Source organism: Sulfurimonas sp., assembly GCF_041583195.1.
In the GTDB taxonomy this organism is placed as follows: domain Bacteria; phylum Campylobacterota; class Campylobacteria; order Campylobacterales; family Sulfurimonadaceae; genus Sulfurimonas.
Genome location: NZ_JBFHGL010000001.1, coordinates 1 through 230686, shown reverse-complemented (window position 1 = coordinate 230686; position 230686 = coordinate 1). Strand labels below are relative to the sequence as shown.

Here is a 230686-nt window from a genome sequence, read left to right as displayed (position 1 = left end):
TAACGATATTATTGTTATTGTAGATTCAGACAGCACTATAATGTTGTTAAATAAGCAAACGTTGGAGCCACTTAAGAGTTTTGAGATAGGGATAAAACATCAAAGCTTTAAAACTTCCGTTGTTGCTATAAGTCATGATGCGAAACATTTTGCAACACTAAGTTCAGATGCAAGAGAATCTCTCCTTTATGAAACTAAAACAAAAAATGTAATAACTACTGTTGACAGACACCATGGAGAGGTCTCTTGTGTCGCTATAGATCCTAAGGCTAAGTATATGTTTTCTTGCGGGGATGATGGTAAAACATACGTTATTGAGATTGCGACTCTAAAACTTGCTTTTTTACTTCCCGTACATAAAGATATAGTTTATGACATAGCTTTTAGCGATGATGGAAGGTGGGTTGCAACGGCAAGCCATGATAAAACTATATCACTCTTTTATCTGCCAAATAAAATTCCAAAGCACTATATGTTTGCCCATTCAGAGCCTGTAAAAAAATTATGCTTTTTAAGTGAACACAGGTTGTTTAGTATAGATAAAAGCAATAGTGCAATCATTTGGGATATGTATGAAGCTACTGTTATAACAAGACTTGAAGGGATTCATGAAGATGTAACTTGTGTAACTAAAAGCTCTGAGAGTAAGTTTTTATTTTTAGGAACGGATTTAGGGTATATTTTAGTATATGAGTTAGAAAATTATAAACTACTCTCTAGTTCATATATTAAACTAAAGTCGTCAATCACTACACTAGAGTTTTATGAAAAGAATGAGCAGTTAATGGTCGGTACTAAAAGTGGTGAGTTACATTTTTATGATATTTATCATGGTCAAAATAATTTAAAAATACTATATAAAGAGAAAGATTTTCTAGGTATGGAAAAGTTTATAGAGATAAATCCTATTTTAGAATATTCAAAAGTTTATCAAGCTATTGATTTAGTTTGGCAGCAAACACTTCAAAAAGCAAAAGAATATATTGAAAATGGTGACAAAAAATCTGCAATGAAACTTTTAAATATATATACAAGTGTTCCCTCAAAACACAAAATAATACAAGAACTTTTTGATGAATTTGAAAAATTTGAAAAATTAAATGCATTTATTAGAGACGGCAAGATCGCTCTTGCTTATTCTCTTGTTCATAGTGATGAGATATATTTAGATTCAAAAGCGTACAAAGTTTTAGAGAATGATTGGCAAAAAGTTTTAGCATTAGCTAAAAAGCATGCTTATGAGGCAAATGGTGGAGCAAAAATAACTAAGCTTTTTGAGCCATACAGGGGTGTTAGTGAAAAAACACAAGATATACAAGATGTTATATTGCATAATAAGGTATATATAAAATTTATAGACTCTATAGCAAAAAAAGATTATAAATTAGCATCTGCACTTCTAAAAAAATATGAATTTTTAGAAGAGGTTCCAGAACATGAGGAGTTGGTATATTACTCTGATTCACTCTATATAGATTCTCAAAAACTGATAGAGGAAGGCAATTTTAACGAGGCTTTGAAACTTCTTCATATTTTGGAAGATTTCAGTGAGTTTGAAGAGATAGCTAGAAAATCTATATTAGATATACAAAAGTCAACACAATAAATGGTTATAATCAATTATGAAAAATTTTGAAGAATTAATAGAACAAGTTTTAACTCAGACACAAAAAATTATTGTAGGTAAAGAGAAACAGATAAAACTCTCTTTGGCTTGTTTTTTATCAGATTCACATTTGCTTATAGAAGATATACCCGGAGTTGGAAAAACAACGTTAGCAAAAACATTGGCACACGTTATAGGATTGGAATATTCACGTATACAGTTTACAAATGATCTCTTACCTTCAGATATTATAGGTGTTAATTTTTATAATACAAATGATGCTACATTTACTTTTAAAAAAGGTCCTTTGTTTTCTCAGTTTTTACTCGCTGATGAGATCAACCGTGCATCATCAAAAACGCAAAGTGCACTTTTGGAAGCAATGGAGGAGAAACAGGTTAGTATTGACGGTAAAACATTTTATCTGCCTAGCCCATTTTTCGTGATCGCTACAAAAAATCCTTTTGAGGAGGTTGGAACCTACCAGCTTCCATCATCTCAATTAGACAGGTTTGCTATCTCTTTTTCTTTAGGTTATCCATCTGCTGAGGCTGAGAGAGATATCCTCTCATTAAATAAACAACCATCTATTAGTTCTTTAAAATCATTAAATACAGACGAAGTAAAACTTTTAAAAGCTAAGTTTGAAGAGATATACGTAAGTGATGAGATACTAAATATCATACAGGATATATTAAAATTTACAAGAGAGAGTTCACTATATGAGAGCGGTTTATCAACACGTGCAGCTATAAAGCTTTTAAACATATCAAAAGCATGGGCAATGATATCTTATAGAGACTATGTAGTGCCTAGCGATGTTTTAGAAGTTCTGCCATATGTTACATATCATCGTCTTAAACCTTTAGCAGATAGAAAATCACAAAATGAAGTTGTAGATGAGATCATTAAAAACCTACATATCGATACTTAAAAGTGTTAAAAACAGACCTACAAAATATTTTACGCTTTTAGTAGTATCGATCTTAGCTTTATTTCTGCAAGCTTATATGCATAACTATAATATTGTATTTATAGTCATGTTTTTTATAGTCGGTGTAGCCGGTGCATCATCAATATTTGGTATGCTGAATCTTTATAGTATAAAAATAGAACTGCTTTCTTACAAAAGATTTTTTGCAAATGAGTACTCTAGCTTAAAATTTTCCATAAAAAATAGTTCTGAGAACACATCTTACGATCTATTTATCTCCTACAATGACAATACAAAATATATAAAATCTATAAAAGCGCATCATTCCGAAGTTATTTCGTTTGAAGAGATGTTTACTAGAAGGGGAGAGGCTAATATAGCCGATATTTTGCTCTATTCATTCTTTCCGCTTCCACATGAGAAAAAATATAAAAATATAAAAATAGATAAAACCATAGTCGTGTTTGCAAAACCTGAAGGTATATCTCTTTTTAAGTCTTATTATAAAAACAACTCTACTACAGGAGAGTTAGATGAATTTGAGGGCATAAAAAAATTTAACCAAGGAGACCCGACATCTTATATCCATTGGGCATCTTTGGCTAAAAACAATCAGTTGATGATCAAAGATTTTATTTTCGAGGAGGAGAGTAAAAAACTTCATTTTGATTTTAAAACTATAAATGGAGATACCGAACAAAAGCTTTCGCAACTTACACTATGGGTGTTAGAATGTGAACAATACGCCTTTGAGTTTACACTAAATATAAAAGATGAAATACTAGATTCTAAAAAAATGAGTACAGATGAGATCCTTAAAACAATTGCTCTATACTAAAGCGCCATCATCATCTAAACTTTTAGATATTGCAATAATACTTGCAGTTATACCGCATCTGTTTGTTATGAAGTTTTTTATGCTTTTGTATATTTTAGTTGCTGTTGTTTTTATACTTAAAAATAAAACTGAAAAAAAATACCAATATATACTTATGATAGTCGGTATTATACTAATCAGCATATCGTTTTTTAATAATTACAATTTTTCAAACTTTTCCAGAATGCAGTTTTTTGTATCTTTGGTCAGCTCACTTCTTATATACGCTATAACACTTCAAAAGTTAAATGGAGAGATTAACGTTTATCTTAAAATATCACCTGCACTTTTGATGCTGCTCAGCTTTTTCTTTTTTGAATCTATTACTATGCTTATATATGCCGTGTTTGTCCTTTTCTTATTTGTAATGTTAAATATTTGGAGTAGAATGGATGCAGAATTAATAGATCTGTTAAAACTAACTTCGAGACTTTTTGTATTGTCCATTCCTGTAGTTGTGATTTTGTTTTTAGTCTTTCCACGCATTTCATTTAAAAAAGCGGACTTTGGTTTTAGAGCAGATGAATACACCTTCAGCGGATATGATGGCAAAATGAATGTATCTTCAAAAGGTGTTTTGTTATCAAACAAAGTCGTTATGGAAGTATATTTTGAAGATGATAGTATAACTGATGGAGAATTATATTTTAGAGGTTCCACTCTGTATGAAGATGATGGCATTACGTGGAGCAAACCAGATGATCTTATAGTATCGGATAAGATAAGTAATATTAAAAATATAAAGAATTACGATATAACACTCTATCCACACGGAGATAATTGGATATACGCACTTGATGTGCCTATAGCAGCTCCTCCTAAAACAGTACTAGAGAATGACTATACATTAAGATCTGAAAAAACTGTTTTTAAAAAAAAGAAGTATAGACTAGGTTCAGCTCTGTCATATAAGTTGAGCTCATCAAACTATTCAAATGCACTTGCTGTAGATATTCAAAAAAACGATCAAACCTACAAAGCATTAGAACATATAAGAGTTATGGATATTGACAAATATGAAAAAGCTATGATGCTTTTGATATTTTTTAAAGAGCAAAAGTTATCATACAAACTTCAGCCTGCAAACTTAGATGAAAAAGATTTAACAGATTCTTTTTTATTTGAAGGAAAAAACGGTTACTGTGTTCACTTTGCATCGGCTTTCGCAAAATCAGCAAGGATGTTAAACATACCATCACGTATAGTTACAGGTTATAAAGCAGATAAAGAAAACATGATAAACAAATATCTTGTTGTTAGAGATAAAAACGCTCATGCATGGGTAGAATTATACTTTGAGAAAAAAGGGTGGGTAAGGTTTGAGCCAACAGCTACAGCTTTAAAAACAACGCAGACACAACAGGAACAGGCAAAAAAGCAAAGCAGTTTTTTTACAGAGATAAATCTACAGTTTATGTATGTAAAATATCTTATCGACAAGTGGGTTCTAGGATATGACAGGTTAAAACAGCTTGATATTTTAAAGAGTCTTTTAAACGATACGGTTTATATGATCAAGTTTTTACTTTCTGTTATTGCAGTTTTTTTAGTGACTTTTTTAATCTATATAAATATTAAAAATTTTGGAGTTAAAGATCAGTTTATGTCTGAGGTTCATAAGTTGTTAAAGTTTTTAAACAAGTACGGACTTGTTAAAAAAGAGAATGAGCCTATGCAAAACTTTTTACTAAGGGCTGAAGATGAACTTGGCGTGTCATTTAAAAATATCAGTAATATTTACCATAAAGAGAAGTATGGCAAAAAAGATACAAATAACAACCTTGAAGAGCTAAGAGTCGAGGTTAAAAAGATGATGGCTTACCTGCCGATAGCAAGTAAGTAAAGTATATTGTTCTTAGTATTTAAAAACTCTTTACATTCATCATCATAATAAGCTCCGATCCCACTACAGCCAATACCCATAAGCTCAGCTCTAAGGTATATGATCTGTGCTATAAAACCGCTGAGTATATTAACTTTTTGATATTTTTCGACTTCGCTTGATGTAAAGTAAAAAGTAACCGCACTTTGAGAACCCAGTTTTTGCTCTAGAGCCAAATACTCAGACTTCCCTCTAAAATCGCCTTCTTTAATCAAGTCGGTACTTTTATACAAACCAAGCTCTTGATCATTTACATTATGAACTGTGTAAAAAATCTCAATACTGTTTTTCTCTGCAAAATCAAACAGATCTTTTAATATAAAATCAAATTCATCTTTTGTTATACTCTCTTGACGAAATGCACGTATTGATCTTCTATTTAATATGGCTCTTTTTAGCTGATCTTTTGGAATTTCATTAAAAAAATCTGGGACTTTGCTATTGTTGTCTTCATATATTGCAGTCTCTTTATATGCTTGTTCTATGAACTCATTTGTCTCAAGATAATCGCATCCGCTAACAAATGGAAGCTGTTGTCTTAGTTTTGTAACCTCTTTCTCAACTGTTTGAGAACTTTTAATGGCACATGTAAACATCTCATCATCTCTAAAACCAAATACAGAGTTCAAAGAGATCTTGTCAAAATCAAACAGAACTTCATTTTCTCTTCCCATTACAGAGAGTGCAGCGTATATGCTTCCAAGCTGATGACCTGAGTCTAAAAGTATATATCTTATGCTCCTGTCTCTGTATTTCCAAGAGCTTCTGAAATATACGCTTGAGATCATAAATACAAGACCTTTTTCCTGGTTTTGCTCTTTAAAGTAGTGCTCAACTCCGTCTTTCTCTATCTCTTGCAGAAGTGTAAGGCTTGCACTGTATGGTTCATAATGGTATATGCCGTTTAGTAAACCTTTTACACCTCTGATTTGTATATAAACTTCGCATGGGTACAATCCACCTGCACTTGGAACTGAGCGTAGATAATATGTCCCGTTTGGATATTTTTTCTCGTAAGTGATCCCACCGATGAGGTTTAGATCTTTTAACTCTTCATAATCATCTATTTTAAAGCGTTGATTAAAATGTGGATAAAGCTTATGGTTTACCGGTTGTGATTGCCAGTCCAAAAATGTAGCATTTTTCCTAACGCTTAAATAAGAATGTTTAGTTTGTTGATGATATAAAGGCATTTTCTACTTTAAAAGTCTATATATAGTCGGTGAAGCTGCCAGATCAATAGCTGTAAAATCATCTAAGTTTTTTATAGATTTATCCGCTCCGAATTCTAGTAAAAGTTTTACCATATCTACTTTTCCTGCACTCGCACTATACATTAGGGCTGTTACTCCATTATCGTTTGTACTATCAAGTTTTATACCTGCTTTTACAAGCAGTTCTACACATTTGTAATCTTGTCCAAAACAAGCATTCCAAAGTGCCGTGTTTCCATCGACGTTTCTAACTTCCAAGTTTGCTCCGGCTTTTATAAGCTGATCTGCAATATCGCTTTTAGCTTCACGAACTGCTTTCATAAGTGCAGTATTGCCGTGTTTACCAGCCTCGTCTATAGCCTCTGGAATGTAATCGTTCTCTTTCATCCATGTAAGAGCCTCATCACTAAACACAATTTTACTTTTACTAGCTTCACTATCCATAAATTCATCCTTATACTTTTAGTAGTTTATATACATCTTATATACCATGTAAGAGATCATATAATTCTGGAATCAAAATTAGGTATAATAATGTTCAAAGCGAGGGCTATATGAAACTTGACGAGAATTTAAGAACTAGGCTAAATGCTGAAATAGTTAGAGCTCATTATACATATGAGAGGTATAATGCAGTATCTACTTTTGCACTTGTATATCATGAAAAAGACATTGAACTTGAAGTGTTAGGAAGCTTTGTAAGAGTCAGTGACAGAGTTATTAGAGTTAATGAGAATCTACACTTTTTAATATATAACTTTACTAATCAAGATGATGCATATAAAGCCTCAAGAAACCTAATAAGTAAACTTGATAAACATTTTCATAACGCAACTTCGTGTATAGCTATAGATTCTCCTTCAAAAAGTGACAGTACACACATGGTTATGAATAAACTTTATCAAATTTTAGAAGAAACAAAAAAAACTTCTGTGGCAAGAATAGAATATGAAGATATTTTGGATAATGCCTTTTAGTATGGGAAAAAAATGTGCTAAAATTTCATTTATTTAACATGTGTGGAACTTTATGGAAAATCAAACTAATATAGAAAAGCTAAATAGCAAAGTAGTTGAAATACTACAACAATACAACTCTTTAAAATTGGAAAATGAGAATCTGAGAAATGAAGTGGTTTCTTTAAAAACAGAAACAGAGCTTAAAGATCAGGAGATTCAGAAGTTGGTTGATGATAATGCACAAAAAGATATAGAGATAGAAGAGATAGCAAATAAAATTGAGAGTATTCTAGGATAGTTATGAGTCAAAAAATTGGTTTATATATCAGCGGACGTAGATTTGATGTAGATGTTGATGACGAATTTGCAGTTTATTTAACTAAGCAGTTGGAAAAAGATTTTAATATTGATGGAAATAACGATATTAAAGTTTTGCTTCAAGCATACATCAGAAAAAACTACGATCTGTATACTCAAGATAAAAAAATGGACGACATCATAAAAGAGTGTGAGAATTTATCTTAATATAAGGTATAGATGATATAATTTCGCCCTACAAATAATGAATGCGTCCATAGCTCAGCTGGATAGAGCACTGGTTTGCGGTACCAGCGGTCGGGAGTTCGAATCTCTCTGGGCGTACCATTCGAAAATTTCCCAAACAATAAATTTTAAATCAATGCTTTTTAATTATTAAATAATTGAGTCTTTAGGAACTTCAGATATTTCACCATTTTCATCTTCTATAAGTGCAGTTGAGCCGTTTTTATCATTAAACACAGTAATTATTTTTACTATTTTGCCATTATAAATATAGTTTTTTTCATCGGTTTTAACCTCTGATTTAAAAGATATATCATAAATTTTACTCATTTATAAGTCCTTAAAACAAATTAATGTATTTCAAAATAGCAAATTTAATGCCAGATGTAAATGTTAGAATAAAGGCATATATGAACTGTTGACTATTTATATGTTTTTTGGTTATAATATGTTTCTCCTTGAACTTAGAGGTGTAAAGATTCAGTTCCCGGATTTTAAAGTAGTACGAATGGCTTAAAATATGGTCATTGGTTTTCTCCACATAAGTCTTACCTATCAATTAACTCTTCTATTCAAGGGTGATTTATAAAATTTTTTATTCGATCCATTCATCATCTAAAGAGATTTCTCCTGTTTCAATCATCTCACGAATAACATCCATTATTTTCTGACGAGAAGATTCTACATCACTTAATTTAACTTTTCCCATAAGTTCAAAATCTTCTAAAAGCAAGGTTTTTTTATTAGAACTGATTCCTGAGAGTAGCTTTTCTTTTAACTCGTCACTAAGCCCTTTCATTGCAAGTAGTAAATCATTAGTATCGATTTTTTTATGCAAAAGCTGCATATCTTTTGTAGTTAAATCCATAATGTCTTCAAATGTGAACATCAACTCCCTGATCTCATTAGAAAGTTGGATATTTTTTGTAGAAATAGTATCGAGAATTTTTTTAGAATCTTGCGTTTTCATACGGCTAAGAATTTTTGCAATTTTCTCTTTGCCAAATATCACATGCTTCCTTTTCAGATGGTGGAGTTATTAAAACAATCTATCCAATAACATATTAATACCTTTATCAATTACAGCGTCTGTAGCTTTATCGATTACAGCATCTCCAACAGTTTTTTGCTGTTTAGCGCCAACATTTTGATATATAGTTTTTGTTTGTTTGTTCTCTTTCATAATTCTGTTTTGTTCTGATAAGAAAAACTCTTGTTCTTTACGTCTTTGTTCATCTTTAAGAAGTTCTGTAGTAACATCTATCATAGTTGCTATTATCTTATCGGAAAGACCAAATGACTTTAATGTTCTTATCTCATCTAAAGTGTATTCTTTATACGGTGTTTTAACACGTTTGATAAGTGAAATAATTATTACTTCACTTTCTTTTTCTTTTATAAGTTTACGGATATCTCCAACTTTCATACCTTTTGGACCGGTGAGTACAAGTCGAAGAGATTCATCTTTAACATAATATACGGCATTTGGATTTTGGTCTGTATATGATTTTAGTTTTTCAAAGTCTTTTTTTTCTATAAATTCATTTACAATAACTTTTTGTTTTTTCTGTTCTTCTACTAAATCTTTTTTACGTTGTTCGTTAACTGCTTGCTGTTTTTGTAGTTCACGTTCTTGTTCAGTTAATACATTTCCTTGGAGTAGTTTAAAACCATGTCCTTTAAGTGTTTTATGGACACTAAAATCAATTTTATATATTTCCTCCGGCTTAAGATAATAGTTTATAGAGGTACTATTACCTCCACATAGATCATTTTGTTTCTCTGAGCGTAAGATTAATAAGCCAGGTTCTCTATCCCATAGAAGTAAGCCATCTGAATCATTAATGTGTCCGATTCTTTTATTACCATCAAGTATAATATAATCACAACCACTAGCACCATCAGACCTAGTAACTATTACTCTAGATTTATTTGTAAGACTAGAACCAAGTTCAGGTTGTTTAACAAACTGTAGATTTTTAGCAGAACATCCAACAAATATAAAAGCTGCAACTGTAATAAAACTAACATTGACAATTAAACTTTTTAAATACATACGACTACCTATAATAATTTAAATTATTATACAACACAATACTTATCTTTGAATATTATTCTGAAAAGTTTGCAAAAGCACCTTCGACACTTAGAACACTTTTATACCTTGTCGGTGTAATTTTAACTTTTTTAGTATCTAGATCACATAGTGCGAGTCTAAAGTTTGAGCTCATATAAGGCTCTAAAATACAAAGAATTTTATTACCTATTTGTCTGGTTGCGTGGATCTCGCCTTGAAGAGTAGGGAAATAATATTGTGGATAACTAAGCGGTGTTATTTCAACTATTTCTACACTGTTTCTTTTCTCTAAAGTTGAAGCTATAAGAGTTGCATCTTCTAAATTATCAAACTGTACACACCAGTCATCAAATTTTTTATTGAAATGCTCTAGATCTTCATCTAAAAAACCACCTGCAGGTGATTGCAATGCAAATATAGCCATAACTGTTTTAAACCTTTAGTATATTGATGTAAAATGAAATTTTATCATATGAATATCAAAAATATTTACTTAATTATTTGGTATAATCATTACAAATTATATTAGGGTGATATAATGAAAACTTTTATCATTGCAGTGCTCGTACTTTTTTTAGTAGTCCCATTATTTATGATTATCCCATCAATGTTAAGTGAATCCGGTAAAGAGAAAAAGGTAACAACTACTTTAGTCGATAAAAACCATAGTATACAGACATCTCAAAAAACTACGTCTGAAGATATAGGTGCTTATGGTACTTTCAATCTTGCTTTGATACTTATAGTTTTAGCAGTATTTGTATTAGGTTTTAAAGATGCTACTTCTCCTGGTGCAGGTAGTATGATCACGATGTTGATTGTTGGCTCAATTGGCTTTTATATTTTTGCGTTGATAATAGGGAATGCTTTTATATATTTTTTTATTGAATAATGAGAATATGGTTAAATTTTATATGTATTAGACGTATCCAACATATAACCTCTTGAATAGATTGTTTTAATGGTGTCTTTTGGTAGTTTTTTTCTAAGTCTGCTTATATGTAGTTTTACAGCATTTGAATTTTCAATATCAAATTTTATTTCAAAATGTTCACTCGGCAGAATTGAGTTTTTGTTTTGTATAAACTCTTCAATAAACTCTATCTCTTTGTTGTTTAATGATATGTAGTTTGATGTATTAACTATAATTTTTTTCTTGTAATCATAATATATATTTTTTTCAAAATAAAAATCTTTTTCATTCCCGTTAAAAGTATCTATAATCTTTTTCATCATTTCATTAAAGTTTACTTTCTCTATAGGTTTTAGTAAATAAAAAAGTATTTGCATATTTAACAGATCTACAAGATAGTTGTTTTTAGTGTGTGAAGTAATTATAGCTATTGGGGTTGAAGTGTCATCTTTACGAATTTTTCTAGATAACTCTACACCATTCATTCCAGGTAGATTTATATCGGTAATAATTACATCTGGTTTTATATTTAAATAATGTGTGTAAGCATCTTCAGCACTATGACAACTGATAACACTTTTAAAATAACTTTTTAACATATGACTTACAATCTCATTTGTTATCTTGTCATCTTCTACAACTAACACTATTTTATTGGATAAAACGGAATACACTTGCAATCTTTAAGGTAAAATTTATTTTAATGACATAATTTTAACATACTTTATAGTTAAAATGTTTAAAATAGAAAATTTGGGGGTTAAAAGATGAGTGAATATGTCTTAAAGTTAAATGACTTCTTGGTTTCTCAGACAGATGAGAAAGGAATCATAGTATTTGCAAATGATGATTTTTGTAAAGTAGCAGGTTATACTATAGATGAATTAGTCGGGAAGCCACATAATATTGTTAGACATAGAGATATGCCAAAAGCTGCATTTAAAGATTTATGGGAAACTGTAAAAAGAGGTGAAATTTGGACTGGTTATGTAAAGAACAAAACTAAAGACGGTGGTTTTTACTGGGTATATGCTACTGTAGCTCCAATGGTAGATCCTAAAGATAACAAAAAATATTATCTATCTTGTAGAAGAAAACCTTCAGCTGAAGAGATAAAAAAAGCTGAAGCACTTTATAAGACTATGAACTAAGGAAATCACAATGAATAATATGCAAAAAAATTTAATCGTAATAATCACTTTCGTTGTATTGATACTATCTATTTTGTTGGTAGAGTCTATAGTTATACAAATAGTACTTAATGTTATCGGTATTGCAGTCATAATTGCTTCAATAAACTATTCAAATGGCGGTAGTTCAGGTCTAGATGATAAGCGTTTAGAACTTATAGAGATGATGCAGTTTAAAAGAAACAGAATTGATTTAAATGAAAATGCTGAGAGTGAAGCGGAAAAAAACTTTAACCAAATTGTAAAAAGCTATCAAAAAGCATCACAGCAAGATACTGTAGTTGCAGGAGAGATGGTACTGCTTGCAGATAAAGTATCTAAAGGTGATTTTTCCGACAGGATTATCTCAGATTCTGATACACCTTATGTGCATGTTTTAAAAAATAGTCTTAATAATATGCTTGATAATGCAGAAAAAAACCTAGATAATGCAGTAGAAACACTAAAAGCATATGCTACAGGTGACTTTGCAAAAAGAAGCAATGTAAATGTTGAAGCAAAAATGGCTGAAGTGTTAAATAATATAAATTATTTAGGTCAAGCTCTTAACGATATGAAAGAAACTAATGACAACACAAATAAGCAGATAAAGGAGAGTGCAGAAGAATTAAACAATACTATCACTGAGATCACTGATACTAATATTGAAGAATTAAAGGGTATGATAGTAGATGCAGTTAATAGAATACATCATGTTTCTGACAATGAAAACCAAATGGTTGATTCTCTTCAAGAGTTAGTTGATAGTGCAAATGAAACTAAAGATATTTTGACAAATATAGGTGATATAGCAGAACAAACAAACTTACTTGCATTAAACGCAGCAATAGAAGCAGCCAGAGCTGGGGAGCATGGTCGTGGATTTGCTGTTGTAGCAGATGAAGTAAGAAAACTTGCTGAACGTACACAAAAAAGCTTGGGGGAAACAGCTGCTACACTAAATGTACTTATTCAATCGATTCATGACAATGCAGGTTCACTGCAAAGAAATGCCGTAGAAGTGAATGATATTTCTGATTACGTTGGAAATATTAACGACAAAATGGATGATATAATATCTTCATTAAATAGCTTAAATAACTAATTATACAATATAGGTTTATGAAGAGATAGTTAGGGGAACGACTTGTTAAAATGCAATCATGTCAATTATATAGGTAAGAAATATAATATATTAATTATTGAAGATGCTCAAACCATTAATAATTATATTTTCAAAACCTTAAGTAACATGGGTCATAGTTGTGATCAATCTTTCGAATTTTCTAAGGCACAATCATATTTAGAAGAGAAAGATTATGATTACGTATTATTAGATCTTAATTTACCATACTTATCAGGTTATGATTTATACAATGAAATAAGAAAGCTAACCGATGCTAAAGTAATGATATTATCAGCAGAAACAGATACTGAACAACGTGAAGCACTGTTTAAATTGGGAGTAGTCGATTATATTGTTAAAGATAACCACTTTAATGAAGCTGTAGAAGAATTAGGCAACATATTTTGTAAACTTGAACAAAATAATGATGCCACAATACTTGTTATAGATGATTCAAAATTTTTACAAATCAGTATAAAAAAGATTCTTAATGCCAGAAACTATAGGATAGTACCTGCTTATACAGGTGAAGAGGGCATTCAAAAGTTACATGAAAATGATGTAAATATGATCATTTTAGATATGGAATTACCTGATGCTAGAGGGTTGGATATTTTAAGAAAGATAAAAAAAGAAAAACATTTTTCTAATATACCTGTTATGATTTTATCAGGTACAAATAATCCAGAAACAATCAGGGACAGTTATAAAGCCGGTGCATTTGACTATATAAGTAAACCGTTTAATGTTGAAGAGTTAGTATTAAAAGTTGATATGTCAGTAGATGCTGATAGAAAAAATACTGAAATACTATGTAAACAGCAGCTTTTGAATGAATATAAGGATGCCGTAGATAGAAGTTCGATCGTTTCCAAAACTGACTTAAAAGGGATAATTACATTTGTAAATGATAAATTCGTAGAGATATCTGGTTATTCTAAAGATGAATTAATTGGAAAACCACATAATATGGTTAGACATCAAGATATGCCAAAAGAAGCTTTTAAAGATATGTGGGAAACTATCCAAAATAAAAAACCTTGGTATGGTAAAGTAAAAAACAGAAAAAAAGACGGTGGACATTATTGGGTTAATACTGTAATAAACCCTATCGTAGATTATGATGGAAAAGTAGTTGAGTATATTGGCATTAGAAGTGATATTACAGAGATGGAAGATATCAAAGAGGAATTAGAGCAAAATCTAAATATAACAAGTAAAAATTTCAGTGAAGCATATAAATTATCTAAAGAGTATGAAAGAGCAATTGACTCAAGTAATATTTTATCACGTACAGATATAAGTGGAAAAATAACATATGTGAATGATAAGTTTATAGAGATATCCGGTTATTCAGAAGATGAATTACTTGGCAATACACACAGGATTTTAAAACATCCAGATAATTCTGCACAAATATATAAAGAACTTTGGAAAACTATAAGTTCTGGAAAAGTTTGGAATGGTCAGTTAATGAACAGAACCAAAGATGGAAAGACTTATTATGTTGATTCATCTATAATCCCCATATTTGATGAAGCAGAAAATATTATAGAGTATTTAGCAATAAGACATGATGTTACAGATATAGTTACATTTCATCAAGAACTGGAAGATACTCAAAAAGAAGTAATTCATAAAATGGGTGAAGTTGGTGAAAGTCGTTCTAAAGAAACAGGTTACCATGTTAAAAGGGTGGCTGAATATTCAAAGCTATTGGCAATGCTAGCTGGACTTGGAAAGAAAAATTCAGAGTTGTTATACTCAGCTTCACCTATGCACGATATAGGAAAAGTAGGTATACCCGATTCTATACTTAAAAAACCAGGAAAACTAACTGACAAAGAATGGATAATCATGAGAAGTCATTGTGGTGCTGGTTATAATATATTAAAAAAATCAAAGCGTCCAATTTTAAAAGCAGCTGCAATTGTTGCATACAGACACCATGAAAAATGGGATGGTACAGGTTATCCAAAAGGTTTAAAGGGTGAGGATATACATATATTTGGTAGAATAACTGCTATCGCAGATGTATTTGATGCTTTAGGAAGCCACAGGGTATATAAGAAAGCTTGGGAGCTTGATAAAATTTTAGATCTTTTTAGAGAAGAAAGAGGAAAGCATTTTGATCCAAAGTTAGTTGATATATTTTTAGATAATATAGATAAATTTTTAGTTATAAGGGATAAATACCAAGAATCTTAAGAATGAAACTACTTGAGTATTATTTAATATTATCAAAAAACCAGTAAAAACCCATAATTAAACCTGGTGTTTTCTGGTATTTTTGATCAAACATAAACTCTTTAGCTTCACTAACAGGGATGTAAATTACCTCAATATCTTCATCATGAAGCCCACCGCCGTTATTTACCTGCATATTGTCATCACACTCTGCATAGTAAAGTGTTTGCCTAGTTCCGCTTATACCAACACTTGTATAAAAAGATGTGATCTCTTTGATTGAGCGTGAGTCTATATCGTAACCACATTCTTCAAGAACTTCCTCTTTAGCTATCTCTACTTTTGGTTTGTCTTTATCGACAATACCTGCACAAAGCTCATATGTTACACCATTTGTTTTATTTGCATTTAGCACAGGTATTCGCATCTGTTTTACAACTACAAATGCGTCCTTATCTTTATTGTACAAAATGATCGAGACACTGTCATGGCTTAAAACAGCTTCCCATACTTTTTTCTCACCCTTATATGTATAGTCAATTTTCATAGGTTTTATAAACTTTGGATTATCTAGTTTTCCTATGTTTTCTATAGTTGTAAATTTATTCACAATTTACCCCGTCATAAAAGTAGCATACTCTATCTGGTTTAGGCTCTTTTATAAATTTAGTAAAGTTTTCAAGGTGTATATTTAAACTCTCATCGTAGTTTTTCTTAAGTTGCAAAAACTCTTCTTTCTTTTTACCTTTTAGTTTAGTAGTAGTAACTTGAACTACACGAAGAGGATTTACCGCACGTCCATGTTTATACAAACCAAAGTGAAGGTGTGGACCAGTTGATAGACCTGTACTTCCTACATAACCAATTGTATGACCTTTTTTTACATACTTACCTTTGTGTATGCCTCTGCGGAAAGATTTCATGTGAGAGTAAAGTGTTACATAACCATCAGAGTGTCTTATTTTTATTAAGTTTCCGTAACCGCGAGTATAGCCTTTAAATATAACTCTTCCGCTTCCAGCTGCTACGATCGGTGTCCCGCGGCGTGCTGCATAGTCAACACCTAAATGGGCACGGTATTTTTTGAGTATTGGGTGAAAACGTCTTTTTGTAAAGTACGAAGATATACGTGCATTTTTAACTGGACGTGCAAGTAAAAAACCTTCAACTTCATGACCTTTTGAGTTGTAATATCTGTCATCTTGTGTATTGTGGTAAATATAGTGTTGTTTACCGCGCATCTCAATCATTGCAGCTTTTAAAATCGGCATAGAGAATGGCTCTCCCATGCGGTACTTTTGATCATACATCATGATCAATGTATCACCTTTACGAAGATCTCTTTTAAAGTTTAGGGAATATCTGTAGTTAGCTACAAAGATTTGAGCAAGTTTTTTACTTCCTGTTGCTTTGATAATGTCGTAGTAAGGAGAGTTGTTTATCTTCAGTACAAAAGCTTCACGTTTTGTTTCACTGACAATAGGTATAACCTCAAAGTGGTATTCACCGTTGTGTTTATATAAGTGGATTTGTAGTTCGTCATTCATAGGAATGAGAGTTTGTACAACTTCACCATCATCTTTTTTAACAACTTGACAGTTTGTACCTGCACGAACCTCTTCCAAAAGCTTTTGATCATCTTTGTCTAGATCGTAGTAAAGCTCTTGAACAGGTAGCTTGTGTTGCTCTAGAAACATAAGGTAAGATACACCGTCGGGCCATCTAAAAGAATCTACTTTAGAGCCAAAAAGTGTTGTAATTAATATAAAAAATAGTATTGATATACGAAACAAAAATTAAACCTGTAAAAATTATTTTTGTAACCTTATCAAAAATTAGCTTAGTTGCGATATAATCGCAATAAAATTATAAAAAGAAGTTAGATGAAGTATATTTTTACGTTAATGTTTTTATTGTCGTCCATTTACGGTTCTGTTTTAAAATCAACTATTGCAAGTGTAGATCATGAAAATGACACAGCTACTATGAAAGTTGAAAAGATAGACGTAGGAATGAGTGGATTTGTTGTTCATAAGTTAGATAAAGATCACTCAAGTATTGTAAAAAGTGCAGTTGTAGAGAGTTTTAAAGACAGTGTAGCTGTTTTAAAACTAAGTGATTTTGAAGACTTGAGTAATACTGCTTTACCATCTGGTAAATGGATTATAAAAGAGGGTGATACTGTAATCATGGCTTTTGGTTACAAAAGAGCACTGCTTATTGCACCGACTTCTGAAATTTATAACAAAATAACAAAAAGCGCATCAGATATTCAATGGCTTCATCCTGATATTTTTGCGACTATTTTATCAATTAACGGTCATCCTACACCTTTAAAAGAAGATTTTGATCATATGACTTCATCTTCATATATAGGCTTAATTTTTATCTATTTAGACTCAAAACTATATACTTTGGATGCTAAAAGCTTTAAAATACTTCATACATCAGATGTTTCATTAGAACAAAAGAAAGATATGCTGCCTTTTTACAGCCGTGTAGAAGAGATAGACGCAAACTGGTTTGGTGAGGGTAGTGATGAACTTGAAGATTATGAACCTCATTATTATGAACTTTTAATAGAATATAATCCTGAAGATGAAACACTAAAAAAAGCTTATGAAGCTTATGAAGAAAATAACAAAGAGACAGAGGAGTAAAAGATGGATGCAAAACACATAAAACATTTTGAAAGTATAGTTGGAAATGATAATGTTTACAGTGATAAAGCACATTTAATCGCATACTCTTATGATGCTACACGTGAGAGATTTGAACCTGATGCTGTAATTTTTCCAAGAAGTGAAGAAGATATCTCTGCTATTTTAAAATATTGTAACGAGCATAAAATAGTGATTGTACCACGCGGAGCTGGAAGCGGTTTTACTGGCGGTGCACTTCCTAGTAACGGCGGTATCGTGTTAGCTATGGAGAAACATATGAATAAGATCTTAGAGATTGATCTTAAGAATATGGTTGCAGTAGTTCAGCCTGGTGTTGTAAATATGGAACTTCAGCGTGCAGTAGAAGAGGTTGGTCTTTTTTATCCGCCGGATCCTGCAAGCCAAGACTACTCTACAATCGGTGGAAACGTTAGTGAAAATGCAGGCGGAATGCGCGCTGCAAAATATGGGATCACAAAAGATTATGTAATGGCTACTCGTGCAGTACTTCCAAACGGTGATGTTATTAAAGCTGGTAAAAAGACTATCAAAGATGTAGCAGGTTACAATATAAGCGGTATCTTGATAGCTAGCGAGGGTACGCTTGCAGTTCTTTCTGAGATCACACTTCGTCTGATTCCAAAACCTAAAATGACAAAAACTGCTATGGGAATATTTCCAACAGTTAACGATGCTATGGAAGCTGTTTATAAAACTATGGCAAGCGGTGTAACACCGGTTGCTATGGAATTTTTAGATAATTTGACTATACGTGCTGTTGAGCAGACTTTTAACAAAGGTTTACCTGTAGATGCAGGTGCACTTCTTGTAACTGACGTTGATGGAAACTTAGAAGATGATCTAAACTTCCAGCTTGCTCAGATTGAGAAAGTTTTCTTTGAAAATGGATGTACTGAGTTTAAAATTGCTAAAGATGATAAAGAAGCTGCAGATATTTGGTTCGCACGTCGTAACGCTTCACCTGCATTAAGTGTATATGGAAGTAAAAAGCTAAATGAAGATGTGACGGTTCCTCGTGCAGTTTTACCTGAACTACTTGAAAAGTTTTATGCCATAGCTGATAAGTATCAAATCAATATACCTTGTTTTGGTCATACAGGTGATGGAAACGTACATACTAACGTAATGGTTGATGGAAGCGATCCTGAACAGGTTAAAATAGCTTATCAGGCTATTGAAGAAGTTTTCCAAGCTACGGTTGATCTAGGTGGTACGCTAAGTGGTGAACATGGAATAGGGCTTGCAAAAGCTCCATATATGGGTATGGCATTTACAGACGAGGAGATGGCTCTATTTAAGTCTATCAAAATGGCATTTGACCCAAACAACATTTTAAACCCTTCAAAAATGGGGCTTAACTAAAGCTAAGTTATGTTTGCTTTAGTAAAGAAATTCTACAACATTGTTTTAGATAAGGAGCTGTCTTTACATGCAGCTTCTTTGAGTTTTTATACAATATTTTCAATAGTACCTTTACTTTTAATACTTATGAGTATTGTCTCATATTCCGATCTTTTTTTGCAGATCTATAAAGAGATTCAAAACCTTATAGTAAGTAACTTTTTACCAGTGAATCATGAACTTATTATGAGTTATCTGGATAAGTTTTTAGAACACTCTTTAGAGATGAGTCTATTTAGTTTTGTTCTTCTTCTCATATCATCATTATTGTTTTTTCAAAACTATGAATATGTAGTAAATAATATATTTGAAGCCAAACAAAGAAGTTTTTTAGAGACTCTTTGTATTTATGTGCTGATCATTATAATAACACCTCTCTCTTTAGGTGCAACATTTTATATATCTGTTTATTTAGCTGGTGCAATTGAATCGCATTCTTTAACATCAGGGATAGATATTTTGCCTTTAATTCCATATGTGATTATTTTACTTTTGTTTTTTATATTATTTAAATTATCTGCAAATGTAAAGGTTAGTTTTAAAGCTGCGGCTTTAAGTTCATTAGCTGTGACTACAGTATTTAGCATAGCCAAAAACATGTTTATATATTATGTATTTATAAACCATTCATACAATACACTTTACGGCTCTTTTTCTATTTTAATGTTTCTCTTTTTATGGGTATATATTTCATGGTTTATATACCTACAAGGTCTTAACTTTTGTAACTATATAAACAAAAGAGATCTTTAGATGAATTTAAAATGGATATATGAATGTGAAAACGTTGACTGGGATGAGCTTTCACATCTTTACAAAATAGCTCCCCTTGGAGATAAAAAAGCAGATGATCTAAAAACAGTTTTTACAAATAGCAGATACAAGTGTTTTGTGTATGATGGTGCAAAAATTATAGGTGTGGGCAGAGCATTGGCTGATGGTGTAGATGCTTCATACATATGTGACGTGGCAATTGATCCAGGTTATCAAGGGCATGGGATCGGCAAAGAGATAGTAAGTAAACTTGTTGAGTTCAGCAAAGGACACAATAAAATAATTTTATATGCAAACCTAGGAAAAGAGCCGTTTTACGCAAAACTAGGGTTTGCTAAGATGAACACCGCTATGGCTATTTTTAAAAATCAAGAACGGACTTTGGAAGTTGGTTTGGTTAGTGAGATGGTTTCAGATAAAAAGTAGTGCTATTATTATAGAGTATAATACTTGTAATATTTAGTAAAATGTAGTATTTATTAGGAGAGTATATTGATACCAGATGTTAATCCTAGTGCCATCAATAATAATGAAGCAATATTTATTTGGTTAGATATATTAGGATTTTCTGAAGCATTGGAAGATGAAAGAGCTTATAATAAACTAAATAAATTATTAAATAGCTTTAAAACAACATTCTTAAGCAAAAAAAGCTATGGTTTGAAAGTTATTTCTGATGGTATAGTTTTAAAAATTGGTTCAAAAAACTATAATGATATTCGTGAAATATTTGAAGAGATCGCAATAAAACAATTTCAATTTATACTTAAAGAAGAATATTTTATTCGGGGTGGTATAGCTGTTGGTAGTCATTTTAATACTAAAGAAGATGATGAAGATTTTTTGATGATGGGTAATGGGCTTTCTCGTGCAGTTAAAATGGAAGAAAAAGTGGTACACCATGCAATTATAGGAACAGATAATAAGACAATTGAACAAATACGTTTCATTTGTGGATTAGAGGTTGAAGAAGAATTATTTGGACTAAATAAAACAGTAAATGAAAATGGAGACACACTATATTTTATCGACTATCTTCAAAAAGATATTGAGTTAGAAAATATGTTACATAGTAAATTGAATTATTACAAAGAAAATCCGAAAATTCAAAAAAAATATCTTTGGATATACAGATATTATATCAATAAATTTGGGAGTACTGACAGACCTTTTGAAGATGTACTTGGAGTATTATTATGACTTATATAGATTTACACCTTGAAAAACTGGATAGTAATGAACAATCAAGACAATTTAAATTTTATGAAATATTAGAGCAATCCAACTGCAATGTTATTGTTGTATTAGGTGCCCCTGGTAGTGGCAAATCATCTATTCTAAAAATGTATCAGGAAAGTAACCAAGAATCAGTAGATATTTATAATGTTAAAAATTTTATTGACTTGGAAAAAACTACTACAAAACCTATTTTGTTTTTAGATGGACTAGATGAGTTTAGGAATACATCTAGTGATAAAGTATTTGTCATTGAAAAGTTAGGTTCTAAAATATCATCACTCAAAAATACAAAAGTGATAATTTCATGTAGAGAAATGGATTGGTATGGAGAAGATGATAAAAACGCTTTAAGAGATGAAATAAATAAAGAAGTAGAGATATATCGGATTCTCCCATTAAACTATTCACAACAGCTTGAATTAGCAACAAAGATGCAGATTGATAACCCTGAAGAATTTGTAGAGAGTTTATCTGACAAAGGATTAATAAGTAATCCACAAATGTTTGTAATGATGGCAGATTTATATATTAAAAATCCAAAACTTAAAATTGCTGGCAAAAGTGAGTTGTATAAAGAGTATACTAAATATACAAGGGAGAATAACCCACGATACAAAAGAAATAAGATTAATACTTTAAGTGAGGAAGAAACATTCAAATTTGGAGGTTATCTAGCGACTTTCTATATTTTTTCTAGTATCGATCTGTTTAATGAAACAATTCTTGAAAGTATTGCCACAACAGATTTTCCACTGGATAAACTCAATACCATTTTAAACACTAAACTTTTTACGGAACATAAGTTTAGTCATAGAACAATAGCCGAATTTTTAGCAGGGAATTATCTTGCAAACAATGTTTTAAATAGTTATGTTGGACTTAACGTCAAAAGGATTAAGAGCTTATTTACAGATAGTAATAAAATTCCAACTGAATTAAGAGGAACATATGCTTGGCTTTGTTCTATAAGTAAAAACCATGAACTTATTGCAGTTGATCCTTATTATCAAGCTATTCATGGAGATAATGCATTGTTTGATGTTGAACAGAAAAAAGAGATAATGAAAGACATTAAACAATATGCTCAAACAAGTCCATATTTTTATAAGTTTAATCACAAGTTAGATTTACAAGGTTTTTATGATTCAAGATTAGAAGAATTTTTTATTCAAGAATTAAATGATGAATTAACATTTAAAAGTCACTATATATTTTTTATATGTTCTGTTCTTGAGGGTGCAACAGAATTTGGAATTAATCTACGAAAGAGCATAAAGGCAAAAATTCTTGATAGTTCAATAGCAGATTATTACCGAGATAATCTTATCGAAGTACTAAATAATGAAGATGATTTTTTGGTTGAAGTTCTCGATAAAATTAAAAATAATGAATTAGACGATGAAAATGATCGGATAAAAGAAGCTATATTAAGAAAGCTTTATCCCACAATAATAACGCCTGAAAGTGTAGTTCAGTATCTTAAAACGTATTCATCAAAAGAAATTATGAGTTACTGTTATTTTCTTGAAGATACACCATATGAAAAACAAAGACAATTAGTTGATGAGATACATCAATTTAGTTTACATAAGAAAGATAATAATCAACAGTTAATTATTAAAGATACTATCAAACATTTTGTGGATTTGTATTTTCTAAATACAGTTCTTAAATTTGATGAAGAGTTAAATGCAGAAGAAATTTATAAAATATTGAAATATTTTAAATCTAAATATTACAAAGATTTTGAATCAATTGACTTTGATAGCTTTTCATGGCGATTAACAGATGGACAATATGACGAAAAAATGCAAAGACTTGCAAACGAGCTTTTTAAATTCTATATTAAAGATGAACTAACGCATACTAAAGAAGAACGTTTTAGATTTTTTAATTTTCAGTATTTTTTTAATTTAAAAAATCCAAATAATCAATATGAAACCTTATTGAGCTTTTTATCTTTTGATATAGATATGGAAATAAACAAAACACTTTTACTGGATGCCGTATCATATGCTCCAAGAGATGAAGAAAAAAACATAATCCCATTAGTTGAACTGCAAGCTAAAGCAAAAGAATTTGGATTAGAAAGAGAACTTGAGATGCGGTTAAATCCTCCTAAAGCAGAATGGGAAATTGAGGATGAAAAACGAATAGAGAAGCAAAGAAAAAAAGAGCAAAAAGAACTTGAAGATAATGAAGAACATTTTGCAAAAAAAAGTGATGAAGAGATACAAAAATCATTTAATGATTTACATTGGTTTAGTAAATTTGTCTATTTTGAAAGAGAAAAAAAAGAGTTAAAATTTATCACTCAAAAGACCTATGAACGACTCAAAGAACTTTTAAGAACATCAATATTTAATGAATGGATTGAGCCTGAAATATTAACTATTAAACACTTGGCTCAAAATAAGAGTAATAAACGAAATATCGACACGATGTATTATGCCGCATTAGCATTAAATAATGATAATAATGAAATTGTTGAAAAAATAAAAGATGAGAGTTTTATAAAGTATCTATATATTATTTCTTTATTATCAAGTAATGTTGGAAATATTAAAAGAGCTGATTTTCATGAAAAAGTTGATAATGCTTTTGCTCTTGCTACACAAAAAGAATATATTCGTATTTTGGTATCGAACTATATTCCTAAAGTTGAAAACTTAATGATGAAATATATAGAAAATGAAACAGATATTAAGTCTCTTAAAACTTTAGCTATGACTAATGATTACAATCAAAGAGGTTTTAAAGACTCATTTATTGATGAGTTTTTGAGTGTATTCAACTTTAATATTTCGCAAGAAGATTTGACACAATTAAAATTATATTCTGACGATTCAAATAAAGTAATAATAGAAGTTCTTGAATGTTTTACAGGTAAAGAATGCAAAGAATTTTCAATGAAAATGGCAATTGCTATGCATGGTGTATTTTCCCATAACAATTTTGAGATTTTTAAGCTTTATCCAAATCCAAAAAAAGTTTCAGCCGTGAGTAAAATGATGCTAGCGTTTAATACAGAAGAGTCAATAAAAAGTGTAAATGGTATACAATCAAGCAAAAATATATGTGCAAGTTTTTTAACCAATCAAGTTTTAAAAAGGTTTATGTTAGAGGAATGCGAGGAATTACTTAAAGAGCATGAAAACGATATTTGGACTAACAAAATAAAGAATGCAATAGATGAAAAAAAACAATCTAAAATGGATGCTCAAGGATATGGACACTATTCAATTGAATATGTTAAAGATTTTTTATTAAAAAAGTCAATTGTTTCTGAAAAAGACTTTTTTGAGGATGTTTGTATCAAATTAAATGATTTAGTAAATACTATACAGATGAATAGAGATAATGAAAAAGATAAGTTTTATAATGTAACACAACCAAAAGATGAAGAGTCGTGTAGAGATATTTTGCTAAACGATTTAAAAAAATATAATAATGAATTGGTACTAACACGTGAAAAATATGAAAAAGCTAATAAACGTGTTGATCTAAATATAAAGTATAAAAACAATGATCGTTTTGAGGTTCAAGTAGAGTGTAAAAAAGATAAAAATCAAGAGTTACTTGCAGGAATAGAGGAACAATTAATTAAACAGTATCTGTATGAATCATCAAATATTCAATATGGAATATATTTTATTTTTTATTTTGCTGAGATAAAACAAACACCAAAACAACTTTTAGAAGAATTAAAAAATAAAATACCTAGTAATTATAAAAATAAAATTGAAATCATTTTACTTGATTTAAGAAAATAAGGGATAAAAAATATGATCACAGATTTCTCAACACTAAACGAATCAAAAAAATACTCCATCATGAGCAATACGATCTTCCCTCGTCCGATCGCTTGGATAACTACGGAGGATGAAGGCATAGTAAATCTAGCACCATTTAGTTACTTCGCACCTTTAAGCTCAGAACCTCCACTTGTGATCGTATCTATTGGGCACAAAGAAAACGGTGAGCCTAAAGATACTCTTGCTAACATTATGAAAAGTGGAGTATGTACTATCAACTTTGCTCATAAAGAGCTTTTGGAAGAACTTAAAAACTCAGCAGAAGCTTTACCAAAAGATGAAAGTGAATGTGAAAAATTTAATATCAAAGCAAAAAAGGTTTTAGAAATTTTTCCACCTATGGTTGCAGATGCAAAGTGTGCTTTGTTTTGCGAGTATGTAAAAAGTGTAGATATAGGTAGTAGGTTCGAGCCTATAATACTAAAAATAAATCATATTTACATAGCAGATGAAAACATTGATGAAAAAAATCATATCCATTTGGAAAACATAGGAAGAGTAGGTATGGAGTATTTAATAGATAGTACGAGAGTTAAATAACATGACACCTGCTATACGTTTACTGAAAAAGCAAAAAATTCCGCATACTGTTCACGAGTATAAACACGACACCAGTGTAAGCTCTTACGGTGAAGAGGCTGCACAGAAAATGGGAGTGCAGGCAGGCAGAGTTTTTAAAACTTTGGTAGTTCAAAGTGACAAAATGTTGGCGGTTGGGATCGTTCCGGTGTCTTCAAAACTGAGTCTGAAAAACATGGCAAAAGCACTTGGAGTGAAAAAAGTTGCGATGGCTGATCCAAAAGATGTTGAAAACGCAACGGGATACATTTTAGGCGGAGTTAGTCCGCTGGGACAAAAAAAGAGACTAAAAACTGTTATAGATGAGAGTGCATTTGAGTATGATAGTGTCTTTGTCAGTGCAGGAAGACGAGGTCTTGAAGTTGAACTCTCAGCGTCTGATTTGAAAAAACTTCTTCAAGCTGTTTATGCTGAAATAGCAGGTTTATAAACTCTATTTTGTAAAATCTACTATCTCACCGTTAAGCGATTTAAAAAATGATATGATTTTTTCAATTTCAATATCACTTAGATCTATTCTAAGTTGGTGTAAGCCCATCATTTTTACTGCTTCTTTTAGCTCTTTTATCTCGCCGTTATGAAAATATGGTCCAGTTTTTACGACATTTCTAAGTAGCGGTACCCTAAAATATCCTTTGTGTTTTCTTGAACCCGTAAAACCGCCTATGTTCTCAAACGGAAAAGCTACACCGGTATTGTTTTTATGACACTCATCGCAAGATAAAGAACTAGTAGAAGAAAAGCCCTCTTTTAAAATTTTCATATCACTATTTTGTATTTGCGATTCTAAAGAATTATTATATTTATTTAAAAGTGTTTTGATCTCATTAGGTTTTTTCATACTCCATATGGTGTGGTAAGAGAGAGGAAATTTTCTTATCGCTTGACCACCAAAACCTATACCGTTATGACAACCTACACAACCTTTTGTTATAAAAAGTTCCATACCGTCTTTTTCATTCTGCGAAAGCTTCTCAAAGTACCCTAGTAAAAAATCATCATATCTGCCTCTTGTGACCAAAGTTTTTTCATACGAAGATATAGCTTCTGCAATCTTATCAAATGTAATATCTTGTGTGCTAAATGCATTTTTAAACATATTTATATACGCTTTATTTTCAGATATTCTTTTTTCAGCTAAAGGCGGAGTTATAGACATCTCAAAAGGTGCTTGAAGTGGTCCTTTGGCTTGATTTTCAAGCGTTTCACTTCTGCCATCCCAAAAAAACTTTTTTGAAAATGCAGTGTTTAAAACAGTTGGAGTATTTAAATGAAAGGGGTTTTCTTGACTTTTATGCCCTATTGCCGTTGGTTTGGCATCTGCACCACCAAGATTAAAGTTGTGACAAGATGCACAGCTTATATCTTTGTTTAACGAGAGGTTTTTATCAAAGAAAAGTTTTTTACCTAAGATAATTTTATCTTTACTAAGATCGTTAACACTTGAATTTAAATCTTTTAAGAGGGTTTCAAAATCTTGTGCTACAGGTTTCAAACCGCTCTTATAAGCGAGTTCAACCAGTTTTAAATCTTCCAATGAGAAAAGATTGATTGTTAATAATATTAATATGATGTATTTCATTATGAACTCCTTCTTTTAATTTACAAATCATAATAGATATAGATTTTTATTTATGTGACCGGGATCACACATAAAAAAAATAGATGTTGATATATTTTTATAATCATTAATATATAGGAGAATTGCTATGAAATATTTTTTAGTGGGCGGTTTTGGATTATTGGTACTTGTACTTGTGTCAAAAGTTTTTGTAGTGTTAGGTTTGATCAATTTGGAAACTTTCTCTTCAGAAGCAAGGATAAAACAAACTAAGGTTGAGCAAATTAATGAAAAAAAGCTTCAAACTATCGGTAAGCAGACTTATGAAGTTTTTTGTTCATCTTGTCATGGTATGGATGGAAAAGGTAACAATGGTAAAGCTCATAATCATACCAAAAGAATTGCGAAAAAAACAGTACTAGATATTATAAAAAACGGCTCTAACAATTTTAAAACAATATATCCATCAGGTATGCCATCTGGTTTAGTAAACGAAATGGAAGCCCAAGAGGTTGCGACATATGTTGCAAACGGTATGAAGACTAAAAAACCAAAAGCTTGGAGTGTATGTGCATCTTGTCACGATGAAAGCGGAGAGGGAATATTGTATGTAGCTCCAAATATAAAATACTATAGTGACGAGCTAGTATTAACCGTATTAAAAAATGGTAAAAAAGGTGTAATAGGCACTATGCCGGACTCTTTTGCAGATAAACTTTCGGAAATACAGATAAAAGCGCTTGCAAACTATATAAGAAGTATACAAAAATAAACTTGTGTGATTCAGATCACTGAGTAGTTTTTTGTTTTGTTCTAAACTTCTTTTTACATTCATTAATAAAGGAGAATAAAATGAATAATATAAATAAATTCATAGGCGTAATGTTTATAACAATGCTTATGGCTTTTAACTTACAAGCGGACGAGTCTAAACGTCTTTTAATCTCACTATCATCAGGTGATTTTAAATCAAGCGGTAGCGGAGTGGCTATTGCAAACGCTATGCAGGATGCAGGTGTAAAAACTGTTGTTTTTATTAACTCAAACAGTGTTAAATACGCACTGAAAAATGGTAAGCAAGAAAAATTTGGACCTACAAACAGCACTATAAAAGATATGTTGTCATCTTTGGTAAAGAAAGGTGGAGCCGTAGTTATATGCGGTATGAATGCAAAATTTCAAGAAGTTCAAGCGAAAGATGTAGTAAAAGGTGTTAAAATTATAGGTGGCTCTCAAGCATATGGTGCTCTGTTCGCACCAAATACGCAAACATTGTCTTTTTAAAAAATATGGTTAAACCGCTTTGGTTTAGCCAGTAAATATAGAGGGGATAACGATGGATCTATTTGAATATGAGTTTTTTAACGATATAAAAAAAGAGGATAAAGAGAGAATTGAAAAAAGTTCTAAATTTATATCCCTTCCTATCGGTTCACAACTTTATTATGAAGGTGATATCAATCAGGATATATTGTTTTTAAAACAGGGAAAAGTTAAGGTCTACATAACTCCTGAAAATATTGACAAAGGTGAAGTTACACTTTATTATATATCTGCCGGTGAACAATGTTTAGTAAATACCTTTAGTACAGTTACTCAAACTCCGACTTTGGCTTCTGCAGTCGTAGATGAATCTATTGAGGGCTGGCTGATACCAAAAGAGGATGTCTTATGGCTTATTAACAACTCTCAAAGTTACAGAAATTTTAAAATAGAGTTATGTGGAGAGAGACTTGGAATAGTAATGGATCTGATTAAGTCTATTAAGTTTGACCAATTAGATCAAAGGTTGTTAAATTGGCTCTATGTGCAAGGAAAAAATACTATAAAAATCACACATGAAAAGATAGCAAATATTTTGGGTGTTTCAAGGGAAGCAATTAGCAGAAACCTAAAAAAACTTGAAAACTCTGGTAATATAAAACTTTCCCGCGGATCTATAACGCTGCTTTAGAAATAAATAAGTATAAAAAAAGAGATATAGATTCTAAAAATAATACAAAAAGTATATATTTTTTAAATACACTTGCAAATGAAAATAATATATGCAAAATTAGGTAGATAAAACTAATATTTACAATATATCCTACTTCTGATAGAGTTAAAAAACTGGTAAGCATAGAATCAAAAATATCTCCTAGCCCTATAATGTGTATAAGTATACTTAGAGGATAAAAGAGAGTAAACAGTGTTGTCCAGAGTATTGAGAGTGGATGATATAAACTAAAGTTTCCAAACAGCACAAGTGAAAAAGGAAGCATTGTAAGATATACCCAAAAAGGGATGAGTGTAAACTGCCACACTTTGTTTATATGTTTGAAATGGATGAGAAATAAAAATATATAAAATACTCCGCTAACACTCAGCCAAAATCCTATGCTGAAAAATAGTCTTGGAAATATACAAAGCAGTAGGATAACTGTTAAAAGAAGTGTCTGCATAGAGATTATTTTATATCCCCTATCATAAAGAAAAAATCCAATTATCAGCATTGCATAAGCTCGAAGAAGAGATGGTGGTGAATCTAAAAACAGCAGATAAACCAAAAGAGTAATACTTATAAATATAAACGAATCTACTTTGTAACTTCTATATGGAAAATATTTTTGTTGTAAAAACTTGTAAGGAAATTTGAATAAAAAGAACAATACAGCTGCAAGTACTCCAAGATGAAAACCGCTAATAGCAAGAAGATATGACACTCCTAAGTTTGAAAAAATTTTTTGTAGATCTGTCGGAAGGGGAGTAGCTGTATAGAGTGCTTGGTAGATCGAAGCTATATTTTTGTCTTTATGTAGTTGTGCAATGTATGTATTTAGGCTTTCTCTGAGAGATATATGTTTATCGATATTTAAAACTTTAGAATAAGCGTAAAAGTAGGTCATATATTCATAAAAGTTTATCTCACCTGCAAATATTTCAAGTTTTAGTTTTTTATTTTTAACATTAGGAAAATTTTTATTAACTGAGGTATAAAAATAAAAACCTTGATCAGATTTTAGTTTTAGAACTTGATACTTTTTAGATTTAGAATTTTTAGTTTGTTTTGTTTGTTTTGTTTTAGTGTATTGTTTGACAACTTCAGCATCTACAAGAGCGCTATCAAATCTTGTAAGATTTTTATAGTTGTTGTATTCTATAAGGAGTGCATAAAAAAGGATGAATAAACAGATGCCAAGAAAGGCTAAAAACTCTTTTTTAGTATTAAAGAGTTCTATCCTTTGTAGTTGCATCTACAATGTCGGCATTGAGATTGAGTCGTTTTGAGCAGGCTCAGGAATGTCACCGACATCCATATTTGCAGATTTTGTATCGACAGTTTCAAAAGCTGTCTCAATAACTCTTGGACTAGGTTCAACAAACCTTGTAAGTTTTTTCTGAAATACAAGTTTAACATGCCCTGTAGGTCCATTACGCTGTTTACCGATAATGATCTCAGCGTCTTCTTCCTCTTTTTCAACGTATGTAGGTATAAACTCTTTACCTTCAGCTTTGGCAGCTTTTTCACGCTCTTTTTCCTCTTTGTAAAGGTAAACGTCATCACGGTAAACAAATAGGATAATATCCGCATCCTGCTCAATCGAACCAGACTCACGAATATCGCTTAGCATAGGACGTTTGTCGTTACGAGCCTCAAGACCACGGTTAAGTTGTGAGAGTGCAATGATCGGTATGTTTAGCTCACGTGCAAGCATTTTAAGTCCACGTGAGATTTCAGATACTTGAAGGTGTCTGTCTTGGTTTCCGATTCCCTGCATAATTTGAAGGTAATCGATCACGGCAATCTCGATCTCAGGATGCTGATTTTTCAGTTTACGCAGTTTTGAGCGAAGCTGGTTAATGTTGATACTACCCTGATCGTCAACAAATAGTTTAGCAGAGTTCATCTTGTCAATTGCACCGCCAAGACTAGTCCACTGATCATCACTCATATCACCAACACGTAGTTTTTGTAGTGGTATAGATGTCTGAATAGATAGAAGCCTTAACATCAACTGCTCAGCCGGCATCTCTAAAGAGAAAAAAGCCACACCTTTACCTGCTGTGATTATAGAGTTTACTGTATTTAGTACAAAAGATGTTTTTCCCATCGCAGGACGAGCAGCGATAATAACCAAATCACCCTTACCAAAACCAGTGGTCATCTTGTTTAGCTCGTTAAACCCTGTATCTACACCAACTAAAACTGAGTTACCTCTAGCTTTCATCTCTTTGATGTACTCCATAGTATCAAAGGTCATTTGAGGTGAGTCTTTAAAGTCACTTGTCTGATTATCTTGCGTAATGTCGTATAGTTTTTTCTCAACTATATCAACTACTTCCGCAGATGGAAGTTCCTCTTCAACAGTTACGCGTTTGATCTCTGTAGTTAGAGTAAGAAGATGGCGTTTTAGAGATTTGTCTTTGATCTCTTCAACATATGCTTTTGTGTTTGAGATTGGGTTGGCTGATAATATTTCAAGCATAACCTGCTCATCAAACTTTTTAACTGCCACAAGCTCTTTTTTTATAAACTCTTCATCGATCGGCTGATCTTTTTGTAAAAGCTTCATCATAGCGTTAAATATATCTTGGTGCGCAGGAAGATAAAAATCATCTACTTTTAGTGCAGTGCTTAACTCGTCAAACTGAGCTGGTTCAAATACGATTGAACTTAAAATACTTCTCTCAAAAGCCAGATTATATAAGTTTTCTTGCATTAATTATCTTCCTCTTTTTTTGCCATCTCTTCAACCTCATGGACAAACTTGTCAACAAGCTCTTTCTCATCCAAGTTTGCTACAACTTCACCCTTAACCATTACAAGACCTTTGCCTTTTCCATACGCTATAGCCACATCAGCATGAGCGGCTTCACCTATGGCGTTTACAACACATCCCATTACTGAAACATTTAGCGGTGCTTTTATATGTTTGGTACGCTTTTCAATCTCACTTACCGCACTTACAAGATCAGCTTCAATTCTTCCACATGTAGGGCACGAAATGATGTTAAGACCGTCTTTTGCAGCACCGCTGTCTTTAAGTATTGCGCGAGCTACATTGATCTCTTCTTCAAGCTCACCTGTAATACTTACACGCATAGTATCGCCTATACCATCAAGTAAAAGTGCACCAAGTCCGATTGAACTTTTAACCGTAGCGTGAAACAAAGTTCCAGCTTCTGTAACACCCAAATGAAAAGGGTAGTTGTTTTTTGGTCTTAACATTCTGTATGCATCAACTGTACGCTGAACATCAGAGGCTTTTAGAGATACTTTTATATCTTCAAATCCTAAGTCTTCTAGGTATTTTATATTGTACTCGGCTGAAGCTACCATACCCTCTGCACTTTGACCGTATTTTGCATCAAACTGCTTTTCAAGACTTCCTGCATTTACACCAATGCGGATCGGAAGATTTCTCTCTTGACAGGCTTTTACAACCTCTGCTACTTTTTCTTTAGAACCTATGTTTCCTGGATTAATACGAATACAGTCAACAACTTCTGCAGCTACAAGAGCTAACTTATGGTTAAAGTGTATATCTGCAACAAGAGGTAGTGAGATCTGCTCTTTGATCTCTTTAAGTGCCAGTGCATCTTCCATATCTGGTACCGCACAACGGACGATATCACACCCTGCAAAGTGCAGACGGTTGATCTGCTCAACTGTCTCTTTAACATTAGAAGTTTTAGAATATGTCATAGACTGTACGCTTATAGGCGCATCACCACCAACAGCAACATCACCGACATATATTTTTTTAGTAGGTACTCTTTTTATCATAAAAGAGATTTTATCTTTTTTGAGATAATAAAACCCTTTTATGAGTTAAATAAAATTTAGAATCTGAAGTTCATATTTGTGTATAGATAACGACCAGGTTCGTTTAGAAGAATAGTATCTCCTGCTCCAGTAGTTATAAGCGTAATATCTGAGTAAGTGTTACTCATAGCATAAGTTTTACCGAAAATGTTGTTTACACCGATAGTGAAGTCAAATTTTTTCTCTAAAGTGTGTTTGATACTTAAGTTTGCAACAGCCCATCCTGCTAGTTTCTGCTCACCATTGTCACTGTCAAAATCGCTCCATTTGTCACTAGCTTGTACTTCTAGTTTTACTAAGCTGTCTGCGGCATATTCATAGTTAACTGCCATAGAACCGCGAAGTGGAGCAATGTCTGCCAGATCAGTATCTGTTTGTCCAACTAATGCTTTGTCTTTTTCTCCAACTTTGTATGAAAGTGCAGCATCTATGCTTAGAGCATCTGTAGCATAATAAGTTGAAGTTACTTCTGCACCGTATATAGTCGCATCTATGTTGTCAAAAGCATTAGGAGATTGTCCTTTATGGTAGTAGATATAATCATCAAGCATCGAATAAAAAGTTTTTAGTTTAAAATCAAAACTATCAGATTGAACTTGGTAACCTAGATCAACTTGAGTATTTACAGTCTCTTTTAGTGTAGGTGTACCAACTACTACACCACCTGATTTGAAGTATAACTCTCTAGCATCAGGAACACGGCTGGCTTGTCCAGCACCAAAGAAGATAGAGTTATTCTTTCCAAGTGCATAGTTTGTAAACAGATTTACATTGTATGTATCAAAGTCTCTGTCTGTAAACATTGTACTAACATTTGTGATCTCAGTTGAATCGTATCTAGCACCAAGTTTAAGATCTAAATCACCAAAAGATTTTTTTAGTTTTGCAAAAACCGCCATATTTTTAGTGGTAGTTTCATCAATACTGTTACCTAAATATGCTCCGGATGTAGTGTTATAATATTCACCGCTCCATTTTCTCTCACTTCCGTCAAGTCCAATATCCATATCAGTTCCGGCTAGGTCTAAAGTATTGATGATTTTTAAACCTTCCATAGATGAATCCATATCGTTTGTTTTATCCATTGCCGGCATCATAGAAGCTTTTCTATATTGTGTACTCATTGGGTGAACTACAGTTGATTTGTAGTATTGGATATCTAAATCTTTATATAGGTTAGAAATATTAGATATTTTATAACCTACACTGTATATATCGCTATCGTCTTTTACGGCATCCATCGGAGTATTTGGATAAAGTACATTGTCACTTCTGTTTGCAGTGTATCCAAGGCGAAGTTCATGGTTATCTAATGGATTTACAAAAATCTTAGTCATTAAACTTTTTTTAGTATAAGCATCCATATCTTCATTAGCAGGTTTATATTGGTTACCCATTTGAGCACCGTTTTTTACAACTTGCTCTGCTAATGTATCACCGTTTCCATCTTCATATTGTTCAGAGTTTTCACGGCTGACACTAACTAATGCACGAACTATGTCGTTTCCACCACTTATCGTAGCACCGATTTTGTTGTATCCCCATGCACCCATACCGACATTTACTTCACCGCTTGGTTTTGCAGATGGTTTTTTAGTAGTAATTTTAACTCCGCCACTCATAGTTCCAAAAGTTTCTACATCATAAGGACCTTCAATAACTTCAATATCTTCTATTTGAGAAGCTAAAACGTGTGATACAGGCGGATCCATTCTATTTGGACATGCACCGCATACTTTAGTACCGTCAACCTCTATAGAGATATTGTCACGTTTTTGACCACGGATGATAATATCGTTTGCTATACCTGAACGTCTGTTCATATCAATACTTGGAACTTGTGTGCTAAGAGCATCTGCCAAGTCTGCTGATTTTTGAGCTTTCTGTGCTACTTCAGTAATATATGTTGATTCTACATTTATACTATCAAGTTCTATCTCTTGTGCATAAAGAGCACTTAAAGCCATTAATGATAACGGAATTATTTTTTTCATTCATTCTCCTAAAAAATTGTTGTTTGTGAAGTCTAGTGAAAGAGTGTTAAAAAAGCATTAATTTAAACAATAAAGTAGAAAAAAATTTGATAAAATTTCGTTATGAGTAAAATAGAAAAAATAAAACGTATAATATTAATAGCCTTAGGTTTTGGTTTAGCTACTTATCTGATCATGAGTGGTATGGCCATTTTAGATGCTGAAGATGCAAAAATGGAGCAAAATATTACAAAGTAATATCTACTCCTTTTGCAAAGTTCATAGTAACACAGTGAAGTGAACCGTGTTGCTTGATCAGTGTTGAACAATCAATTCCTACAATATCTAAATCTGTAAAAAAATCTTCAAATATTTTAAGTGCTTCTTCATCTTGTTTAATACCGTATACTGGTACTAAAACAGCTCCGTTAACAAATAAAAAATTAGCATATGTTGCAGGTAGTCTTTCATCTTCAAAATATACCGGATCACAAAATGGAAGAGTTACTAAGTTATAACTATTTTGGGATGCAATTACTTTTAATTCATCTTCCATTTTTTTAAGTTCATTAAAGTGTTCATCGTCCTTATTTTTTGGAGGTTCTACGTACATAATTGTATTTTGATCAACAAAACGGGCTAATGTATCTATATGTGAGTCTGTATCATCACCTGCTAGATAGCCGTGATCTAAGTAGTGGATCTTTGTTGCACCGAAGTAGTCGTTAAGTTTTTGAGTTATTTGAATTGAATCTAATGAGCTGTTTCTGTTTTTATTTAGCATACATTCACTTGTAGTAAGTATCGCATCAATTCCATTACTCTCAACACCACCGCCTTCTAATATAAAATCAATAGTATCAATAGGTTTTGAGTAGTGTTTAGAAATACTTTTCGTTAAAAGATTGTCTTTTTCTGCTTCAAACTTTCCACCCCAACCCGTAAATGTAAAATCAAGCAGTTTTATCTCTTTGTCCTCTTCTATACTTAGAGCAGAAGTGTCTCTTGCCCAGCAGTCGTTTGTTTCATATTCTATGAAAAATAGGTTTTTATTTTCTTCAAAATAACTTTTAGTCTCTTCAATATCTGTACAGACAACTAAACATTTTTGATATTTTATGATTGCATTTATAATATTTACAAAGTTTTTTCTTGCCTCTTCCAAACAGCAGATCCAGTCCGTATTTTTATGAGGGAAAATAATTTGTGTAAAACTTTGTTCTTCAAACTCGGCTATTAACCTTTTCATATGTATAATTCCTTTATGGCTTACATTACTCTAAACAAAAAACATTTTTTTAATAATCTTGACATTATCGCAAATAAAACTAAAACAATAGATAAAATTGCAGTAGTTTTGAAAGATAATGCATACGGGCATGGAATAGTCGAGATGGCTACTATGGCGAAAGAGTACGGGATCACAAAAGCAGTAGTAAGATGTGATGTAGAAGCAAAAATGATAGAAGATTTTTTTGACTATATATTGGTACTTGCAGAGATACCCAAAACGCCAAGTGAAAAAGTAAGATACACAATAAACGACATTAAAAAAATAGATAAATTTCCAAAAGATACAAAAGTTGAACTAAAAGTAGATTCAGGTATGCACAGAAACGGTGTGTCATATGAAGAGTTGGAAGAAGCTTTGAAACTTATAAAAGAACAAGGCTTAAAACTTGAGGGGATGTTCACCCACCACAGAAGTGCAGATGAACTTACAAGTGAGTGGTTCTGGCAAAATGAAAACTTCGCTAAGGCAAAAGAGAAAGTTAAAGAGTTAGGATATGATCTGCGTTTTCACTCAGCAAATTCAGCATCAACTATGAGACATTCTAATATTGATGAAGATATGGTTAGAGTAGGCATAGCAATATACGGTTGTTTTGAAAGTGATGCTATAGATACGAAAGAGTTTAAACCTGTCCTTTCTTTATGGGCTGAGAAAAACTCTCAAAGAGCAGTGAGTAAAGGTGAGAGAGTAGGGTATGGTGGTATATATACCTTTAGTGAAGATGAGGTTGTATCAAACTATGATTTTGGTTATGCAGACGGATTTCACAGACTTTGTTCAAACAATTACACGACACCAGAGGGTGAAAAACTAATAGGTCGTATATCCATGGATAATGCTAGCTTTTTATCCCAAAAGCAAGAGATTTTGGTTTTTGATAACGCAACAGAAGTCGCAAGATCGGCTCAAACGATCTCTTATGAGATCTTAACTTCTCTAAAAGCGTATATTAAAAGAGAGATTATTTAAGAGTTTATTTTGATGATCGCATCAGAGTAGATAACTCCGTCAACTCCTAAAAGAGCATAGTCTTCTATCTCATCGTCATCTTCGATCTTTACAAGTATTTTTGCATCAAATAGGTAGTTGTTTGCTAACTCCTGTGCTGTCTTTGCAAGATCTTTATCAACTAAAATGAAAGATGCTCCAAGGTTAGATGCATAGATGATCTCTGTGATGTTTTCTACTCTTAAACAAAAGTTTACACCGTTTTCTTTTGCATATACTATACTTTCTAAATTCTCTTCAGTATAGTCTAAAAGTACAGATGAATTTGGCGGAGTGTTGTTTATAGCATCTATATTTGCAACGTGATAAAAACTGCCGTGACCTGTTAAAAAATTTGGTATAAATCTATGCCCGATGATAATCATAATCTATCCTTTTTCTACGCACTCTTTTGAACAGTAGTATTTTGCATTGCTTAGAATCATGTCGTTAACTTCACAATAAACTCCGCAACTTGCACATTCTATCATATCATTTGCTTTTGGTGTTTGTTTTTTACTATCGTTTTGATCTTTTACCTGATTTGGTTTTTTCTTTATAAATAAAAAATATATTGTTGCTACTACAACGATAACTAGTAAAATTTTTAAAATCATAATTAAGCCTTCAGTAATAAATAGTGTCTGTTATTTGTTTGAATAATTTCATGTTGCATATTATCTGGGATCTCATTATACACGTTTTCGCCTTTGTAAAAAAGTACCTGTGTATGATCATCTCGAAAATTCTCACTAAGCTTTAGAAGCATATCAGTATCTGTAACTGCACGTGAAGTTACCAGATCAAATATTTTGCTATCCATTTCTTCTACACGTTTTTTTACGACATTTACGTTTGAGAGTCCTAGGTCTGCTTTAATAAACTGCAAAAAACTTGCACGTTTTGTAAGTGGTTCGGCTAAAGTTACCTCTGTATCTCTTAACGCCATTGCCAAAATCATTCCCGGAAAACCTGCCCCTGTACCTATGTCTAAAAGAGTTTCATATTTTGGCAGAAATTTTACAGGGTATACGGCATCATAGATAAATTCATCTATAGTCTGTTCATCTCTTGCACCGGTAAGGTTATGTGTTTTATTCCATTTTAACAGATGAGATTTATATTTTTTTACATTTTCATAAAAATCATCATTAAGCTCTATATTTTCTGCTTCTAAACGTTCTTTTAAATCCAAAATATACCTTTTAAAAATCTAATTATACATAAAATGTAAACAATAGGTTTTGAATATGAATAAATATTCATTTTATATTCATAATGTTTTCATCTATAAATTTTATTGTTTTATTTATAAAGTTTAATAATAGGAAGAAAATGGAAATTTTTAAAATACTAGTTAAGTATTACGCATATATGATTTTTATATTTTTTTTAGGCAGATTACTATTATTTATAGAGTATTTTAACAACTTTAAAGACAGCGGAGTTGATTATTGGCTGACTTTTATTTACGGCTTAAAAATGGATACTATCAGTGCATCTGTTTTACTTTTAATACCTTTAATAGTGTTGTCTTTTATGCCTAAAAATATTAGCAGATTTACAGATAAGTTTCTAAAGTACTACTTCTTGATAATATTATCAATTCTAATCTACATTGAAAATGCTACTTTTACTTTTTTAGCTCAATACGATGTTAGACCAAACTATCTTTTTGTAGAGTATCTGATTTATCCGCAAGAAGTATTTGCTATGATATTTGCTGATTATAAACTTGAACTGCTTATATTTTTTGTTATGATAGTTTTCTTTATATATCTGTTTTTAAAATATGATAAAAATGATTTCTCTAAAGTATATGAACAAAGTTATTTAAAAAGAGTTTTGATTTTTATAACTCTATTTATGGTACTTTTTATAGGTGCAAGGTCATCATTCGGTCACAGACCTGCTAATATCTCAGATGCGATGTATACATCTAACAGAATGGTAAATGAGATAACAAAAAACTCTGTATACAGTATTGCTTATGCAATATATGTAAGTAACAAACATGGAACTAATCAGATTAAAAAAATCTACGGAGACATGAATATTAAAGAAGCTTTTTTAAGAGTTACGAAAAGATTGAATATTAATAAAAGTGATCAGGAAGTTTCACTTTTAAGAGATGAGAAAACTCATTTTAAATCTGAAAAACCTAAAAATTTAATTATATTTGTTGAAGAGAGTTTAGGTTATCAATTTGTTAAAGCAGTTGGCGGGGAAGAAGGGATTACTCCAAATTTTAACAGATTAAGCAAAGAGGGAATCTTGTTTAAAGACCTGTATTCAAACGGAACTAGAAGTATCAGAGGTTTGGCAGGATTAAGTGCAGGTAACTTCTCTATACCCGGAAAAGGTGTTTTAAAGAGGAATAAGTCACAAAGAGACTATTTTACTATAGCATCAGCATTAAAGCCACTTGGTTACCATACATCGTTTATCTATGGAGGAGAGAGCAGATTTGATAATATGCGCAGTTGGTATTTAGGAAACGGTTTTGATGAAATACTAGATGAATCAGAGTTTGAAAACCCTACATTCAAATCATCATGGGGTGTATGTGATGAGGACTTGGTTGTTAGAGCAAATAAAAAATTCAAGAAAATGTATTTAGAAAATCAAAAATTTGCATCGGTGATGTTTTCTACATCTAATCATGCACCTTTTGAATGTCCTTATGAAAAGATAGATTTAGTCGATAAATCAAATGTTAAAAGTGTCAAAAATGCTGTAAAATATGCTGATTATGCAATAGGTAAGTTTATTGAACTTGCAAAAAAAGAAGATTATTATAAAGATACCGTAATAGTGGTAGTCGCTGATCATAATGTAAGGGTATACGGTGAGGATATAATTCCTATAGATATGTTTCATATACCAGGATTGATACTTGGCGGAGATATCAAACCTATGGTTTATGATAAAATTTCAACACAGCCTGATATATTGGCAACGGCACTAGATCTTATAGGAGTAGATTTAAGTTATCCAATTATGGGACAATCTATTTTCAGTGATAAAAAAAATAGTGTCTCACTTATGCAGTTTTATTCATACTATGCCCTTAGGGTAGATGACAAAGTTGCTGTTATAAGACCAAATAAAGAAGCTGTTACTTTTGCATATAAAGATCAACATCTTAGTCAAACAGAACATGATTTAGAATTAGAAAAAGATGCGTTAGCATTTATCTTGGCATTAGATTATATGTATGATAACAAGTTGTATAATAATAAAAAGGAAAACATTGAGAAATCAGCCAAAATATAATTTTTTTAAAAATACAAGTTATGCTTTAAGGGGTTTGGTTGATCTTATTAAAACAGAAAGATCATTTCAGATTGAGCTTGTAATAACAATTCTTTTACTGCCAGTAATCTTTTTCATTGACGTGAGTATAACGAATAAAGTTTTAATGTTTATCTCTTTAATGGGGATGCTTATAGCAGAAGCTATAAACAGTGCAATAGAGAGAGTTGTAGATTTGGTAACACTCGATCATCATATTATGGCTGGTCGTGCAAAAGATGTGGGAAGCAGTGTTGTGTTTTTGAGTATAACGGTTTTTGTAACTACATGGGGTATTGTCTTGGTTGATATGATAAAAGGGTAAAAATGAGAGTATTGGTGGTCGAAGATGATATTAAAATCGCACACTTTATCAAAAAAGGTTTGCAGGAAGAATCTTACAGTGTAGATGTAACTCATCATGGTGATGAAGCTATATATCTTGCTCAGGTTAATCCATACGATATTATTTTGCTTGATTTGATGCTTCCGGGTTCTGATGGTATGGATGTATGTACAAGTCTGAGGAATAAAGGTGTCAGTACACCAATAATTATGTTAACAGCCAGAAATAAACTTGAAGATAAAATAGACGGTCTTGACAGCGGTGCTGATGACTATTTGACTAAGCCGTTTGCTTTTGAAGAACTTTTAGCAAGGATCCGTGCACAACTTAGAAATAAAACACAGAGTTCTTCCATTATTACTGTAGGTGACTTAACAATAGATACAAATAAAAGAGAAGTTAAAAGAGCAGAAAATAAAATATCTTTAACGGTAAAAGAGTATGCATTACTTGAGCTTCTTGGACGAAATGCCAATAAACTTTTAACTGAAACTATCATAAAAGATAATTTGAGTGATATGGCACAAGAGACGATGAGTAATATAATAAATGTATATATATACCGTTTAAGAAATAAAATAGATAAAGGGTATGAGATAAAACTGCTTCATACTGTTCGCGGTTCAGGTTATATGCTGAGTGATCAAGATGTTTAAAAGTTTAAAAACAAAGCTTCTTTTTTATTTTTTTGTTTTTAATGTGGTAATACTTTGTTCTTTCAGTGTGTTTATTTATAACACTGCTCAAAAAGGTGTTACAGATTCATTAGATACATTGCTTAAAACTATATCTATTGACGCAATTCCAGATCTAAAAGAAAATGGTTTCATGGAAGCCAAAGATGTGTCATCGGAGTTGATAGAGGAGTTTGGAATAACGCCTTTGTATGTCAAGATTTTTTATTATGACAAAATTAAAAACAAGATTATAAAAGAAACGCTATCTCATTCACGAAAGTCATATATATTTGATATACCGTTGAATGTAGAACAAGATCTTTATAATGTAAATTATTTTGATAAAGATATTTATCGTGTGAGTTCAATCATACTACTTGAAGATGAAAAAACAAAAGTGATTTTTCAGCTCTCTACAACTAAGGTTGTTGATTCACCTTATTTAAACCAAATACTGACGAGTTTATTAATTGCAAATCCAATAATTTTGATTTTGATGTTATTTATCGTAAATGTATTGATAAATACAACGCTTAAACCAGTTAAGAAGGTTGTAGAAGATGTACATTCGATCTCTACAAAGAGTCTTACAAGCAGAATAACTACAGAAAAAATACCTACAGAAATAGAAGAGCTTGTTAAAACTTTTAATCAGCTTTTAGAAAATCTTGAAGAGGCATTTAATAGAATCTCATCTTTTAGCAGTGATGCTTCACACGAGCTAAAAACACCTCTTACTGTTATAAGAGGTGAGGTGGAAGTTGCACTAAGACAAGAAAGAACATCTTCAGAGTATAAAGAGATATTAGAAGATGTATTATCTGAAACAGTACGTGTTCAAGAAACAATAGAACAGTTGTTTTTACTTACAAAAAAAGACACAAATGAGTTAAAAGCTAATTTCAGAGAAGTTTATTTGGATGAAATTGTTTTAGATTGTGTTTCTCAAATAGAGAAATTTGCAACGAAAAGAACTGTAAATATAAAAATTAAAGAGATAATACCTGCAACTATATTTGCAAATGAGACACTTCTGAAAATAGCTATTGATAATATTCTAAGAAATGCAATAACATACAGTAAAGGTTCAAGTGAAGTATATATATCTGAAAGTGATAATAATTTAGAATATTTACTGACTATAGAAGATAACGGAAATGGGATCTCACAAGATGATCTTCCATTTATATTTGAACGTTTTTACAGAACAGATAAAGCACGTTCCCGTCAACAAGGCGGTACAGGGTTAGGACTTGCGATAGTTAAGATGATTTTAGACCTTCATAACTATAAAATAGATGTTCAAAGCATACTAAACGAAGGTACAAAAGTTATAATAAAAATACCAAAAATACTAGATGAATAAAAATTAATTTTATATTCATATTGCTTTCATACATAAACATTAATATTCTATAACTTAATAAAAGGATATTAATGAGAATAAGTTTTAAACCAATTACTCAGTATAATTTTATTATATTCTCAGCTGTTTTTTTTGGACTTTTTTATAATCAGTCATTCTTTCTAAATGTATTAAAAGTTTATAATCCTACTTTGAGTAATGTGATTTTTGTTATATCACTTTTTTTTGTTTTGGTAAGTTTCATAGTAATTATTTTTACACTATTTAGCTCTAGGTATACAACAAAACTAATATTGATAGCTACTTTATTTATTTCATCTTTTACTAGTTATTTTATGCAAACATACAATGTTGTAATAGATGAGGGTATGATTAGAAATTCACTGCAAACCAATTTAAACGAGTCTATGGATCTGTTTAGTTATAAATTAGTATTGTATGTATTTTTCCTTGGAATTATTCCATCGTATTATGTATATAAACAGCCAATAAAATTTAACTCTTGGCGTCAAGAGTTTTTTTCAAAACTAAAAGTTATAGGGATTGCTTTAGGCTTGATTGTAGTTTTACTTATATTATTTAGTAAGTTTTATGCATCTTTTTTCCGTGAACATAAGCCACTTCGGTATTACACAAATCCAACATATTGGATATATAGTATTGGAAAATACATGAGTAAAACATCTAAAACAGGTTCAGTAATTGTTCAAAGTATAGGTTTGGATGCAAAAGTAGAAGAAGAACAGGATGAAGCAAAAGAATTAGTTGTCCTTGTAGTTGGAGAAGCAGCTAGAGCAGACAGATTTTCTCTTAATAATTACAGCAGAGAAACAAATCCTTTATTATCTAAGGAAAATGATCTGGTTAGTTTTGAGAGTATGCACTCTTGCGGTACCTCTACGGCTGTTTCTGTTCCATGTATGTTTTCAATATTTACAAAAGATAATTATACGTATGACAAGGGGATGTCCACACAAAATATTTTAGATGTATTAGTAAATACCGGTTCAGTAGATATACTTTGGAGAGATAACAATTCAGATTCTAAAGGTGTAGCATTGCGTGTCCCTTATGAAGATTTTAGAACTCCCAAGACAAATACAGTTTGCGACACTGAATGCAGGGATGAAGGGATGCTTGTTGGACTTGATAAATATATTGAATTACACAAAAATAGAGATATATTGATAGTTTTGCATATGATGGGAAATCATGGACCGGCATACTATAAAAGATATACAAAAGAGTATGAAAAATTTAAACCAGTTTGTGAAACAAATCAACTAGAGGAATGCTCTGCAGAATCAATAAGTAATGCATATGATAATGCTATATTGTATACGGATTATTTTTTATCCAAAGTTATTGAATTTTTAAAACAATATGATAAAACTCATGAAGCTACAATGTTTTATATAAGCGATCATGGTGAAAGTCTGGGTGAGAGCGGTTTATATTTGCACGGTCTTCCTTACTTTATGGCACCTGATAATCAAACTCATGTAGCTTCAATCGTTTGGTTTGGTGATGGTATGAAAGAAGATATAAATACTACAACTTTGCAAAGCTACTCTAATAAAGATTTTACGCATGATAATATATTTCATTCTCTTTTGGGTTTATTTGAAGTAAATAGTAACTTGTATGATAAAAAGAAAGATGTTTTACATGATGCTAAAATTCCTGAGTAAAGAGTTATTGATAGCTCTAATATGTTTAATTTGTACATTGGTTATATTCGAAGTTACAGATCTAGATTATATTATTCAGGACTTGTTTTATGATTTTAGTACAAAAAAATGGATTCTAGATAGAAATGAGTATATTTTAGAACTAATATTTTATAGCGGTATTAAAAAAGTATTGGTTCTTTTTGCTGCAGGTATTTTAATTTCATTAACATTTTTTTATAAGACATCTTTTGTGAAAAAATATAAAAAAGGTCTCTTAGTTGTGATGTTATCAGCGATTTTTATTCCCTTGACTGTAGGAGTATTAAAAAAAATTACTAATACGCCTTGTCCCAAAAATATTGAACGTTATAACGGTAATTATCCAAATGTGAAAGTATTTGACGCTTATCCAAAAATATTTAAACAAGAATGTAAAATACGCTGTTGGCCAGCCGGTCATGCCAGTGGTGGTTTTGCACTACTATCGTTGTATTTTTTGTTTAAAAATCTTAAAAATAAGAAATATGCTTTATTATTTGGGCTTTTAGTAGGATGGAGTATGGGAATTTATAAAATGTTAATAGGGGATCATTTTATGAGCCATACTTTAGTTACGATGTTTTTAGCTTGGATAATAATTTTGAGTATAGATAAAGTTGTTAATTTGATTTTAATAAAGGAAAATGAAACTAAAGTAAATGCCCCATCTCATCTTTTTTAGTATCTAAATAACCTTTATTATGTGTATTAGCTTTCATAACAATAGGTACACGTTCAACAACTTCTACATCACTTATTGATTTTATTTTTTCAGGGTTGTTTGTAAGAAGTTTAATTTTATGTATATTAAAGTGCTGAAGTATCTCTGTAACTATTTCGTATGTACGCAGATCAGCTCCAAATCCAAGTTGATGGTTTGCTTCTATTGTGTTAAAACCTTGATCTTGAAGTGCATAAGCATTTACTTTATTTAAAAGGCCGATATTACGACCTTCTTGGCGAAGGTATATTACCATACCTCCCTCTTTTGAAATTAGGTCAAGTGCATATTCCAGCTGATCTCTACAGTCGCATTTCAAACTTCCGATAGCATCGCCTGTTAAACATTCTGAATGAACTCTTACTATCGGTATCTCTGCCAAATCTTTTGTATATATAGCTAAATGTTCTTTTTGTCCCTCTTTAAAAGCTTTTATTTTAAAGTCTCCAAACCTTGAGGGGAGGTTTGCTTCATTTGATATATTTATATCCATTAATAGTTATCCAAGTTAAAAAAGGTAGAATTTTACGCAGATTATAGCGAAATATTTTTAATCATAGGAAAAGTTTATGTTTGACAGATTTAGAAGAACAAGAATAAATAGCACTTTAAGAAAGCTAGTACGTGAAACAAGTGTAAGTACGGATGACCTTATATACCCGTTGTTTGTTAGAAGCGGTGAGAACATAAAAACTGAAGTGTCATCTATGCCTGGTGTGTACCAGATGAGTCTGGATGAGATACTAAAAGAGTGTGCAGAGTTACAAAAACTGGGGCTTAACTCAATCATTTTATTTGGTATACCTGATGTTAAAGACTCAATCGGGAGTGATTCTCTATGTGAACACGGAATTATTGCAAATGCAGTAAGAGAAGTTAAAAAAGCATTTCCAGATATGTTTGTTGTAACTGATCTTTGTTTTTGTGAATATACGGATCATGGTCACTGTGGAATAATAGATGAAAAGAATCAAACTGTAAATAATGATGCAACTTTAGAGATATCTGCTCAACAGGCTGTAGTTCATGCTAAAGCAGGGGCAGATATGATCGCACCATCAGGGATGATGGACGGTATAATTGAAACTCTTAGAGATGCACTTGACTCTGCAGGGTATGAGAATCTGCCAATTATGTCATACTCTACAAAATTTGCAAGCGGATACTATGGACCGTTTCGTGATGTAGCTGAATCAACACCTAGTTTTGGTGATAGATCTTCATATCAGATGGATCCGGCGAATCGTCGTGAAGCAATTGCGGAGAGTGTAAGTGATGAGATGCAAGGCGCCGATATACTTATGGTAAAACCTGTTCTTGCATACCTTGATGTGGTGCGTGAGATAAAAGATAATACTAGTAAACCATTAGCAGTGTATAATGTAAGTGGAGAATATGCAATGCTAAAAATGGCTGGTGCTCAAGGTTTAATAGATTACGACAGAGTTTTAATGGAAACTATGATCAGTTTTAAGCGTGCTGGTGCTGATATAATTATTACATATCATGCAAAAGAGATAGCAAGTTTACTAAAAAAGTAATTTTAAGTAAACATAAAGTAGAATAATTAACTCAAAAAATTTTAATATTTTTTACCTAGGAAAAACAGTGAGACATTTTTTAACACTCAAAGATTTTACAAAAGAGGAAATCTTAGAGATAATTGATATCGGTTTAGAGATAAAGAACAACCTTAAAAATGGTGTTTATAAAAAAGAGTTGGAGATGAAAACTCTTGGCATGATTTTTGAAAAAAGTTCAACTAGAACAAGGGTTAGTTTTGAAACAGGTATGTTTCAGCTAGGTGGGCATGCACTGTTTTTATCAAACCGTGATATACATTTGGGACGTGGTGAACCTGTAAAAGATACGGCTCGTGTTATTTCAAGTATGTGTGACATGGTGATGATCCGTACATTCGAGCAGTCTATGATAGAAGAATTTGCTTCTTACTCAAAAGTTCCTGTTATAAACGGACTTACAGACTCTTACCACCCAGTTCAACTCTTAGCTGATTATATGACTCTAGTTGAACATAATGCAGATAAAGATATTGTAGCGGCATATGTAGGTGATGGAAACAATATGACACACTCATGGATGATGTTAGCTGCAAAACTTGGATTTGAACTTCGTATAGCTACTCCAAAGGGTTATGAAGTTGATGCAGATATTTTAGCTACAACTCAAGAGATTGCTAAATCTAGCGGTGGAAAAATTGTAACTATGAACGATCCACAAGAAGCGGTAAAAGGTGCAACGGTTGTTACAACAGATACTTGGACATCAATGGGGCAAGAAGATGAAAAAGAACAGCGTATTAAGATCTTTAAGGGTTTCATGGTAGATGAACAAATGATGAATCTTGCTCAAGATGGTGCTAAATTTTTACATTGTTTACCTGCATACAGAGGACTTGAAGTTAGTGAAGATGTTTTTGAAAAACATGCAGATATCGTATTTAATGAAGCAGAAAACAGACTTCATGCCCAAAAAGGCTTAATGGTTTGGTTAGATAGAAAAAGAGGAGAGTAATTTGAAAATATTAGGGTTATTTTTATTAGCATGTAGTTTGTTATATGGTGCAAAAGCAGCAAAAGTTGTAAATGTTGGTGAGAAGTTTGCAGAGTCTAAAAACTGTAAAGCATGCCATTTACACTTAGTTCAAGACTGGCAAAAATCATGGCATGCAAAATCACACTTTAAAAAAGATGAGTATTTTCAAAAATCAATTGAGTACTACAGTAAAAAAACAAGAAAAAGTTTAAACGGTGTTAAAGTAGAGTGTGCAACTTGTCATAATCCTAGAATTTCAGTTACTTCTACAGGTATGGATTATGAGATTGAAGCTGTACTTGGACTTGATAAAGGTTCAAAAGTTAATAAGGCTTTAGATGATGATCATTTACAGGAGGGTATTAACTGTGTTGTATGTCACAATATAGATAAAATTCACTCAGACAGAGATCAATCATACCGTGGTATAAACAGAATTACATGGACACCATCTGGAGTTATGAGTGGACCATTTGATGATGCAAAATCTCCTTATCATAAGGTTGAATATAGAGACTTTATGGGCGGTAACTCAAACAAACTTTGTTTTGTTTGTCATGCAAATGATAAGAGCCATAGAAAGTTAGTATTTACAAATATGGAAAAAGAGTTTAAGTCTGGTGGTAAAAAATGTGTAGATTGTCATATGGGGCCAAAAAGGGAAGGCGTGGCATCTACTCTTAGAATAGAGAATGGTAAAGCTAAGAAACGTATGATTAGAAGCCATGGTTTTAAAGGTGCACATTATGAAGATATGATCAAAGATTCTTTAGAGTTAACTACTTGGCAAAAAGATGATGACATAGTTATTATGCTTGAAAACCCTCAACCTCATAATATCCCAAGTGGTATGGGTGCTCGTGAGCTATTGATAGAATTAGAGTATAAAAATGGAAGCAAAATTATAAAAAAAGATCTTGTTTCTTTAACAACTCACTATAAAGACAGAAAGAAAAAACCGACTATTCCACACTTAGCTAAAACTATGTCTAAAGATATGAGTGTACCGGCTCAAGGACAAAAAGTTATAAAAGTTAAAAGAGAGAAAGCTGCTAGAAGTGTTCAAGTTAGTGTTTATTATAGACTTGTAAATGATGAGGTTAGAGGTCTGTTGGATTTAAAAGATGAAATCTGGTCTAAGAAGATGCCAATAGCATCTAAAAGATTAAAGCTAAAGTAGAGATTACTTTAGCTTATTAGTATTTTATACCTGTAACTTCTCTGATCTTTTCTATCATAGGAGCGGCTACAGCTCTTGCTTTATCTGCACCAAGTTTTAAAATTTCTCTTACTTCATCTTGATTTTTTTCATAGTATTCACGTTTTTCTCTAAACTCTCTAAAGTATTCCCACATAACTTCAGCTAGATATATTTTAAAGTGGCCATGTCCTTCACCACCTTTTTTATATCTCTCTTGAAGTGCTATAAGGTTATCGCCTTCTAAAAATAGTTTAGCCATGTTATAAACATTACAAGTTTCATACTCTTTAGGCTCTTCAAGCGCTACTTGTTCAGTTACAATCTTTTTTATAGTTTTAAGTTGTTTTTTCTCTTCACCAAAGATGTTTACAACGTTTCCATAACTCTTTGACATCTTTTGCCCATCAATTCCAGGAACAGTTTGAACCTCTTCTTGAACACGAAATTCTGGCAGTGTTAAAATATCTCCGTATTCATTATTAAACTTTGTAGCTATATCACGAGCTATCTCTATGTGTTGAATTTGATCTTTTCCAACAGGTACAACCTCTGAGCTAAAAAGTAAGATATCTGCCGCCATTAAAACAGGATAAGAGAAAAGTGAATGGTTAGCAGCTATACCTTTAGCAGTTTTATCTTTATAACTATGTGCACGCTCTAACAGACCCATTGGTGTAAAAGAAGATAGTATCCAGTATAACTCTAAAACCTCTTTGACATCAGATTGAACCCAAAATGTAGATTTTTCAGGGTCTATTCCAAGAGCTAAAAAGTCTGTTGCTGCTTGCATAGTGAATTTTGATAAATCTTTACCACCACTGGTTTGGGCGTGATAGTTTGCGATAAAAGCAAATGTATCACTTGATTGTTGCGCATCTACCATCTGTTTGATTGATCCGAAATAGTTACCAATATGTAAATCTCCAGATGGTTGAATACCTGTTAATACTCTCATATATAATTTCCTAAATTTTTTTGCAATTATAGCAAAATTGATATCGGCTTTACGATAAGCTCCTAATAGCATAGATTTACATAGCTTTTTTAGGTAAAGTAAATGTTAATAGTGATATTATATAAATATAACAAAGGAGAGGGTAAGCCACTCTAAGTAAAGGATAAATTATGAATGTACAAGTACAATCAAAAGATGTAACATTACATGCTAACACAAAAGCTCATATTCAAGATGCAATAGAAAGTTTTACAAAATACTCATTAGAAATAACTTCAGTTAACGTTCGTATTAAAGCAGAAAAAAAAGGTGTAACAATAGAATTCGATATGCATATAGCTCATGCTGAACCTGTTGTGATCTCTCAGACAGATGATAGTCTAGATGCAGCTATTGATTTAGCAATTGAACGTGCTACAAAAGCACTTCGTCGTCTTCACGATAAAGTTGTAGCATCTCCAAAAGGTTCAATTAAAGACTTAGAAACTTTAGACTCTTAGTAGTCTAAAGTTCAAGGATACATTTTGTATACATGGATATTATGGTTCCATCTTCTCTCTCTCATCTCATGGTTTGCAGTTTTATTTTATATGCCTAGACTTTTTGTCTATCATGCTGAAAATATTGATAACAAAGGTTTTTGTGATGTGATCAAAGTGATGGAATTGAAAATTTATAAATATATTGGTGTTCCTGCTATGTGGGCTACTGTTTTAAGTGGCTTTTATATGGCGTTTGAACTTGGATTTGCAAATAATGCTTGGTTACACGCAAAAATATTTTTAGTAGCTATCTTAATGGCTTACTTTTTTTCATTAGGTATATTTAGAAAACAGTTTTTAAATGATGAATGTACAAAAAGCGGAAAGTTTTTTCGTGCATATAACGAAGTGCCGACTTTAATCTTAATGGTTGTGGTGTGGTTAGTGGTTTTTAAACCATTCTAACGCTCCCCACGCTTCTTAGCTTTAAACAATAACGGTGTCCCCGTAAAATCAAAAGCCTCTCTTAATTTATTTGTCAGATATCTTCTATATGTAAAGTGAAGACCTTTAGGTTTGTTCATAACAATAGCAATCTTCGGAGGACGTGTTTCATACTGAGTCGTATAGTATATACGTATAACCTGACCGTGCATAGTCGGTAGTTGATGGCGTTGTTGAGCCTTGTCTATTACTGCATTTAACTGTGAAGTTGTAATTCTTTGGGAATAGTTCTCATTGATTTTTAAGATCATATCATAAAGTTTATCTACACGTTGGTGAGTATTTGCAGATAATGTGATAATAGGTGCATAAGCTAAAAATTTAAATCTGTCACGTACTTCATTTTTTATCTTTTCAAACTCGTTTTTATCAGCTATATCCCATTTATTTAAAACAATAATACATGCAAGTCTATTTTGATCAACTAGTCCGGCTATCTTTTCATCAAGATCTAAAAACGGTTCACTAGCATCAAGAACAACTAATGCCATATTTGCATTTTCAAGCATCTCTTTTGTACGCATAAGTGCGTAACGCTCAATTCCTTCTATCTTACCGCGACGTCTAAGACCTGCAGTATCAACAAATGTAAGCTGCTTTCCTTCATAGTCAATACTTTCATCAATAGGATCGATTGTAGTACCGCTTACTTCACTAACAACTGAACGTTCTTCTCCAAGAAGTGCATTTAAGAGTGAACTTTTTCCAACATTTGTACGCCCTATAATGGCAATTTTTATATGGTTTATATCGTTTTCGTCAAATTCTTTGATTTTATCATTTTGAGCAAATATAGAATCATCCTCTACCTCTTCTTCATCAGTATAGAAATAACCGTCATCCTCATCTTCATCAAATTGTGCAAAGAACTCTTCATCGCTAAGTTCATCTTCATAGTCAAATCTTTCAGGTTCACTTACAACATCTTCCATAGATTCATCTATTTTATCTGATTCAGGGATTTGATTATACAACCATTCAAGAAGATCAACTGTACCGCGGTTGTGAGATACAGATATACCAAAGATTGCATCACATCCAAACTCGTAAAAATCCCAGAGTTTATCTTTCATTTTATCATTATCGATTTTATTTACAACTAGAGCTATATCTTTACCCATAGTTTGCAGTTCATAAAAAAGCTTTTTATCTTCATCCTCAGGAAGACCTTTGCCATCAACCATGTAAAGAATAATATCTGCCTTATGGGCAGCTTTTAGAGACATCTCTTTTATTTTATCATATAGCTCACAACCCTTATCTAGTCCACCTGTATCAAGAATTAAAGCACGTTTATCATTGATTATTACTTCGCGTCTCTTAACATCACGGGTAGTACCTGCTAAATCAGAAGTAATTGCATCTCTTTTTTTTACTAATCTATTAAATAGTGAACTTTTACCTACATTAGGGCGTCCGATGATCGCAATTTTTTTCATGATATACCTTGTTTTTTTAATGGATAGAAAGTAATAAACTTATTATATTGATGGAATTATACCGAAGTTTTAAAAAATACGTTTTGATTGAATGTAAGTAAGAGACATATATGGTGGATTGGAATTATTCCAATACCATCCATACATAGTACCTGTTGTTTCTTGGATCTCTCCAAGTATCTTTTATTTTAGCATTAACTTTATTGTTTGCTTTTATTGTAGCTGATGATTTGTGCCCTGAACTGTAATATGCCGCAGTTTCTTTTTGTGTTGAAAAAGATTCGCTTTGCACTTCAACACCTTGCTGTTTAGATAGTTTCTCTAAAGCTCTATCCATAGCAACTTGTTCTTGCGCCGCGTCCCCTTTCATATGTGTATCACAAATACCTACAGCACCTTCAGTGTGATTATAAACCCAATCAGGTCTTTCATTTTGTGCCTTAGCTGCAGGAACTGGACCCATACAGCCATTTAAAAGTAGAATTAAAGCAGCTAAACTAACTTTAAAAAATAGTTTCATTATTATTCAGCTGGGAATTCTTTTTCTAACTCATCTAAAGCATTTTTAGCTTGAAATTGTTGCCATAGTGCTTCATCATTTTTGAAGCTAGTTTTAACAGTTTCTTGAGCTTGTTTGTTAATAGCTTTTTCTGACTCTGGAGACACAGCTACTAGTACATATAAGTTTCCATCTTTTGCAGACCATTGTTTAACTATTCTAGAACCAGTTAAAGTAACTTTTGCAGTTTGTTTTGTAACACTAGTTGTAACAGCATCTATAGTTTCAGAATCACCGTTACCAGTAGATCTCATAAAATCTTCAACTTTAGATTTAACTTTTGTCTCGATTTGGTGAGCTAAATTTTGACGACCATTAGCTTCAGCTTTTTTTCTTCTCATAGATTCCATTTTTGAATTTCCGATACCAACAGCTGCATACTCTGCACCTTCTATAAACTGAGTACAAACCCATTCAGGAGCTAGTTGTCCACCTTTTGTACGACATCTGTCATCTACTGTTTCTTCTTCCGGAGCTGGAGCAGCACCTCCACATCCTGTAATTGTCGCAGCAACTAAACCTGCTAAAGCCATTGAAGTAATTGATTTGATCATACGATCTCCCTTTATATTTTTAAGTTTAAAAAATTATACTCTCATCAGTCTTAAATAAATATTATTAAATATTATTTTTTTTATTTAACTCCAATAAAGTCAAAAATACCTAGTTTTTTGATCTTACTCTTTTGATGAACAGCCGTTTGAGCCTTTGCATCTGAATAGTTTTTTCTGGATTTTGCAGAAAATGTATGCTGTCTGAAAGCTACTCTTTTTTTGTTTAAATCATATGTAGAATACTTTACAAGAGATTTTGATCTGTTAAAACCATACTCTTGAACATTTTCAGTTGTTGATGTTATTAAAAGTCTCAAAGATTTTTCACTTTTTGGTTTAGAGCTTAGTTCTAAGCCTGTTTCTAAGAGTGCATCTTTAACATTCTTTACATATATTCTTGAGTTTATGTCAGGTAATACGTATATACTAATTTGTTCTTTTAAATCTATATATTCATCTTGTAAATTGTTTAAATAGTTTATTTCATCATTATTGCTTGTACTTAGGGTAATATGTTTAGCTTGAACGATAGAAGCTAGTTTAGGAAAATCTTTCATCCCATTGTATAAAACACTGAATTTTTTAATCCAAGGATCTTTATCGCCCATAAGTGCATAATTTTCTTTTGAACTTTTTAGCCTTTTGTTCGAGATCATATTGAATTTTTCAAAAACAGATTTTCTAGGAAGTTTTAGCAGTACCAATTCTAGATTATTGAAATTGGCTTTTTTATCAATTTTAATGTCTGCTAGAGACATAGTGTTAATCAAGTGTTCGTTTTCTTTTAATATTTGAGATATAAGTTCTTGGTCATTAACTTTTATCTTACTGGTTTTGTTGCTAAAAGATGAGTCGAGTTCTTCTATAATTTCATTTCTCATATTTGCAATAGCTTTGTTCTTTGCATGAGTAACGGTATTTCCTGAGCCTACAGCGTAAAAGTATTTAAAGTCTTTAGGTTTTGAAGTATACCAGCTTGGTGCATGTCTTGGTTTTGGTGCTGAACATGCTGTGAATATAGCTATAGTTATCGCCATTATTATGTATTTAAACATATTATCCCCTGTTCTATTTTTATATCAAATTCTATCTTAAAAGTTTTAAATAATACTTGATGTGTATAATTCGTATTATGAAATATTATGGATACGAAAATTTTAGAGAAGATACAAAAAAACTTATTAAACAAGCAACAGATTTTAAACCTGATGCAATAGTAGCTATAGCTCGTGGAGGCTTAACTATAGCACATTGTATGGCTGAAGGTTTGGATATCAGAGAAGTTCATTCCCTTAGAACTGAACTTTATGATGATACACAAAAAAGAGATTCAATAAGTGTATATAATAACTGTGAATTTTTTGAGTCAGTGAAAAGAGTGATAGTAGTTGATGATATATCTGACAGTGGAGATACGCTTGATGCTGTTATGAAAGAATTAAAAAGTAAAAACTCAAATATAGAGTTTAAATCAGCTACACTTTTTTATAAAAAAACATCTATCTATAAACCCGATTTCTGGGTTAATGAAGCTAATGAGTGGATAGAGTTTTTTTGGGAGAAAGACTTTAAGGATTAAGTCTTCTCTTAATGGTTTAATAACCGCCGCAGTAATTCCCGTCACATCCTGGCACAGCACCTGCATCTTTAGCATTTCCAATTAGAAACTTTTGAAGAGATTTAACTCTTTTTTTTGTTAAGTATCCTGTATCTAGTTCTTTAAGGGCATCAGGTTCATCTTTATGAAGTGTTTTAAACGGTGTTTTTGATTCATCAAAGATTCCTTCCCATTCATATATTGTGTGCATTTTAGCACCGCGGAACGGACTACCGTGACAAGATATACAAACTTTTTTATATACTTTCATACCTTTAGAATTATAAGCATATAAACTCTGACTTGATATAATTAGCGCAACGATTAAAAGTAGCTTTTTCATTGTTTTTTCCTTTTGTCTAATCTTTTTTTAACATCTTTTAAAATAAAGTTAAAATCAACCACATCCCAGTATCCTAGTGAATAATCTATAATGTTTTCATCTTTATCCAAAAAGTAGATCATAGGAGTAGCTTTTGCATTAAGTTTACTAGGAAAATAGTCTTTATCTTTCATAACTATTACTGAGATGTAGTCTTTGTTGATCTTATTTACAATATCTTTATTTTTAAGTGTAGTCTCTTTTAGTTTTTTGCAGAACTTACAGTTTTTAGAAGTTATAAAAACAAAAAGAAGTTTGTTCTCTTTTTTTGCACTCTCTAGTGCTGTTTTGTAGTTGTTCTGCCACTCTATTGAGTTTGCTAAAAGTGAAATACTTAGAAGAAATGTAAGTATTAGAAGTTTCATAATCTGCCTTTATCAAAAAAATGATAAGTGCAGGTTAACGAAATTTAGTTTAATATAAACTTTTTTTATGTTTTATTTATTTTCTTTTAGATTTTATAAGCTCATATGCTTGATTGATCTCTTGTGTTTTTTCAGTAGCTTCTTTCATATATTCATCACCTTTACCTTGGGACTTGATAATATCAGGATGGTACTCACGTATCAGCTTTCTATATGCTTTTTTGATCGTAGCCATATCATCACTCTCGTTTACACCTAAGATTTTATAGGCATCTTCTATGTTCTCTTTAGGATGTAAATTTTTGATCATCTGCTCAAACTGATCAAAAATAGCATGATAAGAATTTGGATCAAACTCTAAAGCTTGTGCTATTGTTTGAAGAACTGCGTCTTCATTTTTACTAACTTCACCGTCTACAAATGCGAGCTGGATTAAAAAGCCCATAAATTGATGCTGTTTTGCACGATCTCTCTTTATAGCCTGACCAAGTTTATAAGCTATATCTTCAAGATCATTAAGTTTGTCTTTCTCTTCTGAGAATATACGCTTTAGTATGTCTCTAGTTTTTTCAGGTTCAGGAAAAACCGAAGATATATCATCAAACATTATTCCTACCAGTTCAGCTTCAAGTGAATCAACTTTACCATCAGCCTTGGCTACCTTTGCAACAAGTGCCACAAAAAGACCAAGGTCACTTTGTTTGATTGATTCATATGAAACAGAGAAATTTTTAAAAGCTTCTTGAGAATAAGCCGTATATCTAGAATATGATTTAAAAATGTAGTAAAAAACAGCCCCTAAGATAGCTAGTACGATTATATTACCCATAATACACCTTATATATTTTTCTAGAAGTATATATGAAAAAATTTAACGACAAACTACTGCTTAATATTTTTTCTTTTTCTGTATTTATAGTACTCGTGAGATACAAAAAGTATTATTGGAAAAGGCAGTAGTATCCACAGCTCGCTAAGCGGTATATATGCCGTGTGAAATATCTTTTGAACACTCTCTAACCCTAGAAGCATCCAGATCCAAAAAAACTCCAATACCATTGCACCTATAAGCAGTTTATTAGTTGTAAAACCTATACTCCACGCTGAGAATTCCCAACTTCGCATAGTCCACACATTTACCAGCTGACAACTAATAGCACCGAGAAGTGTCATAGTCATAGCTTGGGAATGAAGTACAGGATCATTCAGATTAACTGTGCCGTATTCCCAGCCGTGAAGAAGCAAGAAACTGATAAAAGCCACCATTGCGGCAGTCGCTTCAATAACACCTATAAAGAAGTAACCACGTTTAAAAACTTCCCAGTCCAATATCTTTTCATCTGATCTAATTGGCGGGCGCTTCATAATATTTTTTTCCGGCTTTTCACTTCCAAGTGCAAGACCGGGAAGCATATCTGAACCAAGATCTATTGATAATATTTGTATTACTGAGAGCGGTAGAGGGATCTTAAAAAAGAACTGCAGTATATATGGAACAATCTCAGGAACATTTGAAGATAAGATGTATGTTACGAATTTTTTAATATTAAAATATACAGTCCTTCCTTCCTCAATAGCTGAGACAATAGATTTGAAGTTGTTATCCAAAAGGATCATATCCGCAGATTCCTTTGCTACATCTGTACCACCTGCTCCCATAGCTATACCAATATCTGCACGTTTTAGTGCAGGTGCATCATTTACACCATCACCAGTCATTGCAACAACGTCACCATTTTTTTGCAATGCTTGTGCAATTCGAAGTTTTTGAAAACTTGTCATTCTTGCAAAGAGTATATTGTTCTCTTTGAGAGAAATCTCCAACTCCTCTTCATCTAACTCAGCAAGCTCTTTTCCAGTTAATACACTGTCATAAGGTAGACCTATTTTTTTGGCTATTGCCTGAGCTGTCCTGTCATTATCACCTGTGATCATCATGGTACGTATACCTGCAGAGCTACACCGTGCTATTGCATCTTTCACTTCAGCTCTTGGCATATCCATAATTGCGACAAGACCTAAAAATATTAAACCTTCCTCTTTAGAATCTAAACCTTTGGCAATAGCGAGTACTCTAAAGGCTTGATTTTCGTAATCTTCAGCACCGCGAAGCATCTCTTTTTTTGTATTTTCGTCAAAATTTTTGATCTCTCCATTTTTATCTATATATTTATCAGACTTTTCAAATATAACTTCAACCGCACCCTTTGAGTAAATTGTTTGCCCAGAAGAGTTTTCATAGATCGAAGACATCATCTTCCTCTCAGAGCTAAAAGGAATCTCCTGTGTTTTTGTAAAGCCACTTATATCAAGTTTTCTTTTATTTGCTGCACTTACAATTGCTAACTCTGTTGGATCTCCAAAAACTTCATTACCTTCAATTGTTGCACGAGAGTTTAGCCTGCCTGCAATTAAAAGCTCATCCAAACGTTGATCTGTAGTTTGATTAGACTCTTGTGAGCTAAATTCACCCTGAGATATATACCCCTCACCACTTACAGATATATTCTCGCCTGAGCTCAAAAGGATATTTTTTAAACTCATCTCATTTTGTGTAAGCGTACCCGTTTTATCTGTACATATTATGGTTACACTCCCCAAAGTCTGAACAGAATCGAGGTTTTTTATAAGTGCGTTTCGTTTTGCCATGCGCTGGCTTGCAAGTGATAGAGAGAGTGTAATTGTAGGAAGAAGACCCTCGGGTACATTGGCAACGATAAGTGAAAGGGCAAAAATAGCAGCTATTAAAAAGCTCTGATTAGAAAACATACCAAGTACAAAAAATACACAACCCATTGCTAGAGCGATCAGTGTGAGTATATGGGTGATGTGTATAACCTCTTTTTGCATAGGGGTTAGAGTTTTTTGTATATTTGTAGTTAGAGTAGCAATTTTCCCAAACTCTGTAGAATCACCTGTTGAGACAACCACAGCTACACCATTACCAGAGACAACGGAAGTCCCTGCATACACCATGTTTTTGGCATCCAAAGATCTAGTAGTTTTATTGTCGTAGTTTTGTTCACGTTTAGATGGTCTTGATTCACCGTTTAGGGCTGAGGTATTTATATAAAACTCTTCACACTCTAATATAACTGCATCTGCGGCAACCTTGTCTCCCTCTTCAAGGATAATTATGTCACCTGGAACCAGACCTTTAGCATCTATACTTTTATTTTCTCCATCTCGTACAATTGTGACTATGGTAGGCATAAGTTTAAGTAAGGCCTCCATAGCTTTGTCGGCTTTGTATTCCTGCCAAAAAGTAAAAGTTGCATTTATAATAACGGCAGCGATTATCGCATATGCTAATATATCATTGCCTTCGTTAGGAACGAAACTATCAGCAATAAAGGCTAAAACGGCTGCAACTTCAAGCAATATTGCAAAAAACTGAACATATTGTTTTAGATACTCTTTTAAGTAGCTTTTTTTCTCTTTAGTACCAATCTCATTTGCTCCAAAATCATTCAACCTGCGCTTAGCATCTGCTTCACTTAAGCCACTCTCGGATGTATGGTATTTATCTAATAGATCGGTTTTATTCAATTGAAAAGATTTCATTTTCAACTACTCTTTTGTGTAGTAGGCTATAGTATTTACTGAAGCCTCACGCATAAGTCTCTCTATTGGCAATTCTTTTGAAAATAATGTTCTGACAGATAGGCGTCTGGCTCCTATAATGAGCAGATCGACATCTGATTTTGCAACTTGACTTAAAATACTTTGTGTCTCATTAAATGTAAAGTCATGTTTTATATTTAGGCTAAATGGCATAAAGTTTGATAGTTTTTTGTAGTGCCTTAGGTTGTAGTTTATGGCTGAGAGTCTTTCTCTGGTTTCATGTATACCGATTGCAGCAAGTCTGAATTTAGATATTTTGGTTACAGAGTATATCTCACCTTTTGCTTTGTAAGCTGAAGAAAGTATTGAGAAAAAAGTGAATTTTTTTACAGATAGTTTATCCTCTTTTATAGATAGAAAAATATTTCCTGATTCTAAAATATTGTTTATGTGCACAATTCTAACTACGGCTATATCTATGTTGAGGTTCATTTTTATAAGTAGTTCACTAAATGAATTTTTTATAAATTTTGTATGTTTTCTGGTTGAGCAAAAGATCGTATCAGCATTAATATCTAGCAAATAATTTTTTATATTTTTTTTGGAAAATTTACTTAGTATAACTGTTTCAACTTTAATGTTTTCAGATACAGCAATCGTTGATATACGTTCTATACTTGCTTTAACATCTTCTATATCATCTTTTCTATTTTCAACATGAAATAATACTAATGTAAAGTCCTGAGCTTGAGCATATTTAAGTGCATAAAATGCCATGCTTTCAGAAGTTATACTGCCATTTAGTGAAGCTACAACTTTCATAATAAACTCCTTGGAAGATATTATTATAGTACAATTCGATTTATGAAAAGAATTAAAGAGCTAAACAAAGGTGTTCAGTATATGCTGATCGCCTCATTTACATTTGCAATAATGGGTGCTTTTGCAAAACTTGCATCTGATCATATGCCATCATTAGAAGTTGTATTTTTTAGAAATGTTTTTGGTGTAGCGATTATAGCTTATGCAATATATAAAAGCCCGCTTCAAAGTGAAGGTGGAAAGCCATTTTTACTTTTATTTCGTGGAATGATGGGTTTTTTAGCACTTCTTGGTTTTTTTTATAATATAGCACATATCCCTTTGGGAGATGCTATGACATGGTCTAAGACTTCACCTATTTTTACTGCTATTTTTGCTTGGCTTTTTTTATCTGAACATTTGAGTAAAAAAGCATGGTTTGCTATTTTTATTGGATTTATCGGTATTGTTTTTATAACAGAACCTACAAATATAGGCTTTACAAAGTATGATGCACTTGGTCTTTTTAGCGGAATAGGTGCAGCACTTGCATATACTTCAATACGTGAGCTTAAAAAACATTACGATACACGTGCTATAGTGCTTTCATTTATGGGAGTAGGTACAGTTGGTCCGCTAATTTTATTTGCAGTTTCTGAATTTGTATATATGCCTAGTTTGGATTTTATGTTGGGTGAATTTGTAATGCCAAGCGGAGTAGTTTGGGTATATGTTATAGCGATGGGAGTTCTCGCTACCATTTCACAACTGCTCATGACCAAGGCTTATAGTGAAACAAAAGCGGGAATTGTCGGTGCTGTAAGTTATACAAATATTTTATTCTCAATTATGGTCGGAGTTATGCTTGGGGATGCACTGCCTAGTTTATCGGTAACTACGGGAATTATTCTTGTAGTACTGGCAGGTATACTGGTCGCAAGGGCTAAATAGTTTTTTTAGGTAACATAATGCTGAATCTAGCACCATCTTTAGTGTTTTTAACACTTAACAAACCTTTTATATGTTGATCAATAATCATTTTAGACATATAAAGACCAAGGCCAGTTCCATTTTTTGATTTTGTACTGAAATACGGCTCGTATATTTTATTTATTATTTCTTTCTCAATTCCACCGCCGTTATCTTCTATATGTATGATAATTTTATCATCTAAAGTTTCAAAATTGATAGATATAGTTGGTTTATATATATGTCTCTCAATTAAAACATCTATAGCATTGTTTAGGATGTTGATTATTGATTGTACAAGCTCGTTAGCATATGTATTAATTCCACCGCACTTACATTGCATTATATGTAATTTTACTTCTGTTGTAGATAGTCTTGGTTGAATAAAATGCTGTACACGTCCAATAAGTTCATCTATTTCTATATCTTGTTTTAGTTTTTCAGGCTTGAAAAAAGTTTGAAAATCATCTACCGTGTCAGAGAGATAAACCATGGTGTCAGATATTTTATCTAAGATCTCAATGTGATCATTGTTTTTTTCTTCACTCATCATTAGTTTCAGTCTCTCTTGGGCTATTAAAAGAGTCGTAGTAGATAGAGGTTGTCTCCATTGGTGGGCTATCATACTAAGCATCTCACCCATTGCTGCAAAACGTGATTGACTGATCATTAGTTGTCTTTGGCTTATAAGCTCTTTTTCAAAGTTAGTTATTTTTTTTGTATAGGACCTGAAAAAAAGACTTGCCATAATAAAACTTAGAGTGAATGTACTTATAGCTACGTCTGATAGGTTTAGACCATAAAAGTGATTGACTATTAGAATAGTTGCTAAAGATACACCGGCTACAATATTACCTGTAAACACTCCACCTGTTATATATGCTGCAAATACCAGTAGGTAAAACCATATAAGACGAAACTCATCATTTGGAACACAGATCAGCGTACATATAAAGTCTAGGTATGCACCAAAGTACATTGCATACGCAATATAAAGATAACGTGATTTTGTACCTCGAAGTAAAATTATTAGTATTACAGAAACAGCTGAGAGTGTATAGTTGGCAATAGTTTGCTGCATACCAAGCGGCATAATGTCAAAGACACTCAGTGTAGCGATTAAAAAAGTAAAAATCCCCATTAGAACGAGTATTGTATTTAATACTTTATATTGAAACTTTAAAAGCAGTTCATCATTATTAAATGAATGATAGCTTACTAAAAAGTCGTCAAAAAATGCTTTACTAATCTTGTACATATTATTGGACCAAATATCTTTTTTGCGTCATTATAACTAAAGTAACTTTTATTTAAAAGCATTATGATATAATCACTTTTTATTTTAAAAGGTTATATATGATATTACTTAGTGGACCTTGTGTAATTGAGAGTGAAGAGAATATTTTTAAAATCGCAAAAGAGTTGGAAAAATACCATAACGATGATGCGATCGACTTCTATTTCAAAGCAAGTTTTGATAAAGCCAACCGTACATCTTTAGAGTCTTTTCGCGGACTTGGAATCGATGAAGGTTTGAGAATATTACAAAAAGTAAAAGATGATTTTGGATATAAAGTTGTAACTGACGTTCATGAATCTACTCAGGTAGCTCAGGTTGCTGAAGTTGTTGATATGCTTCAAATCCCTGCGTTTTTATGTCGCCAAACTGATCTTCTTGTTGCATGTGCAGAAACAGATAAAAAGATAAATATCAAAAAAGGGCAATTTTTAAGTGCAGATGCAATGGTTTATCCTGCACTAAAGATACTTCAAACTCGTGGATGCAACGAAGCTACATATGAGAACTCTAAAAAACACGGGCTTTATCTTTGTGAGCGCGGAAACTCTTTTGGATACGGAAACATGGTAGTAGATATGCGTAATCTTGTTATTATGAGAGAATTCGCACCGGTTATATTTGATGCTACACATTCTGTTCAGATGCCTACAGCTGCAAACGGTAAAACTGGTGGTGATTCTTCAATGGTTCCATACCTTGCTAAGGGTGCAGCTGCAGTTGGAGTTGACGGTTTCTTTTTTGAGACACACTTTGACCCAAGCATTGCACTCAGTGATGGACCAAATATGATAAAACTTGATGAGTTGGAAAACTTAATAACAAAAATTAAAAAAATACAGGAGATATAGAGAATGAATTTAATTGAAGGTAAGTTAAGAATTAACGGCGGTAAAAAAATAGCGATCGTAAGTACAAGATGGAATCACTTTATAGTTGACAGATTAGTTGAGGGTGCTGCTGATGCATTTGCTCGTCACGGTGGTGAAGACTCTGATCTTACTCACGTTTTAGCTCCTGGTGCATTTGAATTACCGATGGTAGTTGAGAAGCTTTTAGCATCTGGTAAGTATGATGCGGTTTGTGCACTTGGTGCAGTTATCCGTGGTGCTACTCCACACTTTGATTATGTATCTGCTGAAGCTACTAAGGGGATTGCATCAGTTAGTTTAAAATACCAAAAACCGGTATCGTTCGGGCTTTTAACTACTGATACAATTGAGCAGGCTATTGAGCGTGCAGGTACAAAAGCTGGTAACAAAGGTTTTGAAGCTATGACTACTGTTATTGAACTACTTGATTTATATGAGAATATGTAATGGCTACAAGACATCATGCTAGAATGGCAGTGGTTTCACTGCTTTATGCTTATGATCTAGGTAATGGAAACATTGCTGAGCATACTTCGGAGATACTTGAAGAGAAAAAGATCCGTAATAAACAAAAGGACTTTGCATTAAGTCTGTATGACGGTGTTATGCAGAACCTGCCAAAGATCGATGAATCTATTATAAAACATCTTAAAGACTGGGATTTTGAACGTTTAGGCTCAATTGAGAGAGCTACTCTTCGTTTAGCTGGTTATGAGATCCTTTTTGGTGATCTTGATTCTGCTGTTGTTATTAATGAAGCAGTTGAGATTACTAAAGCATTTGGAACAGAACAGTCTCCAAAATTTATAAACGGTGTCCTTGACGCGATTAGCAAAGACAAGTAAAGTTTTATGAAAAAACTGGTTTTTTTATTTATTTTTTTTAGCACACTAGCATTTGGTGAAAACGAATGTGTAGTGTGTCATAAAGGGATAGAAGATATCCGCGATCGAAACTCCGACATGATGAAAGAGATTTTGAAAATCGCAGACAAAGCCGGTCACAAAGGTAATGATTGTATAGTTTGCCATGGTGGAAACCCGTATAACAAAAGTAAAGAGTATGGTCATAAAGGGACTGTAAAATATTTTAAAAACAACGACGGACCTAAAGATTTTTACCCATCACCTACAGATCCTTCGATAAACAAAAATACTTGTGGAATGTGTCATAAAAATCAAGTAAATGCTCAGTATAGCTCAATGATGATGAGTATTAAAGTTGATTCTAACGAGACAAACAGCTCTACAAATTCACATGCTATTATTGGTAGTGAAAAGTATATAAAATATATGCAAACTCTTTCACAAAAAGAGCCAAATGCTTTTAAAGAAAAACCGTATAAGCATAAGAAGTCTTCTTACTCAAAAGGTAAAGGGTGTGCGGTTTGTCATATACCTTTTGCAGAAGATGGGCTTTATAAAGGGGATGATGTTAGAATCTCTAAAAAGAACCCTTATCATCTTCTGACTCATAAGATACAAAGTTCTCGTGAGGTAAGAGTTGATGTAGCTGATCACAACTATACAGGCGTAGCAATAGAGTCTTGTGTTAAGTGTCATAAATCTAAGAAATTTACAGCTATGTCGTATCAGGGCTTGATGGATATAAAATCTAAACACCATATAAAGCTGCAAGAAGATATCCACTTTAAAAAAGGGATGAGCTGTCAGGATTGCCATACTTCAAACGATCTTCACGGAAGCGGTTATAAAACAAATGAGAATCTGGCAGCAGTTGAGATCGAATGTCAAGATTGTCACGGAACAACAAAAAAATATCCTTGGGAACTGCCTCTTGGTTTTTCAGATGAGTTTAATACAACTGTATCAGATTCTAAGGGCAGGGGTGTTGCTAAAGAAGTTGCAAAATATTTAAAACAGGGCTATGTGGCTGAAGAAGCTGATGGATATCTTCTTAGTGCCCGTGCAAATCCACTAACAAATGTAGTAAAAAAAGATAATACTGTTATCGTGCATTTGGCTAATGGAAAAGATATAGAATTAAAACCGCTTAAACTGTTAAAAAAAGAAAAAGAGCTCTCAAGTAAAGCTTTAGCGGCTATGGATAATGTAGATAAACATACAGACGCTTTAGAGTGCTATGCATGTCATACTAAATGGGCTCCTCAGTATTATATTGATGAACATAAAAATAAGTTTGTAAGATGGGAGGAACCTGTTTTAGCTCAAAATGGAGAGGGCAGAATAAGTCCTGTTATACAAAAAGAAAAAATGAGTTTAACAGCTCAACCTCATAGTGTTTCGGAAAAAGCACGTACATGTGAGAGTTGTCATGTTTCAAATAAAGCTATGGGGATGGGACTTGGTTCACTAAAACAAAACCATACAAAACTGACAGATATTCAAAGCAACTTTAAATTAGCATCTGTTTTAAACCAAGAACAGTTGAATAAGCTTGATCGTAAAGGTATGTGTGTATCATGCCACAAAAGTATACCAAATGGGAATTTGGCAGTTTCTGCTATGGTTCATGTTTCACAAATGAGTGAGGTAAATATAGATAAAAATATGCATAGTTATATACTATCAAAGATTTTAGATATTGGAGCGTGGGCACAGCTTATAGTTCTGGCTTTAATCTTGTTAATTATTACGTATTTTATTTATGTTAAATTTATAAAGAAAAAACCGGTAAACCCTAGAAATGAAGGTTGGAAATAGTTTGAAAAGATTGACTAAAGAAGAAGCATTAGATTTAATAAGAAATGCCGACTTAAAAGAGTTGGGCAAAATGGCAACTGCACGTAAAAAAGAGTTGCATCCAAAGGGTGTAACTACATTTGTAGTTGACAGAAATATTAACTATACTAACATATGTTGGGTAGATTGTAAATTTTGTGCATTTTACAGACATGAAAAAGATGAAGATGCTTATGTACTAACTTTTGAAGAGATAGATAAAAAGATAGATGAACTTTTAGAAATAGGTGGAACTCAGATCCTTTTTCAAGGAGGAGTTCATCCAAAGTTAAAGATAGAGTGGTATGAAGATCTTGTTGATCATATTCATAAAAAATATCCAACTATTACAATACACGGTTTTTCATCAATCGAGATAGACTTTATAGCACGTGTGTCACGCATAAGTGTTACAGAAGTACTGGAGCGTTTGAAGGCTAAAGGGCTTGCATCTATTCCTGGAGCGGGAGCTGAGATTTTAAGTGATAAGGTTCGTGATATTATCGCACCTAAAAAGATAGATTCAGATGTATGGATAGATATTCATCGCCAGGCTCATCAACTTGGTATTATGAGTACGGCTACAATGATGTATGGTACGGTCGAGACGGATGAAGATATAATTGATCACTTAGATATGGTTAGAAATCTTCAAGATGAAACAGGCGGATTTCGTGCATTTATTATGTGGAGTTTCCAAGGCAAAAATACTGAACTATTACGTCAGATCCCAGATATGGAAAAACCATCATCAAACCGTTACTTAAGACTATTAGCAGTTGCAAGATTATATCTTGATAATGTCCCTAATATTCAAAGTTCATGGGTTACTCAGGGGCCGTATATTGGTCAGTTGGCATTAAAATTTGGTGCAAACGATCTTGGTTCAACTATGATGGAAGAGAATGTTGTAAGTTCTGCAGGAGCAAGTTTTGCAATGGCAAAAGATGAGATGATACATCTGATTCGTGACGTTGGTGAACATCCTGCAATTAGAAATACGGCATATGAGATTTTAGAGAGATTTTAAGATGTTAAAACTCTTAGTATTATTTTTTTTAACAGGACAAATTTTAATGGCAGCAAAAGTAGAATATATAAAAGTAGATGATCTTAAAATACCGGTAATTTTTGAAAAAGACAAAAGACTACCGCTTGTAAACATGCAGTTTGTTTTTCAAAACTCTGGAAGTATAGAAGACGATGATAAAGCGGGACTTGCAAAACTAAGTGCATCTATGATGGGTGAGGGTACTAAAAAATTAGGCTCATCTAAGTTTGCAGAAGCACTAGAAGCTAAAGCTATACATATTTCTGCAACAACAGGTCGAGAGACTTTTGTTATAGAAGTTGGAAGTATTAAAGAGGAGTTTGACGATGCACTAAAGTATTTTGATATGCTTTTAGGCGATCCAAACTTGAGCAACGATGCACTAAAGAAAGTAAAAACGGTTAGACTTGGGGCATTGGCAAGAAAGCAAAATGATTTTGATTATGTGGCATCAAACGAGTTGAAATCTATAATGTTTAAAAATACCCCTTTAGCTAATCCATCATCAGGAACGATAGATAGTGTAAAATCTATAGATCTCAAAGACATAAAAAGCTTTTTAAAAGAGCATATTGTAAGCAGCAGACTAATTGTAGTAGTAGGCGGAGATATAGCTTTAAACGATGTAAAAACAAAATTAAAAAATATAATTTCTAAAATGCCAGAAGGAAAGATGTCTGAACTGAAAACATATAATGTTACAGATAAAGCTAATGAGAATATTCTAAAAAAAGAGACTGAACAAGCTTATGTATACTTTGGTTCGCCTTATAATATGAAAGTTAGCGATGATGATTATTTTAAAGCTCGTGTAGCTACTTTTATATTGGGTACTGGTGGTTTTGGAAGCCGTCTGATGGAAGAGATCAGAGTAAAAAAAGGACTTGCATATTCTGCTTATGCCAGAGTAAACGTAAATAAATCTTCTTCATATTTTAGCGGTTATCTTCAAACAAAAATAGAATCGATGGATGATGCTAAAAAAACAGTAAAAAATGTAATAAAAGAGTTTGTAAAAAAAGGTGTTACACAAGATGAACTGGATCAAACTAAGAAGTTTTTACTTGGAAGTGAGCCTTTAAGAGTTGAGACTTTAAGTCAAAGACTCAGCAGAACTTTTCAACACTACTATAGGGGTCTTCCTTTAGACAATTCAGAAATAGAACTGGAAAAGATCAAAGAGTTAAGTTTAGATGAGCTAAATAAATATATTAAAGAGCATAAAGAGATACTTGAACTTAGCTTTGCAATAGTTACGAAGTAAAAGGGCTATAGTATATGAAGAGTATAATTTTAATTATATTAATGACACTAACTGTAAGTGCATCGGAAAATATAAAGTGGATAAAAACTTATACTGAAGCTGTTAAATTATCTAAAAAACAAAAAAAGCCGATGCTTCTATTTATGAACAGAGAAGACTGTGGTGCTTGTGAGTTTATGAAAGAGAATGTATTTATAGATGAGATGATATATAGTTATATTAACGAGAACTATATTCCTGTGTATGTAAATATACATAAAAACGATGCACCAAAAAAAATGCAGGTAAAAATGACACCTGTATTTCACTTTGTCAGAGATGATAATTCTTTGATTCAAGAAAGTTTAATTGGCGGGAAAACAGGACTGTTCTTTTTAAAAATTTTAAAAGCCGGTGTAACGGAATATTAAATTGAAGGTTTTTAATATTACACGTATTAAAAAAATTTTGTGTGTAATACTTGTAACATCAAACTTAAGTGCTATAGAGTTATCAAACACTAAAACTGAAGATAGTGTTAATGATAATTTAGAGTTTAGTTTTAAATACCGTGGACGTATTGATTCATATAATGGAATTAATAAAAAAGCTTATGGTAATGATCAATCACTTATAGGTGATCCAGATGATAATATTTACCTTCAACAGATAGTTTCAGGATTTAAATACATACCATATCCAGATTATGAATTTAAGATCCACATGTATGATTCTCGCGGGTATAACTCTTCTTTAAAACCTAATGATTTTATAATAAATCAAGGAACTCCAGATGAATATATGATGAGTTACTATGATGACCATTTAGAACTCTTTGAGGCTTATGCGAAAAAAAGAGGTGTTTTAATAAAAGAGTTAACTTTTACTCTTGGTCGTCAACAGTTGGGTTATGGTGATAAACGTATATTTGGACCTGGAAACTGGGGAAATACCATAGGTTGGTTATGGGATGCTGCACACCTATCTTATAAAAATGATAATGATTTTTTTGATATATGGTACGGTCAAGTAAGAGTTAAAGAGACTGATGATTTTAGTATATTAAAAAAACATCGATTCCAAGGTGTAGGACTATATAGCCATTTTGAGTATAAGTATACTAATATAGAACCATTCTTTGCATGGCGAAATAACTTACATCATATTGTTAAAGATGAAGAAAATATCTACTATTACGGACTTCGTTCATTTAAAAAAACACCTGGACTAATATATGATGCTACATTTGCCAAAGAGCATGGTAAAAAAGGTAGTATAGATATTAGAGCATATGGATATGTTCTAAAAGCAGGTTATATGTTTGATAACAACTATAAAACCAAGATTTCATTTGGAAGGGTATATGCATCAGGTGATAAAGACTCTAATGATAATACATCTCAAACATTCTCAACACCGTTTGGTGCTACCGATGGAGAACATTATGGACGTCTTGATGCTATGGCATGGTCAAACATGAAAGACCTTCAAGCTTCAATATCATTATACCCACTAAAAGATTTTTCTACAGAGTTCATTTATCACCACTTCAATTTAGCAAATGCAAATGACAGTTGGACATATTACAAATATAAAAATATAGGTCTAAATAGTTATACACATATAGGTGATGAATATGATTTTGTATTAAAGTACAAAGTTGACAAATCATTAGATATTTTGGCTATAGGATCTTATTTAAAAGCTGGTGATTTTATTATAAAGAACAATATAGCAAACAATAATGCAAGTAAAATGTTTTTTCAATTTACATATAAATTTAATACAAATATGTCAAAATGAAATAATTTTGACTATATATTATGAAATAAAGTAATATTATAGATATCCATATGTAAAAGAAGTAAAAATGAAGTTAACAAATGAGCAAAGTGAAAAGTTTAAAAAACTAGGTATCTCTTCATTTATTGAACTCTCTTTAATTATCCCCTCATCTTATGAAGACTACCGAATAAACAGCTCTTTAGTAGAGCATACATCGCAAGTAATCGATGCTACTGTAGAGTCTGTCTATCGTGCTCCAAATTCTATTCAAGTCACTTTTTATGCACATAATTTTGGACATACTATCCACGGTGTTCTTTTTCGTCCAAAACCGTATATGATACATCAGTTTAAAATCGGTGAGAGAAATTATTTTTACGGATTGTGTGATTGTAAAATGGGGAAATGCTCAATCACTATGCCAAAAAAGATCTCGCAGGTAGGATCTATAACTCCAAAATACAAGTCTAAACTACGTAGTGATGTCTTACAAAGGTTTATTCAGAATAATCTTACAATTGATTGTTTAGTTGATGAAGGTTTAAAAGAAAAAGTAGCAGAAGAGATCATAAAACTTCATTTTCCAACTGCAATGCCAAAAAAAGAGTTGGACGAGGCTAGCTTAAATGCTTTAAAATATACAGAGCTTTTCTCATATATGAAGAAGTTAAGTGTTAAAAGGAGATATTTTAATGCTATTAGCTCATCTGTACAAGATTATGAAGAATGGGCTAAGACACTACCGTTTGAACTTACACAAAAGCAAGTAGAAGCTATTGACGATATAAAACATGATCTTTTAAAAAATGTAGCTGCAAAGCGCATGATTGTAGGTGATGTAGGAAGCGGTAAAACTATGGTTATACTAGCATCGGCATACATGAACTATCCAAACAAGTCTATTCTAATGTCTCCTACAACAATACTTGCAAATCAGCTTTATGAAGAAGCTAAAAAATTTTTGCCAATGATGAAAATAACACTTGTTACAAACAAGTCTAAAAAAGAAGACTTAAACGGATATGATCTGATCATAGGTACGCATGCACTTTTATACAGAGAACTTCCAGTAGCAAGTTTGGTAATGGTAGATGAACAGCATCGTTTTGGAACACAGCAGAGGAATATGTTAGAAAAATTAGTAAGCAGCGGAGATAAAAAACCACATTACTTACAGTTTTCTGCAACGCCAATTCCTCGTACACAAGCTATGATAGAAACTGCACATATAGATGTAAGCTTGATCACCTCTACACCGTTTGACAAAGATATTACAAGCAAGGTTATACATAAACAAGATTTTAAAGATCTTCTTGAACATATAAAAGATGAAATAACTAAAGGGAATCAAGTCCTTTTAGTATATCCATTAGTTGAGCAGAGTGAGATGTTAGAATATCAGAGTATCGATGAAGCACGCTCATATTGGGAGAAAAATTTTGACGATGTATATGTAACTCACGGAAAAGATAAAGATAAAGAACAGGTACTACTTGATTTTGCAAAACATGGAAATATTTTAATAGCTACAACCGTTGTAGAAGTTGGTATATCTCTGCCAAAACTTAGCTCAGTTGTTATTGTAGGTGCTGAGAGACTAGGGTTATCAACTCTTCATCAGCTTCGTGGTCGTGTGAGTAGGACAGGTCTTAAAGGGTATTGTTATCTTTATACAAACACTTCATTTTCTGATAGATTAGATGAATTTTGTTATACCAGTAGCGGTTTTGATATTGCAAATATGGATCTAAAGTATAGAAAAAGTGGTGACCTACTAAAGGGTGTTAATCAAAGTGGTAGTCAGTTCAAGTGGATAGATTTAGCTGAGGATGAAAAAATAGTTAGTGAAGTGAAAAGGGGACTATTAATATAGTCCGAACTTTCCATCATTTCTTTTATAAAGTACGCGAGTTTTATCTTCATTATCTAAAAAGATTTCAAACATTTTGTTTCCCTCTTTTAGATCGTTTAATACATCTTCAACTTCACGAGGTTTGTAAAGATCAAGTTCAACAGGAACGATTTCGTCTTCCATTGCTTCAGCAGTCTCTTTAACATCTACGTTTTCAGCTTTAATCTCATTTAGACCAACTTTTTGATGATCAACTTCTTTATCGTGCATACGACGAAGAGCTTTTTGAGCACGCTCAATTGCCATATCGATAGCAGCGTAAAGATCATCATCATTTTGTTTTATGATAACAGAGTTTTTACCAGCCATACTGATAACAAACTCAACCATTGAATGTTCTTTACCTTTTTTACTTTGAGCAGATGCTACAACATTCACACTTGTAATTCCCATATTGTATTTGTTAAGAGTTTCTATAGATGAAGTCATATGAGCTTTAATCGGCTCTGTTAATTCTAAATGTCTTCCAGTTAGGGAGATATTCATATCAATCCTTTTTAAGTTTTAAGTCGCGAATTATATCATAGTTTTTGTATTGTTCTTCTAAAAAAAGTAACAGGTTCTGTTCCTGTAACACTGCTAGGTACAGTTACAGTTATATCCATCATAACTGTTCCGTTTTGCTCATCAGTAGTAATGGCAGTTGTAGGTGTAAGATTTGTACAACCGTTACTTGATGTAGTGTTTGCCCCTGTTTCATTTGTGTAAGAATACTTCATAGAGATATTTATATCATATACACCATCAAGTTCAGATATATTTCTAGAATTTTGACAGCCATTTGTTGCTATATCATATAAAGCATATTCTATAGCACCTTTTGCATGAAGTTCTGTTTGTTCATATAAGAATAGATCTACTGTTCTTTTTGAAGTTGAAGCTGTAGTGTTTAGTGAGAGTAACATTATTGTTGATATTAAGATAATCACACCAACTGCCATGATCATGGCAAAGCCAGAACGGTTTAGAATACGGTTTTTTCTTTGCATATTGCATGTGCTCCATCTGTTAGTTCACTTTTTACACAAACTTGAATTTTTAGCATTGAACCGACTGCACGAAATTGAAAAGTTGGTACGTTTTCCATAATTACAGCACGTTTTATATTCTTCCCTGCATCTGAATATCTCTCTGCATCCCAAGGTTGATAATCATAGTAGTATACTAGGTCATAAGTATTGTTGCCTTTCCCATCATCTTCTATAGCTATTGCATTGGCTGTCCATGCTATTTTATAGTACTCATACAGATCAACTCCTGCAAAGTTTGCACTAAGTCTATTGTTTATAGCTGCAGTTATTGGGTGCATAGTGGCTCCAAGACCTGATAGTGTAACATTTCCATCCCATCCATAACCAGTGTGGACATCACTATTTGAACCTATAAAATAAAGAGCTGAGTCAAGTATGCCGCTGTTAGCTTGAGACAATGTACCTATTGTGTTGTTAATAGCTGTAACATTAGTTTCAGGTGTAGTTATAAATGAATTACTAGAGGCATTTAGATCAGCTATACCACTCCAGTAAGGAGCATTTACTCCTCTCCAACCATCTATATCAAAGGAAACCCACTCCAATACTCTGTAGTTTTTTGTGGTATCTAAATCCTGTACACCATCATAATCAGATGCGGAAACTCTTCCAATAACAGAATCCGGAATACGGTACGATAATCGTTTTGCTATGAACTCAACAGCAGAACCACTTTGATTTTGTAATGTATTGTTAATTTTAGTAAATATATAGTTCTCATATGCTTTAGCCATAAGCTCAACACCAAACTTGCCAAGAATACCAATGATTACTATTACAAAAATAAGTTCTAAAAGTGAAAAAGCTGGTTTTTTTAAATATTTTGAAGGTTTTTGTATCATGGATACATCCTTTTATAATAATCAGCTTCACCAATATTAAAAGTATAAGCAGTTAGTTCTGACACAGTGTTTCCAGCTTCATTTGAAACGGTTACAGTGACTTTTTTTGCTTCATCGTTTACAGCGATAGTTCCATTCATATCAGATAGCGTTACAGATACACTATATGTATAGCTTTGTTTATATGCATCTGCTGAAGACGTATTTGTAAACAAAGTGTCATTAACACCGTGAAAATCATCTATATCGTCTCTAACTGCTTCTCCACCATCACTTCCAAATGCTGCAGAAACTCTTACTGTATCATCATCAAGACATCTTCTATGTTTCTCTTGAAATATATGACCGTTTGGTTTTATTCTGTCTGCATTACAAACTCCAGCAGCTCTTTGTATGACCTTTTCTATAGCACCTGGATCATCTGTCTCTACAGAGTTTTCATCCCATCTATAGGATAATACCTGATTTATCTGTGCTGCTGCAGCAAATACTGTTTCTTGAAGAAGATTGTTATCAACACCTTTACCTATAGCACTCGTCATAATAGGTATAGATACTACACTAATAGCGATAATAACCAGCGCAAATATAAGCTCTATAAGAGTAAATGCTGTACGTTTGGCATAACGGTTTACCACATTATTCTCCTATTTGTTTTAATAGCACCATCTGTTTTTGACGTTGAATTTGCTTCATCTACGCCTGCCCAGTCTGAATTATTTTTTATAAACTCAACCTCAAATTCATTTTTTGTGTCACTATTATCATATTTATTATATATCAGCCATCTAGATGCATTATTCTCCATTGTTGCCTTATATGGATACCCGCTAGACTCATCATACTCTAAAGTAACTTGAGTCGGAACACCATTAACAATGGCAGTATTGGAAACTTTTGACGCATTTTTTTGATTAATATTTCCTACAACTCCATCATTTACAGTATGAGCAGTGTTTATATACCATCTTGGATCGTTTGTTGAGTTTAAGTTTGCATTATTTGGCAGTAAAGTTTTATTACAAGTAACTCCTAAACTATCAGTCCCGTTACAGAAAGATTCAAAATATATAAATGAATTTCCACTGTCTCCTTGGAAGGTCTGTCTTTCAGCATTTGTACGACCATATAAAAATGTAGCACCACCGCTACCAGTACCGATATCTTGCCCAGTTATATCTGTGCCAGAATATGTGGATTTAACGTTTATGGTTAAGCCGGATGCTGAAACAGTAAATGGATTTACAGATGTATCAACACGTCTTGGAAAGTTAAATCTAAGCACTTTAGATGTATTGTTTTCATTCCATGTAACAGTGTATTGACCTCCTGCAAAACCAAGTTTGGCATCTGGAATAGTAGTTGTGTTTGAATCACCATGATTTGCATGTGTTAGAGATATATTTGCTCCTACAGGATTTTCATAGTATGCTGCACCATTTGTAAAGTTAAGAGTAGCGTTGTTATTTTCATTCTCTGCAACAACAGTTACTTCTACTCTAGCAGCCATATCAAACGTTGAAATATTAGCATCATCAATGTTTGAAATATATGTAAAAGTACCAGGTGAACCGTTGTTATTTGTCATATTTATATCTTCTAAAGAAAAGTGATGTGGTATAAATGTTACATTTAGATCACCACAAATATAAGCTCCATCTGAATTACAGTTGTTGTAAAGAGTTGAAGAGGGATCATTCATAGAACGGTCATCTTCAAGATCTACCCTCGCCCAGTTTTTATCTTTAAGTATAAGTGTAACCTTTCCAACATCATCAAATTCCATACCTACAACTTCGTAGCTAACACTTCCATCAGTTGATATACCGTTTAAAATACTAAATACAGACTCACTTGAAAGACTTGCACTACCGTTAAGTACTGTAGCCGAACCATCGGCAGAGTTTACTACTGATTCGCTAAGTGTCAGATTGGCTTTACTTTGGTTGTAGTTTAGAGTTTGAGTTGATGAACCATAATTAGAAGCTGTTACTGTTGCATTATATGTAGAACCTGAACGCATTAGATCAGGCACATCTGCATCGGTAAACTCAATATTGAATTTGTCTGGTCTTATGGCAAAGTTATCACTTGAACATCCTGAATCTGCAGAGTCTAATGTACACATTAAACATCCGTAATCATCGCCGTATGAAGGATTGTATCCGCAACTATCCTGTATTTCCTGAGTGAAGTCAGTTGTTTGTTGTTCTTGTCCGCAGCTTTGTCCACCGTTTTGTGACAAACATGGAGAACCGTTACCCGCAAAACATCTATCGTACGTATCCTGACCGAAAATATTTAGATATGTTGTTTCACTGTTTAGACACTGAGCAACACCTTGAAGGTTACCGTCTTCAGAACTGTTTTTCAAACATATAGCATTTACGGTGGCATTTTCATATATTTGACTAAAGTCCATTGATGTTATGTAAAATCTAGTGTCTTGGTTTGCATATGATGGCATAACTACATCTAAATTTGATGTCACCTGGCCATTGCTGATAGTAATAACAGCTGGGTTGCCATTTGTGTCGTATAGTACATCTTTTGTTGAACAGTTAGAATCAGAAATATATGGGATTATTCTGAATTTTAAATTAGTATCTACTGAAGTATAGCTAGCAGCATCTCCTGAACCGTCCAGGTGTACACCTGTTATCGTTTCCGGTTTATTTGAAACTTTTGTGGTTATAAACTTTGTTCCTGCGTTGTAATCAGCAGTAGATGTAAAGTCATTTACTATATCTGCATTAGTTGCAGAAACTTCAGGTGGATTAGGAGCGTATGCACGACATATACCTTGAACTTTAAGTTCATCGATCTCATGGTTGTTACATCCTCCACCGGTTCCCGCAGTAAAAGCAAATCTAACGTATTCAGGAGTAGTGCTTTGACCATTCGCACCATCTTTTGCATCAAACTTATTTATGATTACCTGGTATCCGTTTCCATCATATATATCTCTTTCTAAAGTTATATAAAGATGATCAGGATCTCTGGCATCTGCTGTAAATCTGTATTTATGTCTAGGTTCAGCTGTATCGGTATTTTTAACTGCTACTGGAGGATTAAGCTCAGATGAAGATGCTAAAAATTCATAACCGCTTGTGCCATTTCCATCACCGCGTATTGACACATAGTTTGGAGTAAATCCTATACCTCCAATCCTTCCTTCAGTTGGATTTGCATAGTTACCGTATTCATCTATACCAAGTCCTAGCCATCCACCTTCAAAACCATCTTGACTATCTTTTTGAGCATATCCCATTGAACCGCCAAATGCACCAGGAGTTGGTGTCTCTCCAACTGCTGAGTCATAAAGTACGGCAACTATACCGTCAGCCCCATAGGTACCAAGACCATCATGAGCATCTCCACAACCACCATAAGCATATTGTTCAAATTCAACAATAATAATGTTTTCGTTAGATTTAAACTCATAGTCTTTTGTAACCGCAGTTGCAAGGTTTGTACTAGCGCTTGTGAGTCTTAGTCTTCCATCAACAATCTGTGGAGTAAAACCGCCACTACTGAAAAGCGTGCGCCAATCATCATCTAATGCTGTTTCAAAATCATCTTCATAACATATAGGAATATTAACCTGTTCAAGAATTGTTACTTCTGCTGAGCTGTTGGTACCAATTTCTACTGAACCGTCAGTCACAGAGAGCGAACTTAGAGTCAAATTGAAGTTTTCATCGAACTCTATAGGTACATCATGAATAATATCCATGTATATAGTTACCTCAGTTTCTCCGGCATTGATTGTAGCTGTTTTATTTGTATATGTAACGTAGTCAGAACCACCAATTGCACTGCCGTCTGTAGTTGTATAGTCTATACTAACATCTTGAGATACAGGTTTTGAGAGGATTATTTTTATTGGCATCAGTTTTGTTGAACCATCAGCTGTATTAACGTCTTCCAGTACTTCATATGATGCTTGTTCAAAACCTATAGTAGCCGGGGTCATAAAGTTTAGATTTAGAGTAAAAATAAGGTCTTGTCCGGCGTTTTTTTCTTCAACCATAATGTAGTAGTCTGTATTTGATGTTATACTGACTGAATCACTTTGATCTTCATCGCTATCAGCTCCAGCATATATATCATCACCTCCACAGCTTGTACCAATACTTATAATCTGTGTTAGAGAATTTTTTTCTATACTAAACAATAATATTCCATTAACATCTGTGTTGAATTTAAAGTACCTTGTATAACCTTGTGCTGCACTGGAGTTTTCGCTGTAAGATGCATTCGCATCTACGGTAGTACCGTCTATGTTAGCTATAAGTTCCGGTGAAGTACAATCATATGTTGCTGCAGCATTAAGATTGCTAAAAGAGAAAGCTAAAATAAAAGGTAAAAAAAAGTTGAGTTTAAAATGAGAAAGTTTCATAAAATTCTCCTTGCAGGAATTTTATTGCAATAAAGAACAGGGCTCAGTTAGAATTGTAACAATTGCAATAACAATAACTACTATTATCTTTAATATATACTTAGTTCTTGCTTAATAATTATAGGTGGAAAGTTGTTTTAAAAAGTTAAAGATGAATAAATCTACTTTTGTAAAAAAGTAGAAATTTTCTCTGCAATACCGTATTTTGTTCCTTCTGGAAGGATTATTTGAGATGCTTTTTTATTGTCAGTGTTAAATACAATAGGGCCTATAAAATTAACTACAGAATCTTCGATCGGGTTTTGAATTAAAACTATATTTAGTGTTAAAATATTTGAATTTTCATCTATTTCAAGTAGCTTTTGTATATGTGTCGGTACTTCAAAATCATATTTTCTTAATACAAAAGGATCGATAAGCGTAAAAGATAAATATTGATCATTTACGGCCTGCATCTTCATAAATATATCATCTATTTTTTCCAATGTCACCTCTTTTACATTCTCAAAGCCTAAAAGCGGTGTAGCAATTTCAAATTTCATACATTTACCTCACAAATTTCCAAATATTTTTTATTATTGTAGCACTAAAAGCATAAATTGTACCTAGTTTAATCTGTGTTGTATAACTTTTGGATAAAATATCAACCTATTTAAATTTGGGAACTTTTATATTATGAATAAAAAATTAAAACTAATATCGGTTATTGCAGTATCTATGCTCTTATTATCAGGTTGTTCAAAAGAAATTGAAGAATATAATAAGCCTGCAATGTACTGGTATTCAAAGATAATTGACTCTATATCGGATTCAAACCTGGATAGAGCAGATGATTATTACTCATCACTTCAAGGCGAACACATAGGTTCACCGCTTTTAGTAGAAGCTACTTTGATTTTAGCTATCGCACACATGGATGATGAAGAGTATATTTTGGCTGAGCATTTTTTAAACGAGTATATAAAGCGCTATGCAAATGCCAATGAAAAAGAGAGTGCAGAGTTTATGAAAATAAAAGCAAAATTTTTAGCTCTTCCGCATCCTAGACGTGATCAGGCTCTAATCAAAGAAGCTATAGAAGAGGGGATAAAGTTTAAGCAAAGTTATCCAAATTCTCCGTATTATAATTTGGTTGATCATATGATGACTAAGTTGTATATGGGAGAAGCTTCTCTAAATGAATCTATTGCAGATTTGTATAACAGAATAGACAAGTACAAAAGTTCTGACTATTATAAAAACTTAAAGCCTCAGCCTTGGATAAATTGGGAAGAGGTAGAAGGAGCTGAGAATCCATGGTATAGAGCATGGTTTGAGGGTGATGGTAAAGGCAGTTGGTACGGCTTTTTAATACCTGATACCAAAAGTGTTGTATCACGTAACTCAAATGTAGATGAAAATGAATAAAAAAGGATTTTACTATGAATTTAAGTAGTTATGGAGAATTTCCGGCAGATATACCGGTTATTGCAGAAGATGAGCTTTTTTTATATCCATTTATGATCTCACCGCTTTTTTTAAGTGATGAGAGTAATATAAATGCTGCTACTAAAGCTATAGAAGGCAGTTCTCTTGTTATAGTTTGTTCAACAAAACCTGGGCATGACGGTGAGAGAAAATATGATTCTCTTTATGAAGCAGGTGTTGTTGGTTCTATTATGCGTAAAGTTGCTCTTCCTGATGGAAGGGTAAAAGTTTTATTTCAAGGTTTGGCTCGTGCTAAAACTACAATTGAAGTATCAACAGATCCACTTGTTGCTAGTGTAGAGATATTAGAGCCTATAAATAACACTTCACCAAAAATAGATGCACTACTTGAGATTGTACGTGAAAAGGTTAGAATTTTATCTGGAGTAAGTAACTACTTTCCACCTGATCTGCTTAGAACAATAGAAGAAAATCATGATCATAATCGTATAATTGATTTGATCTGCTCAACAGTTAAGTTAAAAAAAGAGCAGGCTTATAAAATATTTGTAGAAGTTGATACTGAAAAAAGATATATGAGTCTAATTGACTATTTAGTTGAAGAGATTGAGGCTAATAAACTTCAAAAAGAGATAAAAAGTAAAGTTCATACTAAGATAGAAAAAGTTAACAAAGAGTATTTCTTAAAAGAGCAGTTAAAACAGATTCAAAAAGAGTTGGGTACCGATACACAAAGAGAAGAAGAGATAGAGGAGTATCGCAGCAAGTTAGAAGCTAAAAAGTCAAAAATGCAAAAAGAAGCATATACTGAGATAAAAAAACAAATAGATAGATTCTCACGTATGCATCCTGATTCTTCTGATGCTTCTATGACTCAAACATACCTTGAGTGGGTTTTAGAGATCCCTTTTGGAGCAGAGGCTAAAAAAGCTTTAAAAATAAATGATGTTAGTGAACAGCTAAATAAAGATCATTTTTCATTAAAAAAGCCAAAAGAGCGCATAGTTGAATATTTTGCTGTTAAAGAGCTTTTAGAACTTCGTGGGCTTAAAAATGAAAGTGGAGATGCTGGAGCAATTTTATGTTTTAGTGGACCTCCTGGTGTTGGTAAGACTTCACTTGCAAACTCCATTGCTGAAGCACTTAAACGTCCACTTATTCGTATAGCTCTTGGAGGACTTGAAGATGTAAATGAACTTCGTGGTCACAGACGAACATATGTAGGAGCTATGCCTGGACGTATCACACAGGGTTTAATAGATGCAAAAAAAATGAATCCTGTAATCGTTTTAGATGAGATAGATAAGGTTTCTCGATCATTAAGAGGCGATCCAACTGCTGCACTTTTGGAGATACTAGATCCTGAACAAAATAAAGAATTCCGTGATTATTATCTAAATTTTAATATAGATCTGCGTAAGGTTATATTTATTGCTACTGCAAATGATGTTGGAAATATTCCGGCACCTTTAAGAGACAGAATGGAGTTTATAAATATTAGTTCATATACGCCTCAAGAAAAACTTGAGATAGCAAAAAGATATCTAATACCGCAAGAGTTAAAAAAACACGGTCTTAAAAAGAGTGAAGTAAGTATATCTAAGCCTGCACTTAAAGAGCTAATACACTCATATACACGTGAAGCCGGTGTTAGAAATCTTCGTCGCCGTTTAGCAGAGATGTCAAGAAAAGTTGCACGACAGATTTTAGAAAACCCTAATTTGGAAAAAGTTTCAATCAGTGTTAAAAATTTAAAAGATTATTTTGATAAAACTGTATTTGAAATAGAAAAAACAACTAAAAAACCTGTAGTAGGTGTTGTTAATGGCCTTGCTTGGACAGCTGTTGGAGGAGATGTATTAAAGATTGAGTCAATACGTATAAAAGGTAAAGGTACTCTAACATTAACAGGAAGTTTAGGCGATGTTATGAAAGAATCGGCTCGTATAGCTTTTAGTGTTGTAAAAACACTGATAGATACTGGTAGACTTGAAATAGAAGCAGACAATATACCTAAAACTCTTAAAGAGAAAGATGAAAATACTGAACTGCCATCTAGTGAAGTATATAAGCGTTATGATCTTCACTTACATGTACCTGATGGTGCTACGCCTAAAGACGGCCCAAGTGCAGGTATTGCAATGTGTAGTGTTATTTCATCTATACTTTCTTCTAAAAAGATCCGTTCAGAAGTGGCTATGACAGGTGAAGTTTCATTGACAGGTGATGTATTACCAATTGGTGGACTAAAAGAGAAGTTGATTGCAGCTCATAAGGCAAATATGAGCAAAGTACTTATTCCTTCTAAAAACTATGAAAGAGATCTAAAAGATATTCCTAAAGAGGTTAGGGATTCTTTAGAAATAATATCTGTTAGTAGAATAGAAGAGGTTTTAAAAGAGGTTTTAATATGATCAAAAAAACCTCTTTCTCAATTGCTGTATCATTGTTTTTACTAAGTGGATGTGCAGATACAAATACTATGCATTCACATAATAAAATTTTTCAGAGTGTCAACTATGAACAAGCACAACTTGTTCAGGATGGAAAAAATAAACAATACTGTGTAAAATGCGGTATGGACCTGGTTAGATTTTATAAAACTAGCCACGCTGCAACAAGTGAACAAGGCAATAAAAATTATCAGTACTGTTCAATACATTGTCTAGAAGATCATCTAGGTGAAGGAATGGTGCTTAAAAATCCAAAAGTTGTAGATGTAGAGTCTTTAAAATTGATATCAGTAGCTAAAGCTACTTATGTAGTAGGAAGCAGTGTTCGTGGAACTATGAGTCGTATTAGTAAATATGCTTTTTTAAAAAAGCAAGATGCTTTAAAGTTTCAAGAAAAAAATGGTGGAGAGATTATGGATTTTAACTCTGCCTTAGAAAAGGCAAAAGAGGATTTTAAACACTATAGATAGTCTAATTTAGACTATCACAGTATCTATTTTTGCTTTAAGATCATCAGCACGAATAGGTTTCATTAAAAAGCCGTTTGCACCAAATTCTAATGCTTCACCTTTTTTAGTCTCATCCGTTGTTAAAACAATAATAGGAAGTTGTTTTAGATTTTCATCTGCACGTACAACTTTTAACATCTCTATCCCGTTCATTACAGGCATAATAATATCTAAAAGTATCAAGTCGATATCATCTCTTGATTTGAGTACGCCAATAGCATCAGAACCGTTTCCTGCTTCTACAACTTCATTTACTACACCTGTTTTCATTAACATAGATTTTAGTAACTTTAGATTGATCATATCGTCATCAACAGCTAACACATTTATATTTTTAGACATTGTTCATCCTTATTTTATATATTTTTCAAAAACTAATCTGATTAAATCTTTATTAATTACATTTTTAATAGTATCGTCTACAAACTTTTTATCATCTTCATCTTCTAACATAGATGGATCGTTAATAAGAACAATCTTCGTATCAATGTTTGCTTTTTCATTTGACATTTTAACATTTTCTTGGACCTCTTTTAAAGAGATGTTGCTTAATTGTTTATCATACATGATGATTTTATAGTTATTGTTAGAGATTTCATCTTTGAGATCATCAATTGAATGAACATCTTTGTAGCTATAACCTAAAGAGTTGAACACTTTTGCATAAAGTTTTGTTTCAAACATACTTTTCTTTGCCAATAGAATATCTGCATTGTACTCTACCTCTTCAACCGTACTTTCCTCTATTTCAGGAATCTCTTGAATCTCAGGAACTTCTTCTATTTCAGGAACTTCAGCAACTTCTGTAGTTTCTTCTATCTCTGGAGTCTCTTCTGTTTTTGGAGCCTCTACAACTTCTTCTACAGGTGCAGGTTCCTCTTTTATTTCATCTTTTTTCACATTATTATTAGCATCAACTATTTTATCTACAAGAAAGTGATTTAAAATGTTGATTATCTCTGAGCGCACAAGAGGTTTTGTAGTATACTCATCTAGTCCTGCTGCTAAGAAACGTTCACGGTCTCCTTTTAGTGCATTTGCAGTAAGGGCAACGATCGGTATATGGTTTTCACCTGTTGTTTGCTCATATTCTAATATTTCTGCAGTTGATTCCGTACCGTCTAAGAAAGGCATTTGGATATCCATAAACATAAGATCAAATTTACCGTCTTTACGTTTTGCAAAAGCTTCTAAACCGTTATTAGCTATAGTTACTCTCATACCTAAGTCTTCAAGAGTCTTTTTGATAAGTTTTTGGTTAATAATATTGTCTTCTGCTACTAAAACGTCTGCATCAAACCTACTGCTTCCTTCTGCAAATTTCTTACGATTTGCTTTTTGGATTTTCTTTTTCTCAACTATTGATGCATCATAACTCTCAAGTGCTATTTTAACCTTAGAAATATTTAACGGTTCATATAAAGTTTTTCCTATGTTCGCACCAATAGACTCTATCTTTTTCATAAATGAAGATTTTGTCAGTACAATCATAGATGGTGAAAGCTCACCAAAGTGCACAAGTTCTTCGTCTGATGTATATGAGTAATCGACAAACAAGAAGTTATAATCATCTTTATTTTGAACTTCGTCTATATTATAGAATACACTATGCTTCACTCCATAGTAGTCAAGATATTTTTCAAGGTTCTCATCTTGTTTTTTAGACTTATGATCATCTCTTAAGATCAGTGCTTTTATATTAGAAAATGCACCTTGTGTTGAATCATTTAGAGTTTCAATCTCTTCAAGCTCAATCGTAAAGAAGAATGTAGTACCTTCACCAGGTTTTGAATCTAAATCAAGCTGACCACCCATAAGTTCAATAAATCTGAATGAAATAGTTAAACCAAGACCAGTACCACCGTATTTTCTTGTAATAGATGTATCAGCTTGGCTGAATGCTTCAAAGATCTTAGCTTTTTGTTCACTGGTAACACCGATACCACTATCTTGTACCTCAAATCTAATTCTAGTTTTACCTTCAGTTTCGCATGGTTCTTTTTTAATTTCAACATTAATTGAACCAGAGTTTGAAGTAAATTTAACAGCATTTGATAGAAGGTTAATAAGTACCTCTTTAATCTTAGTAGGATCCCCTTTAACAGGAAATTCAAGTGCAGGGTCTATGTAACAACCAACATCGATTTGTTTCTCTGAAGCACGAACTGAATAAACTTCAACAGCACTTTCAAACTCTTCGATAGGGTTAAATGCAATGTCTTCAATCTCAACTTTATTAGATTCGATTTTAGATAAGTCAAGAATATTATTGATAATCTCAAGTAGATTTTCAGATGATTTTTCAATGATCTCAACAAACTCTGATTGCTCTTCTTGAAGTCCAGAATCTTTTAAAAGTTCCGTAAAACCAACGATACCATTAAGTGGTGTACGTATTTCGTGAGACATATTTGCAAGGAACATTGATTTAGCTTCACTAGCCTCTTGAGCAAGTATTTTATCGCGTTTTGTTCTTTCAATAATTTTCTCTAACAGTTGATACGCTTTTTCAGTACCGGCTGAAGTTTGAAGGTCAATTTCAGAAGCTTCAGTATCCTCATCCTCATCAATAGCATTTTGTAAAACGTGCTCAAGGTTTTTGATATTTTTTTCAATCTCATTAGATAAAATATATCCCAGAATTCCAAGTAAAACTGATACTATCCAAGTTGTAACCGTGATAGTAAGGAACTCTAATGCACTGGCTTTAATTTCTTCTGCTCTACTATCCATTGCATTTAAGATTTTTTCTTCAGCATTTGATAATATATTCGTTTTTTCAGAAAGCATAGTGAACCAAACACCAGGTGAAATATCGTATTCACCATTCGCTGCTGTAGAAATAATAGCTGTTCTTTCAATATTTATATCTTCTAGTAAAAGTTTAGTATCTTCATTTTTAAGAAGTAAATCTAATTGATTTTTAAGACCTAGATCACGTAAAGTAGCGTATGCATATGAATCTGCTTTTGAGATGAGTGATAACCAAAAGTTAAACTCTTCCTCTTCAAATGCAGTTGAACGTGCAATTGCATAAGAGATTAAATCTCTTTCAGACGAAGTAAACTCTTTTGCCTGAACAAGACTTATATATACACCTGCAAGCTCATTAATTGTCTGATCGTTTTGCTCTATAGAAAGTTTTGATATATTTGAGATCGTTGTTTTTAAAATTTTACCGTAAACATCGTTATAAACTTGCTCGAAGTCTGCACTTTTTGAATCAACATCTGCTCTTGTTTTTTTAATTAATATATATGCATCTTTTATATAGTCTATGTCAAGACATGTACTACAGTTACGAGAAGAGCCACTTTGATGATTATGTAAACTTTCATCACTTTGTATATGAGATATATATTTAGCATAGTTTTTATCGACAAGCGTTCTTTGTTTTTTTAATGACTTTAGCGTATTGTTAGATAAACTACCCAAGTACATAACTGTCATACCACGTTCACGAGATATATTAGTTACTAAATCATTCAGAAGTTTATTTTTAGATAGTTTACTCTGAAGTTTACTAGATGAAGTTAAGCTCATATAAGAGTCGTAAACGTAAAAACTTGTAAAAGAAAAAACAATTAGAATTGGAAAAAGAGATATTAATCTAAGTCTATTTTTAAGTCCAAATTGCATATTAATCCTTTGTCTCTATTATGCTTAAGAGAGTTTCATTGATTTTATTTAGTGATTTCTGGGCATCTGAACTGTCTTGAATAGTTATAAGAGCTTCTATATCAGATTTAAAAGAGGTAACTCTCATATTATCACTCATACCTTTGAGCTTAACAGCAGCATGTTGCCATTTTTGTGCATCATTTGCTTCTATAGCTTCTTGAGCTTCTAAAACAAGTGCTTTACTTTCATTTGAAAAATCTTCAAATAGTTCGTTAAAGCTCTCTTCATCTAACCCAATCTCGTTAGCTACACTCATTTTATTATATGTCTGTGCAGGTTTAAGTTCTTCAATCTCATCTAAAATATCATTTTGTTGATTAGCACCTATTAGCTCATTTTGTTCTTCATCTAATAGGTCAAAATCATCTTCAGCTATTTCAAGAGCATCTTCTTCGTCATCATTGATTTCTAAAACATCTTCATCAATTTCAGGTGTATCAATATCAGCTATTTCAAGAGCATCTTCTTCGTCATCATTGATTTCTAAAACATCTTCATCAATTTCAGGTGTATCAATATCAGCTATTTCAAGAGCATCTTCTTCGTCATCATTGATTTCTAAAGCATCTTCATCTATTTCAGGTGTATCAATATCAGCTATTTCAAGAGCTTCATCTTCGTCATCATTGATTTCTAAAGCATCTTCATCTATTTCAGGTGTATCAATATCATCTATATCAAGAGTTTCTTCATTAATATCAGCCGGCTGTTCTTCTATAATAGGATCTTCTACCGCAGGAGTAGGAGTTGCTACTTTAGCTTTAACTTCAGGTTCTTCTCCTGCTAGCTTTGAAATAATTCTATAGAATTTATCTAAGTCTTGAGTAGAATGTGTGAAATCTTCAGCTTTATTTATTTGAATTAGTATATCTTGGGCATCATGGATTCTCAGGTTGGCTGCAACACCTTTTAATTGGTGTGAAAGAGATTTTAACTCAATCATATCATCATGTTCTACAGCTTCATATAGTTTAGGTTTAAAGTCTTTAGCCTGATCAATGAAATCGTTAACGAAGTCTTGAATTGTTGCAACATCCATCTCTAAAGCATCTGCAGTTTCTTGGATGTCAAAAACATATTCATCTTCTTCGCCTTCACCCTCAGCAGACACTTCATCAGTAGCTAGACTTAAGTCCTCTTCAACTTCAACAATCTCAGGTATCTCTTCTTCTATAGTTTCTTCTAAGTCTTCATCGATAGCTACATGTTCATGAAGGTTTTCGTGAAGATCTTCCCTTGTCATTTGAGTTTCAGTAGTTTCAGCTTCACCGATTTTTTCTAAATCTTCATCACTCACTTCAAATACATCTAGATTAAATTCATCTTCCACTTCATATGGATCTTGTTCAACTGCTGAAGTTTCTAGTTCAGGTAATTTATCAATATCTATTTCCTCAGAAATATCTATTTCATCACTTTGACTAGCTTCAGTTGGAGTTTTTACTTCAATTTCTTCCTCTTCAGGCTCTTGTTCTACAATAGGTGCAGGTGTTACAGGAGCTGCTACAGGAGCAGGTCTTGATTGAAGTTCACCTGATATGCCTTGAAGTTCTTCAGCACTCAATGCTCTTAAGTTGTTTAAGGTTATATTATATGACTGTTTTGTAGGTGCTGAAGTTAAGTAGATCGTTTTTATATCTAGAACACAGCTAAAACTTTTTCCGTTAGCATGTATTATAGCTTTAGACGAATTTTTATCTGTAGCACAAAGAATAAAGTCTATCCAGTGAACGTGTTTAAAGTTATGAACATGACCTGGTACTTTTACAAATAGATCTGCAAAATCTGCAGCTTCCGATAATAAAGATGTAAAACTTGGATAACCTAATGATTTTAAGTTCTCTTCATCTATTCCTATAAATTCTCTGTTGTTATTATATATAATCATTCTATAGCCTCTTTTTTTATACTTCTGAACTTAGCATTTTTTGATACAGAACTTCGTTTTCTTGAATATTTTTTTTCGAAGCCTGTCTTGAAACCGATATAAAGCTTACAATTTCCCCATCATCGTTTTTTACAGGTAGTACACTTAAATCATCCCAATAGTATCGACCGTCACTTCTTAAGTTTTTAACAAGGCCTGTCCAAGCTTGTCCATCATTTATTGAATGCCATAGTTTTTCAAAAATTATTTTAGGCATGTCTGGATGACGGATAATATCATAGGTTGAACCTATGACTTGTTCATTGGCATAGCCTGAAGCTTCATAAAAAGCACTGTTAGCATATATGATTTTACCAGAAAGATCTGTTTGAGATATTATCGCTTTACCTGCGTGAACATATTCTTCATTGATAGGGGTTACTTTAGTCATTATAAGAACCTTATATTAATTTTGCAGAATTAAATTTGCTTAATGTTATCATAAAACTTACAAAATGAAACTTATTTGTATAGATTTTTTATAATATTTGCATCTTTTTCATTTAAAATAGCGCTTATTTCTTCATGTGATAATATTTTTATTTGTTCAAATGTACCGTAATGATTAAGCAGCTTTTTTATTTTAGCCTGTGATATTCCATTTAAATTTAACAGTTTACTCTCTTGATCCATTTTAAGTTTTGTTTTCTTATGAAAGTTTATTGCACATCTATGTGCTTCATCCCTTAATCTTTGAACCCATTGAAGTCTTTTATCACTTGGTTGTAACCTAAACACATCATCTTTTGTATATATAATATCGTTAGCTTTGCCTTTTGCACGATGAGCTTTTTCATCTACTTTCTCTTTTGAAATTGCTATTACGTCTAAACTAATACCGTTTGAATCTAAAATTTCAAGTGCTAACTTTAAAAGTGTAGCTCCGCCATCTAGTACCCATAGATCAGGTGGAGAAGATTTTTCAAAACTATTAACTCGCCTTGATAAAGTCTCCCTCATTTGTGAGTACTCATCTTTTGCATCTAAATGATAAGTCCTGTAAGATTTTTTATCAAATTTTGCATTCTCATATACAACCATAGCTCCAACAGTAGCCATACCTGCCATATGTGAATTGTCAAAACATTCTATACGTTCTGGAGTTCTTTCTAATCTGAACAGTTCTGCAACCTTCTCTTCCGTTTCCATATTAACTGTTTTTTTATCATTTTTTAAAATCTCTAGGGCATTTAAAACAGCTAAATCTATAAGTTGTTTTTTCTTTCCTTTTTGTGGGACGATAATTTGGGCTTTCTTTTTAAAAATATCACTCAGATAGTTTTCAATATCTTCTTGATCTTCAAAACTTTCTTGAATTAGTATAGGTGCAATGATCGGTGGTTTATCTTGATAATATTCAACTAAAACTCTATGTAAAATCTCATCCTTGTCAAAACCGTTATTTAAACTTGTAACATTATGGGATGATGAAATTATTTTTCCGTTACGCATAAATATTTTAAGTGTTACCAATCTCTTTTCACTGTGTGCTATAGCAAAAATATCGTAGTTTTCATTTGATGCAAAATCAATATCGCTTTTAATCTCGCTTCTGGAGATTCTCTCACATCTGTCTCTTAATTCTGCGGCTTCTTCAAACCTTAATTCCTCTGCATAAAACTCCATTTTCTTTGAGAGTTCCTGCGTTAGTTTTGATTTGTTTTTTATTAGTTTTATCGCTTTATCTATCTCTTTTTGATAAATCTCTTTTGGTATGTCGTTTTCACAAGGACCAAGACACTTATCGATCTGATAGTACAAACAAAGTTTTTTTGATTTTAAGCATCTTTTTTTTTGGACAAGCTTACAAAGTTCATATATAGAGTTTAAAATATCTCTGGCTGCAACTGAATATGGACCAAAATAAGTTATATCTTTGGCATCGATTATTTTTCTTGTTATATCAAATCTCGGATATTTCTCTGAGTAATCTATGTAGATGTACGGATATGTCTTATCATCTCTCAGTAAGATGTTATATTTTGGATTTAGCTGTTTGATCAGCGAGTTTTCGAGTATTAGCGCGTCATGCTCGGTATTTACAACTATATAGTTGAGTGAGACTGTTTGTTTGATCATACTCTCTATTCTGTATGAGAGATTTGAACTTGGTCTAAGATCAGGTGTAAAAGAGAAATAACTTTTTACACGATTTTTTAAGTTTTTTGCTTTACCTACATATAGGAGTTTACCGTTTTCATCAAAATACTGGTATATCCCTGAAGAAGGTGGTAACTGTTGTATAGTTTCACTTAGTGTCATTGTTTTTTATGATATCCCTGATACTTTTAACTAGATCATTTAATTCTTTGTTTTTTATGTTTATCTCAAACTCTCCGCTAGAGCGCTCTTTATATGTTTGTTGTACAACTTTTGGTGCTTCTTGTTTTATTTTAGGAGTATGGGTTACAAATGCTTTTATATCGGAAACAGTTGTATCACTACATTCATCGGGCATATGGAACTTTAAAGCGCTTTTAATATTTTCTATACTATTATCAAACTCTTGTTTGCCGGCTGGATGATTGAATACAAAAAATAGCGTATCTTGTTTAAAATATGCAAAGTTAATCATCTTTTGAACTGGCGGAGTAAAAAGTGATTGTATTCTTTTTATGCACTTCACTTTTGAAAGTTTTGAAAATTGAGGTTTACTTTGAATAATATTTATAATCTGAGAAGCATTTTTCATAAAATTATTATAGCTATATTTTTGTTTAGTTTTAGTGGATGTGGTGTAAAAAAACCACCATATTATCAAGATAGTGTGGTTATACCTGTAGCTGAAACAACAAATGAAAAAGAGACAAACTGATGAGATATGATGTAATAATCATTGGGGCAGGGGTAGCCGGGCTTTATGCAGCCGTAAACCTTCCAAAAAATAAAAAAGTACTTATTATCAATAAGCGTGAGACTTTTAAATGTAATAGTTTTTATGCACAAGGTGGAGTGGCTCTTGCAAAAGATGAAGAAGATATACCTTTGCATATTAAAGATACACTTGATGCAGGTGATGGATTGTGCGATGAAAAAGCTGTTGAAGTTTTATCAAAAAATTCTAAAGCTGCTATTGATAATATCATCGATCTTGGATTTGAATTTGATACAAATGAAGACGGTTCATTAGCTTATACAAAAGAAGCTGCACATTCTACTTCTAGAATATTACATGCTGGCGGTGATGCTACAGGACGTTACTTACACCATTTTCTTCTTTCTCTAAACCCTCATCCTATGTTTGGACAAACCCGTGTAGTTGATCTGCTGATTAAAGATGGAAAATGTCACGGTGTTACAATACTTGAAGATCGTGAACTTCGAAATATATATGCAAAAAATGTCATCATTGCAAGCGGTGGTATAGGTTCACTTTACGAGTACCATACAAACGCACCAACTATTAGTGCTGACATGCAGGGACTTTGTGTTATTAAAGGCATTGAGCTTGAACATATGGAGATGACGCAGTTTCATCCTACTGTTTTTGTACAAAACTCTTTTGCTCAAAAAGTACTTTTAACTGAGGCCTTAAGAGGTGAGGGTGCTACTATTGAAGATGAGTACGGTAAAAGATTTTTATTTGAATATGATGAGCGTGGTGAACTTGCATCACGTGATATTGTCAGTAAAAGTATCTATGATTATACACAGAAAACAGGTTATAAAGTCTATTTGAATATGAGAAATTTTGATTTCAAATATTTTATAAATAGATTTCCAAATATATATAAAAACCTGCAAGATTTAGGTTTTAATGTTCCCGTGCAAAAAGTACCTATTTCACCGGCTTTTCACTACTCTATAGGTGGAATTAAAACAGATTTAAACGGTGCAGTTCCAAGTGTTAAAAATCTTTATGCAATAGGTGAGGTAGCATCTGTAAAAGTACACGGTGCAAATAGGCTTGCTTCAAATTCACTGTTAGAAGGTTTAGTTTTCGCAAAAGAGGCTGTAAAAGACATACTTGAGCATTTTCATGAACAAAAAGATGATGAGTTTATAGAGTTTGATATTGAAAATGATATTATGAGTCTTAAAGATGATAAAGAGAAGAAAAATAAACTTAGAGAGATTATGTGGAAATATGTCTCTATCGTTAGAACAAAAAAAGGTTTGTCTGAAGCAAAAGAGCAAATTAATGCACTTTTAAATGAAAAAATTGGTAAACTTCTGAAGTTAAGATTACTTACAGCCAAAGAGATTGTGGAATCAGCTTTGGCGCGGGAAGAGTCAATTGGTGTTCACACCATTCACAATGAGGAGAATTAATGTTTTTAAGGATTTTAAGTATGCTTAGTTTAACAAGTGCGTTAGCTATGGCTAGTGGTGGAGATTCTGGTGGTGCTATACCGGATCTTACATTTACATGGGTTGGTATTGCTGCTTTAGCGATATTTATAATAGGTTATTACTTTGTAGCTATGGAGGAACATTACCATATCGATAAAGCTAAACCTGCTTTATTAATCGGTACGTTTATGTTTATGCTTATAGCATTATATTATGCTATAAACGGTATGGATATGGACCTTGTTCATACACAAGCTCAGCATCTTATTTTAGAGATCGCGGAAATTTTCTTCTTCTTATTTGTTGCTATGACATATATAGAATCTATGATACATATGGGAGTATTTGATAGGTTAAAATACAACTTAGTATCTAAAGGTTATACATATAGAAAACTCTTCTGGGTAACTGGTATATTGGCATTTTTTATATCTCCTGTAGCGGATAACTTAACTACAGCTCTTATTTTATCAACTGTACTAATTACAATTGAACGTGAGAGAAAAGAGTTTTTAGTTCCTGGTGCAATTAATATAGTTGTAGCAGCAAATGCTGGTGGTGCATGGTCTCCGTTTGGTGATATTACAACTCTTATGGCATGGACTGCGGGTAAGGGTGCTTTTAGTGACTTCTTATTTTTATTCCCTGCTTCTATTTTAGGTTATTTAATAACTGCATATTTATTATCTAAAGTGGTACCAAATGAAGTACCTCCGTTTGATGCTTCTAAAGAGACTAAACCTGAGATGATGAACGGTGCTAAAGTAGTAATGGGACTTGGTGTATTTACAATATTCTCAGCTGTAATGTCTCACCAAGTTCTACATCTACCTGCAATGTGGGGTATGATGTTTGGTCTTGCACTATTAAAAATATATGCATATAACCTAAAAAGAGTTCATGGAAAAGGGCATTTTGATGTTTTCTCTTCTATGAGTAAGATTGAGAACAATACTTTAATGTTTTTCTTCGGTATTTTAGCTGCTGTAGGAGCACTATATTTTATAGGTTGGTTAGCATTGGCTTCTGTGGTATACGAGCCGTCAGTATTAGGTCCAACAGCATCAAATATAGGTGTTGGATTTCTTTCAGCAATCGTTGATAACGTTCCTGTTATGTCTGCAGTACTTAAAGCAAATCCTGATATGGCTCACGCACAATGGATGTTGGTTACATTAACAGCTGGTGTTGGTGGAAGTTTAATATCTTTTGGTTCTGCTGCAGGTGTTGGTGTAATGGGTAAATTACCTGGTGTATATACATTCGGTGCACACATGAAATATGCATGGACTATACTAATAGGATACATCGTTTCAATAGTTGTATGGTATGTTCAATTTCAAATGTTCGGTATTGGTGCGTAGCTAATAATTTTTAGATAAAAGGAAAAATCCTTTTATCTGAGTAAACTTCCCTTTATATTAATTCTTAATCTTTTTTATAGTATCCTTTCAAAATTATTTATTTTTCAAAAGGCATTTAAATGACAAATGTTAGCATCATAGTTTTAGATTTTGGTTCTCAATATACACAATTAATCGCACGTAGATTACGTGAAGATAAGATATATTGTGAAATTCTTCCTTATCATACATCAGCAGAAGATATTAAAGCAAAAAACCCAAAAGGGATTATTCTTAGTGGTGGTCCATCTTCAGTATATAGCGAAAATGCTTATGAAGTAGATCAAGAAGTTTATAAAATGGGAATCCCTGTTCTTGGTATCTGTTACGGTATGCAAAGAATTGCTGTTGATTTTGGTGGTAGCGTTATAAGAAGTGATCATCATGAGTATGGTAAAGCTGAACTAAACATAGTTGAGCCTGAACACTGTTCACCTCTTTTGAAAGACTGTGAAAACGGACGCATAGTTTGGATGAGCCACTCCGATCGTGTAGATGAACTTCCTGAAGGTTTTAAACCTATTGCAACAAGTGATAATTCTCCGTTTGCTGCTATCGCAAATGAAGAAAAAAATGTATATGCAATGCAATATCACCCTGAAGTTCAACACTCAGAAGAGGGTTATTTAATGCTTAGAAACTTTGCAAAAAATATTTGTGGAGTAACTGAAAAATGGAAAATGGAGCATTTCCTAAAAGAACAGATCAAGATCATTCGTGAAAAAGTAGGGACAGGAAAAGTTCTTTGTGGATTAAGCGGTGGAGTTGATTCTTCTGTTGTTGCTGCAATGCTTTATGAAGCAATCGGTGATCAGCTGATCCCTGTATTTGTTGACAACGGTCTTTTACGTAAAGGTGAACGTGAGCAGGTTGAGCAAATATTTAAATTAAACCTAAAAGCTCCATTAGTTGTAGCAGATGCATCTGAGCTGTTTTTAAGCCGCCTTGCTGGAATTAGTGATCCTGAGAAAAAACGTCAGATCATCGGACATACATTTATTGAGGTATTTGAGCAAGAAGCTAAAAAGCACGATGGAATTAAATTCTTAGCTCAAGGTACACTATATCCCGACGTTATTGAGTCTATCTCAGTAAACGGTCCAAGTGAAGTGATCAAATCTCACCATAATGTTGGTGGTTTACCTGATTGGATGGATTTTGAACTGATCGAGCCATTACGCGAACTATTCAAAGATGAGGTGCGTAAAATAGGACTTGAGCTTGGACTTCCAGAATCTATGATTAATCGTCATCCATTCCCTGGACCAGGTCTTGCGATCAGAATTATGGGTGATGTAAATAGACCAGATTTAGATCTTTTACGTGAAGCTGATGTTATTTTACTAGATGAATTAAAAGCAAGCGGATACTACACTAAAACATGGCAAGCATTTGCAGTACTTTTAAATGTAAAATCTGTTGGTGTAATGGGTGATAACCGTACATATGATAATACAGTATGTGTACGTGTTGTAGAAGCTGTTGATGGTATGACTGCTACATTTGCACACCTTCCACATGATCTGTTAGAGAGAATCTCTCGTCGTATCATTAATGAGGTTGATGGAATCAACCGTGTGGTATATGACATTAGTTCTAAACCACCTGCAACAATTGAGTGGGAGTAAGCGAAAGCTTATCCCATGTCTAAAAATATTTATCTTTTTTCCACTTCTTCACATCCAGATGCGATAAGCATCAACTCTTTAGATATAAGCATTTTAAAACCAGATATAGACTTTTCATTATATGACTACCTGATCATTACTTCAAAACAAGCTGTTAATGCATTAAAACAATATGATTTAAATTCATTTATAGATAAAAAAGCACTTTGTGTATCATCTAAGACTGCTGAATCTTATGAGAGTCTTGGTGGATATGTTTTAGAAAGTGGAAGCGGCTATGGGGATGACCTAAGTAAAATTATTAAAAAGTATCCAAAAAATATAAAGTGGTTGTATTTGCGAGCAAAAGAGATAGCAAGCAGTTTTGTCAGAGAGTTAAACGATCAAGGGTTTAGCATTGATGAAAGCGTGCTTTATGAGAGTAGCTGTTCACAAGAGATTTTAGATATAAAAGTTGAAGATGATTCAATATTAATATTTACTTCTCCATCTAGTGTAAAATGCTTTTTAAAACAAAATAAAATAAATAAAAATAACAAAATAGTTGTTATTGGTGACACAACTGCAAAAGTACTTCCAAATAACGTCAATTACGTTATTTCAGAATTTAAAACAATAGAATCTTGTATAGAATCCGCTAAGTTATATTACTAAGTAATAACACGCTTATAGTATAAATTTATATAATACTAATAAATAATTGGATATATTTATCACAATTTAAAGAGTTATCTAAAAAAAAGGGATTGAAGTGTTTTTTTCTTCTGCTAAAAATGATTCAGATAAGATTCTGAAGTTGGAAAATGAGATTGAATCTCTAAAGGTTGAGTTAGAACTCTCAAGGGAGATGGATGGTTTCTCTCAAGAAGAGATTATTATAAAAGTTTCAAGCAATGGAACAATTGAATTTAAAAATGATATAGCACAAGCGACTATAAAAGATGATTCAAAAGTTTTAAGTGCTCTTTCAAAAGATATTAATAGAATTAATATTGATGGATGTAGCGGCAGCGTAAAATCAAAGTCTCTAAGCAACGGAGATATTCTCTATAGTATAATCAAAACAGATATCAGAACTGATAAAGATAGTGACATATTGGCAAAACACCAAGCTGCAATAAAATACTCCCTAAGTGATTCTCAAAAAACTTATGAAGAGATGCTTTCAGAGTTACAGACAATGAGAGTTGAATCATCTACTATTGCTCAAGAGTCAAAAGATGGGTTAGAATTAATAACGGTTTCAACTGATAACATGGATAATCTATCTATAAAAATGCAAGATACGCTTGAAGGTGCAAACTCACTTGGTGTTCGTTCAGGAGAGATATCAAATGTACTTACACTTATAGAAGACATTGCTGATCAAACTAATCTGCTTGCTTTAAATGCAGCTATTGAAGCGGCTCGTGCAGGTGAACATGGTCGTGGTTTTGCAGTTGTTGCAGATGAAGTTAGAAAACTGGCTGAGAAGACTCAAAAAGCGACAGGTGAGATTAGTATAGTTGTAAAATCTATGCAGCAAGAAAGCTCGTCGGTTCAGGAAAATATTGAAACGACAAGTCATATTTTAGAAGATACGAAAGTCAAATTAGAGGACTTAGAAGTTAAAATTAAATCGTTTGAGAAAAAATCATCTAGAAGTGTTTATGAAGTTGAATATATAAGTGATAAAATTTTTGCATCATTAGCTAAGATAGATCATGTTATATATAAAAACAATGTATACGCTATGTTGTTTGGTGAGGATAATAACTTTAAACAGAGTGATCATAAGTCTTGTAGACTTGGAAAATGGTATAACGAGGGAATTGGTAAAGAGGAATTTAGTGACACTCCAGCCTATTCAAAAATAGATCCTTTCCATGCTGCAGTTCACGCAAATGCTAATAAGTTAGTTGAAGAGTGCGCCGGAGATAAAGCAATATGTTCAAAAGAAGAGATTGAAAGAATGGTTAATGAGATAGAATCTGCTAGTTTGAAAGTTTTTGAATATTTAGATGCTATGGTAGAGGAAAAAGCTCAAGAAGCGATGAAGGGTGCTATATCAGAACTATTTAAAGGAACAAAATGAAAAAGATAGCTATTATTGACGATGAAATTCAAATTACTTCAATGATTGAAAAATATTTAAAAAGAAATGGTGACTTTTCTGTAACTGTTTATAACAATCCGCTAAATGCCATTTCAGGACTCTCACAAGATACTGACGTAGTACTGCTTGATATTATGATGCCTCAGATGAACGGTTTAGAAGTGCTTGAGAAGTTAAGAGAGAAATTTCCAGACTTAAACATAGTGATGATGACTGCATATTCTACTCTTGATAAAGTCTTAGAAGCTCATAGACAAGGAGCAGAAGACTATATAATGAAGCCTTTTAGTTCAATGTCTATAATAACTGATAAGATCAATGCTTTAACAAAATAATCACATAATATGTTATATCTAATCTTATTTTTATCATTATTGTTTATATTTTACTTATTGTATAAACTTGATAATAAAAATAAAACGATACATAAACTACAAAATAACTTAAATAGTTTTAACAGACTTTCCAATTCCCTGTCAGTTCCTTTTTTTGCTAAAGACAAGGAAGGTAAGTATATAGAATGTAACAGAGCTTTTCTTGATTTAATAAACAAACAAAAAGAAGACATTCTACACACTACAAACAGTATCCAAGAGACTTTATATATCCTGCATCACGAGATGGATGCTCAGCTATTAAAAAAAGATAGTATTCATTACAAAGAGATATTTGCTTTAAAATCACAAAAACCAAAAGTTTATGAATTTTATAAAAGTGCTATAAACATAGATGGAAGTTATGTTGGTTATGTTTGTATAATGATAGATATCACAGAACATGAAAAACATGAGAATGAACTGCAATGGAGTGTACATCAAGAGAGTGAAAAAAACAAAGAGATACTGATCCAACACGAACAGGAACAATTAGCCAATGTAAAGTTTACAGCTATCGGTCAGCTGGCTGCAGGTATCACCCATGAAATTAACACCCCTTTAACATACGTTAAAGGGAATATTGAGATGGTTAAAATGGATCTTGAAGATCTGCCTGATGATTATCAATCAAAAGAGCAAATTTTGGAAGATATTAAAGATATACAATCTGGTATAGATAGAATTTCAACAATAGTTGAATCAATGCGTGAAATGTCTCAACATACAAAAGTTGAGTTAAAACGAATTAATATATATTCAACATTGATTACTGCACTCATAATGGCACACAACAACTCTAAACATCTCTGTAAAATATATATAAATGGCGAAGAATTTACATTAGAGAGCTCAAAAAATAGATTTGAATATTTGGCAGACGTTGAAGAACAAAGATTAGAACAAGCATGGATCATAATAATTAATAACGCTTTGGATGCGTTAAAAAAGAAACCAAATTATGATGATAGAAAGTTAAGTATAGAGATATCTGAAGTTAACTCATATATTGAGATTAAATTTATAGACAATGCCGGTGGAATTTCTGAAGATATTGTTGATGATCTTTTTGAACCTTTTGTATCAGATAAGCCTGAAGGCGGTATGGGAGTGGGACTAAGTATTGCAAAAAAAATATTAGATGCGCAGTCTGCAACTATAGAGGCTTATAACGAAAATAACGGAGCAGTTTTTAAGATAACTATCAAAAAAAGTTAATATTGTTTTTTGATTTTATTGTGTATAATTATATTAATAGTCTGAAAGGCTCGATATTTGCACAAATGAGGGTTCTACATATTCACTTTGCGAATTACTAGAACTTTTGTGTGCCGGTATTATCGTTGGAGGTAGTTAGTTCTACTGAGATTCTGCCGCCTTTATAAAGTTCTCTCTTCGCCCAAATTCGGCCTTGAGAACCGAACCAATTGCAAGTCGGTCTTTCGGGCTTTTTCATTTCAATTAAAAAATTCACAGGAAAATTTATGAAAATTTTGATACTTGGTTCAGGTGGACGCGAATATTCTATTGCAAGAGCTATTTCAAACGAAGACGAACAACACGAACTTTTTTTTCAGCCTGGTAATGGCGCTACAAATAATTTAGGTACAAATTTAAATATTAAAGATTATAATGAACTGGCTGAGTATGCAAAAGAAAACAATATAGAATTAACAATAGTAGGTCCTGAAGCTCCACTCGTTGATGGTGTTGTAGATATTTTTAAATCACAAGGGCTTACAATTTTTGGACCAAGCAAAGAAGCTGCACAACTAGAGGGTTCAAAAGTTTATATGAAAAACTTTTTAGCAAAATACAATATCCCAACTGCAAAATATATAGAAACATCTTCAATTGAAGAGGCATTTAAATTTGCAGATTCATTGACAGCTCCAATCGTTGTTAAAGCAGACGGGCTTTGTGGTGGAAAAGGTGTTATTATTGCACAAAATCACGATGAAGCAAAAGTTGCTATATCTGAAATGTTAAGTGGGAAAAGTTTCGGTGATGCAGGACTTAAAGTGATCGTTGAAGAGTTCTTAGACGGATATGAACTTTCTATGTTTGCTGTGTGTGATGGTAAAGACTATATTCTTCTACCTGCTGCACAGGATCACAAGCGTTTAATGGATAATGATGAGGGTCCAAATACAGGTGGTATGGGTGCATATGCTCCAACTCCACTTGTTGATGAGACACTTTACCAAAAAGTTAAAGACAGAATCATTCGCCCTACACTAGATGGTATGCAAAAAGAGGGTGCACCTTTTGAAGGTGTACTTTTCATAGGTATTATGGTTGTAAACGGTGAACCTTTAACTCTAGAGTTCAATGTACGTTTTGGTGATCCAGAGTGTGAAATACTAATGCCACTTATGACTTCAAGTGTTTCAGATATGTTCTTAAAAGCAGCAACAAACAGACTTAATGAGATTAAAGTTGAATTCTCTTCGCAATATGCAGTAGGTGTTGTAATGGCAAGCGAGAATTATCCGTATGGAAGTTCAACTCCTGCTGAGATCATACTAGATGAAACTCATCATGAAGATATAGAAAGATATACACATATATCTTATGCCGGTGTATCTATGCAAGATGACAAGCTTTATGCAGACGGCGGAAGAGTATTAGTGTGCGTGGGTCTTGGTGATACGATTAAAGAAGCTAGAGATAGAGCATATATGAGATGTGGACAAGTTCACTATGCAGGTAAAAAACTAAGAACAGACATAGCTTATCAAGCACTATAAAAAGGACTAAAGTTTGAACGAAGAGATTGAGGATATACTTCACCGTGAAGAGATGAGCCTAGCATCAACCTCTAAAAGAGCTACTGCTTTTTTAATAGATGAACTACTTCTCTCTTTTGTTTTAGTGTTAGCTGTATGGGATTCTTTTGCATCAGCTAAAGATATGCAGGAGATGATTGAAGTTACAAATATGTTTGTAATGGAGTTCTTAACTATAAAAATAATATATCAGGCATTTTTCGTTATGCAGTACGGTGCATCAATTGGTAAACTTGTTATGAAAATACGTGTAATAGAGATAGCTACACTTGATAATCCAAACGTATTAAGCGCACTTAACCGTGCCATATTTAGAGTAGTAAGTGAACTTGTCTTTTATCTTGGTTTTTTATGGGCTATATTTGATCCATCGCGTCAAGCTTGGCATGATAAAACAGCAAAAACTTTGGTAGTTAATGTTTAGAACTCTCTTTCTTTTACTAATCTTTTATACGTTGGCATCTTCATCTGAAAAAGTTGAGATATTTGCGACGAATATTCATTCAAAAGATGAAATTCTTTATGCAGAAGGTGAAGTGAATGTTGTATATAAAGATTATTACATAAGTGCAAAAAGAGCCGAATATGATAAACAAAGCGGAATTTTAGAACTTTTTGAAAATATTAGAGTTACTCAGGGAACAAGTTATAAAATTCTCGGAGAATATGCAAGAATAAATCTACAAGACAAGCAAAGAGAATTTAAACCTTTTTATATGGTTGAAAATCAGAGTGAAGTCTGGATGAGTGCCAAAGATGCAAAAGCAGATGAATTGTATATTGATGTAGAAAGTGGAATATTAAGTGGATGTAATCCAAATAAGCCACTCTGGAAAATGGAGTTTACATCATCTGATTATAATCAAGAAACAATGTGGCTTAATACTTATAATAATAGATTGTATATATATGACATCTTAGTTCTTTACATACCTTATTTTGGTTACTCCCTAGATAGAACAAGACGTACAGGCTTGCTTTACCCTTCGTTGGGTTTATCAAGTGATGAGGGTTTTTATTATGAGCAACCAATATATATTGCAGAGCAAAATTGGTGGGATTTAGAGTTAAAACCTCAGATTAGAACAAACAGAGGTAGTGGTTTATATACGGACTTTAGGTTTGTTGATTCTAAAGTTTCTGAAGGTAGTTTAACGCTTGGTGCTTTTAAAGAGCAGAAAAAATACTATGAAAACAACTATTTAGCTAACCAAAAACACTACGGATTTGATTTTGATTATGTCAATTATGATTTTTTAAATCAATTGTTTGGAGTCAAATTAGAAGGGCAATCTGAAATTTACATGGACATTCAGCATATGAATGATGTCGACTATATAAATTTATCTACTAATGATACGACTGGCAATGCAACATCACAGCAAATTTTATCACGTATAAATATGTTTTACAATAATGAAAAAAACTATTATGGTTCGTATATAAAGTATTATAAATATTTAAATAAAGAACATAATTCTGACACTTTACAGCAACTTCCTACCCTGCATTATCACCACTATTTAGAGACACTGCTAGATGAGCATTTTATGTATAACATAGATGTAAAGAGTACAAATATATATAGAGAAGAGGGGATAGGTGTAGTTCAAACAGATGTGAATATACCTCTAACAGTGCAAACATCAGTGTTTGATGAGTATCTTAACCTTTCTTTTCAAACATTTCTTTATGGGCAGTTTTCTAATTTTACCGGACGTGATGAGCTAGATAATCCACAAGATTATGATAATGGTTTTTATGCAAAAAACTATTCAGTTTTACAAGCAGATACTAGTTTAACAAAAGCATTTACTGATTATACACATGTAGTAAGTTTAGGCGCAAAATATACATTTAGAGGTGAAAAAAAAGACGATGGGTATTATGAAGATTATAGAGAAACATGTGAAAACAATAGTAGTGGAACATGTGAATTTTATAATGTCAGTGATACAAATAAAGATTTTCAGATTGAGTTTTCGCAATACCTTTATGATAAAACAGGCTCTCAAATTCTTTATCATAAACTCTCTCAAAATATTATTTACAATAATAAGGCAGGAGAAAAAAATGAAGAATATGGGGAGTTGGAGAACGAGTTAAGTTATCAAATAACAGAAGGATTGAATTTTTATAACAATACTTTTTATAATCATGATGAAGATGATTTATCTAAAATTTATAATAGATTGACATATAAAGGCTATGGTTTTACAACTTCTTTAGCCTATCTATATAAAAACAATTTTCATAAATATGGTGAGACTAATTCAGGAGAACCATATTCTAAGTACCTTACATCTAGAGTCTCATATAAGTATGATGAACACTACTCTTATAAGATAGTGTATAATTACGATTTACAGACAAATTTGAAAAAAAACTTGGAAGTTGGATTTTTATATAAAAAAAGATGTTGGGACTTTGGTCTAAGGTATGTTGAAAACAATAGACCTATTTTGTCTAACAGCGGTGATGAATACAATTCTATATATGACAGGTATGTATATTTTACAATTCTTTTAAAACCGTTTATGGAATCTAGAGGAAATTCCGGCTTATCATATAAGCTGCCTGAGATATATAAAGGAAATTAATATGAGAGAAAAAATAAATCTTCTTAAAGACAATCAGGAAGCTGCTATAGGTTTAAGAGATATTATGCCTTTAGATAAGTTTAAATCTCAGGATTGGAAACTTGTAGCAGTATCAAGATATGGTTTAGATTTAGCTCATAAAATTAGAGGAAGATACAGTAATAAAATTGATTTTCTTTTCTCTGAACCAGTATATGCACCAAATAATGAAGAGTGTGAAGTAGCTCGTGTGTGTGAAGGTGAAGAGATCGTTATTAATGAAGATCTTGTAGAATCATTTGGTATAAAATACGATTATATATATGGTGAAGCTCATAGAAAACATGAAGAGAAGATATTAAGTTATATTTATCAATATAGAAAAGGAAAGCCTTTTCAGTCAGTAAAAGATCAAGTTGTAGTACTTGTTGATAACGGTAGTGAGAGTGGTTTGAAATTTATGACTGCATTAAAAGCAGTTTTAGCTCAAAAGCCAAAAGCAGTGTATATTGCGGTACCGGTAATACCTAGTGATGTTTTAGAATTGCTAGAACCGTTTTGTGATGATATATTCTTTATTTATGATATTGATGATTATGTGGAAACACCACTTTATTATGAAAATTTTGAACATATTAGCGAAGAAAGAATAGAAGAAATATTAGGAGAAAAATAAGTATGAAGTATGACAGTAAAATAGAATTAGTGAATAAAATAGAAGAATATAGTTTTGGTGATGTAGCACGTCAAGCAAATGGAAGTGCGTGGTTAAAATGTGGAGACACTGTAATACTTGCAACTGTAGTAATAGATGAGACAGAGATTGTTAAAGATGATTTTTTACCATTAACTGTACAGTATATTGAAAAAACATATGCAGCTGGTAAGATGCCTGGTGGATTTTTTAAACGTGAAACAAAACCTGGTGATTTTGAAACATTAACATCACGTATAGTTGACAGAAGTCTGCGTCCATTGTTCCCTAAAGGCTTTGGTCATCCTACTCAGATCACTATTATGGTTTTCTCGGTTGATAAAGAAAGTGACCTTCAGGTATTAGCACTAAATGCTGCATCAGCTGCGTTATATGTAAGTGATATAGATATAAATACTTCAGTTAGTGCTATACGTGCAGCTAAAGTTGATGGGGAGTTAGTTTTAAATCCGACACTTTCACAACTAAGAGAATCTACACTTGACCTGTATCTTTCAGGTACAAAAGATGATCTTCTGATGATTGAGATGCGTACACTTGGAAGCGAAGATGTTGAGATGAGCGATGTTATGGTTGATCCTATGCTTGACCCTGGTATGGGTGCAGTAATGCTTTCAAACCACACATCAAATGCTATGAATGAAGATGAACTTATTGAAGTATTTGAGAAAACTCAGAGTGCACTATTTGAATCAAATGCAAAGTATGAACAAAGTTTTGAGAGCCATAAAAAAGAGACAAAAGCAATTGAGTATAAAGCTCACGTAATAAACGAAGATATGCTAAGCTATGTAAGAGCTAATCATCTAGATGATATAGCTAATGCAATGAATCAGATGGCAAAGTCTGAGCGTTCAACTGCTTTAAGAGAGTTAAGAAAAAATATAATAGCTAGAAAAACAGAGTGGGCTGAAGTTGAGACTGAGGTTGAGTTAAAAGACGCAATTGAGAGAGTAAAACGTGAACAAGTAAGAAGTCAGATTCTTAATGATAAAGTTCGTGCTGATGGTAGGGCTTTAAATGAAGTAAGACCTATAACTATAGATACTAATGTACTTCCTTCTGCTCACTCTTCATGTCTATTTACACGTGGTCAAACTCAAGCACTAGTTGTTTTAACTCTAGGCGGTGCTAAAGATGCTCAAATGTTTGAAACACTTACAGAAGAAGGTACTCAAGATGAGAACTTTATGGTTCACTATAACTTCCCTGGGTTCTCGGTTGGTGAAGCTTCACCTATAATGGGTGTAAAAAGAAGAGAACTGGGTCATGGTAACTTAGCTAAACGTGCTCTAGAGCCGATTGTTAATCTTGATGGTGAAACTATCCGTTTAGTATCTGAAATTTTAGAATCAAACGGTTCATCGTCTATGGCTACTGTATGTGGTGGTTACATGGCACTTAAAGCTGCTGATATAGATACAAGTGACACTGTAGCCGGAATTGCTATGGGTATGGTTAGTGAAGGTGATAAATATGCTATTTTATCGGATATTATGGGACTTGAAGATCATGATGGAGATATGGACTTTAAAGTAACTGGTAGCAAAGATGGTATTACTGCTATGCAGATGGATATTAAACTAGGTGGAATTAGTTTAGATGTACTTAAAGAAGCACTTTACCAGGCAAAAGAGGGTAGAAGTCATATAATTGATATCATGCTAGAAGCTGAGAGTAAAATAGAGTTTAATGACGGTGTACTTCCAACAACTGACTTTTTCCATATAGACCCAAGTTTTATAGGTGACATAATTGGTCAAGCCGGTAAAAATATCCGTGAGATCATAGAGAAATTTGAAGTAGCAATTGATATTGATAAAAAAGAGGGTAAAGTAAAAGTAACTGGTAAAAATAAATCAGGTATAGCTGGAGCGCGTGAACATATTGAGGGCATCGTATCAAAACCAAAAGTTCAAAAAATCAAGTACGAGGTTGGAGATAAATACCCTGGGACTGTTAAAAAGATAGTTGACTTTGGTGCTTTTATAGAGCTACCTGATGGAACAGATGGTTTACTTCATATATCTAAAATATCTAAAGATAGAGTAGAAAAGGTTTCTGATGTTTTAAGTGAAGGTGACGAAGTAACAGTAGAGATTTTAGAATTTAAAGGTAATAAAATCTCTTTAGGCAGAGTATTTTAATATAATCTTAATTATATTTTATATATAATCGCGCATCGAATATCTAGTAGGGAAATCTAGGCATTTATGTTTAGGTTGCTTCATTTAACGATGAGGTTACGCTATCCGAACGTATTTGTAAAAATTTTAACGGAGAAATTTTATGAAAAAAATTCTTGTATTAATGGTAGCTTTAGCTACTGCTGCACTTGCATCTGACGGTGAAGTTGCAAACCAAACTCTTAAAGCTTACTCAATGATCGCTGCTGGTCTTGGTCTTGGTTTAGCTGCATTAGGTGGAGCTATCGGTATGGGTCATACTGCTGCTGCTACAATCGCTGGTACTGCTCGTAACCCAGGTTTAGGTGCTAAACTTATGACTACAATGTTCATCGCTCTTGCAATGATCGAAGCACAAGTTATTTATGCACTAGTAATTGCGTTAATCGCACTTTACGCTAACCCATATTTAGGTTAATCTTTAAGATTTAACTAAATGTACCTCAGAAAAAGCCTGGCTCTTAGGAGTCGGGCTTTTTTTTTCTTCTTTTTTTGCGATCGTGGTGGAACGGTAGACACGCTATCTTGAGGGGGTAGTGCCCTACGGGTGTGAGGGTTCAAATCCCTCCGATCGCACCATTTCAAATTATTTCATAAAAACTTTTTATATACACAAAACTTTCATAATATAAGACTTTTTCAGTATAATGTCATCTATAAGCTATAAGTATGTTTATTATTGACGTAAGAGGAAAATATTTAGTGAAAAATATAGTACTAATTGGTTTTATGGGTGTCGGCAAAGGTAGTGTGGCTCGTGAAGTTATAAAACATTCAGAGTACATTACTATAGATACAGACGATCTTATAGAGACAATGGAAAATAAAAAAATAAAAAAAATATTTCAAGAAGACGGTGAAAAGCATTTTAGATCTATTGAAAAAAAAGTGGCTCATTGGTTAGAAACAAGTTTAAAAAATACTCTTATTTCAACTGGTGGTGGTTTTTACAAGCAAAAAAATATAAAAGATATTGGAGTTATTGTTTTACTTGACAGCCCTTTTGAAGATATAATAAAAAGAATAAAAGCCCATCCAAATGCTGTTAAGAAGATTAAAAAAAGACCACTCTTAAATGATCTGAAACTTGCTCAAAAGCTATATGATGAACGTCGTCCTGAATATTTGGAAGTTGCAGATGTGGTTATAGATGTTACTAATAAAAGTGCTTACGATTGTGCTAAAGAACTTTTAAAAAAGGTAAAAAAGTATGTATAAAATTTTATTTATAATGCTTATGAGTGTATTAACTCTTATGGCATCTGATGTTAACTGGGAAAAAGACTACCATAGTGCATTAAAAAAAGCAAAAGAACAAAATAAACCGGTACTTTTTATAAGTTCACGTCATTCGTGTAAGTACTGTGTAATGCTAGAAGAGACAACTTTAAAAGATGCTAGAGTACTCAAGGCTTTAGATAGAGATTTTATATCAGTTACGTCTTATTCTGATGAGAGAGATTATATGCCACGTGAATTATGGAGACCTGGGACTCCTGCTATTTGGTTTTTAATGCCATCTGGTGAGCCAATGTTTGAGCCTGTTATGGGTGCAATAGACGCAAACAATTTTTTACAGGCTTTAGCTATAGTTAAAGAAGAATTTAATAAAAGAAAAGGAACAAAGAATGATTTTTACAAGCTCAACAAGTAATAGTTTTGATTTAGAGTTTGAAGAGCTTCTAAGCCGTGGAAAGATGGATATCGAAAATGTTAGCGGTATAGTAGGCGGAATAATAAAAGAGATAAAAGAGGATAAAAACAAAGCTTTATTTGGACATATTGCGAAGTTTGATAACTGGGAACCAAAAGAGGATGATGATCTTAAAATATCAACTGAATCTATGTTACATGCTTACAATAATATAAATGGTGAATTAAGAGATGCACTGCACTTAGCATATGAAAGAATCAAAACTTATCATGAAAAACAAAAACCTAAATCTTGGTTCGATGATGAGCCAAACGGAACAATATTAGGACAAAGAGTAACACCTGTGGATAGTGCAGGACTTTATATTCCAGGTGGAAAAGCTGCATATCCGTCTTCACTTTTAATGAATGTTATTCCGGCACAAGTTGCAGGTGTACAAGAGATAGTAGTATGTACTCCTACACCAGATAATGAACCAAATGAACTTTTACTTGCAGCTTGTCACTTATGTGGTGTAACAGAAGTTTATAAAGTTGGTGGAGCATCTGCTATTGCTGCTATGGCTTATGGAACTGAAAATATTCCTAAGGTTGATGTTATTACAGGACCTGGAAATATTTTCGTTGCAACTGCTAAAAAAATGGTTTTTGGTGATGTTAATATAGATATGATCGCAGGACCAAGTGAAATTGGGATTTTGGCAGATGAGAGTGCAAATCCTAATCACTTAGCGGTAGATCTACTTTCACAAGCTGAACATGATGAGATGGCAAGTTCTATATTGATAACTCCTTCTCAAACTTTAGCTAATACTGTAAAAATTAAAATAGAAGATTGGTTACAAAAACTATCTCGCCAAGAGATAGCTAGAAAATCTATTGAGACACGCGGAGCTATTATAGTTACAAAAGATATGGATGAAGCAATTGATCTTATGAATCAGTTGGCACCTGAACATTTAGAGATAGCTACTAATAATGCCTTTGAATTATTAGCATCTATAAAACACGCAGGTGCTGTGTTCTTAGGTCATAATACACCAGAAGCTGTTGGTGATTATGTAGCTGGACCAAACCATACACTTCCAACTGGAGGTACAGCCAAATTTTATTCGCCACTTGGTGTTGAGAACTTTATGAAAAAGACGTCAATTATATCTTTTAGCAAAAAAGGTATTAATGAGATTGGTGAAGAGTGTGCCCTCATCGCAAATACAGAAGGTTTAACAGCTCATGAGCAATCTGTAAGAGTAAGAATGGATAAATAGAATATTTATAAAATTAAATTTAATTAAATTTTATAAGAAAAAACTATAAGTTAAATTGTTAACATAACTCAATTTTTTTAAAGGATTGAATTATGTTACACCCTGCAATAGCACATTTTGCTATCTCACTACCAATTATCTCACTTATACTAGGCATTGCTTATCTATATAAGCCAAACGAACTTATGTCAAAGATCTCTAGCAGGTTTTTTGTATTTGCAGCACTTTTTATCATAGCTGCTTATTTTACTGGCAAACATGATGGCTCAGAGGTCTTTATGTCATTAGGCGGTGAAGGAAGAAAACTTCTTTTAGCTCATAAGGATCTTGGTTTATACATTACGATAGCAATGGCTTTTGCTGCTATTATTAAATTTTATGGATGTCAAAAACAAAACAAAAAAGTTGAGATAGTATCTGTAGTATTGGTAGCTCTTATAGCAGCGGGAGTACTATACCAAGGTAAAATGGGAGGTGAGCTTACGTTCACTCATGGTGCTCATGTAAAAGATCATGCTAAAGGTTTAGAGTGCATTGATGACCCTGAAGAGTATCTTGATTCACTTGCTGAAGATGCCGAAGAATAAGTAAATGAGAGATCATCCTCTCATTTATTTAAAGTAAACCTCTCTAAACTTACAAAAAAATAAAAAAATTTTCAAAACTACACACTCTAAATTTTATCAAAAAAATATCACGAATTTATATCTTATTTAAGTTTCACTTAGATAGTATTTTTGGTAGTTAAAGCCCTTTTTGAGCATTATAAGTTGGGCTTTTAAAATAAATTACTAGTAGTTATAAATCTTAAATTTACCATTAAGGTTGAAGGAGTATATATGCAATTAGGCTTTCTAGTTGATTTACATCTTTGTATGGGATGTAAAGGCTGTGAAATCGCATGTAAAGTGGAAAATGAAGTTCCACTAAGTACATGGAGACTTCGTGTTAAATATGTAGATGTTGGAACTTTTCCTGAAACAAAGAGAACTTTTACACCTCTTAGATGTAACCATTGTGAAAATGCACCGTGTGAAAGAATTTGTCCGGTATCTGCTTTACATTACTTAGAAAACGGTATTGTAAATATCGATAAAGAGCGTTGTATAGGTTGTGCTGGTTGTGTTATGGCTTGTCCGTATGGAGCTATCTACATAGATCCTCAAACACAAACAGCAGATAAGTGTACATACTGTGCTCACCGTGTAGCTTCTTCAATGATGCCAGCGTGTGTTGTAGCATGTCCTGTTCAAGCTAATATTTTTGGTGATTTAGATGATCCAACATCAAATATTTCTCAATATATAAGTAAAAACCAAAGTAACGTACAAGTTAGAAAACCTGAAAAAGGTACTAACCCTCACCACTACTACACAAGTGGAGGAAATGTAAACTTAAATCCTTTAGCTTCTCATAGAGTTGATGGACATTCTTTATTTAACAAGATTACAACATTACCAGTAGGAGGTCACCACTAATGGCAGCACATGAAATTTTAGCAGCGACTAATGCTGTAGTTACTTTAGATGTAGCTATCCCTGGTACAGTTTGGCCTTGGCTTGTTACGGTTAATATGTGGGCAAAATCTATCGGTACAGGTGTTATTTTTATGCTTTTCTTACTTTTAAGAAAACACCCTGAATCAGCTAAAGATTTAAGATTTTCAACTACTTTAGTGTCAATTATATTTATACATATATTCTTATTATTTACACTAGCAGATCTACACCAACCGTTTAGAATGTGGCATATCTTTTTCTATCCACACGTAACATCGGCAATTACTATTGGTGCATGGATGGCTACTATTTTTGTTGGTTTACTATTTTTACTTGCATACTTTTCTTTTATCAAAAAAGACAATGCAGCGTTTGATAAATGGTTAACTCCTGTAGTTATTTTAGCTATACCTGTAACAATGTATACAGCAGCACTAATGAGTCAATGTACTGCACGTGAATTATGGCAAATGCCAACTGAAACTGCTCAAATGATCTTAGCTGCATTACTTGCTGGTTCTGCAACTATGATCTTACTTGGCGGAAGCAAGTTAGATGAAAAAGCTCAAAGAACTTTAGGCGCTGTTTTAGGTTTAAGTGCATTTATGTCTTTCACAATGTATATGGCAGAGTATATCTTCGGACCAATGAAAGCAGAAGAAGTTGCTGCAGTACTTGAATACATCAAAGGTGATGGTCCATATACTGTAATGTTCTGGTTAGGTCAATGGGTTGCATACTTAATCCCAATGGGTCTAATTCTATTAGCTAGAACTAACAATAGTGCTAGTATTTTAAAACTTGCTGCGATTTTAGCAATAGCAGGTCTGTGGGTAGTTAAACATGTTTGGCTAATGATTCCACAATTATTACCAATGAGTTAAGGAGAATATATTAATGTATTTACAAAGTAGAAGAACATTTTTAAAAGGCGCTGCATTTACTGTTGCAGGTGCCGCTATTGCAAAAGGTGTATTTACAACTGATGCAGTTGCTGAGTCAGTAAAAGACTCTAAATTTACAAATACTCCAGATTCATTATCGTTTTACCCACCGATGGAAGAGTGGGAAAACTTTTCTGAGTTAAGTGGACAAGACTGGAAACGTGGTGGTATTGAACGTCACGGTGTTAAGAGTGAATCAAATCCGGATGGTATTGAAGCTCACGATTACACTATCGTACCTACTGCTTGTTCAAACTGTGAGGCTTCTTGTGGTTTAACAGCTTGGATTGATAAGAAAACTTTTACAGTTAAAAAGTATATGGGTAACCCATTACACCCAGCTTCTCGTGGTCGTAACTGTGCAAAAGGTTATGCTACACAATCTCAAATGTATGATCCAGACCGTATAGCATTCCCACTTAAGCGTGCTGCAGGTTCTGCTCGTGGTGAAGGTAAGTGGGTTCGTACTACTTGGGATGAAGCTATGACTGCTATTGGTAAGAAAATGGGAGATACACTAGCTAAAGGTGATGAGTTATCTAAGAAAACTGTAATGTTCCACGTTGGTCGTCCAAATGAGAACGGTTTCACAGGTAAAGTTTGGCATACACTTGGTTGTGATGCATTTAACTCACACACTAACATCTGTTCATCTGGTGGTCGTACTCCAACTATCCAATGGGCGAATGATGATAGAAGTTCTCCGGATTGGGCTAACGCTAAGCTTATTTTCCTTAACTCATCTCACGCTGCTGATGCTGGTCACTACTTCCAACAATCAGCTTCGTTTATTGCAGATGCAAGAGCTAAGGGTGCAAAACTTGTAGTTATGGATCCACGTATGTCTAACTCTGCCGGTATGGCTGATATGTGGATCGCTGCATGGCCTGGTACTGAGCCTTTAATTTATCTATACTTAGCTCAAAGAATTTTAAATGAGAAGAAAGTAGATAAAGATTTCGTTAAGAAATGGCTAAACTGGGAAGTTATGATGGATAACAAAGACTACCTTAAATTTATGGTAGAAAAAGGTTATATCAAAAAAGCTCCTAAGAAAAACACTTTTGACGCATTCTTAGATACTATAACTGAGATGTATCAACCGTATACTTTAGAGCATGTATCTAAAGAGACTCACGTTCCTGCATATAAACTAGAAGAATTATATGACATGTTCATTTGGGCTGGTAGTTCAATCTCTACTTATTTCTGGCGTGCAACTGCAGCTGGTAACCGTGGTGGATGGATGAGTGGTCGTACAGGTTTCTTACCATTAGCACTTCGTGGTGCAATCGGACCTGAGGGTGGTACTTTCTTCCACCACTTCCATGTTATTTCTGTAGCTGGTAAAGGTGGTTCTGCAACTGTTGGTCAAGGTAAACGTGGTTCTAACATCCCTAAAGTTGATGTTTATAATGAACTTACTTGGCCGCCAGAATGGCCATTGTCAACTTATGAGTTGTCATACCTATTACCACACTTATTAGCGGATACTGAGTGGCAGAAAAAATGGCAGGCTAAAGGTCTAAATGTACCTGAAAAACTGTCTGTATGGATTCCTCGTATGTATAACCCAGTTTGGATTAACCCAGATGGTTTCAGATGGATCGATACGATCAAAGATGAAAAGAAAATGGAACTTACATTTAACCTTTCACCTGTATGGTCTGAGACTAACTGGTATGTTGATTATGTTCTTCCTGTTGGTTTAGCTGGTGAGCGTCACGATCAACACTCTGAAGCTACAATGCCGGCACGTTGGACATCTTTCCGTCAGCCTGTTATGCGTGTAGCATTAGAGAAAGCTGGATGGAAACCTAAAAACCCTAACCGTGCTACTCTTGAAGCTCATATCAAAGCTGGTCTTGGTGAAGTATGGGAAGAGAATGAGTTCTGGTTTGATATGTGTGTTAACTATATTGATCCTACTGGAAAACTTGGTATCAAGAAAATGTGGGAATCTAAAAAGAACCCAGGTAAACCTGTTACAATTTCTGAGTGGTATGATGCTGCATTTGGTGATAACTTACCAAATCTTAAAGCTACAGCAACAGCTGATTCAAGATACAAAAATGCAGAGTTCCCTGTATATGAGTATATGAGAGAACATGGTGCTTGGATGGAAGAGAATAATATCTATTCTGCACAAGAAAAAGAGATCAAAGAGACTAGTACACACTATATCTCACACGGTCATAAATATGAGAAAAAACATGTACATATTAATAAACGTACAGGTGTTATGACAGCTGAATCTCATGGTAAGAAAAAATCTATCGGTATTGAGATAGATGGTAAGAAAATGGAAGGTTTCGCAACACTAGATAAGAAACTTGACTTCTTCTGTGAGTGGTTAGCTGATGATTGGAAATGGCCAGAATATGCAGTACCTTTCTATCCTAGAACTCCAAAAGAGAAAAAAGAGATGAAACACATCGTATCTCATGTAGATCACTCTTATATGACTGAGAAGAACTCGTATGCATTAAATACAGTATTCCGTTTACCGTACAATATCCATACACGTTCTGCGAACTCTAAGCACTTAATGGAGATTTCACAAAACCACGATCCAATCTGGATCTCAACTGGTGATGCTAAGCGTCAAGGTTTCAAACGTGGTGATGCTATCCGTGTTAGAATCGTGGATTCTGTAACAGGATTAGAGTCTGGTTACTTTGTAGCTATGGCTGTACCTACTGAAGGTGTTCTTCCTGGTACTCTAGCTTGTTCACACCACGGTGGTAGATGGAAACTTGTTAACTCAGTAACTATTCCAAATGGTGTAACTGATGGTAAAGTTGATTCTCAGCCAATGCCACGTGATATGACTGATCCTAAGTTTATGGCACATTCACCTGAGAATGCAGGTGCTGTAGGTGCACAAATTAAGATCGAAGACTATGATGGAACAAGTGGCTTAAATAGCTTCGGTGTTCCAACTGCTGAATTATCTATGGATGGTAAAGAGGGTAAACTTAAATATACTAAGGGAATTACACCTTTCCACTCTGAGAGATTTGCTGAATACAACCGTGACAGTGGAAACATCTGGTGGGATGGTCTAAGTGGTTCATGGCAAAATGCTGTAGCTGCAGCTCACCCGGATCCAATTTCTGGTATGCACTGTTGGCACCAAAAAGTTATCCTTGAGCCATCTCAAGCAGGTGACAAAATTGGTGATATCTATGTAAATTATGAAAACAACTTCAAAATTTACAAAGGTTGGAGAGATGATTTAACTCGTCCTCTAAATGAAAAAGATACACTACGTCGTCCACAGCACATTAAACGTCCGTGGGTGCCATTATCTGATAAAGCATACAAAGTTAAAATCAAAGGTTAATCCTTTGATTTTTAACCCTTCTTTTTAATCTTCATAAAACTTTTTATATCTATTCATTTTACTTTTTCTGCTAATATTTCTAAAAAAATTTTAGGGGTTGAAATATGTACGAAAAAATTAGAACCTTAGTTGAGAGTTCAAAATTTCAAAATTTCATTATTGCTTTAATCGTTATAAACGGTATCACTATGGGGCTAGAAACATCAAAAAGTATAGTTGATAGCTTTGGCACACTTCTACATACATTTGATATTTTAGTAATATCAATCTTTACTGTTGAGATTATTCTTCGTATTTATGTTCATAGAGTCTCATTTTTTAAAGATCCATGGAGTATATTTGACTTTATAATTGTTGCTATCTCTTTAGTACCGGCAAATGCAGGTTTTGAGATATTTAGAATACTAAGAGTTTTAAGGCTATTTAGACTAATAACTGTAGTACCGCAAATGCGTAAAATAGTTTCTGCTTTGATCAGCGTTATACCTGGGATGATCTCTATTGCAGCTCTTATGAGTTTGTTCTTTTATATATTTGCCATAATGTCTACACAGTTATACGGTGAAAAGTTTCCAGAATGGTTTGGTACTCTAGGAGCATCATTTTACACACTATTTCAGATTATGACCTTAGAATCATGGTCTATGGGGATAGTACGCCCTGTTATGGAAGTATATCCACAAGCATGGGTGTTTTTTGTACCTTTTATATTTCTTGTGACTTTTGTTATGATCAACTTAATAGTAGCAATTGTAGTTGATGCTATGGCTGAACTAAACAAAGGTGAGAGCGAACATTTAATAGATGAAGTACACTTGAGTGAGATACATACAAATGAGCATATAATAGCTCTTAGAGCAGAGATAAAAGAGTTAAAAGATATGTTAAGGTCTAAAGACTAGCATACCACATTCTAAGTCTTAGACCTATAGTACTTGTGTATCCGACTTCATTAAAGATTAGGTTTTGATCTTTATCATAGATAAAAGTTGTTGGGTATGCACTTACATTAAAATTCCTTGCATAATATCCTTCGTAATCATTAATAACATTAAAATTTAGGTTATTATCATCCATATATTGTTTTATTTCTTCATCTGAGCCTGACTTTACGGCAAAAGTTAATACTTGATAATCTTTTGATATAGACTGAATATTTGAAGCCTCTATATGACATGTCGGACACCATGTAGCCCAGATGTGAATAAGAATAGGTTTTGATTTGTTATATGAGTAGTTTATATCTAGAGCCTGCTTGTTTAAATTAATGGCTCTATAGAAGCTAAAAATATTTGCAAACACTACCATTACTAAAAAGAATAAAGATATTTCTTTTAGGTAGTGCTTGATTTTTTCTTTCATGTCAAAACTATATCATTATACCTTTGATAGTAAAAAATAACATAGCTGCAAGAATTGCTGCTGCAGGAACAGTAATTACCCATGCTGCAATAATTTTCTTAACTGCATCTCTTTTAACGTATTGAGTTTTTTCAGTTCTTTTTATAGTCTTTTTAGTTGACTTTATCAGCATTTTTTCATCTTCTATCATCTTGTAAAGAATAGTGATTCTTTCAAAATCTTCAGGAAGTTTGTTTTCTTTTTCTTGAAGAGATTTAAGTTCAGCTTTGTATGCTTTTAGAGTCTGAGTTTCCTCTTCTAAATGTTCTAGCTCTTCTTCTATTACTACTTTTTCATCTTTATTTAGAGCTAGCCACTCTCTTAAAAATCCAACACCAAATACACCACCGATAGCAATGTGAGTTGAACTAACAGGTAAACCTAATTGTGAAGCGATAATAACAGTAATAGCTGCAGCCATAGCAATAGAGAATGCTCTTATTTGATCTAGCTCGGTTATCTCAGTTCCTACTGTTTTAATAAGTTTTGGACCATATAATGCAAGACCTATGGCAATACCTAGTGCACCTACAGCCATTACCCAAAACGGAATTGCAGCTTTAGAAGAGATTCCTCCATTGACAATGGCATCATTTATAGCTGCTAATGGTCCAATTGCATTTGCAACATCATTTGCACCGTGAGCAAAACTAAGAAGTGCTGCTGCAAATACAAGGGGGATAGTAAAAAGTTGATTTACACTTGATTTATTGTTCTCTAAAGTCGTAGTGTTATTAGATACTTTACCTTTTACAAAGAAGTAAACAGCAACCGCAAAGATAGCACCAAGAATTAAAGCAGTTAAAAAGCTTGGCTTTTTAGTCATTTCAATTGAAACTAGAGGAAGCATATTTAATAGTTCAACAACACTTGGCCAGATCTTTTTAAGACCTTTTAGTGTGAGGTATGTAACAAATGCCCATGCCATGATAGCTACAAAAACTGGTACATAAGTTTTGGCAGCCTGAACTTTATCTTCTTTAAATACTATAGTCTTTTTAATGGCGTATAAAAAACCTGCAGCAATAAGTCCACCTAGTACAGGTGAAATAACCCATGAAGCTGCAATTTTACCCATAGTACCCCAAGAAACTATACTGAAACCTGCTGCTGCGATACCGGCACCCATTACACCACCAACTATTGAGTGTGTAGTTGAAACAGGAGCACGCATAGCTGTTGCAAAGTTAAGCCATAGTGCAGCAGCTAAAAGTGCAGCCATCATAGCCCAAATAAAAGGATCAGGGTTCCCACCGAATGCGGCAACGTCAATAATACCTTTTTTAATTGTCTTTACAACTTCACCACCTGCTATAATGGCACCAGCAGCTTCAAACACTGCAGCTATCATAATAGCCATAGTAAGAGTCATAGCTTTTGATCCAACAGCAGGACCCACATTATTTGCTACATCATTTGCACCAATATTCATAGCCATATATGCACCAATTAATGCTGCTACTGCTAAAAATAAGTTGTTAGATACACCACCGCTGTTTAAAAAACTAAATGTTAATACAGCAATCATAAAGAATAGGGCAAAGCCTAATCTTGTTAAATCTGTACCACTTGTCTTGAGAGCTTTTTTCTCAAGCTTTTTCATTGTCTCCATTTCCATAGAATACGACCCTTATAAAAATTTATGGATTATACCTTTTTAAATATTACAAAATAATTACAAAGCTAAATTTAAGGTTTATTCTTTAATGTAAGCTTTTATAATTTCTTGACGCTCCAGTGGTCTGTCACCACCATATCTTCCAGATGTTGCTACACTGTTTAGTTTTTTTAGAGTCTGCATTGAAGTTGGAAGTGCTTGGCCAAAAATAGTGTGCCTTCCATTTAGCCATGGTGTTAGTGCAGTTGTAATAAAAAACTGGCTACCGTTTGTATGTGGACCAGCATTTGCCATAGCTAGTACACCAATTTTATCAAAAGTTTTACCTTTATATTCATCTTTAAAACTTTTACCCCAAATACTCTCACCACCACGTCCAGTCTCAGTTGGATCACCACCTTGAATCATAAAGTTTTGAATAATTCTATGAAATGCTATGCCATTGTAAAAACCGTTTTTTATATGTGTTGTAAAGTTTTCAACCGCTAATGGTGCTACATCAGGAAATAATTCCAGTTCGATCTTACCTTGAGTAGTTTCAAGTATAACTATAGGGTTTTTTGCATATAGATTTATTGATAAAAGTATCAAAACAGCAGTAAAGAATTTTTTCATTGTTAGTCCTTTTTAAATATTTTTTTGAGTGTAATTATAGCGTCACATTGTTCTTCGTATATTAGAAAAACTTTTTCATTAGCAAGATTTATAGCGTATGAGAGTTCTTGTTGCGAAACTTCGCATACATCTAAGAGTATAACTATATCACTTCTTTGGGCATTTATATTTTTATAGTCACTCAAAGTCAACAAACTCTTTTTTTGATCAATTAGTTTTTTTGAACTGTCTAATAAAATAACTTCATCCTCTATATATGAAGCTAAATCTTCGCTAAGATTTTCACCTGTTTCTTTATTAGATACACAAAGTATACTATTGTCTTTATTTGTTGCATATCTGTTTATATATTGCATAGCAGAGGCATAAGGATTGTTCTGTATAAACTCTATATCTATTTTATTGTGAAAACTTTTTGTTAATTTATAAAAGTTGTCATATCTTTGTATCGGGTTTACCAATGTAAGATGTGATTTAGCAGACTTTAGAATTATATTTTCTAAAAGACCCTCTTCAATTAAAGATGTATCGTCGCATAGTACATATTCTGTTACTTTAGAATTTAAAAACTCCTCAGGTGTACATACTCGTATAGATGTTATATCAACGTTAACGATTGAGTATTCAATTAGTTCTAATATAAATTGTTTAACTATATCACAACTAAGTGCTGTTGGTTCAATGATAGTTACGCTATTGTTGTTTGAAAGCAGTTTTAGATAGACAGCTCTTAAAATGAGCGCTGTTGTTTTTCCTGAAAGTGCCAAACCGTTTAAACTTACAATACTTTTTTGTTCTTCAAAATTTTGTGAGTCCGTAATATAATCTATTTGCTCATCTGTAGCTAACGATACATTTCCTTTATGCAGAACTAAATACTGAGTTAAAAGGTTTGCTAGTATATAGTTAGGATCAGCTAAATTATCATCTGCTTCAGATACATCGTTTAGTTTATTTAAAATTTCTTCTTCGTCATTATCGCAAAATATAATCTTTTCATTAGGTAAAAGATTCTTTTTTTCTTCGCTAAGATGTTCATAATCTACAAAGCTTAAATTCTCAGCTATTAAAAAATTAAAAGTCTTAACGCAGTCATTATGTAGTATTTCATTATATTTAGTATTTATAAAACTGTTCGTTTTATCATAAGCTAAAGTATTTTTAGAATGCTCATTGTTCTTAGCTTGTGTAATTTCATAAAGATTCAGATCATCATAAGTCCAGTCTTTATACTCTAAAACATACAAACCTCTTTTTGGAGAGAGTATCATTAACGGTATTTCAATTTTATTTGAATGATGATAGATTGTTGTGTTTTCTAAAAGTTTGTAATTATTTTCTTTACACACTGCTTTTAATTTTTTTAGCAAAATTGAGTCTGGTGTTAAAAGTTTGTTTTTATTATCTTTTTTAAAAAGATTAGAAAAGAAGTTTAATTTCATTTATTAGATTGTTAGAAGATAAGTTGCCGCAAAAGCGACAACTTGAAAGATTATTTACCAGCTGCAACGCGGTCTTTAAGACCTTTTCCAGCTTTAAATTTTGGAACCATTTTATCTTGAGTTGTATAAGTTTTATCAGTACCAGGTACTTTACCGCTTTTACCTTTTTGTAATGCTGCAGAAAAGCTACCAAAACCTACTAAAGAAACATCTTCTTTTTTTACTAGTGCAGTTGTTACTGCTTCAGTGAACGCTTTAATTGCTGCTTCAGCCTCTACTTTAGTTTTATACTCACCACTTGCTTGAACTAGTTCTACAAATTCAGCTTTATTCATGAATTTACCCTTAGATTAATAAAATTTTTCCGAAATCACTCACCATCCTTGTAATAGCTACCAGCACGGCGAATTATTCAGCTGAAGACACTTTAATATTTATTTGCTTAAATTTTTCTTCTTTTTAGAAAAAATAGACAGAAATTTATAAATTTCCTGCATTTTAGTACCTATTTTAGCTTGCTTTGCAGAATTTTTTAACATTATATTATAATGTTTTATTATGTTATACAGACTTTTCTTTGAATGTATAGACATAAATACTTCTTCTAAACCATCTCTCTCTTCTCTTGTTAGCATTCCCATTGTCAGTCCTGAAGTTTATTAATCTTTCTTACAGCTCTAATGATCTCTTCATCATCTAATTCACCAAGCATCTTCATAACTGCTGAAGCTGCTTGAGGTTTTGCACGACCAAGTTTCCAGTCTTGGTATGTACGCATAGATATCCCTAAAGAAGAAGCCATATCTTTTAAAGATATTTTGCGTCCATTATGTTGGGACTCTATTGAATTATGAAGAATATTAAACAGATCATTAATTTGCATGAGAAGTAGTATACGGAATATATACTTAAATAAACATTTATTAGTGTAATATATTGGTTAAAATGTTTAATATATAGTTAAAAATGAATATAAAAATATAAAATATACATATAATACACGGAAAACCGTATATTTATTTCAAAAAAAATTTAGTGTGATTTTTGAGAATTTAAAAAAATTATAGTTCTATGGAGATATTTACAGGTTTTAGAGTTACTTTTTCATCTTTTATTTCAAGATGAAATGTTTCATATTTTTTATTATCAGTTTTGTAGATGAGCTCTTTTAGATCACTTATAGTAAATATAATGTTATTTAGACCCCTAAAAGCCTTTTGAACTGTTATAGTGGCATCGTTTATAGAATTAATTACACTGTTTTTATCATCTTTAAGTTTTTTGATCTCAGCTTCATAACCTGCTATTTTTGATTGATTATGCCTTTTTGCTTCTTCTAAATGGTATTTTAAGTCCTCTATATCATTATCTATAAATTCAATCTTTTTGGAAAGTATAGGGATTTTCTTATAGTCTATATTAAAAGTATTGTTTTCACCGCTTACTAAAGTAATGTTTATTGAATGAGATGCATATACTTTAAGATTACTTTTTACACTTGTTATATTTACATCTTTTGCATATATGGTTCCGTTTAGACAAGCATCTATATTTACTGTAGTTGCATATACAGTCCCACCTTCTAGAAGCTTTATATCCGCTTGATGCGCACGAAGTGTACCTTTGTGTCGGTTTATTTTCGCAAACTTTGCATTTTGATGAGAACTTTGGTGTGTGGCACCGTCTATTGTTAGGTTTGTAGCATGTAATACCGAGTTTGATCCTACAAATCCTTCAACATGTATAGTCTCACTTGTAAGCTCTACACCTTCACCTATGCTGTCTTGAGTAACGTCTTTTTCTGATACTACTACTTTTATATCATTATCTTCATGCTCTGAAACCTTATCTTCTACACGTTTTATTTTACGTTTTTTTATAGTGTGATCTATATACATAATATTTCTAGAAATATTTACGTAACCTTTTGCTTTAGATATATATAGTTTTTTATCATTATCTTCTTTTACTAGTATTGTTTCGTCATCTGTATCATAGTCTAGATCTTTTAGGTTTTTTTGAGAAGTGTTGCTAATCACTTTTCCAAACGCATCTAGCCCGTTTCTACCGAACTTAGGCTTTCTATACTCTGCGATTACCTCTTTAGCATCCACTTCGGCTATACCATGCTTGTTTTTATGTTTTTCATAGTGTAAAAGCAATTGGCCTTTTTGTGTAACATTTGGTTCAATTGTCTCAATTAGAGGAAGCTTTATATTCTTTTTAAATTTGCCGGCATGTATAAACTTGGTAAATAGTTTTAGTTTTGTTATATAGCTTTCATCAAACAGACCGATCAAGATAGCATTTCTTGCTTTAATGGTATCTACCTCATTTTTAAGCCATATATATGTATCCCTTGGAGTTTTAATAGGTATTTTAGAATTTATTTTAATAGTGATAGTTGGATGGGTATTCATAGAGTCATAGTTGATCTCATAATCTAAATAGTATTTTTTTTGTTGTTTTTCAAAAAGCTTAATTGTATGGACTTGTGTAAATTCCAAATGATAATCAATCATTTTTTCTTCGCTATCGTAATGTTCCTGAACAGCTTCATTGTATTCTGTAAAGTCGGTATCTTTAGATGTCTTAATAAGTGTTTTTGTATCTAAGATCTCAAAATCAACAATGTTTATGCTCGCATCATTATTTTTTGCGTATTTTTGTAGTGACAGAAGAATGTTTTTTGTCTTTACTTTTGCTTTTTGCATAGTTTTAGACCTTTAGAGTGCTAATAAATCACTATAGTCATACTTTGAAAAATCTAAATATATTTTCCCATTTTGCTCTATAACTCTTATATCTTCGTGTAGTACGTCCTGAAATCTTCTTTTGATATTTTTTCTTTGAGAAGTTTTTAGGTCAAGAGTTTTTAAATATTCTTTTAGTTCAACTATTTTACTCGGGCTGCTTTTTGAATGTTCAACTTCATAATAAACGTTCTTCTCTTGCTGATCTTGAAGCAGTTTTTGGTTTACCAGCTCTAAAATATGTTTTAGTTGCTCATCTTTGTTTAAATAGATACTTTCTATTCTGTCACGCTCTTCTCTAAGCATATTTTCTTTGTCTTCTATTAGTTTGTCGATCTTCGCTTCTAGTTGCTCAATTTTTTGTTTTAAATAGCTATTTTCTCTTTTATAAAGGCCTAAAACCGTAGCTACAGTAGCCTTTTGCATAATATTTTTTTGCACTTGAATCTGTTTGTTTTTTTCAGAAGCTACAGGAGCTGTTTCTTCATCCGGTATATTTATAAGGGTAATGCCGTTTTGTATAGTAAAGTTTAATTTTTTTTGACGAATTTTAGACGTAACCATCTCTGTTGACATCTTAAATCTTTTAGCATACTCTTCTATTGTTATATCCATTTTACTTACTTTATGTGCTTATATTTTTTTGTATTTTAACATAAAAATATATATTTGTATTAAGAAAGTTGTTTTAAAAGAACTCTGTATTATAATTGCACAATTATTTTTTTGAAGGTGTTTTTATGAGTAAAGGTATATTAGATATAGTTAAACCGGGTGTACTTTTTGGTGAGGATGTTTTAAAAGTTTATAAACATGCTAAAGATAACGGATTCGCAATTCCGGCCGTTAATGTTGTGTCGACTGATTCTATAAACGGTGTTTTAGAAGCTGCAGCTAAAGTTAAATCTCCTGTTATTATTCAGTTTAGTAACGGTGGCGCTGCATATTATGCAGGTAAAGGTTTAAGTAATGAAAATGAACTTGCTGCAATAAACGGTGCAGTAAGCGGTGCAATTCATACTCATATGATGGCTGAGGCTTACGGTGTGCCTGTTATTTTACACACTGATCATGCTGCAAAAAAACTTCTACCTTGGATCGATGCTCTTATTCAAGCTGGTGAGCAGTACTTTGATGCAAACGGTAAACCACTATTTTCTTCACATATGCTAGACCTTTCAGAAGAACCGATTGAAGAGAACATCTCAATCTCAAAAGAGTATTTAAAAAGAATGTCTGCTATCGGTATGCATATTGAGATTGAGCTTGGTGTTACGGGTGGTGAAGAAGACGGTGTTGATAATACTAACATAGACAACGCACTTTTATATACTCAGCCTGAAGAGGTTGCATATGCATATGCTGAACTAGGTACAATTTCACCAAACTTTACAATAGCAGCATCTTTTGGTAATGTTCACGGTGTTTATAAACCTGGTAATGTAACTCTAACTCCTAAGATTTTAGATAACTCACAAAAATATATTCACGAGAAATATAACACTGAAGATGCAAAACCTGTAAACTTTGTATTTCACGGCGGAAGCGGTAGTGCAAAAAGTGAAATTGAAGAGGCTATATCTTACGGTGTTATAAAAATGAATATCGATACAGATACTCAGTGGGCAACTTGGGAAGGTGTAAAAGCTTACTCTGAAAAATATAAAGACTACCTTCAAGGTCAGATCGGAAACCCTGAGGGTGAAGATAAACCAAACAAAAAATACTACGATCCTAGAAAATGGCTAAGAGCCGGACAAGAAACTCTTGTTGCTAGAGTTGAAGAAGCATTTAAAGATCTAAATGCAATAGGTAGAAACTAGTTTTTAATAATCTTATAGATATCCAGAATGTCCGAAGCATCTGGATTTTCTATGTAAACTTTTCCTAAAAGCTGATTTAGTCTATTTAGGTTAAATCTCCAAAATCTTTGTGAGTTAAACTCTTCATGTTCCTGCATCTTTGAAAAAAGCTCATCTTTTGTAAGTTCACCATTATTTTCTTTTATAACGCTAAACATCAAGTGCATTAGATCTTTTGTAGCTTCTGGAGTAGTATCATCATCTTCAAGCTGTTTATTTGGTAAAAAAGCATAAATCTTCCATATTCCTATGATCATAAATATTATAAAAAAAATCATCATCAATGTAGAAATACTCAAGTCCATTATACTCTCCATAAAAATAATGTAGTGATTATATGGTAATTTTGCTAAAATTTCATTATGAATGATAAAGTATTTTCTAAACCGATTAAGAAACAATTTGAATTTGACGAAGAGGTAGCAGCTGTTTTTGACGATATGTTAAGTCGCAGTGTACCGTTTTATGATCAGAGTCAGGAGATGACTAGATTCTTTGCTCAAAAAGCGTTGAATGATGGTGGACTGATGTATGATCTTGGATGTTCTACAGCATCTTTGCTTATCTCAATTGCAAAGCAAAATAAAGAGGCAAAGCTGATCGGACTTGATAACTCTGATGCAATGCTTGAACAGGCTAGCAAAAAAGCACACGCTATGGGTGCTGACATTGATTTGCTAAACGCAGATATTTTAGAGTACGACTACAAAGAAGCAGATGTCTTTGTAAGTAACTATACACTTCAGTTTATCCGCCCGCTTGTAAGGGAAGAGCTTGTTAAAAAGATAGCAGATGCGCTTAAAAAAGATGGCGTATTTATATTTAGCGAAAAGGTGATCTCACACCATCCAAAACTAAATAAAGATCTGATCGAACACTATTATGACTTTAAAAAGAAACAGGGTTACAGTGAGTATGAGATAGCCCAAAAGCGTGAAGCACTGGAAAATGTATTAGTACCATACAGTGAAGATGAAAATATCAAAATGGCTAAAAATGCGGGGTTTTCACACTGTGAGGTAGTGTTTCGCTGGGCAAACTTTGCAACTTTTATAGCTATAAAATAATTTTTACTTCATATTTCTTCGTTAGTTTTTTCGGCATACTACAAGTATGTCTGCAAAAACTGCCTAAAACTATTTTTTCGTCCTCACCTTGTATTTGTAACCACTAGGTAATTAATAACTTTTATAATTTCGTCGTAAAAATATAAAGGAGACAAAACTATGAGTAAAGTGAAACTTAGTGCACTTGACAGATTGAAAATTAAGTTATTAAAAAGTAAGAAATCTACCAGTTGGATGGTTAAATAAACAAGGAGCTTATTATGAGTTTAAGCATCGAAGAGATGAACGAAATTATTAAATACCTTTCAAAAAGGTAAACACTTTTAAGCCAAAAACTGGCTATTTCCCCAAAAATATAAAATTATTGTAAACACTTTAGTTTTGGAATTTCACCAAACGTTTCTACCCTCAGATGGGTCTTTATCTTCTTTAAAAGCATCACCTATCTCTTCATAGGTAACTATGTCATCTTCACCACAGTCTTTATGGTAGTAGCCTTGCATATCGTAGTACTCTTCACAGTCGGAATAGTATTTTGCAGAGATTCCGTGTTTGTTAAAACAACCAGTTAAAAAAATTGACATTATAATTGATGTTAATAATATTGATATTGTTTTCATAAAACTTTTACAAGCAAAAATCATACCTTAAAACTCTCAGTTGTCTTACACATATCTGTTAAAAAACACTCATCACATTTTGGATTTTTTGCCTTGCATATATAACGCCCGAACAAAACCATCCCTTGATGTAGTGCATGAAGATCGTTTTTAAACTTTTTAACAAGCGTTGCTTCAGTTGCTAGTGCTGTTTTATCATCGCTTAAACCTAAACGGTGAGATACACGGAAAACATGTGTATCAACAGCCATAAGGTTAGCACCAGTGTATTCGATCATTACAACATTTGCAGTTTTTTGTCCAACACCTGCAAGACGCTGCAGGTCCTTTTCGTTCATAGGAATTTCACCATCGAAATCTTCCACAACGGTTTTAGCCATAGCAAGAAGATTTTTAGCTTTGTTGTTAAAAAATGAACACGAGTTTATTAGTGCTTTAATATCTTCTATATCTGCGTTTGCTAGAGCCTCGGCATCAGGGTAAGCCTCAAACAAAGCAGGGGTAATCACATTTACACGTTTATCTGTACATTGAGCTGAGAGTGCTACTGCGATTACTAGTTCATATGCATTGTTGTAGTTTAGTTCAGTAACTGCATCACTGTAACGCTCCACAAATCTTTTGTGAATCTCTTCAATCTCTTTTTTTGTTGCTTTTTTTACTTTTTTCATGCTGGAATTATAACTTGTTTATTTATTGTTATCTAATTGGTACTAAAATTTTTATACTTAAATAACAGGAATTTATATGAAATTAGTAACTAGAGTTGCATCATCACTAACAATTTTATCAACACTTGCTATGGCAAATACATTGGTAACTGTAAACGGAAAAGCTATTACACAACAAGAGGTTGACTCTGAATTAATGCAGGCTACTCAAGGTAGATTTAACCAAGTTCCAGCAGACAAACAAAAGCAGCTACGTAATCAGGTTTTAGAGCAGTTAATAGTAAAAGAGTTGATTTTTGACGATGCTAAAAAAACTGGTGTAATGGAATCAAAAGATTTTAAAGATGAATATAGCAAAGTTCTAGATAGAGTAAAAAAAGAATTATCTATTCAAGTTTGGCAGAAAAAAGAGTTAGATAAGGTTAACATTTCTAACAAAGAGGTAAAAAAATACTATGACTCTAATAAAGAAGAATTTAATGAAAAAGAATCAGTTCATGCACGTCACATTTTAGTAAACAGTGAGTCTGAAGCAAAAGATATTGCAAAAGAGTTAAAATCTATAAAAGGTACAAAACTTCAAGAGAAATTTATAGAACTTGCAAAAGTTAAGTCAAAAGGACCAAGTGGACCAAGAGGTGGAGACTTAGGTTATTTTGTTTATGAAAGAATGCTTCCTGAATTTAGTGCAGTAGCATTTGCTATGAAAGTTGGAACTATAAGTGAACCTGTTAAAACAGAACACGGTTATCATGTGATCTACCTTGAAGATAAAAAACCTTCTAAAACTTACTCTTTTACTGAAGTTAAGCCATTTATAGAGCAACGTCTTAAAATGGAAAAATTTAAAACTGTTATGCAAGATAAAATAACTTCACTTAAAAACAAAGCTACTATAAAATAATAATCCTATGTTACCTACGTCCATTGATAAAATAACTATCGATGGGCGTATTTTTTACGTTAAGCGTGATGACTTATACGATCCGCATCTTAGCGGAAATAAATTCCGAAAACTCCATAAACTTATACAAACTCCAAAAGAGAACTTAGACAAGCTTATATCTTATGGCGGAACACAATCTAATGCAATGCTTGCAATTGCAAAACTATGCCACTTAAAGGGTTGGGAATTTATATACTACACAAAACCTATATCAGATGCACAAAAACAACAGAATTCAGGAAATTTTTACGAGGCCGTAAAGCTCAGTATGAAACATATTGAGATTGAACATGACAGATACAAAGAGGAGATCTCAAATCTAAGGTTTAACCTTGATTCTAAAACATATATAGTAGACCAAGGTGGAGCTGTTAGTGAAGCAGAAGATGGACTAAAAGTATTAGCAGATGAGATCAAAGAACAACTCAAAGGTTTAGACGTTAAATCTTTAGCTACACCAAGTGGGACAGGAACTACTGCACTTTTTTTAGCAAAAGCATTGCCTGAGTATAAAGTCTATACTACACCGTGTGTAGGTGATATTGAGTATCTTAAAACACAGATGTCAGCACTAGTTGATCACTTACCTGATAACTTAATAATTTTAGAGCCTAAAAAGAAGTACCATTTTGCAAAGCTGTATCCTAGTTTTTTAGAGATTTACAAAAAGCTTTTAAATGCTGGAATTGAGTTTGATCTGCTTTACGCTCCTGGTATGTGGGAGGCTTTGTTAGAACAGACTGATGAAGAAGTCTTATATATCCACAGCGGAGGAGTAAGTGGAAACAAGACTATGTTAGAGCGTTATATGAAAATAACGCTCTCATCTAAACCAACACGCTCAGGTTGATAAGAATTTATCTTAGCGTCTTTGTCTTCATAACCTATAACTACACTGTATAGAAGTGCTAAATTCTCAGGTACGTTAAGTTCACGTGCCACAATGCGACCAAACTCTGTAGTTGAACCTTGAGGACAAGTGTCTAATCCTTCCTCTTTAGCTAAAAGCATGATTGACTGCATATATGCACCACAGTCAAGTATAGCACCTTGGGCACCTTCAATATTTGCTTTATCAGTAAATACAAAAAAGACAGTTTTAGCACCAAACCATCTAAAGTTGTCTTTCCACATCTCTATACGTGTATCGTTGTCTTTTCTATCAACTTCCATAAGTTTGTATAGTCCGGCTCCTGTAACAACACGTCTTTTTTTGTACGGGTTTTTCCACTCAATAGGATAGTACTGAATAAACTGATCGTTCTCAACACCATCATCCATAGCTTTTATGATTGCATCTCCAACTTTTTTTAGAGTTGACTCATCACTTATAGCGTATGTGATCCACGGCTGCATATTTGCTCCACTTGGAGTTTGTGCAGCTGCTTTTAAAATTTTTTCTTGTATATCTTTTGGTACAGGCTTAGGTAAGTAAGCTCTTTTAGAAGATCTTGAATTTATAATTTCATAAACATTTGACATAAAAATCCTAAATTTTTTGATGCAGTATTATAGCAAAATATAGCTGTTAATATTTCATTAAACTTAAGTTTAAATAGTATTAATGACCAGATCTTATACTTTTAAGAATCAAATAAAAGGAGTTCAAAATGAACGCGAAATTAATTACAGGTTTAGCACTAAGTGCACTATTGACATCAACACTATTAGCATACGGCCCACAAAATTGTGACGGACAAGGTCCTAAAGGTCAAAACTTTAAGCAAGGAAAAATGTATAAAGGCATGTATGACAGATCGTCTCATCATAAAGGTAGACACGGTTTTATTAAAATGGTTATGAAGCTTGATCTTAGTGATAAACAAAGAGATGAGATAAGAACTATAGTGAGAGATAGTATGAAAAATATGCCAAATCCAAATGAAGCATTTAGTGAGAGTTCATTTGATAAAGAAAAATTCATAGAACTTGCACAAGCTAAAAGAGATGCTAAAATTCAGCATCGCGCAGATATGATGGAAAAAGTATATGCAGTTTTAAACTCTTCACAAAAGAAAGATTTAAAGACTATGCTTGATATGAAAAGAGTTATGAAAAAAAACATGATGAATAAAATGGGTACTAACTGTAACTCAAAAAATTGCCCAAATAGATAAAGGCAACTCGAATGGACAAGTTTAAATATAGAGACTTGGCAACATCTATGACTGCGTTTTTCTTTTTTGTAATAGGGATAAGCGGAGTTATGATGTATTTTCATTTTTTTGATGATTATGTAAAAGAGCTGCATGAGATCTTAGGTCTTGTTTTTGTGGCAGTAGTATTTACACACGTATATTTTCATATAAAGTCTTTTAAATCTTATTTTGGCAAAAAAGTATTTACTATAAGTGCGGTTGTAGTTTTGGGTATATCTGCTATGTTTGTTGTAAATACTCCAGAAGGTGATAATCCAAAGAAAACACTGATCATATCTATGCTTGATGCACCTATAGAGAGTTCTCTCAAGGTTTTAAACTTGGATATGCAGACTCTAAAAGAAAGACTTAAAACAAATGGTATTAAAATTAGTTCTAGCGATGTAACAATAAGCTCAATTGCCAAAGATAATTCTATATCTCCTTTTGAGCTTGTTACAAAGATAACTCAAAAATAGTTTAAATAGGAGCTATATTGATAAAAATAGCGATGGTCGAAGATGATACTGAGTTAGCAGAAGTATTAACCCAGTATCTATCAAAATTCAATATCTCTGTAACAAATTTTGAAGATCCATTTTTAGCTCTTAGTGCTATAGCTTTAGAAGAGTTTGATTTAGTGATTCTAGATCTTACTCTTCCAGGAATGGATGGTTTGGAAGTTTGTAAAGAGATAACTGCCAAGTATGATATTCCGATTATTATTTCAAGTGCCAGAAGCGACATAACCGATAAGGTGATCGCACTAGAGTTAGGAGCTGATGATTATCTACCAAAACCATACGATCCAAGGGAGCTTGAAGTCAGGATCAAAACAATACTTAGACGTATTAATAAATCTATCCCTAAAGCTCAAGAAGAAAAGAATGAAGTGTTTGTGTTAGACGAGGCAAAACAGGAGATCAAAAAAAACGGAAAGTATATAAAATTTACACCTGCAGAGTATCAGATCATGGCTTTAATGTGTAAGCGAAAAGGTTTTGTGATCTCCAGATACGACATTTTAGATGAGTGTGATTTTGTAAACAGTGATGAAGACGGCGGAAGTATAGCCGTGATTATAAACAGGATTAGACATAAAATAGAGGAGGACCCGAAGCATCCGAAGTATCTTTTAACGATAAGGGGCGCAGGGTATAAACTGGTAGAATGAATAAAAACTCAATAATTTTTTCAATAACCCTAACATTTATTATAACTTTTACAATAATTGTATTTAGCTTTTTAACACTTTATATATCCAACGAGAAGAGAGAAGAACATTTAATAGCTAAAAGTAATCACGATATGACAAGAATCTTTATGCGTGAATATAGAATCAATGGAGATTCAAAAGAGTTAAAAGAGTTACTTGAATTTATGAACTTTTCTTTGATCAGAGATTCGTCTTTGCAATATGAGATACTTAAAAGCAAAAACACAAAACATCTTCAACAAAGACACAGACCAAGGTTTAGACTATTTGTTGAAGAACTCGAACTCAATGGCAAAAACTACGTATATATAAAGACGCCAATAGAGTCTTTGATGCTTGCAAATGAAAATGATTTTAACGGTAATAAAAATATTATCATCTTTATTTTTATACTTATATTGGTCTTTTTTACTTTTTTATATATAAGCATTATTAACAAACTCAAACCTCTTAGTACTTTAAAAAACGAGGTTCAAAAACTAGCAGATGAAGATTATGACATATCATGTTCTAGCGATAAAAAGGATGAAATTTCACAACTTGCAAACGAGTTTGATAAAACTGCTAAAAAATTAAAGAGCCTTAGAGACTCAAGAGATATATTTATAAGAAATATAATGCATGAATTAAAGACTCCGATCACTAAAGGTAGGTTTTTAACAGAGTTGCCTAAGAGTGAAGAGAACAATCTGAAGATGCAAAAAGTTTTTTTAAGGCTTGAATCACTGATCAGTGAATTTGCATCTATAGAGGAGTTGATATCTACAAAAAAAACTCTAAGCAAAAAAGCCTACTATTTAGATGATGTTCTTGATGAAGCCTGTGATCTGTTAATGTGTGATGAAGATGAACTAATTAAAGAATTTGAAAACATAAAGATTGACGTAGATTTCAAGCTATTCAGTATAGCTGTAAAAAATCTTGTTGATAACGGTATAAAATATTCAAACGACCGTAAAGTATATATAAAAGTAAAAGATAAAAAAATAGTTTTTGAAAATACAGGAAATCCTTTAAAATATAAAATAGATAAATATTATGAGCCTTTTTTTAAAGCAGATGATGTAAAATCTAATCAAAGCTTCGGACTTGGGCTTTACATAGTAAAACATATTTTAGATGCCCATAGCATGGGCTTGGAATATGTTTACGAGGATGGTAAAAATATATTTTCTATAGTTATCTAAATGATTTTACTTAGTATACTTGACATTAAGTCACTCAACTTAGTATAATTATACATACTAAAGTATAAAGGATTACAAATGAATAATATTTTTGAAAAACTAACACATAATATGACTGAAGCTATAGAGTCGGCTCTATCTTTAGCTTTGCATAATAAAAACCAAGAAGTGGAGCCTGTTCACTTTTTATGGGCACTTCTGACAAACTCTAACTCGGTACTGAACCAGATGTTTAACAAAATGAGTATAGATAAAACTGCTATAGAGTTAGATGTAAGAAGCGTATCTGAAAAACTGCCTAAATCATCTTCGGTATCAAAAGACAATATTAAACTTTCACGTGCATTTGTACAAACACTAGAGAGTGGTGCAGGACTTATGACTAAAAACGGAGATAGCTTTTTAGCTGTTGATACATATATACTGGCAAACCTGCAAAGTGAGCCGTTTAATTCTATACTAAAAAAATATATAGATATTTCAGCGCTTGCTAAAAATATTGAAGCAGCTCGCGGCGGGGCAAAGGTTGATAGCCAGAGTGCTGATGAGACATTGGACAGCTTAGGTAAGTATGGTGTTGACCTTACAAAAGAGGCACATGATGGGAAACTATCACCTGTAATAGGACGTGATGAAGAGATCACTCGTATGATGCAGATCCTTATTCGTAAAACAAAAAACAACCCTATGCTTTTGGGTGAGCCTGGTGTTGGTAAGACAGCACTGGTTGAAGGTCTTGCTCAACGCATTGCAAACAACGAAGTTCCGACTTCACTTCAAAACAAAAAAGTGATCGCACTTGATATGAGCTCACTTGTTGCTGGTGCAAAATACCGCGGTGAATTTGAAGACAGACTAAAAGCTGTTATCGATGAGGTGAAACAAAGCGGGAATGTAATTCTTTTCATAGATGAGATTCACACTATTGTAGGTGCGGGTGCAAGTGAAGGGAGTATGGATGCGGCAAATATTTTAAAACCGGCACTTGCTCGTGGTGAGCTTCACACAATCGGTGCTACGACTTTAAAAGAGTACAGAAAATATTTTGAGAAAGATGCAGCACTTCAAAGACGTTTCTTGCCGATCAACTTAGATGAGCCTACAGTAAATCAGTCACTGCAAATACTTCGTGGTATTAAAGAGCGTTTAGAGACTCACCACAACGTAAGTATTACTGATTCTGCACTGGTAGCTGCAGCGAAGTTAAGTGATCGTTATATTGCAGATAGATTTTTGCCTGATAAAGCGATTGACTTAATTGATGAAGCTGCGGCAGAGTTAAAGATGCAGATCGAGAGTGAGCCACATGCACTAAGTATCGCTAAGCGTAAAAGTTCTGAACTGCATGTTGAGCAAGAAGCTCTTAAAATGGAAGATACACCTTCAAATGCAAAACGCCTGCAAGAGATCACTAAAGAGCTTGCAGACACAGATGAGCAAGTAAGAAGTCTTGAAGCGCAGTTCTCAACTGAAAAAGAGGTGTTTGAGAGAATCTCTAGCATTAAAAGCGATATAGAATCAAAACGTGCAGAGGCTAACCGTGCAAAATCAAGTTCTGACTTTAACCGTGCGGCTGAGATTGAGTACGGTGAGATTCCGGCGTTGATCGAAGAAGAGAAAAAAATCAACGAACAGTGGGCACAGCTTCAAGAGGCAGGAACTCTACTTAAAAACAATGTTGATGAGGAAGCAATTGCGTCTATCATCTCTCGTTGGACGAATATCCCTGTTAATAAGATGCTGGAATCTGAGAAACAAAAAGTTCTTCATGTTAAAGAGGAGTTAGATAAAGATGTAGTAGGGCAAGAACAGGCTACATTTGCAGTTAGCCGTGCTATTAAGCGTAATAAAGCTGGACTTAGTGAGACTGATCGTCCAATTGGTAGCTTTTTATTCTTAGGACCAACTGGTGTAGGTAAAACGCAAACTGCAAAAACACTTGCTAAGTTCTTATTTGATAGTGAAGATGCTATGATCAGAATCGATATGAGTGAGTACATGGAGAAACATGCAGTATCTCGCTTAGTCGGTGCAGCTCCTGGATATGTAGGGTATGAAGAGGGTGGACAGTTGACTGAAGCGGTTCGCCGTAAACCTTATTCAGTAGTATTATTTGATGAGGTTGAAAAAGCACACCCTGATGTATTTAATATGCTTCTTCAAGTTTTAGATGATGGACGTTTGACTGACAACAAAGGTGTAACGGTTGATTTTACAAATACGATTATTATCCTTACTTCAAATGTTCAAGAGGAAAATATAAAAACAACGTTTAAACCCGAGTTTATCAACCGTTTAGACGATATTGTGAAATTTAACGAGCTTGGATCAGACCAGATCAAAGGAATTGTTGATATATTCTTCCGTGAAATTGCAGATAAAGTAAAAGAGCGTGATATTGAACTAAGTTTAAGCGAAGACGCAAAAGCATACATCGCTGAGGCTGGATTTGATCCTGTTTATGGCGCAAGACCGCTTAAACGTGCACTTTATGAAATAGTTGAAGACAGGTTAGCTGATCTGATTTTAGAGGGTAAAGTTACTGAGGGTTCAAAAGTTGAGTTTGATATGGAAAATGAAGAGATAAAAGTTAGCGTGAAGTAAATAATTATTAGTTATAATTTTGCCATGAAAATTTTACTATTAACAACTATATTATTAACATCAATTTATGCAAATATGGGTGACTGTTTTACATGTCACCCTAAACTTATAAAAGGTATTGATTCAAACGAAGCACACAAGCCAATGCTCACGTGTATTAAATGCCACTCCCCAAATAAAAAATCTGTTTTAGAGTGTGGTGAAAAATGTTTTTCATGCCATAAACAAGAGGACTTAGAACCAGAAGAGATTCCTGAACATGCTGTTTTTGAAGAGTGTAGAGAGTGTCATGTAAACGCTAAGAAAAAGTTTTTAGATATTACAAATACATATGATCAGTCTCATACTGAATCCTTAAAAGACTTTCTACTTCAATAATTTTTTTTAAACCAACTTAAAATAACATTGTTTTATAATTAACATATACAAAAAATAATATAGGGGTTTAATGAGATTTCTATTAATTAAAGAAGTAGCAAATACTAATGTTGTAAGTGTTGACATATCTAGCTCAATTTTAAATGCTATAGATGTTATGATCCGCAACAATCATAGGAACATTGTTATTGAAGACGGTGTGAAATACAGAATTTTTACAGTTTTGGATGTACTTAAAATACAAAGAGACGAAATTGACTTGAGTCTGCCTATAAGCTCATTAAAACTAGACATAATCCCAACTATCAGTGCAGATAAAAATATACTTGATACTGTAGAGTATTTAAATAATTCGATGGAGTATATTTGTGCAATTAATGATGACAATTCTCTTTTTGGTCTTATAACGCATACAGATATAACAACCCATATAGATCCTCATACTTTAATGGATAACTACAGACTGATTGATTTTTTAAAGATTGGTAGTAAAATGAAAACTGTCTCTAAAGATACGCTTATATCTAATCTTTTATCAGAAATGGTTGAAGGTTTTATGGACCATGTAGTTGTAGTTGAAGATATGAAACCTATAGGGATATTAACTACAAAAGATCTTATGGTACTTATAAAACAGAAAGTGCAACTAGATGTAAGTATCTCTAAGTTTATGTCATTCCCGGTAGACTCTATAGAGAGAAATGCATCTATAAAAGAAGCTTTGGAGTTTATTCAAAGCAAACACTATAAAAGGGTTGTAGTAGTAGATGAAGAAGGAAGACTAGCAGGAATAGTGTCTCAAAAAGAGTTGATATCTTTAACATACTCAAAATGGGCAGTGCTTATGAAAGAGTACCAAGACGAGTTACGTGAAATTAACTCTATTCTTGAAAATAAAAATAAAGAATATGAAACTATGGCATCTACGGATAGTTTAACAGGACTCTACAATAGATACAAGTTTTCTGAACTTTACGTATCTACATATAAATCAATGGTACAAAGACATAATGAGATGTCTTTAATTTTACTCGATATAGATTATTTTAAAAACGTAAACGACAAATACGGACATAACATAGGTGACAAGGTCTTAGTTCAAGTTGCACATACACTTTTAAAAACACTAAGAAATGTTGATATTGTTGCCAGATGGGGTGGTGAAGAATTCGTAATATTACTCCCTACAGCTGATCTTACAAATGCTTATAAAATTGCAGAAGAGTTAAGATACCAAGTTCAAGAGTTAGAAATTGATGTAGCTGGGCATGTCACTATAAGCTTGGGTGTCTCTTTGGTAGAAGAGGGAAGTGATATGGATGAAGTTATAAACAAAGCAGACCAGGCATTATACCTTGCAAAGGCAAGTGGAAGAAACTGTGTTAAAACACAGGATGATATATAGTCTTAGCTAATTATTTTTCCACTTTTCTTCGCCAAAACCTAAATACTACAGATGCACCTAAAGCGAGTGAGAGCATAACGCTTATTGCATAGTATGTACCGTTCTCACCAGAAGCAAGTGGGAGTCCGCTTGTATTCATTCCAAAAAAACCGACAACTAAATTCAGCGGTAAAAATATGGCTGATATGATTGTAAGTACATATATCATTCTGTTCATTTTATCATTTGATTTTGCATTATAAAAACTGTATAGATAATCAAGTTTTGATAGTTGTAATGTAGCTGAACGCATGGTACGTTCTAAGTGCTCGTGTATGTCCATATACTTGTTTATAGGGAAGTTTTCTTGATTTTCATAAAAGTCAATAAACTCATCCATTGTATTTGTGGTTCTAGTAAGCATACGTTCTATTCTTAGTATTTCGAGTTTAATCTCAAGCCATGAATTTAAAAAGTCTTTGTTAGTTTTATTTGCATACAGATCCTCTTCCATATCTGAGATAGATTCCTGATATTTGATAAATGATTTCAGGACTCTGTCAACTGCTTTATCAATGATCGAATAAGGTGAATCAAAAGTATTGTCAAACTCTTTAAATTCATTTTTACTTCTATCATAAAAGTAAGAATTTTGTTCACCAAATACAAAACCTAAAGATTTTGCACCGTTTTCGTTTGCTATAACTGGAAGGCGGACTATTAAAATATTGTAGCCTTCATTATCATCAAATATTGAAGGGTGTTGATCATTTTTTAGATCTTCTAAGTGTAGAGCATCTATTTGAGTTAAAATATTTTCCATATCTATTCACTTTTCATATGCACATCAACTTGAGGAAATGGAATCTCAATGTTATTTGCTCTTAGTGCATCATATATTAAAATTAAAAAGTCTGATGGTAGTGAAGGTTGTGTTAGTTTTAGGCTTCTGTTGACCCATACAATAAGTTCTAAATCAACACTGCTTGCATTCATAAGTGTCATTCTAATATCAGGTTTTTTATCTTCATCATCTCTGATATATATTAAGTCACTTTTATCAAGTGCTTCCAGAACAGCTTTTTTGACTTCTTGAATCTCACTGCCGTAAGCTACTCCAAAAGGTATGTGCAATCTTCTAATCCTATCTTCAAGAGTTAAGTTTACTACATTGTTTTGTATGAAAGATGAATTTGGAACTATAATGTCAATATTATCAAATGTTTTTATTGTAGTGGAACGTATACGCATATCTGTTACAGTACCGCTGAGAGTATCGTTAACTTCAATAATGTCTCCAATTCTAATTGTGCGTTCAAACATGATGATAATACCTGCAATCAGGTTTGAAACAACAGTTTGCAGACCAAAACCTATACCTATAGATAACGCACCTGCTATTAATGAAAGAGAACTCAGGTCTATCCCTAAAACACTTACGCCGCTTATTACAAAAACAAGTATAATGACGTAGTAACCTATATTTGAGATCAAACGCACAGTCATCATACTTACATCTTTATATTTTGATGTTGCTCTTAAAACCCATCTTTTATATAAAAATCCTAATAAAAAACCGGCTACTATATAGAGAACAGCTTCTATAAGGCTGGCTAAACTTATTGACTTTTTGTCAAACTCAAATAAAGACAGATCAAAAAAACCTTTAATTTGAGTTGTAAGATCTTCAGATGCAATCAACGATATACTTAACAATGAAATTAGTAGTAATGTTTTCAAAATAAACTCCTAAAAAATAGAAAATCCTGTTTTATTTGTAAAAAGTTCCAGTGCCATTGTACCAACAAGTGAATTGCCTTGAGCATTAAGTGCAGGCGAGAACACAGATATACCCATCATCTTAGGTACTACTGCAACTATTCCGCCTCCGACTCCACTTTTACCTGGAAGTCCGACATGAAACGCAAAGTCTCCAGATGCATCATAATGCCCACATGTAAGCATAACAGCATTTATACGTTTAGCCTGTTGTGTACTAATGTATGTTTTATCTGTAATGGGATCTACTCCATGATTAGCTAAGTATAACATAGCACGTGAGAGCATCTTGGTATTCATCTCAACCGAGCAGTGCTTAAAGTATACGTTTACCACTTCATTTACATTATTATCGAAGTTGTTAAAGCTCTTCATTAAGTTAGCAAGAGATATATTTCTAAACCCATGTTCCATCTCAGATGCAGAAACAACAGGGTTTGAATCTATAGTATGATCATCGGCAATTGATCTTATAAACTCTAACACCTCTTTATAAGCTATATCTTCATCTTTATAGTGACTCACAAGCGCATCTGTTACATTTATAGCACCTGCATTTATAAATGGGTTTCTAGGCTTACCATGTTCATATTCAAGTTGTACTAAAGAGTTAAATGGATTTCCTGATGGCTCATGTCCTAAACGTTTATATAGATCAGTACTGTAGTATTTAAGTGCAAGTGTAAAAGTAAAAACTTTTGAGATGCTCTGAATTGAAAATAGCGTGTCTGCATTGCCTACACTGTACTGTGTGCCATCAAACATAGTTATACTCATAGCAAACTGATTAGGATCTACATTAGCCAGTGCAGGAATATAGTCAGCAACTTTTCCTTCGTTTAAATACGGTTTGATCTCTTCAGAAATTTCGTTTAGTATTTTTTGGTAATCCATTTATCCTTCAGCCTCATCTGTATTTGATTTAGTAGCAGCTTTTGATGTTTTTAGTTTTATATTTTCATTTTGGTTATATGCTTGAAGCAGTTTTATAGATATCTCTCCGCGCATTTTTGAAGCTAACTTGTAGTTTACCTGATACGATATAAGTCCTATAACACCTGTTTTTAAATTGTTTAGTGTAAAAGTAATTGTATGTGGTACATTAAAACTAAGTAGAACTTCTTTTGTTATTTTCTCTATCACTTCAAAGTCGTTGTCACTTTTAAATTCAAATTCTATAAGATCGTTTATAAGCGCATCTTTTTTACGTGAGTAGTTGTAAAAAACTTTTGTAAATACATATGAATTTGGTATAAAAATAGTACGACCTACATTTTTGATCTCTTTTAGATTAGAGTAGTCTTCTATTTCATGCAGTTTGATCTTCATAAGAGATATATCCTGTATATCTCCTATTGTATGTTTAGTTTCAAACTGCACCATAATTCTGTCACCAACTCTAATCATATTGCTAAAAAAGATATATATAGAAGCGACAATATTTAAAATAACCTCACGTAAGGCTATAGTTAGAGCTGCCGCGACAACACTCAGAAAAGTTATGATGTACATAAAGTCTTCTAAATACCTAACGACTAGAGCTACTAGAATAATAGAATAAAATATAAGAGATATTATTTTTCTATGTATATGATTTATATCATTTTTGAGTTTAGTTTCAATTAACGTATATATAAATAAAAATATTCTATAAAAAGTATATACGACTACAAGTAACATAAGAGTGATAAGATGTTTTTGAAGCTTCTCGTTGTAATATTCTTCATATTTTTTATCTAGTAAATCTCTAGCATCTGTAAGATTTATGTAGGTTTTGTTGATATTTTCCAAAAACTCTTCAAAGTACTTTATATCTTCCAAAGATACAGATGAGTTTTTATTTTTTTCGTAGTAACTATTTAAAAGTGAAGATGCTTTGTTAAGTTCATTTTTCATATCTATAAGATGGTCTATCATCTTAACAAGTTTGTTTTTTGAATTTTTATAAAAATAATCGTATGCAGTAATTTCCGGTACAGAGAACTTGTACTCCTTTAAAAGCTCGTCAAAACTTTTGTTTCTCTCATATAGTTCTAGTTTTGATTTTTGTATATCTAGTCTTCTTTTTAGTTTTGCAAGCTCTTGTTGATTGTTCTTATTTTTTTTGATCTTTTGCTCTATTTTTACTATGTTATTTATGATCGTGTAGTAGTTTTTATTATTTACATACGTTTTGATCCAAATATTTTTAGAGTCCCATATGTTTTTTGATTTTTCGATGTTTTCACTCTGCTCAACAGCAAAAAGAAGTGTTGATGAAAGTAAAAGTAAATATAAAAATTTTCTCATCATTCAATAATCTCCTCATCATTAAAATCAATAAACTCACAGTTTTCAAGTGCATCTTCACAAAAGTAAAGTATCTTTTTCTCGGCAAGTGATAGCTTTTTAAAGTTTGCTATATGAAAAACTGCATCGCCTTCTTGAATTAGCGGTATCTCTGATTTACCAATTATTATACCATCATATGGAGCTTGTAGTTTATGGCTTTTGTCATTTAGAGGCTCGTTTATATATGCAATAATCTCACCTTTTTTGACGGTGTCTCCAAGACCTTTTATAGTTCTGATTACTCCGCTTTGTGATGCACGCAGCCAGCTACTGCTTCTTACTATGATTGGTAGTTTTTTAGCTTTTTGTTTTTTTTGTAGTTTTGGAAGCATCTTATTAGTTCTTAAAACATTTACTAGGCCTTTTACACCTATTCGAATACTTTGCTCATCAAATCTAAGTGCTTCGCCCGCTTCATACAAAAGTATTGGTACACCCATATCCTGAGAAGCTGATCGAAGTGAGCCGTCTCTTATCTCGGAGTGTAGAATAACAGGAGCTTCAAAAGCTTTTGCAAGCTTTAGAGTGTATGGATTTTTTATATTTGTTCTGATCTGCGGAAGGTTTGATTTATGAATAGATGCAGTATGAAGGTCGATTCCTAAATCAGATTTTTTTACAATCTCATTTAAAAAAAGATCAGCCATTCTTGATGCAAGTGAACCGTGAGTAGAACCTGGGAAATGTCTATTTAAATCACGTCTGTCTGGCAGATAACGCGATAGATTCATAACCCCGTATATATTAACTATAGGTACCAGTATTACAGTCCCTCTTAGTTTTTTTAAAATATCTAACTGGCGAAATCTTCTGATGATCTCTATACCGTTTAGCTCATCTCCATGTACGGCTGCACATATAAAAACAACAGGGCCTTCATGTTTTCCCCTCATAACCAAAACCGGCATAGTTGTAGGAGTGTTATAAAGATTTGGAAGCTCAATATTTATAGTGACATTACTACCTTTTTTTATATCAACACCACCAAGTGTCAGCTTTTTATCAGTTTGTGAAAAAAGTAGTGTCGATAAAAGAAGTAATGACAGCAGTGTTTTCATAGTTACTCGATTATCTCTTCATTGTTGAGTTCGTGAAATTCGCTTTGCTCAATAGCATCTTCTGCAAAGTATTCCATTTTATTATCGGCTAAATCAAGGTTTTTAAATTTAGCTATATGAAATACGGCATCTCCTTCTTGGATAAGCGGAATCTCAGATTTTCCTATAATAATTCCATCAAAAGGAGATAGTATTCCAAAACTGTTATCGCCTAATGGTTCATCGATATAGGCTATCACTTCATCTTGTTCAACAGTATCTCCAAGAGCTTTTATGGTTCTTAACATCCCACTCTCGACAGAGCGTATCCATCTGCTTTCTTTTGAGATGATTGGAATTTTTACGGCTCTTCTATGTGTTGATTTAGGAAGCATCTCATTTGCACGTAGTACATTGACGATCCCTTTAACTCCAATACGTATACTTTTTTCATCAAATCTGAGTGCTTCTCCAGCTTCATAAAGAAGGATTGGGACACCCATCTCCTGAGAGGTTGCACGAAGTGAACCGTCTCTTAGTTCAGAATGTAGAACTACAGGTGCTTCAAAAGCTTTTGCAAGTCTGAAAGTGTTCTCATCTTTTATATTTGTTCTGATCTGCGGAAGGTTTGACTTATGTATAGATGCAGTGTGAAGATCAATTCCCAAATCACATTTACTTACTATTTCATCAAAAAATATTTTTGCGACACGGCTTGCAAGAGAGCCTTTTGAACTACCAGGAAAACTTCTGTTTAGATCACGTCGATCTGGTAAGTAACGAGAAAGATTCATCATTCCGTAAACGTTAACGACAGGAACTAAAATAAGAGTGCCTTTTAGTTTTTTAAGAATATTCAGTTTTCTAAGACGTCTAATGATCTCTATACCGTTAAGTTCATCTCCATGTATAGCGGCACTAATAAAAACAGTAGGGCCGTTTCTTTTACCGCGTATAATTCTTACAGGTAGTTGAGTAGGTGTATTATAAAGTTTTGGAAGATCTATGTTTATGATAGTGTTTGTTCCTTTTGGAATCTCACTACCACCTATAATGAACTTCTCAGCGCCCATTTATGCTCCTATGTTATCTCTTTTAATTCTTCTTTTTTTCTTCGTATCAGATTTAGGAGTTACATTTTTTTCTATATAGTCCATTATTTTGCCCGCTATATCGATACCGGTAGATTTTTCAATCCCCTCTAAACCAGGAGATGAGTTAACTTCCATAACAAGTGGACCGCGTTTTGATGGGATCATATCAACACCACATACACCAAGTCCCATAGCTTTTGCCGCCGCCAGTGCAGTTGATTTCTCTTTGCGAGATAGCTTATGAGCCGTAGCACTTCCGCCTTGGTGAAGGTTTGATCTAAAATCACCTTCAGCACCTTGACGCTTCATAGCACCAACTACTTCACCGCCTACTACAAGTGCACGAATGTCAGCTCCGCCTGCTTCTTCAATGAACTCTTGAACAAGTAAGTTTACATCCATCCCGTAAAACGCATCAAGTACAGATTTTGCAGCTTTTTGAGTGTCTACTAAAACTACACCCACACCTTGAGTACCTTCTAAGATTTTTAAAACTAAAGGGGTCCCTCCACTTAGTGCTATAACATCTTTCGCACTTGATTTATTAGATGCAAAAACAGTTTTTGGCATGTCTACACCAAATTTTGAAAGAACCTGAAGACTTCTTAGTTTGTCTCTACTTCTTTTTATAGCTAGGTTACCAGATGTAGAAAAAACTTCCATCATCTCAAAGTGTCTAACCATCGCAGTACCGTAAAATGTACGACTTGCACCGATTCTAGGAATAATTGCATCTGGAGTAGGTAATTCCTTACCTTTGTAGTTAACTTTTAACTCACCCTTCATGATCTCAATAGAGCATTTTAGATAATCGATTACTTCAATCTCCCAACCTTTCTCTTGTCCTGCTTCAACTAGTCTTTTTGTAGAGTAAAGATCTGCATTTCTTGACAGTATATAGACTCTCATTTATTCTCCTTTTGCAATATATTCTTGAGATACGTCAACTAAAAATTTACCGTTTAAAAACTTTCTTCCTATTAGCATAGGATATTTCATATCAGCGCGATTGGTTAATGAAATAATTGTTTTATATTTTTTACCGAAAAATTCAACACTAACTTTTATTGAAGGACGTATCTGTAGTTCACCGTTTGAACTTCTAACTTTTTTGACTTTATACAGAGGCATGATCATTTTACGACCATGATAAGCTTCATGGACTTCATCAAGAAGTTTGAAGTGTACATTGTTTTCATCATCTATAAAAATGTCATCACAATGTAGGGCATTTGAATCTGCTCCCGTGTCAACTTTTGCATCTAAATTATAAAGATCCAAGTCTATAATAGAAATACACTCTTTTTTGCCAACAATCTTTTTATTAATCACTAGAAAATCTCCATACGGCTAAGTAAATAGTATTATATCAATATTTTTATGTTTTAAAGTAGTGGTTTAGAATAAACTTTTTTGTGAAGAGGCTATTGAAACAGTAGTTTGTATGTCTTCTTTTCTGTGATCGCAGCTATTATCGTTGTTGTGGCTAAATTCTTCTACAAACGAATATTTGCCCTCAAAAAATAGTTTAAATTTTTCACAATCGTAGTTGAGCGGGCATGTACAATTTGAGCAAGCTGTTTGGTCGTTCATAAATGTATTCTACTCTTATTTTATAAATTTTATTTTAACTCTAAAATATCTTCAAAGTAATTTATCCAAGCACTTATAGTTTGAAGCCTTCTGCGCTGGGTACTTTGGCTGTTCATATTATATTTGCCAAACATTTGATCGCTTATCTCTTTTTTATGTAAAAAGTTGTTCGCTATAGGTTCTGAAAATACAATCTTAGAGAGCTCTTGTAACCGCTTTTTAAAAGGCATATCAATTATCTCTTTACCTTTTTGTGTAAGTACAATGCATTCGCCTTCTTCCTTACAAACTTTTAGCCATTTTAAAACATTTAGATAGTAATCAATCTGACGTGAAACTATGTCAAATTCCAAATTTAATTCATACTTGTTTGTACACTCATTTTGAGATATTACAAACAACATATCTTGTATTTTTTCAAACTTATCAGCTTGAGGAAAAGGTACACTGCTATCTACTAAACTATCATCTATTTCTACATCATAGATGCTGAACTTAGAAGCTTTTTCCACAAACTTGAAAGCTTTCTCCTCTGCGTGATCAGCATAACCTATTTTCCCATCATAAATATAAGGAATAAATCTAAAAATATTGTTATGTAGATAAAATATATAGCTTTTTATTTTTTTTGAACCATTAAGCTCTTTTTCCCAGTAAAGCTGCGGATATAATAGTTGTCTTATGTTTATGTTATTTCTAAAACCTATTTTTGCTTCTATGAGGTGTATGCTCTCGTTACCTTCATAACCTCCGTCAACTTCGATCTGAACGCCGTCTATATTGTACGGAATGGAATCTAAATCAAACGCTAACTCTCCTCGCAAACGCCCACGTATACTTAAAAAACTCTCTTCATTGAACACTTGTTCACACATCTTAGATATGTAGGCTATGTCTAGTGCTGCACTTTCACTTTTAATGTTAAACGGATCTATTGAAGTTATATCACATGGAGGTTCAATCTCTATTATTTTTGTAGATATTTTCTCATTAATATCAATAAATGGATCGTTTTTAGCAATTCTGTATAGACCGTTTTTAATAGCAAGAATTGAGAGAGAGTTTTCTTTCATTATTGTTGGCAGGTTTTCTCTAAAATCCACCTTCGTCATTAAACGGGCTTCTTTGCCATCAACTGCTTTTATCTGATCAGCTGTAATATCTGCATAACCTTTAGAACTAACTGTATTTAAAATGTCGTACTTGTCAAATATATTGACCCAAGACTCATTGGTACTTACTTTAGTTTTTCTCATCTGAGTCAACTTTATAGTTTAGTACTACAACCTCTTTAATCTTTCCTCTTCCAGATGCTTTTGAGTTAACGGCTCTGGTTGCCATAACAGTTTTTATATCATAATCTTTGTACAGATCTAAAATATAGTCCGTGTATGAGTTTGAAAGCATAAAGTAAGCCCCAATTGAGTCTATGTAGTCACACAGCTCTTTTAGTCTCTCTTGCATCTTTGAATCAAAGCCCTGATCAGTATAAGAGGTAAAACTAGATGTTTTGTTTACCGGTACGTAAGGCGGATCGAAATATACAAAATCGCCTTTTTGAACATGTTCTTTTACAACTTCAAAATCACCTGTTTGGATCTCTGTATGTGCAAGTAGTTTAGAGCATTCTTTTAAGTTCTCTTCATCTAGCCAAGTCGGGTTTTTATACTTTCCATACGGAACGTTGTGCTGACCTTTACTGTTTACTCTATATAAACCGTTGAAGCCTGTTTTGTTAAGGTAGATAAATCTGCTGGCTTTTTGTACGTTTGAGAGGCGTTTATATTTTTTCTCATCTCGATCGAGTGCTCTCATCTCATAATAATATTCTTCAGTATTTTTATGTTTTTTAAGATCTTTGATCAGTTTGTCGGTATCGTTTTTGATCGTTGAGTAAAGGTTTGTAAGTTCGTGGTTGTAATCGCTTATGAAACTGTTATGCTGTTTCAGTGAAAAAAACAGGGCACCTCCACCAATAAAGGGCTCAAAATAACGATTATATTTTTTAGGTAAAAAACTTTTTAATTCATTGATTAACTGTCTTTTACCGCCAACCCATTTAATAACTGGTTTACTCACTTAACAAATACCTTTTTTACATACAAAATATATAAATTATTTTTTTAGAAGTGTATTTTACTATAAAAAAAAGATATTTATTATTTTATGGCAAATTGCAATATCTTAAAAAGATGATAATACGGGTAATGGACCTAAATACCCTGTATAAGCCCTAAAGTCATCATTAGTTCTTGCTTTGTCCTGATCGCTTTCTCCGTAAGGATGTTGGACAGTAGATAATATATAGTCAAACCCATGAAAATTATTATAATAATATACACCCGTTGTTTCACTACCGTATGGTGTAGTCATAATTCTAGTTAATTTTTTAGTTTTTGTATTGTATGCCCATACATTGTCGTTTTGATGACCGCTACTGCTATCTTCTCCAATTATTAGTATATTTTTGTTGTTTATATAAGTTATGTTGTCAGGATTTGCTATGTTGTTTATGTCACATGAATTGTTAGGAATATCGTCGTTTTGGATACCTTCAATCAACTTTTTCATAGATTGTGCCACGTAGGATTTTAAGTTCATCTCATACACGGCTCCACATATGTTTTTTTCTAAATTTATATGGTTGCTCCCACCTAAATCTGCACCATTTTGATCGCGTGTCATACCACCGTCAATAGAGCTTACCGATAAGTAAAGTTTGTTTTCATTGTTATTATAGGTAATGCCTTCTAATTTATTAAACTCTGTAGTCGCACCTTTTATAGCTGCATATCTTCTTGATTCTAGCCTTGAAGCGATTTTATCCATACCTTTTTTGACTTTAAGGCACTCGTATCCAAAAGATGTATTTATGGATGAGTAGTTTTTTGGACAAACTCCATCAAGCGTAATTACTGAATCAAATATATCTGTAAACTTAACTTTTGAATCTATACTTTTTTTGATTTCATTATCTGTTGCATGACCTAAGCTGATCCACTCTAAAGTTGCACCGTTTTCATTTTGTACCCATTTTGCACCGTAGAGCGTACCTCTTGAAAGATCTTCTGCTTTATCGGCTATGAACATGAACAGCCCTACATTATGACCATCATCGCTCATGTATACTGTGCGTTTATCCGGCATAATATATGCCAGTTCATGAGAAAACCTTCCCATAGAATAGTGTTTTTTAATCTCTGTATTTCCATTACTGTCTAAAATAGTGAGCTCAGGTATCCAACCGTAGTTGTATATATTTATTTTACTGGTGTCATTTCCAAAATATTTGGCCATTGGTCTTTTTACATACTCCAAAGAGGCATCAGGCTCATACTCTTCACTGCCTAAATGGCTTCCCCATGGAGTTACACTTCCTGCACACGGAACCCATAACCCTCCAATAGAGCTTAGGTCTAAACTTTTTGTACTTAAAGCTTTAAATATTCCGTTTTGCTCTCTTTGTAGTTTTGTAAGGTAAATTGCGGCAGGTGCACTTTCAAACTGTGTAAGTAAAAAGTAACTTCCTTCTTTATAATGTAAAGATGAGAAGTCATTTTTATTGCTTATAAATAGAGGTTTTCCATTTATATCTTGAACTTCACCAAAAACTCCACTTCCGATCTTGTCTCCGCTACGTGCTATGACATGGTAGTTTATGGGAAATTTTTTGTTTTTTATATTTATATATTTGCTTGATATGATCTTGTGTTTTTGAACTTCTTTCGATGAAAAACTTATATTTTCAAATAGCAGTTCATCTGCATTTAAACACTGAAAAAAAATGATGATACTTAAAATTAAAAATAAAACACGCATTTGTAGCCTTTAAAAAAATTGTTGATAGTTTATAATAATTTTATTTCATATAAAATACTATTATATTAACACAGTAAAAAACAATTTAGATTGCTTGTATATTAATATTAGTTTTGGTAATATCACTTTCAAAATATATAAACGAAGTGAGAACGAACAACATGAAAATAATTATTACTTTAATTTTTGGTTTTGCTTATCTTTTTTCTAGTCAGGCTTTTATATCATCTGAAGAGCTTAAAGATAAGTTAGGTGCAAAAAATTTAGTTATATTAGATACGACGAAAGAGGAAGTTTATAAACAAGGGCATATTCCAGGCGCTATAAGAGTTGAAGCTTCGAAGTTAAGACACAAGGTTGGAAAACATCAATTGATTAACTCCCCTAAAGAGATAGAAGCATATTTCCAATGTCTTGGGATTAATAATGACTCTGAAGTAGTTATATATGGTCACAACATAGACAAAGATCTTTTAAAAGCGAGTTATGTGGCATTAGCACTAAAAACTCACGGTTTAAAAAATATCTCTATTCTAAATGGGGGTTATCCAGACTGGGTTTCTAAATTTGAATTTGATGAACTTGTTTCTACAGAGAAAACAGTGTGCAATCAAGGTGATTTTAAAGCTAGTTTTAACCCTAATGTTTTGATCAATAAAGACTACGTGTTAAGCAAAATTGGTAAAGTAAGTATGATTGAAGCTAGACCAAGTGAATTTTTTTACGGGAAAAAACAATCTTCAGGTGTTAAAAGGTTAGGACACATTCCTAAAGCTAAAAGCAGTTATTGGAGAGATAAGTTTGATTCTGAATATAATGTAAAAAAAGACAAAGATCTAAACGCAATATATATTGATGATAATAAATTAAATGCGAACAAAGAAGTAATAGTATACTGTACTGGTGGACTTGAAGCATCTATGAACTGGTATCTGCTTACTCAGCACCTTAATTTTAAAGATGTAAAAATATATGATGCTTCTATGAGAGAGTGGGGTAATCTTGATGATACGCCACTAGAAATCTAAAAAGTAGAATACCTTGAACCAATATGCCATAAACATATATAAGTCTACAGCAATAGTAGTATTTGTATCTCTACTATTGCTATTGCTTTTTGTAGAACATTCTACTTCATATGTTTGGACAGTATTTGTACCTGTAGTGCCTGTACTTTTTTTAATATTTGGTTATTCTAAATGGAGAAAAGTATGTCCACTTGCTTTTTTAGCAAATATATCTCAAAATTTAAATTGGATAGAAAAAAAGAAACTACCTAAGTGGTTTGAAAAAAACTTTTACTACCTTCAATATTCTATACTTTTTGTTGCTTTTGCTGCAAGATTAACTGTCTTAAATTTTAATGATATTTATCTAGCAGTATTTTTTATTTTTGTAATACTTTTCGCATTTTTAACCAATCTTGTTTATGCGGGAAAAAGCTGGTGTAATTTTTTCTGTCCAGTTAGTGTTGTTGAGAAAATATACTGCGGTTCAAATTCACACTATTATGAATACAACTCTGCATGTTCAAAATGTAGTGGATGTAAAAAGAACTGTCCAGATATCGATATGGAAAGCAGTTATTGGAAAGAAGCTTTAAATGAGCAAAAAAACTATGTTTTTTATTCATTCAGCGGTCTAGTTTTAGGCTTTTATCTGTATTTTTATTTTCAGACTGGTTCATTAGAACATTACTTTTCCGGCATTTGGGCTTATAACGATGTTTCAATGTTTTCAACAGGTTTTTTCTTTGCTCCATCTATACCTGTAATTATTGCGGCACCTATAACTTTAGCAGTATTTTCATTATCTAGCTTTTATATTTTTAAGGCCGTAGAGAAGTATTTTTGGAAAAGAAGTTCTAGTAAAAATATTACATATTCTACTTTGTTACATAGAATGAGAGTTTCTGCAGCATTTATAGCATTTAATATTTTTTATATTTTTGCAGGAGCACCAGCTTACAATGAGCATCCAATACCATATGCAGTTTTTTATTTTATGGTTGTAGCAATATCGGCCGTGATTTTATACAAGGAATTTTTTAGAGAAGAGAACTACTTTATACAAGAAAGATTTGCTCTAAAACTAATAAAACAATGGGATTCAAATAAACCTATACCGACAAATCTAAAAGAGATATATTATACATATGCCAATGAGAAACAGAATAAAGAAGAAAAAAGAAAAATGTATAAGAATAGTCTTATTGACTTGATGCAGGAAGGAATCTTAACCGAAGACAGAAGTGAAATTCTTGAGAAACTTCGTGAAAATATGGGTATTTCGAAAAAAGAGCATTGGGATATATTTAGGGAGATCAGGTTAGAAAACGATGATCTTTTTAATGCGGATGTAGAAAAATCACCTACTCGTAGGTATCAGCGTCAGACCTACAAAACAATGATAGAAGATATCTTAAGTCAACACTTGGAACTAGACCATGAAATTTTAAATTCATTGCAAAAGCAGTTTCAAATCAGTAATGAAGATCATAAAAAAATAGTAGAAGACATATTGCATTCAAACGATAAGCTTGAAGCAGAGGTTATGAGTATTTTAGACGAGATGCAACTACTGGCTGTAAGCAATTTAAAACTTTATGATGATAAGTCTGCCGAAATTAATTTTTTAAAATTTGCTATTAGAGATCAGTTTAATAATATTTCTCAAGATCTTTTTACAATCTTTAATATTCTTTATGAAAAGAACTCTAAAGAGCTTAAACCATTAAAAGACACTTTAAAATATCATAATGGAGAATTGAATTTAGAGTATACACAAAGTGAATACTCTTTTATGGATGAAGCTATACTAAGTGCTATTTTAAAACTAGTGAATGCAGTAAATACTAAATATACTGTAGATGAAAATAATAATGTAGAAATTGTTAATCAGTTGTTAGAAAATAGTTCTATAGAGTTAAGTACAGTTGCTCTAATGAATTTAAAGAAATATGATTCTTCCATAATTGAAGATACAAAGTTTGAGAAGTTTAAAAACTATGGCGAAGATGTATTAAATGTTTATAATAAGGTGTTTAATAACACAGGTGTCATAACAATGTATGATCAAATGATGTATTTACATACGATACCGTTCTTTTCAAATATCACATTTCGAGAACTTAAACATCTTGCCGAGCATGCAGAATCTAGAAATTTTAAAGAGGAAGAAGTTGTCTTAGTACAAGGTGAAATTTCTAATTCTCTATATATATTATTAGACGGTGTTGTAAGAGTTCTTGTAAATGATGAAGAAGTAGCCAAACTTTCAAAAGGAAGTTACTTTGGAGAGATAGCAATAATTGCTGATGTACCAAGGACTGCTACAGTTATAGCAGACAGTGAGATAAAAACTATAAGATTATCATCAACAGAATTTAAAGCGTTTATAAAAGATAATCCAGAAATCAGTATTAGCTTGATGAAAGAGATGACATTAAGACTTTTAGAAAATAAAAAATAGGGTCTTAATATCCTATTTTTCAAACACTCCACATAACTTGAGAGAGTAAAATAATTAATATTACCAATATAAATGGTAATCTATGACTTTTAAATATAAGTGGCTGTATGCCGAAGAACACTTGCAGTATCCCTCTTAAGCCAAGCCATAGTCCTAACAGTGCTTTTATCGAGAGTATAATTTGAAAATTTGATAAGCCTGTCTCGGCTATTGGACCAAAAGTCGTATGTATTAAATATAGTCCACTTATTACTGCTGTAATAAGAGCTTTGGGAACTATAGATTTTGTAAAACCTTGAAAGTAAGCTCTTACTTCTTCATATTTTTTTTTAGAAAGAGTCTTTTGCATTCTCATTAAAATTAGATTGTCTGTAAATAGAAAACCTCCATAGATTAAAACTGAGAATATATGTAATAACTTCATACTTAAATATAACATTTTAACTTTGTCCTTCTAATTTTTGTTTTACTTCATTAGTCTCCATAAAAGTATTGTCTTTACTGTACATCTGTACATCTTTCATGACTTTTAAAAGTTTATCAGTATAAGTAGATTTATTTATTGATCTTAGTCAACTGTTGATTCATATCAAGATTAATTCTTTATGTTTTAAGTAAGATACTACCTTATTTATTACATAAGGATTAATATGAAAAATTTTACTTTAACACTTGTATTTACGCCTATATTACTTTTGGCATCATCTGATGGTTATGAAGTTTATAAAAAAAATTGCTCAACTTGTCATATAGAAACTATTTCAAAGAATGAATTTGTTAAAAATATTTCAACTATGAAAGCTCCCCCTATGATCGAAGTATCAAATCAATTAAAAAATCAAATTATGATTAAAAATGATGATGAGGATGTTCATAAAAAAGTTGTTGTACTGTTTATAAAGAATTATATTGATAACCCAAACTTAGAATATAGTTTATGTAATCCACCTGCTATAGAACGATTTGGTGTAATGCCATCTAAAAAAGGGAAACTAAATGATGAGGAAAAAGAAGCAGTTGCAGAGTGGATTTATGATAGATATGAAGGTGTACAGTTTAAGTAAATTTATTGATTGTATTTTATTGATTTATGGTGGAGCTGTGCGGAATCGAACCGCAGTCCGAAAAATAGCTACTTTTAACCTCTACATGCTTAGAAAAGTTGTTTTGTTTAACTTAGACTTCACACAACTTGCAAAGCTAGTCCAAGCGAGCCTCTGGGCAGTTCGTATTAAGTGGAGACACACCTAATATATATCTAAATGAATGGTTATACTTCGAATCTTGCCTATTTAGAATCAACAAGTGAAGCAGCCCTCCTCGTATGAGGGGTTATAAACTTAAGCTACTGCTAAAGCTGGGCGATAATTTGTATTGTTTGCGTTTAACAATGTTGAGCCGTGTAACGGAAGTGCTCAGTCCGACATGCAATCAAAAGCTACTAAGTCCCGTCGAAACCAAGTCAGCCCCTGTAGTAAAGGATGAAATTATAGCAAATAATCTATTTATATGATAGAATTCATATAAAAAAGTTAATTATGTCTAATCATCACGATCACCATTCACATCACCACCATCATCATCACCATGATGTCAGCGGAAAAAATCTTTTTATAACCGTAATTCTAAACGTAATTATTACGGTAGCTCAGATCATTGGAGGATTGTTATCAGGGTCGTTGGCACTTCTTAGTGATGCCGTGCACAATCTTAGCGATGTTGTATCTCTTCTTATAGCTTACTGGGCAAATCAACTCTCAAAACGTCCAGGAAATTTGAGAAAAACTTTTGGGTACCATAGAGCGGAGATCATAGCGGCTCTTTTTAACTCATCTGTTTTGATCGCTATCTCTGTATATCTGATCTTTGAAGCGATCAACAAACTATATAATCCGGAACCTATCAACTCTTTTTGGGTGATTATACTTGGACTTCTAGGGATCGTAGTAAATGCGCTTAGTGTTTTCATAATTAAAGACGATGCACACTCAAACATGAATATGAAAGCAGCATACCTACACCTTTTAGCAGATGCTATGACATCTTTTGCTGTAGTTGTCGGCGGTGTATTAATGTACTACTTTAACCTTTTATGGGTTGACTCCGTGATCACTATTATAATCGCTTTGTATCTTATTTGGGCTTCGTACGCTTTAGTAAAAGGTTCCTTGTCTGTTCTTATGCAGTTTGTGCCAGAGGAATTAGAAGTTGATGAGATTGTGAAAACAATAACTCAGCTTGAAGATATAGACAATGTCCATCATGTTCATGTATGGCAATTAGATGACAACAGAATCCATCTTGAAGCACACCTAAACTTTTGTAAAAACATATCTATACAAGAGTCTACAAATGTGATCAATGTACTTGAGAAACAACTAGGGGAGTTGTATGGGATCTCTCATGTTACGTTTCAGTGTGAATATAACAGGTGTGAAAACACAGATATTATAAAAAATCAGTTTGCCCACTAGTTAAAGAAAAATATCTATACCTAACTCTTGAGCATACTGCTTACCTTTTTTGGTAAGTTCTATTACGTTTGAAGCATCTATGTCGATCAGCTCATAAAAACGCATCTCTTTTATCAGATCTAAAAATCTGTCTTTATCAAGGTTTATAAGTTTAAAAACCGATGTCAAATTTATTGGCGTAGCACGTGCGATCATGTAAAATGTCTGCAATGAGTGTTCGCGCTCAAAAATATCTTTGTATCTAGCAAGAAGTTTGTTGATCTTTATAGTTCTTAATATATCTTTTTCATCTAAATCATATTGTGAAAAATCAAATTCACGCTCTAACTCTGCAACTATCAGTGCATCAGGATCGTTAATGTCTACTTTTTGGTATTCCATAATTTCTCCAATATTGTTCTATCTAAAAGTATATGAGCAAAAAAAGTTCCGAAACTGTCGTGTTGTTTTATGGCATTAAAAAATAAGTGCTAGAATAAAAAATTAAAAAAATTTGGAGTCCCTATGCAAAATAAATTTTTAGATGCCATGATGTTTAGACATGCGTGCAAAGAGTTTGATGATTCAAAAAAAATAACTGATGAAGATTTCAACTCCATTTTAGAGATGGGAAGGCTGAGCCCAAGCTCATTTGGTTTTGAGCCTTGGAAGTTTTTAGTAGTTCAAAACAAAAACTTAAGAGAGAAACTAAAAGAGTTTACATGGGGTGCACAAGGTACACTGCCGACTGCAAGTCACTATGTGATCATCTTAGCTAGAAAGAAAAACTCTATGATCTACTCTAGCGAATATATACAACACATGATGAGTGATACTCATAAACTACCAAAAGATGCAATAGAAATGAGAGGTCAGTTTTATGAGAAGTTTCAAAAAGAAGATTTTAATCTTTTAGAGAGTGACAGGGCGATATTTGACTGGGCTTCTAAACAAACATACATAGCTATGGCGAACATGATGACTGGAGCAGCTTTCATGGGTATAGACTCTTGTCCTATTGAGGGTTTTGATGCAAAAAAAGCAGAAGAGTTTTTATCTTCTGAATTAAATATAGATACAAATGAATTTGGTCTATCCGTAATGGTAGCTTTTGGATACAGAAAGAACTCCCAAAATGAAAAAACCAGACAAAGTTTAGATGAGGTAGTTGTAAACTACTTCTAGTCGGTATTAAAACTTATATTTGAATTTTTTCAATTTATCTACGTGCAGGGGTTTACTATATAAGAATCCCTGTACCAGTTCACATCCGTTTTCTTCTAAGAATTTTTCTTGTTCTTTTGTTTCAACTCCCTCGGCAATAACTTTTAAGTTCATGTTTTTTGCAAGGTTTATGATTGATTGTGTAATTGTTTTGTCATCATCATCTGTAAATATGTCATCGATAAATGATTTGTCAATTTTCAGTTTTGATATTGGAAGCTGTTTTAAATAAGACAGTGAAGAAAAACCTGTACCAAAGTCATCTAAGCTGATTGAAATATTCATATTTTTAATATCGTTTAATATATTTACAGCTTCATTAATGTCCTCAATAAAGAAACTCTCTGTGATCTCAAATTCTATCAATGAAGGGTCACAATTTGTTTTATCTAGTAAATCTTTTACATTAGATAAAAACTCATGATCTTTGAGTTGTTTTGTAGAGATGTTTATCGCTATTTTGTCAAAGTTTCTACCGTCTTTTTGCCATTGTACAGCCTGCAAAAATACACTTTCTAAAATAATTTTTCCTATATCTATAATCAAGCCTGTCTGCTCAGCAATAGGTATAAACTTATTTGGAGAAATTATTGAACCATCAGGATCAAACCATCTAACTAGAGCTTCAAATCCGACAACACTTTTTGAAGTTAAGTTGATTTGAGGTTGGTAATATACTCTAAACTCTTTATTTTTTATAGCCTCTCTGAGTTTTGTTTCTATGACAACTCTCTCATACGCTTTTTGCGTCATTGACTGTGTATAAAAACTGTATGTATTTCTACCATTTTCTTTAGCCTTGTACATAGCTGCATCTGCATTTTTTAGTAATTCTTGAGCAGTATCACCATTTTCAGGGTATACACTGATCCCTATACTAGCTGCACTATAGAGTTTGTTGTCTTTATATTTATAAGGTTGTTGCAGTTTGTGCAATATTTTTTGTACCAGGTCTACAATTTCATTGATATTATGAATACCTTCTAAAATCATCGTAAATTCATCACCGCCTAGTCTTGAAACAGTGTCACTTTTTCTTATATCACTTTGTAGTCTTTTAGCTGTTTCTTGTAAAATATAATCCCCTGCGTCATGTCCTAGGGAATCATTGATCTCTTTAAAATGGTCTAAGTCAATAAAAAGGAGTGCTACATGATTTTTATATCTTTGGGCAGTTTTAATTGAACGTTTAAGTCTGTCGGCAAATAGTACTCTGTTAGGGAGTAGTGTTAGAGAATCGTAATGTGCCTGATAGTCAAGTTCATTTTTCTGCTCTTCAAGTAGTTTTTGATTATTTAAATGTTCTGTAATGTTGTGTCCGAGTTCCACTATGGCATATAGCTCATTATCTTTATTATAAAGAGGTGTGGTAGAGAGCTCTATGTAATGTTCTTCACCTTCTGGTGTTAAGTGTCTATGAATCATTTGAACACTTTTGTTTTTTTCAAAAGTTTGAGTTAGAGGGCATGGGTGGGTGTCACCTTCACAAGGGTGGTCTTGATGATGTGACATCTCATAGCATTTAGGATTGTTTAGATCTTTTATTATACTTTTACTACTGAATCTTTTTGCATAATCATTAGCTAAAAGAACATTAAAGTCTTTATCTATAACCATAATGGATTCGTTTATACCGTTGATTATATTTTGTAAAAAGGCATGTTGCTGTTCAAGTTCTGTATTTTTTTCTTCTACCTCTTTAGAGAGTAGTTTGTTTTGCAGTTCTGTTTTTTCTTTGTAGTGCTTAGAATTGATCAATAGTATAATTAAAAATATACCTATAACAAGCAAGAATATAAAAGCTAATATTGAATTATGGTAAAAGTATATATAACCTAAATCTATAGTGTCTAAAGGATGAAATAAAACAAAATAACCCATATCCTTTCCAAGAACGTCTTTTTGTTTATAAATAGTAATAAATTTATTGTTTTTACTATCAGTAATATAATCATTTTTATTGTTTATAAGTTTTTCAATACCGTATGTTTTAATATATTGTTGATTTGAATATGATGCATTTAGGTTTGCTATGTAGTAATCATCTATAAACATCTTTGTGAATGGTTTTTTGATTTGTTTTTTATAAGATTTATCAACTAAAATTACAGGTTCAAATCCAATGTCTTTTAACTGGTTTGCAACTGAATTGAATTTTGCTACTACATCTATAGTCCCCATGAATTTTTTATTATCAAATATAGGTACCATTGCTTTAAATGTCATATCAAACAAACCTGTACTTATAGTAGATTTTATTTTCGGATCTTTTAACATCTGCACTATATCTTTACGTATCTTTTTTAGATCATCACCACGTTTTTTGGTCCAACTTCTATATACGCTTATACCGTTCATATCACTAATCTGAATCCATATGTTTTTATATGCTGTATTCTTTTGAAGTTCTTTAGAAAAACTGTCTAAGTTAAGTTCTTCTATTCTTGAGTGTTTAATAGCATCTATATACTTATGATCATTAGCTAAAGATAGTGCTATAAATAATATAGCTTCGCTTTTTGCATCAATGTATGATTTTGTAGAAGTTTTAATTTCGTTTGCTACATATGAATATTTTTCTTCAACTAATGCTTTTGTACGGATATTTAATATGAAATCACTTGCTACTAGGGTTATTATCAATATAGCTATAGAAATAAATATATTTTGTGGTTTTAGTTGTTTTAACATTATTTATACACCATCGTTAACTGGATCCTTGCGATATTATCAGTATTATTTAAAATTCTCTGGGCAGCATCGTTATGTGGTGCAGAAGCTTTGGCAAAAGTATAGTTGAAATCAATCCTATTAAAACCTTTGAACTTATATGAAATACCAAGTGTAGTATTTTTAAAGACTCTTTTTTTAGCACTTATGTTTTTCATTCTGTTAAACTGATCATATCTAGCTAAAAGCTCTATTTTTGGAATTACTTTATATTGGCTAGATAGATAGTAACCATCAGCCTTGCTACTTTCATCTGCTTCTATTTCAAAATGCCATTCATCTTTATTTGGCAGTGAATCTATATCTTTAGCCCCTGTATATATCATACCTTTTCCCCTTACATACTCACTATCAACTCTTAAGGTCCCGTCATAGTAAGTAAACCCAAGTCCGTATCTTTCTCTATCAAAAAGTTTATCAAGAAGTTTTCTTTTACCTTTTTGATACCACATATAAAGTTTAAAAGACTCTAGATTATAACCTTTTCCTTCTCCAAAAATATTTTCATATGCACTGTAGATATAGTGCGTAGGATGTGAAGAGTTGGTGTTTTCCATCTGTAGCCCACTACCTTGACCTAGCATATAAGCATACGATATTGAGTTTTTTTTATCTATATTAAGTTTTTGAAAAAGCTCTATCCCTGTATCTCTATATGCACCTACTGAATGTGCAGGCTCTCCAAGATAGGTAGTAGAATTAATGCTCTTTGGAGATATGAATCGCTCTAAAAGGAGCTGATCACTCATTGTTGTAAACTGTATGAATGGGGATGCAAATCTGGTCATTAAACCCTCTTCACTACCAGGGTATTTAAATTTTCCAACTCTAATATTTACAGGTAGGTATCTAAACGTTGCTGATAGATCAGTCAGATAACTGTGTTGTCTGTGCCCGGCAGGATTTGTTATACCGTTTTCTGCAAATTCAGTGAGTATAAAATAGTTGATCTTATTATCACTTACCAGTTTACCTCTTAGTCCACCTCTCAGCCTTGCAATGATTAATGATTCTTGTTCTTCTAAAGAGGGCTTATTCATTGAAAACGGAGTTTTGTTTATTCCACCGGGTTCATAGATATTTCCATAGTTGTTTATATATCTTAATTGTCCAAATCCCCAAAGATTATGATCTTTCGCATCTTGCTTTTCAGTACCTTGGATCATCAGCCAGTTTGAAGCATATAGGTTAAAAGTAATAATGGTTAAAAGTAATAATAATTTAAACATAGTCTATTTTAGCGAAGCTATTATTACTTAAAGTTTAATTTTATAATGTGATAGTTTATTTATGTTTTATGAAAAGTGGTGGCCTGTCTCGGAATCGAACCAAGGACACAATGATTTTCAGTCATTTGCTCTACCGACTGAGCTAACAGGCCATTAAATAAATGTATAGAAAAGTTTTTAAAAGTGGTGGCCTGTCTCGGAATCGAACCAAGGACACAATGATTTTCAGTCATTTGCTCTACCGACTGAGCTAACAGGCCATCTTTTAAAGGTCGAAATTATATACTCTGAGGGCTGAATATTAGCTTATGCCATTTTATTTTAAAGGAATTGACCATTTTTTATAAAAAGCTACTAGTCTAAGTGCTACTCCAAATACAAATAATATACTTAATGTAAATATATTAACGTAGTTCAGAGCATTGAGAATAAAAATAATAGTAGCGATGAGAAGGGCTATAGTTCCGTAAAAACCGCTTTTAAATACAAAAGGTACTTCATTTATTATGACATCCCTTACAATACCTCCACCAACGGCAGTTATAAACGATATTGCAAGCACACCGGTAAAATTTAGATTGTACTCTATTGCGATGAGTGCACCGCTTATACTAAAAGATATAAGTCCTATGGAATCACTTAAAATGAAGTAAGGTTTATTTTCGATTGAGTTGCGTTTATGAAATTTGAACAAAATCATAATGATCATTACACTTAAAACAATGATACCTGGGTAATCATGTGTAAAGGTAAAAGGCGTTGTTCCTACTGAGATGTCACGGATTATCCCTCCGCCAAGGGCTGTTAAAAAAGTAGAGATCAAAACACCAAGTAGATCAAGGTTTGCACGAGATGCTATAAAAAAACCACTCATGGCAAAAGCGACAATACCAATGTATTCAGCTAGTTCAAACACTTTTTTAAACCCTCTATGATCGTTTTGGCTTCAAGTTGTTTAATCTTTTTTTCTAAAGACTCTACACTCTCTTGATCATCTAAGTTTATCTTATTTTGTAAGATTATTTCACCATCATCATATACATCATTAACATAATGAAGGGTACAACCGCTTATTTTGTCTTTGTTTTTTATAACTGCTTCATGTACAAAACGACCGTACATCCCTTTTCCACCGTATTTTGGAAGCAGGGAAGGATGGGAGTTTATAACTTTGAAGTTACTTGTCAAATCTGAAGATATTTTTTTCATATAACCAGATAGATAGATCATAGAACAGTTTTTATCATTTATAAGATCATATATCTTTTGATCAGGATCTGGCTCAGTTTTAGAGTTAATAAGATAACACTCAATTCCTCTCTCTTTTGCTTTTTGAAGTGCAAGAGAATCTGAGTTGTTAGATATTAAAAGTTCTATAGATATATTTAACTCTTTTGCATTTTCATAAATAGTGTCAAAACCGCTTCCGTTGTGTGAAGCTAGTATAGCAATTTTAGTCATCTATATCTTAGCTACAGAGTCCTTGAACTCGTTACCTCTATGGGCGTATGAAGTGTATTCATCAAGTGAAGCAGCAGCAGGTGAGAGCAGGGCAACCTGATTGTCTTTTAAATCAAGATCTATTTTCTCAACGGCATCTATAAGGTTTTTACACTTTACAAAATCTACATTGTATTTTTCAGCCAATATAGATAGTCTGTCTTTATTTGAACCTATATTGTAGATCTTAACATTATAGTTTTTAAGTGCGTCAAAAAGCTCGCTTAGATCAACACCCTTGTCATCACCGCCTACGATCAGATGAATATATGAATCTTTATACCTATTTAATGCAGCTATAGTCGCGTCAATATTTGTAGCTTTTGTGTCATTAACCCAAAGTCTGCCTTTTGAGTCTCTGAACTCTTCTTGGCGATGCGGGTCAAGTTCAAACGAGTTTATTTTCTCATAATCAATGCGATCAAACAGAATTTTATCAACAGCCATTGCCAAAAGTGCGTCGGCTAAAAAAGCGCCTTTAAATTTTACTTTTTCAGTATCTATGCCAAAGAGACCAGCTAAGTCATTTTCATCCTCATAAGTGATCAGATGAGCAGATGTTTTAAGATCTGAATATTTTTTAGGAACGATTGCAACTTCACCTTCATTCATGCTTCTTATAGGTTTTAGTTTCGCTTCTTCATACTCTTCCATACTTCCGTGCCAAGATAGATGATCTGGTCTTATAGGAAGGAGCACATAGATGTTTGGAGTAGCTTTATTTGTGTAGTGCATTGTAAATGAACTTGTCTCTAAAATCCATATCTTTGAATCTTTGTCAAGGTCTGCCAGAGGTGTACCTATATTTCCACCTGCAACACTTCCATTTTCTTTTAAAAGGTGCTGCATCATCTGTGTAGTAGTAGTTTTTCCGTTTGTACCGCTGATCCAGATCTTTAAAGGTTTTGAGTCTGCAAATAGATCATATTCGCTTTGAATGTTTTTAGCTTTTTTTATAAGTGGATTAAATGGCGGTATCCCAGGACTTGGTATTTCTAAATCAGAGTAGTTCTCATTAAACTCAGATGATGGTAGGACTTTAAAGCCATTTTCATCCGTAAAAGGTTTGTTGCATTTGTCATCGTAAAACACGGCATTTGTAAATAGCTTTGCCAGAGAACGTGTAGTACCGCCGTAACCAAACAGTGAAACTTTTTGCATTATCTGATCTTTAAAGTGATTAGTGCGATTATGTTAGATAAAGCAGATATGATCCAAAATCTAACGATGATCTTATTTTCAGCCCAGTTTTTCATCTCAAAATGGTGATGAATTGGTGCCATTAAAAACACCCTTTTTTTACGCAGTTTGTAGCTTCCAACTTGAAGTATTACAGATAGTGTTTCTATAACGAAAATTGAACCGATCAGAAGAAGTAAAATCTCACTTTTTGTGATGATCGCAAGATATCCTAGAAAAGCCCCGATTGTAAGTGAACCACTGTCACCCATAAAAACTTCCGCAGGGTGGCAGTTGTGCCATAAAAACCCTGTTAGTGCACCCATAAGTGCAGTTGAAATTATACTTACTTCACCAACATCAAAATTTGGCATTAAAAGGTATTCACTGATTTTTGCATGACCTGTAATGTATATGATGATCGAAAAAGTGCTAAGTGCCATAATAGAAGGAACCGTAGCTAAACCGTCAAGCCCGTCTGTTAAGTTAACGGCATTTGAAGCAGCTATTATAACTATGATCCATAAAAGTATAGAGTATCCACCCATATCAAGAACAGGTGTTTTTATAAACGGCACGTAAAGGTCTGTGTTAAACTCAACAAAGATACATAAAAAACAAGCGATAATCAGACCTGAGACTATTTGTAAAAATAGTTTTGTTCTTGCTTTAAGTCCGGCTAGGTTTTCATTCTTTTTGATCTTTGCATAATCATCTTGAAAACCTATAAGTGAGAAAAGAACAAGTGTTAATAATGCTCCCAGAGCATAAAAGTTGGAAAAATCAATAGTTAAAATAGAAGCTAATATAGTTGATGAGATAAAAACTATTCCACCCATTGTAGGAGTAGAAGCTTTTTCTTGGTGACGCTCAGGTGCCCAGTTATTGATCGGCTGTGTACTTGAAGTTTTTTGTGCCCAGCGAATAAACTTCGGCATTAAAAATAGTACAAAAAATAAAGCTAGGAAAAAAGAGACACCAGCGCGAATTGTGATGTATCCAAAGAGGTTAATGTTTAAAGTTTCGTATAGCCAATAAAGCAAAATATTTATCCCTTATCCAAATTAAAAGCATGATTATAGTATAATCTCACAAAAATTTTTGTTAAAGGATAAAATTTGCCAAAAAAAGCTGTATTGGTAATTACCGACGGTATTGGATATAGTCCCCAAACTGAATATAATGCTTTTTATAATGCTAAGAAGCCGACATATGATAAACTATTTGCAAATACACCTCACTCACTTATAGATACATTTGGATTAAGTGTAGGCTTACCTGAGGGACAAATGGGAAATTCAGAAGTTGGTCATATGACTATTGGAAGTGGTAGAATTTTATATCAAGATTTAGTGAAGATTTCACTTTCACTAGAAGAGAACACTTTTAAAGACAATAGTGAATTTCAAAAGCTGTTAGAGAGCTCAAACAGACTGCACCTGATCGGTCTTATGAGTGATGGTGGAGTTCACTCGCATATAGACCATTTTATGGGAATAGCAAAGCTTGCTGAAGAAGATGGTAAAGAGGTTTTTTTACACCTTATAACTGATGGTAGAGACGTAAGCCCGACTTCTGCTCAAAAATATTTGGAAATTGTTGAAAAATTTGTAAGTGATAAAGTGAAAATTGCTTCAATAAGCGGTAGATTCTATTCTATGGATAGGGATAACCGTTGGGAGAGAGTTAAGCTTGGTTACGATGCTATCGTTAATGCAAACCCTAAAACAGATTATACTCCTGAAGGTTACATAGGCCACTCTTATGCTGATGGTGATACTGATGAGTTTGTTATGCCGACTGCGTTTAATGGATATGATGGTATTGAAGACGGTGATAGTGTCTTAACTATAAACTTTAGAAGTGACAGAATGCGTGAATTGGTAAGTGCTATTGCAGATCCTGCTTTTACAGGTTTTGATACTAAAAACCTAAACATACATATGGCAACTATTACAGAGTATGATAAAAGTTTTAAATATCCTGTATTATTTAAAAAAGAAGCGCCTACAAATACTTTAGCCGAAGTTATCTCTAAAAATGGTTTAAGACAATTGCATACGGCTGAGACTGAAAAGTATGCTCACGTAACATTCTTTTTAAACGGTGGTATAGATGAACCGTATGAGAATGAAACGAGAATTCTTATTCCAAGTCCTGATGTTAAAACTTACGATATGAAACCTGATATGAGTGCTAATGAAGTTACTGAGCAGGTTTTAAAAGCTATGGATGATGATTATGATTTTATAGTTGTAAATTATGCAAATGGTGACATGGTTGGACACACTGGTGACTATGAAGCTGCTAAAAGTGCAGTTGAGACAGTAGATGCTCAGCTTGGACAAGTTTTAGAAAAAGCTAAAAACAATGGGTATGCTTTTGTTCTTACATCTGATCATGGAAACTGTGAAGAGATGAAAGATAAAGATGGAAATGTTTTAACAAACCATACTGTTGGAAAAGTTTGGTGTATGGTTGAAGCTGAAGGTGTAAGTAAAGTTGAATCGGGTGGATTAAATAATATCGCACCGACAGTTTTAAAACTTATGGATATAGAGATCCCAGATGAGATGGATCATAGTTTAGTATAACAATTAAAATTAAGGAGAATAATTAGAATGAAATTTTCAGGTAAAAACGTATTAGTTACAGGTTCAAGTCGTGGTATTGGAGCAGAGATTGCAAAAACATTAGCAGGTTTTGGTTTAAAAGTATGGATCAACTACAGAAGCGGTGCAGAAGCTGCAGATGCTATAAAAGATGAGATCGAAGCTACAGGCGGAAAAGCTGCTGTTATTGGTTTTGATGTAAGTGACGAAGCGGCATTTACTGATGCTATTAAAACTATTATAGATAGTGACGGAGAGCTATCATACCTAGTTAACAATGCAGGTATTACAAACGACAAATTAGCACTACGTATGAAGACAGAAGACTTTATGTCTGTGATTAATGCAAACTTGACATCATGTTTTATAGGTTGTCGCGAATTTTTTAAAGGTGCTAGAAAGAAAAAATTCGGGTCAGTTGTAAACATTGCTTCAATCGTAGGTGAAACTGGTAATGCTGGTCAAACTAATTATTCAGCGTCTAAAGGCGGTGTTATAGCTATGACTAAATCGTTTGCACTTGAATCTGCTACAAGCGGTATCCGTTTTAATACTATTACTCCTGGTTTTATAGCAACTGAGATGACAGATGTATTAAGTGATGAGGTTAAAGAGGGACTAAACAGTAAAATTCCAATGGCTAGAATGGGTGAGGCAAGAGAGGTTGCAGAAGCTACAGCTTTCCTTTTAAGTGACCATTCTAGTTACATAACTGGTGAAACTTTAAAAGTTAATGGCGGAATGAATATGGCATAACTTTTTGTTTAAGAAAAGTTTGTTATAATTGCGAGATAAAAATTAAACATAGGAGTCATGATGGCACTTTTAGATGATATTAAAGAAGTAGTAGTTGAGCAGTTAAGCGTTAGCGCTGATGAAGTAAAAGAGGACGCGAAGTTTGTTGAGGATTTAGGTGCTGACAGCCTTGATGTTGTTGAACTAGTAATGGCTCTTGAAGAGAAATTTGATATCGAAATTCCAGATGATGAAGCTGAAAAAATCCAAACTGTTAAAGATGTAGTTGAGTACATCGAAAGCAAATAATCTAAGTTCAATTTAGAATATTTTTAAAGCCGAGCAATTAGCTCGGTTTTATAAAGTATTTTATATTTTTTTGGGAGTTCTTGATGAGAAGAGTTGTAGTAACTGGTTTAGGTATGATTAACGCTGTTGGAAATGACAAAGAGAGTGCATTTAAAGCTATTTGTGATGGTGTATGTGGAATAGATACGATCACATTATTTGATCCGACAGATTATGCTGTTAAGATTGCCGGAGAAGTAAAAAACTTTGATCCATCAGAAGTAATGCCTCCAAAAGAGGTTAAAAAAGCTGACAGATTTATTCATTTAGGTTTAAAAGCTGCGAAAGAAGCTATGGATGATGCTAATTTTTCAGAAGATACTGATATGACACGTTTTGGTATTAGTGCAGGTAGTGGTATCGGTGGTTTACCGTCAATCGAGAAAAACTCTGTTATTTTAGAGACTCGTGGACCAAGAAGAATTTCACCTTTCTTTATCCCTGGTGCACTTGTAAATATGCTTGGTGGTTTCGTTTCAATTGAACACGGTACACAAGGACCAAATCTTTCTTCTGTTACAGCATGTGCAGCTGGTACTCACGCTGTAAGTGAAGCTGCAAAAACAATTATGTGTAACGGTGCAGACAGAATGCTAGTTGTTTCAGCTGAGTGTGCAGTTACAGGTGTTGGTGTTGGTGGTTTCGCTGCTATGAAAGCACTTTCTACAAACAATGAAAACCCTAAAGGTGCTTCACGTCCGTTTGATGCAAATCGTGATGGTTTTGTTATGGGTGAAGGTGCTGCTTCATTAGTTCTTGAAGAGTATGAAAGTGCTGTAGCGCGTGGTGCAAAAATATATGGTGAGATCATCGGTTTTGGTGAGAGTGGAGATGCTAACCACATTACTACACCAAGTTTAGACGGTCCTGCTCGTGCTATGAAAGCTGCATATAAAATGGCAGGTGAGCCGAAAATTGATTATGTAAATGCTCATGGTACTTCTACACCGATCAACGATAAAAATGAAACAGCAGCAGTAAAAGAGTTATTAGGTGAAGCAACACCTCCAATGAGTTCAATTAAAGGTCAAATTGGTCACTGTTTAGGTGCTGCAGGTGGTATCGAAGCTGTTACTTGTTTAATGGCTATGCGTGATGGAATTATCCCTCCGACAATCAACTATGAAACACCTGATGAAAACTGTGATTTAGATTACGTACCAAACGAGGCTAGAAAAGCTGAACTAAAAACTGTTATGAGTAACTCTTTTGGTTTTGGTGGAACTAACGGCGTATTAATTTTTCAAAAAATCTAATTTAAGGATTTAGTTTGGCTACGTATTTAGACTTTGAACAAAAGATAAAATCTATTCAAGAAGAGATTATATCTGCACGTGTTCGCCATGACGACAATAAAGTATTAGAACTTGAGAGTAGTCTTGATAAGGCAGTTGATAAAATATATACAAATTTATCAGACTTTCAAAAGCTTCAACTTGCTCGTCATTTAGATAGACCATATGCCTTAGATTATATAAATCTTCTTATGCGCGATAAATATGAGATTCACGGAGACCGTCACTTTAGAGATGATCCAGCTATTTTATGTTACCTTGGATATATAGGTGATGAAAAAGTAATGGTTATCGGTGAGCAAAAAGGCCGTGGTACTAAAAATAAAATTAGAAGAAACTTCGGTATGCCTCATCCTGAAGGTTACAGAAAAGCACTTCGTGCAGCAAAACTAGCTGAGAAGTTTGGTATACCTGTAATGTTCTTGGTTGACACTCCGGGTGCATATCCTGGAATTGGAGCTGAAGAGCGTAATCAGAGTGAGGCTATTGCAAGAAACTTGTTAGAACTATCTGAACTTAAAACTGAGACTATCTCTATAGTTATCGGTGAGGGTGGTTCAGGTGGAGCACTTGCTATCGGTGTAGCTGATAAGTTTGCTATGATGCGTTACTCTGTATTTAGCGTTATTTCACCTGAGGGTTGTTCAGCAATTCTTTGGAATGATCCTGCAAAAGCTGAAGACGCTACTAAAGCTATGAAAATTACGTCTGCTGACTTAAAAGAGTTAGACTTAATTGATGATGTAATAGCTGAGCCGTTAATTGGGGCACATCGTGATCGTGACGGTGCTGCAAAAGCTATAGGTGATTACTTCCTAAATGAGCTTAAGAAGCTTCGTGAGATGAGTGAAGAGGAGCGTATGGAAGCGCGTTACAATCGCTTAACTAGTATGGGGGCTTTCTCAGAGTAGAAAGTTCATATAACAACGCATCTTCTTCGTTGTTATATTCGTCGCATACTACAGTATGCTTCCTCAAATAACGTCTCGAATCTACATTATTCTATAAACTTTTGAGACTATTTTAAATATTAATCTTCTGAATTTTCTGTACTTTCTTCTTCTTTATAAAGCGGATCAAGTTTCGGTCTTTTTAACATCTTCGCATGTTTGGAAAACTTGATAAGATCTTCTACTGTTTTTACATCTTTATCAAGATTTTTCATGCACAGTTTAAATAGCTCATAGGTAGTTAAAACATCACTCATAGCTCTATGGTGTGTAGCATCTGGATATAGGTTGAAAAACTCATTTAAGTAAGATAGAGAGTATCTGTAAGATACTACTGTTCTTTGTGCAAGCTGCAGTGAACACAGTGAACGGTTAAGCAGAGGAGCCAGACCAATTTTTTGCATACTTGAAGATATGAAGTTATAGTCAAATTTTACATCATGTGCTACAAATATAGCATCCCCTAAAAACTCTTTGAATTTGTATAGTACATGTTTTAGCTCTGGCGCATCTTTTGTATCTTCTGCACTAATACCTGTTATCTCAGTTATATGTTTGTTTATCGATTCAGTATGAACCAAAGATTCATATCTGTCTATAACCTCTCCGTTCTTAACTTTAACAGCACCTATCTCTATAATCTGGTGTTTCTCAATTTTTGAGCCGTTAGTTTCAATATCTACTATGCAAAACTCTGCATCTTTAATTTTTAAAAATTTTGTAGCAAAAAAATAGTTTCCATGATGTTTTTTGATCTCTAAACCCTGAGCATGCCACAACTCTAAAACAAAATCAAAATCATTTCCAAGCTGATCTTTCAGGTGTTCTTTTGCTAAACCTTTGTTTGAGAGTTTATTTATACTTTTGTCATTAAGTACAATGTTTTTATTTAGCATTATCGATAAATTCTTTTACTTTTGCAGAGTCTTTTACACCATGACTTTTCTCAACTCCGCTACTTACATCCACACCATAAAAACCGTAACTTTTAAGAGTATTTACATTTTTTGGATCAAGTCCGCCTGCAAGAATTATTTTTGAGCAGTCAACTCCATCAAACCATTCTATGTTTATACGTTTACCTGCTCCGCCATATGCTTCACAGTAAGCATCTACCAGTCTATACTCATCTGAGAATTTTAAAATATCTTCTTTATTTTTAGCACGAACTACTTTTATGTGTGGAACTTTTAGATCTTTATACAGATCATCAGGAACATCAAAATGAAGTTGTGCAAGAGTTGCACCGCTTTCTTGACACACAGAGTTAATAGTATTTGCATCAACATTTACAAAAAGAGCGACTTTTTCTACAAAAGGTGGAAGTTTAGAGATGATTTTTTTAGCATCAACTACAGATATATAGCGTGGAGATTTCTCATAAAAGACAAAGCCAAGTGCATCTGCACCAGCTTCTATTGCATCTATTGCATCTTCATAAGAAGTAATTCCACATATTTTAGTACGCATTATATTTGAAGACTCTTTATAGCTTTTTCTCTGTCTTCTTGTTTAAATACATAGCTTCCTGCTACTACAATGTCAACACCTACATCTTTTAAAGACTGAACATTCTGATCGCTTACTCCGCCGTCTACTTCTATAAGACAATCCGGATTAAGTTTATTTCTCATCTCATTTAGCTTTTTAGCTTTTGGAATTACTGAGTCAATAAAACTTTGTCCACCAAAACCTGGATTTACACTCATAAGTAAAACCATATCTAAGTCTTTTAATAAATATTCTATAGACTCAGGCGGTGTATGAGGGTTAAGTACAATAGCCGGTTTTATACCTAATGATCTTATTTTTTGAATTAGACGATGAGGATGTTTTTCCTCCTCTATATGAAAAGATATGTATTCAGGTTTTAGTGGTGCGAAAAGCTCCACAAAAAATGTGTTGTTTTCAACCATTAAGTGTATGTCTAAAGGTTTTGTAGCGCATTTAGCTACGCTAGATACTACAACTGGACCAATAGTTAGGTTAGGCACAAAGTGACCATCCATAACATCAACGTGAACTAAGTCACATCCTGCATTACAAATCTCTTCAACGTCACGTTGAAGATTTCCAAAATCAGCACTCAATATACTAGGAGCTACTTTCATTATTACAAACCTTTACTTTCAATAATGGAATTTTATCTAAGAAGATCTTTTATCTAGTTAAGAAAAACAGGAACTTGTCGTTATCAAACACTAGATCTACCTGAACACCTTTTTTATCTTGCGCAACTTCTAAAAGACCGTCTATAGAATGGTATGTTCTAGGAAGTGTAATATTTACGTTTACACCGTGATCCCCAAGAAGTGATTTTACTTTACCGCCTACGATATTTACAAGTTCAGCTAAAGTATCTAAGATCATCTCTATATCATCCGTACTCTCACCAATTAAAAGCTCGCAGGCTTTTTTAGCGATCTCTTTAGGAAATACAAGTATTACCATACCGTCTATGTCTCCGTAAAAGCCAATAGAAGATGCTATTTTTCCATCTTTTTCTTTTATATCAATATTACTTACTTCAGCAGCTTCTTTTGCAGCTTTTGAGTTTGTCATCATCTCAATAGTTTTAACAGTAGCATCTATAAATTCAGGTAGTTTTTCTACTAATGCTTTATTAATTGCTCTTTTATTTTTTACATTTGCGGCACTACTCGCACCAAGCTCTTTTAGAAGCTCTTTATTACCCAAAATGTCATCCATTTGTGCATAAAATATAATACCTGCATCTTCCATGTTCTCTTGGAAAGTATCTTGTATTTTTGTACCATCTAGCCCGACAAAACATATTGTTGCATTGTATTCAGCTGCACTTGATGCAAGTCTTGTAAAAAAGTTTAGAGCATGAATATTCATACTTACGACTTTATAAGCATCAAATATAAAGAGTCTGAAACCTACATTTAGAGAGTTGTTATGATAAGCTATGTTAAATGTATTACCAATTTCAGTATCTAAAAATGCTGATACGGTATATATTATTGCATTTCCGGTTACCCTTGTTGCGATGTTTTCACCCATTTGACCAAGGTAAGTATCTTGTATTATATTGTCATAAGCACTTTTATTAGCACTCTTTTCGGTAAATTCTTCCTTTGTTTGACAAACAACCGGATTATGTCCAAAATCATGTAACTCTATTGCCATTGCAGTTCTTTGTGATTTGTCATCACTGTATAAAAGTACATTTGCACTTTGATTTTTAAAGCTGCTTGAAAATAGTGTGGCATTGTTGTAATTATTAAATATTGAGAAGTTTATTTTGTTCTCGTAAAACTTTGTGATCGCTACATACTTCTTGTGATCAACATCGCAAAAACCAACCGTAATATTTTTTTTATGTCTTACTTTAGAAAACAGTTTTATAAATACGTCCAAACCGTTTTTATTAAAAAATATAACTTTTTTTAAAGAGACTAAAATCATATCTACGTTTAGATCTATAGTCGAATCTATATCTTCCAGACTTAAAAACGTAGCCGTATTGTTTCCGTCTAAAAAACCTTGAGGGCTAAAAAGTCCTATTCCGTTTTTAACTAATGCTCTCATTCTATCTCCATAACATTTAAAAACTCTTCATAAATATCGCCAACGTAATCTACTTGAAAGTCTATAAAATCATTTAAAGATGCTTGAACAAACATCGGTTGCGAAAGTTCATAAAAAAGTAAAAGGTGCATCCATTTCGCTAATGTATCAATCTCTTTGTCTGTAGATGGGCTTATACCTGATGCACTATATACAATATCTGAGATATCTTCATGCATATCCCATTTCTCAGCAATTTGTACACAAATATCAAAAAGTGATATTCCGCAAAGTCTTTTTAAAATAGTATTGTAATCAAGGTGGTGTACACTTCTTAACATATCTACATCTTTTTTTGCTTTTCCAAATAGTGCTTCTGATACGATTATACTTGCCGGTAAAAGTGTTATGGCACTCTCTATCTCTTTGTCGTTAATACCCAAATGTTCAAGTATCTTTTTCCACTTTATAGATAGGTTTACTTGCAATTCGTTGAACTTCTTTTCGTTTAGATCAAATAGTTCCCATTCTTTTGGTGATAGTAAAGTTAACATATAGTTATAAAGTGTTTGTTGAGAAGCAGGTAGTCCCAAAATACCAAATATCTGTCCAATATCACTTACTTTATTTCTAAAACCGTATAGAGGTTTATTTACTAAATCAGTAAGATAACTCTTTAATGCCAAGTCGCTTTCAGCTACTTTTGCCGCTTTTGAAAGTTCTCCATTGTTTACTATTCTCATAGTCTCTTGTAAAATTTTAGGAGTCGGTGGGATCTTTTCTATAAATAGATCTATATCTTCTTTTGTTACCATTTAAGTACTTTAATTGTAATTTTGTTTGATTTTAGCTATATTTGTATAAAATGATCATTAATTAATAATTTGAAAGTATAAAAATAAGTTTAAGTTGCAGTTTTGCTTTAGTTTGCTATAATTCGCAACTTTTAAAATTCAAATAAGGATTTCAGATGGCTAGAAAATGCGCTATCAGTGGCAAAGGCCCAATGAGCGGAAACAATGTTTCTCACGCGAAAAACAGAACTAAACGTCGTTTCTTACTTAACTTAAGAACTGTAAGAATTACACAAGAAGATGGAACTACTAAAAAAGTAAGAATCTCTGCTAGAGAATTACGTACACTTAAGAAAAACTCTTAAGTTTTAAAGGAAAAAGTATGAATCTTTCACAAAGGATTCGTAAGTTTCTACATTGGGAGATATCTCCCAAACCAGATGTTAAGCTTCTGCCGGAAGTTTACCCCCTCTTAAAACCATTCCGTTTACCTCTTATTTTAACCGTAATGACCATGATGATTGGTACTATGGGTTATGTTGTTATTGATGACTTCAAACTTATGGACGCAATTTACCAGACAGGTATTACATTTACTACAGTTGGATTCGGTGAAATAGCTCCTGTTTCAGATGCAGGGCGTATATTTACAATCACATTGATCATAGCAGGTTTTGCTGTATTTACCAGTGCTATAGGTATCTTGATTGCAGAGTTGAACAGAGGACATATTGTTGCCATTTTAAAGGAGCGTAGAATGTTATATAAGATTGCAAGACTTAAAAAACATTTTGTTGTGTGTTATCATAATGACTACACACTAGAAGTTACTAAAGAGCTTAGAAAAAATCATATACCTTTTGTTGTAGTAGATCCAAGACCTGAGATCCACGAATGGGCAAGAGAACATAATTATCCAACATATTTAAATGCTGAACCACACGCAGAAGATACTATGCTTAAAGCACATCTTGCATCTGCAAAAGGTTTGATAACGCTTTCTGACTCTATATCTGATAATATCGCTCTAATTGCTTCAGTTAGACTTTTTGAAAAAGAACATCATCTGCCTCGCCCGTATTATGTTATTTCTGCAGCTGAACTTACAAGTGATGTTGATAAGCTCAAAAAACTTGGTGCAGATACGGTTGTATCTCCTACCAGACTTACGGCTCAGAGGGTTAGTGCAATGGCAGCACGTCCAGATATGGAAAATCTGCTAGAAGAGTACTTGTATAAAAGTGATAATCCTATCGATATGCAGGAAATTGAGATTCCAAAATACTCTTGGTCAGTACTTAAAAAGTTAAAAGAGACACACTTAAGACAAATAACAAATATATCGGTAGTAGGTATAACTAAAAAAGATGGAAAGTTTATACCGGTACCAAAAGGTGAAGTACTTATTACAAGTGAGTGTAAATTGCTTGTTATCGGTACACAAGAAGATATTAGAACAGCTAAAAATTTAATAAGAAGAAGAGAAAAGCCTAAGGAGCTTAGAATTGTATAAATTAACAAGTTTAGACAGCGGTGTATGTAGTGCCGATGGTTTTTTTGCCGATGGCGTAAGTGCAGGGTTAAAAGCAAACGGTGCACCAGACATGGCATTTATATATTCAGACACTGCTTGTGATGTAGCGTCAGTATTTACTACAAACAAGATGGCAGCAGCACCTATTAAACATTTTAAAGCAAAAGGGGAGTTTCAAACAAACTTTGTTTTGATCAACTCTAAAAATGCAAATGCTATGACAGGTAGTGCTGGTGTTGAAGATATTAATGAAGTTATGGAGTGTTTTGGTGATATGCTGAACCCTGTAATGAGTTCAACTGGAGTGATCGGCGTAAGGCTTCCAAAAAAGAAGATCATTAATGGAACTAAACTTTTTGACATTACTCAAAAGAATCCTGCAAATGCTGCAAAAGCTATTATGACGACTGACAGTTTTTCAAAAGAGTGTGCATACAAAGTTGAACTTGAAGACGGTAGTAGTTTTAACATAGGAGCTATGGCTAAAGGTGCAGGTATGATAAACCCTGCTATGGCTACAATGCTTTGTTTCATAACTACAGATGCAGATGTAAATGCAGTTGAGATGCAAAAAGTTTTAGATGAAGTTACAAAAACAACTTTTAATGCGGCAAGTGTTGATGGTGATACGTCTACAAACGATACTGTAATGGTTTTGGCAAACAAAAAAAGCGGAGCTTACGACAAAGAAGCTTTTTCTGAAGCACTTGAAAAAATTATGCTATTCCTGGCACGTGAGATGGTGCGTGATGGAGAGGGTGCTACAAAACTTGTAACATATGACGTAAGCGGTGCAAAGGATGATAAAGAAGCTGAAAAAGCTGCAAAGGCACTTTCAGATTCACTTCTTGTTAAAACTGCTCTGTACGGTGAAGACCCAAACTGGGGTCGTATAGCATCTACAATAGGTGCAAGTGGGGTTGAATCAAATGAGATGACTCTTAAAATCTCTTTTGATGACGTATGTGTATATGACAAAGGTGAAGTTTATTTTGATGCAGAAATGGAAGCCAAAGCTGCTGAAGTTATGAAAAAAGATATATTCACTATCTCTTGTGAGCTAGGAATTGCAAACGGAAGCTTCAAAGCTTACGGATGTGATCTTGGTTATAAATACGTTGAGATAAATGCAGACTATAGAACATAGTCTGCATTTATAAATTATTGATACTCGTTTTTAAACTCTACATATCTAGAAGCTGAAGCATATAACTCTTTAACTTCTTCATCAGTCAGCTCTCTGATAACTTTTGCAGGTGCTCCCATGATCAGTGAACGAGGTGGGAATTTTTTGTTTTTAGTAACAAGTGAATTTGCTCCGACAATACTCTCTTTACCGATCACTGCACCATCAAGTATAGTAGCACTCATACCGATTAGACAAGCATCTTCTATTGTACAGCCGTGAAGCATAACGCGGTGTCCGATTGTTACGTCATTGCCTATGATCGTAGGATTGCCATCACCATTATTTGCACGTGCTTCACCTTTGTGGTGTGTTACGTGGATCATAGAAAGATCTTGTACACTTACACGATTACCTATTTTAATGTAGTGAACATCTCCGCGAACTACAGTTCCAAACCATATAGAACAATCTTCCCCACACTCAACATCGCCGATAACGTCAGCCGATGGTGCTATCCATGTATTTTTTCCTAATTTTGGTGTATAGTTTTTAAATTTATGTATCATAATTAACTCTCTAAAAATAATCTATTTGCCAGTAGTTCAGCACTACTTACAGAATCTTTTTGCATAGTTTTCATAACTTTGTTTACATGCTCTTCTAGCATTCTATGGTTGTTAATAACACTATCACCTTCTTGACGTTTTACTTTTTTGTATGTACCGTCACTTTGAAGTTCGTGTGCTAAAGTATTGTCAGCTATTTGAAGTTTTAAAATCTGTAAAATTTTAGTTTTTGAATCTTCATCTTTAATAGCAGTTAACAACTCAATTCTTCTCATAAGATTTCTTGGCATCCAGTCAGCTGATGATATATAAATACCTGTCTGATCGTTTTTAAAGTAAAACACACGTGGGTGTTCTAGGTATTTTCCAAGTATAGATATTACGCGAATATTTTCACTTACACCTTCTAAACCTGGTTTTAAACAACAAATACCGCGTACAATCAGATCTATTTTTACACCAGCTTGACTAGCTTTGTAAAGTGCACGGATAACGTCATCGTCAACAAGTGAATTCACTTTTGCAATGATCTGACCGTTTTTACCTTTTCTAGCTTCATTTTGAATTAGTGAAAGTATTTTAGGTTTAATTTGAGCAGGTGACATATACAGCTCGTCAAGTTTACCTTTTTTACTAAAGCCAGTTAAAAAGTGGAAAAACTTAGTTAGATCGTTTGTAACATCAACGTTACTTGTCATATAACTCATGTCTGTATATATTTTTGCAGTTGAAGGATTATAGTTTCCAGTCCCTATGTGTGCATATTGTTTTAGTTTTCCATCTTTTCTACGTGTTACAAGTGCAGCTTTTGCATGAACTTTAAAACCTTTGATCCCGTAAATAACATGTGCACCAGCAGTCTCTAAGGCTCTTGCCCAGATAAGGTTATTCTCTTCATCAAATCTAGCTTTTAGCTCAACCATTACAGTTACCTGTTTTCCACTCTCACTTGCTTCCATTAGGGCTTTAACGATTGGAGAATTCTGACCTGAACGGTATAGAGTCATTTTAATAGATACAACATCTTTATCTTTTGCAGCATCTTGAATCAGTTTTACAACAGGCTCAAAACTAGCATATGGATGATACATAAGTGCATCTTGCTTATCTAAAATATTGAATATATTCTCACCGTTTTGAAAAGGTGGAAGCATTTTAGGTTTAAATGACGGTGCAAGAAGGTGTGCAAAATCTTTGCTCCCTACTATCTGCCACAGTGATGATAGATTTAAAAATGTATGAAATCTATATATATCGTCTTTGTATACATTTGTATGGCGGTTAAAAAAGTCTATGATCTCCTCATCAGCTTTAGCACCTGCTTCAAGTCTTACCATTGCACCTTTACGGCGAAGTTTTAGACCCTCTTCAAGAATCTCCATAAAATCATCCGCTTCTTCCTCTTCGATCTCGATATCTGCATTTCTTGTTACACGGAATGATGCAAACTTGTCTAAAGTATATCCTGGAAATAGATCTTCAATATGCTGAGCTACAACACTCTCAATAAGCACAAACAGACCACTTTCAATCTCAATAAATCTGTCTAAAACACGCGGAACACGTACTATTCCGTAACGCTCTATGGCTTCATCTTCCATATCGTTTAGTTTTACTATTATTCCAAAACTAAGGTTGTTCAAGTGTGGAAACGGGTGTGTTGAATCTACTGCAATAGGGATAATAACAGGGTAAATTTCTTCATTGAAAAATTTATCCAGTTTATGTTTTTGAGCTTGCGTAACATCTTTGTAGCTTTTTACAAAGATTCCCTCTTTTTTAAGCTCTTCTAAGATGTTGTTCATGCAATGCTCAACAACTTGCTGTTCTTGGTGGAGGTATTTTCTGATCTCACGTAATTGCTCAAGGGGTGTAAGTCTATCGGCACCCGATACAATGATCCCCGCTTGAAATAGTTTTTTTAATCCTGCTATACGAATCATATAAAACTCATCAAGATTTGTTCCGTAGATGGCTAAGAATTTTAACCTCTCTAACAGTGGAAGCGATTCATCTTGAGCTTGCTTTAATACTCTTGTATTAAATTGTAACCATGAAAGTTCACGGTTGTTATAAAGTTGCGGGTTTTTTAGATTTAACATTTAGCATACTATCCTAGGATTTAATTAATGCGATTATATCTAAAAGTTCCTAATTACTTGATAATACCACTGCCTTTGTAATTGGCAGAGTGATAAATAGTAACACCGTTCTTGCGTGCATAGTATTGCATAAGTAGTTTTTGAAGTGTCGGCTCGATTGAAGGTGCAAACCATGCGTTATTACTTGTCGCAATTACATAATCTACTTCACCCTCATATATCTCGCTGCATGTAGCTTCATAACAGATTGCATTTCTAAACTTTTCACCTTTTATTATAAGATCACTTGGTTTCTCCGCTGTTTTAAAATCAGCCTGACCTGCAAAAAAAGTATCGTTTATAAAGTCTTGTGCAAATTTTGGAAGGGGAACATATTCTCCAAACGGAACAAGTACGAGTTTTTTTGCAAAACTGTACTCACCGTTTTGAAAAAGGTAGGTTACATTGTAGTTATTTGGTTTTTCATAATATAGTGAACCTGTGACAATAGTTATATCGTAAGATATTTGTCTTAGCTGGTCTATTATTCTTGGATTTTGATTCATGTAGATCGGGAAAAAGGATTCTGGAAATACTATAACATCGTAACCTTGCTGAATTGCTTTTCTCATCTCTTTATAGGCAAATATCAAAGTCGGATCCAGTGAGCTTCTTAACCATTTTTTATCTTGTTTGATATCTGTTGCTACAAGTTTTATTTTTAAGTCGGTATCTTTTTGTTCTTTTGAGTATATTGATAAAGAGGGTGTTGCCAAAACAAGTATAAAAAGAGGTAAGAATTTGTATTTGTTTTTGATGTAAAAAGGGATAGTAAGTGAAGCCAAAATCAGTGCAAGTTGGTATTTGTATATACCAAGATAACTATCTACAAATAATAACTCAATCTGCATCCAGTTCCAGTCCATAGGCTCTATAAAACTAAGTACAAAAAGTAAGAGTGCTCGGATGTAAGGCTTGTCTGTAAATGCCAATACTCCAAAAAAAAGTGTGTATATAATTGCAAAGCCGAGTGTCACAAAAGGGGCTAGGTATCCTACACCATTGTATTTAAAACTGTAACCGATCCAGTAAAACCAAAAAAGACCTATGAAAAATCCAGCCGCCAAAACAGATCTCTTTGGCAGGTATAATAGAGATGTTATTGCTAGTAGCCCAAAGAAAGTATTTATAAATTTTACTGTTATTCCATAATGCTCAAAATATATAAAAGCACTAAATAAAATAGCACTGATAAATCCTCTGATTATGTGTAAATAAAGTTTGTTATTGTAAAAAAAATGTTGCATATGGCAATTATACATAATTTTACTTTTGTATTAATATTCTTTTTGTATAATCCTTAAAAATTTTATTTAAGGACAGTCCTAATGGAAGCATTAAGTCAATTATTGCCATTTATATTTTTAATTGCAATTATGTATTTTGTAATTATTCGCCCCCAGCAAAAAGAAGCTAGAGAGAAACAAGCTATGATCGAAGCACTTGCTAAAGGTGATAAAGTTGTAACAAATGGTGGATTTATTGTTGTTGTTAACAAAGTTGAAGAGAAATTTTTCAGCGTAAAAATGAACGATGATACTATTGTTAAAATAGCAAAAGATGCAATCGCAAGAAAGTACGAGGATGAAGCTTAATTTTCGTATTGTAATTTTCGCTCTTGCTATAGTATTCGGTGTGGCTTTTTCCATACCGAGCCTACTTCAGACAGAGGGTGGAAAAAAGGTAAATCTCGGTCTTGATCTTCAAGGCGGTCTTCATATGCTTCTGGGTGTAAAAACAGAAGAAGCTACTACTTCACGTTTAAAATCAATTGCAGCCAGTATTAAGTTTTTTACAGACAAAAATGATATCTTAATAGATGAATTAAAGTTTGACGAGAGCGCTATCTCTTTTTTACTTTTAGATACGGATGATACTAAGCATATAAAAGAACACCTAAGCTCAATAGAGGGTTTAAATGTAATTTATGCAGCTGAAAATATCTCTATGAGTTTTACGCCAGAAGAGATAGTTAAAACTAAAAAGCAGGCTATTGATCAAGCAATTGAAACTATTAGAAACAGACTTGATCAGTTTGGTCTGACTGAACCTGTAGTTGCAAAACAGGGTGAAGAGAAGATCCTTGTTCAGTTAGCAGGGATTAAAACTGCGGCAGAGGAACAGCGTGCACGTGAACTTATTAGCCGTGCTGCAAAGCTTGAACTTATGGCTGTTGATGAAGACAGAGCTGCACGTGTTTCAGTGATGAATGATGCAGAAGCTGCTTCGTTTGGTGATGTAATCTTACCTGATGCAAAAAATGAAATGAATAGATATCTTGTAAAAGAGATTCCTGTTTTAGACGGAAGCATGTTAACAAATGCTAATGTAGGTTTTGATCAAAACAACCGTCCTGTAATTAACTTTACACTTAATGCCGAAGGTGCTGCTATTTTTGGAGACTTTACAGGTAGAAGTGTTGGTAAGCGTTTAGCTATCGTACTTGATGGAAAAGTTTACTCTGCTCCAAATATTAACGAGCGTATAGGTGGCGGAAGCGGTCAGATCTCAGGTGATTATACTGTTATGGAAGCAAAAGATTTAGCAATTGCTCTTCGCTCAGGTGCACTTTTAGCTCCTGTATATATGATGGAGAAAAGAAGTGTAGGTCCTAGTTTAGGAGCTGACTCTATTGAAGCTTCAATGATAGCACTTATCGGCGGGTTTATTTTAGTAATTATTTTTATGGTTGCTTACTATAAATTAGCAGGTCTTATTGCAAATATTGCACTAATTGCAAACCTTTTTATAATACTTGCAGTTATGAGTCTTTTTGGTGCAACTCTTACACTCCCTGGTATGGCAGGTATAGTACTGACGGTTGGTATGGCAGTTGATGCAAACGTTATTATCTCTGAGCGTATACGTGAGCTTATCTATGAAGGAAAGTCAATTCATAAAGCGATAGAAGAGGGATACCAAAATGCTATGCGTGCTATTTTAGATGCAAATATAACTACACTAATTGCGGCAGTTGTACTTTATGCGTACGGAACTGGTGCTATTAAAGGTTTTGCAATTACGATCAGTATCGGTATTTTAGCATCTATGCTTACTGCAATTTTAGGTACTCATGGAATTTATGAGTTACTAGAGAAGAAAATTCAAAAAAGTAAAAACAACCGTTTATGGTTTGGGATTAAAGGGTAATTATGGAATTTTTTAAATATACGAAAACCTTTAATTTTATGGGGAAGTCAAAACTTGCAATGATTCTTTCTATTGTATTAGTTCTTGGCTCTTATGTTATTTTAGCTACAAAAGGTCTAAATTACGGTGTTGACTTTGCAGGTGGTACTGTTATACAAGTTAAGTATGACAAGACTGCTCCTATAGATGATATGCGTGAAAAACTAAAGTCTAATGAGCTTTTTAACGGATCATCTATAACAGAATTTGGTGCACCTGATGAGGTAGTGATTCGTATGAAATCTACTACTGCAAGTGTAACCGTAGATATAGGTGACGTGACTCGTGAGGCTCTTAAAGGTACAGGGAATTATGAGATCCGCCGTGTAGATATAGTCGGTCCAAAAGTTGGAAACGAGTTAAGAGAAAAAGGTGTTATGTCTTTAATCTTAGCTACCATCGGTATTTTAATCTATGTAGCATTTAGATTTGAATGGCGTTTTGCTGTAGCATCTATTTTTGCACTTGTTCATGACGTTTCAATTGCCCTTGGCGCAATTGCAATTGTAGGACTTGATGTAAACCTTGATGTATTAGCTGCGCTTTTAACAATTCTTGGTTACTCGCTTAACGATACAATCATTGTATTTGACCGTATCCGTGAGGGTGTTACAAACAACAGAAACTCTGATCTAGCAGAGAGTATTAATGAGTCAGTTACTCGTACACTTGCTCGTACAACTTTAACTTCGTTAACTACGTTCTTTGTTGTATTTACACTATTCATTTTTGGTGGTGAGATTATTCATGCCTTTGCATTTACATTGCTTGTAGGTGTAGTTGTAGGTACTTACTCATCTATCTTTGTTGCATCTCCAATCCTTATGTGGTTTGGTTTTTCAGTTAAAGATTACCATGCTAAACTAGCAAAAAAAGCTCAAAGAGAAGCAGAAAAAGAGCGCATGCGTGCTCAGTTTGAATCTGGTGTGATGTAGAGTTTTCTACATCATCCAAACTTTTCAGTCACCCCTTAACAATTTTTTAGTATAATCACTCAGTAAATTTTAACAATAAAAGCGACACAAGTGTCGCGGGCTTTCTGCCGAAGAAATCCAAGTGATAACGTAGGTAACTGAATTACTTCAGTTACAGTGATTAAATAATGGGGAAAAGGTTCCCTTGAATTTATGAAATAAATTAAAGGAAAAGATATGGATTGGGGTAAAGTAATATATGTGTTTTTCTCATTAATGAGTTTAACATCGATCGCAGGTTTTTTATATGAACACAGTGCAGTGGCACTTTTTGTAGCGGCAAGTTTAAATCTTGTTTCAACATTTTTAAAAATTGGTGTAAGAAATTTACTTTCAGCAGAACTTTTGGCATCTTCACTAGTAGCGGATCTACACCTTATTCCAGCCTTTATATATCTTCAAGTTATTGGTAATTTAGAATGGGCAATTGCATTAACAATAGGTGCATTAATTGCGAACATGTTCTCAGTAGGTCTTGTATATATTGAGAGTTCAAAAACAAATGACGAATATTAATACACTAAAAAATTTTTAAAGAAAGAACAAAATTGGAATACAACTCACAACAGATAGAAAAAAAATGGCAAAATTATTGGAAGGAAAACAGAAGTTTCGAACCAAGCGAAGATTTTACTAAAGAGAAAAAATATATATTAAGTATGTTCCCATTCCCAAGCGGTCGCTTACACATGGGACATGTTAGAAACTACTCAATCAGTGACGCGTTTGCACGTTACTACCGTCAACAAAATTTTAACGTTCTTCACCCGATCGGTTTTGACAGCTTCGGTATGCCAGCTGAGAATGCAGCTATAAAAAACGGTTCACATCCTAAGGGTTGGACTTACGACAATATAGATTATATGAAAAACGAGTTTTATTCACTTGGTTTTTCATTTTCACGTGAGCGTGAACTTGCAACAAGTGATGAACTATATACTAAGTTTGAGCAAGGCTTCATCATTGATATGTATAACAAAGGTCTGCTTTACCGTGAAAAAGGTCTTCTTAACTGGTGCCCTCATGACCAGACAGTTTTAGCAAATGAGCAGGTTGTGGATGGTTGTTGTTGGAGATGTGATACACCTATCGTTAAAAAAGATATGAATCAATACTATTTTAAGATCACTCAGTATGCAGATGAACTTTTAGATGATCTTAAAAAACTTGAAAACGGTTGGCCAAAACAAGTTCTGACTATGCAGGACAACTGGATCGGTAAGTCAAACGGTTTAGAATTTGATCTGTTTTTTGATGATGAAAGTAAAGCTAAATTAAATAACACTTTTGAGTCTTTTGATGTGTTTACGACTCGTCCTGATACTATCTATGGTGTAAGTTACACGGCAGTTGCTCCTGAGCATAAAATAGTAACTTATATGATTGAAAACAAGCTTTTAAGTGATGAAGTTATCTCTGAAATCGAAGCTATGAAAAACGCTTCAAATATAGACAGACAAAAAGAAAAAGCAGGAATTGACTTAGGTATAAGAGTTAAGCACCCGCTTTTAGATAAAACAGTTCCTGTTTGGATAGCTAACTTTGTACTTATGGATTACGGTAGCGGTGCTGTTATGGCAGTTCCTGCACACGATGAACGTGATTTTGACTTTGCCAAAAAGTATGATTTAGAGATCAATGCTGTAATCAACCCTAAAGATGGTGAACATGACTTTACTTCAAGTGCATATACTGAACGTGGTATTCTTTTTAACTCTTGTGAGTTTGATGGAATGGATAGCAAAAAGAGCCAGTACAACATAATCAAACATTTTGAAGATAACAATATAGGTAAAAAGACGACTAACTACAAACTAAAAGATTGGGGTGTGTCTCGTCAGCGCTACTGGGGTGCACCGATCCCTTTTGTTCACTGTGATAAATGTGGTTTAGTTATGGAGAAAAAAGAGAACTTACCAATTGCACTTCCTGAAGATATAGAGATCACAGGTGAGGGTAACCCTCTAGAGAAACATCCTACTTGGAAACACTGTTCATGTCCTGAATGTGGCGGTGATGCAACTCGTGAAACTGATACTATGGATACTTTCGTTGAATCTAGCTGGTACTTTTTACGTTTTTGTGCAGACGCATCTAACTGGGAAAACGAGGCATTCTCGCACGAGCAGTTAAAATACTGGATGGGTGTTGATCACTACGTAGGTGGGATTGAACATGCAGTACTTCACCTGCTTTATGCACGTTTCTTTACAAAAGTATTCCGTGATTTAGGATATTTAGATTTTGATGAGCCATTTGAGAGACTTCTTACACAAGGTATGGTATTAAAAGACGGTGCTAAGATGTCAAAATCTAAAGGTAACACGGTTGATCCTGATGCAATAATTGAAAAGTACGGTGCAGATACGGCAAGGCTTTTCATACTTTTTGCAGCTCCACCGACACAAGAGTTAGAGTGGAATGATTCTGCAGTTGAAGGTTCATACAAATTTATCAAACGTTTTTACGACAGAGCTTCAAACATTGTTGCAACTGATTCAATCCCTACGATCGATCACTCAAGCCTTAGTAAAGAGGAAAAATTTGCTCGTAAAAAAGTATATGAAGCACTACAACGTTCAAACGATGTATTTAATGAGCGCTACACTTTTAATACAATGATTGCAGGTGTTATGGAAGCTATGAATGCATTAAACGCACAGTCAAACTCTGATGTTTGGACTGAAGGTTACTGGATACTGAGCTCTATCATGGAACCTGTAATTCCACACGTAGCTAGTGAGATAAGTGAGAAATACTTTAATCTTAAAAACTTTGTTCCTCAATCAATAATAGATGAAGTTTTCGTAGAAGATTCTATTACAATGGCAGTTTCAATTAATGGTAAAGCAAGAACTGAGATCGAAGTGGCAATTGATGCAGACAAAGATAGCATCATCGATCAGGCTAAAGAAGCTGGGGCTAAGTGGATTGATGGCAAAGAGATCATTAAAGAGATAGTAGTTCCTAAAAAACTTGTTAACTTGGTTGTAAAAGGCTAAATGTGAAAACAGCTGTTGTAAAGGTAGTTTTAACACTTGTCGTAATTTCACTTATAACAGCCTGTGGTTATAGACCTAGTGCAAAGTTTTCACGTGACCTTCTTGGTCAAAAGATAAGTACAGACGTTAGAATCTCATCTGAAGATCCTGAAAATACAGTTTTAATTAAAGATGCAGTAGACTCGGCTATAGTAAAGATTCTTCAGTCATCTTTAACAAGCAGAGACCAATCGGATTCTCATCTTAGTATATCTATGAGTACACCTAGCTATTCACCTACACAATACGATTCAAACGGTTATGTTATAGGCTATAGAATGACGGTTAAATTAAATATAAAGAAGTTTCAAGACGGAAAGTCAAAAAGTTATACGTCATCTGGTACATATGACTTTAGTGTAACTCCTAATGCTATTTTAACTGATCAACAACGTTTTGATGCTATTAAGTTTAGTGCTTCAAAGGCTATTAGCTCGTTTATAGCAAAAATATCTTCAGAGGGTGCAAGAAACAAAAGGGAGTAGTTTATGACAATTCAAACTATAATTAAAAATGCTATAAAAAGATTAGAAAACGAAGGTAAACTATTAACTCCGGATTTCTATGCAGAGGCATTTTGTAAAGAGGCCTCATTAGCTAAAATGAGTGTAGAAGACTGCTCCCATGTTGAAAAGTATAAATCATCTCTAAATAAAGATTTTCAAAAAGAGTTAGAACAGTACCGTATTAAAACTATGAGCGAGTTTGTCCGCTTTTTAATCGGAAAACTTAACAGAACAAATCAGTCGGTTTGTTCGGAGAGTCTTGAAGCACAAATTTTATTTACAAAAAGACTTCTTCAAGTTGTAAGTGAACTTCATAACAAAGAGGCAAGTTCATTAGCTAAAAAGTCTATTACACTTATTGATTCAAATCCTAGTGTAGCTCAAGTTGAACAGTTCAGACAACTGTGGACAAATTTTATAACTACTTACGATAATTCTTTTTTACAAAAAATAGGCATTAAAAATAAAGAGGATTTAAAAGCTTCCATTGAAGCTTTGGATTTATCGTCTTTATCAAAAGACGCTTTTGTCTCCGATACAACTACATTTCATAAAGTAGCATCTTTATTAGTCTCTTCATTAGTACCATCAATTGCCTCTAGTGTAAACGATAAAATTGCAGATATGTCTGAGAAGATTAGAAGAAAGCCGGAACTGTTGTCATCAGCATCAATAGAGAATGAAATAAAAGAGGTTATAAAGTTAAGAATAGCACTTGATAAAGAGTCTCTTAAAGAGATGATAGAGTCTCTTGATGGTGTTCTTGATAAACTCTCTGTAAGACTTATAGAGATGATTGAGAGAAGCGATAAGTCTACTGTAGAGATTGAAGGTATAAAAAAAGAGTTAGAAAAGTATAATGAAGAGGGAGAAAAGTCAAAAGAAAATTTTAAAACAGCTCATAAAAAACTTTATACTTTAGCTCTTGCTTTAGAGAGTAGTACTAAAGATTTAAGCAGTGATCTTAATGAACATAATGACCAAGTTAAAAAGCTCTCAAAAAGAATTGAAAAACTTGAAAAAGAATTAGATGAAGCAAGAGCCGAATCAAAAGAAGATTTTTTAACTAAACTATATAATAAAAGAGCATTAGATGAGTTTTTAGGTGTAAAAGAGGCAGAATTTAATAGACATGGTCATAATTACACTATAGTTATGCTTGATATTGATCATTTTAAATCAGTAAATGATAAATATGGTCATGGCGCAGGTGACCTAGTTCTTTCTGCTTTTGCTAAAATTTTAAAACAAGAAGTAAGAACTGTCGATATAGTAGGCAGATTCGGGGGGGAAGAATTTATGGCTATCCTTTGTGAAACTGACTCAGAAGGTGCTGTGGTTTTTGCAGAAAAAGTTCGAAAACATATTGAAAAAGCTAAGTTTATGTATAAAAATGAACGCATAACTGTTACCGTAAGTGCAGGTCTAAGTGAGAGACAGAGCAATATATCTCTAGATAGTACAATAAAAAATGCAGATGAAAATTTGTATAAAGCAAAAAATAACGGACGTAACCAGGTAGTGAGCAAATAAGATGACATTTGAGAATATAGTAGAAAATATAGATACATTACCGCCTTTGTCAAATGCAGCCAATGTTGTTAGAAGTATGTACTCTAGCGGATTGGAAATGATGAGTGTATCAAGCTTGGTTAGAGTACTTGAATCTGATGCAATGCTTATGGCTAATATGTTAAAAATGATAAATACTCCTTTTTACGGTTTTAGGAAAAAGATTTTAACTGCCAGACAGGCTGTTACTTTGCTTGGAACATACAGAGTATATATGTTTATTGTTAAATACTCTATAGATGAGACTTTAAAAGCAGATACTAGTATATACGGGTTTAATACACAGCAGTTCAACGAACTGTGCCATCTTCAAAGTGCTTTGCTTTATCAATGGTATTCTCAGGTAAATAAGGAAGATGCTAAATATCTTTCACAACTGGCACTTGTAATGGAGTCAGGTAAGTTGCTTGTAGCAAATGAAGTTACTAAAAGTGATTATGTAGGTGAGTTTAGAAAAGAGTTTAATGAGTGTGAAAATTTAATAGAGTTTGAGAAAGAAATGCTTGGTATGAGTTCATATAGAATAAGTGCTGAATTGTTTAAACATTGGAATCTTGATGATCATTTTATTGAGGTTTTAAAAGCTCTGGATTACACAAAAGAAGAGTTTAAAGAGTTAGATGTATATATAAAAAGACACAGGCATATTATCCATATTATAACAACTGTTATAAATGTAAAAGAGATTTTGACAGACCATTCAATAGCATTAGCTTCAAAAAAAGTAGGAAAACTAGGTCTTAGCAGAAATATGTTTGAGAGAAGTGCATATAAAGTTAGAGATGCTTACTTTAATTAATTTTTTAGACTCAAAACCGCTTTATTATGATGAAATCGATTACGATAGATTCCCTATAATATACAATAGAATAAAGCAACACTTTAAAGAGCCTAAAATAATACATCTTGTTGGAACAAACGGTAAAGGTACAACTGGCAGGTTTTTAGCATCTGCACTTTTTAAAAATGGTTTTAAAGTTGGGCATTACACATCTCCGCATATTTTAAAGTTTAATGAACGTATATGGATAAATGGAGATGATATAAGTGATGAAGCATTAGAGTCTTATCATAAAGAGCTTATCGATATTTTAGACAAAGATGATTTAGACGCATTAAGTTACTTTGAATACACTACACTTCTCGCTATGAAAGCTTTTGAAGAGTGTGACTTTGTAGTCTTAGAAGCAGGTCTTGGCGGTGAGCATGATGCTACTGCTGTATTTAAAAAAGATCTAACACTTGTAACACCGATAGATCTCGATCATCAGGCCTTTTTAGGCTCAAATATCAGCTCAATTGCGCAAACAAAATTAAATTCTATTCAAAAAAGTTCGATAATAGCTAAACAGAAGCATAAAGAAGTTTATGAGGTTGCTTCTAAAATAGAGCATGCAGATATAAAAAGAGTTGAAGATGTTTTAGACGAAGATGACTGTAAAAAGATAGACAGTATTTCGGATAAACTATCATTAGCTTCATATCTTAGGGATAATCTCTCTTTAGCAATATCAGCACTAAAGTATTTTGGTATAAACTATAAAGAGAGTGACTTTAATAATGCAAGGCTTTTTGGGCGTCTTAGCAAAATTGCTGAGAACATAATAGTCGATGTCGGACATAACCCTTTAGCTGCGTCGTCCATAGTTAAAGAGTTAGGAAATAATAAATATACTTTAGTGTATAATAGTTATAAAGATAAAGACTACAAAATGATTTTGAGTATATTAAAACCTATAATCAAAGAGGTTGAGATCATAAGCATTGAGGGGCAGAGAGTTGAGGATGTCTCTAAGCTTCATCAGGTTTTAAATGATTTAATGGTAAAATATGCCAAATTTTGCGGTGTCCAGCCAGATAAAAACTATTTGGTTTTTGGATCTTTTAGTGTAGTTGAAGAATTTTTAAAAGAGTATTAAAGATATGGATAACCATTTTACAGTTACTATTAACGATGATAACGGTGTAAAACAATTTAATTTACACCAAATAGTAAAAAAGTTAGCGTGGTATGTTTTAGGCTTTTTTACATTCATTGGTTTATTTGCTATCGGGACAATAATATATCTTGATTATTCTGTTGAGCAGATAGAAGAAAAGAAAAAAAATACTGAATTGGCTTATGCAGAACTAAAAGCAAAAAACGACAAGTTAGATAAAAGTATGAAAGAGACGCAAGTCGCGCTTTTTTTAAAGAAAAAAGAGCTAAATGAGGTCTCAGATTCACTCTCAGAAATTGAGACACTAATAGGTATATCACCTGTTGATGAAACTAGTTTGCAAGATAGAGTAAGTAAAACAAAATTAAATTCAGAACATATGGCTTCTTTACTACAATTTATTCCAAACGGTTCACCTGTAAACTATACTGGAGTAACAAGTAAATTCGGATATAGAATTCATCCTACATTAAATAGAAAAGAGTTCCATCAAGGGCTTGATATGCGTGCGAAGATGCAAACACCTGTTTATGCTACGGCTGACGGTGTTGTTGAATATGCAGGCTATCATAAAAAAAGCGGTTTTGGAAATCTGGTAATATTAGAACATAACTACGGATTTAAATCATATTACGGTCATTTAAACAAAGTAGTAGTAAAATACGGTAAGTTTGTAAAAAAAGGTACACTGATCGCATATTCAGGTAACTCTGGTATGAGTAGCGGACCTCACCTTCATTATGAACTAAGATTTTTACACAGAACAGTTAATCCATATCATTTTGTAAAATGGACAGTAGCAAACTATAAAGATATATTTGAACAGGAGAAAAAAATACCATGGCAATCTTTAATAACGGCGACAGCACACATCAAAGTACCACAACCGACACAAACACTACCATCATCACGGCTGGCTCTTCGATTAAAGGAGAAATGAATCTAAGTTGCAATCTATATGTAGACGGTGAGTTAGAAGGTAAGATAAACTCTACTAAAGAGGTAAATATCGGAAAAAACGGTCATATTAACGGTGATGTAACTACTCAAAGATTAGTAGTACAAGGTTTTGTAGAAGGTACACTTCATGCAGATCGCGTTGAGATTAAAGCAAATGGTCATGTTAAAGGTACTGTAGAAGCATCTGAACTTGTTATTGAGGCTAAAGGTATATTTGAGGGTAACTCAATCGTTAAAGGTACTAAACCTGCTCCAAAAAAAATAATGAATCATGAACCTTCAAAAGAAGAGATCGACAAAGAACTAAAACAGGCGTAGATGTCACAGTCTGTTTTATTTGAATATCTAAGTCAAAATAAAAAACCTGATTTAGAACTGTTAATATGTGAGGATTTTGAGGAGGCACACTCTTTAGAGAGCGTGTGCAAATTTTTTAATCAAGACGTAATACTTTTTCCGGACTTTCGTCCCGCATTTGGAGATGATCTACGTGTATATAAAGAGGAGCTTCATGCACTCTTTTCACGTCTTAGAGAGTATTACGCTGCAAAGAAAAAACCGCTAATTATATCTCCGCTTAAAACACTGCTTTTTCATGTGCCAAAGCCAGAGTTATTAGACTCTACGGTTTTAGAATTCGGATCTACTATTGATCTGAGTGAATTTAAATCAAAGATGCTTCACTGGGGTTATAACTTTGTAGATATGGTTCAGGTTGAGGGTGAGATCTCTTTTCGTGGCGACATTATAGATATATATGTACCTTCATCAAAACTACCTGTTCGTATATCGCTCTTCGATGATGAGATAGAGCAGATCAAGTACTTTGAACTAGAATCACAACGTACTCAAAAAGAGGAACTTGATTCTTTAGAAATAACAAGTGCATTTTTCTCACTAGATGAGAATTCATACGACTCTTTAGTTTCAAAAACAGAAAACAGTGAGTACGAAGCATTAGTTAAAGATATAGCATCTTTGGGTTTATGGCATTTAGAAGATAACGCTTATGATTTTTTAGAAGGCAAAAACGTAAAACTTGTTCGTGATCTAGATAGTGTGTTAGTAGATGCATATGCACTAAACAATCCACAGCTTACACGTGATAAGTTTGATCTTGAAGTTCTAAATGATTCTGATGACTACAAAGAGTTAGTAGTTGCAGACGTTCACTCTCTTTTAAAAGTTCATAAAGATAAAAAGATAACTATCATTGCAGCCAATGAAGCTGTTATGAAACAAGTTGGACTGTTTGAGCTTAAAAATGTGACAGAGGTTTACGCTCCGTATATTTTAAATATCTTAACACCTGATGAGATGGTTATATCTCTAAACAAACCTGAAAAGAAACGCCGCAGAAGAAAAAGCTCAATTCTGCTAGATGATCTAAAACGTGGTGATTATGTAGTACATGAGGACTATGGTGTAGGTATATTTGACTCTATTGAGCAAGCTGAGATTTTAGGCGGTGTAAAAGACTTTATAGTTATTAAGTATATTGGTGATGACAAGGTTCTTCTGCCAGTTGAGAATTTAGACTATATTGATCGCTACATTGCTTCAGGCGGTTCTGTACCTGTTTTAGACAGACTTGGAAAAGGAAGCTTTGGAAAACTAAAAGAGAAAGTTAAAAAACGTCTTTTAGAGATAGCGGGAGTTATTGTAAATACTGCTGCTGCGCGTGCACTTATAAAAGCTCCTAAAATCAATATAATCAAAAAAGATTTACAAGAGTTTCAGGCTAAGGCAGGCTTTGATTATACAGATGATCAGACTCAGGCAATAGATGAGATAATCAACCAGATGAGCGGCGGTCATATAATGGACAGACTGCTTAGCGGTGATGTAGGTTTTGGTAAAACAGAAGTTGCAATGAATACGATCTACGCAGCATACAAGTCAGGTTACCAGTCGGCTCTGATTGTACCAACTACGCTTCTCTCAGCTCAACACTTTAGAAGTTTGGATGAGAGGTTTAAAGACTTAGGTATACGTTATGCCAAACTAGACAGATTCGTATCTGCAAAAGATAAGAAAAATATAACTGCGGCACTTGCTTCTGGTGAGCTGGATTGTGTAGTAGGCACTCACGCACTTTTTGGACTTAGTTTTAAAAAGCTGGGTGTTGTGATCGTAGATGAGGAACACAAGTTCGGAGTTAAGCAAAAAGAGAAGATCAAAGAGCTTTACCATAATGTTCATATGCTTAGCATGTCTGCTACTCCGATTCCACGCTCCCTAAATCAGGCACTTAGCTCGATCAAAACTATGAGTCAGCTTTTGACACCGCCAAGTGCAAGACAGGGTGTAAGAACATTTGTTAAAGAGTATAATGAAAAGCTTATAAAAGAGGTAATACTCCGTGAGCTTCGTCGTGGTGGGCAAGTTTTTTACGTGCATAACTCAATAGATCATATGCCAATTAAAATGGGTGAAATTAAAGCGATTTTACCTGAGCTTCGTGTAGTTATGCTTCACTCTAAAATCTCAGCAGTTGAGACTGAAAAAGAGCTATTGAAGTTTGAAGCAGGTGAGTACGATATGATGATCGCAACCAGTATTATCGAGAGTGGGATACATATGCCTCGTGTTAATACTATTATTGTTGACGGTGCTGACAGGTTTGGTATAGCTGATCTGCACCAGCTTCGCGGTCGTGTAGGGCGTGGTGCTTATGAAGGTTTTGCTTACTTTGTAGTAGAGAATAAAGAAAACCTGACTGATGAGGCTAAAAAACGTCTTCTTGCACTAGAATCTAATTCGTTCTTAGGAAGCGGTTCTGTGCTTGCTCACCACGACTTAGAGATCCGCGGTGGCGGAAACTTGGTTGGTGATGCACAAAGTGGACATATTAAGAACATTGGTTATTCGCTATATCTTAAAATGCTTGAAGATGCGATCAGAGAACTTAGCAATACTCAGGAATCAAGCCGTGACAAGGTAGATATTAAGCTGACAATCTCAGCATATTTAAGCGATGATATTATAAGTGAAGACAGATTACGCTTAGATATTTACAGACGTTTATCTGCTTGTGAAGAGAGTGTTGAGGTTTATGAGATCCAAGAGGAAGTTATAGACAGATTTGGTGATCTTGACCAGCCTACACGTCAGTTTTTTGAACTTATGGAGATGAAACTACTTGCACTTGATAAGAAGATCAAGAACATCTCTAACTATGGACAGAACATAACTTTTACTTACAAGAACGACTCTAAAGAGAGTATAAAATCAGATAGTAAAGATGATGATGACATCATTAAAACTGTGCTTTACTATCTTAGAAATGCAAAACCAAAGGTAATATAATGAGAATAGCTTTTATAGGTGATATTGTAGGAAGCCCAGGGCGTAGTATGTTAAAAGAGCATTTGGCAAAGTTAAAAGAGGAACATTCTATTGACTTTGTAATAGCAAACTATGAAAACGCTTCTCACGGTTTTGGTGTAACTTCTAAAAATGCAAACGAGCTTATTTCTTACGGTATAGATGTAATGACTGGCGGTAACCACTCTTGGGATAAAAAAGAGGTAGTAGCTCTGTTTGATACGCATGAGATCCTGCGTCCTCATAACTATCCGCCTGAAGTTGAAGGAACTGGTTGTAAGGTTTACGATGTAAAAGGTGAAAAGCTTGCAGTACTAAACCTTATGGGGCATTACGCTATGCCTATGTGTGAAAACGGCTTTCGTGTTGCACAAGCTACAGTTGAAGAGCTTCATAAAGAGGGTGTTAAAAATATATTTATTGACTTTCATGCAGAGGCTAGCAGTGAAAAGCGCGGAATGATGATGCTGCTTCAAGGAAAAGTATCTGGGATCATCGGTACACATACCCATGTAAGTAGTGATGATTTTCAAATAGCAGAAGGTACAGCGTACTTGAGTGACATAGGTCTGACTGGTTGTCGTGACAATGTGATCGGTATGGATGCAAAAACACCTCTTAAACAGTTTCTTACAGGTATGAAAGGGCATTTTGATGTTCCTAAAAAATGTAAGAAGATCCTTCAAATGGCTGTTATGGACATAGAAGATGGAAAGTGCTCAAATGCATACAAACTAAAAGTATTTGATAATGGAAATATTATTAAAACGGATGCTTGGATCGAACTTTAGTATTTTTTAACAATTATTATTATAATATTTTCACAAAAATACAAAAGGGGTAGTATGTATCGCATATTATTGGTTTCACTTTTATTAGTAAGTAGTTCTTACGCAGAAGATTATTATAAGCGCGCAAATGCGGCAGCTGAAAAAGCATTTGATGATATGGATTGTGATTTTGGAGATTGTAAAAAAGAAGAGCCTAAACCGCAAGTAATAATAAAAGAGAAGATAGTTGAAAAGCCTGTTATTGTTGAAAAAGTAATAGTACAGGAAAAAGTTGTTGAAAAAGAAGTACCTGTAGAGAGAGTTGTAGAAAAAGTTGTTTACAAAGATAAGCCTGTAACTGAGTCTAAGCCAGAAGTTGTTAGCTCAAATAGACACTATAATAAATTATATATAGATGTAGCCGTTCCTGGTGATCCGACTTTTTATTCTGATTATCTATCTCGTACACAAAGAGCTAGTGGAGTTAATTGGAATCCAGTAAAGAAAGCACTTTTAAATGCTCCAGAAAAAGGGAGTGATTTTGTAGTGAAAATTGTTGGCTTTATTGAAGTACCAGCATCTATAAATTCAGAAAAGATCTATATTAAGCCACTAGGAAAAGATATAACTAAATATCTTGTTATTGATGGTAATGAATGGAAATCTGCACAGTTAATGTTAGAAAATGGTTATAAGGAAACTAGAAAAATTCCATTTTACTACAAATATTCTTCATATTACAAGTCTAGCCTAATCAACACAATGACTAATCAGATGGCTGATATCAGTTTTTTAATAAGTAACAAACCTACTGAGCGTGGTGAAGAAAAAAATTATGTTAAAGCAAGAGTTTTTATAGAAGAATAACTAAGCAGTAATTCGGTAGTACTTATCATTTTCAAGATAAGTATTTACCATCGTAGTTCTAAGGTTAGATTCTTTTAATTCTTGAATCTCTTTTGGTAAGTCTTTATTTATAGGGTCTTTACCTTTGAGAGTTTGTTGTTCTTTTAACATCAATGAAAACATTTTAGTATTATCAGCATAAGATGAAGGTGCATGTATTTTAGAGTTTATATTTGTAAATTTTTGAATATTTGCTTCAATAGAGTTTTGTTTTAACTGCTCGTTCAATCTCTCTTTAGTACTCATAATTTTGTTGTGAGATATATAGTTTACAGGTATATTTACTAAAGGTTTATTTGATGAAAGTGTACTAGTTTTTAGTGCGTTTTCAAAAAGTTTTGAACTTGAAGAAGATGAATTTAACTCCCTCTCTTTTGCACTTTTATTTACTGAATTGGCATTTAGATATGTACTATAAGTTGATACGAACATCTTAAACACCTTCCTTCCATTATTATCCTTCACTACTATTATATATTATTTTTTATTATTTTGCTGTTAAATCTATTTTTTGCAACCATTTTGTAATCATAATTTGATACAATATTTACTATATTTATATTGAGGTAGATATGAGCGCAACGATTGTAATAGTTGAAGATGAAGAAGATTTATTAGAACTTATAGAGTACAACCTTGAGAAAGAGGGATTTGAGACAATTGGTTTTTTAAACACAAAGACAGTATCTCAAATACTTGATGAAGAAGATGTAGATCTGTTGATCATGGATAGAAATCTTCCCGGAACAGAGGGTAGTGAATTTGTATCTTTACTACGTGAAGACGGTATTCAGGTACCTGTTATATATCTTAGTGCGAAAAACTCAGATAAAGATATAGAAGAGGGCTTTGAGCGTGGCGGAGATGATTATCTGACCAAGCCTTTTAACATGAAAGAGTTGATTTTTCGTGTAAAAGCTATGCTTAAAAGAACGGGAAATAAACTAAAACAGGGTAATAACCTTGCATATAAAGATCTGTTTTTAGATTCTGCTTCAAGGACGTTAAAAGTTGATGGAGAGAATGTAGAAATTACAAAACTAGAGTTTGACCTATTAAGCGAGTTTATAAAAAACAAAAACTCAGTACTTGACAGAGACTATCTTTTAGAGAATGTTTGGAATGACGGCAGTGATTATCAGTATCGTACGGTAAATGTAGCAATAAACAGACTTAAAGAGAAGATCGATCCAAATAAAACAAAAGATTATATACAAACTGTTCGTGGTGTAGGTTACAAACTTTGTTAAAAATATATCAACTTTTCAATATAAAGTTTACAGCTCTTTTTGTTGGAGTAATATTACTAACTTCTGTAGTCTCTTATGTTGGACTGAAATCGATTATAGTAGAACACAACACAGATAATTTGAAAAATGTTATTCGTATATCTACCGACTTATTATCTAAAGCTGAATCTTTAGAGAGTTTTGCAAATAATATCCATGACAAAACTAACTACCGTGTGACAATCATAGATGAAAATGGTTTGGTTGTAGCTGAAACAAATGAAGATAAAACCACCATGGATAACCATGCCAATCGATATGAAGTTATGATGGCCAATAAGCTGGAGTTCGGTGAGTCTGTACGCTATTCTAAAACAATAGGTGTAGATTTTTTGTATGTAGCAAAAAAGATAAAATATAACTCAAAAGAGTACACTGTACGTTTATCTATGGGACTGGCTCAGGTATTAAGCCATTTTTATGAGTTAAGTTTAAAAATAGGTCTTATATATATATTTATCTTGATTATAGCTTTTTATACTTCTAACACTATGAGTCAGAAGATTATTGAAGATATTGGAAAAATCAAGGTTTATCTTGATGAGATATCTGAGAAAAACTACAAAGCAAATTTAAAAGTAAAATATTTTCATGAGTTTTTAGAGATTTCACTGCTTCTTAAAAACTTGGTAAAAAAACTAGACAAACGCGATCGTCAAAAACGTAAGCATATGGCTAAACTAAGACTTATGAACAAACAAAGAAATGACATACTCTCATCAATATCGCACGAGTTTAAAAATCCTATAGCTTCTATAATCGGTTATGCTCAAACTCTTCAAGAAGATCCGGAAATACCTTTAAAGGTGCGTGAAAAGTTTTTAAGTAAGATAAATTCAAACGGAGAGAAAATATCTCAAATGTTAGACAGGTTGGCACTCTCAGTTAAACTTGAAAACGGAGATATACCGGCTAAAAAAACAAAGTTCAATATTAAAGAGCTGTGTGATGATGTAGTAGCAAATATTTCTTCAAAATATAAAGACAGAGATATCTCTTTTGTTAGTGATGACCTTGAAATTGAAGCAGATAAAACAATGATCGAGTTAGTGCTTACAAACCTCATTGACAATGCTTTAAAATATTCAGAATCTGCAGTTGAATTAAAAGTACAAAATGGTGTTATATCGGTTGTAGACAGCGGTATAGGTATTGATCCTAATCATATAGATAAAATCACAGGCAAGTTTTACAGAGTCGATAAAAACACGTGGGATAACTCTATGGGTATAGGTTTAGCGATGGTATCTTATATATTAAGAGCACACGATACGTCTTTAAACATTGAGTCTGAACCTGGTAAAGGTTCTACATTTAGTTTTAGTATTAAATCTTTGATTGTATAGTTATTTTATTTGCTTCAAAAAGCTCTATAGCTTTTGCAACTGTCGGATGCTCTTTAATATCAGCCGCATTTAACTCAGGAGTGCTGTCGCTTGCTTCGCAGTTTGTAACACAAGAGGCACTTCCACCCATCTCTACATCTTCAACCATTGATGTAGTTTGCGGTCCATTTATTATTGGCTGTTCTTGTTGCATCTCTTGAATTTGCTGGTTTATATAGTTATTTTCCTCAGGAGGCTGTTGTATAGGTTCTTGCTTAGTTTCTTGAACACTCTGTGGGGCATTTTGTTCCTCTATCTCTTCAGGAGTTTTAGAACATAATGTATGTTTTATTTGTGTTTCAAATCCAAATAGTTCACGAACAAGCTGTTTTATTGCCGGAAAACCATGACGGAGTGATTTTTTACAATCTTCGCTTGCACAGCTCTCCCAAGTTAAAACACCGTTTTCAAATGACTTGAATTCTACACTTTTTTCAAAACATTCACCAAGCTCTGCATTCCTGTCTTTAACGTTTACAACTAACTTGTTAAATATCTCAAGATTTGGATCAATTTGCTCAGGCTCTTCTATAACCTCAGGCTCAGGTTCAACAACCTGTTCAGGTTCTGTTTGTTGTACAGGCTCAAGTTTAGGTTCTTCTTCCTCTGCAGGAACTTCTTGTTGCTCTATATTTTGAGTTTGTTGTACTTGCGGAGTTTTAATCTCTGCACGAGGAGTTTGTTCTTGAAGTGATTCGATCATCTGATCTATCTCTTTTATGCGAAGCGCTTCAACCATTTTAAAAAATATAAGGCTTAGTACAAAAGAACCATCTGCATTAATTGAAAAAAGCGATTTTGAGTCACTTAAAATTCTAAAAAACCTATCGATTACGAGAGTTGAGAAGAGTGCATCATTAGCGTACATACGCTCTTTTAGATAAGCAATAAGCTCATCCACTACCATTTCGCTCTCATAGTCTTCCAAAACCTTTGTAAACTCGACTATTTTTGCATAATCTTTTGCAAATATTGCATTGAAAATCTCAGATATAAATTTTGGATCAACAAGACCGAGCATATCAGTTACAGTGTTTACATCTACGTGTGATTTTGAATAGATGATCGCTTGATCAAGCAGTGTTAAAGTGTCACGAAGACTCCCGCTTCCACTTCTTGCCAAGATCTCCAACGCATCGTTTTCGTAAGAGATATTCTCTAGGTTTAGTATATGTATTAGGTGTTCAACAACTTTTCCTAAAGCAATACTTTTAAATCTAAAGTGTTGCGTACGGCTTAGTATTGTAGCCGGCAGCTTTAGAGGATCAGTAGTGGCAAGTATAAATTTTACATAATCTGGCGGTTCTTCTAGTGTTTTTAAAAGTGCATTAAAAGCTTCTTTTGTGAGCATATGCACTTCATCGATAATAAATATTTTATATCTTGCTACTGATGGTTTATATTTTGTCTGCTCGATTAAGTCGCGTATATCATCAATCTTTCTAGAACTGGCAGCATCCATCTCTACAATATCTACATGACGGTTTTCAAGTGCATTTACACAGTTTGAACATACACCGCATGGATTATGAGTTACACCTTGTTCACAAATAAGTGCTTTTGCAAAGATACGCGCCGTTGAAGTTTTTCCGCTTCCGCGAAGTCCTGAGAATAGATAAGCATGACTCAGTCTTTGTGAGTCAAGTGCTAGAGATAGGGTTTGAGCAATACTTTCCTGACCGATAAGTTCATCAAAATTTTTTGGTCTGTATTTTCTAGCCAGTACTTCAGAATTGCCCACGCTTACCTCCATTAATTAATAAAAATGATTTTATCATTTAAAGTGTTAAACTCTTCTAAGAGTTTAAATATTTAACCAATTATGAGCAACTCTTTTTAATGCTTCAGGATTTTCTGATGCAAAGAATTTTAGTGAAGTTTTTGGATGTTTTTTAGTAAAACTAAACTCTTTCTCCATATGCTCCACGATAGCTTCACCAGAATGTATAAGTTGTGTCTTTTCTCCGAAGTATTTTTGAAGCTCGGCTTCTAGCAATGGAAAATGTGTACAACCTAAGATCAGCGCATCAGGAGATGACTTTATGTCTGAGAAGTAATGTCTAAACGTAGCATCTATAACTTCACCTGAGAATATGTCTTCTTCAACAAGGGGAACAAAAAGTCCTGTTGCTTTTGCATTTAAATTCGTAAAGCCTAAATCTTGAAGTCCTATCTCATAAGCTTTTGAATTCACAGTTGCTTTTGTACCCAGAATTAAAATATCTGAATTTTTATCTTCTAGAGAATTCTTACAAGCTAAAATACCTGCTTCAACAACCCCAATAACAGGACAATCAGCACTCTCACGCATCTCATCTAGTGCATAGGCACTTACAGTATTGCAGGCTACTATGATCATGTCTAGTTCAAAATTTTTAAAAAACTCTACTGCTTCTATTCCATAGCGGATAATTGTGTTTTTATCTTTAGTACCGTAGGGTACACGGGCAGTGTCTCCATAATAGATGATCTCTTCAAACAGTTTGTGTGCAAGCATAGACTTAACTACGCTTAAACCACCGATTCCTGAATCAAATACCCCGATTTTCATTATTGTGTATTCATACTCTCTAAGAATTCATCATTAGTTGTCTTTTTACCCATAGTTGTATAGATAAATTTAAGTGCTTCGATCTCATTATCTTGTTTTTGCATCATAGAACGAAGGATAAATACTTTTTGTAGTTTTTCAGGACCGATAAGAAGTTCATCTTTACGAGTACCAGATTTAAGTACATCAATTGCAGGATAGATACGGCGATCAGCAATTTTTCTATCAAGAACAACCTCAGAGTTACCTGTACCTTTGAACTCTTCAAAGATAACTTCATCCATTCTACTTCCTGTATCTACAAGTGCAGTTGCGATGATCGTTAAACTTCCGCCGTTTTCTATGTTACGTGCAGCACCGAAGAAACGTTTTGGTTTGTGAAGTGCGTTTGCATCAACACCACCTGATAAAACCTTACCACTTGAAGGAGTTGCAGTATTATATGCACGAGCTAAACGAGTGATAGAATCTAAAAGGATCACAACGTCGCGACCTTGCTCAACTCTACGTTTTGCACGCTCGATTACCATCTCTGCAACTTTGATATGGTTCTTTGCAGGCATATCAAACGTTGAGCTGTAAACTTCACCTTTAACACTACGCTCCATATCCGTAACCTCTTCAGGACGCTCATCTACAAGCAGTACCATTAGATCAATCTCTGCATGATTAGCACTTATACCGTGAGCTATCTCTTTTAAAAGTTCAGTTTTACCGCTTCTTGGAGGTGCAACTATAAGTCCACGCTGACCTTTACCGATCGGTGCAAAAAGGTCCATCATACGTCCAGTTAGACCTTTTTCTTTATATTCTAATTTGATTTGCTCTAGCGCGTATAATGGAGTTAAGTTGTCAAAAAGCGGACGTTTCTTTGATTCTTCTGGCGGTAAGTTGTTTACTGCTTCTATTTTAATTAAAGCGTTGTAACGCTCTTGATCTTTAGGAGGGCGAACCTGACCTGTTACAACGTCACCATTTCTTAGTGCAAAACGTTTGATCTGTGTGTTAGAAACATATGAGTCGTTTTCAGAATCGTTAAAACTCTTATCGATTGAGCGGATAAAACCGTATCCGTCAGGCATAATCTCTAAAATACCGCTAAATAGGATATATCCACCTTGAGCAGTTTGAGCTTTTAGTATCTCAAATATTAGATCTTGGCGTTTAAGCTCTTGTGGGTGTTCAACATTTAATTCTTCAGCTAGTGCAATTAGATCATCTATTGTTTTTGCACGTAATTCATCTACGCTGGCACCATTTACAGGTTTATGTGAACGGTTAGAATTATTATTTTTACGATTATTTGTTTTGCGAGGTTGTTGTGAAGTGTTATCACTCATAAAATATCTGCCTTAGTTTTTTGGGATTATTTTTGTAGGGGTTATGAATTTTTAGGTTAAATTCATTTTGTATGGAAGAATTTTACTATAAAAATTACATTAAAGTCAAGTTATATAGGTTTTCTTTTAGATGTAAGTGCCTTAACAAGGGCTAATTGAATAGATTGGTAAACTTTATAGTTTTGTTTTAATGCTTTTTCTTCTCTTTGAATATCTTTTTCAAGTCTGCTTTTATCTTCTTCAAGTCTTTTTGTACTTATAGTATCTATTGATGATATTTGTGCATTGATTTCATCTACTTCTTTTTTATCTTCTTTCATATATTGGCGAAGCTCTTGAATCTCATCATCTATATCATATTTTTTTTCTTCGTCGTTGTTCAGTCTTTTTTCATCTAAAAGCTCTTTTATTCTCTCATTGGCTTCATAGATATCCTCTTCTATTTCTCTTCTTTCCTGTACAAGTTCATCTTTATACTCAACAGGAGAGAGGTTGTCTATCTTTAATTTATCTAGATTTTTGCTTATATCGTTTAATTTTTTTTCTAACGTTTCAATTTTTTCTTTTGTTTTAAACCATACAGCGATCGTTCCAAATAAAGCTGAAGGGTTGTATTTTTGCCCATCAGGATTTATGATAGCAGGAGCAGCATAGCGTTTGTTGTGTTTAATAATAACCTGGCCGTTATAGTATTTGATCCAGTTCATAAGATATTCGTCACGATAAGAGATAGCTTCAAGGATCTGATCACTAATATGTGTAAAAACCGTTATAAAATTTATACGAAAGATATATCCTGCAAAACCTTTTCTGAAGTTATGATCTTCAGATTCAAAGTCTGTTAATTCTCTAGCTATGTAATTTTGTATAATAGAGTATACATTTTTTTCATAGTAGTCGTTTGTTACTTGTTTTCTAACAAACAGATATTTAAATATACCATAAGATATCTCTTCTAAAAATCTATCTAAAGTTTTTTCATCAAAGTATTCGTTATATAGTTTTTCGATCTCTTCTTCAGAATATCCGTTAAATCTTTTTTCAGTCTCATCTCTTGAGATAGTCTGAATAATTTTTATAACAATCTGTTCTTTTTTTATTAGGATTAGATCTTGTTCTTCAAGTTCAAAGGCATCTCTAATAGCTTTTTTTATAAAACTTTTTTTATCGATACTCTTATCTTTAATACTTTTAACGTTTGAAACTATTTCGTGAAAGAGTTTTCCGCTAATTACATGAAGATCTTTAATCCCTTTGTGGTCAAAATCTATAAGATCTTGATTATCGACAATTAAATTTAAAAGAGATTGAAAATTAGTCATTAAACATCTTTGCTGAAATTTTTCATAATTCTACCAAAAGATGTTTTAATACTTAATTAGATAGTTTTAGTTTTCCGTTATTTAAGGTTTCCTGTGTTTTTTCGGCAAGTTTTCTTACTTCATCAGCAACAACTGCAAAACCACGTCCATGTTCACCTGCACGAGCAGCTTCAATAGCCGCATTTAAGGCTAAAAGATTTGTTTGGTTTGCTATTTGTGAAACTGTATCAAGGATCTCAATCATATCTTCACGTTGTGTTTTAATGTTTTCTTCTTCTATTTCTTCTGGCTCTGCACTTATTGTTTGTTCTTTAGTTATATTGCTTTTTTCATCTTCTAACTCAGCTATATTTATTTTTAAATATTCTATCTCTTGGTTAGAATTTTCTAGCTGAATTTTATATTGCTCAATATCTTGTGTATAATTTTCTATCTGAGTATTTAACTCTTTAGTTTTATCTATAAGTGTTTTATTTTCTTTACTTAGTTCATTGTTTAGAATTTGATTTTTTTCTGTAATACTATTTATCTCTAGGTTTTTCTCTTGTACTTCTGTTTCAAGTTCCTCTTTATCTTGTTTAAAAATATAAAGCTCTTTTTGAATTTTTATATTTTGATTTTCAATATTAGATGCTTTGGAAGAAAAAACAAAGTAAAAGATTAAACTGCCAATAATAAAGGCTATAATAGAAGCTATTATAATGTGTAAATAAGATGACTCTTTTACAACTTTGTCTTTGTAGATGATCTTATCTTTATAGATCACTTTGTCTTTGTATACGATTTTTTCTTTTTGATCTTTGTATTTTATTTCAAACTCTTTGTTATTATGATCTTCTATAAGTTTTCTACCGTTTTTATTGATTGATTTGTACAGATCTGTAATGGTTTTTATCTGCTTTGAATCTATGCCTTTTAAATTCTTAAGTACATCTATGGTCTTTTTCTCTAAAGATTCAAGTGTTTTACTTTGTGATTTGTCAAGAGAGAGTGAGGTTGCTATTTTTTCATGTGTAGATATAACAAGGTAATATAGTTGAACTTTATCTTCAGCTTTAAGTTTGGAAGATATCTTATCAAGTTCAACGCTTAAACGGCTGTAGTCATTTTCTATTTTTAGAGCATCTGTATCTGCTTGAATAAATATAGTTAAAAGAAGTAATACTAATAATGTTTTCATGCTGTTTTAAAGCAAGATTTGTGCCATTACTGAAGAGTTTTTTACACTCTAGATGGAATCGTAATTTTTGCCTTAATTTTATTGGATATAATATCGGCAATTAAAGAAAAAAAAGAAATTAAATATGTCAATGAAAATTTATAATATACTGGTAACAAACGATGACGGGTATGAAGCTAAAGGGCTTTTAGAACTTGTAAAAACTCTAAAAGAGATAGAAGGCGTTAGGGTAACCGTAGTAGCTCCTGCTAATGAAAAGTCGGCTTGTTCACACTCTATTACACTATCACGTCCTTTGCGTTTTATCGGTATTGACGATGATTTTTTTAAACTAGATGATGGGACTCCGGGCGATTGTGTATATCTCTCTTTAGCATCAATATTCGCAGATAGAAAACCTGATCTTCTTATAAGCGGAATTAACCGTGGATCAAATATGGGTGAAGATATTACATATAGCGGAACTGCAGCTGGTGCAATGGAGGGAGTGCTGCATGACATTCCTTCAATAGCTATAAGTCAGGTTATGGATTTTTCAGATCCAGGCGGTGATTTTTTCCTTGCAAGCAGTTTTATAAAAGATTTAGTTGTTAAGATAAAAAATGGCTCGTTTCCACTACCAAAAAGGGAGTTTTTAAATATAAATATCCCTTACGATAAAAAAGAAGCGGAAGTTAAAGTTACATATGCAGGTTACAGACACTACGCAAACGATGCGCATGCACACAGAAACCCACGCGGTGAAGAGTTTTACTGGCTTGGTCTGCATCCACTTAGTTTCTCGCCAAGAGCTGGACAAAAAGGTATGAGCGATTATGAGGCTATAAAAGCGGGATATATATCTATAACACCGATTATGCTTGATCTTAGTGCATACAAAAGTATGGAAGGGTTAGAGACTTGGCTAAATACGACCGAATAAAACTTTTGCTTGAAGATGATTTTGTAAAACTGCAAGATGCAAAAATCATCCTTTTAGGTGTAGGCGGAGTTGGAAGCTTTTGTCTTGACTGCTTGGTTAGAAGCGGTGTTAAGCATATAACTATAGTTGATTTTGATACTTATGATCAGAGTAATCAAAACCGTCAAATGTGGTCAGAGATGCATGAGGGTGAATTAAAAGTGGAAGCTTTAAAAAAACACTATCCTGATATTGAGATTATAAATGCCAGAATTGATGAACAATGGGTTTGGAATTTTGATTTTGAACCATATGATCTTGTTTTAGATGCAATTGATGATACAAAAGCCAAACTTGCCCTTGCACAGAAATGTTATAAAAAACTCATCTCTAGTTTTGGAAGCGCAAAGCGTATAGATGCATCTGCTGTAAAAGTTGATGATATATGGAAAACATACGGGGATAAGTTTGGTTCAAAAATCAGATATGAGCTTAAAAAACGCGGATTTAAAAAGAAGTATAAAGTGATATTTTCATCTGAAGAGGCACGTGTAAAAGAGAAGGGAAGTTTTATGGGTGTTACTGCAACCTTTGGGCTGTATATGTGTAGTGAGGCTTTAAAAAGGTTAATTAAGTGAAAAAAATATTTCTTCTATTTTTTTTGCTTTTTATCTCATTAAAAGCTCAGGAGTTGGTAGAGTTTGATTATGAACTCGATGCGTATTATTCAAATGTTTCAGCTTTTATTGATCTAGACAGAGATAAAAATATAACAGATGGAAGTAAACTTAAAGAGAGCGAGATTTATTCAAAACTTTTTTATAAAACGTTTGAGCCGAATATTTTTTTAATAGAAGCTGCCGTGCATCCTATGAATATTTTAGGTACTTACTATAGAAAAGAAAATGAGGATAAATATACAAAAGAAAATATCAATAAATTTAATCCTGTTAAGGCTTTAACAGCAGGTTTTGAAGAGCCTTATTCATTAACTTTCTTTTTGGGAAGGATGATGATCTTTAGTAAAAAAGATGGTGAACGTGTAGGAAAAAACCGTGCATACATGGGTTATATGTTTACAGTCGGTGACAAAACGATAAAAGATAATAAATCATACACCGATAAATGGTTTAATTTTGAGTTTAAACTAAAAGGTACTCGTGAAAAGAGAAACAGAGATTTAGACTGGAGTTTTAGAGTAGGTGCAAGACTTCATGACAATCGTGATTTTGTAGATACGGTTTATGTGGGTGCAAGAAGAAAGAGCATAGATTATGACAAAGGTGTATATTCACTTGTTTATAACTCATCAATAACTACGCTTTTTTCATTTAGAAAAGATAATTTTGAGATGACAGATGCTGAATTCACAGTCGGTAAAATACTACCTATTAGTTTTGATGGTATCAGTTTTTCACTAGAGCTCGGTTACCTTTATACTTCGAAGTATAAGTATGACGGTGAACTTAGAAATGATGGTGTAGATAGTCATCAAGCGATCATACGACCAAATATAAATTGGAAGTTTTAAAATAATTTAAAAGGATTTAATTGTTCGATTTTTTAGATAGTGACTGGTTTAATATAGGATTAGAGATAGTTTTTTTAATACTTATATCTTACGATGTAAAAAAATATATAGAGACTAAGAAAAAAGAGTATATAGTCAATATTGTTTTAACGGTAGGATTTGCTATTTGGGTTTTATATCCATATTATAAAAGCTATTTCGGTTGGGAAGAGAGTCAAAAGAAAGAGCTTATATCTACATGTGTAGATACTAATGATACAAAGCTTTGTAAATGTGTAGATGAAGCTTTGTTCAAAGGTTATACATATGATGAATATAAAGTACTTGACAAAAACTCAAGTGAATATATTGGGTTTGTAAAAGATGCAAAAGAAGAGTGTTTAGATGATAGCTGGTTTTGAAGATAAACTGCATTGCGAAGGTATAGTCGGTGATGGTTGCGGTGGTGGACGTATCTTTTTTATAGATGAAGATGCACTAAAAGTATATGATCCTACAACAAAAGAGCAGATTTTACTTTTAGATGGAGTTACAGATGCAAAAGCGATCTCTAAAAAAGCATGCACGGTTACTATAGAGTGTGAAAATGAAGTGATAAAGTTTGACTTATCGCTTATGCAGAAAATTTGATATAATCATAAAACTAAAAATTATTAAGAAAGTATTGAGATGCAAAGAGTTGAACCAATGACACTGTTTGGCTATAACAAGTTACAAGCAGAAGTAAAAGAATTAAAAGAAGTAAAACGTCCCGCTGTTGTTAAAGCGATAGAAGAAGCAGTGGAGCAAGGTGACTTAAAAGAAAATGCAGAGTACCATGCAGCTAAAGAAGATCAAAAAAATATAGACAATCGTTTAGCAGAATTAGCAGAGATAATCGGGAATGCACAAATAGTAGATCCTAGTGAGCTAGAACACTCAAAAGTATCTTTTGGATCAACTGTTGTTTTAGAAGATCTAAATAGCGGTGAAGAGATGACTTATACTATTGTAGGCGGTAGTGAATCTAACCCTGAGATGGGTCTTATATCTTTTGGTTCACCTTTAGCTAAACAGCTTTTAGGAAAAGAAGAGGGAGATGATTTTAAAGTACGTCTTCCAGGCGGTGAAAAAGAGTTAGAGATCATAGAAGTAAAATATCAGGAGATAGTTTTTGAAACACATTAAGGTTGGAGTTGTAGGAGCTAGCGGTTATACCGGGCTTGAACTTGTTAAAATACTTTTAAACCATCCACAATTTGAACTTTCATACGTTGCAAATTCGGAAGGAAATACAACTTTAGATAAGCTGCACCCATCTTTAAGTGGTGTATGCGACATGGCTGTAGAGAAAGCAGATATGGATGAGGTAGCTAAAAAGTGTGAACTTGTATTTTTAGCACTACCTCATAAAACTGCTATGGCTTATGTAAAACCTTTAATAGCTAGTGGAGTAAAAGTAGTTGATCTCTCAGCTGATTATAGACTTCCTCTTGATACTTATGAAGAATTTTATTGCCCTCATTCTGATAAAGAAAATTTAGAACACTCTGTTTATGGACTTCCTGAATTATTCAGAGAGGAATTAAAAACTGCAAAACTTGTAGCAAACCCTGGCTGTTTTCCAACTTCTGCAATTTTAGGATTACTGCCATTTATGGATAAGCGTATATCAAACACTCCAATCATTGTTGATGCAAAAACTGGTGTTAGCGGAGCTGGTAAAAAGTTAAGTGAGACTACACATTTTGTAAACGTAAACGATAACCTTTTTGCTTACAACCCTTTGATGCACAGACATGCACCTGAAATTGCTGATAAGTTAAATATAGATTTTGATGAGGTAAATTTTGTTCCACATTTAGTTCCTATTACACGTGGAATGCTCAGTTCTATTTATATACAAGTTGAAGGTGACTTTGATGCAGAGGCTGTTTTAAAAGAGTATTACAAAAACAGTCCTTTTGTAAGAGTATCGGATAAACCTGTAACTATGAAAGATACTGCCGGAACAAACTTTTGCAATATTTATGTACAAAGAAAAGGAAGTACTCTTTTAATTTTAAGCTCAATTGACAACCTTCTTCGCGGTGCATCAAGTCAGGCTGTTGTAAATGCTAACCTTATGATGGGACTTGCCGAAGATATGGGTATACCAAAAATTGCCTATGTTCCATAAGGAATAATTTTTGATTGATATAAAAGACGGCGCATTCCTTGTTTCGGATGCGCACTACTCACATATACGCCCGGAACTTTTAAACTTCTTTAAAGATATTCAAAACAATAAACTTCGTCCTACTCAACTTATTTTAATGGGAGATATTTTTGATCTACTGTTTGGTGGAATCGGAAGAACAATTAAAAGAAATCAGGAGATAGTGGATCTTATTAATGATATTTCCAAAAACATAGAGGTTGTCTATCTTGAGGGTAATCACGATTTTAATCTAAAAAATATTTTTAAAGATGTAAAAGTTTTTAAAATATCCCAGCAGCCTGTTGAGTGTAATGTAGATGGTAAAAAAGCATATTTGGCACATGGTGATTTTAATGCACCTCTTGGATATAAAATATATACGTCGGTTATAAGAAATAGAGTAGTTCTATTTATTCTAAATATTATAAATATGATATTTGATAATGTAATTTTAAAGAAACTGGATATCTATTTAGATAAGAAAGATGACTGTAAAGAGATAAAAAACTTTGAAAATATAATCAAAAAAAGACTTGAAAATGGTTTTGATTGTGAGTACTTCATAGAGGGGCATTTCCATCAGAACAGGCATTTAGAACTAAGAGGTTTTTATTATATAAACTTGGGAGCTTTTGCTTGCAATCAAAGATATTTTATAGTAAGATTTGCTAACAAAGAGTTATTGCAGTGCAATAAATACTTAGGGGAATAAAAGATGATGAATGAAAATTCACTAAAAGTCGGCTCTAATGAGATGGAGCTTGTTGATTTTCGTATACTCAAAGAGCAAGATGGAGAGATATACGAGGGAATTTATGGAATAAACGTTTCAAAAGTCCGTGAAATCATCAAGATGCCGAAGTTGACAGAATTACCTGGTACTCCTGAATTTATTGAGGGTATATTTGATCTTCGTGATGTAGTTATACCTGTAGTAAATTTGGCAAAATGGATGGGCATAACTGAACCTGAAGAAGCAGAAAAAAACGCACGTGTAATTATTACCGAGTTTAATAATATCCTTATTGGGTTTATCGTTCATGATGCTAAACGTATAAGAAGAATCAGTTGGGGTGATATTGAACCTGCTTCTTTTGCAAACGGAAGCGGTCAATTAGACAAAAGCAAAATAACTGGTGTTACAAAAATAGAAGACGATAGTGTTCTTTTAATACTTGATTTAGAGAGCGTTGTACAGGATTTAGGTCTATACGAACCTGAAATTGACACCAACATGCGTGATTTAGACGGTGAAACATTTACTGGTGTGGCACTTGTTTTGGATGATAGTGCTACTGCTAGAAAAATAGTTAAAGACGCATTAGAAAAAATGGGCTTTAGTGTTATTGAGGCAATGGATGGTCAAGAAGGTTTAGAAAAACTAAAAGAGCTTGCTGAAGTTTACCAAGATAAGTTAGAAGATAGTTTAAAAATAATAATATCAGATGTTGAGATGCCTCGTATGGATGGTTTCCATTTTGCTGCAAATGCAAAAGAAGATAGCAGGTTTAAAAACATACCGATTGTTTTTAACTCTTCGATAAGTGATCATTTTAGTGAAAATAGAGGTATTGAAGCCGGTGGTGAAGCTTACTTAGTTAAGTTCCAAGGCGGACCATTTTATGATGAAGTGTCACGTGTAGTTCGTGCACATATGAAATAGGAGTGTAAAATATGGATGAATTTCAAGAGATACTGCAGGACTTTTTAGTTGAGTCTTTTGAGTTAGTTGAAAAGTTAGATGAAGATTTAGTTGAATTAGAATCAAATCCTGAGGATTTAGAACTTTTAAACGGTATTTTCCGTGTAGCACATACTATTAAAGGGGCGTCTTCATTCCTAAATATGGATGTTTTAACGCATTTAACACACCATATGGAAAATATTCTAAATAAAGCTAGACACGGTGATCTAGTTATCACTCCTGATATTATGGACGTAATTTTAGAATCAATTGACTTAATGAAACGTCTTTTAGAGACTATCCGTGATACGAGCAGTGACGGTGGTGTTGATGTAAGTGACTGTGTTGCTAAACTTGATAAGATCGACGGTGGTGATGGAAATGTTGACACTCCTGTTGTTGAAGCTGCACCTCAAGAAACTCCTGTTGAAGAGGTTCCTGCTGAGGAAGAAACACCTGCTGAAGATGAACCAGATTATGAAAATATGAGTGATGATGATGTTGAAGCTGAAATTGCTAGGCTTTTGGCTGAGCGTCAAGCTGAAGACAAAGCTAAGAGGGAAGCTAAAATTGCAGCTGGAGAGAGTGTTCCTTCAGCACCACCTTCTCCTGAAGAAGTTGAAGAGAAAAAAGAGGAAGCTAAAGAAGATACTGCACCGCCACCGCCACCGCCTCCACCACCACCGCCATCTAAGCCAGAAGCAAGTAGTGGAGCAGATGAAGACCCAAGAGCTAGTGCTTCTAAGTCAGCTCCTGCGAAAAAAGCTCCAACTGTTGAGCAAACAATTCGTGTTGATGTAAAAAGACTTGATCACTTAATGAATCTAATCGGTGAGCTTGTACTTGCGAAAAACAGATTAATTAAGATAAATGACGATGTAGAAGAGCGTTATGAAGGTGAAGAGTTCTTAGAAGAGTTAAACCAAGTAGTATCTATTGTTTCTTTGGTAACTACTGATCTTCAAATAGCGGTTATGAAAACACGTATGCTTCCTGTGGGTAAAGTGTTTAACAAGTTCCCAAGAATGATTCGTGATTTAACTCGTGAATTAAGTAAAAAAATAGAACTAGAGATCTCGGGTGAAGAGACAGAACTTGACAAATCTATCGTTGAAGAGATCGGAGATCCTTTAGTACATATTATCCGTAACTCATGTGATCACGGTGTAGAGAATCCTGATGTTCGTGTAGCTGCCGGAAAAGATGAACAAGGTACAATCAAGCTAAAAGCATATAATGAAGGTAACCAAATAGTTATCCAGATCGATGATGATGGTAAAGGTCTTGATGCAGAGATGCTGAAAAACAAGTCTTTAGAAAAAGGTATTATCACTGAAAAAGAAGCAGATCAGATGTCAGATAAAGAGGCATTTGCTCTTATCTTTAAACCTGGTTTCTCAACTGCTGCGCAAGTAACGAATGTTTCTGGACGTGGTGTTGGTATGGACGTTGTTAAGACAAATATCGAAAAACTAAACGGTATTATCGATATAGATTCAGAGGTTGGTGTAGGGACTTCTATTAAGTTAAAAATCCCTCTAACTCTTGCTATTATCCAAGCACTACTTGTTGGTGTTCAGGAAGAAGCTTATGCAATTCCATTAGCTTCGGTTATGGAGACAGTTAGAATATCTACAGATGAAATATATACGGTTGAGGGAAGAAGTGTTATGAGACTTCGTGATGAAGTTTTATCGCTTGTTCATATAGGTGATATTTTTGAAGTTGAACGCATTATTGATGGTGGTGAACATGCATATGTAGTTGTACTTGGTCTTGGTGCGCAAAAACTCGGTCTCATTGTTGATACACTTGTTGGTCAGGAAGAGATAGTTATTAAATCTCTTGGAGAATACTTAAAAGGAATTGATGGTATTGCCGGTGCTACAATCCGTGGTGATGGTGGTGTTACACTTATTGTTGATGTTGTTGCACTTATGGAGATGGCAAAAGGTGTTAAATCAACAATAGGTCAAAGTTCATCTTCTGGTGAAGATGGTGGTTCTAAGGAGAAAACTCAGGCAAGTGACTATGTTGTTATGATCGTAGATGATTCTAAAACAGATAGAACTATTATGAGAAAGGCGATGGAGCCATTAGGTGTTACACTTGTTGAAGCTAGTGATGGTCAAGAAGCATTAAATATCTTAAAACAGGGTGAACATACTTTTGATGCAATGCTTATAGACATTGAAATGCCGAGAATGGACGGATATACACTAGCTACTGAGATAAAAAAATATAACAGATATAAAAACCTACCGCTTATAGCCGTAACATCTCGTACTGGTAAATCTGATCGTATGCGTGGTGTTGAGAGTGGAATGGTTGAATATATCACTAAACCATACTCAGCTGACTACCTATCAAGTGTAGTTCAAAGAAATGTAAACTTTAAATCGGAGTTCTTATCATGAGTGAAAAATTAAAAGATGTAATAAATAAACAAAGCCAGCAGCAAAACGAAGATGAGAGTTTAAGCCAACTAGATGACATAGTTCAGCTAGTAGGATTTATAATAGGCGATGAAGAGTATGCAGTGCCTATTTTATCGATTCAGGAGATCATTAAGCCTTTTACATGGACACGTGTTCCTCAAGTTCCGGCTTACGTAAAGGGTGTATTTAATATGCGTGGTGCTGTAATACCCTTAATAGACTTACGCCTTAAATTTGGACTGAATGAACAAAAACACAGTGATGAGACACGTTTTATAGTTATGAAACACGGTGATGAAGTAGCAGGTTTTGTTATAGATAGGCTAACTATGGCACTACGTATTAAAAAAGCAAACATAGGACCGGCACCTGATACAATTAATGCTGAAGACTCTTTAATAGACGGTGTAGGAAAAGAGGAAGATAGAATTATCACTATTTTAAAGCCGGATAAACTTTTAGAAAGAGATTTCTAAAAATAAAATTTTATGAATGACAAGCTAGAAATACTAACTGAGCATTCCGGACTCACTCTTAAGTTTAAGGGTGAGTTTAACCTTTATAAAGTCTCTAATTATGAGGCTAAAATCAAATCAATAAACTATACTTCTTTTAACAATATCGTTATAGATTTAAATGATCTAACTTTTTTTGATACAACGGCTGCCATATTCTTGGAAAAATTTATGAAAAGTCTGGAAACTCAACATATATCTTTTGAACTGTTATGTAATTCTGATGATATATTAGACACTATAAATCTAGTAAAAAAATATTCTTCGACTCCATCTAAAAAGAAAAAGAAAAAGAGTTTTTTAGAAGCAATCGGTAAGCGTGCTTATAATAACTTTCTTGGTTTTATGAGTTTCTTTGCATTTTTGGGAAAACTGTTTTCTACAAAACTTCACCTAGTTAAAAATTTGCATAGTATAAGATACAAAGAGACAGCTTTTGAGATTAATGAAAGTGCTGTAAAAGCTCTTGGAATTATTGCCCTTACAAGCTTTTTAATAGGACTTGTAGTAGCTTATCAAGGAGCTTATCAGTTAAAAACATACGGTGCAAATATCTTTATAGTTGATATGCTCGGTATTTCTATTATGCGTGAATTAGCACCTATAATTACAGCCATTGTAATAGCTGGGAGAAGCGGAAGTGCTTATACGGCACAGATTGGTGCAATGAAGATAACTGAAGAGTTGGACGCTATGCGAACTATGGGTTTTGATCCATATCTGTTTTTAGTATTGCCTAGAATTATTGCACTAATGATAATGATGCCGATTCTTATATTTATATCTGATATTATGGCGATCATAGGTGGTATGATTGTTGCCAATATTGATCTTGATATTACGGTAAATATGTTTTTAGACAGATTTTTGGTAGCTATCGATGTTAGACATTTTTATGTAGGTATAGTTAAGGGGCCATTTTTTGCATTCTTGATCGCCACTATTGCAATATATAGAGGAATGGCCGTAAAGGATGATACGCAAAGTATAGGTTTTAACACTACAAAGAGTGTAGTAGAGTCTATATTTGCCGTAATAATGTGTGATGCAATCTTTTCAATAATCTTTACTAATTTAGGTATTTAGATGAGTATTATAAGTGTAAAAAATTTAGTAACTAGATATGGTGATACTGTTATTCACGATGGCTTGAACTTGGAGATAAAAGAGGGTGAGATTTACGGTCTATTGGGCCCAAGTGGATGTGGAAAAACTACACTTTTACGTGAGATGGTTATGCTGCAAAAATACTTCTCTGGAACTATAGAGGTGTTAGGACACAATCTAAATTATATATCTCAAGATGAAGCGCAGGAATTAAGACAAAAATGGGGAGTTCTATTTCAAGCCGGAGCGCTGTTCTCATCACTGACTTTAGCTGAAAACATAGCGCTTGGTCTTGTAGAGTACAGTGATCTAAGTAAAAAAATGATCGAGGAGATAGTTGCATTTAAAATAAATATAGTCGGCTTAAAACAATCAGACGCATTACTTTATCCCTCACAAATATCAGGCGGTATGAAGAAAAAAGCAGCACTTGCACGTGCCTTGGCACTAGATCCTAAACTTTTATTTTTAGATGAGCCTACAAGTGGACTTGATCCGATTTCTGCAAGGGAATTTGATTCATTAATTTTAAAATTAAGAGAACTTTTGGGGCTTAGTGTAGTTATGGTATCGCACGATTTAAAATCAATTTATAATACATTGGATAAAATAGCTGTTATAGATAATAAAAAAATTGTTTATGAAGGTTCGCTCGATAATATCAAAGATGAAAAAAGTGAATTTATTCGTACATTTTTCAAGGCAAACTTATAAATGAATAACAAAGTAAACTATACGCTTATCGGAATTCTTGTCGTTATAGGCCTGGCAATGATAGTTGTATTTTCTTATTGGTTATTGCAACCATCACAAGAAAGGGCGATGAAAAATTATTATGTATATTTTGATGAATCTGTACTTGGTTTAAACATTGAAGCACCTGTAAAGTTCAGAGGAATTGATGTTGGAAAAGTCTCAAAAATAAACATTAATCCAAAAAATACGGAGCAGGTTCAAGTAACTGTTAGTATATTGAAAACTACACCTATTAAAACTACTACAAGGGCAAAACTAACTTCGCAAGGTATTACCGGTTTAAGTTATATTAACTTGACAATGGGTGAGAACGGGACTGAGCTTTTAGAAAAAAGCGATGGGGAAAGATATCCTGTAATAAAAAGTACCCCTAGCTTTTTTGAGAAGTTTGAACTCTCGTTTGGTGATGTTTCAAAAAACCTTTCAAAAACTCTTGATGGCACTCAGGCACTATTAAATGAGGAAAATCAAAAGCAAGTAACGATAATTTTGAACAGATCTGCCAAGTTTATGGATAAGCTTGATAGGATGTTTAATGAAAAAACTATAAAACATTTTCAAAACTCTATAGAAAACATTGAATTAACAAGTGCAAAATTAAATATTATGATGCCAAAAATAGAAAATTTTATTGAAAATAGTGTAGAGTGGGAGAATAAACTAGCTGCTAATTTTCAAACTATTATGAAAAGTTACATGGGTATTAAAGGTTCTATGGATGTTTTTAAGGCTTCTGTAGCAAGAGGTGATTTTAATATTAAAGGTATAACAAGCGAGTTGGTTCCAAATATTAACAATACACTTTTAGAGATGCAACAGTTGATCATCAGGATGGATTCATTGGCTGAACAATATGAAAAAAGTCCTGGAGATATACTTTATAAAACACAAGAGATCAATAAAGGACCAGGAGAATAATATGGGAAAATATCTACTGCTAAGTTTATTGTTTTTATTTACGGCTTGTTCAACAAAGGTTCCGACAATTGTTAAGTATAAAGTCTCGCCTAATATAAATCTTGCTAAAACTGAGGAGTCTGCTTGTAGTTCTAAAAGTGCTAAAGTTGCCTTGGCATTTACAAACTCATCTTTAATATCAAAAGATATGAGCTACGTAAGGGGAGATTCAAAAGTTTATGAATATTCAGAATCGGCTTGGCTAAACAATCCTAATTATGCGGTTTCAAATGAACTTATAAAGATGCTAAGAAATATTGAACTGTTTAAAAGCGTACAAGAATCAAAATCAAGAAGTATGGCTGATTTGATTATAGAAGTTAATTTGGAAGACTTTATGCAGTATTATTCTAAAGATCTAAAAGAATCATACTCATTGGTTCAAATAAATTTCTCAATTATAGATTTCAAAACATCACAAGTGATCTCCACAAAAACTTTTAGATCAAAAGTAGACTCTAAAACACTTGATGCAGATGGTGGTGTAAATGCTCTAAATGCAGCTTTAACAAATATACTTAGTGAGAGTTCAGATTGGTTTGTTAAGGTTTGTAGATGATCAAAGAAGACGAATACAAAGAAAGACGCGACACATTAGTCTCTAAAATGTCTAAAAACAGCATAGCTGTGATTTTTTCTAACAGTTATAAAACACGTTCAAACGATACCGAATATCCTTATAGACAGAACAGCAATTTTTACTATATGACCGGTTTTAAAGAGGATAATGCAACTCTCGTTTTAATTAAAAAAAATAAAAACTACAAGTCAATTTTATTTGTAAATAAAAAAGATAAAGTAGATGAGCTGTGGAACGGAAAAAGGCTTGGTGCTAAAGAAGCCAAAAAAAGGTTTTTAGTTGATCAAGTATATACAGATGATAAGTTTGAAGAAAAATATAAAGAGTATATCAGTGCCAAGAAAAGTTTATATTTTGATTTTGATCTGACATTTTCAAAAGCTGATCTCTTAAAAAAACATTCAAGAAATATATCAAATTATAAAAATATAGCACCTATTATTCAAAAAATGCGCTTAGTTAAATCAGATTCAGAGATAAAACTTATAAAAAAAGCGATAAATATTACAAAAGATGCTCATTTAAGAGCGATGAAATTTAAAAAGCAGGATCGATTTGAGTATGAACTATTAGCTGAAATAGAACATAGTTTTAAAAGTCAGGGTGCTTACAGCGATGCATATACATCTATTATTGCAGGTGGAAACAATGCAAATACACTGCACTATATTGAGAATAATAAGCCATTTAAAAATAATGATTTAATTTTGATAGATGCAGGTTGTGAATATGAACATTATGCTAGTGATATAACTAGGACAATTCCTGTAAGCGGTAAGTTTACTGAGGAGCAAAAAGAGGTATATAACTTAGTATTAGACACACAGTTAAAAGTCCTAGAGGCAATAAAGCCTGGTGTAAAAAGAACTAAATTACAAAAGATTGCCGTAAAGTGTTTAACTGAGTCTCTTGTAGAGCTAGGTATATTAAAAGGCGATATTAAAAAACTTATAAAAAAAGAAAAATATAAACCTTATTATCCACATGGAATAGGCCACTGGATGGGTATAGATGTTCATGATCAGTGTCCTTATAAAGATGAAAACGGAAAAGAGATTGTTCTGGCAAAGGGAATGGTTTTAACTATTGAACCTGGACTTTACTTGGATATAGATGATAAAAAGGTGCCGCAAAAATATCGTGGAATCGGAATACGTATAGAGGATGATATATTGCTCACGGATGATGGCTATGAAAACTTATCGGCAGATATTATAAAAACAGTAGAAGATATAGAAAGTATAAATTAAGAGGAAATAGAGTTATGAAATACCCGGAGTTTTTTGACACGCTTCCAACGATCACTTTAAAAGATGAACTAGCAGAGTTTTTAGGAAGTATAGATGATGGTATAGTTGAGTTTAGTTATTTAGACGTTGTAAAAAATGCAGGACATTCATGTCCTACAGTTGCTGGTGCCTATATAATGACACTTGTTGGTTTAAAAGAGTTATATAAAGATGAAACTCCTGTCCGCGGTGAGATCGTGATAGAGTATGCTTCTGATGAAAATGATGGTGTAGCAGGCATTATCTCAAATGTAATGAGTCAAATTACAGGTGCAACGAAAACACTTGGCTTTAAAGGGATTGGAGGTGAGTATATTAGACATTCACTTGTTAGTTTTAATGCTCTTATTGATTCAAGTGTAAAGTTTAAAAGAAACGATACTAATGAGAGTGTTGAAATTACTTATAACCCTGATGTTATTAAGCCTGATCCAGCCCAAGCAGAACTAATGCAAAAACTGCTTAGAAATTTTGCGACAGATGAAGAAGCCAAAGAGTTTAAAAAACTTTGGCAGGGTAGAGTTAAAAAGATTTTTGAAAATATAGATAAAGTAATAACAATAAAGTCTTAACTCCCATAAGAGTAAGACCAACCTGTTAAACCTTCAGTTTTTGCTTCAAAAAACTGGTCAGAATCCCCTAAAAAATCTATTACGTGCATAACAGTGTGTGGGATTGAATTTTGATCTTCTGGTTTTATCAGAAGTAGCGGCATAGGTGTATCTTGTGCGGCACTTCTACCAAAACCAACAGGCATAAGCTGACTCATAACTTCAGATGGATTTGTAATGTTGTTCTCATCGCAAAACTTATCTAAAATTGCATCTTTGATATCTTGAGAAAACACATCTTGTGTATTTAAAAATATAGTAAATTGGATAGGTGTGTCTTTAAAATGACTCGGTGCAGGTGTAGCAAGAATAGCATATTCAACATTTTTTAAATGTGCTTCGATCTCTATTGGATCTAAATAACTATCTGTATTTATAGCATGTGCAACTGGCATTTTCTTTCCTTGTTCTTTTTGCGAAATTTTATCATTTTGTGGTATATCAATTGCTTAAAAGATAAGTATGAAATTTATTGAAGCATTAAAACTTAGAAGCAAGTTGTTGTTTTTACTGGTATTAATAACTTTTGGATTAATAGCCATTTCCGTTATAGGTACAGCTAATGTTAATGCAATGAAAAAAAATACGGACTCACTTTATTTTGGTTCACTAGTACCTATTTATGAACTAAATGAGATTGTACAGATCTATAATGGTGAGTTGTCTGCCACAGTTTTTAAAGCAAAAGCTTCAGAGATAAATTCAGATGAATTCTATTCCGATATAACAAGTTCGTTAGAAAAGATACAAAAAATATGGAAAAGTTATGAGAGTCATTTTAAAAGAGATGAAGAGATTCAATATGTAGAGTATGTCTCTATGGAGATTAAAAATACAAATATATATTTTGAAAAATTACTAAAATATGCGAAAGACGGACATGGATTTGAAAATGTATCAATACAACTCTTAGAGGAAAAAATACAGCACATTTATAAAAGTATAAAAAAACTTATAAACTATGAAGTAGATGTTGCAAAATATGAAAGAAAGAATTTTTTAGAAAATTATGATGCAACTTTAAAGCAACTTGGAATTGTTTTATTAATGGTTATTTTTGGACTACTTGTTATTTCATATCAAGTATTTAAAAGTATACAAGATGATCAAACTGAGCTTGAAGTTGCCCATAAAAAACTAAAAAAAGCTAATAAAAAACTAGAAGATGCTTCATATACAGATTCTCTTACAAAACTACATAACAGACGTTATTTTAACATGGTATATGAGAGAGAATTTAAACGTGCTAAGCGCTCTAAAAAACATTTTACTTTTATGATGCTAGATATTGATTACTTTAAACAATATAACGATACTTACGGGCATGTAGGGGGTGATAATGCTTTGAAAAAAGTAGCTTCTGCTTTAAACTCGATTTTTAAACGACCTAGTGATTATGTGTTTAGGTTAGGCGGTGAAGAGTTTGGAGTATTGATGAGTGAAACAGATCCTCATAACAGCTCGAAAATGGCTCAAAAAATATGTGATACTGTTTTAGGACTCAAAGTTGAACACAAAGCTAGTCAGGTAAATGATTATGTTACTATATCAGTCGGTGTAGTATCTTGTATAGTTCATCCTTCAATCAATGAAGAATATATAATTACCAAAGCAGATAAGATGTTATATAAAGCAAAAGAGAATGGACGTAACAGGTATATATTATCTGCAAATGAATGCTCTTAAAGAGCATCCTCTCCATTAATAATTACTTTTGAAATATTGTAACGGTGAAGTATGATATGAATAGGCAGTTCCTCATTTGGTTCAACATCCAAATCAAGAACGATCATATCTGCATTTTTACCCTCTTTGATCTCTCCCGTATTTAAACCAAGTGCATCTGCAGCATCTATAGTAACACTTTTTAAAAGTTGATTTGCTAAAGTTAAAAGTGGTTGGTCAGTATGCATAAATAGAGCTACTTTCATCTCTTCAAACAGGTCAAGCTTATAGTTTGAACTAAGTCCGTCTGTAGCTAAGATCCAGCGGATATTTTTTTCATTTAATGTCTTAATATCTAGTGCGCCGTTTCCAAGAAGTCTGTTTGAAATGGGGCAGTGGATAATCGTTTGGTTATTTTTGGAAATACTATCAAGCTCTTTCTCATTAGTTTTAGTTGCATGAGTAAAAAGTGCCTTATGATCGTCAAAATACGATAAAAACTCATCAGAATCACAAATAGCATTACTTTGTTTTAGAAGCTGTTCAAAAAAGTCTTTAAAATCACCGGAACTTTTATCTAACCAATCTCTTTCAGCTTGAGACTCCATAAAGTGAGCTGTTAGTTGAAGGTTTTCATTTTTAACAAGTTCAAGTGCTTTTTTTACTAGAATAGGATGAACAGAATATGGAGAATGGATAGCGACTGCAGGATAAAAACCTTCACGTTTTACAGCTTTTGATGAGTCTAGTCGTGCTATAAAATCACCGTATAAAGCATCAGCTGCTGCAGCTTGACTTCCTATAAGTTCATTAAAAAATACAACATTTTGTTTAGCATTTTCACACGCTTCAAGATCCATCGCATGTGATGAAATTGCACCAAAAGTTGTAATTCCGGACCTTAACATTTGATCAATAGCTTTATTCATACACTCTTTTGAACATCCGTTAATCAAATCCTCACGGTTTTCTATTACGCTGTAAAGCCAAGATATAAAATCACCGTAAGAAAGTTCTGTTTTATTGCCGCTAAATTCTATATGAACATGTGCATTTATAAGTCCTGGCATAAGTAATGAGTTTTCTCTTAGTGATGTAACTTTTGCATCTGGAAATTCATCTAAGAGTTCTTCGTATGGTGCTATTTTTTTAATAGTTTTATCGTAAGCTACGGAGAGGTTAGTAACAACTCTGTCTTCTAGTAATATATAATGGGGTGTAATAATTCGCATTTAATTTCTTTGGAGTGGTTTAGTTGCGTAATTATACATCATTTGTTAAAAATCAATCAACTTTAATATTCTATAAGATAAAATATCTCTTTAAAGTCTAAATACAAGGTAAAAAATGAAAGTAGTAGTTATTCAAGGTCCAAACTTAAACATGTTAGGTGTAAGAGAACAACAAATTTACGGACCGATGAAATTAGAACAAATCCATGCTCAAATGAAAGAGTTCGCGGGACAGAACAATATAGAAATAGAGTTTTTTCAGTCAAATTTAGAGGGTGAGATTGTTGATAAAATTCAAGAATGTTACGGTGAAGCTCAAGGGATTATCATTAACCCTGCGGCATATACTCACACATCAATTGCTATTCGTGATGCGATCAGTGCAGTAGCTATTCCGACTATTGAAGTTCATATCTCTAACATTCACCGTCGTGAAGAGTTTAGAAAAACAAATATGGTAGCACCTGTATGTGCATCGTCAATTGTTGGTTTTGGTCCGTTTGGTTACCATTTAGCTATGGTTGGTATGACTCAAATTATGCAAGAAATTGCTGCTGCACAAGCTGCTCAACAGCAAGCGCAACAACAAGCTCAATAAGGTTTGTTAGTGTATCTAAAGCGTAAATTAAATGATGAACTTAGTATATATAAAGGTTTACGTTACGGATATAAAACTTCCCAAAAATCAACTTATAGACATCAAGTCATAGTTGGAATCGGCGGGAATACAGGAGATGTTAAACGCAGATTTGAACATCTCTTTTGTTTTTTTAAAAAAAGTAATATGGTTGAAGTTTTACAAACATCATCAATACTGAAAAATCCACCGTTTGGATTTTTAGAACAGGATGATTTTTTTAATGCTTTAATTGTGTTAAAAACAAATATGCTGCCAATGCAGATTTTAAACTATCTTCAAAAAGTTGAAAAAAAGTTTCGAAGAGTAAGAACTTTTGCCAACGCACCTAGGAGTTTAGATTTGGATATCATTTTCTATGATAATATTTGTATGAATAAAGAAAAATTAACTCTCCCTCATCCAGGGTGGAATAAAAGAGACAGCGTGTTGATACCTTTAATGGATTTGTATAGATGAAGATTTTAACTTTTAGCGGTAATAGCCCCTCAGATGCACTTAAAAAAGCCAAAATGGAAGTTGGCGATGAGGGTATGCTTATTGAGACTCGTGAAATTCAAAAAAAAGCACTTGGAAAAGAGCCTCTTTATGAGATAGTAATCGGTATAGATGAAAATGATATACCATCAAGTTATCAAAAGCCGAAAAAACCTCTTCAACAACAAACTCCTCTTAGACAGGAGAGTGAAGATATATTGCTTAATATTTCAAAATCAGCTGAACAGATTTCTCAAATTTCAGATGTTACAAGACCTCAGTTTGATTACACCGATAAAAAAACGCAGACAGTTCAAAATCTAAATTTAGCTGAACCAAAAGAGCTAAAAGAGATCAAAAACCAGATTAATAAACTCGGTGATAAAGTTAAGCTAATCCAAGATATGTTTTGGGATGAAAAAGCACCTGAGCTTGAGAGTCAGATTCCACCAGAGTTTGCAGAGATCTATAAGCTATCTGTTCAAAGCGGAATGGATAGAAAACATCTAGATGCTATTATGAGAATGACATTAGAGCATATGCCTCTTCAGATGCGTGAAAACTCAACTACGGTAAAGAGATATTTTCAAACACTGCTTAGAAAAGTGATTCCTATAAGGATGGAGACAAATCCAAGTATGGGAAGCAAGAAAGTTATTATGCTTGTTGGTCCTACAGGTGTTGGGAAAACAACATCTATAGCAAAGCTTGCTGCAAGATATTCATTTTTGATGCAGAAAAAATACAAGGTTGGTTTAGTTGTTTTAGATACTTACCGTATTGGTGCAGTTGAACAACTGATGCAATATGCGAGAATGATGAAACTTGGGATTGAGACGGTTGTTGATCCTCCTGAATTTTCGGCTGCACTTGAATCGCTTAAATACTGCGACTATATTTTGATCGATACAATGGGATCTAGTCCGTATGATAAAAACAAAATAGAGAAGATTTATGAGTGTTTAGCTGCAAATAGCACAGATTACAGTGTTGATGTAGTTTTAACTATGCCTAGTTCTATTAAATATGAAGATATGCTGGTTACTTATGAGAATTTTTCATCTTTAGGTGTAGATACATTGATGTTTACAAAACTAGATGAAACTAAAGGCTATGGAAATATCTTTTCACTTGCTTATGAGACTAAAAAGCCGATCAGTTATTTCTCAGTAGGACAAGAGGTACCTGAAGATCTTGTATGTGCAACAAGTGAGTTTTTAGTAGAATGTATGCTTAACGGATTCAACAGGAGCAAAGCATGATGGGACATCAGGCTGAGAAACTAGAAGAATTAGTAGCATCATCATCTAAAAAAAGATCTCGTAATACCCGTTTTGTAGCTATTACAAGTGGTAAAGGCGGTGTAGGAAAAAGTACTATAAGCTCTAATCTTGCATATATGCTTTCAAAAAGTGGATTAAATGTCGGTATTTTTGATGCAGATATAGGGTTGGCAAATTTAGACGTAATGTATAATGTAAAAATTAAAAAAAATATTTTACATGTACTAAAAGGTGAAGCAACTGTCCAAGATATTCTTATACCTGTAACTAGAAATCTTATTTTAATTCCTGGTGAGAGCGGTGATGAGATTTTAAAATATGCAGATAAAGAGTTGTTTGAAAGATTTATGCAAGAGGCTGAGATTTTAGATAAGCTTGATGTGATGATCATAGATACAGGTGCAGGAATTGGTGAACATATTCAAATGTTTTTAAATGCTGCAGACGATGTAATCGTTGTAACTGTACCTGATCCTGCTGCAATTACGGATGCATATGCCACTGTTAAAACAATTTCAAGCTTGAGAAATGACATAGGGATGATTCTAAATCAGGTTAAGAGTGAAAAAGAAGCAATGGCGATATTTGGAAAAATCAGACAAGTTGCCCATTCAAATATTTCACCTAATCTTAACTTGGAGTTTTACGGAAAGTTAAATGAAGACGTAAAAGTTTCATCTTCGATCAAGAGAAGAGAGCTTTTTTGTGTGAGTGCTGAAAACTCTTCTGTATATAAAGACTTAGAACAAATAGCTAATAAAATTATAAGGAAATTGGAACGAAACGTGCTAGTTTCTGCTGATGAGAGTGGCTTAAGTGGATTGTTTAAACGCTTAATGCAACATTTTTAGAAATAATAATGAGGTATATATGTTAGGCGAAAATTTTGTGTATTTTTTTACAGTTCAAGGTTTTTTTATAGGTATAATCTTCGGTGTACTAAAGTCTTTTGACGCTGAAGGTCTATTACTTTATACTTTTTTCATAACTACATTCTTTTACCTTTTTTCACATGTAATTATCGCTTTTTATTTCAAAACAATTGCTTTAAAAACGTATATGTTTCCAAAAGATATACATGAGAGACATTTAGATATTTTTGTTGAAGAGATTGATAGACGTGAGAAGCTTATTGATTCAGCTATGAAAATAACAGACGAAGCAATAAAAGTAAATAAAGAGATGGGTGCCCAAAATGCATAACGGTTACCATAGCGATATCAAGCATAAAGAAGATGAACTAGCTATACAATATCTTCCTGCTGTTAAAGCTATGTCTTTTAGACTAAAAGAGAGACTTCCTAGTTCTGTAGACTATATGGACCTCTCTGCAATAGGTACCGAAGAATTGATTAAACTAGCTCGCAGATATGATGAAAAATTAAATGATTCGTTTTGGGGTTATGCTAAAAAACGTGTATATGGAGCTATGCTTGATTATCTAAGAAGTTTAGATATACTTAGCCGTGCTAGTAGAAAGTTAGTTAAACAGATCGACTATGCTGTTGAAGAGTATATGGTTGAAAACGATGAAGAACCTACCGATGAACAGCTTGCAGAGATGCTTGATGAGAGTGTGGATAAAGTTCATGAGGCTCGTATAGCTTCAAGCATATATACAGTTATGCCTCTACATGATCAACTTCAAGTCGGTGATGAAGGTGCTGCGTTAGCAAAAGTTGAAAGAGATGAACTTGTAAGTGTTGTTAAAAAAGTTATTGGTACTTATAGCGAACGTGAACAGATGATCATTCAACTATACTATTTTGAGGAACTAACTTTAAAAGAGATTAGTGAAGTATTAGATATAACAGAATCTAGAATATCACAGATTCATAAGTCTATATTACAAAAAATTAAACAAAGCGTAGGAAGCGAAAATGGCTGATATATTAAGTCAAGATGAGATAGATTCCCTTTTAGATGTTTTAGAGGACGAAGGCGGAGATATTCCTGATTCGACTGAAGAACTATCTCAGCCGCAAAAACAAGCTACATTATATGATTTTAAAAGACCAAATAGGGTTTCAAAAGAGCAACTTCGTGCATTTCGTGGTATACATGACAAGATGGCACGTTCATTGGCTTCTCAAATATCATCTATAATGCGTTCAATCGTTGAGATCCAACTTCATTCAGTTGATCAGATGACATATGGTGAGTTTTTGATGTCTTTACCAAATCCTACAAGTTTTAACGTGTTCTCTGTAAAACCATTGGAAGGTAGTGGTGTTATAGAGATTAACCCTACAATAGCATTCCCAATGCTTGACCGTCTTCTTGGCGGTAAAGGTGAGCCTTTTGATGCATCACGTGAGTTTTCAGATATTGAACTATCACTATTTGAATCAATACTACGTGTTATGATGGGTACTTTAAAAGAGGCTTGGGGACCTGTTATGGAGGTTTATCCAAACATAGAATCAAAAGAATCAAGCCCTAATGTTGTTCAAATTGTTGCTCAAAATGAGATCGTTGTAATGGTTGTTATGGAGATAATTATTGGACATAGTTCAGGTATGATGAACATATGTTACCCTGTAATATCTCTTGAACCTGTTCTGCCTCGTCTTGCTTCACGTGATTTGATGCTAAACGAGACGAGTTCTAAGAAAAGTAGAAATACAGAGCTTCAAGTTTTACTTGGTGGTGCTAAGGTAACTCTTGAAGCAAATCTTGGTAATGCTGAACTCACTATGCGTGATATTTTGGAGCTAAAAACTGGTGATGTTGTAAGATTATCGGAAGCTGCAAATGATATAGTAACAGTATCAATTGATGGTAAAGACAGATTCCGTGGTGAGATAGGTCTTAGAAGATTTAGAAAGTCAATACAGGTAACAGAAGTTATAGATACAGAAAAAGATGCAGTTAAACGTGCATTAGAAAACTTTGAGAAAAAACGTCATGAAAAAATTTCAGGTGTTGCTGAAATAATAAATGATGTAGATATAGGTGAATAATATGAGTGATTTTATAAAATTATTAGAAAATGAAATTGTTAAAACTGTTGAAAGTATGATTGGAGTTGCTCCGTCTTTAACTTTAAAAGAGCAGCAAGAATTAAATATGATGGCTAATATCATTCCACCTATTGTGCTTATTAAGTTAAATGTTAGTGGTGCTGTAAATGCAAAGGCTATGGTGGCTGTTACTCCAAATCTAGCAGCAGCGTTGTCTGATCTTATGATGGGGGAAGAGTTAGCAAATAGAGATAGTGTGAATGAAGATGATCTAGACGGTGCTAAAGAGACTTTTAGCACGGTATTTGGAACAATAAATACAACACTCTCTTCTCAAAATGAAATACCTGTTTTAAAATTCGAAGTTGAAGACATAGAATATGTTAGTGATGACAATGAAGTAAGTTTAGAAGAATATGCAAATATGCATAAGTATGATTTTAAAATAGAATCAATTGATTCACTGCTTATGTTTATAATAGATGAAGATTTAGAACAAACACTGTTTGGTGGAGGTCCTGAAGATTCATTACTAGACAATCATATGCCGTCAAGCTCTCTGCAAGACATTGGAATAAACGATGCAAATTTAACTCCTGGTGAGATCAACAATATATCTCTTATTATGGATGTTAAACTACCTGTTCGTGTTAGAATTGGTAAAAAGAAGATGTTATTAAAAGATGTTCTTAACATGGATATAGGTTCTGTAGTTGAACTTAATCAACTAGCAAATGATCCATTGGATATTTTGGTAGATAATCATATAATTGCTCAAGGTGAAGTTGTTATTGTAGATGGAAACTTTGGTATTCAAATAACAACAATAGGAACTAAAAAAGAAAGGTTAGCTCAGTTAAAGTCGTAAGTATATGAAAAGAAATGAAGAAGTAAATAAAAAATATGTAAGAGATATTAAATCTGCGGATACATGGAGTGTATTTAGAATTATTGCGGATTTTGTAAAAGGTTATGATGAATTAGGGGAAATGGGTCCTACTGTTACGGTTTTTGGAAGTGCAAGAACACCGGAGAGTGATTTTTATTACCATAAAGCAAGAGAATTAACAAATATGCTTGCTAAAAGAGGTTTTAATATTATGAGTGGTGGTGGTCCAGGTATTATGGAAGCTGCTAATCGCGGTGCACATGAACAAGGTGGTGTTGAATCTGTAGGATTAAACATAGACTTACCGTTTGAGCAGATTGCAAATCCATATACAACAATAGATTTGAATTTTGATTATTTCTTTTCTAGAAAAGTTATGTTGGTTAAGTATTCAATGGCTTATGTTATTTTTCCAGGTGGTTATGGAACATTAGATGAGTTGTTTGAAGCACTTACATTGATTCAGACAAAGAAAACTACAGGTGTTAAACTGTTTGTAGTTGGAGAAGAGTTTTTTTCACCGCTAATGGATTTTATAAAAACTAAACTCTTAAAATCAGGAATGATAGATCAAGCTGATGTTGATTTGATCTGTTTAACAGATGATTTGGAATATGTTGCTAATGAGATTGAAAAATCTTTAAATAACCAAATTGGTATCTTAGAAGATGAAGGTCTTGAAGATACTACATACTTTAAATCACTAAAAAAGTTTTTTGAATAATATTATGAAAAAAGTATTAGTAGGTATGAGTGGTGGTGTAGACTCAACCGTTACTGCATTGTTATTAAAAGAAGATGGTTATGAGGTTGAAGGTTTATACATGAAACTTCACTCAAAACCTGGTTATCATGAAGTTCATCTTGCACGTGCTCAAAAAGCTGCAGATTTTGTAGGAATTAAGTTACATGTATTAGATCTGCAATATACTTTTAATGAAAAAGTATTTCAACCTTTTATAGATACATATGAAAAAGGTCAAACACCAAATCCATGCGCACTTTGTAATAGAAATTTAAAATTTGGTGAGATGATCAAGTTTGCAGATAAAATTGGAGCTGATTATTTAGCAACTGGACATTACATTAAGACTGATGGTAAGTATTTTTATGAAGCTGAAGATGATACTAAAGACCAAAGTTATTTTTTATTTTATGTTAACAAAGATATTTTGCCAAGACTGGTTTTTCCACTAGGTGAGAGAAAAAAATCAGATATAAAAGATTTTGCTGCATCTATAAAAGGATTAGAATCTTTTGCATCACAAGAAGAATCATCTGAGATATGTTTTGTTGATACTACATACACTGACCTGTTAAAAGATTATGTTGAAGTTGATAAGCCGGGTGAAGTCTTAGATACAGATGGAAATGTAATTGGTGAGCATAAAGGTTATATGCATTACACAATAGGAAAAAGAAAAGGTTTTACAGTTAATGGAGCACACGACCCACATTTTGTATTAAGTATAGATGCTAAAAAAAATCAAATTACTGTTGGTAAAAGAGAAGATTTAGCATGTAATTATGTTGAATTAGAAAACTTAAACATGTTTAATGATGAAAAAGAATTTGATACACATGTAAAACTAAGATACAGAACAAAAGCTGTAGCTTGCCATGTTATTATAGAAGGCAATTGTGCAAAAGTAACACTAAAAGAAGATGTACTCGGTGTTGCAGAAGGTCAAGCAGCAGTATTTTATGATAACAACAAACTTTTAGGTGGTGGTTGGATTACAAAGACTGCTAATAAAACAGCATAAAAAGTACGTAAAAACATAACATTAAAAAAACTTCTAGATTTCTTGAAAACACTAAGCTTATATTAAGTAAATTCCTCCTATAATTCTGCTCCACAAACGGAAGAGACATTTGAGAGAGTGTTTCGATAGACGCTTTGAGTTGAAGGGTCATTTAGAAGTTTGAGATCATTGAAAACTAAGTAAGTAGACTAACTGAGAACTATTAAAAAATAGTTATTAGTTTATAGAGTTTACTTTATAAATATAATAACAACAACCGTCTATTAACTTTTATTTATTTAGAAATTAATAGATACTTTACGTCTAATACTATTTATAGTAATTAGATAATACAAAGCCAAAGATTTTGATCTTGGGCAAGGTCAGTAATTCATATTATATGATCTTTCTGTAATAACAATTATGGAGAGTTTGATCCTGGCTCAGAGTGAACGCTGGCGGCGT

At 33.1% G+C, this 230686-nt stretch carries 228 protein-coding genes, 4 tRNA genes, 1 other RNA gene and 1 pseudogene (1 of these 234 cut by a window edge); 140 read left to right on the top strand and 94 right to left on the bottom strand.

Going from position 1 to position 230686, the window contains the following annotated elements; translation table 11 throughout:
* The 4 genes in view from ABZA65_RS01170 to ABZA65_RS01155 are tightly spaced (at most 16 nt apart) and all read left to right on the top strand, a layout consistent with a single transcriptional unit that may run on beyond the window.
* Positions 1-1606, top strand: partial view of a WD40 repeat domain-containing protein gene (locus ABZA65_RS01170; protein WP_373069726.1) — the 3' portion only. It extends 59 nt beyond the left edge of the window; the window shows 1606 of its 1665 coding nt (coding positions 60-1665); its start codon lies off the left edge, out of view; it ends in the stop codon at positions 1604-1606.
* Between the two features lie 16 nt (positions 1607-1622).
* A complete protein-coding gene (locus ABZA65_RS01165; protein ID WP_373069724.1) occupies positions 1623-2540 on the top strand; it encodes an AAA family ATPase in 918 nt (305 codons plus the stop codon).
* The gene (locus ABZA65_RS01160; protein ID WP_373069722.1) at positions 2506-3378 is read left to right on the top strand and encodes a DUF58 domain-containing protein; all 873 of its coding nucleotides are present in this window, start codon (positions 2506-2508) and stop codon (positions 3376-3378) included. Before ABZA65_RS01165 ends, ABZA65_RS01160 begins: the two co-directional genes overlap by 35 nt.
* The gene (locus ABZA65_RS01155) at positions 3347-5260 is read left to right on the top strand and encodes a transglutaminaseTgpA domain-containing protein (RefSeq protein WP_373069720.1); all 1914 of its coding nucleotides are present in this window, start codon (positions 3347-3349) and stop codon (positions 5258-5260) included. Before ABZA65_RS01160 ends, ABZA65_RS01155 begins: the two co-directional genes overlap by 32 nt.
* On the opposite strand, the gene ABZA65_RS01150 is transcribed toward ABZA65_RS01155, so the two are convergent.
* Both ABZA65_RS01150 and ABZA65_RS01145 read right to left on the bottom strand, forming a co-directional pair.
* Positions 5236-6429: a SagB family peptide dehydrogenase gene (locus ABZA65_RS01150; protein ID WP_373069718.1), complete on the bottom strand. Its 1194-nt coding sequence runs from the start codon at positions 6427-6429 to the stop codon at positions 5236-5238. The genes ABZA65_RS01155 and ABZA65_RS01150 overlap by 25 nt on opposite strands.
* Positions 6430-6495: 66 nt before the next feature.
* Entirely contained in the window at positions 6496-6957 is a 462-nt protein-coding gene (locus ABZA65_RS01145; protein WP_373069716.1) for an ankyrin repeat domain-containing protein, read from the bottom strand.
* A 110-nt stretch (positions 6958-7067) separates the two neighbouring features.
* On the opposite strand from ABZA65_RS01145, the gene ABZA65_RS01140 reads away from it, so the two are divergent.
* The 4 genes from ABZA65_RS01140 to ABZA65_RS01125 all read left to right on the top strand — a co-directional run bounded on the left by ABZA65_RS01140 (position 7068) and on the right by ABZA65_RS01125 (position 8117).
* Positions 7068-7490, top strand: coding sequence for a hypothetical protein (locus ABZA65_RS01140; protein WP_373069714.1), 423 nt, complete (start codon positions 7068-7070; stop codon positions 7488-7490).
* A 52-nt stretch (positions 7491-7542) separates the two neighbouring features.
* Complete coding sequence (locus ABZA65_RS01135; RefSeq protein WP_373069712.1) at positions 7543-7770, top strand: hypothetical protein; 228 nt, start codon at positions 7543-7545, stop codon at positions 7768-7770.
* 2 nt (positions 7771-7772) lie between these two features.
* Positions 7773-7997: a hypothetical protein gene (locus tag ABZA65_RS01130; RefSeq protein WP_373069710.1), complete on the top strand. Its 225-nt coding sequence runs from the start codon at positions 7773-7775 to the stop codon at positions 7995-7997.
* A gap of 43 nt (positions 7998-8040) precedes the next feature.
* Positions 8041-8117 (top strand) — tRNA-Arg (locus ABZA65_RS01125).
* Positions 8118-8165: 48 nt separating this feature from the next.
* Here ABZA65_RS01125 and ABZA65_RS01120 read toward each other — a convergent pair.
* From ABZA65_RS01120 to ABZA65_RS01105, 4 genes are all read right to left on the bottom strand, one after another.
* A complete protein-coding gene (locus tag ABZA65_RS01120) occupies positions 8166-8345 on the bottom strand; it encodes a hypothetical protein (protein WP_373069708.1) in 180 nt (59 codons plus the stop codon).
* 265 nt (positions 8346-8610) lie between these two features.
* The gene (locus ABZA65_RS01115; protein WP_373069706.1) at positions 8611-9027 is read right to left on the bottom strand and encodes a FliG C-terminal domain-containing protein; all 417 of its coding nucleotides are present in this window, start codon (positions 9025-9027) and stop codon (positions 8611-8613) included.
* Positions 9028-9054: 27 nt separating this feature from the next.
* On the bottom strand, positions 9055-10071 hold the full coding sequence (locus tag ABZA65_RS01110) for a hypothetical protein (protein ID WP_373069704.1): 1017 nt from the start codon (positions 10069-10071) through the stop codon (positions 9055-9057).
* A 55-nt stretch (positions 10072-10126) separates the two neighbouring features.
* Positions 10127-10516 carry a hypothetical protein gene (locus ABZA65_RS01105; RefSeq protein ID WP_373069702.1) on the bottom strand — a complete coding sequence of 130 codons (390 nt, stop codon included), beginning with the start codon at positions 10514-10516 and terminating at the stop codon, positions 10127-10129.
* A gap of 114 nt (positions 10517-10630) precedes the next feature.
* On the opposite strand from ABZA65_RS01105, the gene ABZA65_RS01100 reads away from it, so the two are divergent.
* Entirely contained in the window at positions 10631-10984 is a 354-nt protein-coding gene (locus ABZA65_RS01100) for a hypothetical protein (RefSeq protein WP_373069700.1), read from the top strand.
* Between the two features lie 11 nt (positions 10985-10995).
* On the opposite strand, the gene ABZA65_RS01095 is transcribed toward ABZA65_RS01100, so the two are convergent.
* Positions 10996-11652, bottom strand: coding sequence for a response regulator transcription factor (locus ABZA65_RS01095; RefSeq protein WP_373069698.1), 657 nt, complete (start codon positions 11650-11652; stop codon positions 10996-10998).
* Positions 11653-11772: 120 nt separating this feature from the next.
* Between ABZA65_RS01095 and ABZA65_RS01090 the strand changes: the two genes are divergently transcribed.
* Genes ABZA65_RS01090 through ABZA65_RS01080 form a run of 3 tightly spaced genes read left to right on the top strand, consistent with a single transcriptional unit; the run spans position 11773 to position 15508 of the window.
* Complete coding sequence (locus ABZA65_RS01090) at positions 11773-12156, top strand: PAS domain-containing protein (protein ID WP_373069696.1); 384 nt, start codon at positions 11773-11775, stop codon at positions 12154-12156.
* A 10-nt stretch (positions 12157-12166) separates the two neighbouring features.
* Positions 12167-13279, top strand: coding sequence for a methyl-accepting chemotaxis protein (locus ABZA65_RS01085; RefSeq protein ID WP_373069694.1), 1113 nt, complete (start codon positions 12167-12169; stop codon positions 13277-13279).
* Positions 13280-13321: 42 nt separating this feature from the next.
* Positions 13322-15508, top strand: a complete 2187-nt coding sequence (locus tag ABZA65_RS01080) for a response regulator (protein WP_373069692.1) — start codon at positions 13322-13324, stop codon at positions 15506-15508.
* A gap of 19 nt (positions 15509-15527) precedes the next feature.
* Here the strand turns inward: ABZA65_RS01080 and ABZA65_RS01075 are convergent, their stop codons facing one another.
* The gene (locus tag ABZA65_RS01075; RefSeq protein WP_373069960.1) at positions 15528-16100 is read right to left on the bottom strand and encodes an NUDIX domain-containing protein; all 573 of its coding nucleotides are present in this window, start codon (positions 16098-16100) and stop codon (positions 15528-15530) included.
* Complete coding sequence (locus tag ABZA65_RS01070; protein ID WP_373069690.1) at positions 16090-17280, bottom strand: peptidoglycan DD-metalloendopeptidase family protein; 1191 nt, start codon at positions 17278-17280, stop codon at positions 16090-16092. Before ABZA65_RS01070 ends, ABZA65_RS01075 begins: the two co-directional genes overlap by 11 nt.
* A 90-nt stretch (positions 17281-17370) precedes the next feature.
* Between ABZA65_RS01070 and ABZA65_RS01065 the strand changes: the two genes are divergently transcribed.
* From ABZA65_RS01065 to ybaK, 8 genes are all read left to right on the top strand, one after another.
* Complete coding sequence (locus ABZA65_RS01065) at positions 17371-18147, top strand: plasminogen-binding N-terminal domain-containing protein (protein WP_373069688.1); 777 nt, start codon at positions 17371-17373, stop codon at positions 18145-18147.
* 3 nt (positions 18148-18150) lie between these two features.
* Positions 18151-19533, top strand: a complete 1383-nt coding sequence (locus tag ABZA65_RS01060; protein WP_373069686.1) for an FAD-linked oxidase C-terminal domain-containing protein — start codon at positions 18151-18153, stop codon at positions 19531-19533.
* A gap of 9 nt (positions 19534-19542) precedes the next feature.
* Complete coding sequence (locus ABZA65_RS01055) at positions 19543-20325, top strand: YhjD/YihY/BrkB family envelope integrity protein (protein WP_373069684.1); 783 nt, start codon at positions 19543-19545, stop codon at positions 20323-20325.
* A complete protein-coding gene (locus ABZA65_RS01050; protein WP_373069682.1) occupies positions 20326-20772 on the top strand; it encodes a GNAT family N-acetyltransferase in 447 nt (148 codons plus the stop codon). It abuts the gene before it with no gap.
* Positions 20773-20838: 66 nt separating this feature from the next.
* A complete protein-coding gene (locus tag ABZA65_RS01045; RefSeq protein WP_373069680.1) occupies positions 20839-21546 on the top strand; it encodes a hypothetical protein in 708 nt (235 codons plus the stop codon).
* Entirely contained in the window at positions 21543-25358 is a 3816-nt protein-coding gene (locus ABZA65_RS01040) for an NACHT domain-containing NTPase (RefSeq protein ID WP_373069678.1), read from the top strand. Before ABZA65_RS01045 ends, ABZA65_RS01040 begins: the two co-directional genes overlap by 4 nt.
* A gap of 12 nt (positions 25359-25370) precedes the next feature.
* Positions 25371-25940 carry a flavin reductase family protein gene (locus ABZA65_RS01035; RefSeq protein ID WP_373069676.1) on the top strand — a complete coding sequence of 190 codons (570 nt, stop codon included), beginning with the start codon at positions 25371-25373 and terminating at the stop codon, positions 25938-25940.
* Position 25941: 1 nt separating this feature from the next.
* A complete protein-coding gene (ybaK, locus tag ABZA65_RS01030) occupies positions 25942-26409 on the top strand; it encodes a Cys-tRNA(Pro) deacylase (RefSeq protein ID WP_373069674.1) in 468 nt (155 codons plus the stop codon).
* A 3-nt stretch (positions 26410-26412) separates the two neighbouring features.
* On the opposite strand, the gene ABZA65_RS01025 is transcribed toward ybaK, so the two are convergent.
* Complete coding sequence (locus ABZA65_RS01025; protein ID WP_373069672.1) at positions 26413-27561, bottom strand: cytochrome-c peroxidase; 1149 nt, start codon at positions 27559-27561, stop codon at positions 26413-26415.
* A gap of 127 nt (positions 27562-27688) precedes the next feature.
* Here ABZA65_RS01025 and ABZA65_RS01020 point away from each other — a divergent pair, with 127 nt between their 5' ends.
* The 3 genes from ABZA65_RS01020 to ABZA65_RS01010 all read left to right on the top strand — a co-directional run bounded on the left by ABZA65_RS01020 (position 27689) and on the right by ABZA65_RS01010 (position 29494).
* On the top strand, positions 27689-28312 hold the full coding sequence (locus ABZA65_RS01020; RefSeq protein ID WP_373069670.1) for a c-type cytochrome: 624 nt from the start codon (positions 27689-27691) through the stop codon (positions 28310-28312).
* 80 nt (positions 28313-28392) lie between these two features.
* Positions 28393-28824, top strand: a complete 432-nt coding sequence (locus ABZA65_RS01015) for a DsrE family protein (RefSeq protein WP_373069668.1) — start codon at positions 28393-28395, stop codon at positions 28822-28824.
* Positions 28825-28876: 52 nt separating this feature from the next.
* A complete protein-coding gene (locus ABZA65_RS01010) occupies positions 28877-29494 on the top strand; it encodes a Crp/Fnr family transcriptional regulator (protein WP_373069666.1) in 618 nt (205 codons plus the stop codon).
* Here ABZA65_RS01010 and ABZA65_RS01005 read toward each other — a convergent pair.
* The 4 genes from ABZA65_RS01005 to ABZA65_RS00990 are packed head-to-tail and all read right to left on the bottom strand — an operon-like array spanning position 29478 to position 35340.
* On the bottom strand, positions 29478-30773 hold the full coding sequence (locus ABZA65_RS01005; protein ID WP_373069664.1) for a ComEC/Rec2 family competence protein: 1296 nt from the start codon (positions 30771-30773) through the stop codon (positions 29478-29480). The genes ABZA65_RS01010 and ABZA65_RS01005 overlap by 17 nt on opposite strands.
* Complete coding sequence (locus ABZA65_RS01000; protein ID WP_373069662.1) at positions 30774-32240, bottom strand: replicative DNA helicase; 1467 nt, start codon at positions 32238-32240, stop codon at positions 30774-30776. It abuts the gene before it with no gap.
* The gene (gene ispG, locus ABZA65_RS00995) at positions 32240-33307 is read right to left on the bottom strand and encodes a flavodoxin-dependent (E)-4-hydroxy-3-methylbut-2-enyl-diphosphate synthase (protein ID WP_373069660.1); all 1068 of its coding nucleotides are present in this window, start codon (positions 33305-33307) and stop codon (positions 32240-32242) included. Before ispG ends, ABZA65_RS01000 begins: the two co-directional genes overlap by 1 nt.
* 56 nt (positions 33308-33363) lie before the next feature.
* The gene (locus ABZA65_RS00990; RefSeq protein WP_373069658.1) at positions 33364-35340 is read right to left on the bottom strand and encodes a TonB-dependent receptor; all 1977 of its coding nucleotides are present in this window, start codon (positions 35338-35340) and stop codon (positions 33364-33366) included.
* Between the two features lie 102 nt (positions 35341-35442).
* Between ABZA65_RS00990 and ABZA65_RS00985 the strand changes: the two genes are divergently transcribed.
* Positions 35443-35577: a hypothetical protein gene (locus ABZA65_RS00985; protein ID WP_373069657.1), complete on the top strand. Its 135-nt coding sequence runs from the start codon at positions 35443-35445 to the stop codon at positions 35575-35577.
* Here the strand turns inward: ABZA65_RS00985 and ABZA65_RS00980 are convergent.
* On the bottom strand, positions 35567-36568 hold the full coding sequence (locus ABZA65_RS00980; RefSeq protein ID WP_373069655.1) for an agmatine deiminase family protein: 1002 nt from the start codon (positions 36566-36568) through the stop codon (positions 35567-35569). The two genes, ABZA65_RS00985 and ABZA65_RS00980, sit on opposite strands and share 11 nt — an antisense overlap.
* Here ABZA65_RS00980 and ABZA65_RS00975 point away from each other — a divergent pair, their 5' ends adjacent.
* Positions 36569-37582: an alanine racemase gene (locus tag ABZA65_RS00975; RefSeq protein WP_373069653.1), complete on the top strand. Its 1014-nt coding sequence runs from the start codon at positions 36569-36571 to the stop codon at positions 37580-37582.
* Here ABZA65_RS00975 and ABZA65_RS00970 read toward each other — a convergent pair.
* Genes ABZA65_RS00970 through rsmG form a run of 3 tightly spaced genes read right to left on the bottom strand, consistent with a single transcriptional unit; the run spans position 37579 to position 38795 of the window.
* Positions 37579-37986: a hypothetical protein gene (locus tag ABZA65_RS00970; RefSeq protein ID WP_373069651.1), complete on the bottom strand. Its 408-nt coding sequence runs from the start codon at positions 37984-37986 to the stop codon at positions 37579-37581. The two genes, ABZA65_RS00975 and ABZA65_RS00970, sit on opposite strands and share 4 nt — an antisense overlap.
* Positions 37987-37989: 3 nt before the next feature.
* Complete coding sequence (locus ABZA65_RS00965) at positions 37990-38217, bottom strand: PP0621 family protein (RefSeq protein WP_373069649.1); 228 nt, start codon at positions 38215-38217, stop codon at positions 37990-37992.
* 2 nt (positions 38218-38219) lie between these two features.
* On the bottom strand, positions 38220-38795 hold the full coding sequence (gene rsmG, locus ABZA65_RS00960) for a 16S rRNA (guanine(527)-N(7))-methyltransferase RsmG (RefSeq protein ID WP_373069647.1): 576 nt from the start codon (positions 38793-38795) through the stop codon (positions 38220-38222).
* Between the two features lie 140 nt (positions 38796-38935).
* Between rsmG and ABZA65_RS00955 the strand changes: the two genes are divergently transcribed.
* From ABZA65_RS00955 to ABZA65_RS00930, 6 genes are all read left to right on the top strand, one after another.
* Positions 38936-40876 (top strand): LTA synthase family protein, encoded by a 1941-nt coding sequence (locus ABZA65_RS00955; RefSeq protein ID WP_373069645.1) that lies wholly within the window; start codon positions 38936-38938, stop codon positions 40874-40876.
* A complete protein-coding gene (locus tag ABZA65_RS00950) occupies positions 40854-41219 on the top strand; it encodes a diacylglycerol kinase (RefSeq protein WP_373069643.1) in 366 nt (121 codons plus the stop codon). The genes ABZA65_RS00955 and ABZA65_RS00950 overlap by 23 nt, the downstream gene beginning before the upstream one ends.
* A 2-nt stretch (positions 41220-41221) precedes the next feature.
* Positions 41222-41896, top strand: a complete 675-nt coding sequence (locus ABZA65_RS00945) for a response regulator transcription factor (protein ID WP_373069641.1) — start codon at positions 41222-41224, stop codon at positions 41894-41896.
* A gap of 67 nt (positions 41897-41963) precedes the next feature.
* Positions 41964-43283: a sensor histidine kinase gene (locus tag ABZA65_RS00940; protein ID WP_373069639.1), complete on the top strand. Its 1320-nt coding sequence runs from the start codon at positions 41964-41966 to the stop codon at positions 43281-43283.
* A 71-nt stretch (positions 43284-43354) separates the two neighbouring features.
* Complete coding sequence (locus ABZA65_RS00935) at positions 43355-44974, top strand: phosphoethanolamine transferase (RefSeq protein ID WP_373069637.1); 1620 nt, start codon at positions 43355-43357, stop codon at positions 44972-44974.
* A 37-nt stretch (positions 44975-45011) separates the two neighbouring features.
* Positions 45012-45677: a phosphatase PAP2 family protein gene (locus tag ABZA65_RS00930; protein ID WP_373069635.1), complete on the top strand. Its 666-nt coding sequence runs from the start codon at positions 45012-45014 to the stop codon at positions 45675-45677.
* On the opposite strand, the gene ribA is transcribed toward ABZA65_RS00930, so the two are convergent.
* On the bottom strand, positions 45646-46209 hold the full coding sequence (gene ribA, locus ABZA65_RS00925; RefSeq protein ID WP_373069633.1) for a GTP cyclohydrolase II: 564 nt from the start codon (positions 46207-46209) through the stop codon (positions 45646-45648). The two genes, ABZA65_RS00930 and ribA, sit on opposite strands and share 32 nt — an antisense overlap.
* Before the next feature lie 76 nt (positions 46210-46285).
* Here ribA and hemB point away from each other — a divergent pair, with 76 nt between their 5' ends.
* The 3 genes from hemB to ABZA65_RS00910 all read left to right on the top strand — a co-directional run bounded on the left by hemB (position 46286) and on the right by ABZA65_RS00910 (position 49452).
* A complete protein-coding gene (hemB, locus tag ABZA65_RS00920) occupies positions 46286-47257 on the top strand; it encodes a porphobilinogen synthase (RefSeq protein WP_373069631.1) in 972 nt (323 codons plus the stop codon).
* A gap of 67 nt (positions 47258-47324) precedes the next feature.
* Entirely contained in the window at positions 47325-48251 is a 927-nt protein-coding gene (gene argF, locus ABZA65_RS00915) for an ornithine carbamoyltransferase (RefSeq protein WP_373069629.1), read from the top strand.
* A 1-nt stretch (position 48252) separates the two neighbouring features.
* Entirely contained in the window at positions 48253-49452 is a 1200-nt protein-coding gene (locus ABZA65_RS00910) for a hypothetical protein (protein WP_373069627.1), read from the top strand.
* A 16-nt stretch (positions 49453-49468) separates the two neighbouring features.
* Here the strand turns inward: ABZA65_RS00910 and trpS are convergent, their stop codons facing one another.
* On the bottom strand, positions 49469-50428 hold the full coding sequence (trpS, locus tag ABZA65_RS00905) for a tryptophan--tRNA ligase (protein WP_373069625.1): 960 nt from the start codon (positions 50426-50428) through the stop codon (positions 49469-49471).
* A gap of 170 nt (positions 50429-50598) precedes the next feature.
* Between trpS and hpf (ABZA65_RS00900) the strand changes: the two genes are divergently transcribed.
* Positions 50599-50928, top strand: coding sequence for a ribosome hibernation-promoting factor, HPF/YfiA family (gene hpf, locus ABZA65_RS00900; protein WP_373069622.1), 330 nt, complete (start codon positions 50599-50601; stop codon positions 50926-50928).
* 24 nt (positions 50929-50952) lie between these two features.
* On the top strand, positions 50953-51375 hold the full coding sequence (gene hemJ, locus ABZA65_RS00895) for a protoporphyrinogen oxidase HemJ (protein WP_373069620.1): 423 nt from the start codon (positions 50953-50955) through the stop codon (positions 51373-51375).
* On the opposite strand, the gene der is transcribed toward hemJ, so the two are convergent.
* The 4 genes from der to ABZA65_RS00875 form a co-directional block, all read right to left on the bottom strand.
* Positions 51372-52853, bottom strand: a complete 1482-nt coding sequence (der, locus tag ABZA65_RS00890; protein WP_373069618.1) for a ribosome biogenesis GTPase Der — start codon at positions 52851-52853, stop codon at positions 51372-51374. The genes hemJ and der overlap by 4 nt on opposite strands.
* 124 nt (positions 52854-52977) lie before the next feature.
* Positions 52978-53373, bottom strand: coding sequence for a hypothetical protein (locus ABZA65_RS00885; RefSeq protein WP_373069616.1), 396 nt, complete (start codon positions 53371-53373; stop codon positions 52978-52980).
* Between the two features lie 2 nt (positions 53374-53375).
* Positions 53376-53966 (bottom strand): LPP20 family lipoprotein, encoded by a 591-nt coding sequence (locus ABZA65_RS00880; protein WP_373069614.1) that lies wholly within the window; start codon positions 53964-53966, stop codon positions 53376-53378.
* Between the two features lie 80 nt (positions 53967-54046).
* Positions 54047-55021, bottom strand: a complete 975-nt coding sequence (locus ABZA65_RS00875; protein WP_373069612.1) for an LPP20 family lipoprotein — start codon at positions 55019-55021, stop codon at positions 54047-54049.
* A gap of 77 nt (positions 55022-55098) precedes the next feature.
* Here ABZA65_RS00875 and ABZA65_RS00870 point away from each other — a divergent pair, with 77 nt between their 5' ends.
* Positions 55099-55545 carry a phosphoribosyltransferase gene (locus ABZA65_RS00870; RefSeq protein ID WP_373069610.1) on the top strand — a complete coding sequence of 149 codons (447 nt, stop codon included), beginning with the start codon at positions 55099-55101 and terminating at the stop codon, positions 55543-55545.
* 16 nt (positions 55546-55561) lie between these two features.
* Here the strand turns inward: ABZA65_RS00870 and ABZA65_RS00865 are convergent, their stop codons facing one another.
* The 5 genes from ABZA65_RS00865 to ABZA65_RS00845 all read right to left on the bottom strand — a co-directional run bounded on the left by ABZA65_RS00865 (position 55562) and on the right by ABZA65_RS00845 (position 60696).
* Entirely contained in the window at positions 55562-55906 is a 345-nt protein-coding gene (locus ABZA65_RS00865; protein ID WP_373069608.1) for a hypothetical protein, read from the bottom strand.
* Positions 55903-56310, bottom strand: a complete 408-nt coding sequence (locus ABZA65_RS00860) for a thioredoxin family protein (protein ID WP_373069606.1) — start codon at positions 56308-56310, stop codon at positions 55903-55905. Before ABZA65_RS00860 ends, ABZA65_RS00865 begins: the two co-directional genes overlap by 4 nt.
* Positions 56311-56386: 76 nt before the next feature.
* Entirely contained in the window at positions 56387-57139 is a 753-nt protein-coding gene (locus ABZA65_RS00855; protein WP_373069604.1) for a DnaJ domain-containing protein, read from the bottom strand.
* Between the two features lie 53 nt (positions 57140-57192).
* The gene (locus ABZA65_RS00850; protein WP_373069603.1) at positions 57193-59874 is read right to left on the bottom strand and encodes a cation-translocating P-type ATPase; all 2682 of its coding nucleotides are present in this window, start codon (positions 59872-59874) and stop codon (positions 57193-57195) included.
* Between the two features lie 6 nt (positions 59875-59880).
* Positions 59881-60696 (bottom strand): universal stress protein, encoded by an 816-nt coding sequence (locus tag ABZA65_RS00845; protein ID WP_373069601.1) that lies wholly within the window; start codon positions 60694-60696, stop codon positions 59881-59883.
* A 42-nt stretch (positions 60697-60738) separates the two neighbouring features.
* On the opposite strand from ABZA65_RS00845, the gene ABZA65_RS00840 reads away from it, so the two are divergent.
* Positions 60739-61626 carry a DMT family transporter gene (locus ABZA65_RS00840; protein WP_373069599.1) on the top strand — a complete coding sequence of 296 codons (888 nt, stop codon included), beginning with the start codon at positions 60739-60741 and terminating at the stop codon, positions 61624-61626.
* On the opposite strand, the gene ABZA65_RS00835 is transcribed toward ABZA65_RS00840, so the two are convergent.
* The gene (locus ABZA65_RS00835) at positions 61619-62902 is read right to left on the bottom strand and encodes a sensor histidine kinase (protein WP_373069597.1); all 1284 of its coding nucleotides are present in this window, start codon (positions 62900-62902) and stop codon (positions 61619-61621) included. The genes ABZA65_RS00840 and ABZA65_RS00835 overlap by 8 nt on opposite strands.
* A gap of 98 nt (positions 62903-63000) precedes the next feature.
* Here ABZA65_RS00835 and kdsA point away from each other — a divergent pair, with 98 nt between their 5' ends.
* From kdsA to recG, 9 genes are all read left to right on the top strand, one after another.
* On the top strand, positions 63001-63792 hold the full coding sequence (kdsA, locus tag ABZA65_RS00830) for a 3-deoxy-8-phosphooctulonate synthase (protein ID WP_373069595.1): 792 nt from the start codon (positions 63001-63003) through the stop codon (positions 63790-63792).
* Between the two features lie 3 nt (positions 63793-63795).
* Entirely contained in the window at positions 63796-64260 is a 465-nt protein-coding gene (gene ribE / locus ABZA65_RS00825; protein ID WP_373069593.1) for a 6,7-dimethyl-8-ribityllumazine synthase, read from the top strand.
* On the top strand, positions 64260-64658 hold the full coding sequence (gene nusB, locus ABZA65_RS00820) for a transcription antitermination factor NusB (RefSeq protein WP_373069591.1): 399 nt from the start codon (positions 64260-64262) through the stop codon (positions 64656-64658). Before ribE ends, nusB begins: the two co-directional genes overlap by 1 nt.
* Positions 64659-64664: 6 nt before the next feature.
* Positions 64665-66497 carry a multiheme c-type cytochrome gene (locus tag ABZA65_RS00815; protein WP_373069589.1) on the top strand — a complete coding sequence of 611 codons (1833 nt, stop codon included), beginning with the start codon at positions 64665-64667 and terminating at the stop codon, positions 66495-66497.
* The gene (locus ABZA65_RS00810; protein ID WP_373069587.1) at positions 66481-67545 is read left to right on the top strand and encodes a dehypoxanthine futalosine cyclase; all 1065 of its coding nucleotides are present in this window, start codon (positions 66481-66483) and stop codon (positions 67543-67545) included. Before ABZA65_RS00815 ends, ABZA65_RS00810 begins: the two co-directional genes overlap by 17 nt.
* A gap of 46 nt (positions 67546-67591) precedes the next feature.
* Positions 67592-68830 carry a M16 family metallopeptidase gene (locus tag ABZA65_RS00805; protein WP_373069585.1) on the top strand — a complete coding sequence of 413 codons (1239 nt, stop codon included), beginning with the start codon at positions 67592-67594 and terminating at the stop codon, positions 68828-68830.
* A gap of 14 nt (positions 68831-68844) precedes the next feature.
* On the top strand, positions 68845-69240 hold the full coding sequence (locus ABZA65_RS00800) for a thioredoxin family protein (protein WP_373069583.1): 396 nt from the start codon (positions 68845-68847) through the stop codon (positions 69238-69240).
* 1 nt (position 69241) lies between these two features.
* Entirely contained in the window at positions 69242-70612 is a 1371-nt protein-coding gene (locus tag ABZA65_RS00795; RefSeq protein WP_373069581.1) for an alginate export family protein, read from the top strand.
* Positions 70613-70679: 67 nt separating this feature from the next.
* Entirely contained in the window at positions 70680-72467 is a 1788-nt protein-coding gene (recG, locus tag ABZA65_RS00790) for an ATP-dependent DNA helicase RecG (RefSeq protein WP_373069579.1), read from the top strand.
* On the opposite strand, the gene hpf (ABZA65_RS00785) is transcribed toward recG, so the two are convergent.
* From hpf (ABZA65_RS00785) to fliW, 6 genes are all read right to left on the bottom strand, one after another.
* Entirely contained in the window at positions 72459-72992 is a 534-nt protein-coding gene (gene hpf / locus ABZA65_RS00785) for a ribosome hibernation-promoting factor, HPF/YfiA family (protein WP_373069577.1), read from the bottom strand. The two genes, recG and hpf (ABZA65_RS00785), sit on opposite strands and share 9 nt — an antisense overlap.
* Positions 72993-73027: 35 nt before the next feature.
* A complete protein-coding gene (locus ABZA65_RS00780) occupies positions 73028-73495 on the bottom strand; it encodes a hypothetical protein (RefSeq protein WP_373069575.1) in 468 nt (155 codons plus the stop codon).
* On the bottom strand, positions 73471-74379 hold the full coding sequence (locus ABZA65_RS00775; protein ID WP_373069573.1) for a type II secretion system protein: 909 nt from the start codon (positions 74377-74379) through the stop codon (positions 73471-73473). The genes ABZA65_RS00780 and ABZA65_RS00775 overlap by 25 nt, the downstream gene beginning before the upstream one ends.
* Positions 74376-75017, bottom strand: coding sequence for a Tfp pilus assembly protein FimT/FimU (locus ABZA65_RS00770; RefSeq protein ID WP_373069571.1), 642 nt, complete (start codon positions 75015-75017; stop codon positions 74376-74378). The genes ABZA65_RS00775 and ABZA65_RS00770 overlap by 4 nt, the downstream gene beginning before the upstream one ends.
* A complete protein-coding gene (locus ABZA65_RS00765) occupies positions 75011-78781 on the bottom strand; it encodes a Calx-beta domain-containing protein (RefSeq protein ID WP_373069569.1) in 3771 nt (1256 codons plus the stop codon). The genes ABZA65_RS00770 and ABZA65_RS00765 overlap by 7 nt, the downstream gene beginning before the upstream one ends.
* A 161-nt stretch (positions 78782-78942) precedes the next feature.
* Positions 78943-79323, bottom strand: coding sequence for a flagellar assembly protein FliW (fliW, locus tag ABZA65_RS00760; RefSeq protein ID WP_373069567.1), 381 nt, complete (start codon positions 79321-79323; stop codon positions 78943-78945).
* 133 nt (positions 79324-79456) lie between these two features.
* Between fliW and ABZA65_RS00755 the strand changes: the two genes are divergently transcribed.
* From ABZA65_RS00755 to ABZA65_RS00745, 3 genes are read left to right on the top strand one after another with little or no spacing between them, the layout of a single operon-like run.
* Positions 79457-80188: an outer membrane protein assembly factor BamD gene (locus ABZA65_RS00755; protein ID WP_373069565.1), complete on the top strand. Its 732-nt coding sequence runs from the start codon at positions 79457-79459 to the stop codon at positions 80186-80188.
* 14 nt (positions 80189-80202) lie between these two features.
* Complete coding sequence (gene lon / locus ABZA65_RS00750; RefSeq protein ID WP_373069563.1) at positions 80203-82623, top strand: endopeptidase La; 2421 nt, start codon at positions 80203-80205, stop codon at positions 82621-82623.
* Positions 82620-83132, top strand: a complete 513-nt coding sequence (locus ABZA65_RS00745) for a nitrous oxide reductase accessory protein NosL (RefSeq protein ID WP_373069561.1) — start codon at positions 82620-82622, stop codon at positions 83130-83132. The genes lon and ABZA65_RS00745 overlap by 4 nt, the downstream gene beginning before the upstream one ends.
* 6 nt (positions 83133-83138) lie before the next feature.
* Here ABZA65_RS00745 and ABZA65_RS00740 read toward each other — a convergent pair whose 3' ends face one another.
* The 6 genes from ABZA65_RS00740 to ABZA65_RS00715 form a co-directional block, all read right to left on the bottom strand.
* Positions 83139-83513 (bottom strand): PleD family two-component system response regulator, encoded by a 375-nt coding sequence (locus ABZA65_RS00740; protein ID WP_373069559.1) that lies wholly within the window; start codon positions 83511-83513, stop codon positions 83139-83141.
* A 9-nt stretch (positions 83514-83522) separates the two neighbouring features.
* Entirely contained in the window at positions 83523-86810 is a 3288-nt protein-coding gene (locus ABZA65_RS00735) for an ATP-binding protein (RefSeq protein WP_373069557.1), read from the bottom strand.
* A 1-nt stretch (position 86811) separates the two neighbouring features.
* Complete coding sequence (locus ABZA65_RS00730) at positions 86812-88740, bottom strand: Hpt domain-containing protein (protein WP_373069555.1); 1929 nt, start codon at positions 88738-88740, stop codon at positions 86812-86814.
* 16 nt (positions 88741-88756) lie between these two features.
* A complete protein-coding gene (locus tag ABZA65_RS00725; RefSeq protein ID WP_373069553.1) occupies positions 88757-89170 on the bottom strand; it encodes a PAS domain-containing protein in 414 nt (137 codons plus the stop codon).
* A 71-nt stretch (positions 89171-89241) separates the two neighbouring features.
* Entirely contained in the window at positions 89242-91041 is a 1800-nt protein-coding gene (uvrC, locus tag ABZA65_RS00720) for an excinuclease ABC subunit UvrC (protein WP_373069551.1), read from the bottom strand.
* Entirely contained in the window at positions 91028-91471 is a 444-nt protein-coding gene (locus tag ABZA65_RS00715; protein WP_373069549.1) for a hypothetical protein, read from the bottom strand. Before ABZA65_RS00715 ends, uvrC begins: the two co-directional genes overlap by 14 nt.
* Before the next feature lie 122 nt (positions 91472-91593).
* Here ABZA65_RS00715 and nadB point away from each other — a divergent pair, with 122 nt between their 5' ends.
* From nadB to ABZA65_RS00605, 22 genes are all read left to right on the top strand, one after another.
* Positions 91594-93051, top strand: coding sequence for an L-aspartate oxidase (gene nadB, locus ABZA65_RS00710; protein WP_373069547.1), 1458 nt, complete (start codon positions 91594-91596; stop codon positions 93049-93051).
* A 20-nt stretch (positions 93052-93071) separates the two neighbouring features.
* Positions 93072-94436: a sodium:proton antiporter NhaD gene (gene nhaD / locus ABZA65_RS00705; RefSeq protein WP_373069545.1), complete on the top strand. Its 1365-nt coding sequence runs from the start codon at positions 93072-93074 to the stop codon at positions 94434-94436.
* Positions 94437-94555: 119 nt separating this feature from the next.
* Positions 94556-96103 (top strand): glutamine-hydrolyzing GMP synthase, encoded by a 1548-nt coding sequence (gene guaA, locus ABZA65_RS00700; protein WP_373069543.1) that lies wholly within the window; start codon positions 94556-94558, stop codon positions 96101-96103.
* A 15-nt stretch (positions 96104-96118) separates the two neighbouring features.
* A complete protein-coding gene (locus ABZA65_RS00695; protein ID WP_373069541.1) occupies positions 96119-96757 on the top strand; it encodes a uroporphyrinogen-III synthase in 639 nt (212 codons plus the stop codon).
* 97 nt (positions 96758-96854) lie between these two features.
* Positions 96855-98177 (top strand): methyl-accepting chemotaxis protein, encoded by a 1323-nt coding sequence (locus ABZA65_RS00690; RefSeq protein ID WP_373069539.1) that lies wholly within the window; start codon positions 96855-96857, stop codon positions 98175-98177.
* Positions 98174-98533 carry a response regulator gene (locus ABZA65_RS00685; RefSeq protein WP_373069538.1) on the top strand — a complete coding sequence of 120 codons (360 nt, stop codon included), beginning with the start codon at positions 98174-98176 and terminating at the stop codon, positions 98531-98533. Before ABZA65_RS00690 ends, ABZA65_RS00685 begins: the two co-directional genes overlap by 4 nt.
* Before the next feature lie 57 nt (positions 98534-98590).
* Positions 98591-99790 (top strand): sensor histidine kinase, encoded by a 1200-nt coding sequence (locus ABZA65_RS00680; RefSeq protein ID WP_373069536.1) that lies wholly within the window; start codon positions 98591-98593, stop codon positions 99788-99790.
* A gap of 266 nt (positions 99791-100056) precedes the next feature.
* Positions 100057-101322 (top strand): phosphoribosylamine--glycine ligase, encoded by a 1266-nt coding sequence (purD, locus tag ABZA65_RS00675; protein ID WP_373069534.1) that lies wholly within the window; start codon positions 100057-100059, stop codon positions 101320-101322.
* A 13-nt stretch (positions 101323-101335) separates the two neighbouring features.
* Positions 101336-101785 (top strand): RDD family protein, encoded by a 450-nt coding sequence (locus tag ABZA65_RS00670; RefSeq protein ID WP_373069532.1) that lies wholly within the window; start codon positions 101336-101338, stop codon positions 101783-101785.
* A complete protein-coding gene (locus ABZA65_RS00665; RefSeq protein WP_373069530.1) occupies positions 101778-103961 on the top strand; it encodes an LPS-assembly protein LptD in 2184 nt (727 codons plus the stop codon). The genes ABZA65_RS00670 and ABZA65_RS00665 overlap by 8 nt, the downstream gene beginning before the upstream one ends.
* Position 103962: 1 nt before the next feature.
* Entirely contained in the window at positions 103963-104616 is a 654-nt protein-coding gene (locus ABZA65_RS00660) for a phosphoribosyltransferase (protein ID WP_373069528.1), read from the top strand.
* 2 nt (positions 104617-104618) lie between these two features.
* The gene (locus ABZA65_RS00655; RefSeq protein WP_373069526.1) at positions 104619-106802 is read left to right on the top strand and encodes a polyribonucleotide nucleotidyltransferase; all 2184 of its coding nucleotides are present in this window, start codon (positions 104619-104621) and stop codon (positions 106800-106802) included.
* A 142-nt stretch (positions 106803-106944) separates the two neighbouring features.
* The gene (locus tag ABZA65_RS00650) at positions 106945-107259 is read left to right on the top strand and encodes a F0F1 ATP synthase subunit C (protein ID WP_152307813.1); all 315 of its coding nucleotides are present in this window, start codon (positions 106945-106947) and stop codon (positions 107257-107259) included.
* Positions 107260-107335: 76 nt separating this feature from the next.
* A tRNA-Leu gene (locus tag ABZA65_RS00645) sits at positions 107336-107420 on the top strand.
* 123 nt (positions 107421-107543) lie between these two features.
* The gene (locus tag ABZA65_RS00640) at positions 107544-108059 is read left to right on the top strand and encodes a shikimate kinase (RefSeq protein ID WP_373069524.1); all 516 of its coding nucleotides are present in this window, start codon (positions 107544-107546) and stop codon (positions 108057-108059) included.
* A complete protein-coding gene (locus ABZA65_RS00635; protein WP_373069522.1) occupies positions 108052-108495 on the top strand; it encodes a thioredoxin family protein in 444 nt (147 codons plus the stop codon). Before ABZA65_RS00640 ends, ABZA65_RS00635 begins: the two co-directional genes overlap by 8 nt.
* Positions 108470-109762 (top strand): histidinol dehydrogenase, encoded by a 1293-nt coding sequence (hisD, locus tag ABZA65_RS00630; RefSeq protein ID WP_373069520.1) that lies wholly within the window; start codon positions 108470-108472, stop codon positions 109760-109762. The genes ABZA65_RS00635 and hisD overlap by 26 nt, the downstream gene beginning before the upstream one ends.
* Before the next feature lie 92 nt (positions 109763-109854).
* Positions 109855-110349, top strand: coding sequence for a DUF2231 domain-containing protein (locus tag ABZA65_RS00625; protein ID WP_373069518.1), 495 nt, complete (start codon positions 109855-109857; stop codon positions 110347-110349).
* A 252-nt stretch (positions 110350-110601) separates the two neighbouring features.
* The gene (locus tag ABZA65_RS00620; RefSeq protein WP_373069516.1) at positions 110602-111240 is read left to right on the top strand and encodes a 4Fe-4S dicluster domain-containing protein; all 639 of its coding nucleotides are present in this window, start codon (positions 110602-110604) and stop codon (positions 111238-111240) included.
* The gene (nrfD, locus tag ABZA65_RS00615; RefSeq protein ID WP_373069514.1) at positions 111240-112145 is read left to right on the top strand and encodes an NrfD/PsrC family molybdoenzyme membrane anchor subunit; all 906 of its coding nucleotides are present in this window, start codon (positions 111240-111242) and stop codon (positions 112143-112145) included. The genes ABZA65_RS00620 and nrfD overlap by 1 nt, the downstream gene beginning before the upstream one ends.
* A gap of 13 nt (positions 112146-112158) precedes the next feature.
* Positions 112159-115551, top strand: coding sequence for a molybdopterin-dependent oxidoreductase (locus tag ABZA65_RS00610; RefSeq protein ID WP_373069512.1), 3393 nt, complete (start codon positions 112159-112161; stop codon positions 115549-115551).
* A 104-nt stretch (positions 115552-115655) separates the two neighbouring features.
* Positions 115656-116453 carry an ion transporter gene (locus ABZA65_RS00605; RefSeq protein ID WP_373069510.1) on the top strand — a complete coding sequence of 266 codons (798 nt, stop codon included), beginning with the start codon at positions 115656-115658 and terminating at the stop codon, positions 116451-116453.
* Here ABZA65_RS00605 and ABZA65_RS00600 read toward each other — a convergent pair.
* The 9 genes from ABZA65_RS00600 to ABZA65_RS00560 all read right to left on the bottom strand — a co-directional run bounded on the left by ABZA65_RS00600 (position 116443) and on the right by ABZA65_RS00560 (position 123995).
* Positions 116443-116913 (bottom strand): redoxin domain-containing protein, encoded by a 471-nt coding sequence (locus ABZA65_RS00600; protein ID WP_373069508.1) that lies wholly within the window; start codon positions 116911-116913, stop codon positions 116443-116445. The two genes, ABZA65_RS00605 and ABZA65_RS00600, sit on opposite strands and share 11 nt — an antisense overlap.
* A gap of 7 nt (positions 116914-116920) precedes the next feature.
* Complete coding sequence (locus tag ABZA65_RS00595) at positions 116921-118570, bottom strand: inorganic phosphate transporter (protein WP_373069506.1); 1650 nt, start codon at positions 118568-118570, stop codon at positions 116921-116923.
* A 78-nt stretch (positions 118571-118648) separates the two neighbouring features.
* Positions 118649-119185, bottom strand: coding sequence for a peptidylprolyl isomerase (locus ABZA65_RS00590; protein ID WP_373069504.1), 537 nt, complete (start codon positions 119183-119185; stop codon positions 118649-118651).
* Positions 119186-119187: 2 nt separating this feature from the next.
* Positions 119188-120627: a hypothetical protein gene (locus tag ABZA65_RS00585; protein WP_373069502.1), complete on the bottom strand. Its 1440-nt coding sequence runs from the start codon at positions 120625-120627 to the stop codon at positions 119188-119190.
* 50 nt (positions 120628-120677) lie between these two features.
* On the bottom strand, positions 120678-120962 hold the full coding sequence (locus tag ABZA65_RS00580) for an HU family DNA-binding protein (protein WP_373069500.1): 285 nt from the start codon (positions 120960-120962) through the stop codon (positions 120678-120680).
* Between the two features lie 99 nt (positions 120963-121061).
* Positions 121062-121262 (bottom strand): hypothetical protein, encoded by a 201-nt coding sequence (locus ABZA65_RS00575; protein ID WP_373069498.1) that lies wholly within the window; start codon positions 121260-121262, stop codon positions 121062-121064.
* Positions 121263-121270: 8 nt separating this feature from the next.
* Complete coding sequence (locus tag ABZA65_RS00570) at positions 121271-121510, bottom strand: XRE family transcriptional regulator (RefSeq protein WP_373069496.1); 240 nt, start codon at positions 121508-121510, stop codon at positions 121271-121273.
* Positions 121511-121688: 178 nt separating this feature from the next.
* Positions 121689-123341 carry a flagellar assembly protein A gene (locus ABZA65_RS00565; RefSeq protein WP_373069494.1) on the bottom strand — a complete coding sequence of 551 codons (1653 nt, stop codon included), beginning with the start codon at positions 123339-123341 and terminating at the stop codon, positions 121689-121691.
* 12 nt (positions 123342-123353) lie between these two features.
* Positions 123354-123995 carry a hypothetical protein gene (locus tag ABZA65_RS00560; RefSeq protein ID WP_373069492.1) on the bottom strand — a complete coding sequence of 214 codons (642 nt, stop codon included), beginning with the start codon at positions 123993-123995 and terminating at the stop codon, positions 123354-123356.
* 125 nt (positions 123996-124120) lie between these two features.
* Here ABZA65_RS00560 and fbaA point away from each other — a divergent pair, with 125 nt between their 5' ends.
* Entirely contained in the window at positions 124121-125203 is a 1083-nt protein-coding gene (gene fbaA, locus ABZA65_RS00555) for a class II fructose-bisphosphate aldolase (protein WP_373069490.1), read from the top strand.
* Here the strand turns inward: fbaA and ABZA65_RS00550 are convergent.
* On the bottom strand, positions 125200-125547 hold the full coding sequence (locus ABZA65_RS00550) for a hypothetical protein (RefSeq protein ID WP_373069488.1): 348 nt from the start codon (positions 125545-125547) through the stop codon (positions 125200-125202). The two genes, fbaA and ABZA65_RS00550, sit on opposite strands and share 4 nt — an antisense overlap.
* A gap of 57 nt (positions 125548-125604) precedes the next feature.
* Between ABZA65_RS00550 and cmoA the strand changes: the two genes are divergently transcribed.
* Positions 125605-126309, top strand: a complete 705-nt coding sequence (gene cmoA, locus ABZA65_RS00545) for a carboxy-S-adenosyl-L-methionine synthase CmoA (protein ID WP_373069486.1) — start codon at positions 125605-125607, stop codon at positions 126307-126309.
* Positions 126310-126698: 389 nt separating this feature from the next.
* Here cmoA and ABZA65_RS00540 read toward each other — a convergent pair whose 3' ends face one another.
* Complete coding sequence (locus ABZA65_RS00540) at positions 126699-126929, bottom strand: hypothetical protein (protein WP_373069484.1); 231 nt, start codon at positions 126927-126929, stop codon at positions 126699-126701.
* Positions 126930-126949: 20 nt separating this feature from the next.
* The gene (nth, locus tag ABZA65_RS00535; RefSeq protein ID WP_373069482.1) at positions 126950-127600 is read right to left on the bottom strand and encodes an endonuclease III; all 651 of its coding nucleotides are present in this window, start codon (positions 127598-127600) and stop codon (positions 126950-126952) included.
* Between the two features lie 76 nt (positions 127601-127676).
* Here nth and ABZA65_RS00530 point away from each other — a divergent pair, with 76 nt between their 5' ends.
* Positions 127677-128504 carry a peptidyl-prolyl cis-trans isomerase gene (locus ABZA65_RS00530; protein WP_373069480.1) on the top strand — a complete coding sequence of 276 codons (828 nt, stop codon included), beginning with the start codon at positions 127677-127679 and terminating at the stop codon, positions 128502-128504.
* A 7-nt stretch (positions 128505-128511) separates the two neighbouring features.
* Positions 128512-129396, top strand: a complete 885-nt coding sequence (locus ABZA65_RS00525) for a 1-aminocyclopropane-1-carboxylate deaminase (protein ID WP_373069478.1) — start codon at positions 128512-128514, stop codon at positions 129394-129396.
* On the opposite strand, the gene ABZA65_RS00520 is transcribed toward ABZA65_RS00525, so the two are convergent.
* Positions 129351-130028: a nitroreductase gene (locus ABZA65_RS00520; RefSeq protein WP_373069476.1), complete on the bottom strand. Its 678-nt coding sequence runs from the start codon at positions 130026-130028 to the stop codon at positions 129351-129353. The genes ABZA65_RS00525 and ABZA65_RS00520 overlap by 46 nt on opposite strands.
* Before the next feature lie 128 nt (positions 130029-130156).
* On the opposite strand from ABZA65_RS00520, the gene ABZA65_RS00515 reads away from it, so the two are divergent.
* The 7 genes from ABZA65_RS00515 (at position 130157) to ABZA65_RS00485 (ending at position 137474) form a co-directional block, all read left to right on the top strand.
* The gene (locus tag ABZA65_RS00515) at positions 130157-130663 is read left to right on the top strand and encodes a Spy/CpxP family protein refolding chaperone (protein WP_373069474.1); all 507 of its coding nucleotides are present in this window, start codon (positions 130157-130159) and stop codon (positions 130661-130663) included.
* 11 nt (positions 130664-130674) lie between these two features.
* On the top strand, positions 130675-131163 hold the full coding sequence (locus ABZA65_RS00510; protein WP_373069472.1) for a DUF4405 domain-containing protein: 489 nt from the start codon (positions 130675-130677) through the stop codon (positions 131161-131163).
* 17 nt (positions 131164-131180) lie between these two features.
* A complete protein-coding gene (locus tag ABZA65_RS00505) occupies positions 131181-131858 on the top strand; it encodes a response regulator transcription factor (protein ID WP_373069470.1) in 678 nt (225 codons plus the stop codon).
* Positions 131855-133087 (top strand): ArsS family sensor histidine kinase, encoded by a 1233-nt coding sequence (locus ABZA65_RS00500; protein WP_373069468.1) that lies wholly within the window; start codon positions 131855-131857, stop codon positions 133085-133087. The genes ABZA65_RS00505 and ABZA65_RS00500 overlap by 4 nt, the downstream gene beginning before the upstream one ends.
* A 78-nt stretch (positions 133088-133165) precedes the next feature.
* Complete coding sequence (locus ABZA65_RS00495) at positions 133166-135691, top strand: ATP-dependent Clp protease ATP-binding subunit (protein ID WP_373069466.1); 2526 nt, start codon at positions 133166-133168, stop codon at positions 135689-135691.
* A 24-nt stretch (positions 135692-135715) separates the two neighbouring features.
* Entirely contained in the window at positions 135716-136069 is a 354-nt protein-coding gene (locus ABZA65_RS00490; protein WP_373069464.1) for a hypothetical protein, read from the top strand.
* Positions 136070-136139: 70 nt separating this feature from the next.
* Positions 136140-137474: a diguanylate cyclase gene (locus ABZA65_RS00485; RefSeq protein ID WP_373069462.1), complete on the top strand. Its 1335-nt coding sequence runs from the start codon at positions 136140-136142 to the stop codon at positions 137472-137474.
* 10 nt (positions 137475-137484) lie between these two features.
* Here the strand turns inward: ABZA65_RS00485 and ABZA65_RS00480 are convergent, their stop codons facing one another.
* The 12 genes from ABZA65_RS00480 to ABZA65_RS00425 all read right to left on the bottom strand — a co-directional run bounded on the left by ABZA65_RS00480 (position 137485) and on the right by ABZA65_RS00425 (position 149106).
* Positions 137485-138276 carry a magnesium transporter CorA family protein gene (locus ABZA65_RS00480; protein ID WP_373069460.1) on the bottom strand — a complete coding sequence of 264 codons (792 nt, stop codon included), beginning with the start codon at positions 138274-138276 and terminating at the stop codon, positions 137485-137487.
* 2 nt (positions 138277-138278) lie between these two features.
* On the bottom strand, positions 138279-139193 hold the full coding sequence (locus ABZA65_RS00475; RefSeq protein ID WP_373069458.1) for a mechanosensitive ion channel family protein: 915 nt from the start codon (positions 139191-139193) through the stop codon (positions 138279-138281).
* 9 nt (positions 139194-139202) lie between these two features.
* Entirely contained in the window at positions 139203-140126 is a 924-nt protein-coding gene (locus tag ABZA65_RS00470) for a glutaminase (RefSeq protein ID WP_373069456.1), read from the bottom strand.
* On the bottom strand, positions 140127-141524 hold the full coding sequence (locus ABZA65_RS00465) for a mechanosensitive ion channel domain-containing protein (RefSeq protein ID WP_373069454.1): 1398 nt from the start codon (positions 141522-141524) through the stop codon (positions 140127-140129).
* The gene (locus ABZA65_RS00460; RefSeq protein WP_373069452.1) at positions 141521-142621 is read right to left on the bottom strand and encodes a succinylglutamate desuccinylase/aspartoacylase family protein; all 1101 of its coding nucleotides are present in this window, start codon (positions 142619-142621) and stop codon (positions 141521-141523) included. Before ABZA65_RS00460 ends, ABZA65_RS00465 begins: the two co-directional genes overlap by 4 nt.
* A gap of 2 nt (positions 142622-142623) precedes the next feature.
* A complete protein-coding gene (locus ABZA65_RS00455) occupies positions 142624-143673 on the bottom strand; it encodes a succinylglutamate desuccinylase/aspartoacylase family protein (RefSeq protein ID WP_373069450.1) in 1050 nt (349 codons plus the stop codon).
* Complete coding sequence (gene rimK / locus ABZA65_RS00450; RefSeq protein WP_373069448.1) at positions 143674-144603, bottom strand: 30S ribosomal protein S6--L-glutamate ligase; 930 nt, start codon at positions 144601-144603, stop codon at positions 143674-143676.
* The gene (locus tag ABZA65_RS00445) at positions 144604-145026 is read right to left on the bottom strand and encodes an ATP-dependent zinc protease (protein ID WP_373069446.1); all 423 of its coding nucleotides are present in this window, start codon (positions 145024-145026) and stop codon (positions 144604-144606) included.
* Positions 145027-145092: 66 nt separating this feature from the next.
* The gene (locus ABZA65_RS00440) at positions 145093-145287 is read right to left on the bottom strand and encodes a hypothetical protein (protein WP_373069444.1); all 195 of its coding nucleotides are present in this window, start codon (positions 145285-145287) and stop codon (positions 145093-145095) included.
* A 29-nt stretch (positions 145288-145316) separates the two neighbouring features.
* A complete protein-coding gene (locus tag ABZA65_RS00435; RefSeq protein WP_373069442.1) occupies positions 145317-146543 on the bottom strand; it encodes a hypothetical protein in 1227 nt (408 codons plus the stop codon).
* Positions 146530-147366 (bottom strand): DNA adenine methylase, encoded by an 837-nt coding sequence (locus ABZA65_RS00430; protein ID WP_373069440.1) that lies wholly within the window; start codon positions 147364-147366, stop codon positions 146530-146532. Before ABZA65_RS00430 ends, ABZA65_RS00435 begins: the two co-directional genes overlap by 14 nt.
* A gap of 105 nt (positions 147367-147471) precedes the next feature.
* Positions 147472-149106: a PhoX family phosphatase gene (locus ABZA65_RS00425; protein ID WP_373069438.1), complete on the bottom strand. Its 1635-nt coding sequence runs from the start codon at positions 149104-149106 to the stop codon at positions 147472-147474.
* Between the two features lie 161 nt (positions 149107-149267).
* Between ABZA65_RS00425 and ABZA65_RS00420 the strand changes: the two genes are divergently transcribed.
* Positions 149268-150134 (top strand): sulfurtransferase, encoded by an 867-nt coding sequence (locus tag ABZA65_RS00420; protein WP_373069436.1) that lies wholly within the window; start codon positions 149268-149270, stop codon positions 150132-150134.
* 13 nt (positions 150135-150147) lie between these two features.
* Positions 150148-152577, top strand: coding sequence for a cyclic nucleotide-binding domain-containing protein (locus ABZA65_RS00415; protein WP_373069434.1), 2430 nt, complete (start codon positions 150148-150150; stop codon positions 152575-152577).
* A gap of 19 nt (positions 152578-152596) precedes the next feature.
* Here the strand turns inward: ABZA65_RS00415 and ABZA65_RS00410 are convergent, their stop codons facing one another.
* Positions 152597-153001, bottom strand: a complete 405-nt coding sequence (locus ABZA65_RS00410) for a hypothetical protein (protein WP_373069432.1) — start codon at positions 152999-153001, stop codon at positions 152597-152599.
* 226 nt (positions 153002-153227) lie between these two features.
* Here ABZA65_RS00410 and ABZA65_RS00405 point away from each other — a divergent pair, with 226 nt between their 5' ends.
* Positions 153228-153641, top strand: coding sequence for a cytochrome c (locus ABZA65_RS00405; protein WP_373069430.1), 414 nt, complete (start codon positions 153228-153230; stop codon positions 153639-153641).
* Between the two features lie 27 nt (positions 153642-153668).
* Here the strand turns inward: ABZA65_RS00405 and ssrA are convergent.
* Positions 153669-154047, bottom strand: a transfer-messenger RNA (tmRNA) gene (ssrA, locus tag ABZA65_RS00400).
* Between the two features lie 68 nt (positions 154048-154115).
* Between ssrA and ABZA65_RS00395 the strand changes: the two genes are divergently transcribed.
* Positions 154116-155051 (top strand): cation diffusion facilitator family transporter, encoded by a 936-nt coding sequence (locus ABZA65_RS00395; protein WP_373069426.1) that lies wholly within the window; start codon positions 154116-154118, stop codon positions 155049-155051.
* Here ABZA65_RS00395 and ABZA65_RS00390 read toward each other — a convergent pair whose 3' ends face one another.
* Positions 155052-155432 carry a hypothetical protein gene (locus ABZA65_RS00390; RefSeq protein WP_373069424.1) on the bottom strand — a complete coding sequence of 127 codons (381 nt, stop codon included), beginning with the start codon at positions 155430-155432 and terminating at the stop codon, positions 155052-155054.
* Positions 155433-155555: 123 nt separating this feature from the next.
* On the opposite strand from ABZA65_RS00390, the gene ABZA65_RS00385 reads away from it, so the two are divergent.
* Positions 155556-156215 carry an NAD(P)H-dependent oxidoreductase gene (locus ABZA65_RS00385; RefSeq protein ID WP_373069422.1) on the top strand — a complete coding sequence of 220 codons (660 nt, stop codon included), beginning with the start codon at positions 155556-155558 and terminating at the stop codon, positions 156213-156215.
* Between the two features lie 6 nt (positions 156216-156221).
* Here ABZA65_RS00385 and ABZA65_RS00380 read toward each other — a convergent pair whose 3' ends face one another.
* The 8 genes from ABZA65_RS00380 to mraY form a co-directional block, all read right to left on the bottom strand.
* Positions 156222-158945: an EAL domain-containing protein gene (locus tag ABZA65_RS00380; RefSeq protein ID WP_373069420.1), complete on the bottom strand. Its 2724-nt coding sequence runs from the start codon at positions 158943-158945 to the stop codon at positions 156222-156224.
* A complete protein-coding gene (locus tag ABZA65_RS00375) occupies positions 158945-160213 on the bottom strand; it encodes a hypothetical protein (protein ID WP_373069418.1) in 1269 nt (422 codons plus the stop codon). The genes ABZA65_RS00380 and ABZA65_RS00375 overlap by 1 nt, the downstream gene beginning before the upstream one ends.
* Before the next feature lie 76 nt (positions 160214-160289).
* A tRNA-Phe gene (locus ABZA65_RS00370) sits at positions 160290-160365 on the bottom strand.
* Positions 160366-160397: 32 nt separating this feature from the next.
* A tRNA-Phe gene (locus ABZA65_RS00365) sits at positions 160398-160473 on the bottom strand.
* Between the two features lie 56 nt (positions 160474-160529).
* Complete coding sequence (locus tag ABZA65_RS00360) at positions 160530-161129, bottom strand: trimeric intracellular cation channel family protein (protein WP_373069416.1); 600 nt, start codon at positions 161127-161129, stop codon at positions 160530-160532.
* Positions 161117-161674: a formyltransferase family protein gene (locus ABZA65_RS00355; RefSeq protein ID WP_373069414.1), complete on the bottom strand. Its 558-nt coding sequence runs from the start codon at positions 161672-161674 to the stop codon at positions 161117-161119. Before ABZA65_RS00355 ends, ABZA65_RS00360 begins: the two co-directional genes overlap by 13 nt.
* Positions 161675-162874: a UDP-N-acetylmuramoyl-L-alanine--D-glutamate ligase gene (murD, locus tag ABZA65_RS00350; protein WP_373069412.1), complete on the bottom strand. Its 1200-nt coding sequence runs from the start codon at positions 162872-162874 to the stop codon at positions 161675-161677.
* Positions 162874-163935, bottom strand: coding sequence for a phospho-N-acetylmuramoyl-pentapeptide-transferase (gene mraY / locus ABZA65_RS00345; protein WP_373069410.1), 1062 nt, complete (start codon positions 163933-163935; stop codon positions 162874-162876). The genes murD and mraY overlap by 1 nt, the downstream gene beginning before the upstream one ends.
* A gap of 75 nt (positions 163936-164010) precedes the next feature.
* Here mraY and gpmI point away from each other — a divergent pair, with 75 nt between their 5' ends.
* The 5 genes from gpmI to accA all read left to right on the top strand — a co-directional run bounded on the left by gpmI (position 164011) and on the right by accA (position 168793).
* The gene (gpmI, locus tag ABZA65_RS00340; protein ID WP_373069408.1) at positions 164011-165486 is read left to right on the top strand and encodes a 2,3-bisphosphoglycerate-independent phosphoglycerate mutase; all 1476 of its coding nucleotides are present in this window, start codon (positions 164011-164013) and stop codon (positions 165484-165486) included.
* A gap of 27 nt (positions 165487-165513) precedes the next feature.
* Complete coding sequence (fabG, locus tag ABZA65_RS00335) at positions 165514-166260, top strand: 3-oxoacyl-ACP reductase FabG (protein ID WP_373069406.1); 747 nt, start codon at positions 165514-165516, stop codon at positions 166258-166260.
* Between the two features lie 60 nt (positions 166261-166320).
* Entirely contained in the window at positions 166321-166548 is a 228-nt protein-coding gene (gene acpP / locus ABZA65_RS00330) for an acyl carrier protein (RefSeq protein ID WP_373069404.1), read from the top strand.
* An 83-nt stretch (positions 166549-166631) separates the two neighbouring features.
* Positions 166632-167843, top strand: coding sequence for a beta-ketoacyl-ACP synthase II (locus ABZA65_RS00325; RefSeq protein WP_373069402.1), 1212 nt, complete (start codon positions 166632-166634; stop codon positions 167841-167843).
* Between the two features lie 14 nt (positions 167844-167857).
* Positions 167858-168793 carry an acetyl-CoA carboxylase carboxyl transferase subunit alpha gene (gene accA, locus ABZA65_RS00320; protein WP_373069400.1) on the top strand — a complete coding sequence of 312 codons (936 nt, stop codon included), beginning with the start codon at positions 167858-167860 and terminating at the stop codon, positions 168791-168793.
* A 119-nt stretch (positions 168794-168912) separates the two neighbouring features.
* Here the strand turns inward: accA and ABZA65_RS00315 are convergent, their stop codons facing one another.
* From ABZA65_RS00315 to ABZA65_RS00295, 5 genes are read right to left on the bottom strand one after another with little or no spacing between them, the layout of a single operon-like run.
* Positions 168913-169728 carry a 3'-5' exonuclease gene (locus ABZA65_RS00315; protein ID WP_373069398.1) on the bottom strand — a complete coding sequence of 272 codons (816 nt, stop codon included), beginning with the start codon at positions 169726-169728 and terminating at the stop codon, positions 168913-168915.
* Positions 169718-170302: a phosphoribosylanthranilate isomerase gene (locus tag ABZA65_RS00310; RefSeq protein WP_373069396.1), complete on the bottom strand. Its 585-nt coding sequence runs from the start codon at positions 170300-170302 to the stop codon at positions 169718-169720. The genes ABZA65_RS00315 and ABZA65_RS00310 overlap by 11 nt, the downstream gene beginning before the upstream one ends.
* On the bottom strand, positions 170302-170943 hold the full coding sequence (gene rpe / locus ABZA65_RS00305; protein WP_373069394.1) for a ribulose-phosphate 3-epimerase: 642 nt from the start codon (positions 170941-170943) through the stop codon (positions 170302-170304). Before rpe ends, ABZA65_RS00310 begins: the two co-directional genes overlap by 1 nt.
* A 49-nt stretch (positions 170944-170992) precedes the next feature.
* Positions 170993-172387, bottom strand: a complete 1395-nt coding sequence (locus ABZA65_RS00300) for a chemotaxis protein CheX (RefSeq protein WP_373069392.1) — start codon at positions 172385-172387, stop codon at positions 170993-170995.
* A complete protein-coding gene (locus tag ABZA65_RS00295; RefSeq protein ID WP_373069390.1) occupies positions 172384-173181 on the bottom strand; it encodes an HDOD domain-containing protein in 798 nt (265 codons plus the stop codon). The genes ABZA65_RS00300 and ABZA65_RS00295 overlap by 4 nt, the downstream gene beginning before the upstream one ends.
* A gap of 155 nt (positions 173182-173336) precedes the next feature.
* Here ABZA65_RS00295 and rpmB point away from each other — a divergent pair, with 155 nt between their 5' ends.
* Genes rpmB through argJ form a run of 3 tightly spaced genes read left to right on the top strand, consistent with a single transcriptional unit; the run spans position 173337 to position 175841 of the window.
* Positions 173337-173525 carry a 50S ribosomal protein L28 gene (gene rpmB / locus ABZA65_RS00290; RefSeq protein ID WP_373069388.1) on the top strand — a complete coding sequence of 63 codons (189 nt, stop codon included), beginning with the start codon at positions 173337-173339 and terminating at the stop codon, positions 173523-173525.
* 17 nt (positions 173526-173542) lie between these two features.
* Positions 173543-174673, top strand: a complete 1131-nt coding sequence (locus ABZA65_RS00285) for a TrkA family potassium uptake protein (protein WP_373069386.1) — start codon at positions 173543-173545, stop codon at positions 174671-174673.
* Positions 174666-175841, top strand: coding sequence for a bifunctional glutamate N-acetyltransferase/amino-acid acetyltransferase ArgJ (gene argJ / locus ABZA65_RS00280; protein ID WP_373069384.1), 1176 nt, complete (start codon positions 174666-174668; stop codon positions 175839-175841). The genes ABZA65_RS00285 and argJ overlap by 8 nt, the downstream gene beginning before the upstream one ends.
* A gap of 14 nt (positions 175842-175855) precedes the next feature.
* Here the strand turns inward: argJ and ABZA65_RS00275 are convergent, their stop codons facing one another.
* Genes ABZA65_RS00275 through ABZA65_RS00265 form a run of 3 tightly spaced genes read right to left on the bottom strand, consistent with a single transcriptional unit; the run spans position 175856 to position 179777 of the window.
* A complete protein-coding gene (locus ABZA65_RS00275; RefSeq protein ID WP_373069382.1) occupies positions 175856-176389 on the bottom strand; it encodes a gamma carbonic anhydrase family protein in 534 nt (177 codons plus the stop codon).
* A 2-nt stretch (positions 176390-176391) separates the two neighbouring features.
* Positions 176392-178491 carry an RNA degradosome polyphosphate kinase gene (locus ABZA65_RS00270; RefSeq protein WP_373069380.1) on the bottom strand — a complete coding sequence of 700 codons (2100 nt, stop codon included), beginning with the start codon at positions 178489-178491 and terminating at the stop codon, positions 176392-176394.
* Between the two features lie 53 nt (positions 178492-178544).
* Entirely contained in the window at positions 178545-179777 is a 1233-nt protein-coding gene (locus tag ABZA65_RS00265) for an apolipoprotein N-acyltransferase (RefSeq protein ID WP_373069378.1), read from the bottom strand.
* Positions 179778-179858: 81 nt separating this feature from the next.
* Here ABZA65_RS00265 and yajC point away from each other — a divergent pair, with 81 nt between their 5' ends.
* The 14 genes from yajC to ABZA65_RS00195 all read left to right on the top strand — a co-directional run bounded on the left by yajC (position 179859) and on the right by ABZA65_RS00195 (position 195676).
* Positions 179859-180125, top strand: coding sequence for a preprotein translocase subunit YajC (yajC, locus tag ABZA65_RS00260; protein ID WP_373069376.1), 267 nt, complete (start codon positions 179859-179861; stop codon positions 180123-180125).
* Positions 180115-181680, top strand: a complete 1566-nt coding sequence (gene secD / locus ABZA65_RS00255; RefSeq protein WP_373069374.1) for a protein translocase subunit SecD — start codon at positions 180115-180117, stop codon at positions 181678-181680. Before yajC ends, secD begins: the two co-directional genes overlap by 11 nt.
* A 2-nt stretch (positions 181681-181682) precedes the next feature.
* Positions 181683-182654 (top strand): protein translocase subunit SecF, encoded by a 972-nt coding sequence (secF, locus tag ABZA65_RS00250; RefSeq protein WP_373069372.1) that lies wholly within the window; start codon positions 181683-181685, stop codon positions 182652-182654.
* Between the two features lie 216 nt (positions 182655-182870).
* Positions 182871-183209 carry a DUF6394 family protein gene (locus ABZA65_RS00245; protein WP_373069370.1) on the top strand — a complete coding sequence of 113 codons (339 nt, stop codon included), beginning with the start codon at positions 182871-182873 and terminating at the stop codon, positions 183207-183209.
* 32 nt (positions 183210-183241) lie between these two features.
* Complete coding sequence (gene leuS, locus ABZA65_RS00240; RefSeq protein WP_373069368.1) at positions 183242-185695, top strand: leucine--tRNA ligase; 2454 nt, start codon at positions 183242-183244, stop codon at positions 185693-185695.
* A 2-nt stretch (positions 185696-185697) separates the two neighbouring features.
* A complete protein-coding gene (lptE, locus tag ABZA65_RS00235; RefSeq protein ID WP_373069366.1) occupies positions 185698-186219 on the top strand; it encodes an LPS assembly lipoprotein LptE in 522 nt (173 codons plus the stop codon).
* 3 nt (positions 186220-186222) lie between these two features.
* Positions 186223-187773 carry a diguanylate cyclase gene (locus ABZA65_RS00230; RefSeq protein ID WP_373069364.1) on the top strand — a complete coding sequence of 517 codons (1551 nt, stop codon included), beginning with the start codon at positions 186223-186225 and terminating at the stop codon, positions 187771-187773.
* 1 nt (position 187774) lies between these two features.
* Positions 187775-188611, top strand: coding sequence for an HDOD domain-containing protein (locus tag ABZA65_RS00225; RefSeq protein ID WP_373069362.1), 837 nt, complete (start codon positions 187775-187777; stop codon positions 188609-188611).
* Complete coding sequence (locus tag ABZA65_RS00220) at positions 188577-189731, top strand: bifunctional folylpolyglutamate synthase/dihydrofolate synthase (RefSeq protein WP_373069958.1); 1155 nt, start codon at positions 188577-188579, stop codon at positions 189729-189731. Before ABZA65_RS00225 ends, ABZA65_RS00220 begins: the two co-directional genes overlap by 35 nt.
* Positions 189732-189735: 4 nt before the next feature.
* Positions 189736-190692 carry a M23 family metallopeptidase gene (locus ABZA65_RS00215; RefSeq protein WP_373069360.1) on the top strand — a complete coding sequence of 319 codons (957 nt, stop codon included), beginning with the start codon at positions 189736-189738 and terminating at the stop codon, positions 190690-190692.
* Positions 190689-191030, top strand: coding sequence for a polymer-forming cytoskeletal protein (locus tag ABZA65_RS00210; protein ID WP_373069358.1), 342 nt, complete (start codon positions 190689-190691; stop codon positions 191028-191030). Before ABZA65_RS00215 ends, ABZA65_RS00210 begins: the two co-directional genes overlap by 4 nt.
* Positions 191031-194021, top strand: a complete 2991-nt coding sequence (locus ABZA65_RS00205) for a DEAD/DEAH box helicase (protein WP_373069356.1) — start codon at positions 191031-191033, stop codon at positions 194019-194021.
* On the top strand, positions 194021-194830 hold the full coding sequence (locus ABZA65_RS00200; RefSeq protein ID WP_373069354.1) for a YmdB family metallophosphoesterase: 810 nt from the start codon (positions 194021-194023) through the stop codon (positions 194828-194830). The genes ABZA65_RS00205 and ABZA65_RS00200 overlap by 1 nt, the downstream gene beginning before the upstream one ends.
* Positions 194831-194884: 54 nt before the next feature.
* Positions 194885-195676: a hypothetical protein gene (locus ABZA65_RS00195; RefSeq protein WP_373069352.1), complete on the top strand. Its 792-nt coding sequence runs from the start codon at positions 194885-194887 to the stop codon at positions 195674-195676.
* On the opposite strand, the gene ABZA65_RS00190 is transcribed toward ABZA65_RS00195, so the two are convergent.
* Positions 195677-196147, bottom strand: a complete 471-nt coding sequence (locus ABZA65_RS00190; RefSeq protein ID WP_373069350.1) for a hypothetical protein — start codon at positions 196145-196147, stop codon at positions 195677-195679. It abuts the gene before it with no gap.
* 140 nt (positions 196148-196287) lie between these two features.
* Here ABZA65_RS00190 and ABZA65_RS00185 point away from each other — a divergent pair, with 140 nt between their 5' ends.
* Entirely contained in the window at positions 196288-196965 is a 678-nt protein-coding gene (locus tag ABZA65_RS00185; protein ID WP_373069348.1) for a response regulator transcription factor, read from the top strand.
* Positions 196959-198350 carry an ATP-binding protein gene (locus ABZA65_RS00180; protein ID WP_373069346.1) on the top strand — a complete coding sequence of 464 codons (1392 nt, stop codon included), beginning with the start codon at positions 196959-196961 and terminating at the stop codon, positions 198348-198350. Before ABZA65_RS00185 ends, ABZA65_RS00180 begins: the two co-directional genes overlap by 7 nt.
* Here the strand turns inward: ABZA65_RS00180 and ABZA65_RS00175 are convergent.
* From ABZA65_RS00175 to ABZA65_RS00155, 5 genes and pseudogenes are all read right to left on the bottom strand, one after another.
* Entirely contained in the window at positions 198331-200130 is a 1800-nt protein-coding gene (locus ABZA65_RS00175) for a DNA polymerase III subunit gamma/tau (protein WP_373069344.1), read from the bottom strand. The two genes, ABZA65_RS00180 and ABZA65_RS00175, sit on opposite strands and share 20 nt — an antisense overlap.
* Before the next feature lie 63 nt (positions 200131-200193).
* Positions 200194-200940, bottom strand: a complete 747-nt coding sequence (gene murI, locus ABZA65_RS00170; protein WP_373069342.1) for a glutamate racemase — start codon at positions 200938-200940, stop codon at positions 200194-200196.
* Positions 200940-202280, bottom strand: coding sequence for a transcription termination factor Rho (gene rho, locus ABZA65_RS00165; protein ID WP_373069340.1), 1341 nt, complete (start codon positions 202278-202280; stop codon positions 200940-200942). Before rho ends, murI begins: the two co-directional genes overlap by 1 nt.
* A 110-nt stretch (positions 202281-202390) precedes the next feature.
* The gene (locus tag ABZA65_RS00160) at positions 202391-203602 is read right to left on the bottom strand and encodes a hypothetical protein (protein WP_373069338.1); all 1212 of its coding nucleotides are present in this window, start codon (positions 203600-203602) and stop codon (positions 202391-202393) included.
* Positions 203603-203681: 79 nt separating this feature from the next.
* Positions 203682-204782: pseudogene (locus ABZA65_RS00155) on the bottom strand (methyl-accepting chemotaxis protein); the annotation flags it as partial.
* 130 nt (positions 204783-204912) lie between these two features.
* On the opposite strand from ABZA65_RS00155, the gene surE reads away from it, so the two are divergent.
* From surE to ABZA65_RS00070, 17 genes are read left to right on the top strand one after another with little or no spacing between them, the layout of a single operon-like run.
* Positions 204913-205704 (top strand): 5'/3'-nucleotidase SurE, encoded by a 792-nt coding sequence (gene surE, locus ABZA65_RS00150; protein WP_373069336.1) that lies wholly within the window; start codon positions 204913-204915, stop codon positions 205702-205704.
* Positions 205683-206321, top strand: coding sequence for a ThiF family adenylyltransferase (locus ABZA65_RS00145; protein ID WP_373069334.1), 639 nt, complete (start codon positions 205683-205685; stop codon positions 206319-206321). Before surE ends, ABZA65_RS00145 begins: the two co-directional genes overlap by 22 nt.
* Positions 206318-207214, top strand: coding sequence for a hypothetical protein (locus tag ABZA65_RS00140; protein WP_373069332.1), 897 nt, complete (start codon positions 206318-206320; stop codon positions 207212-207214). Before ABZA65_RS00145 ends, ABZA65_RS00140 begins: the two co-directional genes overlap by 4 nt.
* Positions 207215-207234: 20 nt before the next feature.
* Positions 207235-207615, top strand: a complete 381-nt coding sequence (locus ABZA65_RS00135; RefSeq protein WP_373069330.1) for a hypothetical protein — start codon at positions 207235-207237, stop codon at positions 207613-207615.
* Positions 207599-207844 (top strand): thiamine biosynthesis protein ThiF, encoded by a 246-nt coding sequence (locus tag ABZA65_RS00130; protein ID WP_373069328.1) that lies wholly within the window; start codon positions 207599-207601, stop codon positions 207842-207844. The genes ABZA65_RS00135 and ABZA65_RS00130 overlap by 17 nt, the downstream gene beginning before the upstream one ends.
* Before the next feature lie 39 nt (positions 207845-207883).
* Entirely contained in the window at positions 207884-208381 is a 498-nt protein-coding gene (greA, locus tag ABZA65_RS00125; RefSeq protein ID WP_373069326.1) for a transcription elongation factor GreA, read from the top strand.
* Complete coding sequence (gene argC / locus ABZA65_RS00120) at positions 208368-209372, top strand: N-acetyl-gamma-glutamyl-phosphate reductase (RefSeq protein WP_373069324.1); 1005 nt, start codon at positions 208368-208370, stop codon at positions 209370-209372. Before greA ends, argC begins: the two co-directional genes overlap by 14 nt.
* Positions 209373-209382: 10 nt before the next feature.
* Entirely contained in the window at positions 209383-210105 is a 723-nt protein-coding gene (locus ABZA65_RS00115; RefSeq protein ID WP_373069322.1) for a UDP-2,3-diacylglucosamine diphosphatase, read from the top strand.
* Between the two features lie 3 nt (positions 210106-210108).
* Positions 210109-211056 (top strand): chemotaxis protein, encoded by a 948-nt coding sequence (locus ABZA65_RS00110; RefSeq protein ID WP_373069320.1) that lies wholly within the window; start codon positions 210109-210111, stop codon positions 211054-211056.
* 11 nt (positions 211057-211067) lie between these two features.
* A complete protein-coding gene (locus tag ABZA65_RS00105; RefSeq protein ID WP_373069318.1) occupies positions 211068-213494 on the top strand; it encodes a chemotaxis protein CheW in 2427 nt (808 codons plus the stop codon).
* Entirely contained in the window at positions 213491-213991 is a 501-nt protein-coding gene (locus tag ABZA65_RS00100) for a chemotaxis protein CheW (RefSeq protein ID WP_373069316.1), read from the top strand. Before ABZA65_RS00105 ends, ABZA65_RS00100 begins: the two co-directional genes overlap by 4 nt.
* Positions 213992-214003: 12 nt before the next feature.
* Positions 214004-215116: an ABC transporter permease gene (locus tag ABZA65_RS00095; protein ID WP_373069314.1), complete on the top strand. Its 1113-nt coding sequence runs from the start codon at positions 214004-214006 to the stop codon at positions 215114-215116.
* The gene (locus ABZA65_RS00090; protein WP_373069312.1) at positions 215117-215851 is read left to right on the top strand and encodes an ABC transporter ATP-binding protein; all 735 of its coding nucleotides are present in this window, start codon (positions 215117-215119) and stop codon (positions 215849-215851) included.
* The gene (locus ABZA65_RS00085; protein WP_373069310.1) at positions 215852-216811 is read left to right on the top strand and encodes an MlaD family protein; all 960 of its coding nucleotides are present in this window, start codon (positions 215852-215854) and stop codon (positions 216809-216811) included.
* A 1-nt stretch (position 216812) separates the two neighbouring features.
* The gene (locus ABZA65_RS00080; RefSeq protein ID WP_373069308.1) at positions 216813-217409 is read left to right on the top strand and encodes a hypothetical protein; all 597 of its coding nucleotides are present in this window, start codon (positions 216813-216815) and stop codon (positions 217407-217409) included.
* Positions 217406-218680, top strand: coding sequence for an aminopeptidase P N-terminal domain-containing protein (locus ABZA65_RS00075; RefSeq protein WP_373069306.1), 1275 nt, complete (start codon positions 217406-217408; stop codon positions 218678-218680). Before ABZA65_RS00080 ends, ABZA65_RS00075 begins: the two co-directional genes overlap by 4 nt.
* Before the next feature lie 14 nt (positions 218681-218694).
* Positions 218695-219291: an FmdE family protein gene (locus ABZA65_RS00070; RefSeq protein ID WP_373069304.1), complete on the top strand. Its 597-nt coding sequence runs from the start codon at positions 218695-218697 to the stop codon at positions 219289-219291.
* Here ABZA65_RS00070 and ABZA65_RS00065 read toward each other — a convergent pair.
* Positions 219288-219725 carry a hypothetical protein gene (locus tag ABZA65_RS00065; RefSeq protein WP_373069302.1) on the bottom strand — a complete coding sequence of 146 codons (438 nt, stop codon included), beginning with the start codon at positions 219723-219725 and terminating at the stop codon, positions 219288-219290. The genes ABZA65_RS00070 and ABZA65_RS00065 overlap by 4 nt on opposite strands.
* Before the next feature lie 67 nt (positions 219726-219792).
* Here ABZA65_RS00065 and ABZA65_RS00060 point away from each other — a divergent pair, with 67 nt between their 5' ends.
* Positions 219793-221016: a diguanylate cyclase gene (locus ABZA65_RS00060; RefSeq protein WP_373069300.1), complete on the top strand. Its 1224-nt coding sequence runs from the start codon at positions 219793-219795 to the stop codon at positions 221014-221016.
* On the opposite strand, the gene ABZA65_RS00055 is transcribed toward ABZA65_RS00060, so the two are convergent.
* On the bottom strand, positions 221013-222227 hold the full coding sequence (locus tag ABZA65_RS00055) for a metal-dependent hydrolase (protein WP_373069298.1): 1215 nt from the start codon (positions 222225-222227) through the stop codon (positions 221013-221015). The genes ABZA65_RS00060 and ABZA65_RS00055 overlap by 4 nt on opposite strands.
* Positions 222228-222342: 115 nt before the next feature.
* Here ABZA65_RS00055 and aroQ point away from each other — a divergent pair, with 115 nt between their 5' ends.
* The 10 genes from aroQ to mnmA are packed head-to-tail and all read left to right on the top strand — an operon-like array spanning position 222343 to position 230242.
* Positions 222343-222825 (top strand): type II 3-dehydroquinate dehydratase, encoded by a 483-nt coding sequence (gene aroQ / locus ABZA65_RS00050; protein WP_373069296.1) that lies wholly within the window; start codon positions 222343-222345, stop codon positions 222823-222825.
* A gap of 9 nt (positions 222826-222834) precedes the next feature.
* The gene (gene folK / locus ABZA65_RS00045; RefSeq protein ID WP_373069294.1) at positions 222835-223323 is read left to right on the top strand and encodes a 2-amino-4-hydroxy-6-hydroxymethyldihydropteridine diphosphokinase; all 489 of its coding nucleotides are present in this window, start codon (positions 222835-222837) and stop codon (positions 223321-223323) included.
* Positions 223320-224603 carry a flagellar biosynthesis protein FlhF gene (gene flhF / locus ABZA65_RS00040; protein WP_373069292.1) on the top strand — a complete coding sequence of 428 codons (1284 nt, stop codon included), beginning with the start codon at positions 223320-223322 and terminating at the stop codon, positions 224601-224603. The genes folK and flhF overlap by 4 nt, the downstream gene beginning before the upstream one ends.
* Positions 224600-225475, top strand: coding sequence for a P-loop NTPase (locus ABZA65_RS00035; protein ID WP_373069290.1), 876 nt, complete (start codon positions 224600-224602; stop codon positions 225473-225475). Before flhF ends, ABZA65_RS00035 begins: the two co-directional genes overlap by 4 nt.
* 37 nt (positions 225476-225512) lie before the next feature.
* Entirely contained in the window at positions 225513-225827 is a 315-nt protein-coding gene (locus tag ABZA65_RS00030) for a hypothetical protein (RefSeq protein WP_373069288.1), read from the top strand.
* On the top strand, positions 225820-226512 hold the full coding sequence (locus ABZA65_RS00025) for an RNA polymerase sigma factor FliA (protein WP_373069286.1): 693 nt from the start codon (positions 225820-225822) through the stop codon (positions 226510-226512). The genes ABZA65_RS00030 and ABZA65_RS00025 overlap by 8 nt, the downstream gene beginning before the upstream one ends.
* Entirely contained in the window at positions 226505-227587 is a 1083-nt protein-coding gene (fliM, locus tag ABZA65_RS00020; protein ID WP_373069284.1) for a flagellar motor switch protein FliM, read from the top strand. Before ABZA65_RS00025 ends, fliM begins: the two co-directional genes overlap by 8 nt.
* Position 227588: 1 nt before the next feature.
* Positions 227589-228455 (top strand): flagellar motor switch protein FliY, encoded by an 867-nt coding sequence (fliY, locus tag ABZA65_RS00015; RefSeq protein WP_373069282.1) that lies wholly within the window; start codon positions 227589-227591, stop codon positions 228453-228455.
* A 4-nt stretch (positions 228456-228459) separates the two neighbouring features.
* Positions 228460-229200 carry a TIGR00730 family Rossman fold protein gene (locus tag ABZA65_RS00010; protein WP_373069280.1) on the top strand — a complete coding sequence of 247 codons (741 nt, stop codon included), beginning with the start codon at positions 228460-228462 and terminating at the stop codon, positions 229198-229200.
* Positions 229201-229204: 4 nt separating this feature from the next.
* Entirely contained in the window at positions 229205-230242 is a 1038-nt protein-coding gene (gene mnmA, locus ABZA65_RS00005) for a tRNA 2-thiouridine(34) synthase MnmA (RefSeq protein ID WP_373069278.1), read from the top strand.
* Positions 230243-230686: the final 444 nt, after the last annotated feature.

Excerpts from the sequence above, each read along its gene's own strand:
- ABZA65_RS00215 (WP_373069360.1), top strand. The coding sequence starts at position 189,736 with ATGGATAACCATTTTACAGTTACTATTAACGATGATAACGGTGTAAAA.
- mnmA (WP_373069278.1), top strand. The coding sequence starts at position 229,205 with ATGAAAAAAGTATTAGTAGGTATGAGTGGTGGTGTAGACTCAACCGTT.
- acpP (WP_373069404.1), top strand. The coding sequence starts at position 166,321 with ATGGCACTTTTAGATGATATTAAAGAAGTAGTAGTTGAGCAGTTAAGC.
- ABZA65_RS00945 (WP_373069641.1), top strand. The coding sequence starts at position 41,222 with ATGAGAGTATTGGTGGTCGAAGATGATATTAAAATCGCACACTTTATC.
- ABZA65_RS00585 (WP_373069502.1), bottom strand. The coding sequence starts at position 120,627 with ATGAAATTAAACTTCTTTTCTAATCTTTTTAAAAAAGATAATAAAAAC.
- ABZA65_RS01065 (WP_373069688.1), top strand. The coding sequence starts at position 17,371 with ATGAAGTATATTTTTACGTTAATGTTTTTATTGTCGTCCATTTACGGT.
- ABZA65_RS00815 (WP_373069589.1), top strand. The coding sequence starts at position 64,665 with ATGAAAAAACTGGTTTTTTTATTTATTTTTTTTAGCACACTAGCATTT.
- ABZA65_RS00525 (WP_373069478.1), top strand. The coding sequence starts at position 128,512 with ATGTTACCTACGTCCATTGATAAAATAACTATCGATGGGCGTATTTTT.
- ABZA65_RS00075 (WP_373069306.1), top strand. The coding sequence starts at position 217,406 with ATGATCAAAGAAGACGAATACAAAGAAAGACGCGACACATTAGTCTCT.
- lon (WP_373069563.1), top strand. The coding sequence starts at position 80,203 with ATGAATTTAAGTAGTTATGGAGAATTTCCGGCAGATATACCGGTTATT.
- ABZA65_RS01020 (WP_373069670.1), top strand. The coding sequence starts at position 27,689 with ATGAAATATTTTTTAGTGGGCGGTTTTGGATTATTGGTACTTGTACTT.
- ABZA65_RS00085 (WP_373069310.1), top strand. The coding sequence starts at position 215,852 with ATGAATAACAAAGTAAACTATACGCTTATCGGAATTCTTGTCGTTATA.
- nhaD (WP_373069545.1), top strand. The coding sequence starts at position 93,072 with ATGCTTAGTTTAACAAGTGCGTTAGCTATGGCTAGTGGTGGAGATTCT.
- ABZA65_RS00980 (WP_373069655.1), bottom strand. The coding sequence starts at position 36,568 with ATGAAAAGGTTAATAGCCGAGTTTGAAGAACAAAGTTTTACACAAATT.
- ABZA65_RS01010 (WP_373069666.1), top strand. The coding sequence starts at position 28,877 with ATGGATCTATTTGAATATGAGTTTTTTAACGATATAAAAAAAGAGGAT.
- ABZA65_RS00090 (WP_373069312.1), top strand. The coding sequence starts at position 215,117 with ATGAGTATTATAAGTGTAAAAAATTTAGTAACTAGATATGGTGATACT.
- ABZA65_RS00395 (WP_373069426.1), top strand. The coding sequence starts at position 154,116 with ATGTCTAATCATCACGATCACCATTCACATCACCACCATCATCATCAC.
- ABZA65_RS00530 (WP_373069480.1), top strand. The coding sequence starts at position 127,677 with ATGAAATTAGTAACTAGAGTTGCATCATCACTAACAATTTTATCAACA.
- ABZA65_RS00655 (WP_373069526.1), top strand. The coding sequence starts at position 104,619 with ATGAAGTATGACAGTAAAATAGAATTAGTGAATAAAATAGAAGAATAT.
- recG (WP_373069579.1), top strand. The coding sequence starts at position 70,680 with ATGAAGTTAACAAATGAGCAAAGTGAAAAGTTTAAAAAACTAGGTATC.
- ABZA65_RS00725 (WP_373069553.1), bottom strand. The coding sequence starts at position 89,170 with ATGACTAAAGTAACCCCTATCAATGAAGAATATGTTCACGCAGGTAAA.
- ABZA65_RS00315 (WP_373069398.1), bottom strand. The coding sequence starts at position 169,728 with ATGCTAAATAAAAACATTGTACTTAATGACAAAAGTATAAATAAACTC.
- ABZA65_RS01055 (WP_373069684.1), top strand. The coding sequence starts at position 19,543 with ATGTTTGCTTTAGTAAAGAAATTCTACAACATTGTTTTAGATAAGGAG.
- ABZA65_RS00715 (WP_373069549.1), bottom strand. The coding sequence starts at position 91,471 with ATGAAAAATGCTTCTCAGATTATAAATATTATTCAAAGTAAACCTCAA.
- ABZA65_RS00480 (WP_373069460.1), bottom strand. The coding sequence starts at position 138,276 with ATGGAAAATATTTTAACTCAAATAGATGCTCTACACTTAGAAGATCTA.
- ABZA65_RS01130 (WP_373069710.1), top strand. The coding sequence starts at position 7,773 with ATGAGTCAAAAAATTGGTTTATATATCAGCGGACGTAGATTTGATGTA.
- ABZA65_RS00100 (WP_373069316.1), top strand. The coding sequence starts at position 213,491 with ATGAGTGAAAAATTAAAAGATGTAATAAATAAACAAAGCCAGCAGCAA.
- ABZA65_RS00225 (WP_373069362.1), top strand. The coding sequence starts at position 187,775 with ATGACATTTGAGAATATAGTAGAAAATATAGATACATTACCGCCTTTG.
- ABZA65_RS00435 (WP_373069442.1), bottom strand. The coding sequence starts at position 146,543 with ATGAGAAAAACTAAAGTAAGTACCAATGAGTCTTGGGTCAATATATTT.
- ABZA65_RS00055 (WP_373069298.1), bottom strand. The coding sequence starts at position 222,227 with ATGCGAATTATTACACCCCATTATATATTACTAGAAGACAGAGTTGTT.
- rho (WP_373069340.1), bottom strand. The coding sequence starts at position 202,280 with ATGAGTGATAACACTTCACAACAACCTCGCAAAACAAATAATCGTAAA.
- ABZA65_RS01035 (WP_373069676.1), top strand. The coding sequence starts at position 25,371 with ATGATCACAGATTTCTCAACACTAAACGAATCAAAAAAATACTCCATC.
- ABZA65_RS00695 (WP_373069541.1), top strand. The coding sequence starts at position 96,119 with ATGTCTAAAAATATTTATCTTTTTTCCACTTCTTCACATCCAGATGCG.
- ABZA65_RS01090 (WP_373069696.1), top strand. The coding sequence starts at position 11,773 with ATGAGTGAATATGTCTTAAAGTTAAATGACTTCTTGGTTTCTCAGACA.
- secD (WP_373069374.1), top strand. The coding sequence starts at position 180,115 with ATGAAGCTTAATTTTCGTATTGTAATTTTCGCTCTTGCTATAGTATTC.
- ABZA65_RS00265 (WP_373069378.1), bottom strand. The coding sequence starts at position 179,777 with ATGCAACATTTTTTTTACAATAACAAACTTTATTTACACATAATCAGA.
- ABZA65_RS00275 (WP_373069382.1), bottom strand. The coding sequence starts at position 176,389 with ATGATACATAAATTTAAAAACTATACACCAAAATTAGGAAAAAATACA.
- ABZA65_RS00025 (WP_373069286.1), top strand. The coding sequence starts at position 225,820 with ATGCATAACGGTTACCATAGCGATATCAAGCATAAAGAAGATGAACTA.
- ABZA65_RS01135 (WP_373069712.1), top strand. The coding sequence starts at position 7,543 with ATGGAAAATCAAACTAATATAGAAAAGCTAAATAGCAAAGTAGTTGAA.
- ABZA65_RS00375 (WP_373069418.1), bottom strand. The coding sequence starts at position 160,213 with ATGTTTAAATTATTATTACTTTTAACCATTATTACTTTTAACCTATAT.
- nrfD (WP_373069514.1), top strand. The coding sequence starts at position 111,240 with ATGGCAGCACATGAAATTTTAGCAGCGACTAATGCTGTAGTTACTTTA.
- rpe (WP_373069394.1), bottom strand. The coding sequence starts at position 170,943 with ATGAAAGTAGCTCCTAGTATATTGAGTGCTGATTTTGGAAATCTTCAA.
- hpf (WP_373069577.1), bottom strand. The coding sequence starts at position 72,992 with ATGAATATCTCCCTAACTGGAAGACATTTAGAATTAACAGAGCCGATT.
- ABZA65_RS00210 (WP_373069358.1), top strand. The coding sequence starts at position 190,689 with ATGAATCTAAGTTGCAATCTATATGTAGACGGTGAGTTAGAAGGTAAG.
- ABZA65_RS00730 (WP_373069555.1), bottom strand. The coding sequence starts at position 88,740 with ATGATTATATATAATAACAACAGAGAATTTATAGGAATAGATGAAGAG.
- ABZA65_RS00985 (WP_373069657.1), top strand. The coding sequence starts at position 35,443 with ATGAGTAAAATAGAAAAAATAAAACGTATAATATTAATAGCCTTAGGT.
- ABZA65_RS00600 (WP_373069508.1), bottom strand. The coding sequence starts at position 116,913 with ATGAAAGAAAAAATCAAGCACTACCTAAAAGAAATATCTTTATTCTTT.
- ABZA65_RS00740 (WP_373069559.1), bottom strand. The coding sequence starts at position 83,513 with ATGTCTAAAAATATAAATGTGTTAGCTGTTGATGACGATATGATCAAT.
- ABZA65_RS00105 (WP_373069318.1), top strand. The coding sequence starts at position 211,068 with ATGGATGAATTTCAAGAGATACTGCAGGACTTTTTAGTTGAGTCTTTT.
- ABZA65_RS00205 (WP_373069356.1), top strand. The coding sequence starts at position 191,031 with ATGTCACAGTCTGTTTTATTTGAATATCTAAGTCAAAATAAAAAACCT.
- ispG (WP_373069660.1), bottom strand. The coding sequence starts at position 33,307 with ATGATAAAAAGAGTACCTACTAAAAAAATATATGTCGGTGATGTTGCT.
- ABZA65_RS00780 (WP_373069575.1), bottom strand. The coding sequence starts at position 73,495 with ATGCAAAGAAAAAACCGTATTCTAAACCGTTCTGGCTTTGCCATGATC.
- ABZA65_RS01105 (WP_373069702.1), bottom strand. The coding sequence starts at position 10,516 with ATGGCTATATTTGCATTGCAATCACCTGCAGGTGGTTTTTTAGATGAA.
- ABZA65_RS00540 (WP_373069484.1), bottom strand. The coding sequence starts at position 126,929 with ATGAAAACAATATCAATATTATTAACATCAATTATAATGTCAATTTTT.
- ABZA65_RS00380 (WP_373069420.1), bottom strand. The coding sequence starts at position 158,945 with ATGTTAAAACAACTAAAACCACAAAATATATTTATTTCTATAGCTATA.
- ABZA65_RS00935 (WP_373069637.1), top strand. The coding sequence starts at position 43,355 with ATGAGAATAAGTTTTAAACCAATTACTCAGTATAATTTTATTATATTC.
- ABZA65_RS00490 (WP_373069464.1), top strand. The coding sequence starts at position 135,716 with ATGAAAATTTTACTATTAACAACTATATTATTAACATCAATTTATGCA.
- flhF (WP_373069292.1), top strand. The coding sequence starts at position 223,320 with ATGAAGATTTTAACTTTTAGCGGTAATAGCCCCTCAGATGCACTTAAA.
- ABZA65_RS00410 (WP_373069432.1), bottom strand. The coding sequence starts at position 153,001 with ATGAAGTTATTACATATATTCTCAGTTTTAATCTATGGAGGTTTTCTA.
- ABZA65_RS00070 (WP_373069304.1), top strand. The coding sequence starts at position 218,695 with ATGAAATACCCGGAGTTTTTTGACACGCTTCCAACGATCACTTTAAAA.
- ABZA65_RS00425 (WP_373069438.1), bottom strand. The coding sequence starts at position 149,106 with ATGCGTGTTTTATTTTTAATTTTAAGTATCATCATTTTTTTTCAGTGT.
- ABZA65_RS00325 (WP_373069402.1), top strand. The coding sequence starts at position 166,632 with ATGAGAAGAGTTGTAGTAACTGGTTTAGGTATGATTAACGCTGTTGGA.
- ABZA65_RS00500 (WP_373069468.1), top strand. The coding sequence starts at position 131,855 with ATGAATAAAAACTCAATAATTTTTTCAATAACCCTAACATTTATTATA.
- surE (WP_373069336.1), top strand. The coding sequence starts at position 204,913 with ATGAAAATTTATAATATACTGGTAACAAACGATGACGGGTATGAAGCT.
- ABZA65_RS01165 (WP_373069724.1), top strand. The coding sequence starts at position 1,623 with ATGAAAAATTTTGAAGAATTAATAGAACAAGTTTTAACTCAGACACAA.
- ABZA65_RS00835 (WP_373069597.1), bottom strand. The coding sequence starts at position 62,902 with ATGTACAAGATTAGTAAAGCATTTTTTGACGACTTTTTAGTAAGCTAT.
- yajC (WP_373069376.1), top strand. The coding sequence starts at position 179,859 with ATGGAAGCATTAAGTCAATTATTGCCATTTATATTTTTAATTGCAATT.
- ABZA65_RS00160 (WP_373069338.1), bottom strand. The coding sequence starts at position 203,602 with ATGACTAATTTTCAATCTCTTTTAAATTTAATTGTCGATAATCAAGAT.
- der (WP_373069618.1), bottom strand. The coding sequence starts at position 52,853 with ATGAAAAAAATTGCGATCATCGGACGCCCTAATGTAGGTAAAAGTTCA.
- ABZA65_RS01145 (WP_373069716.1), bottom strand. The coding sequence starts at position 6,957 with ATGGATAGTGAAGCTAGTAAAAGTAAAATTGTGTTTAGTGATGAGGCT.
- rimK (WP_373069448.1), bottom strand. The coding sequence starts at position 144,603 with ATGAGAGTCTATATACTGTCAAGAAATGCAGATCTTTACTCTACAAAA.
- ABZA65_RS00775 (WP_373069573.1), bottom strand. The coding sequence starts at position 74,379 with ATGATACAAAAACCTTCAAAATATTTAAAAAAACCAGCTTTTTCACTT.
- ABZA65_RS00855 (WP_373069604.1), bottom strand. The coding sequence starts at position 57,139 with ATGGGTAATATAATCGTACTAGCTATCTTAGGGGCTGTTTTTTACTAC.
- fabG (WP_373069406.1), top strand. The coding sequence starts at position 165,514 with ATGAAATTTTCAGGTAAAAACGTATTAGTTACAGGTTCAAGTCGTGGT.
- fliW (WP_373069567.1), bottom strand. The coding sequence starts at position 79,323 with ATGAAATTTGAAATTGCTACACCGCTTTTAGGCTTTGAGAATGTAAAA.
- nadB (WP_373069547.1), top strand. The coding sequence starts at position 91,594 with ATGAGATATGATGTAATAATCATTGGGGCAGGGGTAGCCGGGCTTTAT.
- ABZA65_RS00765 (WP_373069569.1), bottom strand. The coding sequence starts at position 78,781 with ATGAAACTTTCTCATTTTAAACTCAACTTTTTTTTACCTTTTATTTTA.
- cmoA (WP_373069486.1), top strand. The coding sequence starts at position 125,605 with ATGAATGATAAAGTATTTTCTAAACCGATTAAGAAACAATTTGAATTT.
- ABZA65_RS00660 (WP_373069528.1), top strand. The coding sequence starts at position 103,963 with ATGAGAGAAAAAATAAATCTTCTTAAAGACAATCAGGAAGCTGCTATA.
- ABZA65_RS00800 (WP_373069583.1), top strand. The coding sequence starts at position 68,845 with ATGAAGAGTATAATTTTAATTATATTAATGACACTAACTGTAAGTGCA.
- ABZA65_RS00840 (WP_373069599.1), top strand. The coding sequence starts at position 60,739 with ATGAAAAGAATTAAAGAGCTAAACAAAGGTGTTCAGTATATGCTGATC.
- ABZA65_RS00065 (WP_373069302.1), bottom strand. The coding sequence starts at position 219,725 with ATGCCAGTTGCACATGCTATAAATACAGATAGTTATTTAGATCCAATA.
- ABZA65_RS00455 (WP_373069450.1), bottom strand. The coding sequence starts at position 143,673 with ATGGGCGCTGAGAAGTTCATTATAGGTGGTAGTGAGATTCCAAAAGGA.
- ABZA65_RS00610 (WP_373069512.1), top strand. The coding sequence starts at position 112,159 with ATGTATTTACAAAGTAGAAGAACATTTTTAAAAGGCGCTGCATTTACT.
- ABZA65_RS00185 (WP_373069348.1), top strand. The coding sequence starts at position 196,288 with ATGAGCGCAACGATTGTAATAGTTGAAGATGAAGAAGATTTATTAGAA.
- ABZA65_RS00245 (WP_373069370.1), top strand. The coding sequence starts at position 182,871 with ATGGATTGGGGTAAAGTAATATATGTGTTTTTCTCATTAATGAGTTTA.
- ABZA65_RS00570 (WP_373069496.1), bottom strand. The coding sequence starts at position 121,510 with ATGCAAATTAATGATCTGTTTAATATTCTTCATAATTCAATAGAGTCC.
- ABZA65_RS00880 (WP_373069614.1), bottom strand. The coding sequence starts at position 53,966 with ATGATCAAATCAATTACTTCAATGGCTTTAGCAGGTTTAGTTGCTGCG.
- ABZA65_RS00805 (WP_373069585.1), top strand. The coding sequence starts at position 67,592 with ATGGCAGCAAAAGTAGAATATATAAAAGTAGATGATCTTAAAATACCG.
- ABZA65_RS01140 (WP_373069714.1), top strand. The coding sequence starts at position 7,068 with ATGAAACTTGACGAGAATTTAAGAACTAGGCTAAATGCTGAAATAGTT.
- ABZA65_RS00420 (WP_373069436.1), top strand. The coding sequence starts at position 149,268 with ATGAAAATAATTATTACTTTAATTTTTGGTTTTGCTTATCTTTTTTCT.
- ABZA65_RS00650 (WP_152307813.1), top strand. The coding sequence starts at position 106,945 with ATGAAAAAAATTCTTGTATTAATGGTAGCTTTAGCTACTGCTGCACTT.
- ABZA65_RS00520 (WP_373069476.1), bottom strand. The coding sequence starts at position 130,028 with ATGTCAAATGTTTATGAAATTATAAATTCAAGATCTTCTAAAAGAGCT.
- ABZA65_RS00885 (WP_373069616.1), bottom strand. The coding sequence starts at position 53,373 with ATGAAACTATTTTTTAAAGTTAGTTTAGCTGCTTTAATTCTACTTTTA.
- ABZA65_RS00010 (WP_373069280.1), top strand. The coding sequence starts at position 228,460 with ATGAAAAGAAATGAAGAAGTAAATAAAAAATATGTAAGAGATATTAAA.
- hpf (WP_373069622.1), top strand. The coding sequence starts at position 50,599 with ATGAATGTACAAGTACAATCAAAAGATGTAACATTACATGCTAACACA.
- ABZA65_RS00875 (WP_373069612.1), bottom strand. The coding sequence starts at position 55,021 with ATGTTTAAATACATAATAATGGCGATAACTATAGCTATATTCACAGCA.
- ABZA65_RS00850 (WP_373069603.1), bottom strand. The coding sequence starts at position 59,874 with ATGAAATCTTTTCAATTGAATAAAACCGATCTATTAGATAAATACCAT.
- ribE (WP_373069593.1), top strand. The coding sequence starts at position 63,796 with ATGAATTTAATTGAAGGTAAGTTAAGAATTAACGGCGGTAAAAAAATA.
- ABZA65_RS00635 (WP_373069522.1), top strand. The coding sequence starts at position 108,052 with ATGTATAAAATTTTATTTATAATGCTTATGAGTGTATTAACTCTTATG.
- fliY (WP_373069282.1), top strand. The coding sequence starts at position 227,589 with ATGAGTGATTTTATAAAATTATTAGAAAATGAAATTGTTAAAACTGTT.
- ABZA65_RS00405 (WP_373069430.1), top strand. The coding sequence starts at position 153,228 with ATGAAAAATTTTACTTTAACACTTGTATTTACGCCTATATTACTTTTG.
- ABZA65_RS00470 (WP_373069456.1), bottom strand. The coding sequence starts at position 140,126 with ATGGATTACCAAAAAATACTAAACGAAATTTCTGAAGAGATCAAACCG.
- fliM (WP_373069284.1), top strand. The coding sequence starts at position 226,505 with ATGGCTGATATATTAAGTCAAGATGAGATAGATTCCCTTTTAGATGTT.
- ABZA65_RS00440 (WP_373069444.1), bottom strand. The coding sequence starts at position 145,287 with ATGAACGACCAAACAGCTTGCTCAAATTGTACATGCCCGCTCAACTAC.
- guaA (WP_373069543.1), top strand. The coding sequence starts at position 94,556 with ATGACAAATGTTAGCATCATAGTTTTAGATTTTGGTTCTCAATATACA.
- ABZA65_RS00080 (WP_373069308.1), top strand. The coding sequence starts at position 216,813 with ATGGGAAAATATCTACTGCTAAGTTTATTGTTTTTATTTACGGCTTGT.
- ABZA65_RS00390 (WP_373069424.1), bottom strand. The coding sequence starts at position 155,432 with ATGGAATACCAAAAAGTAGACATTAACGATCCTGATGCACTGATAGTT.
- ABZA65_RS00465 (WP_373069454.1), bottom strand. The coding sequence starts at position 141,524 with ATGATGAGAAAATTTTTATATTTACTTTTACTTTCATCAACACTTCTT.
- ABZA65_RS00460 (WP_373069452.1), bottom strand. The coding sequence starts at position 142,621 with ATGAAAACACTGCTGTCATTACTTCTTTTATCGACACTACTTTTTTCA.
- greA (WP_373069326.1), top strand. The coding sequence starts at position 207,884 with ATGCAAAGAGTTGAACCAATGACACTGTTTGGCTATAACAAGTTACAA.
- ABZA65_RS00860 (WP_373069606.1), bottom strand. The coding sequence starts at position 56,310 with ATGAAACTTCTAATACTTACATTTCTTCTAAGTATTTCACTTTTAGCA.
- ABZA65_RS00990 (WP_373069658.1), bottom strand. The coding sequence starts at position 35,340 with ATGAAAAAAATAATTCCGTTATCATTAATGGCTTTAAGTGCTCTTTAT.
- fbaA (WP_373069490.1), top strand. The coding sequence starts at position 124,121 with ATGAGTAAAGGTATATTAGATATAGTTAAACCGGGTGTACTTTTTGGT.
- rpmB (WP_373069388.1), top strand. The coding sequence starts at position 173,337 with ATGGCTAGAAAATGCGCTATCAGTGGCAAAGGCCCAATGAGCGGAAAC.
- ABZA65_RS00485 (WP_373069462.1), top strand. The coding sequence starts at position 136,140 with ATGAGATTTCTATTAATTAAAGAAGTAGCAAATACTAATGTTGTAAGT.
- ABZA65_RS00975 (WP_373069653.1), top strand. The coding sequence starts at position 36,569 with ATGTATAATTCCTTTATGGCTTACATTACTCTAAACAAAAAACATTTT.
- ABZA65_RS00495 (WP_373069466.1), top strand. The coding sequence starts at position 133,166 with ATGAATAATATTTTTGAAAAACTAACACATAATATGACTGAAGCTATA.
- ABZA65_RS00035 (WP_373069290.1), top strand. The coding sequence starts at position 224,600 with ATGATGGGACATCAGGCTGAGAAACTAGAAGAATTAGTAGCATCATCA.
- ABZA65_RS01155 (WP_373069720.1), top strand. The coding sequence starts at position 3,347 with ATGAGATCCTTAAAACAATTGCTCTATACTAAAGCGCCATCATCATCT.
- ABZA65_RS00575 (WP_373069498.1), bottom strand. The coding sequence starts at position 121,262 with ATGCTAACAAGAGAAGAGAGAGATGGTTTAGAAGAAGTATTTATGTCT.
- ABZA65_RS00230 (WP_373069364.1), top strand. The coding sequence starts at position 186,223 with ATGACAATTCAAACTATAATTAAAAATGCTATAAAAAGATTAGAAAAC.
- ABZA65_RS01160 (WP_373069722.1), top strand. The coding sequence starts at position 2,506 with ATGAGATCATTAAAAACCTACATATCGATACTTAAAAGTGTTAAAAAC.
- ABZA65_RS00870 (WP_373069610.1), top strand. The coding sequence starts at position 55,099 with ATGAAATATTATGGATACGAAAATTTTAGAGAAGATACAAAAAAACTT.
- ABZA65_RS00745 (WP_373069561.1), top strand. The coding sequence starts at position 82,620 with ATGATCAAAAAAACCTCTTTCTCAATTGCTGTATCATTGTTTTTACTA.
- ABZA65_RS00095 (WP_373069314.1), top strand. The coding sequence starts at position 214,004 with ATGAATGACAAGCTAGAAATACTAACTGAGCATTCCGGACTCACTCTT.
- ybaK (WP_373069674.1), top strand. The coding sequence starts at position 25,942 with ATGACACCTGCTATACGTTTACTGAAAAAGCAAAAAATTCCGCATACT.
- ABZA65_RS00970 (WP_373069651.1), bottom strand. The coding sequence starts at position 37,986 with ATGATTATCATCGGGCATAGATTTATACCAAATTTTTTAACAGGTCAC.
- ABZA65_RS01005 (WP_373069664.1), bottom strand. The coding sequence starts at position 30,773 with ATGCAACTACAAAGGATAGAACTCTTTAATACTAAAAAAGAGTTTTTA.
- ABZA65_RS01015 (WP_373069668.1), top strand. The coding sequence starts at position 28,393 with ATGAATAATATAAATAAATTCATAGGCGTAATGTTTATAACAATGCTT.
- ABZA65_RS01060 (WP_373069686.1), top strand. The coding sequence starts at position 18,151 with ATGGATGCAAAACACATAAAACATTTTGAAAGTATAGTTGGAAATGAT.
- ABZA65_RS00560 (WP_373069492.1), bottom strand. The coding sequence starts at position 123,995 with ATGGATATAACAATAGAAGAGTATGCTAAAAGATTTAAGATGTCAACA.
- ABZA65_RS01050 (WP_373069682.1), top strand. The coding sequence starts at position 20,326 with ATGAATTTAAAATGGATATATGAATGTGAAAACGTTGACTGGGATGAG.
- ABZA65_RS00190 (WP_373069350.1), bottom strand. The coding sequence starts at position 196,147 with ATGTTCGTATCAACTTATAGTACATATCTAAATGCCAATTCAGTAAAT.
- hisD (WP_373069520.1), top strand. The coding sequence starts at position 108,470 with ATGATTTTTACAAGCTCAACAAGTAATAGTTTTGATTTAGAGTTTGAA.
- ABZA65_RS00865 (WP_373069608.1), bottom strand. The coding sequence starts at position 55,906 with ATGAAAAAGCTACTTTTAATCGTTGCGCTAATTATATCAAGTCAGAGT.
- ABZA65_RS00810 (WP_373069587.1), top strand. The coding sequence starts at position 66,481 with ATGAAGGTTGGAAATAGTTTGAAAAGATTGACTAAAGAAGAAGCATTA.
- nth (WP_373069482.1), bottom strand. The coding sequence starts at position 127,600 with ATGAAAAAAGTAAAAAAAGCAACAAAAAAAGAGATTGAAGAGATTCAC.
- ABZA65_RS00270 (WP_373069380.1), bottom strand. The coding sequence starts at position 178,491 with ATGTTAAATCTAAAAAACCCGCAACTTTATAACAACCGTGAACTTTCA.
- ABZA65_RS01000 (WP_373069662.1), bottom strand. The coding sequence starts at position 32,240 with ATGCAAGAAAACTTATATAATCTGGCTTTTGAGAGAAGTATTTTAAGT.
- ABZA65_RS01100 (WP_373069700.1), top strand. The coding sequence starts at position 10,631 with ATGAAAACTTTTATCATTGCAGTGCTCGTACTTTTTTTAGTAGTCCCA.
- ABZA65_RS00590 (WP_373069504.1), bottom strand. The coding sequence starts at position 119,185 with ATGAAAAAATTCTTTACTGCTGTTTTGATACTTTTATCAATAAATCTA.
- murI (WP_373069342.1), bottom strand. The coding sequence starts at position 200,940 with ATGAAAATCGGGGTATTTGATTCAGGAATCGGTGGTTTAAGCGTAGTT.
- ABZA65_RS00195 (WP_373069352.1), top strand. The coding sequence starts at position 194,885 with ATGTATCGCATATTATTGGTTTCACTTTTATTAGTAAGTAGTTCTTAC.
- ABZA65_RS00605 (WP_373069510.1), top strand. The coding sequence starts at position 115,656 with ATGTACGAAAAAATTAGAACCTTAGTTGAGAGTTCAAAATTTCAAAAT.
- ABZA65_RS00110 (WP_373069320.1), top strand. The coding sequence starts at position 210,109 with ATGATGAATGAAAATTCACTAAAAGTCGGCTCTAATGAGATGGAGCTT.
- secF (WP_373069372.1), top strand. The coding sequence starts at position 181,683 with ATGGAATTTTTTAAATATACGAAAACCTTTAATTTTATGGGGAAGTCA.
- ABZA65_RS00665 (WP_373069530.1), top strand. The coding sequence starts at position 101,778 with ATGTTTAGAACTCTCTTTCTTTTACTAATCTTTTATACGTTGGCATCT.
- ABZA65_RS00755 (WP_373069565.1), top strand. The coding sequence starts at position 79,457 with ATGAATAAAAAATTAAAACTAATATCGGTTATTGCAGTATCTATGCTC.
- ABZA65_RS00385 (WP_373069422.1), top strand. The coding sequence starts at position 155,556 with ATGCAAAATAAATTTTTAGATGCCATGATGTTTAGACATGCGTGCAAA.
- ABZA65_RS00565 (WP_373069494.1), bottom strand. The coding sequence starts at position 123,341 with ATGCAAAAAGCAAAAGTAAAGACAAAAAACATTCTTCTGTCACTACAA.
- purD (WP_373069534.1), top strand. The coding sequence starts at position 100,057 with ATGAAAATTTTGATACTTGGTTCAGGTGGACGCGAATATTCTATTGCA.
- ribA (WP_373069633.1), bottom strand. The coding sequence starts at position 46,209 with ATGGATATAAATATATCAAATGAAGCAAACCTCCCCTCAAGGTTTGGA.
- ABZA65_RS01120 (WP_373069708.1), bottom strand. The coding sequence starts at position 8,345 with ATGAGTAAAATTTATGATATATCTTTTAAATCAGAGGTTAAAACCGAT.
- ABZA65_RS00285 (WP_373069386.1), top strand. The coding sequence starts at position 173,543 with ATGAATCTTTCACAAAGGATTCGTAAGTTTCTACATTGGGAGATATCT.
- trpS (WP_373069625.1), bottom strand. The coding sequence starts at position 50,428 with ATGAGAGTATTAACAGGTATTCAACCATCTGGAGATTTACATATTGGT.
- uvrC (WP_373069551.1), bottom strand. The coding sequence starts at position 91,041 with ATGACACTAAGTGAAACTATACAACAGTTACCACCTTCTTCAGGGATA.
- ABZA65_RS00620 (WP_373069516.1), top strand. The coding sequence starts at position 110,602 with ATGCAATTAGGCTTTCTAGTTGATTTACATCTTTGTATGGGATGTAAA.
- ABZA65_RS00735 (WP_373069557.1), bottom strand. The coding sequence starts at position 86,810 with ATGCAATTTGGACTTAAAAATAGACTTAGATTAATATCTCTTTTTCCA.
- ABZA65_RS00355 (WP_373069414.1), bottom strand. The coding sequence starts at position 161,674 with ATGACTAAAATTGCTATACTAGCTTCACACAACGGAAGCGGTTTTGAC.
- ABZA65_RS00130 (WP_373069328.1), top strand. The coding sequence starts at position 207,599 with ATGATAGCTGGTTTTGAAGATAAACTGCATTGCGAAGGTATAGTCGGT.
- ABZA65_RS00625 (WP_373069518.1), top strand. The coding sequence starts at position 109,855 with ATGTTACACCCTGCAATAGCACATTTTGCTATCTCACTACCAATTATC.
- ABZA65_RS00965 (WP_373069649.1), bottom strand. The coding sequence starts at position 38,217 with ATGATTTTAAAAATTTTACTAGTTATCGTTGTAGTAGCAACAATATAT.
- ABZA65_RS01110 (WP_373069704.1), bottom strand. The coding sequence starts at position 10,071 with ATGTATTTAAAAAGTTTAATTGTCAATGTTAGTTTTATTACAGTTGCA.
- hemB (WP_373069631.1), top strand. The coding sequence starts at position 46,286 with ATGTTTGACAGATTTAGAAGAACAAGAATAAATAGCACTTTAAGAAAG.
- ABZA65_RS00595 (WP_373069506.1), bottom strand. The coding sequence starts at position 118,570 with ATGGAAATGGAGACAATGAAAAAGCTTGAGAAAAAAGCTCTCAAGACA.
- aroQ (WP_373069296.1), top strand. The coding sequence starts at position 222,343 with ATGAAAGTAGTAGTTATTCAAGGTCCAAACTTAAACATGTTAGGTGTA.
- ABZA65_RS00060 (WP_373069300.1), top strand. The coding sequence starts at position 219,793 with ATGAAATTTATTGAAGCATTAAAACTTAGAAGCAAGTTGTTGTTTTTA.
- ABZA65_RS01085 (WP_373069694.1), top strand. The coding sequence starts at position 12,167 with ATGAATAATATGCAAAAAAATTTAATCGTAATAATCACTTTCGTTGTA.
- ABZA65_RS00300 (WP_373069392.1), bottom strand. The coding sequence starts at position 172,387 with ATGAGAGCATTAGTTAAAAACGGAATAGGACTTTTTAGCCCTCAAGGT.
- ABZA65_RS01040 (WP_373069678.1), top strand. The coding sequence starts at position 21,543 with ATGACTTATATAGATTTACACCTTGAAAAACTGGATAGTAATGAACAA.
- ABZA65_RS00550 (WP_373069488.1), bottom strand. The coding sequence starts at position 125,547 with ATGGACTTGAGTATTTCTACATTGATGATGATTTTTTTTATAATATTT.
- nusB (WP_373069591.1), top strand. The coding sequence starts at position 64,260 with ATGGCTACAAGACATCATGCTAGAATGGCAGTGGTTTCACTGCTTTAT.
- ABZA65_RS00955 (WP_373069645.1), top strand. The coding sequence starts at position 38,936 with ATGGAAATTTTTAAAATACTAGTTAAGTATTACGCATATATGATTTTT.
- ABZA65_RS00510 (WP_373069472.1), top strand. The coding sequence starts at position 130,675 with ATGGACAAGTTTAAATATAGAGACTTGGCAACATCTATGACTGCGTTT.
- ABZA65_RS00200 (WP_373069354.1), top strand. The coding sequence starts at position 194,021 with ATGAGAATAGCTTTTATAGGTGATATTGTAGGAAGCCCAGGGCGTAGT.
- ABZA65_RS00580 (WP_373069500.1), bottom strand. The coding sequence starts at position 120,962 with ATGAATAAAGCTGAATTTGTAGAACTAGTTCAAGCAAGTGGTGAGTAT.
- kdsA (WP_373069595.1), top strand. The coding sequence starts at position 63,001 with ATGATATTACTTAGTGGACCTTGTGTAATTGAGAGTGAAGAGAATATT.
- ABZA65_RS00515 (WP_373069474.1), top strand. The coding sequence starts at position 130,157 with ATGAACGCGAAATTAATTACAGGTTTAGCACTAAGTGCACTATTGACA.
- murD (WP_373069412.1), bottom strand. The coding sequence starts at position 162,874 with ATGCAAAAAGTTTCACTGTTTGGTTACGGCGGTACTACACGTTCTCTG.
- ABZA65_RS01025 (WP_373069672.1), bottom strand. The coding sequence starts at position 27,561 with ATGAAATACATCATATTAATATTATTAACAATCAATCTTTTCTCATTG.
- ABZA65_RS00685 (WP_373069538.1), top strand. The coding sequence starts at position 98,174 with ATGAAAAAGATAGCTATTATTGACGATGAAATTCAAATTACTTCAATG.
- ABZA65_RS00845 (WP_373069601.1), bottom strand. The coding sequence starts at position 60,696 with ATGAAAGTTGTAGCTTCACTAAATGGCAGTATAACTTCTGAAAGCATG.
- ABZA65_RS00295 (WP_373069390.1), bottom strand. The coding sequence starts at position 173,181 with ATGGTAACAAAAGAAGATATAGATCTATTTATAGAAAAGATCCCACCG.
- ABZA65_RS00310 (WP_373069396.1), bottom strand. The coding sequence starts at position 170,302 with ATGCGTACTAAAATATGTGGAATTACTTCTTATGAAGATGCAATAGAT.